The sequence below is a fragment of the Streptomyces sp. NPDC087270 genome (assembly GCF_044744625.1).
Taxonomy (GTDB): domain Bacteria; phylum Actinomycetota; class Actinomycetes; order Streptomycetales; family Streptomycetaceae; genus Actinacidiphila.
Map to the genome: position 1 here is coordinate 1 of NZ_JBIUYR010000012.1, position 228766 is coordinate 228766.

The 228766-nt window shown below is 73.8% G+C and carries 199 protein-coding genes, 1 tRNA gene, 2 pseudogenes and 1 riboswitch (1 of these 203 cut by a window edge); of the genes and pseudogenes, 123 read left to right on the top strand and 79 right to left on the bottom strand.

What is annotated here, in order from left to right:
- Nucleotides 1-257: 257 nt before the first annotated feature.
- Nucleotides 258-1142 (bottom strand): helix-turn-helix transcriptional regulator, encoded by an 885-nt coding sequence (locus tag ACIPAE_RS23550; protein ID WP_366414092.1) that lies wholly within the window; start codon nt 1140-1142, stop codon nt 258-260.
- A gap of 85 nt (nt 1143-1227) precedes the next feature.
- Here ACIPAE_RS23550 and ACIPAE_RS23555 point away from each other — a divergent pair, with 85 nt between their 5' ends.
- On the top strand, nt 1228-2910 hold the full coding sequence (locus tag ACIPAE_RS23555; protein ID WP_329363624.1) for an AMP-binding protein: 1683 nt from the start codon (nt 1228-1230) through the stop codon (nt 2908-2910).
- Nucleotides 2911-2939: 29 nt separating this feature from the next.
- Complete coding sequence (locus tag ACIPAE_RS23560; protein WP_402447939.1) at nt 2940-4592, top strand: AMP-binding protein; 1653 nt, start codon at nt 2940-2942, stop codon at nt 4590-4592.
- Here the strand turns inward: ACIPAE_RS23560 and gcl are convergent.
- The 4 genes from gcl to ACIPAE_RS23580 all read right to left on the bottom strand — a co-directional run bounded on the left by gcl (nt 4576) and on the right by ACIPAE_RS23580 (nt 9584).
- The gene (gene gcl / locus ACIPAE_RS23565; RefSeq protein WP_402447671.1) at nt 4576-6408 is read right to left on the bottom strand and encodes a glyoxylate carboligase; all 1833 of its coding nucleotides are present in this window, start codon (nt 6406-6408) and stop codon (nt 4576-4578) included. The two genes, ACIPAE_RS23560 and gcl, sit on opposite strands and share 17 nt — an antisense overlap.
- Before the next feature lie 290 nt (nt 6409-6698).
- A complete protein-coding gene (locus tag ACIPAE_RS23570; protein ID WP_329363622.1) occupies nt 6699-7430 on the bottom strand; it encodes a hypothetical protein in 732 nt (243 codons plus the stop codon).
- 287 nt (nt 7431-7717) lie between these two features.
- Entirely contained in the window at nt 7718-8617 is a 900-nt protein-coding gene (locus tag ACIPAE_RS23575) for a 2-hydroxy-3-oxopropionate reductase (RefSeq protein WP_402447673.1), read from the bottom strand.
- Nucleotides 8618-8762: 145 nt separating this feature from the next.
- The gene (locus ACIPAE_RS23580) at nt 8763-9584 is read right to left on the bottom strand and encodes a TIM barrel protein (RefSeq protein ID WP_402447674.1); all 822 of its coding nucleotides are present in this window, start codon (nt 9582-9584) and stop codon (nt 8763-8765) included.
- A gap of 584 nt (nt 9585-10168) precedes the next feature.
- Here ACIPAE_RS23580 and ACIPAE_RS23585 point away from each other — a divergent pair.
- The 9 genes from ACIPAE_RS23585 to ACIPAE_RS23625 all read left to right on the top strand — a co-directional run bounded on the left by ACIPAE_RS23585 (nt 10169) and on the right by ACIPAE_RS23625 (nt 27133).
- Complete coding sequence (locus ACIPAE_RS23585; RefSeq protein ID WP_402447676.1) at nt 10169-11311, top strand: BTAD domain-containing putative transcriptional regulator; 1143 nt, start codon at nt 10169-10171, stop codon at nt 11309-11311.
- 5 nt (nt 11312-11316) lie between these two features.
- Entirely contained in the window at nt 11317-13776 is a 2460-nt protein-coding gene (locus ACIPAE_RS23590; protein WP_402447941.1) for a TOMM precursor leader peptide-binding protein, read from the top strand.
- A complete protein-coding gene (locus tag ACIPAE_RS23595; RefSeq protein WP_402447678.1) occupies nt 13766-15748 on the top strand; it encodes a TOMM precursor leader peptide-binding protein in 1983 nt (660 codons plus the stop codon). Before ACIPAE_RS23590 ends, ACIPAE_RS23595 begins: the two co-directional genes overlap by 11 nt.
- A gap of 235 nt (nt 15749-15983) precedes the next feature.
- A complete protein-coding gene (locus tag ACIPAE_RS23600) occupies nt 15984-17639 on the top strand; it encodes a nitroreductase family protein (protein ID WP_402447680.1) in 1656 nt (551 codons plus the stop codon).
- 18 nt (nt 17640-17657) lie between these two features.
- A complete protein-coding gene (locus tag ACIPAE_RS23605) occupies nt 17658-20732 on the top strand; it encodes a lantibiotic dehydratase (RefSeq protein WP_402447682.1) in 3075 nt (1024 codons plus the stop codon).
- A complete protein-coding gene (locus ACIPAE_RS23610; RefSeq protein ID WP_402447684.1) occupies nt 20729-21919 on the top strand; it encodes a lantibiotic dehydratase C-terminal domain-containing protein in 1191 nt (396 codons plus the stop codon). The genes ACIPAE_RS23605 and ACIPAE_RS23610 overlap by 4 nt, the downstream gene beginning before the upstream one ends.
- A gap of 1382 nt (nt 21920-23301) precedes the next feature.
- Nucleotides 23302-24231, top strand: a complete 930-nt coding sequence (locus tag ACIPAE_RS23615) for an ABC transporter ATP-binding protein (RefSeq protein ID WP_402447943.1) — start codon at nt 23302-23304, stop codon at nt 24229-24231.
- Entirely contained in the window at nt 24228-25130 is a 903-nt protein-coding gene (locus ACIPAE_RS23620) for an ABC transporter permease (protein WP_366413621.1), read from the top strand. The genes ACIPAE_RS23615 and ACIPAE_RS23620 overlap by 4 nt, the downstream gene beginning before the upstream one ends.
- A complete protein-coding gene (locus tag ACIPAE_RS23625; protein ID WP_402447686.1) occupies nt 25127-27133 on the top strand; it encodes a TOMM precursor leader peptide-binding protein in 2007 nt (668 codons plus the stop codon). Before ACIPAE_RS23620 ends, ACIPAE_RS23625 begins: the two co-directional genes overlap by 4 nt.
- 121 nt (nt 27134-27254) lie before the next feature.
- Here the strand turns inward: ACIPAE_RS23625 and ACIPAE_RS23630 are convergent, their stop codons facing one another.
- Entirely contained in the window at nt 27255-27443 is a 189-nt protein-coding gene (locus ACIPAE_RS23630) for a thiazolylpeptide-type bacteriocin (protein WP_093711265.1), read from the bottom strand.
- Nucleotides 27444-27689: 246 nt separating this feature from the next.
- Between ACIPAE_RS23630 and ACIPAE_RS23635 the strand changes: the two genes are divergently transcribed.
- From ACIPAE_RS23635 to ACIPAE_RS23665, 7 genes are all read left to right on the top strand, one after another.
- The gene (locus tag ACIPAE_RS23635) at nt 27690-28976 is read left to right on the top strand and encodes an amidohydrolase (RefSeq protein WP_402447689.1); all 1287 of its coding nucleotides are present in this window, start codon (nt 27690-27692) and stop codon (nt 28974-28976) included.
- 65 nt (nt 28977-29041) lie between these two features.
- Complete coding sequence (locus ACIPAE_RS23640; RefSeq protein ID WP_329363605.1) at nt 29042-29293, top strand: hypothetical protein; 252 nt, start codon at nt 29042-29044, stop codon at nt 29291-29293.
- A gap of 56 nt (nt 29294-29349) precedes the next feature.
- The gene (locus tag ACIPAE_RS23645; protein ID WP_328474672.1) at nt 29350-29670 is read left to right on the top strand and encodes a helix-turn-helix domain-containing protein; all 321 of its coding nucleotides are present in this window, start codon (nt 29350-29352) and stop codon (nt 29668-29670) included.
- 82 nt (nt 29671-29752) lie between these two features.
- Complete coding sequence (gene uraD, locus ACIPAE_RS23650) at nt 29753-30256, top strand: 2-oxo-4-hydroxy-4-carboxy-5-ureidoimidazoline decarboxylase (protein ID WP_329363603.1); 504 nt, start codon at nt 29753-29755, stop codon at nt 30254-30256.
- Nucleotides 30253-30741, top strand: a complete 489-nt coding sequence (uraH, locus tag ACIPAE_RS23655; RefSeq protein ID WP_402447692.1) for a hydroxyisourate hydrolase — start codon at nt 30253-30255, stop codon at nt 30739-30741. The genes uraD and uraH overlap by 4 nt, the downstream gene beginning before the upstream one ends.
- 2 nt (nt 30742-30743) lie before the next feature.
- A complete protein-coding gene (gene pucL, locus ACIPAE_RS23660; RefSeq protein ID WP_329363599.1) occupies nt 30744-31652 on the top strand; it encodes a factor-independent urate hydroxylase in 909 nt (302 codons plus the stop codon).
- 14 nt (nt 31653-31666) lie between these two features.
- Nucleotides 31667-33061, top strand: a complete 1395-nt coding sequence (locus tag ACIPAE_RS23665) for an 8-oxoguanine deaminase (RefSeq protein ID WP_402447694.1) — start codon at nt 31667-31669, stop codon at nt 33059-33061.
- Nucleotides 33062-33366: 305 nt separating this feature from the next.
- Here ACIPAE_RS23665 and ACIPAE_RS23670 read toward each other — a convergent pair whose 3' ends face one another.
- The 3 genes from ACIPAE_RS23670 to ACIPAE_RS23680 all read right to left on the bottom strand — a co-directional run bounded on the left by ACIPAE_RS23670 (nt 33367) and on the right by ACIPAE_RS23680 (nt 36435).
- The gene (locus ACIPAE_RS23670; RefSeq protein ID WP_402447696.1) at nt 33367-33861 is read right to left on the bottom strand and encodes a GNAT family N-acetyltransferase; all 495 of its coding nucleotides are present in this window, start codon (nt 33859-33861) and stop codon (nt 33367-33369) included.
- Between the two features lie 49 nt (nt 33862-33910).
- Nucleotides 33911-35530 carry a malate synthase A gene (aceB, locus tag ACIPAE_RS23675; RefSeq protein ID WP_329363595.1) on the bottom strand — a complete coding sequence of 540 codons (1620 nt, stop codon included), beginning with the start codon at nt 35528-35530 and terminating at the stop codon, nt 33911-33913.
- A gap of 290 nt (nt 35531-35820) precedes the next feature.
- The gene (locus tag ACIPAE_RS23680; RefSeq protein ID WP_366413615.1) at nt 35821-36435 is read right to left on the bottom strand and encodes a nucleotidyltransferase family protein; all 615 of its coding nucleotides are present in this window, start codon (nt 36433-36435) and stop codon (nt 35821-35823) included.
- Between the two features lie 127 nt (nt 36436-36562).
- Here ACIPAE_RS23680 and ACIPAE_RS23685 point away from each other — a divergent pair, with 127 nt between their 5' ends.
- Both ACIPAE_RS23685 and ACIPAE_RS23690 read left to right on the top strand, forming a co-directional pair.
- Complete coding sequence (locus ACIPAE_RS23685; protein ID WP_402447699.1) at nt 36563-38719, top strand: hypothetical protein; 2157 nt, start codon at nt 36563-36565, stop codon at nt 38717-38719.
- 102 nt (nt 38720-38821) lie between these two features.
- The gene (locus ACIPAE_RS23690; RefSeq protein WP_329363590.1) at nt 38822-39136 is read left to right on the top strand and encodes a DUF5955 family protein; all 315 of its coding nucleotides are present in this window, start codon (nt 38822-38824) and stop codon (nt 39134-39136) included.
- 233 nt (nt 39137-39369) lie between these two features.
- On the opposite strand, the gene ACIPAE_RS23695 is transcribed toward ACIPAE_RS23690, so the two are convergent.
- Entirely contained in the window at nt 39370-40122 is a 753-nt protein-coding gene (locus ACIPAE_RS23695; protein ID WP_328470917.1) for an IclR family transcriptional regulator, read from the bottom strand.
- 208 nt (nt 40123-40330) lie between these two features.
- Here ACIPAE_RS23695 and allB point away from each other — a divergent pair, with 208 nt between their 5' ends.
- Nucleotides 40331-41731, top strand: coding sequence for an allantoinase AllB (allB, locus tag ACIPAE_RS23700; RefSeq protein WP_402447701.1), 1401 nt, complete (start codon nt 40331-40333; stop codon nt 41729-41731).
- A 134-nt stretch (nt 41732-41865) separates the two neighbouring features.
- On the opposite strand, the gene ACIPAE_RS23705 is transcribed toward allB, so the two are convergent.
- From ACIPAE_RS23705 to ACIPAE_RS23720, 4 genes are read right to left on the bottom strand one after another with little or no spacing between them, the layout of a single operon-like run.
- Complete coding sequence (locus ACIPAE_RS23705) at nt 41866-43221, bottom strand: GH1 family beta-glucosidase (protein WP_329363587.1); 1356 nt, start codon at nt 43219-43221, stop codon at nt 41866-41868.
- Between the two features lie 19 nt (nt 43222-43240).
- Nucleotides 43241-44110: a carbohydrate ABC transporter permease gene (locus ACIPAE_RS23710; RefSeq protein ID WP_329363585.1), complete on the bottom strand. Its 870-nt coding sequence runs from the start codon at nt 44108-44110 to the stop codon at nt 43241-43243.
- The gene (locus ACIPAE_RS23715) at nt 44103-45107 is read right to left on the bottom strand and encodes a sugar ABC transporter permease (protein WP_329363584.1); all 1005 of its coding nucleotides are present in this window, start codon (nt 45105-45107) and stop codon (nt 44103-44105) included. The genes ACIPAE_RS23710 and ACIPAE_RS23715 overlap by 8 nt, the downstream gene beginning before the upstream one ends.
- 16 nt (nt 45108-45123) lie before the next feature.
- On the bottom strand, nt 45124-46461 hold the full coding sequence (locus ACIPAE_RS23720; RefSeq protein ID WP_366413612.1) for a sugar ABC transporter substrate-binding protein: 1338 nt from the start codon (nt 46459-46461) through the stop codon (nt 45124-45126).
- A 148-nt stretch (nt 46462-46609) separates the two neighbouring features.
- Between ACIPAE_RS23720 and ACIPAE_RS23725 the strand changes: the two genes are divergently transcribed.
- The 4 genes from ACIPAE_RS23725 (at nt 46610) to aroA (ending at nt 51439) form a co-directional block, all read left to right on the top strand.
- A complete protein-coding gene (locus tag ACIPAE_RS23725; protein ID WP_329363580.1) occupies nt 46610-47980 on the top strand; it encodes an ROK family transcriptional regulator in 1371 nt (456 codons plus the stop codon).
- Nucleotides 47981-48086: 106 nt separating this feature from the next.
- Complete coding sequence (locus tag ACIPAE_RS23730; protein ID WP_328470931.1) at nt 48087-48911, top strand: AIM24 family protein; 825 nt, start codon at nt 48087-48089, stop codon at nt 48909-48911.
- 205 nt (nt 48912-49116) lie between these two features.
- The gene (locus ACIPAE_RS23735) at nt 49117-49752 is read left to right on the top strand and encodes a bifunctional 4-hydroxy-2-oxoglutarate aldolase/2-dehydro-3-deoxy-phosphogluconate aldolase (RefSeq protein ID WP_328470933.1); all 636 of its coding nucleotides are present in this window, start codon (nt 49117-49119) and stop codon (nt 49750-49752) included.
- 451 nt (nt 49753-50203) lie between these two features.
- Complete coding sequence (gene aroA, locus ACIPAE_RS23740) at nt 50204-51439, top strand: 3-phosphoshikimate 1-carboxyvinyltransferase (RefSeq protein ID WP_402447704.1); 1236 nt, start codon at nt 50204-50206, stop codon at nt 51437-51439.
- Between the two features lie 97 nt (nt 51440-51536).
- On the opposite strand, the gene ACIPAE_RS23745 is transcribed toward aroA, so the two are convergent.
- Nucleotides 51537-52325: an arylamine N-acetyltransferase gene (locus ACIPAE_RS23745; RefSeq protein WP_402447705.1), complete on the bottom strand. Its 789-nt coding sequence runs from the start codon at nt 52323-52325 to the stop codon at nt 51537-51539.
- Nucleotides 52326-52417: 92 nt separating this feature from the next.
- A complete protein-coding gene (locus ACIPAE_RS23750) occupies nt 52418-53137 on the bottom strand; it encodes a TetR/AcrR family transcriptional regulator (protein ID WP_402447707.1) in 720 nt (239 codons plus the stop codon).
- 213 nt (nt 53138-53350) lie between these two features.
- On the opposite strand from ACIPAE_RS23750, the gene ACIPAE_RS23755 reads away from it, so the two are divergent.
- The 11 genes from ACIPAE_RS23755 to ACIPAE_RS23805 all read left to right on the top strand — a co-directional run bounded on the left by ACIPAE_RS23755 (nt 53351) and on the right by ACIPAE_RS23805 (nt 64933).
- Nucleotides 53351-54307 (top strand): NAD-dependent epimerase/dehydratase family protein, encoded by a 957-nt coding sequence (locus ACIPAE_RS23755; protein WP_402447709.1) that lies wholly within the window; start codon nt 53351-53353, stop codon nt 54305-54307.
- Nucleotides 54308-54575: 268 nt separating this feature from the next.
- Complete coding sequence (locus ACIPAE_RS23760) at nt 54576-55562, top strand: sugar ABC transporter substrate-binding protein (RefSeq protein ID WP_329363569.1); 987 nt, start codon at nt 54576-54578, stop codon at nt 55560-55562.
- Nucleotides 55559-56620, top strand: a complete 1062-nt coding sequence (locus ACIPAE_RS23765) for an ABC transporter permease (RefSeq protein ID WP_402447711.1) — start codon at nt 55559-55561, stop codon at nt 56618-56620. Before ACIPAE_RS23760 ends, ACIPAE_RS23765 begins: the two co-directional genes overlap by 4 nt.
- Entirely contained in the window at nt 56620-57594 is a 975-nt protein-coding gene (locus ACIPAE_RS23770) for an ATP-binding cassette domain-containing protein (RefSeq protein WP_402447945.1), read from the top strand. The genes ACIPAE_RS23765 and ACIPAE_RS23770 overlap by 1 nt, the downstream gene beginning before the upstream one ends.
- Entirely contained in the window at nt 57591-58739 is a 1149-nt protein-coding gene (locus tag ACIPAE_RS23775; protein WP_329363565.1) for an ROK family glucokinase, read from the top strand. Before ACIPAE_RS23770 ends, ACIPAE_RS23775 begins: the two co-directional genes overlap by 4 nt.
- Nucleotides 58736-59359: a hypothetical protein gene (locus ACIPAE_RS23780; protein WP_328470949.1), complete on the top strand. Its 624-nt coding sequence runs from the start codon at nt 58736-58738 to the stop codon at nt 59357-59359. The genes ACIPAE_RS23775 and ACIPAE_RS23780 overlap by 4 nt, the downstream gene beginning before the upstream one ends.
- A gap of 59 nt (nt 59360-59418) precedes the next feature.
- Nucleotides 59419-60804, top strand: a complete 1386-nt coding sequence (locus ACIPAE_RS23785) for an alpha/beta fold hydrolase (RefSeq protein WP_402447714.1) — start codon at nt 59419-59421, stop codon at nt 60802-60804.
- A 186-nt stretch (nt 60805-60990) separates the two neighbouring features.
- A complete protein-coding gene (locus ACIPAE_RS23790; protein ID WP_329363561.1) occupies nt 60991-61623 on the top strand; it encodes an MBL fold metallo-hydrolase in 633 nt (210 codons plus the stop codon).
- 43 nt (nt 61624-61666) lie between these two features.
- A complete protein-coding gene (locus ACIPAE_RS23795) occupies nt 61667-62446 on the top strand; it encodes an exodeoxyribonuclease III (RefSeq protein ID WP_328470955.1) in 780 nt (259 codons plus the stop codon).
- A 197-nt stretch (nt 62447-62643) separates the two neighbouring features.
- A complete protein-coding gene (locus tag ACIPAE_RS23800) occupies nt 62644-62901 on the top strand; it encodes a TfoX/Sxy family DNA transformation protein (RefSeq protein ID WP_328470957.1) in 258 nt (85 codons plus the stop codon).
- Between the two features lie 166 nt (nt 62902-63067).
- A complete protein-coding gene (locus ACIPAE_RS23805) occupies nt 63068-64933 on the top strand; it encodes a transketolase (protein ID WP_366413606.1) in 1866 nt (621 codons plus the stop codon).
- Nucleotides 64934-65277: 344 nt separating this feature from the next.
- Here the strand turns inward: ACIPAE_RS23805 and ACIPAE_RS23810 are convergent, their stop codons facing one another.
- On the bottom strand, nt 65278-65670 hold the full coding sequence (locus ACIPAE_RS23810; protein WP_366414585.1) for a DUF6479 family protein: 393 nt from the start codon (nt 65668-65670) through the stop codon (nt 65278-65280).
- Between the two features lie 117 nt (nt 65671-65787).
- Between ACIPAE_RS23810 and ACIPAE_RS23815 the strand changes: the two genes are divergently transcribed.
- The 3 genes from ACIPAE_RS23815 (at nt 65788) to ACIPAE_RS23825 (ending at nt 69758) form a co-directional block, all read left to right on the top strand.
- On the top strand, nt 65788-66756 hold the full coding sequence (locus ACIPAE_RS23815) for a cation diffusion facilitator family transporter (RefSeq protein ID WP_366414584.1): 969 nt from the start codon (nt 65788-65790) through the stop codon (nt 66754-66756).
- Nucleotides 66757-66834: 78 nt separating this feature from the next.
- Nucleotides 66835-67587, top strand: coding sequence for a ZIP family metal transporter (locus tag ACIPAE_RS23820; protein ID WP_328470965.1), 753 nt, complete (start codon nt 66835-66837; stop codon nt 67585-67587).
- Nucleotides 67588-68123: 536 nt separating this feature from the next.
- Nucleotides 68124-69758, top strand: a complete 1635-nt coding sequence (locus tag ACIPAE_RS23825; protein ID WP_402447947.1) for a subtype B tannase — start codon at nt 68124-68126, stop codon at nt 69756-69758.
- 95 nt (nt 69759-69853) lie between these two features.
- On the opposite strand, the gene ACIPAE_RS23830 is transcribed toward ACIPAE_RS23825, so the two are convergent.
- The 4 genes from ACIPAE_RS23830 to ACIPAE_RS23845 all read right to left on the bottom strand — a co-directional run bounded on the left by ACIPAE_RS23830 (nt 69854) and on the right by ACIPAE_RS23845 (nt 73610).
- On the bottom strand, nt 69854-70606 hold the full coding sequence (locus ACIPAE_RS23830) for a hypothetical protein (RefSeq protein ID WP_328470967.1): 753 nt from the start codon (nt 70604-70606) through the stop codon (nt 69854-69856).
- Between the two features lie 251 nt (nt 70607-70857).
- A complete protein-coding gene (locus ACIPAE_RS23835; RefSeq protein ID WP_329363549.1) occupies nt 70858-71424 on the bottom strand; it encodes an isochorismatase family protein in 567 nt (188 codons plus the stop codon).
- Nucleotides 71425-71623: 199 nt separating this feature from the next.
- On the bottom strand, nt 71624-73114 hold the full coding sequence (locus tag ACIPAE_RS23840) for an MFS transporter (protein WP_402447717.1): 1491 nt from the start codon (nt 73112-73114) through the stop codon (nt 71624-71626).
- Between the two features lie 64 nt (nt 73115-73178).
- Nucleotides 73179-73610, bottom strand: a complete 432-nt coding sequence (locus tag ACIPAE_RS23845; protein WP_328470973.1) for a MarR family transcriptional regulator — start codon at nt 73608-73610, stop codon at nt 73179-73181.
- Between the two features lie 286 nt (nt 73611-73896).
- Here ACIPAE_RS23845 and ACIPAE_RS23850 point away from each other — a divergent pair, with 286 nt between their 5' ends.
- From ACIPAE_RS23850 to ACIPAE_RS23885, 8 genes are all read left to right on the top strand, one after another.
- Nucleotides 73897-75276: a hypothetical protein gene (locus ACIPAE_RS23850; RefSeq protein ID WP_402447719.1), complete on the top strand. Its 1380-nt coding sequence runs from the start codon at nt 73897-73899 to the stop codon at nt 75274-75276.
- Between the two features lie 192 nt (nt 75277-75468).
- On the top strand, nt 75469-75855 hold the full coding sequence (locus ACIPAE_RS23855) for a hypothetical protein (RefSeq protein ID WP_402447720.1): 387 nt from the start codon (nt 75469-75471) through the stop codon (nt 75853-75855).
- Nucleotides 75856-76086: 231 nt separating this feature from the next.
- The gene (locus ACIPAE_RS23860; RefSeq protein WP_329363541.1) at nt 76087-76929 is read left to right on the top strand and encodes a nitrilase-related carbon-nitrogen hydrolase; all 843 of its coding nucleotides are present in this window, start codon (nt 76087-76089) and stop codon (nt 76927-76929) included.
- 4 nt (nt 76930-76933) lie between these two features.
- Entirely contained in the window at nt 76934-78373 is a 1440-nt protein-coding gene (locus tag ACIPAE_RS23865) for an aspartate aminotransferase family protein (RefSeq protein WP_402447722.1), read from the top strand.
- Nucleotides 78370-79770 carry a dihydropyrimidinase gene (hydA, locus tag ACIPAE_RS23870; RefSeq protein ID WP_328470983.1) on the top strand — a complete coding sequence of 467 codons (1401 nt, stop codon included), beginning with the start codon at nt 78370-78372 and terminating at the stop codon, nt 79768-79770. The genes ACIPAE_RS23865 and hydA overlap by 4 nt, the downstream gene beginning before the upstream one ends.
- Nucleotides 79771-79860: 90 nt before the next feature.
- Nucleotides 79861-80871, top strand: a complete 1011-nt coding sequence (locus tag ACIPAE_RS23875) for a TIGR03842 family LLM class F420-dependent oxidoreductase (RefSeq protein ID WP_329363537.1) — start codon at nt 79861-79863, stop codon at nt 80869-80871.
- Between the two features lie 115 nt (nt 80872-80986).
- A complete protein-coding gene (locus ACIPAE_RS23880) occupies nt 80987-81889 on the top strand; it encodes an inositol monophosphatase family protein (protein WP_329363535.1) in 903 nt (300 codons plus the stop codon).
- Between the two features lie 11 nt (nt 81890-81900).
- The gene (locus ACIPAE_RS23885; protein ID WP_329373779.1) at nt 81901-83319 is read left to right on the top strand and encodes an NAD(P)/FAD-dependent oxidoreductase; all 1419 of its coding nucleotides are present in this window, start codon (nt 81901-81903) and stop codon (nt 83317-83319) included.
- A 90-nt stretch (nt 83320-83409) separates the two neighbouring features.
- On the opposite strand, the gene ACIPAE_RS23890 is transcribed toward ACIPAE_RS23885, so the two are convergent.
- Nucleotides 83410-83802: a PGPGW domain-containing protein gene (locus tag ACIPAE_RS23890; RefSeq protein WP_402447950.1), complete on the bottom strand. Its 393-nt coding sequence runs from the start codon at nt 83800-83802 to the stop codon at nt 83410-83412.
- A 194-nt stretch (nt 83803-83996) separates the two neighbouring features.
- Nucleotides 83997-84842, bottom strand: a complete 846-nt coding sequence (locus tag ACIPAE_RS23895; RefSeq protein ID WP_329363533.1) for a helix-turn-helix transcriptional regulator — start codon at nt 84840-84842, stop codon at nt 83997-83999.
- A 249-nt stretch (nt 84843-85091) separates the two neighbouring features.
- On the opposite strand from ACIPAE_RS23895, the gene ACIPAE_RS23900 reads away from it, so the two are divergent.
- Nucleotides 85092-85700: a TIGR03086 family metal-binding protein gene (locus ACIPAE_RS23900; RefSeq protein ID WP_402447725.1), complete on the top strand. Its 609-nt coding sequence runs from the start codon at nt 85092-85094 to the stop codon at nt 85698-85700.
- A gap of 9 nt (nt 85701-85709) precedes the next feature.
- On the opposite strand, the gene ACIPAE_RS23905 is transcribed toward ACIPAE_RS23900, so the two are convergent.
- Nucleotides 85710-86117, bottom strand: a complete 408-nt coding sequence (locus ACIPAE_RS23905; protein WP_328470995.1) for a hypothetical protein — start codon at nt 86115-86117, stop codon at nt 85710-85712.
- Between the two features lie 248 nt (nt 86118-86365).
- On the opposite strand from ACIPAE_RS23905, the gene ACIPAE_RS23910 reads away from it, so the two are divergent.
- Nucleotides 86366-86845: an SCP2 sterol-binding domain-containing protein gene (locus ACIPAE_RS23910; RefSeq protein WP_329363528.1), complete on the top strand. Its 480-nt coding sequence runs from the start codon at nt 86366-86368 to the stop codon at nt 86843-86845.
- 13 nt (nt 86846-86858) lie between these two features.
- On the opposite strand, the gene ACIPAE_RS23915 is transcribed toward ACIPAE_RS23910, so the two are convergent.
- Nucleotides 86859-87428, bottom strand: coding sequence for an NUDIX domain-containing protein (locus tag ACIPAE_RS23915; RefSeq protein ID WP_402447728.1), 570 nt, complete (start codon nt 87426-87428; stop codon nt 86859-86861).
- A gap of 84 nt (nt 87429-87512) precedes the next feature.
- Here ACIPAE_RS23915 and ACIPAE_RS23920 point away from each other — a divergent pair, with 84 nt between their 5' ends.
- Nucleotides 87513-88667, top strand: a complete 1155-nt coding sequence (locus ACIPAE_RS23920) for a glycerate kinase (RefSeq protein WP_402447730.1) — start codon at nt 87513-87515, stop codon at nt 88665-88667.
- A 256-nt stretch (nt 88668-88923) separates the two neighbouring features.
- Here the strand turns inward: ACIPAE_RS23920 and pssA are convergent, their stop codons facing one another.
- From pssA to ACIPAE_RS23970, 10 genes are all read right to left on the bottom strand, one after another.
- Nucleotides 88924-89766, bottom strand: coding sequence for a CDP-diacylglycerol--serine O-phosphatidyltransferase (pssA, locus tag ACIPAE_RS23925; protein WP_329363522.1), 843 nt, complete (start codon nt 89764-89766; stop codon nt 88924-88926).
- Nucleotides 89753-90400, bottom strand: a complete 648-nt coding sequence (locus ACIPAE_RS23930; protein WP_329363520.1) for a phosphatidylserine decarboxylase — start codon at nt 90398-90400, stop codon at nt 89753-89755. The genes pssA and ACIPAE_RS23930 overlap by 14 nt, the downstream gene beginning before the upstream one ends.
- A 181-nt stretch (nt 90401-90581) precedes the next feature.
- Complete coding sequence (locus tag ACIPAE_RS23935; RefSeq protein ID WP_402447733.1) at nt 90582-91796, bottom strand: acyl-CoA dehydrogenase family protein; 1215 nt, start codon at nt 91794-91796, stop codon at nt 90582-90584.
- A gap of 1 nt (nt 91797) precedes the next feature.
- Entirely contained in the window at nt 91798-92358 is a 561-nt protein-coding gene (locus tag ACIPAE_RS23940; RefSeq protein WP_366410476.1) for a MaoC family dehydratase, read from the bottom strand.
- A gap of 2 nt (nt 92359-92360) precedes the next feature.
- Nucleotides 92361-94364 carry a protein meaA gene (locus ACIPAE_RS23945; RefSeq protein ID WP_402447952.1) on the bottom strand — a complete coding sequence of 668 codons (2004 nt, stop codon included), beginning with the start codon at nt 94362-94364 and terminating at the stop codon, nt 92361-92363.
- 161 nt (nt 94365-94525) lie between these two features.
- Nucleotides 94526-95878 carry a crotonyl-CoA carboxylase/reductase gene (gene ccrA, locus ACIPAE_RS23950; protein ID WP_329363517.1) on the bottom strand — a complete coding sequence of 451 codons (1353 nt, stop codon included), beginning with the start codon at nt 95876-95878 and terminating at the stop codon, nt 94526-94528.
- 365 nt (nt 95879-96243) lie between these two features.
- On the bottom strand, nt 96244-97032 hold the full coding sequence (locus ACIPAE_RS23955; RefSeq protein WP_328471013.1) for a TetR family transcriptional regulator: 789 nt from the start codon (nt 97030-97032) through the stop codon (nt 96244-96246).
- Between the two features lie 96 nt (nt 97033-97128).
- A complete protein-coding gene (locus ACIPAE_RS23960) occupies nt 97129-99000 on the bottom strand; it encodes a 3-hydroxyacyl-CoA dehydrogenase family protein (protein ID WP_402447736.1) in 1872 nt (623 codons plus the stop codon).
- A gap of 404 nt (nt 99001-99404) precedes the next feature.
- Nucleotides 99405-99935: a GNAT family N-acetyltransferase gene (locus ACIPAE_RS23965; RefSeq protein ID WP_329363514.1), complete on the bottom strand. Its 531-nt coding sequence runs from the start codon at nt 99933-99935 to the stop codon at nt 99405-99407.
- A gap of 19 nt (nt 99936-99954) precedes the next feature.
- Nucleotides 99955-101067 (bottom strand): Rv2578c family radical SAM protein, encoded by a 1113-nt coding sequence (locus ACIPAE_RS23970; protein WP_402447738.1) that lies wholly within the window; start codon nt 101065-101067, stop codon nt 99955-99957.
- Nucleotides 101068-101235: 168 nt separating this feature from the next.
- On the opposite strand from ACIPAE_RS23970, the gene ACIPAE_RS23975 reads away from it, so the two are divergent.
- Nucleotides 101236-101679, top strand: coding sequence for an SRPBCC family protein (locus ACIPAE_RS23975; RefSeq protein WP_366410460.1), 444 nt, complete (start codon nt 101236-101238; stop codon nt 101677-101679).
- A gap of 97 nt (nt 101680-101776) precedes the next feature.
- Nucleotides 101777-104386, top strand: a complete 2610-nt coding sequence (locus ACIPAE_RS23980) for an MFS transporter (protein WP_402447740.1) — start codon at nt 101777-101779, stop codon at nt 104384-104386.
- 253 nt (nt 104387-104639) lie between these two features.
- On the opposite strand, the gene ACIPAE_RS23985 is transcribed toward ACIPAE_RS23980, so the two are convergent.
- Nucleotides 104640-106337 (bottom strand): MFS transporter, encoded by a 1698-nt coding sequence (locus ACIPAE_RS23985; RefSeq protein ID WP_366410458.1) that lies wholly within the window; start codon nt 106335-106337, stop codon nt 104640-104642.
- Nucleotides 106338-106615: 278 nt separating this feature from the next.
- Between ACIPAE_RS23985 and ACIPAE_RS23990 the strand changes: the two genes are divergently transcribed.
- The 6 genes from ACIPAE_RS23990 to ACIPAE_RS24015 all read left to right on the top strand — a co-directional run bounded on the left by ACIPAE_RS23990 (nt 106616) and on the right by ACIPAE_RS24015 (nt 115493).
- Nucleotides 106616-109258, top strand: coding sequence for a SpoIIE family protein phosphatase (locus ACIPAE_RS23990; RefSeq protein WP_402447742.1), 2643 nt, complete (start codon nt 106616-106618; stop codon nt 109256-109258).
- Between the two features lie 138 nt (nt 109259-109396).
- The gene (locus ACIPAE_RS23995) at nt 109397-110119 is read left to right on the top strand and encodes a methyltransferase domain-containing protein (RefSeq protein WP_402447744.1); all 723 of its coding nucleotides are present in this window, start codon (nt 109397-109399) and stop codon (nt 110117-110119) included.
- Nucleotides 110120-110239: 120 nt separating this feature from the next.
- Nucleotides 110240-111076: a M55 family metallopeptidase gene (locus ACIPAE_RS24000; protein WP_329363501.1), complete on the top strand. Its 837-nt coding sequence runs from the start codon at nt 110240-110242 to the stop codon at nt 111074-111076.
- Complete coding sequence (locus ACIPAE_RS24005; protein ID WP_402447746.1) at nt 111069-112481, top strand: M20/M25/M40 family metallo-hydrolase; 1413 nt, start codon at nt 111069-111071, stop codon at nt 112479-112481. Before ACIPAE_RS24000 ends, ACIPAE_RS24005 begins: the two co-directional genes overlap by 8 nt.
- A complete protein-coding gene (locus ACIPAE_RS24010; RefSeq protein WP_329363497.1) occupies nt 112478-114472 on the top strand; it encodes a prolyl oligopeptidase family serine peptidase in 1995 nt (664 codons plus the stop codon). The genes ACIPAE_RS24005 and ACIPAE_RS24010 overlap by 4 nt, the downstream gene beginning before the upstream one ends.
- A gap of 19 nt (nt 114473-114491) precedes the next feature.
- Nucleotides 114492-115493 carry an LD-carboxypeptidase gene (locus ACIPAE_RS24015; RefSeq protein WP_402447748.1) on the top strand — a complete coding sequence of 334 codons (1002 nt, stop codon included), beginning with the start codon at nt 114492-114494 and terminating at the stop codon, nt 115491-115493.
- Nucleotides 115494-115626: 133 nt separating this feature from the next.
- On the opposite strand, the gene ACIPAE_RS24020 is transcribed toward ACIPAE_RS24015, so the two are convergent.
- The 3 genes from ACIPAE_RS24020 to ACIPAE_RS24030 all read right to left on the bottom strand — a co-directional run bounded on the left by ACIPAE_RS24020 (nt 115627) and on the right by ACIPAE_RS24030 (nt 118070).
- Nucleotides 115627-115914, bottom strand: coding sequence for a hypothetical protein (locus ACIPAE_RS24020; protein ID WP_329363493.1), 288 nt, complete (start codon nt 115912-115914; stop codon nt 115627-115629).
- Between the two features lie 172 nt (nt 115915-116086).
- The gene (locus tag ACIPAE_RS24025; RefSeq protein WP_402447751.1) at nt 116087-117202 is read right to left on the bottom strand and encodes a sensor histidine kinase; all 1116 of its coding nucleotides are present in this window, start codon (nt 117200-117202) and stop codon (nt 116087-116089) included.
- Nucleotides 117195-118070, bottom strand: a complete 876-nt coding sequence (locus ACIPAE_RS24030; RefSeq protein WP_402447753.1) for a response regulator transcription factor — start codon at nt 118068-118070, stop codon at nt 117195-117197. Before ACIPAE_RS24030 ends, ACIPAE_RS24025 begins: the two co-directional genes overlap by 8 nt.
- A 124-nt stretch (nt 118071-118194) precedes the next feature.
- Between ACIPAE_RS24030 and ACIPAE_RS24035 the strand changes: the two genes are divergently transcribed.
- From ACIPAE_RS24035 to ACIPAE_RS24050, 4 genes are all read left to right on the top strand, one after another.
- On the top strand, nt 118195-119007 hold the full coding sequence (locus ACIPAE_RS24035) for a glycosyltransferase family 2 protein (protein ID WP_402447755.1): 813 nt from the start codon (nt 118195-118197) through the stop codon (nt 119005-119007).
- Nucleotides 119004-119702, top strand: a complete 699-nt coding sequence (locus ACIPAE_RS24040; protein WP_329363485.1) for a class I SAM-dependent methyltransferase — start codon at nt 119004-119006, stop codon at nt 119700-119702. Before ACIPAE_RS24035 ends, ACIPAE_RS24040 begins: the two co-directional genes overlap by 4 nt.
- 751 nt (nt 119703-120453) lie before the next feature.
- Nucleotides 120454-121692, top strand: coding sequence for a M14 family zinc carboxypeptidase (locus ACIPAE_RS24045; protein ID WP_329363483.1), 1239 nt, complete (start codon nt 120454-120456; stop codon nt 121690-121692).
- A gap of 126 nt (nt 121693-121818) precedes the next feature.
- Entirely contained in the window at nt 121819-122082 is a 264-nt protein-coding gene (locus ACIPAE_RS24050; RefSeq protein ID WP_402447758.1) for a lipopolysaccharide assembly protein LapA domain-containing protein, read from the top strand.
- A gap of 141 nt (nt 122083-122223) precedes the next feature.
- On the opposite strand, the gene ACIPAE_RS24055 is transcribed toward ACIPAE_RS24050, so the two are convergent.
- Nucleotides 122224-122703 carry a GNAT family N-acetyltransferase gene (locus ACIPAE_RS24055; protein WP_329363479.1) on the bottom strand — a complete coding sequence of 160 codons (480 nt, stop codon included), beginning with the start codon at nt 122701-122703 and terminating at the stop codon, nt 122224-122226.
- Nucleotides 122704-122822: 119 nt separating this feature from the next.
- On the opposite strand from ACIPAE_RS24055, the gene ACIPAE_RS24060 reads away from it, so the two are divergent.
- On the top strand, nt 122823-123632 hold the full coding sequence (locus tag ACIPAE_RS24060; protein WP_402447760.1) for a Mut7-C RNAse domain-containing protein: 810 nt from the start codon (nt 122823-122825) through the stop codon (nt 123630-123632).
- A gap of 96 nt (nt 123633-123728) precedes the next feature.
- Here the strand turns inward: ACIPAE_RS24060 and ACIPAE_RS24065 are convergent, their stop codons facing one another.
- Nucleotides 123729-124733 (bottom strand): hypothetical protein, encoded by a 1005-nt coding sequence (locus tag ACIPAE_RS24065; protein WP_402447762.1) that lies wholly within the window; start codon nt 124731-124733, stop codon nt 123729-123731.
- A 400-nt stretch (nt 124734-125133) separates the two neighbouring features.
- Between ACIPAE_RS24065 and ACIPAE_RS24070 the strand changes: the two genes are divergently transcribed.
- Genes ACIPAE_RS24070 through ACIPAE_RS24080 form a run of 3 tightly spaced genes read left to right on the top strand, consistent with a single transcriptional unit; the run spans nt 125134 to nt 127167 of the window.
- Nucleotides 125134-125835, top strand: coding sequence for an ArsR/SmtB family transcription factor (locus ACIPAE_RS24070; RefSeq protein ID WP_402447764.1), 702 nt, complete (start codon nt 125134-125136; stop codon nt 125833-125835).
- Nucleotides 125832-126419 carry a dihydrofolate reductase family protein gene (locus ACIPAE_RS24075; protein ID WP_402447766.1) on the top strand — a complete coding sequence of 196 codons (588 nt, stop codon included), beginning with the start codon at nt 125832-125834 and terminating at the stop codon, nt 126417-126419. Before ACIPAE_RS24070 ends, ACIPAE_RS24075 begins: the two co-directional genes overlap by 4 nt.
- A complete protein-coding gene (locus ACIPAE_RS24080; protein WP_402447768.1) occupies nt 126412-127167 on the top strand; it encodes an SRPBCC domain-containing protein in 756 nt (251 codons plus the stop codon). Before ACIPAE_RS24075 ends, ACIPAE_RS24080 begins: the two co-directional genes overlap by 8 nt.
- A 119-nt stretch (nt 127168-127286) precedes the next feature.
- On the opposite strand, the gene ACIPAE_RS24085 is transcribed toward ACIPAE_RS24080, so the two are convergent.
- The gene (locus ACIPAE_RS24085; protein WP_329363467.1) at nt 127287-128090 is read right to left on the bottom strand and encodes a polysaccharide deacetylase family protein; all 804 of its coding nucleotides are present in this window, start codon (nt 128088-128090) and stop codon (nt 127287-127289) included.
- A gap of 404 nt (nt 128091-128494) precedes the next feature.
- Between ACIPAE_RS24085 and ACIPAE_RS24090 the strand changes: the two genes are divergently transcribed.
- The 4 genes from ACIPAE_RS24090 (at nt 128495) to ACIPAE_RS24105 (ending at nt 132509) form a co-directional block, all read left to right on the top strand.
- A complete protein-coding gene (locus ACIPAE_RS24090; protein WP_402447771.1) occupies nt 128495-129550 on the top strand; it encodes a thaumatin family protein in 1056 nt (351 codons plus the stop codon).
- 273 nt (nt 129551-129823) lie between these two features.
- On the top strand, nt 129824-130531 hold the full coding sequence (locus tag ACIPAE_RS24095; protein ID WP_329363464.1) for an alpha/beta hydrolase: 708 nt from the start codon (nt 129824-129826) through the stop codon (nt 130529-130531).
- A 502-nt stretch (nt 130532-131033) separates the two neighbouring features.
- Complete coding sequence (locus tag ACIPAE_RS24100; protein ID WP_402447773.1) at nt 131034-131801, top strand: L,D-transpeptidase family protein; 768 nt, start codon at nt 131034-131036, stop codon at nt 131799-131801.
- 243 nt (nt 131802-132044) lie between these two features.
- A complete protein-coding gene (locus ACIPAE_RS24105) occupies nt 132045-132509 on the top strand; it encodes a nuclear transport factor 2 family protein (protein ID WP_402447775.1) in 465 nt (154 codons plus the stop codon).
- 63 nt (nt 132510-132572) lie between these two features.
- Here ACIPAE_RS24105 and ACIPAE_RS24110 read toward each other — a convergent pair whose 3' ends face one another.
- The 3 genes from ACIPAE_RS24110 to ACIPAE_RS24120 all read right to left on the bottom strand — a co-directional run bounded on the left by ACIPAE_RS24110 (nt 132573) and on the right by ACIPAE_RS24120 (nt 134979).
- Complete coding sequence (locus ACIPAE_RS24110; RefSeq protein WP_329363460.1) at nt 132573-133661, bottom strand: phosphatidylinositol-specific phospholipase C domain-containing protein; 1089 nt, start codon at nt 133659-133661, stop codon at nt 132573-132575.
- 233 nt (nt 133662-133894) lie between these two features.
- Complete coding sequence (locus ACIPAE_RS24115; protein ID WP_328471074.1) at nt 133895-134212, bottom strand: AzlD domain-containing protein; 318 nt, start codon at nt 134210-134212, stop codon at nt 133895-133897.
- Nucleotides 134209-134979 (bottom strand): AzlC family ABC transporter permease, encoded by a 771-nt coding sequence (locus ACIPAE_RS24120; RefSeq protein WP_402447954.1) that lies wholly within the window; start codon nt 134977-134979, stop codon nt 134209-134211. The genes ACIPAE_RS24115 and ACIPAE_RS24120 overlap by 4 nt, the downstream gene beginning before the upstream one ends.
- Nucleotides 134980-135065: 86 nt before the next feature.
- On the opposite strand from ACIPAE_RS24120, the gene ACIPAE_RS24125 reads away from it, so the two are divergent.
- Nucleotides 135066-135638 carry an XRE family transcriptional regulator gene (locus tag ACIPAE_RS24125; protein WP_328471076.1) on the top strand — a complete coding sequence of 191 codons (573 nt, stop codon included), beginning with the start codon at nt 135066-135068 and terminating at the stop codon, nt 135636-135638.
- A 175-nt stretch (nt 135639-135813) separates the two neighbouring features.
- Nucleotides 135814-136587, top strand: coding sequence for a crotonase/enoyl-CoA hydratase family protein (locus ACIPAE_RS24130; RefSeq protein ID WP_328471078.1), 774 nt, complete (start codon nt 135814-135816; stop codon nt 136585-136587).
- Nucleotides 136588-136620: 33 nt separating this feature from the next.
- On the opposite strand, the gene ACIPAE_RS24135 is transcribed toward ACIPAE_RS24130, so the two are convergent.
- A complete protein-coding gene (locus ACIPAE_RS24135; protein ID WP_402447779.1) occupies nt 136621-137790 on the bottom strand; it encodes a phosphoribosylaminoimidazolecarboxamide formyltransferase in 1170 nt (389 codons plus the stop codon).
- A 29-nt stretch (nt 137791-137819) separates the two neighbouring features.
- Nucleotides 137820-137905, bottom strand: a riboswitch (ZMP/ZTP riboswitch).
- 126 nt (nt 137906-138031) lie between these two features.
- Here ACIPAE_RS24135 and ACIPAE_RS24140 point away from each other — a divergent pair.
- Complete coding sequence (locus ACIPAE_RS24140) at nt 138032-138586, top strand: AAA family ATPase (RefSeq protein WP_402447781.1); 555 nt, start codon at nt 138032-138034, stop codon at nt 138584-138586.
- Nucleotides 138587-138646: 60 nt separating this feature from the next.
- On the opposite strand, the gene ACIPAE_RS24145 is transcribed toward ACIPAE_RS24140, so the two are convergent.
- Nucleotides 138647-139234 (bottom strand): anthrone oxygenase family protein, encoded by a 588-nt coding sequence (locus ACIPAE_RS24145; protein WP_329363449.1) that lies wholly within the window; start codon nt 139232-139234, stop codon nt 138647-138649.
- A 251-nt stretch (nt 139235-139485) separates the two neighbouring features.
- Between ACIPAE_RS24145 and ACIPAE_RS24150 the strand changes: the two genes are divergently transcribed.
- The 3 genes from ACIPAE_RS24150 (at nt 139486) to alc (ending at nt 142748) form a co-directional block, all read left to right on the top strand.
- Complete coding sequence (locus ACIPAE_RS24150) at nt 139486-140454, top strand: AraC family transcriptional regulator (RefSeq protein ID WP_402447783.1); 969 nt, start codon at nt 139486-139488, stop codon at nt 140452-140454.
- Nucleotides 140455-140524: 70 nt separating this feature from the next.
- Nucleotides 140525-141448, top strand: coding sequence for a LysR substrate-binding domain-containing protein (locus ACIPAE_RS24155; protein ID WP_366410438.1), 924 nt, complete (start codon nt 140525-140527; stop codon nt 141446-141448).
- 169 nt (nt 141449-141617) lie between these two features.
- Nucleotides 141618-142748 carry an allantoicase gene (gene alc, locus ACIPAE_RS24160; RefSeq protein ID WP_402447956.1) on the top strand — a complete coding sequence of 377 codons (1131 nt, stop codon included), beginning with the start codon at nt 141618-141620 and terminating at the stop codon, nt 142746-142748.
- A 192-nt stretch (nt 142749-142940) separates the two neighbouring features.
- On the opposite strand, the gene ACIPAE_RS24165 is transcribed toward alc, so the two are convergent.
- The 3 genes from ACIPAE_RS24165 to ACIPAE_RS24175 form a co-directional block, all read right to left on the bottom strand.
- Nucleotides 142941-143378, bottom strand: a complete 438-nt coding sequence (locus ACIPAE_RS24165) for an ankyrin repeat domain-containing protein (RefSeq protein WP_329363441.1) — start codon at nt 143376-143378, stop codon at nt 142941-142943.
- 9 nt (nt 143379-143387) lie between these two features.
- On the bottom strand, nt 143388-143999 hold the full coding sequence (locus ACIPAE_RS24170; protein WP_329363439.1) for a hypothetical protein: 612 nt from the start codon (nt 143997-143999) through the stop codon (nt 143388-143390).
- Between the two features lie 119 nt (nt 144000-144118).
- Nucleotides 144119-144937 (bottom strand): maleylpyruvate isomerase family mycothiol-dependent enzyme, encoded by an 819-nt coding sequence (locus tag ACIPAE_RS24175; RefSeq protein WP_402447786.1) that lies wholly within the window; start codon nt 144935-144937, stop codon nt 144119-144121.
- A gap of 184 nt (nt 144938-145121) precedes the next feature.
- On the opposite strand from ACIPAE_RS24175, the gene ACIPAE_RS24180 reads away from it, so the two are divergent.
- On the top strand, nt 145122-147404 hold the full coding sequence (locus ACIPAE_RS24180) for a DUF5107 domain-containing protein (RefSeq protein ID WP_402447788.1): 2283 nt from the start codon (nt 145122-145124) through the stop codon (nt 147402-147404).
- A 68-nt stretch (nt 147405-147472) separates the two neighbouring features.
- Here the strand turns inward: ACIPAE_RS24180 and ACIPAE_RS24185 are convergent, their stop codons facing one another.
- Together ACIPAE_RS24185 and ACIPAE_RS24190 are read right to left on the bottom strand one after the other, a co-directional pair.
- Entirely contained in the window at nt 147473-148462 is a 990-nt protein-coding gene (locus tag ACIPAE_RS24185) for a ketopantoate reductase family protein (RefSeq protein ID WP_402447790.1), read from the bottom strand.
- Between the two features lie 149 nt (nt 148463-148611).
- Nucleotides 148612-148815: pseudogene (locus ACIPAE_RS24190) on the bottom strand (transcriptional regulator); the annotation flags it as partial.
- A gap of 4 nt (nt 148816-148819) precedes the next feature.
- Here ACIPAE_RS24190 and ACIPAE_RS24195 point away from each other — a divergent pair.
- The 3 genes from ACIPAE_RS24195 (at nt 148820) to ACIPAE_RS24205 (ending at nt 150761) form a co-directional block, all read left to right on the top strand.
- Nucleotides 148820-148987: a hypothetical protein gene (locus tag ACIPAE_RS24195; protein WP_402447792.1), complete on the top strand. Its 168-nt coding sequence runs from the start codon at nt 148820-148822 to the stop codon at nt 148985-148987.
- A gap of 153 nt (nt 148988-149140) precedes the next feature.
- Nucleotides 149141-150208, top strand: a complete 1068-nt coding sequence (locus ACIPAE_RS24200) for an RNA ligase (ATP) (protein WP_402447794.1) — start codon at nt 149141-149143, stop codon at nt 150206-150208.
- Between the two features lie 124 nt (nt 150209-150332).
- A complete protein-coding gene (locus ACIPAE_RS24205; RefSeq protein WP_329363431.1) occupies nt 150333-150761 on the top strand; it encodes an SseB family protein in 429 nt (142 codons plus the stop codon).
- Between the two features lie 214 nt (nt 150762-150975).
- Here the strand turns inward: ACIPAE_RS24205 and ACIPAE_RS24210 are convergent, their stop codons facing one another.
- Nucleotides 150976-152439: a phosphatase PAP2 family protein gene (locus tag ACIPAE_RS24210; protein ID WP_402447797.1), complete on the bottom strand. Its 1464-nt coding sequence runs from the start codon at nt 152437-152439 to the stop codon at nt 150976-150978.
- A gap of 266 nt (nt 152440-152705) precedes the next feature.
- Here ACIPAE_RS24210 and ACIPAE_RS24215 point away from each other — a divergent pair, with 266 nt between their 5' ends.
- Together ACIPAE_RS24215 and ACIPAE_RS24220 are read left to right on the top strand one after the other, a co-directional pair.
- Complete coding sequence (locus ACIPAE_RS24215) at nt 152706-153917, top strand: aminotransferase class I/II-fold pyridoxal phosphate-dependent enzyme (RefSeq protein WP_366410429.1); 1212 nt, start codon at nt 152706-152708, stop codon at nt 153915-153917.
- A 50-nt stretch (nt 153918-153967) separates the two neighbouring features.
- Entirely contained in the window at nt 153968-155119 is a 1152-nt protein-coding gene (locus tag ACIPAE_RS24220) for an MBL fold metallo-hydrolase (RefSeq protein WP_402447799.1), read from the top strand.
- Between the two features lie 134 nt (nt 155120-155253).
- Here ACIPAE_RS24220 and ACIPAE_RS24225 read toward each other — a convergent pair whose 3' ends face one another.
- Together ACIPAE_RS24225 and ACIPAE_RS24230 are read right to left on the bottom strand one after the other, a co-directional pair.
- On the bottom strand, nt 155254-155949 hold the full coding sequence (locus ACIPAE_RS24225) for a DedA family protein (RefSeq protein ID WP_329373770.1): 696 nt from the start codon (nt 155947-155949) through the stop codon (nt 155254-155256).
- A complete protein-coding gene (locus ACIPAE_RS24230) occupies nt 155949-156749 on the bottom strand; it encodes an MBL fold metallo-hydrolase (RefSeq protein WP_402447801.1) in 801 nt (266 codons plus the stop codon). Before ACIPAE_RS24230 ends, ACIPAE_RS24225 begins: the two co-directional genes overlap by 1 nt.
- Before the next feature lie 220 nt (nt 156750-156969).
- On the opposite strand from ACIPAE_RS24230, the gene ACIPAE_RS24235 reads away from it, so the two are divergent.
- Nucleotides 156970-159144: a phage holin family protein gene (locus ACIPAE_RS24235; RefSeq protein WP_402447803.1), complete on the top strand. Its 2175-nt coding sequence runs from the start codon at nt 156970-156972 to the stop codon at nt 159142-159144.
- Between the two features lie 69 nt (nt 159145-159213).
- Here ACIPAE_RS24235 and ACIPAE_RS24240 read toward each other — a convergent pair whose 3' ends face one another.
- Together ACIPAE_RS24240 and ACIPAE_RS24245 are read right to left on the bottom strand one after the other, a co-directional pair.
- On the bottom strand, nt 159214-159984 hold the full coding sequence (locus tag ACIPAE_RS24240) for a glucose 1-dehydrogenase (protein ID WP_329363420.1): 771 nt from the start codon (nt 159982-159984) through the stop codon (nt 159214-159216).
- A 154-nt stretch (nt 159985-160138) separates the two neighbouring features.
- Nucleotides 160139-160720 (bottom strand): TetR family transcriptional regulator, encoded by a 582-nt coding sequence (locus ACIPAE_RS24245; RefSeq protein ID WP_329363418.1) that lies wholly within the window; start codon nt 160718-160720, stop codon nt 160139-160141.
- Nucleotides 160721-160817: 97 nt separating this feature from the next.
- Here ACIPAE_RS24245 and ACIPAE_RS24250 point away from each other — a divergent pair, with 97 nt between their 5' ends.
- Nucleotides 160818-161606 (top strand): Clp protease N-terminal domain-containing protein, encoded by a 789-nt coding sequence (locus ACIPAE_RS24250; RefSeq protein WP_402447806.1) that lies wholly within the window; start codon nt 160818-160820, stop codon nt 161604-161606.
- Between the two features lie 141 nt (nt 161607-161747).
- On the opposite strand, the gene ACIPAE_RS24255 is transcribed toward ACIPAE_RS24250, so the two are convergent.
- On the bottom strand, nt 161748-162479 hold the full coding sequence (locus ACIPAE_RS24255; protein WP_329363414.1) for a class I SAM-dependent methyltransferase: 732 nt from the start codon (nt 162477-162479) through the stop codon (nt 161748-161750).
- Between the two features lie 288 nt (nt 162480-162767).
- Here ACIPAE_RS24255 and ACIPAE_RS24260 point away from each other — a divergent pair, with 288 nt between their 5' ends.
- Nucleotides 162768-163430, top strand: a complete 663-nt coding sequence (locus ACIPAE_RS24260; RefSeq protein ID WP_329363412.1) for an SLATT domain-containing protein — start codon at nt 162768-162770, stop codon at nt 163428-163430.
- A gap of 140 nt (nt 163431-163570) precedes the next feature.
- Here the strand turns inward: ACIPAE_RS24260 and ACIPAE_RS24265 are convergent, their stop codons facing one another.
- Nucleotides 163571-165397 (bottom strand): AMP-dependent synthetase/ligase, encoded by a 1827-nt coding sequence (locus ACIPAE_RS24265; protein WP_402447808.1) that lies wholly within the window; start codon nt 165395-165397, stop codon nt 163571-163573.
- A 336-nt stretch (nt 165398-165733) separates the two neighbouring features.
- Entirely contained in the window at nt 165734-166636 is a 903-nt protein-coding gene (locus ACIPAE_RS24270) for a LysR substrate-binding domain-containing protein (RefSeq protein WP_402447810.1), read from the bottom strand.
- 273 nt (nt 166637-166909) lie between these two features.
- On the opposite strand from ACIPAE_RS24270, the gene ACIPAE_RS24275 reads away from it, so the two are divergent.
- Nucleotides 166910-168010 (top strand): bile acid:sodium symporter family protein, encoded by a 1101-nt coding sequence (locus ACIPAE_RS24275; protein ID WP_329373766.1) that lies wholly within the window; start codon nt 166910-166912, stop codon nt 168008-168010.
- An 82-nt stretch (nt 168011-168092) separates the two neighbouring features.
- Nucleotides 168093-168527: a DinB family protein gene (locus ACIPAE_RS24280; protein WP_402447959.1), complete on the top strand. Its 435-nt coding sequence runs from the start codon at nt 168093-168095 to the stop codon at nt 168525-168527.
- A 155-nt stretch (nt 168528-168682) separates the two neighbouring features.
- Here ACIPAE_RS24280 and ACIPAE_RS24285 read toward each other — a convergent pair whose 3' ends face one another.
- Both ACIPAE_RS24285 and fdhD read right to left on the bottom strand, forming a co-directional pair.
- Entirely contained in the window at nt 168683-169057 is a 375-nt protein-coding gene (locus ACIPAE_RS24285) for a DoxX family protein (RefSeq protein ID WP_329363405.1), read from the bottom strand.
- Nucleotides 169058-169215: 158 nt separating this feature from the next.
- Entirely contained in the window at nt 169216-170061 is an 846-nt protein-coding gene (gene fdhD / locus ACIPAE_RS24290) for a formate dehydrogenase accessory sulfurtransferase FdhD (RefSeq protein WP_329363403.1), read from the bottom strand.
- Nucleotides 170062-170225: 164 nt separating this feature from the next.
- Between fdhD and ACIPAE_RS24295 the strand changes: the two genes are divergently transcribed.
- The 5 genes from ACIPAE_RS24295 (at nt 170226) to ACIPAE_RS24315 (ending at nt 174326) form a co-directional block, all read left to right on the top strand.
- The gene (locus ACIPAE_RS24295; RefSeq protein WP_328471138.1) at nt 170226-170585 is read left to right on the top strand and encodes a chorismate mutase; all 360 of its coding nucleotides are present in this window, start codon (nt 170226-170228) and stop codon (nt 170583-170585) included.
- Between the two features lie 115 nt (nt 170586-170700).
- Nucleotides 170701-171393, top strand: coding sequence for an NAD(P)-dependent oxidoreductase (locus tag ACIPAE_RS24300; protein ID WP_402447813.1), 693 nt, complete (start codon nt 170701-170703; stop codon nt 171391-171393).
- Nucleotides 171394-171507: 114 nt separating this feature from the next.
- Nucleotides 171508-171595 (top strand) — tRNA-Leu (locus tag ACIPAE_RS24305).
- A 657-nt stretch (nt 171596-172252) separates the two neighbouring features.
- The gene (locus ACIPAE_RS24310) at nt 172253-173080 is read left to right on the top strand and encodes an alpha/beta hydrolase (protein WP_329363399.1); all 828 of its coding nucleotides are present in this window, start codon (nt 172253-172255) and stop codon (nt 173078-173080) included.
- A gap of 310 nt (nt 173081-173390) precedes the next feature.
- A complete protein-coding gene (locus ACIPAE_RS24315; RefSeq protein WP_328471150.1) occupies nt 173391-174326 on the top strand; it encodes a LysR family transcriptional regulator in 936 nt (311 codons plus the stop codon).
- A gap of 403 nt (nt 174327-174729) precedes the next feature.
- Here ACIPAE_RS24315 and ACIPAE_RS24320 read toward each other — a convergent pair whose 3' ends face one another.
- The 3 genes from ACIPAE_RS24320 to ACIPAE_RS24330 are packed head-to-tail and all read right to left on the bottom strand — an operon-like array spanning nt 174730 to nt 177256.
- On the bottom strand, nt 174730-175536 hold the full coding sequence (locus ACIPAE_RS24320) for a serine hydrolase (RefSeq protein ID WP_402447815.1): 807 nt from the start codon (nt 175534-175536) through the stop codon (nt 174730-174732).
- Complete coding sequence (locus ACIPAE_RS24325; RefSeq protein ID WP_402447817.1) at nt 175530-177056, bottom strand: amidohydrolase family protein; 1527 nt, start codon at nt 177054-177056, stop codon at nt 175530-175532. Before ACIPAE_RS24325 ends, ACIPAE_RS24320 begins: the two co-directional genes overlap by 7 nt.
- A 2-nt stretch (nt 177057-177058) precedes the next feature.
- The gene (locus ACIPAE_RS24330; protein WP_402447818.1) at nt 177059-177256 is read right to left on the bottom strand and encodes a hypothetical protein; all 198 of its coding nucleotides are present in this window, start codon (nt 177254-177256) and stop codon (nt 177059-177061) included.
- Nucleotides 177257-178030: 774 nt separating this feature from the next.
- Here ACIPAE_RS24330 and ACIPAE_RS24335 point away from each other — a divergent pair.
- The 6 genes from ACIPAE_RS24335 to ACIPAE_RS24360 are packed head-to-tail and all read left to right on the top strand — an operon-like array spanning nt 178031 to nt 184873.
- Nucleotides 178031-179878 carry an ABC transporter substrate-binding protein gene (locus tag ACIPAE_RS24335; protein WP_402447820.1) on the top strand — a complete coding sequence of 616 codons (1848 nt, stop codon included), beginning with the start codon at nt 178031-178033 and terminating at the stop codon, nt 179876-179878.
- A complete protein-coding gene (locus ACIPAE_RS24340) occupies nt 179871-180932 on the top strand; it encodes an ABC transporter permease (protein WP_329363390.1) in 1062 nt (353 codons plus the stop codon). Before ACIPAE_RS24335 ends, ACIPAE_RS24340 begins: the two co-directional genes overlap by 8 nt.
- Nucleotides 180929-181840 carry an ABC transporter permease gene (locus ACIPAE_RS24345; RefSeq protein WP_329363388.1) on the top strand — a complete coding sequence of 304 codons (912 nt, stop codon included), beginning with the start codon at nt 180929-180931 and terminating at the stop codon, nt 181838-181840. Before ACIPAE_RS24340 ends, ACIPAE_RS24345 begins: the two co-directional genes overlap by 4 nt.
- Nucleotides 181837-182862 carry an ABC transporter ATP-binding protein gene (locus ACIPAE_RS24350; protein ID WP_329363386.1) on the top strand — a complete coding sequence of 342 codons (1026 nt, stop codon included), beginning with the start codon at nt 181837-181839 and terminating at the stop codon, nt 182860-182862. The genes ACIPAE_RS24345 and ACIPAE_RS24350 overlap by 4 nt, the downstream gene beginning before the upstream one ends.
- A complete protein-coding gene (locus ACIPAE_RS24355; protein ID WP_402447823.1) occupies nt 182859-183932 on the top strand; it encodes an ABC transporter ATP-binding protein in 1074 nt (357 codons plus the stop codon). Before ACIPAE_RS24350 ends, ACIPAE_RS24355 begins: the two co-directional genes overlap by 4 nt.
- A complete protein-coding gene (locus tag ACIPAE_RS24360) occupies nt 183929-184873 on the top strand; it encodes an LD-carboxypeptidase (RefSeq protein WP_329363384.1) in 945 nt (314 codons plus the stop codon). Before ACIPAE_RS24355 ends, ACIPAE_RS24360 begins: the two co-directional genes overlap by 4 nt.
- A gap of 186 nt (nt 184874-185059) precedes the next feature.
- On the opposite strand, the gene lysA is transcribed toward ACIPAE_RS24360, so the two are convergent.
- Nucleotides 185060-186397, bottom strand: a complete 1338-nt coding sequence (lysA, locus tag ACIPAE_RS24365) for a diaminopimelate decarboxylase (RefSeq protein WP_402447826.1) — start codon at nt 186395-186397, stop codon at nt 185060-185062.
- Nucleotides 186398-186569: 172 nt separating this feature from the next.
- Complete coding sequence (locus ACIPAE_RS24370; protein WP_402447828.1) at nt 186570-186893, bottom strand: hypothetical protein; 324 nt, start codon at nt 186891-186893, stop codon at nt 186570-186572.
- Here ACIPAE_RS24370 and ACIPAE_RS24375 point away from each other — a divergent pair.
- Nucleotides 186892-187293 (top strand): DUF4232 domain-containing protein, encoded by a 402-nt coding sequence (locus ACIPAE_RS24375; protein ID WP_402447830.1) that lies wholly within the window; start codon nt 186892-186894, stop codon nt 187291-187293. The genes ACIPAE_RS24370 and ACIPAE_RS24375 overlap by 2 nt on opposite strands.
- Before the next feature lie 160 nt (nt 187294-187453).
- On the opposite strand, the gene ACIPAE_RS24380 is transcribed toward ACIPAE_RS24375, so the two are convergent.
- The 4 genes from ACIPAE_RS24380 to ACIPAE_RS24395 form a co-directional block, all read right to left on the bottom strand.
- Nucleotides 187454-187660, bottom strand: coding sequence for a hypothetical protein (locus tag ACIPAE_RS24380; RefSeq protein WP_329363378.1), 207 nt, complete (start codon nt 187658-187660; stop codon nt 187454-187456).
- A complete protein-coding gene (locus ACIPAE_RS24385; protein ID WP_402447832.1) occupies nt 187657-188448 on the bottom strand; it encodes a COG4280 domain-containing protein in 792 nt (263 codons plus the stop codon). Before ACIPAE_RS24385 ends, ACIPAE_RS24380 begins: the two co-directional genes overlap by 4 nt.
- A 147-nt stretch (nt 188449-188595) precedes the next feature.
- Nucleotides 188596-190866: an FAD-binding protein gene (locus ACIPAE_RS24390; RefSeq protein WP_402447834.1), complete on the bottom strand. Its 2271-nt coding sequence runs from the start codon at nt 190864-190866 to the stop codon at nt 188596-188598.
- A gap of 3 nt (nt 190867-190869) precedes the next feature.
- The gene (locus ACIPAE_RS24395) at nt 190870-191589 is read right to left on the bottom strand and encodes a VIT1/CCC1 transporter family protein (protein ID WP_402447836.1); all 720 of its coding nucleotides are present in this window, start codon (nt 191587-191589) and stop codon (nt 190870-190872) included.
- Between the two features lie 258 nt (nt 191590-191847).
- Between ACIPAE_RS24395 and ACIPAE_RS24400 the strand changes: the two genes are divergently transcribed.
- The gene (locus tag ACIPAE_RS24400) at nt 191848-193530 is read left to right on the top strand and encodes a M14 family metallopeptidase (protein ID WP_402447838.1); all 1683 of its coding nucleotides are present in this window, start codon (nt 191848-191850) and stop codon (nt 193528-193530) included.
- 502 nt (nt 193531-194032) lie between these two features.
- Here ACIPAE_RS24400 and ACIPAE_RS24405 read toward each other — a convergent pair.
- The 3 genes from ACIPAE_RS24405 to ACIPAE_RS24415 form a co-directional block, all read right to left on the bottom strand.
- On the bottom strand, nt 194033-195634 hold the full coding sequence (locus ACIPAE_RS24405; RefSeq protein WP_402447840.1) for an amidohydrolase: 1602 nt from the start codon (nt 195632-195634) through the stop codon (nt 194033-194035).
- Nucleotides 195627-196274, bottom strand: coding sequence for an FMN-binding negative transcriptional regulator (locus tag ACIPAE_RS24410; RefSeq protein ID WP_402447841.1), 648 nt, complete (start codon nt 196272-196274; stop codon nt 195627-195629). The genes ACIPAE_RS24405 and ACIPAE_RS24410 overlap by 8 nt, the downstream gene beginning before the upstream one ends.
- A gap of 156 nt (nt 196275-196430) precedes the next feature.
- Nucleotides 196431-198077, bottom strand: a complete 1647-nt coding sequence (locus ACIPAE_RS24415; protein ID WP_402447843.1) for a PucR family transcriptional regulator — start codon at nt 198075-198077, stop codon at nt 196431-196433.
- Nucleotides 198078-198479: 402 nt separating this feature from the next.
- On the opposite strand from ACIPAE_RS24415, the gene ACIPAE_RS24420 reads away from it, so the two are divergent.
- From ACIPAE_RS24420 to ACIPAE_RS24450, 7 genes are all read left to right on the top strand, one after another.
- Complete coding sequence (locus tag ACIPAE_RS24420) at nt 198480-200051, top strand: ABC transporter substrate-binding protein (RefSeq protein WP_402447845.1); 1572 nt, start codon at nt 198480-198482, stop codon at nt 200049-200051.
- Between the two features lie 36 nt (nt 200052-200087).
- Entirely contained in the window at nt 200088-201017 is a 930-nt protein-coding gene (locus ACIPAE_RS24425; RefSeq protein WP_402447847.1) for an ABC transporter permease, read from the top strand.
- Complete coding sequence (locus ACIPAE_RS24430; RefSeq protein ID WP_402447849.1) at nt 201010-201951, top strand: ABC transporter permease; 942 nt, start codon at nt 201010-201012, stop codon at nt 201949-201951. The genes ACIPAE_RS24425 and ACIPAE_RS24430 overlap by 8 nt, the downstream gene beginning before the upstream one ends.
- Nucleotides 201948-203003 carry an ABC transporter ATP-binding protein gene (locus tag ACIPAE_RS24435; RefSeq protein ID WP_402447851.1) on the top strand — a complete coding sequence of 352 codons (1056 nt, stop codon included), beginning with the start codon at nt 201948-201950 and terminating at the stop codon, nt 203001-203003. Before ACIPAE_RS24430 ends, ACIPAE_RS24435 begins: the two co-directional genes overlap by 4 nt.
- A complete protein-coding gene (locus ACIPAE_RS24440; protein ID WP_402447853.1) occupies nt 203000-204004 on the top strand; it encodes an ABC transporter ATP-binding protein in 1005 nt (334 codons plus the stop codon). Before ACIPAE_RS24435 ends, ACIPAE_RS24440 begins: the two co-directional genes overlap by 4 nt.
- Nucleotides 204005-204218: 214 nt before the next feature.
- Entirely contained in the window at nt 204219-205082 is an 864-nt protein-coding gene (locus ACIPAE_RS24445) for an isocitrate lyase/PEP mutase family protein (protein ID WP_328471198.1), read from the top strand.
- Between the two features lie 56 nt (nt 205083-205138).
- Entirely contained in the window at nt 205139-205366 is a 228-nt protein-coding gene (locus ACIPAE_RS24450; RefSeq protein WP_329363354.1) for a hypothetical protein, read from the top strand.
- 119 nt (nt 205367-205485) lie between these two features.
- Here ACIPAE_RS24450 and ACIPAE_RS24455 read toward each other — a convergent pair whose 3' ends face one another.
- The 3 genes from ACIPAE_RS24455 to ACIPAE_RS24465 all read right to left on the bottom strand — a co-directional run bounded on the left by ACIPAE_RS24455 (nt 205486) and on the right by ACIPAE_RS24465 (nt 206746).
- Nucleotides 205486-205911: a Fur family transcriptional regulator gene (locus tag ACIPAE_RS24455; RefSeq protein WP_366410403.1), complete on the bottom strand. Its 426-nt coding sequence runs from the start codon at nt 205909-205911 to the stop codon at nt 205486-205488.
- Nucleotides 205912-206026: 115 nt separating this feature from the next.
- Nucleotides 206027-206332: a metalloregulator ArsR/SmtB family transcription factor gene (locus ACIPAE_RS24460; protein ID WP_329363349.1), complete on the bottom strand. Its 306-nt coding sequence runs from the start codon at nt 206330-206332 to the stop codon at nt 206027-206029.
- A 111-nt stretch (nt 206333-206443) separates the two neighbouring features.
- On the bottom strand, nt 206444-206746 hold the full coding sequence (locus tag ACIPAE_RS24465; protein ID WP_329363347.1) for a hypothetical protein: 303 nt from the start codon (nt 206744-206746) through the stop codon (nt 206444-206446).
- Between the two features lie 430 nt (nt 206747-207176).
- On the opposite strand from ACIPAE_RS24465, the gene ACIPAE_RS24470 reads away from it, so the two are divergent.
- The 6 genes from ACIPAE_RS24470 (at nt 207177) to ACIPAE_RS24495 (ending at nt 216079) form a co-directional block, all read left to right on the top strand.
- Nucleotides 207177-208157, top strand: a complete 981-nt coding sequence (locus ACIPAE_RS24470) for a metal ABC transporter solute-binding protein, Zn/Mn family (RefSeq protein WP_402447857.1) — start codon at nt 207177-207179, stop codon at nt 208155-208157.
- Between the two features lie 305 nt (nt 208158-208462).
- Nucleotides 208463-209290 (top strand): ABC transporter ATP-binding protein, encoded by an 828-nt coding sequence (locus ACIPAE_RS24475; RefSeq protein WP_366410400.1) that lies wholly within the window; start codon nt 208463-208465, stop codon nt 209288-209290.
- Nucleotides 209277-210233, top strand: a complete 957-nt coding sequence (locus ACIPAE_RS24480) for a metal ABC transporter permease (protein ID WP_402447859.1) — start codon at nt 209277-209279, stop codon at nt 210231-210233. The genes ACIPAE_RS24475 and ACIPAE_RS24480 overlap by 14 nt, the downstream gene beginning before the upstream one ends.
- Complete coding sequence (locus tag ACIPAE_RS24485; protein ID WP_402447861.1) at nt 210230-211096, top strand: metal ABC transporter permease; 867 nt, start codon at nt 210230-210232, stop codon at nt 211094-211096. Before ACIPAE_RS24480 ends, ACIPAE_RS24485 begins: the two co-directional genes overlap by 4 nt.
- A gap of 255 nt (nt 211097-211351) precedes the next feature.
- The gene (locus ACIPAE_RS24490; protein ID WP_402447863.1) at nt 211352-212491 is read left to right on the top strand and encodes a cation diffusion facilitator family transporter; all 1140 of its coding nucleotides are present in this window, start codon (nt 211352-211354) and stop codon (nt 212489-212491) included.
- A 153-nt stretch (nt 212492-212644) separates the two neighbouring features.
- Nucleotides 212645-216079 (top strand): carbohydrate-binding protein, encoded by a 3435-nt coding sequence (locus tag ACIPAE_RS24495; RefSeq protein WP_402447865.1) that lies wholly within the window; start codon nt 212645-212647, stop codon nt 216077-216079.
- Between the two features lie 74 nt (nt 216080-216153).
- Here ACIPAE_RS24495 and ACIPAE_RS24500 read toward each other — a convergent pair whose 3' ends face one another.
- Entirely contained in the window at nt 216154-216678 is a 525-nt protein-coding gene (locus ACIPAE_RS24500; RefSeq protein WP_329363331.1) for a flavin reductase family protein, read from the bottom strand.
- 47 nt (nt 216679-216725) lie between these two features.
- On the bottom strand, nt 216726-217250 hold the full coding sequence (locus ACIPAE_RS24505; protein ID WP_329363329.1) for a cupin domain-containing protein: 525 nt from the start codon (nt 217248-217250) through the stop codon (nt 216726-216728).
- A gap of 134 nt (nt 217251-217384) precedes the next feature.
- Between ACIPAE_RS24505 and ACIPAE_RS24510 the strand changes: the two genes are divergently transcribed.
- The 10 genes and pseudogenes from ACIPAE_RS24510 to ACIPAE_RS24555 form a co-directional block, all read left to right on the top strand.
- Complete coding sequence (locus tag ACIPAE_RS24510; protein ID WP_328471231.1) at nt 217385-217819, top strand: Rrf2 family transcriptional regulator; 435 nt, start codon at nt 217385-217387, stop codon at nt 217817-217819.
- Nucleotides 217816-218736: a DsbA family protein gene (locus tag ACIPAE_RS24515; RefSeq protein WP_402447868.1), complete on the top strand. Its 921-nt coding sequence runs from the start codon at nt 217816-217818 to the stop codon at nt 218734-218736. The genes ACIPAE_RS24510 and ACIPAE_RS24515 overlap by 4 nt, the downstream gene beginning before the upstream one ends.
- Nucleotides 218737-219309: 573 nt before the next feature.
- A complete protein-coding gene (locus ACIPAE_RS24520) occupies nt 219310-220902 on the top strand; it encodes an ABC transporter substrate-binding protein (RefSeq protein WP_402447870.1) in 1593 nt (530 codons plus the stop codon).
- A 31-nt stretch (nt 220903-220933) separates the two neighbouring features.
- Nucleotides 220934-221995, top strand: a complete 1062-nt coding sequence (locus ACIPAE_RS24525; RefSeq protein ID WP_329363322.1) for an ABC transporter permease — start codon at nt 220934-220936, stop codon at nt 221993-221995.
- A gap of 3 nt (nt 221996-221998) precedes the next feature.
- On the top strand, nt 221999-222889 hold the full coding sequence (locus tag ACIPAE_RS24530) for an ABC transporter permease (protein ID WP_402447873.1): 891 nt from the start codon (nt 221999-222001) through the stop codon (nt 222887-222889).
- Nucleotides 222886-223857, top strand: a complete 972-nt coding sequence (locus tag ACIPAE_RS24535; protein WP_402447875.1) for an ABC transporter ATP-binding protein — start codon at nt 222886-222888, stop codon at nt 223855-223857. The genes ACIPAE_RS24530 and ACIPAE_RS24535 overlap by 4 nt, the downstream gene beginning before the upstream one ends.
- A gap of 179 nt (nt 223858-224036) precedes the next feature.
- A pseudogene (locus tag ACIPAE_RS24540) lies at nt 224037-224848 on the top strand (ABC transporter ATP-binding protein).
- Nucleotides 224849-224962: 114 nt separating this feature from the next.
- Nucleotides 224963-226303: an NtaA/DmoA family FMN-dependent monooxygenase gene (locus ACIPAE_RS24545; protein ID WP_402447877.1), complete on the top strand. Its 1341-nt coding sequence runs from the start codon at nt 224963-224965 to the stop codon at nt 226301-226303.
- Between the two features lie 11 nt (nt 226304-226314).
- Nucleotides 226315-228222, top strand: a complete 1908-nt coding sequence (locus ACIPAE_RS24550) for an FAD-dependent monooxygenase (RefSeq protein ID WP_402447879.1) — start codon at nt 226315-226317, stop codon at nt 228220-228222.
- A 179-nt stretch (nt 228223-228401) separates the two neighbouring features.
- A protein-coding gene (locus ACIPAE_RS24555; protein ID WP_402447880.1) for an LLM class flavin-dependent oxidoreductase crosses the window boundary here: on the top strand, nt 228402-228766 show its 5' portion. The gene runs 775 nt beyond the window's last position; only the first 365 of its 1140 coding nucleotides appear in the window; the start codon lies at nt 228402-228404; its stop codon lies beyond the right edge, outside the window.

Here is a 228766-nt window from a genome sequence, read left to right on the forward strand (position 1 = left end):
CGCGCAGTTCCCCGCGCCCCTGATTTGGGTTGCTCGCCGTCGTCGGCGAGCTGTGCGCTGCGGAGCAGCCGCACGTACTCAGGGGCGCGGGGAACTGCGCGACCAGCCAGAGCGCACCGGCACCCGGGGGCCGTGAGGAACCCCCGCGGCGGGGTGCCGCACCCGTACCCGGGGGCGGTGAGGAACCGTTACGGCGGGGGGGCCGTACGGCACCCGGGGGGAGCCGCAGCGGCACCCGGGGTGGTGGGGGGCCGTGCTTACGGTAGGAGACCGGCGCGCCTCGCGGCGACCACCGCTTCGAGGCGGGTATGCGCCCCCAACTTCCGCATGGCGGACCGCAGATAGCTCTTCACCGTCTCGGGCCGCAAACGCAGCCGGGCCGCCGCCGCCGCATTGGTCGCCCCGGAGGAGATGGAGCTGAGGACGTCCAGCTCGCGCGGCGTGAGCTGGGGCGCGCCGCGCGAGGAGCGCCCGGGCCGGTTGGACGCGGGCGGCGCGCCCGCCGCCGCGAGCCGGGTGCACGCACTGAGCAACTCCTGCCGCAGATGCATGTCGGGCACCTGCCCGGCCAGCGCCCGCAACTCCGCGTGCGCCTCGCGCACCTCCTCCCAGGCGCGCGGATCGGCCGGCAGCGGCGCCTGCGCGAAAGACAGCAGCCGCTGCGCCTCATCCCTTATCACCAGCGCCTGCTCCAGCTCGCGGGCCGCGTCCAGCGCCACGTTCAGCGGCCGGTCACCGAGCGAGAAGGGCTGCCGCAGCGCCCCGTAGAGCACCCCGCGCACCCGGCGCTGCACGACGATCGGCACCGCCAGCACCGAGCGCAGCCCCTCGCCCGCCACCGCGGCGTCGTACTCGTGGCTGATCACCCGGGAGTCGCGGTACTCGGTGACCGCGTAGGGGCGGCCCATCGCGAGCGTCTTGCCGCCCAGACCGTTGCCCGTGGTGATCGAGAGCCCGCGCAGCGACTCGGTGGCCGTGCCCGCCAGCTCGCTGATCCGGAACTGCCGCGCCCCGTACCCGACCGGCAGCCCGCCGCCGCCCGCCACCAGCCCGCCGAACGACACCGCCAACAGCCCCGACCTGCGCATCCGCAACAGCGCCGCCCGCACCTCGACCGCCTCACCGTGTCCGTTCACCCGCATCACCCCCTCACCCCCTTCCGGGGGTAGTGAGACCCACGTCACTACCGGACGATGCTACTCAGGGGTCCGTCGACGAGGAGGACACATGGCGGCATCGGACGCGACCGGGATGTTCCGGGACGCCAGGGACTTCCTGCTGCGGCACCGTGAGGACTACCAGGCAGCGTATGACGGTTTCGGGTGGCCGAGGCCCGAGCACTTCAACTGGGCGCTGGACTGGTTCGACGCCGTCGCCGCCGATCCCGCGCGCGCCGACCGGCCCGCGCTGTGGATCGTCGAGGAGGACGGCAGCGAGGCGCGCACCACTTTCCGGGAGATGTCCGCCCGTACCGACAGGGTCGCGAACTGGCTGCGCGGCCTGGGCGTGCGGGCCGGCGACCGGGTGCTGCTCATGCTCGGCAACCAGACCGAGCAGTGGGAGACCGCGCTGGCGCTGATGAAGCTGCGGGCGGTGGCCATCCCGGCCACCCCGCTGCTCGGCCCGGCCGACCTGCGCGACCGGATCGACCGCGGCGGGGCCCGGCACGCGGTGGTGCGGGCCGCCGACACCGGGAAGTTCGCCGACGTGCCCGGCGACTACACCCGGATCGCGGTCGGCGGCGCCACCGGGCCGTGGCGGGCGTACGAGGACGCGTACGCCGCCGACCCGGTCTTCGTGCCCGACGGGCCCACCCGCGGCGACGACCCGCTGATGCTGTACTTCACCTCCGGCACCACCGCCCGGCCCAAGCTGGTCCAGCACACCCATCTGTCGTACCCGGTGGGGCACCTGGCCACCATGTACTGGATCGGGCTGCGCCCCGGCGACGTGCATCTGAACATCTCCTCGCCCGGGTGGGCCAAGCACGCCTGGTCCAGCCTGTTCGCGCCGTGGAACGCCGAGGCGACGGTCTTCGTGCACAACTACACCCGGTTCGACCCGGCCCGGCTGATGGCCGAGATGGACCGGGCCGGGGTGACCAGCTTCTGCGCGCCGCCCACGGTGTGGCGGATGCTCATCCAGGCCGACCTGCGGGCGCTGGCGCATCCGCCGCGCGAGGTGGTCGCGGCCGGCGAGCCGCTCAACCCCGAGGTGATCGAGCACGTCAGACGGCTGTGGGGGGTGGTGATCCGGGACGGGTTCGGGCAGACCGAGACCGCCGTGCAGGTCGCCAACCCGCCCGGGCAACTGGTCAAGGCCGGCTCCATGGGCCGCCCCACCCCCGGCTACACCGTCGCCCTGGTCGATCCGCAGACCGGCCGGCCCGGCGACGACGGCGAGATCTGCCTCGACCTGTCCACCCGCCCGGTCGGCCTGATGACCGGATACGCCGGCGACCCGGAGCGCACCGCCGAGGCGATGGCCGGCGGCTACTACCACACCGGCGACATCGGCCACCGCGACGCGGACGGCTACATCACCTACGTCGGCCGCAGCGACGACGTCTTCAAGTCCTCCGACTACAAGATCTCCCCGTTCGAGCTGGAGAGCGCGCTGCTGGAGCACGAGGCGGTCGCCGAGGCCGCCGTGGTGCCCGCGCCCGACGACCTGCGGCTGTCGGTGCCGAAGGCGTACGTGGTGCTCGCGGCCGGCTGGGCGGCCGACGGCGAGACCGCCAAGGCGATCTTCGCGCACTCCCGGTCGGTGCTGGCGCCCTACAAGCGGGTGCGGCGGCTGGAGTTCGCCGAACTCCCCAAGACCGTGTCGGGGAAGATCCGCCGGATCGAGTTGCGCGAGGCGACCGCGCGCGACGGCAGCCACGAGTACCGCGAGGAGGACTACCGGTGAGCGACACGGGCACGGATACGGGCACGGGCATGGGCACGACCGGGGCCGGGGCCGCCGCCGTGAGTCCGCCGGCCGAGCCGTCCTACGCGCACGGCACCGGCGGCGCCCCGCTGCTCGGCGACACGATAGGACGCAACCTCGACCGGGCGCTGGCCGCCCACCCCGACCGCGAAGCACTGGTCGACGTGGCCAGTCAACGGCGCTGGACCTACCGCGAGTTCGGCCGCGACGTGGACGCGCTGGCCCGGGGCCTGGCCGCCCACGGGGTGCACAAGGGCGACCGGGTCGGCATCTGGGCGGTCAACTGCCCCGAGTGGGTGCTCGTGCAGTACGCCACCGCCCGGCTCGGCGCGATCATGGTGAACATCAACCCCGCCTACCGGCTGCACGAGTTGGCGTTCGTGCTCAAGCAGTCCGGCATCGAGGTGCTGATCGCCTCCACCGAGTACCGCAGCAGCGACTACCGGGCGATGGCCGCCGAAGTCCGCGACGAATGCCCGCGGTTGCGCGAGGTGGTGCACATCGGCGACCCGGAGTGGGACGGGCTCATGGCGGCCGGGGCGGACCTGCCGGCCGACTACCTCGCCGTCCGGGAGGCGTCGCTCAGCTGCGACGAGCCGGTCAACATCCAGTACACCTCCGGCACCACCGGCTTCCCCAAGGGCGCCACCCTCTCCCACCACAATATCCTCAACAACGGCTACTTCGTGGGCGGCACGGTCGGCTACACCGAACAGGACCGGGTCTGCCTGCCGGTGCCCTTCTACCACTGCTTCGGCATGGTGATGGGCAACCTCGGCATCACCTCGCACGCCGCCTGCATCGTCATCCCCGCGCCCGCCTTCGACCCGGCCGCGACCCTGCGCGCCGTCGAGCAGGAGCGCTGCACCTCGCTCTACGGCGTGCCCACGATGTTCATCGCCGAGCTGGGCCTGCCCGACTTCGCCTCCTACGACCTCAGTTCGCTGCGCACCGGCATCATGGCCGGCTCGCCGTGCCCGGCGGAGGTGATGAAGCGGGTCATGTCGGAGATGCACATGGCCGAGGTGTCGATCTGCTACGGGATGACCGAGACCTCGCCGGTGTCCACCCAGACCCGCCGGGACGACGACCTGGAGCACCGCACCGAGACCGTCGGCCGGGTGCTCCCGCACATCGAGGTGAAGGTCGTGGACCCTTCCTCGGGTGTCACCCTGCCACGCGGAACCCCGGGTGAACTGTGCACCCGGGGCTACTCGGTGATGCTCGGCTACTGGGACGAACCGCAGCGCACCGCCGAAGCCGTGGACGACGGGCGCTGGATGCACACCGGGGACCTCGCGCTGATGCGGGAGGACGGCTACGTCGCCGTCGTCGGCCGGATCAAGGACATGATCATCCGGGGCGGGGAGAACATCTACCCGCGCGAGATCGAGGAGTTCCTCTACACCCACCCGAAGATCGCCGACGTGCAGGTGGTCGGCGTGCCCGACGCCCGCTACGGCGAGGAGATCCTCGCCTGCGTCATCCCGCGCGACCCGGCCGACCCGCCCACCCTCGCCGAGGTCGCCGGGTTCTGCGCCGACCGGATCGCGCACTACAAGGTGCCGCGCCAACTGCGCGTGCTGGACGCCTTCCCGATGACGGTCAGCGGCAAGGTGCGCAAGATCGAGCTGCGCGAACGGTTCAGCGCACCGCGGTGACGGCGGCCGAGGCGGTGGCGCCGGCCGGGGCGGGCGCGGTCAGCGGGATGACCGCGGTCGGGGCGTGCCAGGGCTCGGTCGCCACCTCCTCGAACTCCACCACGTTGCCGATGTCGGCGGTGGTGGACATCGAGATGTTGGTGACCCGCTCCAGGATCGCCTCGACCACCACCGGCACCCGGTGCTCGGCGGCGAGCTTCTTCGCCTGCGCGAAGGCCGCGCCCAGCTCACCGGGCTCGGTGACCCGGATCGCCTTGCAGCCCAGGCCCTCGGCGACCTTGACGTGGTCCACGCCGTAGCAGCCGATCTCCGGCGAGTTGACGTTCTCGAACTCCAGGTTCACCTGGAAGTCGATGTCGAGGCCGAGCTGCGCCTGCCGGATCAGCCCGAGGTAGGAGTTGTTCACCAGCACGTGCACGTAGGGGATGCGGTGCTGGGCGCCGACCGCCAGTTCCTCGATCATGAACTGGAAGTCGTAGTCCCCGGACAGGGCCACCACCTGGGCGTCCGGGTCGGCGGTGGCGACGCCCAGCGCGGCCGGGACGGTCCAGCCGAGCGGACCGGCCTGGCCGCAGTTGATCCAGTGCCGGGGGCGGTAGACGTGCAGCATCTGGGCGCCGGCGATCTGGGAGAGCCCGATGGTGGACACGTAGCGGGTCTCCGGGCCGAACGCGCGGTTCATCTCCTCGTAGACCCGCTGCGGCTTCATCGGGACGTCGTCGAAGTGGGTGCGGCGGTGCAGCGTCGCCTTGCGCTCCCGGGCCGAGGCGGCCCACGCCGAGCGGTCGGGCAGCAGCCCGGCCTCCTTCGCCTCCCGCGCCGCGGCGACGAACAGCTCCAGCGCGGCCTTCGCGTCCGAGGCGATGCCGTAGTCCGGGGCGAAGATCTTCCCGATCTGCGTCGGCTCGATGTCGACGTGCACGAAGGTGCGGCCGGCGGTGTAGACGTCGAGCCGGCCGGTGTGCCGGTTCGCCCAGCGGTTGCCGATGCCCAGCACGAAGTCCGAGGCGAGGAACGTCTCGTTGCCGTACCGGTGCGAGGTCTGCAGGCCGACCATGCCGGCGTTCAGCGGGTGGTCGTCGGCGATCGCGCCCCAGCCCATCAGGGTGGGCACCACCGGCACCCCGGTCAGCTCGGCGAACTCCACCAGCAGGTCGGCCGCGTCGGCGTTGATCACCCCGCCGCCCGCGACGATCAGCGGGCGTTCGGCCGCGCCGAGCATCGCCAGCGCCTTGGCGATCTGCGCGGCCGAGGCGGCCGGCCGGTAGACCGGCAGCGGCTGGTACGTCTCGGGGTCGAACTCGATCTCGGTGAGCTGCACGTCGATCGGCAGGTCGATCAGCACGGGGCCGGGGCGCCCGGAGCGCATCAGGTGGAACGCCTGCTGGAAGACGCCCGGGACCTGCGCGGCCTCCAGCACGGTGGTGGCGGCCTTGGTGACCGGCGCGGCGATCGAGGCGATGTCGACCGCCTGGAAGTCCTCCTTGTGGATCACCGCGGTGGGGGCCTGGCCGGTGATGCACAGGATCGGGATCGAGTCGCCGATCGCCGAGTACAGGCCGGTGATCATGTCGGTGCCCGCCGGACCCGAAGTCCCGATGCACACGCCGATGTTGCCCGGCGCGGTGCGGGTGTACCCCTCGGCCATGTGCGAGGCGCCCTCCACGTGCCGGGCGAGCGTGTGGGTGATCCCCCCCGAGGCTTTCAGAGCCGCGTAGAAGGGGTTGATGGCCGCTCCCGGGACTCCGAAGGCCACGTCCACGCCTTCGAGTTCGAGGATCTCCACGGCCGCGCGCGCGGCGGTCATACGGGTCATGAGGACTCCCTGCGGGGCTTCAACGGGGGGGGCGAGCTGAGCGCTCGACGTACTGTTTTCCGCAATACGGAAAGTAACTTCTGTTATGTGAAATGAGGCTAGGTCGCCGACGGATGGGCGTCAAGGCGTCGGATGAGGGTGTGCGGTGCCGTCGCTCGCGCAAGGAGCGGGCAGATCCAGGGGTGCTGGGGGCGCCTGCGGGCGAAGCCAGGGGGAGGGACGGCGCGGTCAGCCCACGACCTGGCCGAAGCTCCGGGAACCCGCGGGACGGGGCAGTGCGGGCGGACCGCCTACTCGGGCCCCCGCCGGGTCAGTTGCTCCGCGGCCTCGTTGACCGGCTGGGGCGTCCCCGTCAGGTCGAGGACGTACAGCGGCACGGCGAGCCGGTCGGCCCGCAGCCGCGCGTCGTGGGCGTACCCGGCCAGCGAGAAGAACGCGCCGGTGGCGTCCTCGTTGACGCAGTTGAGCCACAGGCACTCGACGTCCCGCAGCGGAGTGGGCAGCGTGGTCGGGTCCACCTGGGCGACCAGCCTGTCGCCGCGCAGGTCGATGCCGTTGGCGGTACGGTCCCCGGCCAGCCGTACGTTCCCGAAGCCGAGCCACTTGAGGTAGTGGGCGGCCGCGCTCAGCGCGTCCCGGGCGGTGCGGATCGTGACCGGGCGGAACGGCGGCCGGCGGGTGGTCGGCGGCGGCACCGGACCGGTCGGCTCGGGTGCGCCCTCCTGCGGCGCGGGCACCTTGCCGTCACCGGAGTCGGCGGCGCAGGCCGCGACCGGCAGCCGCACCAGCGCGCCGCAGGCGCAGTCGTACTCCGGCTGCGGCCACTGGTCGGAGCGCCCGCACTCCGGGCAGCGCAGCCGTATCCAGGACTCGTCCCAGGAGTGGTGCAGCACCTGTACGGGCCGGCCGCCGGCCAGCACCGGCGGGGCGAGCGGGTTGCCGCAGGCGCACGGAAACGTCGGGGCGGTGTAGCCGTGCTCCCGCCCGCAGGCGGGGCAGCGCACCGGCACGCTCTCAGCCATCGCTCGCAACTCCCGTCCGGCCCCGGCGGTTCGGGCCGAGGTGTCGTGCACCCATAGTGCAGGAAGTCGGCGCCGCTGTGACCGTTCCCTCGCACCCGGTAAGCGTACGAGGGAAGTCGCGGGCTTCGGGGGTGGCCGCCCGGCGGTGCTCCCGCGGCCGTGCGGCCGTACGGGCGCCCCCAGGCGCGACCCTTGTCGGGGCACGCACCGCCGGGCGGGGTTCGGGGTGGCCGGGCGGGCCCTTCACACCGGTGGTACTCGGCGCGGGCCCGGCTGCCGACCCGGGCTCAGCCCTTGACCGGCAGGCCGGAGAGCCGTTCCACGCCCCGCAGCAGCGCCGAGTGGTCCAGGCCGCCGTCGCCCTGCGCGCGCAGCGAGGCCACGAGGTTCGCGACCACCGCGCCGACCGGCAGGGCCGCGCCGACGGTGCGGGCCGCGTCGGTGACGATCCCCATGTCCTTGTGGTGCAGGTCGATCCGGAAGCCGGGGGCGAAGTCGCGGTCGAGGAAGTTGTCCTTCTTGCGGGCGAGCACGGTGGAGCCGGCCAGGCCGCCGCCGAGGACTTCGAGCGCCGCGGACAGGTCCACGCCGGACTTCTCCAGGAAGACCACGGCCTCGGCGCACGCCTGGATGTTGACCGCCACGATGAGCTGGTTGGCGGCCTTCACGGTCTGGCCGGCGCCGTGCGGGCCGCAGTGCACCACGGTCCTGCCCAGCACCTCCAGCAGCGGCCGGGCCCGGTCGAAGTCGGCCGCCTTGCCGCCGACCATGATGGACAGCACGGCCTCGACCGCGCCCGCCTCGCCGCCGGAGACCGGCGCGTCGAGCACGCGGATGCCCTTGTCCGCGGCCGCCTTCGCCAGGTCGATCGAGGTCTGCGGGGTGATCGAGGAAGTGTCGATCAGCAGGGCGCCGCGGCGGGCGTGCGCGAGTATGCCGTCCTCGCCGTAGGCGATCGCCTCGACCTGCGGGGAGGCCGGGACCATGGTGACGATGACGTCCGCGTCGCGGACGGCCGCGGCGATCGAGTCGGCGGCGGTGCCGCCGTTGGCGGCCAGCCGGGCCAGCTTCTCGGCTTCCAGGGTGTAGCCGGTCACGTCGTAACCGGCCTTGATCAGGTTCTCCGACATCGGCGAACCCATGATGCCCAGCCCGATCCAGGCGACCTTGGGCAGTGTGGTGCTCATCTTCTTGCCTTCCGTGGGTGCGGGCCGGATGCGGTGCCGGCGCGGCTCAGGGGATGGGGAGGGAGAGGGACGGGGGACGGATACGGGGATGGATACGGGGATGGAGAGGGCGAGTTGAGGGGTGGGGGCCCGGTGGTTCGGCGGGTCAGCGGGGGAGCCAGCCGAAGGCGGCCGCGGAACCGGCGGGTGAGGGCTTGTACTCCAGGCCGGTCCAGCCGTCGTAGCCCTTCGCGCGCAGGGCGTCGAGGAGGGCGCCGAGCGGGAGGGTGCCGGTGCCGGGCGCGCCGCGGCCGGGGCTGTCGGCGATCTGCACATGGCCGGTGAGCGCGGTGTGCCGCTCGATCACGGCGGGCAGGTCCTCGCCGTTCATGGCGAGGTGGTAGAGGTCGAGCAGGAAGCGCGTGTTGTCCAGTCCGGTCGCCTCGTTGACCTGACGGACGACGTCGACGGCGGCGTCCGCGGAGACCAGCGGGTAGCGCGGGGACTCGGGGGCGTTGAGCGCTTCGATCAGCAGGGTCGCGCCGATCTCGTCCGCGGCGCGGGCGGCACGCACCAGGTTCTCCAGCGCGAGCGCGTCCTGCGCGGCCGGCTCCACGCCGTCCACGCGGTTGCCGTAGAGCGCGTTGAGCGCGCGGCAGCCCACGGACGCGGCGAAGCCGGCGGCGACCTCGACGTTGGCGCGGAAGCGGTCGGACTCCTCGCCGGGTACGGACAGCGCGCCGCGGTCGGGCCCCGGCAACTGCCCGGCGTAGAAGTTGAGGCCGACCAGGCGGGTGCCGGCCGCCTCCAGGGCCGAGCGCAGATCGTCGAGGCGGACCTTGTCGGGCGCGGGGTCGTCGATCCACGGCCACCACAGTTCGACGGCGTCGAAGCCCGCGGCGGCGGCCGCGGCCGGCCGCTCCAGGAGGGGGAGTTCGGTGAAGAGGATCGAGAGGTTCACATCGAAGCGCGCGTCGGCGAGACCCACGAAGCGGCTCCTTCCAGAAGGTCGAGATTTCACATTGCGGAAGTTGGTTTCTGTCTTGTGGAACAGTGAAGCAGCCTCGGCTGTGGTGTCAAGCGATCCCGGCGCGGGGCGCGGCCGCGGGTCGCCGACGCGGGTCGCGTGCGCGGGGGCGGCCATCGGGTCGCCTCGTGCGGGTGCGGCCGGGTGTCGGCGGCAATCGCCGCGGACTTTTGGTTCTTTTGTCCGTGCCATTACTTCGGCCGAGTTGTCCTGTGATGTCGGGGCGTCCGATCCTCCGGAAAAACGATATTCACCCGCTCGTAATACTGTGAGGGATGTCCGTTTGCCCTCCAGTGCTGCCGCGGCATACCGTCCCGGAGTGTCCTGGTTGCGCCGGTTAACGGGCGTTCAGGCACCCTGGACAGCTAAACGGAGCTGCCGTATCCTCATCCGAGATCGCCGATAGTCTGGGCCGTATCCGGCCTTTGTCTCTGCTCGGTGCACACTTGCCGGGCCGTCGGTGTCACGGGGCTACGGGGACGGTGAAGTGTGTGTTCCGATCAGACGCGCGCGCGGCACGAAGAACGACGAACGGCCATGGTCCGATGACCTCCGCCGAGCCGCCGACGGGCGAACGAGGCGGTACGCACACCCGGTTCACCGTTCTCGGCATGCTCACCCTCGCGGACGGCAGGGAATCCGTCGTCCTCCAGCCGTCGCGGCCCGCCGCTCTGCTCGCCGCATTACTTCTGCACGCGAATTCCGTGGTCACCGCTGATTTTCTGCAGCAGGTTATCTGGGGCGCCGACACGCCCGCACAGGCGAAGGCCGCATTACACAGCTGCGTGTTGCGGCTGCGCCGGCTCTTCAGTAAATACGGCGTCGCCGACAACGCCATCGAGGCAGTTCCCGGCGGTTACCGGCTGACCGCGGACGCCGCCGCACTCGACCTCGTGGAGTTCCGCGAACTGCTCGGCCAGGCGTATTCCGCGGCGGAACCGGAAAAGGAACTCGGGCTGCTGCGCACCGCGCTCGCGCTCTGGCGGCCGCCGCTGCTGTCGAACGTCCACTCCGACCTGCTGCACCGCGACGAGGTCCCGCGGCTGGAGGAGGAGTGGCTGCGCGCCATCGAGCGGGTCTTCGACCTCGAACTCGCCCGCGGCCGCTACCGCGAGGCGGTCGCCGAGATCTGGCCCACCGCCCGCGCCCACCCGCTGCACGAGCGCTTCACCGGGCAGCTGATGGAGGCGCTGTACCGGACCGGCCGCCGCGCGGAGGCGCTCGCCGAGTACCGCAAGGCCAAGGAGCACCTCGCCCAGCAACTCGGCGTGGACCCCGGCCCCGACCTGCAACGGCTCGAACTCGCCATCCTGCGCGGCGCCCACGCCGACGGACCCCGGCCCGCCACCGCGACGTCGGCGGCCGGTTCCACCGACGGCCCCGACGACGCCCAGGACAGCCAGGACCCCCGGGGCACTCAGGATGCCCAGGGCACTCGGGACAGCCAGGACTCCCTGGACGGCGCCCTCAGCGGTGCCCGCGTGCTCGACCGGCTGGTCGGCGCGGGGCTGCTGGAGGAAGGGCCGCGCGGCCACTACCGCATGCACGACCTGCTGCGTGTCTTCACCCGGGCAGCCGCCGCCGACGGTGTCGGTGCCCGGGCCGCACGCACCCCTCGCGCCAGCGGGCGCACCCCCCACCCGTCCCCCCGGCCCGGCGCCGCGGAACTGCACCCCACGGAGGCGTGACCGACATGGTGTCACCGTACGAGGAGATCGCCGCGACCCGGCCGCGCATCCGCCGGGACGTGCTCTACACGCAGACGCCGACCGGAGTCCACTTCCACAACGCGCGTGGCGGATTCAGCGTCGTGATGCCGTCGGCCTACCGCTTCGCGTCCCTGATCGTGCCGCACCTGACCGGCGACAACACGGTGGCCGCGCTCTGCGGGGGCCTCGGCGACAAGCAGCGCGACATGGTGGCCCGACTCGTCGGCACGCTCTACGCGCGTGGCTTCGCCAGGGACGCGGTCCCGCCGGCCGCCGACGCGCCGGTGCCCGAGGAGGCCGTGGCGCGGCGGTTCGCCGCGCAGATCGCCTACGTCGACCACTACACCGATGACGCGGCGGCCCGGTTCCTGCGTTTCCGGCACACCCGGGTGGCCGTGGTCGGCGACGACGCGCTCGCCCGCTGGGCGGCGCTGTCGCTGGTCCGCAACGGCTGCGCGCGGGTGGCCGTCACGTCCGAGGCGGTCACGTCCGAGGCCGTCACGTCCGCGGCCACCTCCGCCGTCCCGTCCGCGACCGATTCCGCCGCCGCCCCCTCGGCGTCCGAGGAGGCCGCGGCGTTGCGGGAGGAGGGCTGTCCGGTGGCGCTCGACGTGCTCGAACCCGGCCGCGGGACGGGCGAGTTCGGTTGGGCCGACCTCGACGGGTACGACCTCGTGGTGGTCACCGGTGAGCGCGGCCCGCGGCAGGTCGCCGCGCTGTCCGACGCTGTCCCGGCCGGGAAGAGGGTGCTGCCCGCCTGGATGTTCGGCCGGTCGGCGGTGGTGGGGCCGCTGCTCACCGGCGGGCCTGGTGAGGCGGATGCGACGGTGGCATCCGACGGGTCCGGTGGCTCCGCCGAGACCGTCGCGCCGGCCGGCTGCTGGACCTGCGCGGCGCTGCGGCTCGGCGCCAACGGGGACCCGGCCGACGCCGCCGACCTGTGGAGCGGGCTGGCCCCCGGCGGCCCGCGCGACCAGCCCGGCGCGGCCTCCCTGAGCGGTCCGCTCGCCGCCATGCTCGGCAACCTCCTCGGCTACGAGGTGTTCCGGCTCACCACGGGCGCGCTGCCCGCCGAAAGTGAGGGCCGGCTGATCGTCCAGGACACCGACTCGCTCGACACCGTCACCGAACCCCTCCTCCCGCACCCGCGCTGCCCGGCCTGCGCCCCGCTCGCGGCACCGCCCGCCACGGTCACCGACCTGGAGCAGCTCGACGAGGCCGGCGACGCCGCACCGGCCGGGGACCTGACCGCCGCGGTGGGGGACGCCGACGCCGGGCAGGCCGCGCTCGCCGAACTCACCGACCGGTCCGCGCTCGTGGGGCCCACCGCGGGCGTCTTCCAGGCGTACGCGGACGAGACGTGGGCGCAGACCCCGCTCAAGGCCGCAACGGTGCGGCTCGGCCTCGGCCACGGAGTACGGCGGGAGATCAGCGCGTTCGACGTCCACCACGTCGCCGGGGCGCGGTTGCGCGCGCTGCACCGGGCCGCCGAGGTCTACGCCGAACACGTCGTACCGCCGGCGGAGCCGCTCACGGGTGCCGCGCTCGACGCGGCCCGGGAGAAGTGGCGGGCGGTGGACCCCGCGGACCTCGCCACCGCGGCCGGGCTCGGGTACGGCGCCGGGGCGGCCACCGCGTGGTGCGCGGCCACCTCGCTCCTGGGCGGCGGCACCGTGCTCGTACCGGCCGCCGCGGTACGCCCGTTCGGCCCGTACAACCGGGACCGGCTGGTCGAGCCGACCTCGGCGGGCACCGGCGCCGGCCGTACCCCGGCCGAGGCCGCCGCCCGCGGCGTGCTCACCGCGCTCGGCCACGCGGCCCTGCGCGCCGCCCTGCGCGGGACGACCGAGGTCCGCGCGATCGACCCGGCCGCACTGGCGGAACGCGTCGGCCCCGAGGACGGCGACGACGCCGAACTCACCTTCCTGCTGCGGTCGGCCGCCAACCTCGGCGCCGACCTCGACCTCCTCGACCTCGGCGCGCCGGACGCGCGGCCCGCCCCCACCGTGCTCGCCCGCGCGGGCGGGAGCTGGGCGCTGGGCACCGCACCGCGCTGGCGCGACGCGGCACTCGAAGCACTCCGCGACCTGCTCGGCACTCTCCAACTGGCCGCCGAGGAAGCCGGATCGGGTGACGGCGCCGCGCCGGGCGCCGGTGCCGGAGCGGGTGGCCGTGCCGGCGCAGGCGATCGCACCGCCTCCGCCCGCGTCGACACCGGCGACCCGCTCATGAAGGACCTCGCGCCCGCCACGATCGCGGCCACCCGGGACCCCGGACCCGTGCCGCTGACCGAGCGGACCGACTGGGCCACCGTCGCCGCCCGGCTGCGCGCGGCCGGGCAGGACCTGCTGGCCGTCCCCGTGCACGCGCCCGACCTCGCGGCCGGCCGGCTGCACGTGACCCGCGTCCTGCTGACGTCGCCCCGGGCCTCCGATGCGCACTGACGTCCGCCCGGCGCCCGTCGCCGCGCCGCCGCCGGCCGAGCGGGCCACCGACAGGCCCGCCGGGTCGTCCGTCGTCGGCGCCCTGGCCGCCGCCCTCGGCGCCGCCCTTGCCGGCAGTCCGGCCGCGCACGGCATTCCCGCTCCCGCCGTCCATCCGCTGGGCCTGCGGGACGAGTTGGCGGTTCCGGGCGGCGACGAACCGGACGCCGTCCACGTGTACGGGCACCACGCGCTGGTGGGGCCGTTCGCCCCGGGCGGCGGCCCGGCATGCGCCCGGTGCCTCGCGCGGCGGTGGCAGGCGGTCCGGGCCCGGGGGTTGCGGGACGCGCTGGAGTCGGGCACGGACACCCGGGCGGCGGGCGCCTCGCCGTGGCAACTGCCCTTCGCCGTGGACGCGTTGGCCGCGGTGCTCGCGGCGCACACCGCGGCGGCGGCCGGCACCGCACGGGAGCGGTTCCCGTACGCGTACCTGCTGGACCTGGAGACGCTGGGGGTGACGCGGTTCCCGGTGGCTCCCGACGCGGAGTGCCCCGCGTGCGGGGACGCGCCGCCGGACACCGCGCCCGCCGCCGCCGTTCCGCTGCCGGCGACGCCCAAGCGGTCCGCGACGGACTTCAGGAGCCGGCCGGCGGACGCGTACGACGTGCCGCTTGAGGTCTTCGTCAACCCGGTGGCGGGCATGCTCGGCCCGTCCGTGGTGCCGGACCTGGTGTCGGCGTCGACGTCCTCCACGGTCGGCTCGTTCCTGCTGCGCTCCGGCGACTACCTGCGCGAGTGCTTCTGGGGCGGGCACACCCCCCGCTACCGCTCCAGCGTCCGGGTCGGCCTGCTCGAAGGGCTGGAGCGCTTCGCGGGGATGCGGCCGCGCGGCAAGCGCACCCAGGTCGTCGCGGCGTACGACGAACTCGCCCGCACCGCACCGGTGCTCGACCCCCGCGCGTGCGGCCTGTACGACGCCGGCTTCCACCGCGCGGAGCCCGAGGTGCGCCCGTTCGATCCGGCGCGGCCGATCCCGTGGGTGTGGGGCTACTCGCTGCGCGACCACCGTCCGCTGCTGGTCCCGGAGATCACGGCGTACTACCACGCGCCCGGCGGCCTCGCCAACCGCTTCGTGCAGGAGAGTTCCAACGGCTGCGCTTCCGGCGGAAGTTGGGCCGAGGCGGTGTACTTCGGGCTGATGGAGGTGATCGAACGCGACGCCTTCCTGCTCGCCTGGTACGGCCGCGCCCCGCTCACCGAGATCGACGGCTCGGCCAGCCGCCGCCCCGAAACCCGTTCGATGATCGACCGGTTGGCGATGTACGGCTACCGGGCCCGGTTCTTCGACACCCGGATCACCTTTCCGGTGCCCGTGGTGACCGCCGTCGCCGAGCGCGTCGACGGCGGAACCGGCCGGCTGTGCTTCGGCGCGGGCGCGAGCCTCGACCCGGAGGCGGCGCTCGCCGCCGGGCTGTGCGAGATCGCCACCGACGCGGTCAACCTGCGCGCCAGGACCGAACGCGACGCCCCCCGACTGCGGGCGATGGCCGAGGACTTCACGAAGGTGCGGGTGCTGCACGACCACCCGCTGGTGTACGGGCTGCCGGAGATGGCCCGGCACGCCGACTTCCTGCTGGGCACGTCGGACCGCCCCGGCAACCGCAGGCCGCCCCGGATCACGCCGGCCGCGCTCGCCCGCGACACCGTCGCCCCCGGCGACGACCTGCGCGACGACGTCGAGGCGTGCGTCGCGCAGGTCGCCAGGGCCGGGTTCGACGTGATCGCCGTCGACCAGACCGGGCCGGAGCAGCGGGCGCTCGGCTTCCGCACCGCCGGGGTGATCGTGCCGGGACTGCTCCCGATCGACTTCGGCTGGAACCGCCAGCGGGCCCGCCACATGCCCCGCATGCGGAGCGCGCTGCGGGAAGCGGGGCTGTGCGAAAGGGACTTGGCGGCCGATGACCTCAACCCGGCGCCACATCCGTTTCCTTGACGCCCTTGACGCCCTTGACGCCCTTCACGCCCTTGGCGAGGCGACCCGGAACGGACGGCGGAGCGGCAAGACGGCAGTACGGCGGTGAGGCGGCACAGCGGCAAGGCGGCACGGCAGTACGGCAGTTCCGCGCGACCCGGCAGGACCCGAGGCAGCACCCAGGCAGCACCCGCAAGGACCGCAAGGACCGCAAGGACCGAGAGGCCCGAGAGGCCCGATGAGGAAAGGACCGCCCGTGGGATTCGCCCATGAGTACGCGACCGCGATCGTCCGGCGCGGCCGGTACCCGATGGAGCCGGCCGACTGGGTGCCCGACTGGGCGGACCGGCCGCGCAAGGGGAAGCACTTCCCCGGCGCCGAGAGCTTCCCGCTGCCGCACGCCACCCCCGCGCCGCCGCCCGGCGCGACCGTCGAGCGCGGCCTGTACGGGCCGCGCGGCGGCGGCGCGTTCACGCTGCCGCTGCTCGCCGGGATGCTCCAGGACTCCTACGGCCTGACCGGCCGCCGGCTCGCCGTCCAGGCCAACTCCGACCTGGGCACGCTGCCGATGTACGCCGAGGCGAACTGGTCGCGGGGCAGCGCGTCCGGCGGCGGCCTGTACCCGGTCGGCATCCACTGGGTCAGCGGACCCGGCGGCCCCCTCACCCCCGGCGTGCACTACTACGACACCCGGCAGCACGCGCTGCGCCGCCTGCTCACCGGTGACGTCACCCCGCAGGTGCGCGCGGCGGTCGGCGAACCGGCCCTCGGCCACGACCAGTTCCTCGTGCTCACCGTGCGCTTCTGGCAGAACTCCTTCAAGTACAACAGCTTCAGCTACCACGTCGTCACGATGGACACCGGTGCCCTGCTGGCCACGTGGCGGATCTGGGCCCGCGCCCACGGCCTGCACGTCGGCCCCGCCTTCTGGTTCGACGAGCCCCGGCTCGGCGCCCTGCTCGGCCTGACCGACGACGAGGAGGGCGTCTTCGCCGTGGTGCCGCTGGCCTGGCAGCCCTCCACCGCGCACGCGACGACAAACGCGGCCGCGGCGGCCGGCACCGGCACCGGGGCCGCGGAGGCCGAAGGCACGGGCTCCGGCGCGATCTCCGGCGCGGCATCCGTGCGGGTAGGGCATGCCGACCAGGAGCGTTCGGGGTTCACCACGACCTTCGAGACGGTGCGGCGGATGCACGCGGCGACGGTCGAGGGCGCGACCCGGCGGCCGGCGGCCGGCGCGCTCGCGGCGGCGTCGGCGCGGCCGGTCGAGGCGGGCGGCGAGCGGGTCGCGCTGCCCGCGCGGGAGCCGCTGGAACGCGGGGTGCGGCAGGCGCTGCGGGCCAGGCGCAGCAGTTTCGGCAGGTTCCAGGCGGCGCGTCCGCTGGCGGCGCGGGAACTGGCGACGGTGCTCGCCGCCGCGGACGCCGCCGGCACGATGGACAGCGACGCGGAGCCCGCTGACGCCGAACCCCTCACCCGGCTGCTGGTGTTCGTGAACCACGTGGCGGGCGTGCCGCAGGGCGCTTACGCGTACGACCGGGCCGACGGGTCGCTGCGGCTGCTGCGGGCCGGCCGCCCGGGGGAGTTCCTCCAGCGCAACTACTTCCTGGCGAACTACAACCTGGAGCAGGCCGCGGCCGTGATCGTGCCCGCCGCGCGCACCCACGCCGTGCTGGACGCCGTCGGGGACCGCGGCTACCGCCTGGTGAACGCGGTGGTCGGCGGCATCTCCCAGGCCGTGTACACCGCGTCGAGCGCGGCCGGCCTCGCCTGCGGAGTGGCGCTCGGGTTCGACGCGATCTCCTTCACCGAGGAGTTGGGGCTCGACGCGACCGGCGAGATCCCGCTGCTGATCATGATGATCGGCCACGAACGGCCCCGCCCGGCCGACTTCCGCTACGAGATCGCCTGAGCGCCCGTGATGAGAGATGTGGACGACGTGAGTGAGGCGAGCGCCACGCGCGCGAGCGATACCGGCACCAGCACCAGCACCAGCACCAGCACCGGCACCAGCACCAGCACCGGCACCGGCACCGGCACCGGCATCGGCACCACGGCAGGAGACGGCGCTGCCCGGAACTGGCTGCTGCACCGCCGCTTCGTGCTGCGCGTGGCCGGCCTGCCGGTGGAGGCCGTGGAGCGGCTGCGCGACCCGCGGGCACGCGCCTGGGCCGAGCAGGTGCTCGACGCGCAGGACCGGATCGACGCGCTCGCGGACGCGTTGGCGGACCCGCTGACCGCGCTGGTCGTGGCGACCGACGACGAACGGCAGCGCCGCCGCGTACTGGCCCTGCGCCGAGAGGTGTTCAACGGCCGGGTGCCGCGCGATCCCGACGCCGTAAGGGAGTTGGCGCGAGCCGCGGGCGGCGGAACCGGCGAACTGCTGGAGCGCTGGCTCACCGCTCGGCGCGAACTCGCCGGGGCCCTCGCCACCGGTGGCGGCCTGGTGGACGACGGACTCGCGGCGGCCCGGGCCGAGTTGCGGCGGCTCGCGGCCGAGGAGCGGCTGCGGCTCGGCCTGGTGCTGGCCTCGCCGACCCTCGACGGGCAACTGGACGCGTTCATCGCGGAAGGCGCGGCGGGGCCGGTGCCCGCACCGGACAAGCGGGCCCGGAAGAAGGAGCGGTCGCTGCTCTCGTACCTGTACCGCACGGCGTGCAAGACCAGCCCGTTCAGCACGTTCACGGCAGTGGCGGCGGGGGAGTTCGAGGAGCCGTCCGGCCGAGGGGACGAGGGGGCGACGGACGCTCGGGGCGAGCTGGGCGACGGCTGGAGCAGCCATCCCCGGCTGAACGTGGTGGTGCTGGCCCGGCTGGCGGAGCTGGTCGCCGCCGACCCGGACCGCCGCGCCGACCTGCCGGTCGCGGTGTCCGCCGGCTGGAACCTCGACGACGACCGGCTGCGCTACGTGCGCCGCTCGGTGACGACGGGCGACGACACCGCGGCGGTCAGCTTCGACGCCGCCCACGACCGGCTGTTCTTCCTGCGCCGCAGCGGCACCCTGGAGCGGATGCTCGGCCTCTTCGCCGGCGGCGCGACGCCCCGGTACGGCGACCTCGCCGACTGGCTCGCCGCGGAGACCGGTGCCGCGCCCGAAGAAGCCGCCCGCTACCCCGCGACCCTGCTGGATCTCGGCATCCTCCAGATGACCGGCCTGGACACCGACGTCCACACGCCGGACCCGCTGCGCTCCTTCCGGGCCGCGCTGCGGGCCCTGGACCGCCCCTGGGCCGATCGCGTCGCCGCCCGCCTCGCCGGCGCCGCCTCCTGCGTCGAGCGCTACGCCGCCGCCGACCTCGCCGGACGGCGCGCCCTGCTGCGTACCCTGCGCGGCGAACTGATCAGCGTGCAAGAGGAGTTAGGGGCCGACGCCCCGTCGCTCCCGCAGACGCTGCTCTACGAGGACGTACGCGCCGAGCCCGTGGGCGCCGACCTGGAGCGCTGGACCGAGCTGGCCGCGGCGCCGCTGCACTCCCTGACCCGGGTACTGCCCGCCTTCGACGTGGCGCTGCCGCAGCGGCTGGTGCTGAAGGGCTTCTTCCTGGCCCGGTACGGCCGCGGTGGGCGCTGCGACGACGTGCTGCGGCTGGTGCACGACTTCCACGAGGACATCTTCACGCAGTACCTCCAGTTCACGTCCACCAAGTCGCCCTGGGCGCCTGATGGTTCGGCCGCGCCGGAGGAGAACTGGCTGGGCCTGCCGGAGGTCACCGCGCTGGACCGGGCCAGGGCGGAGTTCACCCGCCGGATGCGCGAGGCGTGGCACGACCACCCGCCCGGCGCCGAGGAGTTGCGGCTCGACGAAGCCACCGTGGACGCGGTCGCCGCCGAACTCGCCCCGCTCGCAGCCGGGTTCACCCCGCACAGCCACTTCGTGCAGCTCGCCGAGCGCGACGGCGACCCGCTGGTGGTCCTCAACAACTCCTACGGCGGCCTGTGCTTCCCCTTCACCCGCTTCACCCACTGCTTCGACGGCGCGGAGGGCACGGGCGCGGACCCGGCCGAGCTCCCCGCCACCGGAACCCCCGCCACCGGGACCCCTGCCGCCGGGACCCCCTCCAACAGCCCGGCCGCCGACGGCCTCAGCGCTGAGCTGCGCCGCACCCTGCGTGCCTGGCAGCCGCCCGGCGCGGTCTTCGCCGAGGTCACCGCCGGCTCCGCGACCACCAACCTCAACCTGCACGGGCGGCTCACCGACCACGAGATCGTCTGCCCGGGCGAGCGCGGCACCGGGTCCGCCGGAGCGCGGATCGACCTGGACGACCTGTACGCGGAACACGACGAGGCCACCGACCGGCTGGTGCTGCGCTCGCGCCGGCTCGGCCGCGAGGTCGTGCCGCTCTACCTCGGCTACCTGGTGCCCATGGTGCTGCCCGAAGTGCCGCGCACGCTGCTGCTCTTCTCGCCCACCTCCCGCGCCCGGCCCGACCTGTGGCGCGGTGTTCCGCAGGGCCCGGCGGTCGACGGAGTCACCGCCCGGCCCCGGGTGCGCTACCGCGGTCTGGTCCTGCACCGGCGCAGCTGGACCGCGGCGCCGGGCGCGCTGCCGGTGCGCGAGCCGGGCGCGGGTGAAGCCGCGTACTACCTCGCGTGGCAGCGCTGGCGGCGCCGGCACAGCCTGCCGGCACGGGTGTTCGCGACGGTACGGGAGGAACTGCCCGGCGGCGGGGGGCCGGCGGCGGCCTTCGGGGGCGGCGCCAAACCCGGCTACGTCGACTTCGACAGCCCGCTGTCCCTGATCGCTCTCGAAGCGCTCACCGGCGGCGGCCGGGCCCGCACGGTCTTCGAGGAGATGCTGCCGGCGGCGGACGAGCTGCACGTCCGCTCCGCACGCGGCCGCCATGTCGCCGAACTGGCCGTGGAGATCGTCCCCCGTCCGGCGGCGACCGCGCCCACCCCGGCACCCACCCCGGCACCGACCCCGGCACCCGCCCCGACCCCGGCAGCCGCATCGGCGCCGGCACCCGCACCCGACCCGCACGGAAGGCAGGGCACGCGCGTATGACGACGATCCCGCACGGCGGCAGCACCGGCCCCGCCCCCGGCACTCCCGTGGCAGCCGACCCCGCCGGACCCGCCGACCCCGCCCGCCCAGCCGACCCCGCCGGACCCGCCGACCCCGCCCGCCCAGCCGGCCCTGCCCGCCCCGCCGGGCCCGCCGATCCCCGGGGGGACTGGCAGGCGTACCACGTCTTCTACGCCGCCAGCACCCGCCCCTTCCTGCTCCAGTGCGCCCGGCCCCTGGTCGCCGAACTCACCCGCGACGGCCTGCTGTCGGGGTGGTTCTTCATCAACTACTGGCTGGAGGGGCCGCACATCCGGCTGCGGCTGCGCCCCTCCTCGCCGCAGGCCGGGCCCGAGGTCGCCGCCCGCGCCGCCGCGGCCGTCGAGGACTTCCTCAAGCGCCGGCCCGCTCTGTACGAGGTCAAGGACGGCTTCCTCGCCGAGCTGTACAACACCCTCTTCGAGCTGGAGTACCCCGGCGGCGAGCGGGACCGCTTCACCGACGCGGCCGGCCGGATGCGGCTGCGCCCCAACAACTCCTTCGCCGCCGAGCCCTACGAGCCCGAGTACGGGAAGTACGGCGGCCCGGCCGGGGTCGAACTGGCCGAGTGGCACTTCCAGCGCTCCAGCGAACTGGTGGTCGACGCGGCGGCCACCATGAACCTGCACGTGCGGACCGTACTGCTGGGCACGGCCGCGCAGTTGATGATGACCATGGCCGGGTGCCTGCTGCCCGGCGAGACCGCGCTGCTCACCTTCCTCGACCGCTACCACGAGTTCTGGAACTCCGCCTTCACCGGCACCAACTTCACCGCCAGCGACGGCTACGACCGCGCCTACCAGGCCATGGGCACCGCGCTGCCGCACCGCTTCCAGGAGATCCGGCGGGCCACCGCGCGGCCCGCGCTCGGCCGGCTGCCCGGCTTCCTTCGCGGCTGGGCCGAGCACGGCCTCGAACTGCGCGAACGGGTATCGGAGTTGGCCCGCTCCGGCGACCTGGTCTTCCGCTCCTGGGACGGCAGCCGGGACCTGCCGGTGGACGACCCCGAGCAGGCCCTGCCGATGCTCGCCTCGCCCTACCTGCACATGACCAACAACCGGCTGTCGGTCAGCGTCCGCGACGAGGCGTACCTCTCCTACGTGCTCGGCCGCGCGCTTCGCGAACCCCGCCCCGCGGTGACCCCGTGACGACCGTCGGCGGCTTCCTCGACATGCGGCCCGCCGTGCGCGACGACGTGACCGTCGGGCCGGCCCTGACCCGCGGCCCCAAGGTGGTCCACCTCGTCAAGGACCCGCTGACCGGGGCGCGGTTGGAGGTCGGCGGGAAGGAGCGGTTCCTGATCGTCCGGCTGGACGGCTCGAAGTCGCTCACCGAGATCGGCGCGGAGTACGCCGCCGCGTACGGGACGCGGCTGGGCGAGGCGCAGTGGACGCAGATCCTGCGGATGCTCTCGCTCCGGGGCCTGCTGGCGGCCGCCCGGCCGCCCCAAACGCCCTCGGGTGCGGCCGAAGACCGGGCGAGGGCCGCCGACACCCGCGCGCAGCAAGGGAGTTGGCTCGGCGGGCGGACGCGACTGGTGGCGGACGCCGGTTCGGCGATGGACCGGCTGCACCAGGCGACGGCGTTCGCGCGCCGGCCCGCGGTGCTGGGCCCGCTGCTCGCGCTGTGCGCCGCGCTGCTGGTCGCGGAGGCCGTCCGGTTCGGTCAACTGGCCGACGCCACACGCCGGTTGTTCCAGCAGCCGGTGGCGCTGGTGGCGGTCGGCTGCGTGCTGTGGCTGAGCCTGGCGCTGCACGAACTGGCACACGGTCTGGTGGCCCGCGGCTACGGGCTGAAGGTGGCCGAGATCGGCCTGCGGCGCCGCGCGGGCTTCATGACGTACCTGTACTGCGAGGTCGAGGACGTCCAGTTCCTCGGCCGGCGCGGGCCGCAGGTCGCCGTGGCGATGGCCGGGGTGGTGGCGAACCTGGTCTACCTGCTGCCGTTCTGGGTGGTGTGGGCGCTGCTGCCGGGCGGCGCCCAGGCGGAGCCCTTCTTCGGCGGACTGCTGCTGCTCGGCACCGCCATGGGACTGCTCAACCTCGTGCCACTGCCGCCGCTGGACGGCTACAAGGCGCTCGGCTACGCGCTGGGTGCCCTGCGGCTGGCCCCGGAGAGCCGCGCCTACCTGCGGCTGGCGGTCTCCGCCGCGCTGCGCCGCCCGGGCGCCCGCGCGGCGACCGCCGCCTACCCCGCCAGGTCACGCCGCGTCCTCGGCGGATACGCCCTGCTGGGCGCCCTGTTCACCCTCGCCGCCCTCGCCGCGGCGGGCCTGCTGTGCGCGGGGGCCCTGCCCGCGCGCTACGACACCTGGACGCCCTACCTGCCGCTCGCCGCCGTGGCCGCGGCCCTCCTGCTCCGCCCGCTCGGCCTGCGCGCCGCCGCCAGGCGCGCGTCCGCCACGCGGACCGCTGCCGACCCGGACCCGGGCGGCCCCTCGGCGCCGGCCGCCGCGGCGCCCGCCCGGCCCGGCCCGGACGGCGGACCCAGCAGCCCCGTACCCGCCCCGCAGACGCGAGAGAAAGGCCGTATGAACAGAGCCGACGACCCGTCACCACCCGCTGTGGTGCTGGACGGTGTGACGAAGAGCTACGACGGGGTGCGTGCCCTGGACGGGGTGTCGCTGACGGTGGGCCACGGCGAGTTCTTCGGGATTCTCGGGCCGAACGGCGCCGGGAAGACCACGCTGGTGGAGATCGTGGAGGGCATGCGGAAAGCCGACGCGGGCACCGTCGAGGTGCTCGGCCAGTCGCCCTGGCCGCGCAGCACCGCGCTGCTGCGGCGGATCGGCGTACAGACGCAGACCTCCGCGTTCTTCACCCGGCTGACCGCGGTCGAGCACCTGGAGACCGTGGCCGCGCTGCACGGCCTGGAACGGTCGGCGGCCGGCCGGGCCATCGAGTCGGTGGGGCTGGCGGCCAAGGCCCGCAGCCGGGTCGACGACCTGTCCGGCGGCCAGCGGCAGCGGCTTGCTCTGGCCACCGCGCTGGTGCACGACCCCGAGCTGATCTTCCTGGACGAGCCGACCGCCGCGCTGGACCCGGAGGCCCGCAGGTCGCTGTGGGGGCTGCTGCGCGAACTGCGCGGCCAGGGCCGCACCATCGTGTACACCACGCACTACCTCGACGAGGCCGAGGCGCTGTGCGACCGGGTGGCGATCATCGCGGGCGGGCGGGTGGCCGCGCTGGACACCCCCGCCGCCCTGGTCCGCTCGCTCGCGGCGCCGGCCCGGCTGCTGGTGCCCGCCGACCGGATCACCCCGGACCAGGCCCGCGCCATCGAGGGCGTGGACCGGGTGCTGGTGGAGGGCGGCGAGGTGGTGATCGAGACCCGCGTGGCCAACCGGGTGCTGGTCGCGGTCGGCGCCTTCGTGGACATGGACGCGATCCGGACCAGGACCGCGACCCTCGAAGACGCCTACCTGCGGCTGACCGGAGCCGGAACGGAGCTGGGCAGATGACCGCCACGACCCCGAGTACACCGAGCACCCCGAGCACCCCCACCGACCCGGACGAGTCCGCCGACCTCAAGGACCCCACCGACCCGAGCACCTCGAAGGGCCCCACCCCCGGCCCCACCCCCGGCGGCAGCACGCGCGGCACCCGCAGCACCGCCTATGCCGCGCTGACCAGAGCCGCGTTCCTCGCCTCCGTCCGCGACCGGACCACGGTCTTCTTCACCTTCGCCTTCCCGCTGGTCTTCCTGGCGGTGTTCGGGCTGCTCTTCCGCGGCCAGAAGGTCGACGGCGGACTGCCGTACATCAACTACGTGGCGCCGGGCGTGCTGTCGTGGGGCGTCGGCAACGCGGCCCTGTTCGGGCCCGCGTTCGCGCTGATGCACTGGCGGCGCGACGACATCCTGCGGCTGGTGTGGCGGACCCCGACCCCACTTCCCACGGTGCTCGGGTCGCGGTTCGCGGTCGCGGTCGGAGTGGGGCTGTGCCAGGCGGTGCTGTTCACGGCGGTGGCGGTGCTGCCGGTGTTCGGGCTGCACCTGGCGGGCGACTGGCCGCTGGCGCTGCCCCTGCTGGTGCTCGGCGTGGCCGCGTTCCTCGCGCTCGGCCTGGTGGTGGGCAGCCTCGCCAACACCCCGGAGGCGGTCGCGGCGATCGCGAACTTCGTGATGGTGCCGATGGCGTTCCTGTCCGGCGCGTTCTATCCGGCGGACCTGCTGCCGGGCTGGATACAGGCGTTCTCCTGGGTGCTGCCGCTGCGCTTCCTCGACCACGGGCTGACCGACGTTCTCGCCGGCCGCGACGGGCTCGGCCGCTACGCCCTGGACTGCGCGGGCCTGATCGGATTCACCGTCCTGTTCGGGCTGATCGCGGCCCGCGTCTTCCGTTGGAGCAACCGGACATGACCGCGCCGACCGCAGCACTCCCCGCCGCCGCGTGGGCCGCAGCCCCGGGCATCCAAGCAGCCGGGCGGGAACTTGAACGGCAGTTGGCGGCACGCGCCGCCGCTGCCGGGCTGCCCGCGCCCGCGGTGGCCGTCATCGGCGGCCACGACCTGTTGCGGCCCGACCCCGAACCGCCCGAGCAGGCCCAACGCCGGGCCGCGGCGACGGTGCACCTGGCCCCGGACGCGGTGCTGGTCGGCCCCTGGGGCGCGGGCCCGGATGCCACCGCGCCGCACGCCGGCGAACCTCGGCCCGGCGGTGACGGCGCCTGCGGCTGCTGCCTCGCCGTGCGCTGGCAGCGGCTGCGCACCCGGACCGAGCGGGAGGCGCTGGAGGCCGGGCGGAGCGGCCTGACCGCGGCGGGCCGCTGGCCGGTGCTCCCGGACTGCACCGTCGACGCCGTGTGGGCGCTGTACGTGTGGGCGGTCACCACCCCCAGGCCGCCCCATGCCGACGGTCTGGCCCGGGTCACCCGGCACGACCTGGAGACCGGCCGCCCGCACACGGTGCCGCTGCTCGCCGACCCGCTGTGCGCCCACCACGGACCGGCGTCGTCCCCCCACCCCGGCGAGCGGGGCGGTTCGGGGATCTCACCGCGGCCGAAGCCCGCCGCCGACCGGTACCGGCTGCGCACCCCGGAGTCGTACGCCCTGCCGACCGAGGCGCTGGCCAACCCGGTCTGCGGGGTGCTCGGCGCCGGCACCTGGAACGACGTGACCTCGCCGACCACCGCCCCCGTCGCGGGCTCGGTCTTCATGCGCGGCTACGCCGGACTGACCGACGTGACCTGGAGCGGCCAGGCCAACTCCTTCGCGGCCAGCCGTGAACTCGCCTTCCTGGAGGGCCTGGAGCGGTACGCGGGCACCCACCGCCGGGACCGTACGGCGCCGCGCGTCGCGTCCCTCGACGACCTCGCCGCACGCGGCGAGCCGGCCCTGGACCCGCGCAACTGCGGCCTGTACGCGCCGCGGACCTACCGCGACGACCCGATGGTGCACCCCTTCGACCCGGGCCGGCCGATCCCGTGGGTGTACGGCCACTCGCTGCGCGACGACCGGCCCGTGCTGGTGCCGGCCCGGCTGGCGTACTACAGCGCGGGCACCGCCGCCGACGACTTCGTCTACGAGTGCTCCAACGGCTGCGCGATCGGAAGCTGCCTGGAGGAGGCGATCCTCTTCGGACTGCTCGAACTCATCGAGCGCGACGCCTTCCTGCTCGGCTGGTACGGCAACGCGCCGCTGCCGGAGATCGACCTCGCGTCGTGCGACAGCCGGGTGCTGCGCGCGATGATCGACCGGGCCGCCCTGTGCGGCTACGACGTGCACGTCTACGACAACCGGATCGACCTGCCGGTGCCGGTCGCCACCGGGCTCGCGGTGCGGCGGGACGGCGGGCCCGGCACGTTCGCGTTCGCCGCGGGGGCCGCCCTCGACCCGCTCGCCTCGGTGGAGTCGGCGGTCTCGGAGATCCTCACCTACCTGCCGCACCTGCCCCGCCAGGTCGCCGAGCGGCCGGCCGAACTGGCCGCGATGGCCGAGGACTTCACGCTGGTGCGCCGACTTCCCGACCACGCCGCGCTGTTCGGGCTGCCGCGGATGCGCGAGCACGTGCGCGGCTACCTGGAGCCGCCGGTGACCAGGACGTTCGCCGAGACCTACGACGGCTGGGAACGGCGCCGGCCACGCGGCCTCGACCTGCGGGAGGACGTCCTGTGGTGCACCGGCGAACTGGCCGCGGCCGGGTCCGACGTGATCGTGGTCGACCAGACCACCGCGGAGCAGCGGAGGTTGGGCCTGCGTACGGTCTGCACGATCGCGCCCGGGCTGCTGCCGATCGACTTCGGCTGGACCCGGCAGCGGGCGCTGACCATGCCGCGGCTGCGGACCGCCCAGCGCCGGGCGGGGATGCGCGGCGACGACCTGGCGGAGGAGGAGGTGCGCGCCGTGCCGCACCCGTTCCCGTAGGGCCGTCGGGAGCGTCGGGGCCGCCAGGACTGCTGGGGCCGCGACGTGACTGCGCCGAATCATGCGGAGGGGCCCGCGGGCCGGTGTTCCCGGCGCGCGGACCCCGTGTCGGCCCCGACGATCAGGCGGTGCAGCTGGTGGTGCTGGTGGTGCTGGAGCAGGTGCTGGTGCTGGAGCAGCTCGTGGAGGAGCCCAGCATGACCTCGCTCGCGTCGGAGTAGTCGGTGATCTCGAACGTCTCGGACTCCAGCTCCAGGATCTCCTGGGCAAGGGAGGCGAGCGGCGTGTCCAGCTTGGAGATGTCAGCCATGGTGACTCCTTCTCGTCGACAGCGGGCCCGGCCACGTAGCGGCCGCAGCGTCCTTTCTACGCGCGTCCACTGGCGGAACCGCCCGCCGACCGCTGTCACTTCGCTGGCACGCCCCGAACCGGCCCCCGCCGCAAGGTCCACCGGCCCGCTGCCCGCCGGCCCGTTGCCCACCGGCCCGCTGCCCACCGGCGTGCTGCCCGCCGTCCGCTCCGCCGTAGCGCCCGACTGCCGTGCAAGGAGAGCCACTTGAGCCCGCAGGAGACGTTCGAGGAGGCCACCGCGAACGTGCTCGGGCCGGCCGCCGGGTTCTACGCCGACGTGCACCGCCACCCCGAGCTGTCCGGCGCCGAGCGGCGCACCGCCGACTGCTTCGCGCGCTGGCTGTCCGGCGCGGGGTACGACGTCACCCCGGGGGTCGGGGGGCACGGCGTGGTCGGGGTGTTGCGCAACGGCCCGGGCCCGGTGGTGCTGGTGCGGGCCGAACTGGACGCGCTGCCGCTGCGCGAGGAGACCGGGCTGCCGTACGCGAGCACGGTGGGCGATCCGGCCCCGGCGATGCACGCCTGCGGGCACGACGCGCACCTGGCGTGCGCGGCGGGCGCGGCCACGGTGCTCGCCGGGGCCGCCGACCGGTGGCGCGGCACCCTGGTGGTGGTCGGCCAGCCCGCGGAGGAGACGCTGACCGGCGCCGCAGCGATGCTCGCCGACGGTCTCTACGAGCGCTTCCCCGCCCCCGGTGTGGTGCTGGCGCAGCACACGGTGCCGCTGCCCGCCGGGATGGTGGCGCACGGCGACGGGCCGCTGCTGGCGGCGAGCCGCACGGTGGAGATCGTCTTGCACGGACGCGGCGGGCACGCGGGGGCGCCCCAACTGGCGGTGGACCCGGTGGTGGCCGCTGCGGCGCTGGTCGGGCGGCTCCAGACGGTGGTGTCCCGCGAGACCGGCCCGGGCGAGCCGCTGGTGCTCACCGTGGGCGCGCTGCACGCGGGCGGCGCCGGGAACGTCATCCCGGACCGGGCCACGATGGAGGTCACCCTGCGGGCCTTCGCCCCGGCCACCCTGGATCGCGCCCTGGCGGCCGTGACCCGGATGGCGCATGCCGAGGCCGCCGCCGCGGGGGCCGAGCGGCCGCCGGAGCTCCGGGAGCTGTCCGGGTCGGCGGTGACCGCGAGCGACCCGGGCGTGGCCGCGCGGCTGCGGCAGGCGCACGAGGCGGCCTTCGGCGCCGGCCGGGTCGCGCGCTGGCAGCCGTCGACGGCGACCGAGGACTTCCCGCTGCTGGGCGCGGCGGGCGTCGATCTGCACGGCGTGGCCGGCGTCGCGACCGGCTACTGGATGCTCGGCAGCGTCGGGCCCGGCCAGTGGGCGGCGGCCGGCGACAGCGCCGAGCGCCGGCTCGCGGAAGTGCCGGGCAACCACTCCGCCCGCTTCCGCCCGCACGCCCGGTTGACGCTGGTGACCGGCATCCGGGCGATGGCGGTCGCCGCGGCGGCCCACCTCGCCGGGCCGGACGGCGGACCCCAGGTCGGTTAAGGTCGCCTGCGAGTCGCCCTCCGCGGTGGAGGGCAGAAGAAGCCGCAGCCACCGTGGGGGCCGTCGTGAGAATGAGGCTGGAGTTCACCACCGAGCCGTTCGACCTGGAGGAGCCGCCCGCACACGCGTTGGCGGCGCGTGAGGTGCTGGGGGCCGGGACGCTGGAGGCGATCGACGTCGGCCCGTTCGGCAACACCGCCGAGGGCACCGAGGACGCGGTGGTCGAGGCGGTCGCGGAGCTGCTGCGCCGTACCGCGGCGGCCGGTGCCACCCGTATCTCGCTCCAGGTCAGCGTGCTCGGCGAGGAGCCGCGGTGAGCGGCGACGCGCAGCGGCACGCCTTCGTCGCCGCCGTGCAGCCGCTGGTGGACGCGATGGGCGGGCAGGCACTGCCGCCCGACCAGGCCCGCGGCGACGACGTGGTGCTGAGCTGGGAGGGCGAGCCGGCGGTCGCGGTGCGGCTGCCGCATCTGGCCGACTCGCTCGACCACCTGCTCGCCGACCTGCGCCGCCGGCACGGCCCGCTCGCCGAGCTGGGCCGCAAGGAGAAGCAGACCGTGGTGCGCATCCTGGAGGAGCGCGGCGCGTTCTCGGTGCGACACGGCGTGGAGACCGTCGCGTCGGCCCTCGGGGTCAGCCGTTTCACCGTGTACAACTACCTGAACAGGGAGAACGCGGCCCGCGACCCGAAGTGACCGCGCTGCGAGCCGTGTTCGCGGCCAGAAGTTTTTCAACAAACTGTTGACGTCCGCGCGCGGCGGCTCGTAGCTTGCGGGGGTGACAACCAGCGCTTCGCCGGGCCTGGCCCGGTTCAACGCGGCCCCCGACCGCGCCGCCGCCGACCTGCTGCACGACGTGTGCGCCAGCCGGGCCTGGGGCGCGGCGGTGTCCGCCGGACGGCCGTACGCCCGCCTCGACGACCTGCTCGCGGCGAGCGACGATGCGATGGCGGCGCTCACCGCCGCCGACCTCGGCGAGGCGATGTCCGGCCATCCGCCGATCGGCCGCCCCACCCCGGGCGACCCGACGTCGGCGCGCGAGCAGCGCGGGGTCGGCGACAGCGAGCGGGCCGAACTCCTCCGGCTCAACCTCGCCTACCAGGACGCCCACGGCCATGTCTTCCTGATCTGCGCCACCGGCCTGACCGGGGCGCAGATGCTGGCCGCCCTCAAGGAGCGGATCGGCAACGACCCGGACACCGAACGCGAGATCGTCCGGGCCGAACTGGGAAAGATCAACCGGATCAGGCTCACCCGCCGCACCGAGGAGGACCCGGCATGACGGCAGCGCAGGACCCGGCGACCCCAGCGACCCCGGCGACCCCGGCAGGCCCGCCCGGCGCGGCGGCGGACGGGACCGGCCCGGCCGCCCCGCGGCACCCCGTCTCGGTGTCCACCCACATCCTCGACACCAGCGTCGGGCGCCCCGCGGCCGGCGTCGGCGTCGAACTGTCCGTCAGGACCGGGCCCGACGCGCCCTGGAGCGCGCACGGCGCCTCGGCCACCGACGCCGACGGCCGCTGCAAGGACCTGCCCGACCCGCCCGAGCACACCACGCACGTACGGCTCCGCTTCGCCGTGGAGCCCTACCTCACCCACCAAGCCGAGGCCCAGCAGGACGCCCCCCGCGCGGACCGAGCCGGTCCAAGGGACAGCGGAGTGTTCTTCCCGGAGGTGGCGATCGTCTTCGCGGTCGCGCCCGGCGAGCACTATCACGTACCGCTGCTGCTCAATCCGTTCGGCTACTCCGTATACCGAGGGAGCTAGCGATGACCGCAGAGACAAGCCCTGCCCGCCTCACCCGCCTTGGCCAGAACCAGTACGGCAAGGCCGAGGTCCGGGTGGTCCGGGTGGTCCGCGACGGGGACACCCACCACCTGAAGGACCTCAACGTGTCGGTGGCGCTGTCCGGCGCCATGGACGCCGTCCACCTCTCCGGCTCCAACGCCAACGTGCTGACCACCGACGCCACCAAGAACACCGTCTACGCCTTCGCGCAGAAGCACGGCGTCGAGTCCGCGGAGACCTTCGCGATCCACCTGGCCCGGCACTTCGTCAGCAGCCAGGACTCGATCCACCGGGCCCGCATCCGCGTCGAGGAGTACTCCTGGGACCGGATCGGCCCGCCGGAGCGCGGCCACTCCTTCGTCCGCGACGCCCGCGAGACCCGCACCACCGAGGTCGGCTACGACGGCGAGCGCTGGCAGGTGATCTCCGGCCTGAAGGACATGGTGGTGCTCAACTCGACCGACTCCGAGTTCTGGGGCTACGTCAAGGACGACTACACCACCCTGAAGGAGACCTACGACCGCATCCTCGCCACCGAGGTCAACGCCCGCTGGCGGTTCGCCTGGAGCGGCGACGACCAGCCCGCGCCGGCCTGGGAGGAGGAGTACGCGCGGGTCCGCGGCCACCTGCTGGCCGCGTTCGCGGAGACGTACTCGCTCTCGCTCCAGCAGACCCTGTACAGCATGGGCGCGCGGGTCATCGAGCACACGCCGGGCGTGGACGAGATACGGCTGTCGCTGCCGAACAAGCACCACTTCCTGGTCGACCTCGAACCGTTCGGCCTGAAGAACGACAACGAGGTCTACTACGCCGCCGACCGCCCGTACGGCCTCATCGAGGGCACCGTGCTGCGCGAGGGCGCCGAAGCCGCGATCCCGGTGACGGACTGAGAGAGGCGGACACCATGACCGAGCAGGACCCCGCGCGGCCGGCCCCGCGCCTGGTGATCGAGAACTGCGCGATCGCCACCGTCGACGCCGACGGCACCGAGTACGACTCCGGGCACGTCGTCGTGGCCGGCGGCGTCATCGAGTCGGTCGGCGCAGGACCCGCGCCCGCCGGACTCGCCGACGTCGCCCGCCGGATCGACGGCACCGGGCACCTGGCCACCCCCGGCCTGGTCAACACCCACCACCACTTCTACCAGTGGCTCACCCGCGGCCTGGCCCAGGACAGCAACCTGTTCAACTGGCTGGTCGAGCTGTACCCGACCTGGGCCCGGATCGACGAACCCATGGTGCACACCGCCGCGTCGGGATCGCTGGCGATGATGGTCCGCGGCGGTGTCACCACCGCGATGGACCACCACTACGTCTTCCCGCGCGGCGCCGGCGACCTGCTCGGCGCCGAGATCCGGGCCGCGGCCGACCTCGGCGTGCGCTTCACCGCCGCCCGCGGCTCGATGGACCGCGGCACGTCCGACGGCGGGCTGCCGCCGGACTTCGCGGTGGAGAGCACCGAGGAGGCGCTGCTGGCCACCGAGGCCGCGATCGACACCCACCACGACGCGTCCTTCGGCTCGATGCTGCAGATCGCTGCCGCGCCCTGCTCGCCGTTCTCCGTCTCCACCGAACTGATGCGGGAGGCGACCCGGTTGGCCCGCCGCAAGGGGGTGCGGCTGCACACCCACGGCAGCGAGACCGTGGAGGAGGAGAAGTTCTGCCACGAGTTGTTCGGCATGGGCCCGACGGACTACTTCGAGTCCACCGGCTGGCTCGGCGACGACGTGTGGATGGCGCACTGCGTGCACATGAACGACTCCGACATCGCCGCCTTCGCCCGCACCGGCACCGGAGTGGCGCACTGCCCGTCCTCCAACGCCCGGCTGGCCGCCGGGATCGCGCGGGTGCCGGACATGCTCGCCGCGGGCGTCCCGGTCGGCCTCGGCGTGGACGGCACCGCCTCCAACGAGTCCGGCGAGCTGCACACCGAACTGCGCAACGCGCTGCTGATCAACCGGCTCGGCGGCGGCGAGAAGGCGCTCAACGCCCGGCAGGCGCTGCGGCTGGGCACCTACGGCGGCGCCCAAGTACTGGGCCGGGCAACGGAGATCGGCTCCCTGGAGGCCGGCAAGCTCGCCGACCTGGTGCTGTGGAAGCTCGACGGCATCGGGCACGCGTCCATCGCCGACCCGGTCGCGGCGCTGGTCTTCGGCGCGGCGGCCCCGGTCACCCTCTCGCTGGTGGGCGGCCGCCCGGTGGTGGAGGACGGCCGGCTCACCCGGGTCGACGAGGACGCCATCGCGAAGCTGACCCGCAGCGAGGCCCGCCGCCTCGCACACATCGCCGGACTGGCCTGACCGCCCCGGCGGTTCGGCCGGTCGGCGCCGCGCCGCGCGGGTCGCGGCGCCATGGCGGCCGGCACCGGTGAAGACGACCGGTCGGGGAGGGACGGCCCCCGACCGGTGGCCGGGCCCTGTCCTGAACAGGCCCCGGCGACAGCGCCCCCGGGCCCGGAGATCCGATCCGGATCGCCGGTGCCCGGGGGCGCTGTGCCGTGCGCCGGCCTGTGCCGTGCGCCGGCCTGTGCCGTGAGCCGGCCTGTGCCGTGAGCCGGCCCGGGGTGCGGGCCGCCCGGCCGGGCGGCCGTGAGCGCCCAACCTCCTTACGACTCCAGCGACTTGTACATGATGTGCAGCCCCACGTAGCCCAGCCGCGGGTGCCGGAAGCCCTCGGGCACGGTGCCGATGACCTCGAAACCCAGCGACCGGTAGAGCCGCACCGCGGGGGTGTTGGACGCCACCACCGCGTTGAACTGCATCCCGCGGTAGCCGGCCGCCGCCGCCCAGGCCAGCGCCTCCTCGCACAGCGCCCGCCCCACGCCCCGCCCGGAGTGCGCCGGGTCGACCATGAAGCTGGCACTGGCGACGTGGGCCGCGTTCCCCATCTGGTTCGGGTTCATCTTCGCGGTGCCGAGGACCGCGCCCGACCCGGCGACGGCCACGACCGTACGGCCGGGCGGCGTGAGCATCCAGTAGCCGCGGCCCACCTCCTCGGTGAGGTCCACCGGGTAGCTGAACGTCTCGCCCCGCGCGCAGATCCCGTGCAGGAACGGCCAGATCAGCGGCCAGTCCGCGGCCGTCGCGTCGCGTATCTCCACCGTGTCGCGTCCTTCCCTCGTGTCGCGCACCTCCGGGTTCGGCACGCGTCTACCCGACCAGCCGCTGGTAGGCGGGCAGGGTCAGGAAGTCGACGTACTCCGTGTCGAGCGCGGTGCGGATCAGCAGGTCGTGCGCCTCGGCCCACTTCCCGGCGGCGAAGGCGTCCTCGCCGATCTCGTCCCGGATCGCGAGGAGTTCGTCGGCGGCGACCTGGCGGGCCAGCTCGGGGGTGGCCTTCTCGCCGTTGTCGAAGACGACCCCGGTGTTGGTCCACTGCCAGATCTGCGAGCGGGAGATCTCCGCGGTGGCCGCGTCCTCCATCAGGTTGAAGATCGCCACCGCGCCCGAACCGCGCAGCCACGCCTCGATGTAGCGGATGCCGACCTGGACCGCGTTGCGCAGGCCCTCGTAGGTCGGGCGGGCGTCGAGCGAGGCGATGTCGATGAGTTCGGCGGCGGTGACGTGCACGTCCTCGCGCAGCCGGTCCTTCTGGTGCGGCCGGTCGCCCAGCACCGCGTCGAAGGAGGCGCGGGCGATCGGCACCAGGTCGGGGTGGGCCACCCAGGAGCCGTCGAAGCCGTCGGCGGCCTCGCGGTCCTTGTCCGCCTTGACCTTCTCGAAGGCCACCTTGTTGACCTCGGGGTCGCGCCGGGACGGGATGAACGCCGCCATGCCGCCGATCGCGTGCGCGCCGCGCTTGTGGCAGGTGCGCACCAGCAGTTCGGTGTAGGCGCGCATGAACGGCGCGGTCATCGTCACCGCGTTGCGGTCCGGCAGCACGAACCGCGCGCCGCCGTCCCGGAAGTTCTTCACGATCGAGAACAGGTAGTCCCAGCGGCCCGCGTTGAGCCCGGAGGCGTGCTCGCGCAGCTCGTAGAGGATCTCCTCCATCTCGTAGGCGGCGGTGATGGTCTCGATCAGCACGGTGGCGCGGACGGTGCCGCGCGGGATGCCGACGTAGTCCTGGGCGAAGACGAACACGTCGTTCCACAGCCGGGCTTCGAGGTGCGACTCGGTCTTCGGCAGGTAGAAGTACGGGCCCTTGCCGAGGTCCAGCAGGCGCTGGGCGTTGTGGAAGAAGTACAGGCCGAAGTCGACCAGCCCGCCGGGGATCTGCTCGCCGTCGACGGTCAGGTGCCGCTCGCCGAGGTGCCAGCCGCGCGGGCGCACCACGACGGTGGCCAGTTCGGCCGCGTCCTTCAGGGCGTAGCTCTTGCCCTGCGGGGAGGTGAAGTCGATCCGGCGCTCGTAGGCGTCGATCAGGTTGATCTGGCCGCCGATGACGTTCTCCCAGGTGGGGGCGGAGGCGTCCTCGAAGTCGGCGAGCCAGATCCGGGCGCCGGAGTTGAGCGCGTTGATCGTCATCTTGCGGTCGGTGGGGCCGGTGATCTCCACCCGGCGGTCCTGCAACGCGGCCGGGGCGGGCGCCACCTGCCAGTCGCCGTCGCGGATGTGCGCCGTCTCCGGCAGGAAGTCGAGGGCGGCGGTGCGGGCGATCTCGGCGCGGCGCTCCTTGCGGAGGGCGAGCAACTCGTCGCGGCGGGCGGCGAAGTGCCGGTGGAGCTCGGCGAGGAAGGTGAGGGCCTCGGGGGTCAGCACCTCCTCCGAGCGGGGTACGGGCCCGGCGGCCTCGGAGACGACGGCCGGGGACGGCGCGCTTGCTGACATGCGGGTCACTCCTCCGTAGAGCAAGGGTGGCACGGGGTGCCGGGGCGCGCCGGAGCGCGCTCGCTTCTGCAAGGTGGAGCATAGTTTTCGCTGTGCGGAAGTTCAACGTTTTGTGGCACGCCGTGCAGTGTCGGATCGCGGTCCGCCCGGTGTCCGGCTGCCCGCGCCCGCTGCCCGCGCCGCCGCCGGAACGCACCGGACCGCTGCCTCGACCCGCCGTCGACCCGCCGTCGGGCCGCCCCGGACCGTCCTCGCGCAGCCGAGCGCCCGCCGCCCGGCGCCGTCCCCCCTCAGTCGAGAAGTCGCAGGTCGGCGGGGGTGTCGATGTCGGCGGGATCGCCGATGTCCCCGCACTCGACGAGCACGGTCTGCTCGGCGTGCTCGCGCAGATACGTCCGGGCGCCGCGGTCCTCGCCCGCGCTGCACGCCACCCCCGCCCAGCGGCTCGCACCGAACAGCACCGGGTGCGCCCGCCGCCCGCCGTACACCGCCGAGACCAGCGCCGACGGCAGGTCGTCGGCCTCCCGCGCCGTCGCGATCACCCGCGCCACCGCCGCGCCCGGCACCCCCGGCTGGTCCACCAGTCCGATCACCGCCGCGGTCGGCAGCCGCGCCGAGGCGGCCAGCGAGGCGAGCCCGGCGCGCAGCGAGGAGCCCATGCCGTCCGCCCAGTGCGGGTTGTCCACCAGCACGCAGCCGGCCAGGTCGGCGCGCTCGCGCACCTCCTCGGCCGCCGCGCCCAGCACCACGTGCACCTGGTCGCAGCCGCCCGCCCGCAGCACCGCGACCGCGTGCTCCACCAGGGGCCGCCCCCGGTAGGCCAGCAGCGCCTTCGGCCGGCCGCCGAGCCGCCGACCGCCACCGGCCGCCAGCAGCAGTCCGGCCACCTCGCCATGAGAGTTCATACTTCCTGCATACCGCGCGTGTCACGGCACTGGAACAGGACGCCTTCGGCGTGGCGTGTTCCGGTATCGTCGGGCCGTGTTGCGGGTGGGGCGGTTGCCAGGTGAGGAACGGGGACTGAGGGGACTGATGGGGCCAGCGCACACCGGTCCGGACTTCGGTCAGGACCTCGGGCCGGACTTCCGCGGCCCGGTCTTCGCACCGCTCGCCGGCGACGATCCGGCGACGGTCTCCGGGCACCGGATCGGCGCGCGCCTCGGCGCGGACGGACCGGGTGCCGCCGGCACCACCTACCTCGCGTACGAGCCGGGCGGGCAGCCGGTCGCGCTCACCGTGATCCGCCCCGAACTCACCGCCGCCGACGGCTTCGCGTCCCGCTTCCACCACGACGCGCAGGCCGCGGCCCGGGTGCCCGGACCCCGCGCGGTGCCGGTGCTCGGCAGCGGGCGGGAGGGCGAGCGGTACTGGATCGCCTGCGGCTACGTGCCCTCGCTGTCGCTGCGCGCCGCCGTCGAGGGCGCGGGACCGCTGCCCACCGGGGTCGTGCTGCGGCTGGTCGCCGCGCTCGCCGAAGGGTTGCAGGCGATGCACCACGCGGGTGTGGTGCACGGCGGGCTGCGGCCCGCCCACGTGCTGCTCGCGGGGGACGGGCCCCGGGTGAAGGGGCACGGACTGGCGTGGGTCGCGCAGGAGGCCGGGAACGCCGACGCGGGCAGCGTGGACGTGGCCGGCGTGGACTCCGGCTCCGCTGATGCCGCCTCCGCTGACGCCGCCTCCGGTGCCGCCGGTTCCGCTGCCGCCGGTACGGGCGAGGCCGGTACGGGCGGGCTCGAAGGCGCGGGCGGCGCAGGGGAGTCGGGGGATGCCGGACGCGCTTCCGCGCATGGGTCGGCACGCGAGGCCCGTCCGGCCGAGGTCGGTGAGGCGACCGCCTTCCGTTCGCCCGAGCAGGCCGCGGGCAAACCGGCCCGGGCCGCCACGGACGTCTTCGCGCTCGGCCAGATAGCGGCGTACGCCTCGATCGGCTCCGCACCCTTCGGCGACGGCTCCCGGGTCCAGCACGCCGAGCCCGATCTGAACGAACTCCCGGGCCAGCTAAGGGAGATCGTCACCCGCTGCCTCATCAAGGACCCCGCGCTACGACCCTCCCTCGCGCAGATCACCACGATGTGCGCGCAGGCCGCTCCCGAGTCGCGCCCCGTCTCCTGGCTGCCGGCCCCGCTGCTCGCCGCGATCCTCCCGGCCATCCCCCCGCCGCACTTCGCGCAGCCGCCGGCCGCGGCGGCGCCCCCCGCCGCGCACCCGGCCGCGCCCGTGTCGCCGCCCCACCCGCCGCAGCCCCCGCACCGGCCCGCGCCGGAGGCCCCACCTGCCCCTGCTCCTGCCCCTGCGCCCGGCGCCGAGGAGCCGTGGCCCGGGCCCGCTCCGGCCGGCCGCCCGCCGGAGCACGCCCACGCGCAGGTGCCGGGCCCGCCCGGTCCGCTCGGCCCACCGGGTCCGCCCGGTCCGCCGCAGCACGGCGGATACCTCTGGCACCCCCAGCAGTGGCCGCGGGCGCCGTACGTCCATGTGCCGCTGCCGCTGCCGAGGAAGAAGCGCAAGGCGGTCGGCGTGGTGGCCGCGGTCGCCGGGTTCGCGGTCGTGGCGACCGCCGCGGTCGCGCTGTCCTCGGGGGACGGCGGCGGCAAGCCGACCGTGGGGGCCCAGCCGCCGGCGGCCGGGGCGCCGCAGCCGTCGCCCTCGCCGTCGTCCCCCTCCGCACCGGCGATGCCCTTGCCCACGATGCCCTCGCCGACGTCGCCGCCGCCCGGCGGGGGCGCCACCGGGTCGCCGCCGGAGACCGGCCTCGTGTACCAGCAGTTGCACCTGCCCGCCGGCGACGGAATGTCACTGCGCGGCGACCCGCCTACCGTCAGTTCCGGCACGTACAGCGGGGACTTCGGGTTCACCGGGGACGCCGCCGCGTTCACCGCCGACCGCTCCCGCGACACGCTCGCCCTGATCCCCGCGGCGAGCCCGGCGACCGCCGCCGCCTGCCGGTCGTCCGACGCGGTCCGGGTGAACTCGGTGAACGCCGACTCGCTCGGCGAGGGCGCGCGGCTGTGCGTGCGGTCCGTCGACGGCACGGTCACCGCGCTGGTGACGTTCCGTCAACTGCCGGCCCGTCAGGCCGCCCACCCGGTCGCGGTGTTGGACCTCACGGTGTGGCACGAGGTGGCGGAGCGTTCCGCGCCGGGTACCGGAATCCGCGCGAATTTCGCCGACGGAGTGGCGCGACGAGGGTGATGTCGCGTTAACTGATCCGCCCCGGGGCGAGCCGTGGCGGGGAAGCGCCCGGGTGGAGTCCGACGCGAGGGTGGGTTGTCCGTGGTGGTGGGGGAGTCGCACGTGCTCGAGAACGGGCGCGGAGCCGCGGTCGGCAGCGGGCCGGGCGCGGATCTGGCGGAGGCGGTCGGCCGTATGCGCCGCGAACTGATCACGTACCGGCCGATGTTGCCGGACCGGGCCGTCGCCGAGGTCGAACTCGACGCACTCGCCCGCGCGGCCGGTGCCGTGGACCGGGCGCCCGGCTCGGTGGACTCCGAGCGGTTACGCCATTCGCTCCTGCTGGTCGTGGCGGCGATCGGCTCGGTGAGCGCACTGACCGAAGCGCTCGACGCGCTGCGCGAGGCCGTCGAACGGATCGCCCCGCCGCGCCCCTGACGATGGAGGCGGCGACGCCGAATTCCGCGGCCGTCACCCCCGCGCTCGGTTGGTGGTTTGTCACCCCGTGCTCGGCGGGTGGTCTGTCGCCCCCGCGTCGGGCGGGTGGTCCGTCACCCCCGCGTCGGGCAGGTGGTCTGTCGCCTCCGCGTCGGGCGGGTGGTCCGTCACCCTCGCGCTCGGCAGGCGGTCCGTCACCCCGCGTCCGGCAGGCGGTCGGGCGCGGTCCGCTCTCAGGTCGCCAGCGCCCGCGCCAACTGCCGTGCCACGTCCTGGAGTACGGGCACGATCTTGTCGGTGGCCGCTTCGGTGACCCGCCCGGCCGGACCGGAGATGGAGATGGCCGCGGCGGTGGGGGAGTCGGGCACGGTGACCGCGAGGCAACGCACCCCGGCCTCCTGCTCGTTGTCGTCGACGGCGTAGCCCAGGCCCCGGATACGGTCGAGTTCGGCGAGGAACGCGTCCGGGTCGGTGATGGTGTGCTCGGTCGCCGCCGGCATCCCGGTCCGCCCGAGCAGCGCCCGCACCTGCTCCGGCGGGACCTGCGCCAGCAGCGCCTTGCCGACCCCGGTGGAGTGCGGCAGCACCCGCCGCCCGACCTCGGTGAACATCCGCATCGAGTGCCGGGAGGGCACCTGCGCGACGTACACCACCTCGTCGCCGTCGAGCAGCGCCATGTTCGCGGTCTCGCCGGTCGCCTCGACGAGCTCCGCGAGGTACGGGCGGGCCCAGGTGCCCAGCAGCCGGGACGCGCTCTCGCCGAGCCTGATCAGCCGGGGCCCGAGGGCGTACCGCCGGTTCGGCTGCTGGCGGACGTAGCCGCAGTCCACCAGGGTGCGCATCAGGCGGTGGATGGTCGGCAGCGGCAGCCCGCTGCTGGCCGACAGTTCGCTCAGCCCGACCTCGCCACCCGCGTCGGCCATCCGCTCCAGCAGGTCGAAGGCGCGTTCAAGCGACTGGACGCCTCCGGTGCGGTCAGCAGGCACGTACGTTCCCCTCGTTCGTGGTGGACCCTCGCGGCGGGCCGCCCGGACGCTCCGGCGCGGCCGGTCCGGACCGGAGCGACACCCCGGCACCCGCCGCTGGCGGAAGGTGGTTTTCGCTCTGTGGAATCCTACCGCCCTTGACGTCCCGGGGAACGATACCCACCATGGCCGTCAACAGAACGTTGAAATTCTCGATGACGGAGGCCGTGTGGTGGAGGAGCAGGTGCTGCGTTCGACGCGCGTCGTGACCCCGGAGGGCGAGCGGCCCGCGGCGGTGGTCCTCGCGGCCGGCACGATCACCGCGGTGCTGCCGTACGACGCGCCGCTGCCACCGGGCGCCCGGTGCACCGACCTCGGCGACGACGTGCTGCTGCCCGGTCTGGTCGACACCCACGTGCACATCAACGACCCCGGCCGCGCGGAGTGGGAGGGCTTCGCCACCGCCACCGCGGCCGCCGTGGCCGGCGGCATCACCACCGTCGTGGACATGCCGCTCAACAGCGTGCCGCCCACCACCACGGCCGCCCACCTCGACGTCAAGCGCGCCGCCGCCCGCGGCCGGGTGCACACCGACACCGGCTTCTGGGGCGGCGCGGTACCCGGCAACACCGCCGACCTCAAGGCCCTGCACGACGCGGGCGTCTTCGGCTTCAAGTGCTTCCTGCTGCCCTCCGGCGTGGACGAGTTCCCGCACCTGGACCGGGCCCGACTCGTCGAGGCGATGGACGAGTTGGCGCGCTTCGACGGCCTGCTGATCGTGCACGCCGAGGACCCGCGGCTGATCGAGGGCGCCCCGCTGCGCGGCGGCCCGAAGTACGCCGACTTCCTCGCCTCCCGGCCGCCGGCCGCCGAGAAACGCGCCATCGCCGGGCTGATCGAACTGGCCGCGGAGCGCGGCACGCGGGTGCACATCCTGCACCTGTCCGCGGCGGGCGCGGTGCCGCTGATCGCCGCCGCCCGGCGGGACGGGGTACGGCTGACGGTCGAGACCTGCCCGCACTTCCTCACCCTCACCGCCGAGGAAGTCCCGGACGGGGCAACGGAGTTCAAGTGCTGCCCGCCGATCAGGGAGGCCGCCAACCAGGACGTGCTGTGGCAGGCGCTCGCCGACGGCGTCATCGACTGCGTGGTGTCCGACCACTCGCCCTCCACCATCGACCTCAAGCACAAGGACACCGGGGACTTCGCCACCGCCTGGGGCGGTATCTCCTCGCTCCAACTCGGCCTGCCCGCCGTGTGGACCGAGGCCCGCCGCCGCGGGCACACCCTCGCCGACGTGGCCGGCTGGATGTCGGCGGGACCGGCCCGGCTGGCCGGCCTCGACGCGGTCAAGGGCGCGATCGCCGTCGGCCGCGACGCCGACTTCACCGTGCTGGACCCGGAGCGGACCTTCACCGTCGACCCGGCCCGGCTGCACCACCGCAACCCGATCACCGCGTACGCCGGCCGCACCCTGCACGGCGTGGTCCGCGCCACCTACCTGCGCGGCCGGCTGGTCGCCGCCGGTCCCGGCGAGGGAACGGCCGCGGGCGCCCCGGCCGCCGGCCCCGCCCGAGCCCTGCGGAACCCCGCCGGCCGGCTCATCGAGCGGCCGTCCGACCGGAGTTGACCGGAGCGGCAGCCTCGGGCCCGGCCGTGCCGGAGGTGCCGGCGATCGGCGCGGAGGGGCGGTACCGGCTCGGGTGACGACGAGGACGCGCCGGTCGGAGGTCCGACGGGCGCGTCCTCGGGTCGTACCGCTGGTCAGGCCGCGCGGCGCGCCTTGCGGCGGTGTGCGGCAACGATGTCGGCGTAGCGCCGCCCGCTGCCCTTGATGGTGCGCTTCTGCGTGGCGTAGTCGACGTGCACCAGACCGAAGCGCTTGTCGTAGCCGTACGCCCACTCGAAGTTGTCCAGCAGCGACCAGGCGTAGTACCCGGCCAGCGGCACCCCGCGCTTGACGGCGCGGGCGCAGGCGGCCAGGTGGTCCTCCAGGTACTGCGCCCGCTCCGGGTCGTCGACCTGCCCGTCGGGGCCGACCACGTCGCGGTAGGCGGAGCCGTTCTCGGTGACGAAGACCTTCCGGGCGCCGTACTCCTCCGAGAGCCGGACCAGCAGCGACTCCAGGCCGTCCGCGTCCACCTCCCAGTCCATCGCGGTGCGCGGCACGCCCGGCCGGTACGCCATCTTCGCCTGCGGCGCCGGCCCGGTCGGGTCGTCCGTGATGTACTGCGGGAAGTAGTAGTTCAGGCCCAGCCAGTCCAGCGGAGCCGCGATCGACTCCATGTCGCCGTCCTTGACCGGCAGTTCGACGCCGTACAGGTCCACCATGTCCTGCGGGTAGCCGCGGCCGTGGATCGGGTCGAGCCACCAGCGGTTGGTGTGGCCGTCGGCCCGCTTGGCGGCCGCGATGTCCGCTTCGCGGTCGGTGGCCGGCAGGCAGGGGCTGAGGTTGTTGACGATGCCGATCCGCAGGTCGCCGTGCGCGGCCCGCAGCGCCTGCACCGCCAGCCCGTGGCCGACGTGCAGGTGGTAGGACGCGCGCACCGCGGCGGTCAGGTCGGTCCAGCCCGGCGCCATGGTGCCTTCCAGGTGGCCGATCCACGCCGAGCACAGCGGCTCGTTGAGGGTCGCCCAGTCCTTGACCCGGTCGCCGAGTGCCTGCCCGACCACGGCCGCGTACTCGCCGAACCGCTCGGCGGTCTCCCGCTCGGGCCAGCCGCCGCGGTCCTGCTGCGCCTGCGGCAGGTCCCAGTGATACAGCGTCGCGTTGGGGGTGATGCCCGCCTCCAGCAGGGCGTCCACCAGGCGGTCGTAGAAGGCCAGTCCGGCCTGGTTGACCGCGCCGGAGCCCTGCGGGATGATCCGCGGCCAGGCCACGGAGAAGCGGTAGGCGTCCAGGCCCAGGGACTTCATCAGCCCCAGGTCCTCCTGCCAGCGGTGGTAGTGGTCGCAGGCGACGTCGCCGGTGTCGCCGCCCGCGACCTTGCCGGGGGTGTGGGAGAAGGTGTCCCAGATGGACGGGGTCCGGCCGTCCTCGTCCACCGCGCCCTCGATCTGGTAGGCGGCGGTGGCCGCGCCCCAGAGGAAATCCGCGGGAAGAGCGCTCAGGTCGTTCACGAGTTACCTTTCGGTGGGGTCACTTGACGGCGCCGGCGGTCAGCCCGGCCACCAAGTAACGCTGGAGAAGCAGGAATCCGGCGACCACCGGCACACTCACCACGAGTGAGGCGGCCATGACCTGGTTCCAGTACACGTCGTTCTCGGTTGCGTACTCGCGCAGGCCCACGGCCAGCGTGCGAGTGCTCTCGTTGGTCATGACCGAGGCGAAGAGCACTTCGCCCCAGGCGGTCATGAAGGCATAGACGGCCACCGCGACGATGCCCGGGACGGCGGCCGGCACGACGACCCGGAACAGCGCGCCCAGCGCACCGCAGCCGTCGACCTTCGCCGCCTCGTCCAGGTCGCGCGGGATCGAGTCGAAGTAGCCCGCGAGCATCCAGATGGAGAACGGCAGCGAGAAGGTGAGGTAGGTGATGATCAGCCCGAGCCGGCTGCCGTTGAGCGTGACACCCGTGTCGTTGCCGATGTTGACGAAGATCAGGTACAGCGGCAGCAGGAACAGGATGCCGGGGAACATCTGCGTGGACAGCACCGTCACCGTGAAGACCTTGCGGCCCATGAAGCGGTAGCGGCTCACGGCGTAGGCGGCGAAGATCGCCACCGCCACCGAGAAGACCGTCGCGCTGACCGAGACGATCACCGAGTTCACGAAGTAGTGCGCGAGCGGGATCGTCTTCCAGATGTCGATGTACGGGCGGACCGTCAGGCTGTGCGGAATCCACCGGAAGGAACCCTGCACATCCTGGAGGCTCTTCAGGGACGAGCTGAGCATCACGTAGACGGGGATCGCCACGAAGGCGGTGATCAGCGTCAGCACGATGCGCCGGGTCCACAGGAAGGACTTCGGCCGCGCCATGGGGGACGGCTGGTCGGAGAACCTAGACATCGGATTCACTCCTTCCCCTGGACGTGACCAGCAGGTAGAGGGCGGTCACCACGAGCAGGAAGAGCAGCAGGAGCACCGACATCGCCGAGCCCGAGCCGAAGTTCCAGTTGACGAACGAGGACTGGAAGATGTGGATCGAGATCAGGTCCGCCTGCTTCGGTGGACTCTGACCGAACATGACGTACGGCGTGTTGAAGTCGTTGAACGTCCACAGGAAGAGCACCAGGACGATCACCTGGTTCACCGGCCGCAGCGAGGGCATGGTGATCTTCCTGATCTGCTGCCAGACACCGGCCCCGTCCATCGCCGCTGCCTCGTACAGCTCCCGCGGGATGTTCTGCAGGCCGGCCATCAGCGCCAGGAACGCGAACGGCCAGGACTTCCACACCGAGACGATCAGCATCGCCCAGAAGCTGTTGTTGCCCAGCAGCCAGAACGACTTGCTCGACGTGATGTGCAACTGGTCGTGCAGGACGTGGTTCACCAGACCGGTGTCCTGCTGGAACATGAAGGTCCAGGTGATCAGCGCCGCGTAGGTCGGCAGCGCGTACGGCACCAGGAACAGGGCCCGCAGGATGCCCCGGCCGCGGAAGGCGTCCTGGAGCAGGATCGCCGCGGCGATCCCGATCAGCCAGGAGAAGCCCACGGACAGCAGGGTGTAGGACAGCGACACCCAGAAGGAGTGCAGCAGCGCCTGGCCGATCGGCTGGTGGATCTCGATCGCGGCCTTGTAGTTGTCGAACGCCGCCCACGGAGCGGTCTGCCAGTGGCGGATGTAGAAGAGCGTCAGGTCCCGGAAGCTGATGACGATGCCGAAGACCATCGGCACGATGTGGATCAGCAGTTCGGCGAGGATGGCCGGGAGCAGGAGGAGGTACGGCAGTCCGCCTTGGCGGAGCCGTTCGACGAGGCGCGGCCCTAGCCGGCGCCCGGCGGCGGACTTGCCGCTGCCGGGGCCGGCTTCGGGTGCGCGCCTGGGAGGGGCGGTGGCAGTCATGGAGGGGTGTCGATCCTTATGACGTGGGCATCTGCGACTGCGCCTTTTGCAGCGCGGCCTTGACGGTGTCGTCCGTGACGGCCTTGCCGGCGGCGGCGTCGGCGAACAGGCTCTTGATCGCAGGACCGACGAGGTTCTCGAACTGCGCCTCGTTGGCCACCTGCGGCATCGGGGCGGCCGACTTGCTGAGCACGCCGGCGAGGGCCTTCAGGTCCGGGGTCTGGAAGGCGGGGTCGCTCTGCGCCTCGGTGACCGGCGGGATCGTGCCGTAGGTGCCGTTGAGGATCTTCTGCTCCGGCGTGCTGGTGAGGAACTTCGCCAGCTGCACGGCGGCGGCCTTGTGCTTGGTGCTGTTGAAGACCGCGACGTTGATGCCGGCCACCATGGAGGTGACGCCCGCGTCACCGGTGGCTCCGGCGGTCTGCGTCGGGACCGGGACCACGCCGTACTGGTCCTGCGACATGCCGTGCGACTTGATGGAGGTCGCGGCCGACTGCCACATCATCATCGCGGCCTTGCCGGTGGCGAAGTCGGTGATGGTCTGGTTCTGCACGTACTCGGCGTCGCCCTTGGCGGCGATCTTGTCGCTGGCTATGAAGTCGACGTACTGCTTGACCGCCGCGACGTTGCCCGCACCGGTGAAGGTCGGCTTGCCGGAGGCGTCGAACCAGTCGGCGCCGTGCTGCTTGGCCAGCACGAAGGCGTGGTGGATGTTCTCCGCGCCGTTGGCGCCCTCGACGGCCAGGCCGTAGTGGCCGTCCTTGGTGAGCTTCTTGCCGTCGGCAACCAACTCGGCCCAGGTGGTGGGCGGTTGGGCGATGCCCGCGTCGGCGAACTCCTTCTTGTTGTAGTACAGGCCGTAGGCCATCGAGTACAGCGGCAGGGCGGCCGGGTCCTTGCCCGCGGCGCCGGCGGAGGCGAGCGCCGCGGCGGAGAAGCGGTCCTTGCCGCCGACGGTGGCGAACGCGTTGGCGTCCCACGGCATCAGGGCGCCGGTCGCCTGGAGCGAGGCGGACCAGGTGTTGCCGATGTTGAGCACGTCCGGGCCCTGGCCGGAAGTGGTCGCCGCCAGGATGCGGTTGAGCAGGTCGGCCCAGCCGACCACCTCGAGGTTGACCTTGATGCCGGTCTGCTGGGTGAACTTCTTCAGCTCGGGGGTGAGCACCTGCTTGTCGTTGGCCAGGCTGGTGCCCTGGTTGCTCGCCCAGTACGTGATCGTCTGGCCCTTGAGGCTGCCGGGGGAGGCGGAGATGTCGCCGCTGCCCTTGCTGTCCGAGCCGCCACCACACGCGGCGACGGTGAGGCCGAGCGCGGCCACGAGGGCGGTGGCCGCGAAGACTCTGTTGGTGCGCATAACGGTTCCCTCTCAGGGGTGGGATCGCTTCAGGAAGTGAACAGCGCCTGTGCCTTAATTCAGGCCGTGATTTAACTTGTGAGAAAAGGTGGCGTCAAGACCCCGTGCAGCGATAGGTTCCAGCGGGGCGGGGCAGGAGGGAGTCCAGATGGCTGAGCGGGCCAAGCGCACGGTGCGTGACCTGCGGCGCGGCAACCGCGCATCGCTTCTGCGTCATTTGTATTTCGAAGGCCCCCTCAGCCGGCAGGAGCTGGGCCGGGACACCGGCCTGAGCGCGGGCTCGATCAGCAACGTCGTTGGAGAGTTGATCGCGGACGGCATGGTCGAGGAGGCGGGCGCGGTCGAGTCCGACGGCGGGCGCCCGCGCATCCTCCTCCAGGTCGCCCCCGGCTACGGCTACGTGGTCGGCGTGGACGTCGGCGAGACCCGGGTGCGGGTGGAGCTGTTCGACCTCGCGCTGACCGAACGCGCCTCCGCCGACCTGCCGTTGTCCGACAGCGGGCACGACGTGGACCTGGTGGTCCGGCTCGCCCTGGAGGGCATCGAGGCCGTGGTGCGCGAGGCCGGCATCGACGACCGGGAGGTGCTGGGCGTCGGCATCGGCGTGCCCGGGATCGTGGAGCAGGGCGACCCGCGGGTGACCTCGCCCGGCGAGGGTGACGGCATCGTGGTGCACGGCCAGACCATCGGCTGGGACGCGGTGCCGCTGGGCCGGCTGCTGCGGGCCGGCACCGACCTGCCGCTGTTCATCGACAACGGTGCCAAGACCCTGGGCCAGGCCGAGATGTGGTTCGGCGGCGGGCGCGGCTCCGGCAACGTGGTGATCGCGCTGATCGGTTCCGGCGTCGGCGCCTGCGTGGTCGCCGACGGCACTCCGTACCACGGCGCGAGCAGCAGCGCGGGGGAGTGGGGGCACACCACGCTGCGGGTCGGTGGCCGGATCTGCCGGTGCGGCTCGCGCGGCTGCCTGGAGGCGTACGTCGGCGCCGAGGCGCTGCTGGGCCGGTGGTCGAACGCGCCGCGGGGGGCGAGCGAGGAGACCGCGCTCGCCGCGCTGCTGGCCGCCGCCGACCACGACCGGGAGGTGGCGGAGTTGCTCGCCGAGGCCGCGGAGTACCTGGGCGCGGGCATCGCCGACCTGATCAACCTGTTCAACCCGCAGCGGATCGTGATCGGCGGCTGGGCCGGACTGCTGCTCGGGCCGCGGCTGCTGCCGTCGGTGCGCGAGGTGGCCGCGGAGTACTCGCTGCACCACCCCTGCGCGCAGACGTCGATCGAGCTGGGCCGGCTGGGCGCGGACGCGGTCACCGTGGGGGCGGCGACGCTGCCGCTGGCCCGCTTCCTGGAAACCGGCGGCGAGCGGCCGGTGCGGCTGCCGGCGCAGGGCGGGCAACCGGACGGTGGTGGGGCTCCGGGCGGTGCGGTGGGCGGGCCGGGCCGCGGACCGGCCCGCGGGTCACGTTCCGGTGCCGCCTCCGGCGATCCGGTGCGGAACCGAACCACGCGGGCGGTACGTTGACGGGTCGGTGCCCGGCGCACCGCGGGTCCGGCGGAATGCCGGATTCGCCACCGTTTCGCACCTTTTTCGCAGTACATACCTCGCACGCCCTTCAGGAGTCCCCCCCATGACCCTTCGACAGCAGATCGTCGGCAACGCCATGCAGATGGCCGTCTGCACCCTCGACCCCGGTCAGACCGTGTACTGCGAGGCGGGCAAGTTCCTGTTCAAGACCGCCAACGTCAGCATGGAGACCCGCCTCGGCGGCCCCGGCAACGGCAGCCGGCAGGGCGCCGGCGGCCCCGGCGGGCAGGGCGGCGGCATGGGCGGGATGCTGCGCCAGGCGATGGGCACCGCGATGCAGGTCGGCCAGCGCGCCCTGGCCGGCGAGTCGCTGGCCTTCCAGTACTTCACCGCCGCCGGCGGCGAGGGCACCGTCGGTTTCGCCGGGGTGCTCCCCGGCGAGATGCGCGCGCTCGAACTGAACGGCTCGCGCGCCTGGTTCGCGGAGAAGGACGCGTTCGTCGCGGCCGAGGAGAGCGTCAGGTTCGGCATCGCCTTCGCCGGCGGCCGGCAGGGCATGAGCGGCGGCGAGGGCTTCATCCTGGAGAAGTTCACCGGCACCGGCACCGTGATCATCGCCGGCGCGGGCAACTTCATCGACCTCAACCCGGCGGACTTCGGCGGCCGGATCGAGGTGGACACCGGCTGCATCGTCGCCTTCGAGGAGGGCATCCAGTACGGCGTGCAGCGGATCGGCGGGCTCAACCGCCAGGGCATCATGAACGCGGTCTTCGGTGGCGAGGGGCTGTCGCTGGCGACCCTGGAGGGCAACGGTCAGGTCATCCTCCAGTCCATGACCATCGAAGGTCTGGCCAACGCGCTGAAGAAGGCGCAGGGCGGGGACAAGCAGGGGCCGACCGGGGGCCTGTTCTCCACGCACGCCGGCTGAGCGGGCCCGGCCCGGGCGCGCCCTGGACCCTGCTCCGACCGCCCGCATCTCGGGTCTCATGCTCCTCTCATGTCACGGTGCGGTGACAGGTGGCCCGCCGTGACCCATCGCGGCGCCGCCCGGCGGGTAGCGTCTGGATCACGTGTATCCCGCAGTGCCGCACGATCCGCGTGCGGCACTCACGCAGGAAGGTGGACCGACTGCCGTGTACCGCTGGGAGATCACCCGGGCCGCACTGGCCCAGCGGGTATTCGCCACCATCCGCAGCGAGAGCTACGACCAGGCCGCCGCCACCGCGGACACGTTGCTGTCGGCCGGGCTGACCACGTTGGAGATCTCCCTCACCACGCCGTTCGCCCTGGAAGCCGTCACCACGCTGGTCCGCGAGGTCGGCGACGACGCGGTGGTCGGCGCGGGCACCGTGCTCGACGAGGTCTCCGCGCGGATGGCGATCGAGGCCGGGGCGCGCTTCCTGCTGTCGCCCAACCTCGACGAGGCGGTGCTGCGCACCGGGCACCGCTACGGAATTCCGGTCTTCCCGGGCGTCGCGACCCCCACCGAGGCGGTCCGCGCGATGGAACTCGGCGCCGACGCGCTGACCCTCTACCCCGCCACCGCCTACACCCCGGACTGGGTGGTGGACGTCCGCGCGATCATTCCGCAGGCGGCGTTCCTGCCGATCGGGGGCATAACGGTCAGCGCGGCGCCCGATTGGGTCGCGGCCGGCGCGGTCGCGGTCGGCATGGGCTCCGCCCTCACCGACGGCGACCGCGCCACCGTCACCAAGCGGCTCACCGAACTCCTGGAGCGGCTCGCCGACACGGTTCCCTCCGGGGGTTGAGCCGTTCCCGGCGGGCCCCTGCGGGGTGGCTGCCCCGTCCCGTCCGCGGGCCCCTGCGGGGTGGCTGCCCCGTCCCGTCCGCGGGCCGGTGGCCTGCTTGTCGCGCAGTTCCCCGCGCCCCTGGGTGGGTGCCCCTTTGTGGTGCGTTGTTTGTCCGCGGGTGCGTGGTGGCTTGTCGCGCAGTTCCTCGCGCCCCTGGGTGGGTGCCCCTTGCGGTGCGTTGCTTGTCTGCGGGTGCGTCGTGGTTTGTCGCGCAGTTCCTCGCGCCCCTGATTTGGGTTGCTCGCCGTCGTCGGCGAGCTGTGCGCTGCGGAGCAGCCGCACGTACTCAGGGGCGCGGGGAACTGCGCGACCAGCAGGCCACCGGCCGGTGGGCGGCGGCGAGACGGGTACCGTGATGGCGCGTAGCCGAGGGCAGGACGGGCGGGGGCGCGCCCATAGAATCACGTGGGTGACCGTTCTCGCTGTTCCTGGCTCCAAGTCCGTGACCGCTCGCGCGCTGTTTCTCGCCGCCGCCGCCGACGGAGTCACCGTGCTCCGGGACCCGCTGCTCTCCGACGACACGGAAGGCTTCGCCGAGGGCCTGACCCGGCTCGGCTACGAGGTGCGGCGCACCGCCCGTGAGTGGCGGATCACCGGCCGCCCGGCCGGCCCCGCGGCCGACCACGCGGAGGTCTTCACCCGCGACGCGGCCACCGCCTCCCGCTTCCTGCCCGCGCTGGCGGCCGCAGGCCACGGCTCGTTCCGCTTCGACGCCTCCGCGCAGATGCGCCGCCGCCCGGTCGCCCCGCTGACCGAGGCGCTGCTCAGCCTCGGCGTGGACCTGGTGCACGAGGAGGAGGACGGCCACCTGCCGCTGCGGGTGGAAGCGCACGGCATCAAGGGTGGCGCGATCGACCTGGACGCGAGCCTGTCCTCGCAGTTCCTGACCGCGCTGCTGATGGTCGGCCCGCTCACCGCCGAGGGCCTGCGGATCAGGGTGACCGGCATCGTGTCGGTGCCGTACGTCGAGATCACGCTCGCGATGATGCGCCGCTTCGGCGTCGAAGTGGCCCGCGAGGGCGACACCTTCGTGGTGCCCGCGGGCGGCTACCGCGCGCAGGACTACCCGATCGAGCCGGACGCCTCCACCGCGAGCTACGTGTTCGCCGCGGCCGCGCTGTCCGGCCGTACCGCGACCGTGCCGGGGCTCGGCAGCGACGCGCTCCAGGGCGACCTGCGGTTCGTGGAGGTGCTGCGCCGGATGGGCGCGGAGGTCGAGACCACGGCGGACGCCACCACGGTGACCGGGACCGGGCGGCTGTCCGGCCTGACCGTCAACATGCGGGACATCTCCGACACGATGCCCACCCTCGCGGCCATCGCGCCGTTCGCGGACGGCCCGGTCCGGATCGAGGACGTCTACAACACCCGCGTCAAGGAGTGCGACCGGCTGGAGGCGTGCGCGCTGAACCTGCGGGCGCAGGGCATCGAGGTCGCCACCGGCCGGGACTGGATCGAGATCACGCCGGGCACCCCGAAACCGGTCGAGATCGCCTGCCACGGCGACCACCGCATCGCGATGAGCTTCGCCGTCGCGGGCCTGCGCACCCCGGGCACGACCTTCGACGACCCGGGCTGCGTGAAGAAGACGTTCCCCGGATTCCACGCGTTCTTCGCGGAGTTGCGGCGCACCTGGGACGTCTGAGGCGATCCCGCGCGGCAGAGTGGCCGTGCGGCCGAGCGGCGGGCGGCCGTACGACCCGCGTCGAGCCCGGGCGGCAGCGGCAGCGCGGACCGGACCGCTACCCCGCCGGCGCAGCCACCAGCACGGGTTCGCGGTCCAGCGCGATGCCGAAGTGCTCGCGGTAGGCGGCCAACACCTCCGCGGGTCCGGGCAGTTCGCGTTCCTGCCGGGAACCGCCCGCGGTGCGTACGAGGGTGCGCCCGCTGAGGGTGACCCGCCCGTCGGCGGTGAGCCGGGAGCACACCAGGGACGTGCGGAAGTGGGACAGCGGCGAGGTGCGCTGCCACCAGCAGGTGGCGGCGAAGTCGCCGAGCCCCCGTGGCCGTTGCTCGACGCGGTACTGCGGCTCGTCGTCGCGCAGCACGTCCAGGTCGCCGTCGGGCGCCTCGCGCAGCGTGAACACGCCGCCGGGTTCGGGCTGTTCGGCCCGGCTGCCGTAGGACAGCGGGAAGTGGCTGTGCCGGCCGAAACCGACGTCCGCCAGCCACACGGCGCCGTCCTCCGTGCGCACCCGCAGCGCCATGTGGTCGAAGGGCGGGCCGAGTTCGCCGCCGTCGCCGAAGGACCGGCAGGTCAGCAGCTCCACCTCGTAACCGAGCGCGCGCAGCAACTCGGCGAAGGCGCCGTTGAGTTCGTAGCAGAAGCCGCCGCGCCCGCGGTCCACGACCTTCGCCACCAGCGGGCCGGGCGCCAGCACGATGTCCTCGCCGCGGTGGATCGAGAGGTTCTCGAACGGCACCGTGCGCAGGTGGGCCAGGTGCAGCGCGCGCAGCGCGTCGAGGTCGGGGCGCGCCGGCCGCTCGGCGCCGATGTGCTCCAGGTAGGCCGCGGCCCGCTCTTGGTCCATGCTCCAGTTATGCCGTACCGCGTGCCCCGGCGTCATCCTCCCCGGGTACAGGATGCCCCGGGACCTGGGGCGTACGTCCGAAGGCGCCGCGCTCAGGCCAGCGAGAGGGCGTCCGCGAGGAGTTCGACCTGGGCGTCGAGCAGGGCCGCCGGGTCGTGGCCCATGCCGTTGTAGAGCCCGGAGACCTCCAGCGAGACGGTGCCGTGCACCTGGGTCCACACCTGCACGGCGCCGGTCAGCCCGGCCGCGGCGGCCTCGGCGGACGCCTCGGGCAGATAGGTCTCCAGCCACCGCTCGACCCCGGGTTCGCGCGTGGCCCAGGCCCGCAGGTCCGCGACGACCGGGCCGAGCGCGGGGTGCGGGGTGCAGCCGGCCAGCAGGGCGACGAAGGGGCCGAGCACGGCGCGGGCGTGCTCGCGGGTCTGCGGCGGGGCTTCGTAGCCGGGCACGGGGGTGCCGCCGATCAGCAGGTAGCGATGCGGCTGCGCGACGGCCCAGCCGCGGAAGGTGCGCACGAGGTCGCGCAGCAGGGAACGCGGGGTCGCACCGGCGGACGTCGCGGCGGCGTCGGCCACGGCGCCGGCGAGGTCGGCGTACGCGTCGCAGATGAGGGCGTCGAGGAGGTCGTCGCGGCCGGCGAAGTAGCGGTAAAGGGCCGGGCCGGACAGCCCCAGCTCCTTGGCGATCTTCACGAGTGCGAGCGCCCCGGTGCCGCCCTCGGCGAGCTGGGCGAGGGCGGCCGCCTTGATCTCGGCGCGGGTCTGCTCCCGGTAGCGGGCGCGGGGTCCGGGGGTGGCGGCCTGCGGTGGCATCGGGTTCGGGGCTCCTCGTGAAGGGGGCGGGGCGCGGGGACGGCGACGTCAGTTCTGTTACTGCCTCTCACTCTAGCAAGTGCCCATCGCGAACGAGATTGCGTTTGCCTATCGCAAGAGTTACAGTCTCTAACAGAAGCGAGTTCGTATCGCGGAGTGCGTCGCGCATCGCCGTCACGAACCCACCGGACCCGATCGCAGGGGAGAACCCTCATGGCCGCGCACCAGCAGCACCGCCCGCACGTCGTCCTCGGCGCCGGTCCCGCCGGCACCACCCTCGCCGCCGAACTCGCCGCCCGCGGCCACTCCGTACGCCTCGTCGACCGCTCCGGCGGCGGCGACACCCCGCAGGGCGTCACGCGGCTGACCGCCGACGTGTCCACGGCCGACGGCGCCCTGCGGGCGGTCCAGGGGGCGGCCGTCGTCTACCACTGCGTGAACGTCGGCTACCACCTCCAGGTCGAGGTGATGCCGCGCATCCAGCGCGCCGTGCTCGGCGCCGTCGAGGCGGTCGGCGCCCGGCTGGTCGTGCTCGACACCCTGTACCCGTACGGGCCCACCGGCGGCGTCCCGATGACCGAGGACACGCCGTGGAACGCGACCAGCCGCAAGGGCCGGATGCGGGCCGAACTCGACGCGGTCTACCTCGACACGCACCGCGCCGGCCGGGCCCGGGTCGCCATCGGCCGCTCCGCCGACTTCGTCGGGCCCGGGGTGCTCAACTCCTCGCTGGGCGGAGGGGTCTTCCCCGGCGCTCTCACCGGCGGGACCGTGGTCGGCATGGGCGACATCGACCTGCCGCACAGCTACACCGACATCCGCGAGGTCGCGGCCGGGCTCGCCACCCTCGGCGAGCGGGCCGGCGACGACGCCGACGGGCGGGTCTGGCACCTTCCGACCGCCCCGGCCTGGACCACCCGGCAGGTGCACGACTTCCTCACCGAGCGGACCGGGCGCCCGCTGGACGTCGTGGTGCTGCCCGAAGCCCGCCCGTTCGGGCCCTTCGACGAGGTGTTCGCGGCCGAGTACGCCGAGATGTTCTACCAGCACACCGAGGCGCAGATCATGGACTCCTCGGCCTACGAGGAGTTCTTCGGGGTACGGCCCCGCCCGCTGCCGACCACGCTCCGCGACACCCTCGCGTGGTACGGCCGGAGCGTCCCGGCGTAGCCGCGTGCCACCGGCCCCGGTCCTCGCCGCCGGCCCTGGTCCGCCCGCGGGGCCGCCCTCGCGCGCCGCGTGAACGGCGCCCGGTCCGGGCCCGGTCGGCGGTCGGGGTGCGCGGAGGCTTGACGGATTCTTGGGCCGCCGGGAAGGTCACACGCAGCACTTTCATCCCGGCTGCACCAGGGAACGTAGCGAAAGGCAGGGCCACGTGGCGGAGGCAAGGGCGGGACGCGACCGCGGCGACCGCGGGGGGAAACGAAGGACACGCCGGGTGGTCGGGGCGCTGCTCGCGGCGGCGCTCGCGGCGGCGGCCCTGGCCGGGTGCAGCGCCACCGGCGGCAAGCGCGCGGAGGACCGGGCGAAACAACTCGCCGCGAACGGCTCCGCGGTGAACACCCCGCACTGGACGTTCGCGATGGTGACGCACTCCGGTGCCGGCGACACGTTCTGGGACATCGTGCAGAGCGGCGCTAAGCAGGCGGCCCAGAAGGACAACATCAAGTTCCTCTACTCCAACAGCGACCAGGGCGACCAGCAGGCGCAGTTGGTGCAGGCCGCGATCGACCAGCACGTGGACGGCCTGATCGTCACGCTCGCCAAGCCGGACGCGATGAAGGCGGTGGTCGCGAAGGCGGTGAAGGCGGGCATCCCGGTGATCACCGTCAACTCCGGTGCGGAGCAGTCGAAGCAGTTCGGCGCGCTGACCCACATCGGGCAGGACGAGACGGTCGCGGGCAACGCGGTCGGCGACGAGCTGAACACGCGCGGCCGCAAGCACGCGCTGTGCGTGCTGCACGAGCAGGGCAACGTCGGCCTGGAGCAGCGCTGCGCCGGGGTGAAGGCGAACTTCCACGGCACCCTGGACAAACTCTACGTAGACGGCACGAACATGCCCGACGTGCAGTCCGCGATCGAGGCCAAGCTCCAGGCGGACCCGTCGATCGACTCCGTGGTGACGCTGGGCGCGCCCTTCGCGGCGACCGCCGCCAAGGCCAGGCAACAGGCCGGCTCCAAGGCGGAGATCGACACGTTCGACCTCAACGCCCAGGTGGCCGCCTCGCTGAAGGACGGCACCCTCGGCTTCGCCGTCGACCAGCAGCCCTACCTCCAGGGCTACGAGGCGGTGGACCTGCTGTGGCTGTACCGCTACAACAAGGACACCCTCGGCGGCGGCCAACCGGTGCTCACCGGCCCGCAGATCGTCACCAAGGACGACGCGGACGCGCTGCTGGCGTACACGAAGCGGGGGACCAGGTGACCGGCACCCGCGCGGCCGCGCCGGACGTCGTAGGAGGCGCCGGCGACGAGCGGCTGGCGCCCAGGTCGGTGGCCCGACGGCTGCTCGGGCGGCCGGAGTTGGGCGCGGTGGTCGGCGCGGCCGCGGTGTTCCTGTTCTTCTCGTTCGTCGCGGACTCGTTCCTGCGCGCCTCCAGCATGGGCACCGTGCTGTACGCGTCGTCCACCATCGGCATCATGGCGGTGCCGGTGGCGCTGCTGATGATCGGCGGCGAGTTCGACCTGTCCGCGGGCGTGATGGTGACCAGCTCCGCGCTGATCTCGTCGATGTTCAGCTTCCAGATGACCGCGAACACCTGGGTCGGCGTCGGGGTGTCCCTGCTGGTCACACTGGCGCTGGGCGCGTTCAACGGCATCATGCTGGTGCGCACCAGGCTGCCGAGCTTCATCATCACGCTCGGCACGTTCCTGATGCTCACCGGCCTCAACCTCGGCCTGACCAAGCTGATCAGCGGCACCGTGGCGACGAAGTCGATCAGCGACATGCAGGGCTTCCCGACCTGCCGCGACCTGTTCGCCTCGCACTGGACGATCGGCTCGGTCGACCTCCAGGTGACCATCCTGTGGTGGCTGGGCCTGGTGGCCGTGGCCACCTGGGTGCTGCTGCGCACCCGCGCGGGCAACTGGATCTTCGCGGCCGGCGGCAACGCGGACGCGGCGCGCGCGGTCGGCGTGCCGGTGGCCCGTACCAAGGTCGGCCTCTACGTGGCGGTCGCGTTCTGCGCCTGGATCTCCGGCCAGCACCTGCTCTTCTCGTTCGACGTGGTGCAGTCCGGCGAGGGAGTCGGCAACGAGTTCCTGTACATCATCGCCGCGGTGATCGGCGGCTGCCTGATGACCGGCGGCTACGGCAGCGCGATCGGCTCGGCGGTCGGCGCGTTCATCTTCGGCATGGCCAGCAAGGGCATCGTGTACGCGCAGTGGAACCCGGACTGGTTCCAGTTCTTCCTGGGGGCGATGCTGCTGCTCGCCACCCTGCTCAACGTGTGGGTACGCAGGCGGGCGGAGGCGAGCAAGTGATCACGGTCGACGACGACAAGGCCCCCGGCCCCTCCGCCGGCGCGCCCGGCGCCCTGGTGGCGCTCACCGACGTCAGCAAGTCCTACGGGAACGTACGGGCGCTGCGCGGGGTGTCCCTGGAGGTGCACACCGGGGAGATCACCTGCGTGCTCGGCGACAACGGCGCCGGCAAGTCCACCCTCATCAAGATCATCGCGGGCCTGCACCCGCACGACGCGGGCACGTACGCGATCGAGGGCGAGCAGGTCCGGCACAGCTCGCCGCGGCAGGCGCTGGACCGCGGAATCGCGACGGTCTACCAGGACCTCGCCGTGGTGCCGCTGATGCCGGTGTGGCGCAACTTCTTCCTCGGCTCGGAGCCGACCCGGGGCCGCGGGCCGCTGCGCCGCCTCGACACCGCCCTGATGCGCACCACCACCCGCCAGGCGCTGCTGCGGATGGGCATCGACCTGCGGGACGTGGACCAGCCGATCGGCACCCTGTCGGGCGGCGAACGCCAGTGCGTGGCGATCGCCCGGGCGGTGCACTTCGGCGCGAAGGTGCTGGTGCTGGACGAACCGACCGCCGCGCTCGGCGTGAAGCAGTCCGGGATGGTGCTGAAGTACGTGGCCGCGGCCCGCGACGCCGGTCTGGGTGTGGTGCTCATCACGCACAACCCGCACCACGCCTACCTGGTCGGTGATCGTTTCGTCCTTCTCAAGCGTGGCGCGATGTCCGGCAGCCACCTGAAGGAGGACATTACGCTGGACGAGCTGACGCGGGAGATGGCCGGCGGCAGCGAGCTCGACGAACTGACCCACGAGCTGAGCCGGTCCAGGAGAACCGGCACAATAGCGGAGGACGCCGCGCCGACCCCCTCCGCTGCACCGGCTTCCGCTGCTCCGTCCGCCCCGTCCACTCCGTCCGCCCCGTCCACTCCGTCCGCCCCGTCCGCCCCCCGCACCGACCCACCCGACCCGGAGATCACCGCTTGAGTGCCAATCGTGAACGCGTCTACCGCGGCGGCGCAGCGCGCGCCACGGTCTGGCAGAGCGTGGGTATGCGCGACCGCAGGGAGCGCCGCTCGCACCTGACCGCGCCCCGCGTGCCCACCGTCGGCATCGACATCGGGGGCACCAAGGTGATGGCGGGGGTGGTCGACGCCGACGGGGTCATCCTGGAGACGCTGCGCACCGAGACCCCCGACAAGTCCAAGAGCCCCAAGGTGGTCGAGGACACCATCGTGGAACTGGTGCTCGACCTCTCCGAGCGGCACGACGTGCACGCCGTCGGCATCGGTGCCGCCGGATGGGTGGACGCCGAGCGCTCCCGGGTGCTGTTCGCGCCGCACCTGGCCTGGCGCGACGAACCGCTGCGCGACCGGCTCTCCGAGCGGCTGCTGGTGCCCGTCATGGTCGACAACGACGCCAACACCGCGGCGTGGGCGGAGTGGCGCTTCGGCGCCGGCCGCGGCGAGGCCGACCTGGTGATGATCACCCTCGGCACCGGCATCGGCGGCGCGATCCTGGAGGACGGCCACGTCAAGCGCGGCCGCTACGGGGTGGCCGGCGAGTTCGGCCATATGCAGGTGGTGCCCGGCGGGCACCGCTGCGCCTGCGGCAACCGCGGCTGCTGGGAGCAGTACAGCTCCGGCAACGCGCTGGTCCGCGAGGCCCGCGAGATGGCCGCCGCCGACTCCCCGGTGGCGTACGGCATCAACGACCGGGTCGGCGGCAACATCCGCGACATCACCGGGCCGCTGATCACCGAACTGGCCCGCGAGGGCGACCCGATGTGCGTGGAGCTCTTCCAGGACATCGGGCAGTGGCTCGGCGTCGGCATCGCCAACCTCGCCGCCGCCCTCGACCCGTCCTGCTTCGTCATCGGCGGCGGGGTCAGCGCCGCGGACGACCTGCTGATCGCCCCGGCCAGGGACGCCTTCCGGCGCACCCTGACCGGCCGCGGCTACCGGCCCGAGGCGCGCATCGCCAAGGCCGAACTCGGCCCGGAGGCGGGCATGGTGGGCGCCGCGGACCTGGCGCGGCTGGTCGCCCGCCGCTTCCGCCGGGCCAACCGGCGCCGGGTCGAGCGCTACGAACGGTACGGACGCACCCTCGGACGGCAGGCAGCCCAACCGTGACCACATCGCAGCACCGCGGCCCGGAACCGGCCGCCGTCGACGACCTCGCCGAAGCGGAGGCGGAGTTCGCCGCCGCGCCGCGGCTGCCGCGCAACCCGCCGCGCTGGGTGCGCTGGACCGTGGTGCCGCTGCTGGTGCTCGTGCCGATGGGCTACGTGGCGGTGTCCGCCGCGCAGAGCCGCGGCAGCGGCGAGGACGCCATACACGAACAGGCCGGCCGCCGGCTCACCCAGGTGTACCCGACCCAGCTCCAGCAGCGGATCTACCAGGTGACCGTCCCGGTCGGCTCGCGCTACGTCCGCAACCTGGAGACCAACTCCTGGGACACCAGCGAGCTGTACGCCGAGTTCGTCACCACCGCCGGCGGCCTGGACACCTTCCTCGCCCAGATCGGCACCAGCCGGGCCGCACTGCGGAACGGCGCGGTGGCCATGACGGCCGCCCAGTCCAAGGCGGCCGGCTGGAACTTCGCCATCCCCCGCACCTGGGCGGGCCTCAGCCTGCACCGCCCCGGCGACAAACCCGACCACAACATCACCGTCGACATGACCAATCCGGACCACCCCCGGGTCTACGTCGTGTCCACCGTCAACTTCCAGCACGGGTTCGGGGGCGGCTGAGTGCCGCCCTTGGGGGAGGCCCCTGCCGAGCCCTGCCCTTCACTCGATAGCGTGAGGCGATGAGCGACGTGACCGACGAGACCGCCGACCGGCTCGGCACGTACGCCGGCGCGGCCACGTACACCCCGTACGGCGGCCGGGTCGGCGGCCTGACCGACGACGACGGTGGCACTGTCCCGGACGCGGACGACGAACGCGACGACCTGCAACCCCCGTTGCAGTACCGCTTCGACGGCCCCGACGACGCCCCCGTGCTGGTCCTCGGACCCGCGCTCGGCTCGACCTGGCACATGTGGGACCGGCAACTGCCGCAACTCACCGCGCACTGGCGGGTCCTGCGGTACGAACTGCCCGGGCACGGCGGCGCGCCCGCCGAGCCCGCCTCGACCGTGGACAACCTCGCCCGGCGGCTGCTGGCCGTCCTCGACGACGAGGAGGTCGACAGCTTCGGGTACGCCGGCTGCGAGCTGGGCGGGGCGGTGGGGGCCCGGCTGGCCCTGCTGCGGCCCGACCGGCTGGCCGCGCTCGCCCTGGTGTCGGCCGCGGCCCGGTTCGGCAGCGCGGACACCTGGCGGCAGCGCGGCGTGGTGGTCCGCGCCAACGGCCTGGACCGCACCGCCGCCAACACCCCCGAGCGCTGGTTCACCGGGCCGTTCCGGACCACCCAGCCGGCGATCACCCAGTGGGCCGTGCAGATGGTGAAGACCACCGACAGCGCCTGCTACATCGCCGCCTGCGAGGCGCTCGCCGGGTTCGACATCCGCGACCAGCTCGGCAGCATCACCGTGCCCACGCTGGTGGTGGCCGGCGCCGACGACACCGAGACGCCGCCGGCCGACGCCCGGCTGCTGGTCGCGGGCATCCCCGACGCGCGGCTCGCCGTCGTGCCCGGCACCGGGCACCTCGCGCCCGTCGAGGAACCCGCCGCCGTCGGCACCCTCCTGGTACGGCACTTCGAGACCGCGTGGGCGGCCGACCGCACGTCCGGCACGGTCCCGTACGCGCCCGCGCCGCCGCCGGTGCAGCCGCGCGTCCCCGCGCCCGCCGCCGCGCCGCCCGGGCCCGACGCGTACGCCGAGGGCATGCGCATCCGCCGGGAGATGATCGGCGAGGCCGAGGTCGACGCGGCGGTCGCCCGGGCGAAGACGTTCGGGAGCGGGTTCGACACGTTCGCCACCCGCTGGGCGTGGGGCGAGACGTGGACCCGCCCCGGGCTGGACCGCCGCACCCGGAACTTCGTCGCCCTCACCGCGCTCACGGTGCTCGGCCAGCTGGAGGAGCTCGCGGACCACACCCGGGCGGCGCTACGGGGCGGGCTGACCCCCACCGAGATAGAGGAGACCCTGATGCAGACGTCCGTCTACTGCGGGTTGCCCGCGGCGCGGGCGGCCGTGGACAGGGCGCGCTCCGTGATCGAGCAGGAGACGTCCACGGGCAAGGGGTGACGGGACCGCCCGGGGTGCCTGGTCGCGGATGTGCCCGGGCCTCGCGGCTCGTGGGCGGTTCGTCGCGCGGTTCTCCCTCCGGCGGAGCCAGGGGGAGTACTCCCAGCGCCCCTGGACATCCGCGGGTCGTCCGGTGTCACCCGTGGCGGTGGGCGGCGAGGCATCCCTCCGAGGCAGGATGGGGGGATGGAGCTGACCAAGAAATCTCACGCGTGCGTGCGGCTGGAGCAGGACGGGCGGACGCTGGTGATCGACCCGGGGGCGTTCAGCGAGCCGGACTCGGTGGCCGGGGTGGACGCGATCCTGGTGACACACGAGCACATGGACCACTTCAGCGAGGACCGGCTGCGGGCCGGGCTGGAGGCGAACCCGGCGGCGGAGCTGTGGACGCTGGCGAGCGTCGCGGAGAAGGTGTCCGCGGCGTTCCCGGGCCGGGTGCACACCGTGGGGCACGGCGACACGTTCACCGCGGCCGGGTTCGACGTGCAGGTGCACGGCGAACTGCACGCGGTGATCCACCCGGACATCCCGCGGATCACCAACATCGGGTTCCTGATCGACCGCGCCGTCTTCCACCCCGGTGACGCGCTGACGCTGCCCGGCCACGCCGTGGACACGCTGCTGCTGCCCGTGATGGCGCCGTGGAACAAGATCTCCGAGGTGATCGACTACGTCCGCGAGGTGAAGCCGCGCAGGTCGGTCGACGTGCACGACGCGCTGCTCACCGACCTCGCCCGACCGATCTACGACATGCAGATCGGCAACCTCGGCGGGGCCGACCACCTGCGGCTGGCGCCGGGGGAGGCCGCCACCGTCTGAGGGTGCGGGCGGGCTGTCGTACCCAGCGGCTAGGTTGGGGCACATGCGTATCGCGACCTGGAACGTCAACTCGATCACCGCGCGGCTGCCCCGGCTGCTGGCCTGGCTGGAGAGCAGCGGCACCGATGTGCTGTGCGTCCAGGAGACCAAGTGCACCGCCGAGCAGTTCCCGCACGACGAGCTGCGCGCGATCGGTTACGAGGCCGCCGTCGAGGCCACCGGGCGGTGGAACGGCGTGGCGGTCATCTCCCGGGTCGGCCTGGCCGACGTGGTGCACGGCCTGCCCGACGGCCCGCGGTACGAGGACGTGGCGGAGCCCCGCGCGCTCGCCGCGACCTGCGGCCCGGTCCGCGTCTGGTCGGTCTACGTGCCGAACGGCCGGGAGGTCGACCACCCGCACTTCGCCTACAAGCTGCGCTGGTTCGAGGCGCTGACCGCCGCCGTCGCCGGGGACGCGGCGGGGCAACGCCCCTTCGCCGTCCTCGGCGACTACAACGTGGCGCCGGCCGACGCCGACGTGTGGGACACCACCGCGTTCGAGGGCGCCACCCACGTCACGCCGGCCGAGCGCGCCGCGCTGGCCACCCTGCGCGGCACCGGCCTGAGCGACGTGGTGCCCCGCCCGCTGAAGTACGACCACCCGTACACGTACTGGGACTACCGCCAGCTCGCCTTCCCGAAGAACCGCGGCATGCGGATCGACCTCGTGTACGGCAACGAGCCGTTCGCGAAGGCGGTCTCCGACGCGTATGTGGACCGCGAGGAGCGCAAGGGCAAGGGTGCCTCCGACCACGCCCCGGTGGTGGTCGACCTGGAGGTGTGAGGGAGCCCCCGGTGTGGCGTGCGGCCGACCGGGGTCATCAGCGCGGGGGACCACCACGGGCGTGTCAGCCGCCGATCGGCCGGAAGGGCACCGCCGCGCGTGCATGATGGCGCCAGCGGACATCCCGGGACACGCCCTCACCGGTCCCTGACGCTCCCTCACACCACCTTCACCACCGGCTTGTACGGAGGCACGACGTGGACTCCCTTCAGCAACTGCCGAACATCGGAGCGGTGCTCGCAGATCGGCTGCGCCGCGCCGGAGTGGACGACGCGGGCGAACTGCGCCGGCTCGGCTCGGGCCGCGCCTTCGAGAAGATCCGTCCGGAGCTTCCGGAGGACGCCTGCACGCACACCCTGCTCGCGCTCGAGGGTGCGCTTCGCGGAATGCGCTGGACCGCGATCCCCCAGACCGAGCGCGACACCCTCGTCCACCGCGTGCTGGGGTGCCCCTGACCCCGCGGTCGCCTTGTCCTGCCGGTTCAGGGTCCACCGGTCGGTGGTGGGCCCGGCGCGCCGGCAGGCGGCGGGGCGAAGGCGCACCCAACTGCGGCGGAGTCGTTTACGTGCTAGGGGCCCGGGCAGCCGCACGAAGGGGGACCGTCGCGAGAAGGGAAACCTGATGCCCCCGACCGTCACGCAGGACACCGTGCTCGACCACGCGCAGATCGCCGAACTCGGGCAGCAGCTCAGAGTGGACGCGGTCCGGGCCGCGGATGCCGCCGGCTCCGGGCACCCCACCTCCTCGATGTCCGCCGCGGACATCTTCGCGGTGCTGCTCGCCCGGCACCTGCGCTACGACTTCGACCATCCGGAGCACCCCGGCAACGACCACCTGATCCTGTCCAAGGGCCACGCCTCCCCCCTGCTGTACGCCGCGTACAAGGCGGCCGGCGCCATCAGCGACGACGAGCTGCTCACCTTCCGCAAGCTCGGCAGCCGGCTGGAGGGCCACCCGACGCCGAAGATCCCGTGGGTCGACGTGGCCACCGGTTCGCTCGGCCAGGGCCTGCCGATCGGCGTGGGCGTGGCGCTGGCGGGCGCCCGGCTGGACCACCTGCCGTACCGCACCTGGGTGCTGTGCGGCGACAGTGAGATGGCCGAGGGATCGGTGTGGGAGGCGTTCGAGCAGGCCGGGATGGAAGGGCTCGACAACCTCACCCTGATCATCGACGTGAACCGGCTCGGCCAGCGCGGCCCCACCCGGCACGGCTGGGACCTGGAGGCGTACGCCCGGCGGATCAGGGCGTTCGGCTGGCACACCGTGGAGGTCGACGGCCATGACGTCGACGCCGTCGACCGGGCCATGGCGACCGCCCGCGGCAACCGCGGCGCCCCCACCGCGATCATCGCCCGCACCCGCAAGGGACGGGGCGTGGCCGCCGTGGAGAACCAGGAGGGCAAGCACGGCAAGCCGCTGCCCGACGCCGAAGCCGCGATCCGCGAGCTGGGCGGCCGCCGTGACCTGCGGGTCCAGGTCGCCGGACCTCCCGACGTCGTACGGCCGCCGCGCACGGCGCCCGACCCGGACGCCGCCCTGCCGCGGTACGACAAGGGCGGCAGCGTCGCCACCCGCACCGCGTTCGGCGAGACGCTCGCGGCCCTCGGGGACCGGCGCGGCGACATCGTCACCCTCGACGGCGAGGTCGGCGACTCCACCAAGGCGCAGATGTTCGCCGCCGACCACGCCGACCGCTACATCGAGTGCTACATCGCCGAGCAGGAGCTGATCGGCGCGGCCGTCGGCGTCGGCAAGTGCGGCTGGACGCCGTACGCGTCCACGTTCGCCGCGTTCCTGACCCGCGCGCACGACTTCCTGCGGATGGCCGCGGTGTCCCGCTCCGACCTCAACGTGGTCGGCACCCACGCGGGCGTCGCCATCGGTGAGGACGGCCCGTCCCAGATGGGCCTGGAGGACATCGCGATGCTGCGCGCGATCCACGGCAGCACCGTGCTCTACCCGTGCGACGCGAACCAGACCGTGCAGCTCGTCACGGCCATGGCCGAGCGGCGCGGCATCACCTACCTGCGGGCCAGCCGCGGCGACTTCCCGGTGATCTACGGGCCCGACGACGCCTTCCCGATCGGCGGCAGCAAGGTGCTGCGCGCGAGCGACGACGACCAGGTCACGCTCATCGGTGCGGGGGTGACCGTGCACGAGGCGCTCAGCGCCGCGGACAAGCTGGCGGCCGAAGGGATCAGCGCGCGCGTGATCGATCTCTACTCCGTCAAGCCGGTCGACGTGCAGACGCTGCGGGCTGCTGCGCAGGCGACCGGGCGGTTCGTCACCGTCGAGGACCACCACCCCGAGGGCGGCCTCGCCGACGCCGTCCTGGAGTCCTTCGGGAACGGGCATCCCATGCCGGTGCTCACGCGGCTCGCCGTCCACTCCATGCCGGGGTCGGCGACTCCCGATGAGCAGCTCGACGCCGCAGGGGTCAGCGCCCCCGCGATCACCGCGGCCGCCCGCAAGCTCCTCGCCGACTGACCCCCCCGGGTGCCCCGGTCCCCTCGGTCGAGGGACCACCTCCCGGTGGGGGGCTGAGCGCGCAGTTCCCCGCGCCCCTTGAGGGTGGCCGTCCTTCCGCGGAAGGAGCCGCACCTACTCAGGGGCGCGGGGAACTGCGCGACAAGCCACAGCGCCACCGGCACTTTGGCGACGGAGAGCAACCACCCCAAGGGGCGCGAGGAACTGCGCGAGCAACCACCCACCGGCGGGCGGGTGAAGGCACGGCCGGAAGGGCCACGCACCTCACCCGCCCACCGGCAGGTGGTCCCGGGACGGGCAGGACGGGGGCACCCGGGCGGGTCCCGCCCGGGTCACCGCAGGGACTAGTCCACGTTGTGGCCGCCGTGCCGCTGCGTGTGGCTGCGGACGCGTCCACCGCGCACGCCGGAGGCGTGCACCTCGTGGGGGAGCCGCCGCCTCCCGTCGCGCGGCATCTCGTCGGGCTCGATCCGCCGCTCGTCGTGGCTGCGGTGCCCGTCACCCTGGTGACCGGGCCCGTGATCCGGCGGCGCACCACTGTCGTACTCCTGACGGGTCTCCCACGCGCCCGACCGGGGCCGCCTGCCCCGTGGCACCGCGGGCCCGCGGCCCACCCGCCGCATCCCGAACACCACGGCCGCGATCAGGACGATCACGATGCAGATTCCGATCACCAAGGGGCCGATCGAACCGGCCGGGAGCGCGAGCTGGACCATGTGCTGCTCGGAAAGAGACATTTCGGCACCTCCTCAAGGGACGGATGCCCGCGATCAGCGGGGGAACACGAGTGGCGAGCGGGAAAAGCGGAGCGCTGTACGAGGGGCCACCGAGAGTGACCGATGGGGAGTGAGCGGATGGCAGGGCAGTCACGTGACGAGGGCACCCGCGGCGCCGTACTGGTCGCGCTCGGCGCGAACCTGGTGATCGCCGCCGCCAAGACCGCCGCGGGACTGTTCGCGGCCTCCCCTGCGCTGCTGTCGGAGGCCGCGCACTCGGTGGCCGACAGCCTGAACGAGGTCTTCCTGCTCACCTCGCTGCGCCGCAGCCGCCGTGCCCCGGACCGCCGGCACCCCTTCGGCTACGGCAAGGAGCGCTACTTCTGGTCGCTGCTCGCCGCGGTCGGGATCTTCGTGCTCGGCGGCTGCTTCTCCTTCTACCAGGGCATCCACGCGCTCGGCGACCACAGCAACGAGAGCCGCGACGGCTACCTCGCGGGCCTGGCGGTGCTGCTGGTGTCGCTGCTCGCCGAGGGCGGCTCGCTGCTGCGCGCCGCGCGCCAGGCCCGGCGGTCCGAGGAGGGCACCGACGACCCGGCGCTGCGCACGGTGCTCGCGGAGGACGGCACCGCCGTGATCGGGGTGCTGCTCGCCGCCACCGGCATGCTCGTGCACATGGCCACCGGCGACGGCGCGGCGGAGGCGGCCGCGTCGATGGCGATCGGCGTGCTGCTGATGATCGTGGCCACCGGCCTCGCGCGGACCGCGCACCGCCAGCTCATCGGCGTGGCCGCCGACCCGGGGCTGCGCGACGAGATCGAGGCACTGCTCGCCCGGCAGCCGGAGGTCGACACCGTCGAGGAACTGCTGACGATGCGGCTCGGCCTGGACTCCACGCTGGTCGCCGCGCGGATCGACCTGGTCGGCGGGATGGACAGCGAACGCGTCGAGGAGGTCAGCATGCGCATCCGGCACTCCATCCGGGAGCGCTGGCCGGCCGCCGACCGGGTCTTCCTGGACATCACCGACGCCCGTACCGAGCGGGCCGAGCGCGCGGAGCGGGCGGAGCGGGCCGAGCGCGACGCCGTCCGACGCGAGGCCGGCTGACCGCCCGCCCACGGCGGTGCTCCCCGGCGAGGGGCACCCGGATTCGCCTGCGCGGACGCCGTCCTGGATCATTGCGGCATGCCGGTCCTGATAGCCACGTGCGCCTTCGTGATGACCCTGGTCGGCGGCGTCGTCGCACAGCACATCGGGGACCGCCGCCACCTCGTCCTCGGCCTCGCCGCGGGGCTGATGCTCGGCGTCGTCGGGTTCGACCTGCTGCCCGAGGCGCTGGAGAACCAGCCGCACCACGTCTTCGGGGTACCCGCCGGGCTGCTGATGTTCGTGGCCGGGTTCCTGGCCCTGCACATCGTGGAGCGCTCGGTCGCCATCCACCGTGCCCACGAAGGCGAGTACGCCTCGCACACCCACGGCCACGGCCACGCGCACGACCCGGTCAAGGGCATCGGCGTCGCCGCGGCCGGCGCGCTGGTCGGGCACAGCGTGATGGACGGCTTCGCGATCGGCGCGGCCTTCCAGGCGGGCAACACCGTCGGCATCGTGGTGGCCATCGCGGTCGTCGCGCACGACTTCGCCGACGGCTTCAACACGTACACGATCACCCGGCTGTACGGGAACGGCCGGCGCCGGGCCCAGACGCTGCTGGCCGCCGACGCGCTCGCCCCGGTGGTGGGCGCCGCGGTCACCCTCGCGTTCACCATCCCGTCCGGGGTGCTCGGCCTCTACCTCGGCTTCTTCGCGGGGTTCCTGCTCTACCTGGCCACCTCCGACATCCTGCCGGAGGCCCACAGCCCGCACCCGTCCACCTCCACGCTGGTCTGCACGGTGGGCGGCGCCGGGATCATGTGGATGGTCATCGGCCTCGCCAACTGAGCGCCCCTCCCGGCGCGGCAGCGGCCCGCGCGCGACATCGGCCCCCGCCACGGCCCTGCGCCTGACCTGCCGGCACGGGAGCGCGGGCCCGAACTCGCGACGGCCACCGGCCGTTCGCCGCGTCGCTCCGGCCGCCCCTTTCCGTGACCACCGTGGCCGGTGAGTCGCCCGGGGCTGCCGCCGGCCAACCTGTGGGTCAGCGATGAATGCGCCAAAATTGTTGACGATGTTGAAGACACTTGAATACGTTCGTCGTCGCGAGAACGAGTGGAGCGCCACGCGGCGGGCCTGAAGAGGCGTCGCCACGGACGGTCCCGACCGGCGGAAGCGGGCCGTCGGTCCAGTGCGCACTCCTGCGTACCGGAGCCGGACCGTGCCGGCCGCTCCGGCCCGCCGCAGGTCCACCACCGGGCACGCCCGGGTGCCACGTGCGCCCGGACGCGCTCGGCAGCCGCCGCAGCAGCGGACAGCCGTGTGCCACGAACGAGGAGAAGACGACAGTGAGCGACAGGGCAGTGAATCGCAGGACCATCGTCATGGGGATCGGCGCGACCGCGGGCGTCGCGGCCGTCGGCGGGCTGACGGTGAACGCGCAGGCTTCGGATACGGGCGACCCGAAGTCCTCGGGTTCTCCGGACGCCCTCGTCTTCGACAAGGACGACTACACGGTGGTGACCGAGACCATCACCACGGACGACGGTGACAAGGAGGTCGTCTACCACTTCTACAAGCCCCGCGACTACGTCACCAACCCGTCCGACGGCACCCACCAGAGCCTGGTCGTCAGCGTTCCGGTCGCGATCGACGGCGAGGCCGTCGACGCCACCCGCGCCCCCATCGTGCTGGCCAACGTGGTCGGCGCCTACATGCCGTCGACCGTGGCGGACGCCGTCGGCGTGGGCCAGGCAGTGATGGAGATGGGCGACCTCGGCGGCGGGCCCGGGGGCGGCGGGCCCGGCGGCTCGCCCACCCCTCCGGGTTCCGGCACGGGCGGGCCCGGCGGCGGTGCCCCCGGCGGCGGCACGGGTGCCATCAACGGGATGGTCAACCTCGCGAAGCTGGCCGTCGCGGCGGGCTACGTCGCCGTGGAGCCGGGCACCCGCGGCCGCAGCCTCACCACATCCGACGGCACCTACTACGGCACGGCCCCCGCCGTTATCGTGGACCTGAAGGCCGCGGTGCGGTACGTGAAGTTCAACAAGGGCCGTATCCCGGGTGACACCGAGCGGATCATCTCCACCGGGACCAGCGCGGGCGGGGCCGTGTCCGCGCTGCTCGGCGCGTCGGGGGACAGCCCGATCTACCACAAGTACCTCAAGGAGCTGGGCGCGGCCGAGGCGAGCGACGCGGTCTTCGGTACCGGCACGTGGTGCCCCATCACCGACCTCGAGCACGCCGACGGCGCGTACGAGTGGATCTGGGGCGGCAACGTCACGCAGGGCACCGGCGAGGTCGTCGACCAGGGCGTGTCCAGGGCGCTCCAGTCCCGGTTCGCCGAGTACCAGGCGTCGCTCAAGGTACGCGGTCTGAAGGGCTTCGGCCCGCTCACGGCCCGCAACTACGACCAGTACCTGCTGGAGACCTACCTCCAGCCGTCGGCCACGCGGTATCTCTCGGCCCTGTCGGACTCCGACCGCACGGCCTATCTGGCCTCGAACGCGTTCATCACCTGGTCCGGCGGCAAGGCGACCTTCACCTGGGCCGACTACCTCACGCACGTGGGCGCCCGGAAGAAGACCGCACCGGCCTTCGACGCCTTCGACCTGTCCGCGGGAGAGAACAACGAGTTCGGCGCGGGCACCACCGAGTCCCGCCACTTCACGGAGTACGGGCTGAGGAACGACACCACCGGTGTCACCGGCAAGCGCCTCGACAGCGACATTCCCGAGGTGCTCGACCTGATGAACCCGATGTACCACATCGAGAGGCACAACCCGGGCCGGTCCAGGCACTGGTGGATTCGCGTCGGCACCAACGACAGCGACACCTCTCCCACGGTCTCCGCCAACCTCGCCGCCGCCCTGGACAACCTGGGCGACGACGTCAACCACCTCTACTACTGGGACCAGGGCCACGCCACGAACATCGACCCCGGTGACTTCATCGCCTGGGTCGCGGAGATCTCGGGGCACAGGAGCACGGGCCACAAGAGCACGAGCCACAAGAAGTAGCCCATGCCCGCGGCCCGGAACCGGTTGCCGCGCGGCGGAGCGCGTACGGCCGGGGCGGGCCGCACCGGTCGGGACCGGTCGGTACCGGTCGGGCCCTAACCGGCCGTCAGGGTCTTCGGCGGCTTCGGCGCGGTGACCGCCGCCTTCGTGACGTCAGCGACCAGTTCCACCACGTCGGAGCCGTACGCCTGCGAGTTCACCACCCGCAGCAGCAGGCAGAAGGTCGAGTCCAGGCCGTACTTGCGGGTCAGCCGCAGGTGGTGGCGGGCGAGGTAGCGGGTCGCGGCCTGGTTGGCTATGCCGCGCTGGCCCGAGGCGAGGAAGACCGGGCGGTCGTTGCCGGTGTCGCGGCCGGACGCCAGCCGGGCCAGCAGGACGTACTCCACCGCGCCCTTCTCCAGCCGGTACGTCTCCCCGGCCACGGTGATCGCGCCCTGGTCCGGGCCCTGCGCCGGGTCGGTGTCGATCTCCACACCGGGCAGCATCGAGCGCAGGTGCGCGGCGAGCCGGTAGTTCGCCGCCGGCCCACCGATGCAGAACTCGGTGCGGGCGCCGAAGCCCTGCCAGGCGGTGTCGTGCGCCAGCACTTCGGCGTGCGCGCCGCACTCCTTGATCACCGCGGCCAGCTCCAGCAGCGCGAAGGCGTCGTGCCGGGCCAGGCTCCAGCCGCGCGCCCCCGGGTCGCGCGGCACCACGAGCAGGCACTCGGAGTCCTTCGGCAGCCCGAAGAAGCGCTGCCTGCGGTGCAGTTTGCGGTGCCACAGGTAGCCGCGGACCAGCCAGCCGAGCAGGCCGCCGATGACCAGCCCGGCCAGCGCCAGCACGAGGGTGCGCACGTCGTCGCTCATGGCGCGGCATCGTAGCGGTGTTCGAGCCGGACCGTCGCCCCCCTCGGAGCCGCGGGCGCGAGCGCGGATACGACTGTGGACACGGCCGCGGACATGGCCGCGGATACGACTGCGGGTACGGCCGTGGACACGGTCGCGGACACACGGCCGCCGCCGGGCCCGGGCGGGCGCGGCGGCGGCCGTGGGACGAGGCGGGCCGGCGGGCGGCGCCCCCTCGTCGGTTTCCGGGCCGGATCAGGGCCCGGTGCGGGTCAGTTCCCGGCAGCGGGCAGCAGCGCCAGGATCTCGTCGGTGCTGCCGGTCTCGCCGAGCCGCGGGAAGATCCGCTGCACGGAGTTGGCGTGCGCGTCCGCGTCGGTGTCGGTCACCGCGTCCGTGGCGATGGTGACGTGGTAGCCGGCCTCGTACGCATCCCGGGCGGTGGACTCCACACCGATGCTGGTGGAGATGCCCACCAGCACGATCTGGGTCACCCCGCGCCGGCGCAGCTCCATGTCGAGGCCGGTGCCGTAGAAGGCGCCCCACTGCTGCTTGCTGACGGTGATGTCGCTCGGCTGCTGGTCCAGCTCCTTGACCAGGTCGGCCCAGCCGTCGGGGAAGGTGACGGAGCCGCCGGGGCCGCCGTCGTTGCGGCCGGGCGCCACGCCGGTCACGTTCACCAGGACCACGGGCAGCTCGCGCTCGCGGAAGGCGGTGGCCAGACGGGCGGCCCGCTCGATCACCTCGGCGGACGGGTGGACGGTCGGCAGGCCGGTGATGCCCTGCTGGAGGTCGATGACGACGAGCGCGGTGCGGGCGTCGAGGGTGGTGGCGGTCATGACTGAATGCTCTCTCTCACGGGGTCGGTGGTGCGTGTTGCGATGACGGCAATGGTCAGGGGGCGGTACGGCCGGGGCGGTACGCGCGGCGGCGGGCGTACGGGGGCTGCCGGGTCGGCCGGGCGTACGGGTGCGGGCGCCGCTGTCGTCTCGGGCGTCACGTGCGGAAGGCGCGCGCGGGGCCTGCGGGCGACGGGGATCACCGGCCGGTCCCGCGCAGCGAACGGTCGGCCACGGTGAGCACGAGGACCACGACCCCGAGCCCGGCCGAGGTCAGCGCCATCTCGTGCAGCCCCGCGTCGGTCGCCCGCCGGCCGTAGAACAGGCCGATCAGGCTCGCGGCCGTGATCGCGCCGAGGTACTGCGAGGTGCGCTGCAGCCCGGCCGCGCTGCCGGTCTCGCCGGACGGCGCCTGCGCGTACACCGCCGCCTGGTTGGCGGTGGAGGTCAGGCCCTGCGGCAGGCCGAACAGCGCGCCCGCCGCGCCCAGCGCGACCGCCGGGGTGGTGTGGCCGGCCGCCAGCAGCAGCCCGCTGCCGCCGAGCAGCAGCACAGCGGCCGTGATCAGCGGTGCCCTGATCCCCTTCGTCCGCGCGCCCAGCAGCGACGTGGCCATCGCGGCGACCGACATCGGCAGCATCAGCAGCCCGGCCGTGGCCGAGGAGTAGCCGTGCGCGTCCTCCAGCCACTGCGCGTAGCCGTACATCACGCAGTACACGACCAGGTACGTCATGCCGTGCCGCAGATACGTCAGGGACAGCGGACGGTTGCGCGCCAGCATGCGCAGGTCGAGGAACGGCGCGGGGCGGCGCAGTTCCCACCAGGCCAGCACGCCGCCCAGCACGGCGGCCACCGGCAGCAGCGGCCACGGCGGGGCGGCCAGCCGCATCAGGAACAGCATCAGGGAGGTGAGCAGCGCGGCGAACAGGGCGATGCCGACCGGGTCGAGGCTGCTCGGCCGCGCGTTCCCGGCAGCCGCCCCGGCCGCGGCCGCGGGCTTCGCCGGGGGCGTGCGCGGCAGCCAGAGCGCGGCGAGGACGAAGCCGAGCAGGGCGAGCGGGAGGTTCACCGCGAAGACGGCGCGCCAGCCGAGGGTCGCGGCGAGGACCCCGCCCAGCACCGGGCCGACCGCGGCACTGGACAGGCCCGCCAGCGACAGCAGCCCCAGCACCGGGCGCGGGGTCGGGACGCCGATCCGCTGCGAGTGGGCGCGCAGCAGTGCCATCGCCGCCGGATAGGCCGCCGAGGTGCCGACGCCGAGCATCACCCGGGACACGATCAGCCACGCCAGCGACGGTGCCGCGGTGCCCACCAGCCCGGCCGCCGCGACCACCAGCAGCCCGGTCAGGAACACCCGGCGGGGCCCGAGCCGGTCCGCGAGCCGTCCCATCGTCGGCTGCGCCACCGCGCTGGCCAGGTACAGGCTCGACACGAGCCAGGCCGTGTCGGCGGCGCCGACGTGGAAGCTGCCGCCGATCGCGACCAACGTGGTCGCGATCATGGTGGAGTTGATCGGGTTGAGCACCGCGCCGAGCATCAGCGGCACGATCAGGCGGGGGCCGAACCCGGCGGTGGTGCCGGCCGAGCCGGCGGCGGCACCGCCGGTGGGGCGGTGGTCGGCGGCGGGGGAGTTGCGCCCGTGCGGCGCCTCGCGCGGCTCGTCCACGGGTTCGTCCAGCGACCGGCTCATCGGCGGACCGCCGGGCGTAGGGCGGGGCGTATTCGAGGGGCCGTGCGGGGCGTGGGGGCGCCGGTCACGACTCCACCAGGCGCCGAAGCAGCGGGATCGCCGCCGCCATCGCGCGCTCCTCGGCCGGGCTGAGGTGCGTCTCCATCGCTTCGGCGAGCCAGCCACGGCGGGCCTGGCGGCCGGTGTGCAGCAGGTGGGAGCCCTCGTCGGTGAGGGAGAAGACGACCTGGCGGCCGTCGGTCGGGTGCGGGGCGCGCACCACGAGGTCGCGTTCCTCCAGCGCGGTGAGCGTCGCCCGCATCGATTGCGGCCGGACGAGTTCGCCGCGGGCCAGCGCGGCGGTGGTGGCCGGGCCCTCCCGGTGGAGCCGGCTGATGACCGACTGCTGGGACGGGGTGATCTCCGCCCCGGCCGAGGCGGTCCGCATGCGCCGCGAGAGCTGCGCGACGAGCGTGGTCAGCTCGTCCGCGGTGCGGAGACGTTCGGCCTGTGACATGACCTCCACCGTAGGAGATGAGCAGGAAGACTTGCAAGTTTGGCTGTCGAGTGGCGGGTGTGCTCCTCCCGCGCGGGGGCCGGCGGCGACGCGCGGGAGCGGGCAGCCGCGGGGCGGGAGCGGTCGAGAGCGGTCGCTTACGGAGGGAGCGGGCCGGTGGAGCGGGTCCCGGGCCGGGCGGAGCGGGGCGGAAAACTCCCCGTAGCAGCCCCGTAACGGAGCGGGTGTCCAATGCCGGACGGAAGCCGGGTGGAGCGGAGCCCGACTCGTGAGGGTGGAGGGCGCGGTGGCGGCCGAATTCACTTACTACTTCCGGTCGTTGCTCGCGGCGCTCGGCCGGCAGCCCGGCTGGTACGGGGTGTTCGCCGAGCGCGAGCCGGACGCCGCGGCCGCGTACGGCAGCGGGCGCCGACTCCCGCCGTGGGACGTGGTCCGTACCGTGCTGCGCGACGTCGCGGCCAACGGCGGTGCGGGCGACGCCGATCCGGCCGAGGTGGGCCGGGCGTACGCACTGCACCGGGCCGCGGCCGCCGCCGAGGACTCGGCGCCCGGCGCGTCCCACGCGCTGCGCGGCCGGCTGGACGCGGCGATCCGCGCCCGTGACGGTGCGGCGGCGCGGGCGCGGGCGGCCGCGCGCGCCTACGAGGAGGCGGGCGCCGAAACCGCGGGCCCGGCCGGCGCCCGGCTGGCGAACGGCCTCGCCTGGGCGCGGGACGACCTCTCGCGGGCGGCGGCGCGCTGCGAGGAGTTGCGGGGGCGGCTGGCCGGTGCGGTGGGGGCGGCGCGGCTGGGGCGGGAAGCCGCGGGTGCGGGTACCGGTGGGGGTACCGGCGCGGCCGGCTCCGACGACGCGGGGGCGGCGGAGCGGTCCGAGGCCCCGACGGTGCGGCGGCCCACGGGAGCGCGGTTCGCCGGTTCCGGTGCCGCGGTGCCCAGCGGGTCGCCCGTCGCCCCGGCCCCCGCGACGGCCGCCCGGGTGAGGTCGGCCGCGCCGCGCGGAGCGCGGTTCGCCGGCGCACCCACCGCGGACGCGGTCGGCGAGGCCGTACTCCCGGCGCCGTCCGCGCCCGCCGCCGGGCCCGCGCCCAGCGGGGCGCGTTTCGCCGGAGCCCCCAAGGCACCCGCCACCCCCTCCGCCGCGCCTGCCCGCGACCCGCGCTGGACCGCGGAGGCGCAGGCCGGCGCGGCCAGGCTCGGTGCGCTGCGGCGGGCCGGGGAGAGCGGCGCCGCCTACCTCGTCCTGTGCGCCGCCGCCGAAGGGCCCGCCGACCGTATCCCCTACGTCGTAAGGGAGTTGGAGCGCACCGGGCTCGGCGCCGACGTCGCCACCCTGCTCTGGGAGATCGCCGCGCTCCCGCCGGAACCGCTCGCCGAGGCCGTCGCCGCGCTCGCCGCCGACGGGCGCGGACCCGACTGCCGCACCCTGCTCCACCAAGCGGCCGCCCGCAGCCCCGAGGACGTCGCCGTCGTGGCCGACCTCCTCCACCACGCCGGCCGCACCGACGAATCCGGCGAACTCCTGGAGACCTTCGCCCGCTCCCGCCCGGCAGCCACCGCGGCCGCCGTCACCCGCACCCGCCCCTCCCTCGCCACCCCCCTCCTCGCCGCCGCCGCCCGCGTCTCCGCCCCCTGCCAACGCGACATCTCCGCGGCACTCCGTCTCTAGCCGGCCGTTGCCCGTGGGCGGTACGGCTCCCGGCGACCGGCTCCATGTCCCGCGCGACTTCCCGGACATGGACCAGGAGCGGCTTGCTCAGCGGTGCACCCTCAACTCGCCCCGGAAATCCCCCCGGAACGCGGCCCGCACGGCATCCCGCTCCGGCCGCCACCGGTCAGGTACGACCGCCACCCGGCGATCGTGGCCGTCACTCTCGACGGGAAACGGTCCCACCTGCACGTTGCGGGCAGGGAACCGGTCACCGGCCGGCCGCTGTCCGGCTTCGATCCGGTGGACATGGCGCCTGCGAGCGACGGTGGTTTCTACACCATCGCGGAGAACGCCGCCATCAGCGAGTACGTCCTCCTGCACGTGCCGGCGACCGGGAGGACGGCTGTCATGGTGCGGCAGCCGATCGCCAGTGCCGGATGCGATGCCGGGAAGCAGTATCCGTCGCTGCGCAATTCGTGCGAGGCGCAGAACTGTGTCGTCCAGAGCGGTGCCCTGGTCCTGCTGATGTGCAATCTCACCTCCACCGGCGACGGCCGTCCCCAGCCCGCCCTCGCGGTCAAGGCCGTCACCTCGTAGCTGTCGATTCCGGTACACGACACAAGGAGCGGACCCGGCCCAGCCCCCCGCAAGGGACCCGCACGAGGTCCACCGGGATGCGCCGTATGGGTCGGGCGGGCAGGAAACATGCCCGTTGTCGGCTGGTAACCGCACGGGCCTTGCCAGAGTGGAGCGCGGGACTTACGTTCGTCGGACGGCTGGGATCTACGGGCGTAGAACCGACGTGACGTCACGTCAGAGGAGCTGCGGATGAGCAACGTCGTCAGGGCCGCCTTGGTGCAGGCCACCTGGACCGGTGACACCGAGTCGATGATCGCCAAGCACGAGGAGCACGCGCGGGCCGCGGCCGCGCAGGGCGCGAAGGTGATCGGGTTCCAGGAGGTGTTCAACGCCCCCTACTTCTGCCAGGTCCAGGAGGCCGAGCACTACCGGTGGGCCGAACCGGTGCCGGACGGCCCGACGGTGCGCCGGATGCAGGCGCTCGCCAAGGAGACCGGGATGGTCATGGTGGTGCCGGTCTTCGAGGTCGAGCAGTCCGGCTTCTACTACAACACCGCCGCCGTGATCGACGCCGACGGCAGCTACCTCGGCAAGTACCGCAAGCACCACATCCCGCAGGTCAAGGGCTTCTGGGAGAAGTACTACTTCAAGCCCGGCAACCTCGGCTGGCCGGTCTTCGACACCGCCGTCGGCCGGATCGGCGTGTACATCTGCTACGACCGGCACTTCCCCGAGGGCTGGCGCGCCCTGGGCCTGGCCGGCGCCCAGCTCGTCTACAACCCCTCGGCCACCAGCCGCGGCCTGTCGGCGTACCTGTGGCAGCTGGAGCAGCCCGCCGCGGCGGTCGCCAACGAGTACTTCATCGCGGCGATCAACCGGGTCGGCACCGAGCCGTACGGGGACAACGACTTCTACGGCACCAGCTACTTCGTGGACCCGCGCGGCCAACTCGTGGACGGCGCCGCCTCCGACAGCAAGGAGGAACTGCTCGTCCGCGACCTCGACTTCGACCTGATCGACGAGGTCCGCCAGACCTGGGCGTTCTACCGAGACCGCAGGCCGGACGCCTACGGCGACCTGACGGAGGCGTGAGCAGATGGCCACCGCGACCCAGAGCGCGCACGCCGCGCTGTACGCCCGCCACCAGGCGGTGCTCCCCGACTGGCTGGCCACCTACTACGCCCGGCCGATCGAGCTGACGCACGGCGAGGGCCGCCACGTCTGGGACGCCGAGGGACGCCGCTACCTGGACTTCTTCGGCGGCATCCTCACCACCATGACCGCGCACGCGCTGCCGGAGGTGACCGCCGCCGTCACCGAGCAGGCCGGGAAGATCCTGCACACCTCGACGCTCTACCTCAGCCGCCAGGCCGTCGAACTCGCCGAGCGGATCGCCCACCTGTCCGGCATCCCGGACGCCCGGGTGTTCTTCACCACCTCCGGCACCGAGGCCAACGACACCGCGCTGCTGCTGGCCACCACCTACCGCCGCTCCAACCAGGTGCTGGCGCTGCGCAACAGCTACCACGGCCGGTCCTTCACCTCGATCGGCATCACCGGCAACTCCGCCTGGTCCCCGACCAGCCTCTCCCCGCTCCAGACGCTCTACGTGCACGGCGGGGTCCGCGCCCGCGGCCCGTACGCGCACCTGACCGACGCGGAGTTCACCGCCGCGTGCGTGGAGGACCTGGAGGACCTGCTCGGGCAGGCGAACGGCACGATCGCGGCGCTCATCGCCGAACCGGTGCAGGGCGTCGGCGGGTTCACCTCCGGTCCCGACGGTCTGCTGGCCGCGTTCAAGCGGGTGCTGGACCGGCACGGCATCCTGTGGATCACCGACGAGGTGCAGACCGGCTGGGGCCGTACCGGCGACCACTTCTGGGGCTGGCAGGCGCACGACCAGGCCGGTCCGCCGGACATCCTCACCTTCGCCAAGGGCATCGGCAACGGCCTGTCCATGGGCGGTGTGGTGGCGCGCGCCGAGGTGATGAACTGCCTGGACGCCAACTCCATCTCCACCTTCGGCGGCAGCCCGATCACCACCGCGGGAGCGCTCGCCAACCTCGCCTACCTGCTCGACCACGACCTCCAGGGCAACGCCCGCAGGGTCGGCGGCCTGCTGAAGTCCCGGCTGGACGCGGTCGCCGCGCGCAGCACCATCGTCCGCGAGGTGCGCGGCCGCGGTCTGATGCTCGGGGTGGAACTGGTCGAACCCGGCACCGATGTCCCGTCGCCGGCCGCCGCGTCGCTGGTCCTCGAAGCCGCCCGCGAGCACGGCCTGCTGATCGGCAAGGGCGGCCGGGCGGGCAACGCGCTGCGGATCGCCCCGCCGCTGACGCTCACCGTGGCCGAGGCGGAGCAGGGCGCCGACGCCCTGAGCGCGGCCCTGAGCGCCGCGCAGGCCGAACTGGAGCGGCAGTCCGCGCAAGGGTCGTCCGCGCAGGGGTCGTCCGCGGGACGGGAGCCGTCCGCGCCGCCGCAGCCGTCCGCAGCCGCGAAGTCCGCGCCTCCGGTGCAGGAAGGAGCCGCGCAGTGACCCGCACCCTCATCCGCGGCGGCCTGGTGATCACCGCCGCCGACGAGGTCCACGCCGACGTGCTGATCGAGGGCGGGCGGATCGCCGCGCTCGCCGCCCACGACAGCGACACCGCGGCCGGCTGGACCGCCGACACCGTCATCGACGCCACCGACCGCTACGTCATCCCCGGCGGCGTGGACGCGCACACCCACATGGAGATGCCGTTCGGCGGCACCGTCGCCTCGGACACCTTCGAGACCGGCACCCGCGCCGCCGCGTGGGGCGGCACCACCACCATCGTGGACTTCGCCATCCAGCAGGTCGGCGGCAGCCTGCGGGCCGGCCTCGACGCCTGGCACGCGAAGGCCGACGCGCGGTGCGCGATCGACTACGGCTTCCACATGATCGTCGCCGACGTCAACGAGCCGGTGCTCAAGGAGATGGACCTCCTCGTCGAGGAGGGCGTCACCAGCTTCAAGCTCTTCATGGCGTACCCGGGCGTGTTCTACAGCGACGACGGCCGGATTCTGCGGGCGATGCAACGCGCGGCGGCCAACGGCGGCCTGATCATGACGCACGCCGAGAACGGCATCGCCATCGACGTCCTGGTCCAGCAGGCGCTCGCCGCGGGGAAGACCGACCCGCGCTACCACGGCGAGGTCCGGCACGCGCTGCTGGAGGCCGAGGCCACCCACCGCGCCATCCAGCTCGCCCGGGTCGCCGGCGCGCCGCTGTACGTGGTGCACGTCTCCGCGCAGCAGGCGGTGGCCGAGCTGATCACGGCCCGCGACCAGGGCCTGCCGGTCTTCGGTGAGACCTGCCCGCAGTACCTGTTCCTGTCCACCGACAACCTCGCCGAACCCGGCTTCGAGGGCAGCAAGTACGTGTGCAGCACCCCGCTGCGGCCGCGCGAGCACCAGGCCGCGCTGTGGCAGGGCCTGCGCACCGACGACCTCCAGGTGGTCTCCACCGACCACTGCCCGTTCTGCTTCACCGGGCAGAAGGACATCGGCGTCGGCGACTTCTCCAAGATCCCCAACGGCCTGCCCGGGGTGGAGAACCGGATGGACCTGCTGCACCAGGCCGTCCTCGACGGCCACCTCACCCGGCGCCGCTGGATCGAGATCGCCTGCGCCACCCCGGCCCGGATGTTCGGGCTCTACCCCCGCAAGGGCACCCTCGCGCCCGGCGCCGACGCCGACGTGGTGGTCTACGACCCGCACGCCGGCCAGGTGCTCTCCGCGCAGACCCACCACATGAACGTCGACTACAGCGCGTACGAGGGCCGCCGGATCACCGGGCGGGCGCAGACCGTCCTGTCCCGCGGGGTGCCGGTGATCCAGGACGGCGCGTACGTCGGGCGGGCCGGGCACGGGCAGTACGTGCCGCGCGGCACCTGCCAGTTCCTCGGCTGACGTCCCAGTTCCTCGGCTGACGTCGTTCGGCGCCCGCCGAACCCCGCCGACCCCCTGCGAGCCTCCCCACGTTGAAGGAGCGGTGCCGCCATGGACTTCGGACTCGTCCTGCAGACCGACCCGCCCGCGTCGAACGTCGTCGGCCTGATGCGCCGCGCCGAGCGCAACGGCTTCAGCCACGGCTGGACCTTCGACTCCGCCGTGCTGTGGCAGGAGCCGTTCGTCATCCACAGCCGCATCCTCGACCACACCGACCGGCTCACCGTCGGCACCATGGTCACCAACCCCGGCACCCGCACCTGGGAGGTGACCGCGTCCACGTTCGCCACCCTCAACTCGATGTACGGCAACCGCACGGTGTGCGGCATCGGGCGCGGCGACTCCGCGATGCGGGTGGCGGGCCGCCCGCCCAACACGCTCGCCCGGCTCGGCGAGGCGATCACCGTGATCCGCGACCTCGCCGAGGGCCGCGAGGCCACCGTCGACGGCACCGCGCTGCGGCTGCCGTGGGTGGAGGGCGGCGAACTGCCGGTGTGGATGGCCGCCTACGGGCCGAAGGCGCTGGCCATGGCGGGGGAGAAGGCCGACGGGTTCATCCTCCAGCTCGCCGACGTCTACCTCGCCGAGCAGATGGTCAAGGCGGTGCGCGCCGCCGCGGAGCGGGCCGGCCGCGATCCGGCCGCGATCACCATCTGCGTGGCCGCCCCGGCGTATGTCACCGACGGTTCGGCGGAGGGCCTGGCGCACGCCCGCGAGCAGTGCCGGTGGTTCGGGGGGATGGTCGGCAACCACGTCGCCGATCTCGTCGCCCGCTACGGCGAGCACTCCGCGCTCGTGCCCGACGAGTTGACCGCCTACGTCAAGCAGCGCCAGGGCTACGACTACGCGCACCACGGGCGGACCGGCAACCCCGACACCGCGTTCGTGCCCGACGACATCGTGGACCGCTTCTGCGTGCTCGGCCCCCCCGAGGCGCACCTCGACAAGCTCGCCGCACTCCGTGACCTGGGCGTCGACCAGTTCGCGCTCTACGCCATGCACGACGCGAAGGAGTCCGTCATCGACGCTTACGGTGCCCACGTCGTTCCGGCGCTGCGGTAACCCGGCGCAGGGGTTCGCCGCGGTTCCCGGGCGCGCGCGAGCCACCACCGGGCGACAGCCGGGGACGAGACCGGCACCGTCACGGCGGGACACCGTTGTCTGGTTGGATGGCCGCATGGCCAACGATGCTGATGCGGTCGATGACGCGCTCCTCGCCGCTGTCGAGGAGACGGTCAGGGACGTGGTGGCGGCGGAAGTCGTCCCCCGTTGGCGGCAACTGACGGCCGCGGACGTGGTGGAGAAGCACGGCCCGCACGATCTGGTCACCACTGCCGACCGGCGCGCCGAGGAAGCCCTCACCGAACGGCTCCCCGCGCTGCTGCCCGGGTCCGTCGTGGTCGGTGAGGAAGCGGTCGCCGCGGACCCGTCCCGGCTGGAACTGCTGCGCGGCGACGCCCCGGTGTGGGTGGTCGACCCGGTCGACGGCACCTCGGCGTTCGTCCGCGGCGACAAGGGGTTCTCCACGCTGGTGAGCCTGGTGCGCGGCGGCCTGCCGGTGGCCTCCTGGACGTACGCCCCGCTGCTCGGCCTGTTCGCCACCGCCGGACGCGGCCGGGGCGCGTACCTCGACGGCGAGCGGCTTCGTACCGCCGGCGCCCGCGAGCCGCTGCGGATATGGATCTCCAACCCGGTCTTCCGCGACGAGGAGGAGCGCGCCGCGCTGGAGCGGCTGGAGGCCGCGGGCGTCGAGACGGTGCCGTGCACCACGAGCGCGGGGCTGGGCTATCTGGAGGTGGCCCGGGGGATCGCGGACGGGGTGGCGTTCTTCTGGGAGGCGCCCTGGGACCACTCGGCGGGGCTGCTGCTGGTCTCGGAGGCGGGCGGCGCGAGCCTGACGCCGACCGGGGAGCCGTTCCGCGTGGCCGGGGGCAACCGGCTGCCGTTCACGGTGGCCCGGGACGAGGCGACGGCGCGGCGGGTGGTGCGCACCCTGGGGGTCGGCTTCACCGAGGACGCCGCGGACGCCGGGAACGCGGGGAACTCCGCGGACGCCGGCCGGGAAGGCGGCGCGCGGTGAGCCGGGCGGTGGTGGCCGACGCGGTCGTGGTCGGCGCCGGCCCCAACGGGCTGACCGCCGCGGTCGAACTCGCCCGCGCGGGCCTGTCCGTGCACGTCTACGAGGCGGCCGACACCGTCGGCGGCGGCGCCCGCACCGAGGAGTTGACGCTTCCCGGCTTCCGTCACGACCCCTGCTCCGCCGTCCACCCCTTCGGCGTCGGCTCGCCCGTCTTCCGTACGCTGCCGCTGGCCCGGCACGGCCTGGAGTGGCTCCAGCCGCGGGTGCCGATGGCGCACCCCTTCCCCGACGGCACCGCGGCCGTGCTGGCCCGTACGGTCGGCGAGACCGCGGCCTCGCTCGGGCCGCGCGACGCCCCCGTCTACCGCAAGCTGCTCGCCCCGTACGTCGGCCACTGGGAGACGATGGCCGCCGACTTCTTCCGGCCGCCGTGGTCCGGGCTGCCCAAGGACCCTTACCGTTTCGCCCGGTTCGGCCTCACCGGCCTGCCGCCGGTCGGGCTGCTGGCGTACCGGTTCCACGACGCGAAGGCCCGCGCGATGCTCGCGGGTCTCGCCGGGCACGCCATCGCCCGCCTCAGCGAGCCGCTCACCGGTGCGATGGCCCTGATGTTCGCGCTCGCCGCGCACGAACGCGGCTGGCCGGTGGCGCGCGGCGGCTCCCAGGCGATCAGCGACGCGCTCGCCGCCCACCTCACCGAACTCGGCGGTGTCCTCACCACCGGCGTGACCGTGCGCAAGCTCGACGAACTCCCGCCCGCCCGCGCCTACGTCTTCGACACCTCGCCGACCGCGCTGGCCCGGATCGCCGCGCTCGGCGACGTCTACCGCGGCTACCGCCACGGGCCGTCCGTCTTCAAGATCGACTACGCGCTGGACGGCCCCGTGCCGTGGACCGCGCCGGTCGCCAGGGAAGCCGGCACCGTGCACATCGGCCCCACGTACACGGAGATCGGCGACGCCCTCAACCGCGCCGTCACCGGCCGCCCGCCGCAGACGCCGTTCCTCATCACCTCCCAGCCCACCGTGGTCGACCCGTCCCGGGCGCCGGAGGGCAAGCACGTCTTCTGGGCGTACGGCCATGTCCCGCGCGGCTGGCACGGTGACGCGACCGACGCCGTCGAGCGGCAGATCGAACGGTTCGCGCCCGGCTTCCGGGACCTGGTGCTGGCCCGCGCGGTGACCGGCCCGGCCGGGCTCGCCGCCCGCAACGCCAACTACGTCGAGGGCGACATCGCCTGTGGCGCGTTCTCCGGCCTGCAGACGGTGTTGCGGCCCCGGCTCGCCGCGATCCCGTACGCCACGCCACGCCCCGGGGTCTTCCTCTGCTCCGCCGCGACCCCGCCCGGCCCGGGCGTGCACGGCATGAGCGGCCACCACGCGGCGAAGGCGGTGCTGCGGCACCTGCGGCGCGCGGCGGCCCGCCGGTAGGTCGGGCACGCGGGCGGGCGCGTCGCGGTTCGGGCCCCGAAGGTGAGGAGCCGGGCAGGTCAGGAGCGGGGCAGGTCAGGAGCCGCGCGGTCAGGAGCCGTGCACCCGGCGGTGGCTCCACACCAGCAGCCCGAGCAGCACCAGGCCGGAGAGGACCAGGCTGGACCCGGTCGACCAGCCGCCGAAGGGCAGCCCGGACACCAGGCGCGCGCCCCAGACGACCCCGGCGCCGATCAGCCCGAGGCCGACCAGCGCGGTGCCCGCGATCCGCCATCGCGAGGCCACGCTCGCCTCGACGCCCTGCATCGCCCGGACCCGTACCGGCTCCTCGAACCGGGCCACCGCGGGCATCGCCCGCGAGAGCAGCACCAGCCCGGCGAGCACCAGCAGCATCCCGGGACCCGGCAGCACCAGCAGCGCCACCCCGACGAGCAGCAGGACGCCTCCTGCGGTGCCCAGCAGCACCCGCTTGGCCGGGTGGATGCGCCGGGCCCGCTCCGCGGCGTCGAGCCTGCCGCCCCCGCCGGTCCTGCCTTCTCCCGCCCGCCGCGCCGCGTTCACTCACTCACCGTAACGGTTTGGCGTGCGGCGGGCACGGCAACGCGCCTGGTGGGGCGGTACGGCCACGGTGACGATCACGGGCACGACCGCGGGCCCGGCCACGGGCGACGGGCGGTTCAGCCGCGGGCCAGCTCCTGGAGCCCGACCACGCGCAGCAGCTCCAGCCGCTCGTGCGACTCGCTGCCCGGGCGGGCGGAGTGGACGATCAGCCGCTGGTCGTGGTCAGGGTTGAGCAGCACCTCGCAGTCCAGCTCCAGCAGGCCGACCACCGGATGGAGGAAGCGTTTGACGTCGCTGCGGCGCACCGCCACGCGGTGGTCGTCCCACAGCGCCGCGAACTCCTCGCTGCGGGCGCGCAGCCGGCGGACGAGCCCGGCCAGCCGCGCGTCGTCCGGGCGGCGGGCGCAGGTCGCGCGCAGGTCCGCCACCGACACGCGGGCGGCCCGCTCCCGGTCCTCGGCCGGGATGAGGTCCCGCGCGGCGGGATTGGTGAAGTACCGCCAGATGATGTTGCGTTCGGCCTCGGGGCGGGCGGACGCGTCGCCGTGCAGCGCCTTGGCCATCGGGTTCTGCGCGAGGATGTCGCCGCGGTCGCTCACCACCTGGGCGGGGGTGTCGGTCAGCCGGTCGAGGAGCAGGAGCAGGCCGGGGCGGACGTGCTCCGTGGCGGGCCGGTTGCCGCGCGGGGGCTCCTCGCCGGCCAGATGGAAGAGGTGGTCCCGTTCGTCGCCGGTCAGGCGCAGCGCGCGGGCGACGGCGGCGAGCATCTGGCGGGACGGGTGCGAACCCCTGGCCTGCTCCAGCCGCGTGTAGTGGTCCGTGGACATCCCCGCCAACTGCGCCACCTCCTCGCGGCGCAGCCCCGGGGTGCGGCGCCGCGGGCCTTCGGAGAGCCCCACGTCGGCAGGGGCGAGCCGGGTACGGCAGCGGCGCAGGAAGTCGGCCAGCTCGGTTCTGTCCACCTCTCCACCATGCACCGGGACGCCGGGCGCAGCCAGGGACCGGCTGTCCCTGGATGAGGACGTCTCTCCCGCCGACCCCCGAACCGCCCCAGGCTGGGCACCGGACGCGGGCACCGACGTCGGCACCCTCGACCAGGCGGACGTGCCGCCGGCCCTTCGGCAGGTGAGCCTGCGCCGTCGCCCGGTCGGCGAACGCACCGCCTCCTGACAAAGCCCGCGGCGGCGTTCCCGCGGGGCTAGGGTGGCGGGATGAGTGATCTTCGGGGGTATCACCGTACGGCGATCGAGGTGGCGTCGGCACTGGTCGGTGGCGTGTCGGCGGACGGGCTCGGGGTGGCGACGCCCTGCGGCTCCTGGGACCTGGGGCGACTGCTCGCGCACATGACCGGGCAGAACCACGGGTTCGCGGCGGCGGCGCGCGGCGAGCGCGAGGACATGGGGATCTGGGCGGACCGCCCGGTGGCGGCGGGGGAGGACCCGGGGCAGGTCTTCGCCGCGTCCGGCACCGAGGTGGTTGCCGCGTTCGCGGCGATCGAGGACCTGCCGGGCAGCCGGATGTGGCTGCCCGAGGTCCGGCCCGAGCCGCTGCGCGCCGAGGTGGCGGTCGGCTTCCAGCTCGTGGACACCGTCGTGCACGCCTGGGACGTGGCCAAGTCCGTCGGTGCGCGGGCCGAGTTCGACGCGGACCTGCTCGACGTCACGCTGCGGATCGCGCTGGCGGTGCCGGACGGCGCCGAACGGACGGCGCAGGGCGCGGCGTTCGCGCCCGGGGTGGCGGCGCCCGAGGGGGCCGCGGCCCTGGACCGCATCGTGGCGGCGCTGGGCCGCGACCCCCACTGGGCCGCGCCTGCGGGGTGACCGGTGTGATCAGGCGGTCGGGTAGCCGTAGCCCTGGCCGGGCTGCTGGCCGGGCTGACCGCCGGGCTGCTGCGGGTAGCCGTAACCGGGCGCCGGCTGCTGGTAGTTGGGCTGCTGCTGGTAGCCGAGCTGCGCCGGCTGGCCGCCGGCCGGGAACGCGCCGTTGGGGTCGCGGACCTCGGACAGCGCCCGCTTGATGACGACCTTCTGGAAGTAGCCGCTGCCGAAGAGTATGCAGAGGATGACGTACCAGAACTTCTCCGCGCCGGTCATCTCGACCAGGCCGTACTCGCTCAGCGCCTTCTTCACCGGCACCTTGGCCATGTAGTAGGCACCGAAGTAGATGCAGCCGAGGACGTACCAGAACTTCTCCGCACCGGTGTTGGTGCCGTGTCCGAGGAACTGCCGTTCCGCCATGGGACTTTCCGCCTTCTGTCGCTCGAAATGGGAGTGCCGGGGTCGTGCCCGACCCGACTCCCGTCGGAGCGATGCCAGCTGGGCCGTCCGCGAAGCGGAAAGCCGTCGTCCCCCGTGGGCGGAATCCTAAGGGGCAAGGGGCACGGATGTCCCGTCTCGGTGGGAAGCCTTGCCACGTGGAGAGCGGTTCATTAACCTTACTCATGAGTAAGGTTACTCCGAAGTCAGGAACAGGAAGAGGCGTTCGCATGGCCGCACTTGATGATCTCGACCTGGAAGCACTGGACTTCGGGTCGGTCGAGCCCCGGGAGTTCGCCCGCATCGTGAAGGGTCTGCCCGGCCGGCGGATCACCGAGCTGATGGCCGGGCCGCAGCGCCGCCGGGTGCTCGACGAGGTGTTCGGGCGGATGCACACCCTCTTCAAGCCCGAGGCCGCGGGCGGCCGGGACGCCCTGATCCGCTGGCGGATCACCGAGAACGGCACCGAGCCGGGCGACGGCGACGACGTCTACGAAACGCACATCGCCCGGGGCGCCTGCACCGTCGTCACCGAACGCACCGACCGCACACCGCAGTTGAGCCTCACGATGGCCGCGCCGGAGTTCCTGAAGCTGGTCTCGGGCAACGCCTCGGGGCCGACCCTGTTCTTCACCCGCAAGTTGAAGCTGAAGGGCGACATCCGGCTCGCGGGCGGCCTCACCTACTTCTTCGACATCCCCAAGGCGTGACCGGCCGCGGCGGTCAACTCCCCGCGGAGTCGGCCGGGCCGGCCGAGTCGGCTGGAGTGGCCGAGTCGGCCTGAGCGGACGAGCCGCCCACGTCCGCCGGGTCCCCGTCGACCAGTTCGACCGGTCCGGTGCCCGCCGCCAGCGCGGCCAGCCCGGCGCGGATGCGGCGCGCCCCGTTCGCGTACAGGTACTGCTCCAGGTCGTCGGGCTCGACCAGCCGCCAGGAGTCCAACTCCTCCTCCTGCAACCGGATCGCGCCGAGTTCCTGCTCGCCGAGCACGCCGCCGTCGTAGAGGTAGATCACCAGCGGGGGCCGCGCGGTCCCGCCGATCCAGTCCACCGCGAGCAGCGCGCCCGGCGGCACGTCGAGACCGATCTCCTCCAGGGTCTCCCGGCGGGCGCCCTGCCGCGGGTTCTCGCCCTGGTCCGACTCGATGGTGCCGCCCGGCAGCGTCCAGGTGCCGTCGTCCCGGTAGTTGGGCTCCACGAGCAGGACCCGGCCGTCGGCCGACCGGAACAGGGTGTTCGCGCTCGCCAGGATCTTGGGCAGCGAGGCGATGTACGTGGCGTAGTCGGTGGTCATGCGCACCAACCTACGGGGCGCGCACCGCACGTGGGATAAGGTCCGGAGCGGCGCGACGTTCCGTTTCGGATCAGGAGAATTCACGTGTCCGATGCAGTACGACGGCCGACGGGGCATGTGCTCGTCGCCGCGGACAAGTTCAAGGGCTCGCTCACCGCGGTCGAGGTGGCCGCCCGTGTCACGGCCGGCCTGCACCAGGTCGCACCCGAGGTGACCGTCACGTCGCTTCCGGTGGCCGACGGGGGCGACGGCACCGTGGACGCGGCGGTCGCCGCCGGGTTCGAGCGCCGTACCGCCCGGGTGACCGGCCCGCTCGGCGAGCCGGTCGAGGCCGCGTACGCGCTGCGCGAGGGCACCGCGGTGGTCGAGATGGCCGAGGCGTCCGGGTTGCGGCACCTGCCGCCCGGGGTCTTCGCGCCGCTGACCGCCACCACCTACGGCACCGGTGAGCTGCTGCGGGCCGCGCTCGACGACGGTGCCCGCACGATCGTGCTCGGGGTCGGCGGCAGCGCCACCACCGACGGCGGCGCGGGCATGCTCAGTGCGCTCGGCGCGCGGCTGCTGGACGCGGAGGGGGTGCCCGTCGCCCCCGGCGGCGCCGCGCTGGCGTCGCTCGCCACCGCCGACCTGTCCGCGCTGGACCCGCGGCTGGCGGACACCGGGATCGTGCTCGCCAGCGATGTCGACAACCCGCTGCGCGGGCCCAAGGGCGCCGCGGCTGTCTACGGGCCGCAGAAGGGCGCCTCCGAGGACGACGTGGCGCTGCTGGACGGTGCGCTCGGGCAGTACGCGGCCGTACTCGGCGCCACCCTCGGGGGTGCCGCGCTCAGCGCCGCCGACGCCCCGGGAGCGGGCGCCGCCGGCGGGATCGGCTACGGCGCCCTCGTCGGGCTGCGCGCGTCCTTCCGGCCCGGGATCGACGTCCTCCTCGACGTCCTCGGGTTCGCCGCCGCCCTCGCCCAGGCCGACCTCGTCATCACCGGGGAGGGGTCCCTCGACGCCCAGACCCTGCACGGCAAGGCCCCGGTCGGGGTCGCCGCGGCGGCGAACGCCTCCGGCGTGCCCGTGGTGGCGGTCTGCGGCCGCCTCGCCCTTTCCCCCGCGGAGCTCGCGGGGGCGGGGATCAGCCGCGCCTACGCACTTGCCGAGCTGGAGCCCGACGTCCAGCGGTCCATGGCTGAGGCGGGGCCGCTTCTTGAGCGGGCGGCCGTCGCCCTCGCGCGGGATTTCCTGGGGTAGCGGGGCAACGAACCCCCGGGCCGCCCCCGTCCTGCCGGTTCAGGGACCACCCGTGAGCAGCTGCGGCTCCCTCCGTGCTTGAGGCGGAGGGAGCCGTGCTCAGCAGGCCACCGGCCTGGGGTCGGGAAAACACCGCGGCCGGGAAACACCGCGGCCCCGACGGCGGGTAGCCGAAGGGGCGCGGGGAACGGCGCGAGGACCCACCACTCACCGGTGGTCCCGGAACCGACAGGACGGGGAAACCCGGGGGGACCGCCTACCGGGCGGTAGCGCGCTCACGACGGTTCGCCCGGATCGTGTTGACCCGACGGGTCGTCGCGAACCCGGGAATCGTGGCCGCGGCCACACACTGGAGGGCGCAGCCCGCCTGCAGAAGCTGGTGCCCACCGGGAATGTTCAGGGTCCACGCGGCGAGGCACCCCATGCTGACCAGCGTCCAGCAGAACGTGATCAGCGCGAGCCGTCCGCGCGGCTTGGGGTACTCGACCCGGCTCACCATCAGCCAGGCCACCCCGACGATCGCGATCACCGTGGGCAGGAAGGGCAGCTCCAGCAGGACCAGGGAGACCACGGTCATCGCCCCGAAGGGGCTGGGCATGCCCTGGAAGACCCCGTCCCGCAGCGTGGTGCAGGAGAAACGGGCCAGCCGCAGCACCACCGCGAGTACGACGAGGACGGCCGCGGCGGCGGCCACCTTGCCGTGCGCGTCGTCGGAGACGATGCCCCACACGACGACGAAGTACGCGGGCGCGAGCCCGAAGCTGATCAGGTCCGAGAGGTTGTCCAGCTCCGCGCCCATCGCCGAGCTGCGCAGCTTGCGCGCGACCAGCCCGTCGAAGAGGTCGAAGACCGACGCCATCAGCATCAGCGTCACCGCGTTGGCCGCGCTGTGCTTGGACATCGCGCTGTCGCCGTTGCCCATCAGGTGCGGCACCAGCACGCCGGTGGTGGTGAAGTAGACGGCCATGAAGCCGCAGATCGCGTTGCCGAGGGTCAGCGCGTCGGCGATCGACAGCCGTGTCGACAGGGGCAGGTCGTCGTCCTGCTCCTCGATCTCGCTGACCCAGCTGCCGTGTGTCTCGTGCTCAGTCACGGTCAAGGCGCGTCACCCCAGCCGTCATGGTCTCGCCGACCTCGACCGCGGAGCCCACGCCTTCCGGCAGGTAGACGTCCACCCGGGAGCCGAACCGGATCAGCCCGATCCGCTCGCCCTGCTCGACCTTGCAGCCGCGCGGCACGTACGGCACGATCCGCCGGGCCACCGCGCCGGCGATCTGGATCACCTCGACGTCACCGATCTCGGTGTCGAAGTGCCAGACCACCCGCTCGTTGTTCTCGCTCTCCTTGTTGAACGCCGGGACGAAACCGCCGGGGACGTGCTCGACGGAGGTGACCGTGCCGCTGAGCGGGGCGCGGTTGACGTGGACGTTCAACGGGCTCATGAAGATCGCGACGCGGGTGCGCCCGTCCTTCCACGGCATGACGCTCTGGACCACGCCGTCGGCGGGGGAGACCACCCCGCCCTCGGTGATCTTCCGCTCGGGGTCGCGGAAGAACCACAGCATGCCGGCCGTGAGAACGGTGGCGGGGACGGCCACCGCCGTCCAGCGTCCGGAGCGGCGGGCACGCAGCAGACTGACCGCCGCCGTGGCCGCGGTCGGGAGGAGCCACGGCGACGCTCCGCGCGCGAGGCCGACCCGGCGGCGAGGTGCAGAGGATTGGCTGTGGGGCATGGAAGACCTTCGTAGCGGAGGGTGCCGCGAAATGCTTCAGGGGACGGCGGCTTTCATTGATGGTATCGGCTGACACCGGCAACTCGGCAAGCTGATGGGCGAGTCGATGGCTGGTTCCCGCGACCCCGGTCTTCACGCAGTGTGACCCTGATCTCAGGAAAACCACCGCGAACGCGGACATTCAGCCTTGGACACGGTACTCCTCCAACAGCCGCCGTCCGATGATCATTTTCTGGATCTCAGCGGTCCCTTCGCCGATCAGCAGCATGGGCGCCTCGCGGTACAGCCGCTCGATCTCGTATTCCTTGGAGAAGCCGTAACCGCCGTGGATGCGGAAGGCGTCCTCCACGACCTCTTTGCAGTACTCGGAGGCGAGGTATTTGGCCATGCCCGCCTCCAGGTCGTTCCGCTCGCCGGAGTCCTTCTTGCGGGCGGCGTTCACCATCAGCTGGTGGGCGGCCTCGACCTTGGTGGCCATCTCGGCCAGCTTGAACTGGATCGCCTGGTGCTCGGCGATCGGCTTTCCGAAGGTGTGCCGCTGCTGCGCATAGGAAATGCCCAGCTCAAAGGCCCGGCGGGCGACTCCGCAGCCGCGCGCGGCGACATTCACCCGGCCCACCTCGACGCCGTCCATCATCTGGTAGAAGCCGCGGCCGCTGTCCCCGCCGAGTACGCGGTCGGCCGGGACGCGGACGTCCTCCAGGATCAGCTCGGTGGTGTCGACGCCCTTGTAGCCCATCTTCTCGATCTTCCCGGGCACGGTGAGCCCGGAGACCTTCGGGTTCGGGCCGAAGCCGGGTTCCTTCTCGATCAGGAAGGTGGTCATCGACCGGTGCGCCGGCGCGTCCTGCGGCTGGCCCTCGTCGGTGCGGCACAGCACGGCCACGAGGTTCGCCGAGCCGCCGTTGGTGAGCCACATCTTCTGCCCGTTGATGACGTACGCGTCGCCCTCGCGGACCGCCTTGGTGCGGATCGCGGACACGTCGGAGCCGAGCCCCGGCTCCGACATCGAGAACGCTCCGCGTACGTCGCCGGTCGCCATCTTCGGCAGGAAGTAGTCCTTCTGCTCCTGCGTGCCGTGCTGCTGGATCATGTAGGCGACGATGAAATGCGTGTTGATGATGCCGGACACGCTCATCCAGCCGCGGGCGATCTCCTCCACGGTGAGCGCGTACGTCAGCAGCGACTCGCCGAGCCCGCCGTACTCCTCGGGGATCATCAGGCCGAAGATGCCGAGGTCCTTCAGGCCCGCGACGATCTCGGTCGGGTACTCGTCGCGGTGCTCCAGCTCGGTCGCGACGGGCAGGATCTCCTTGGCCACGAAGGAGCGCACGGTGGCGAGGATCTCCTGCTGGACGTCGGTCAGGCCATCGGTCTGCGCGAGGCGCTCGGCCATGTCACTTCCCTCCCCGGGAGTCGGTGCCGGTCGTGGTGGCGGTCGTGGTGCCGGGCGTGGCGGCTGCGGGTTCGGGGCGGCCGGGCTGCTCGCCGCCGCGCTCCTTGACGTACGAAGCGGTCGGCACCATCACCTTGCGGCGGAAGACGCAGACCAGGGTGCCGTCCTGCTTGTAGCCGCGGGTCTCCACCTCGACGATGCCGCGGTCGTCCTTCGACTTCGACGGCCGCTTGTCGAGCACGGTGGTCTCGCCGTAGATCGTGTCGCCGTGGAAGGTCGGCGCCACGTGCCGCAGCGACGCGACCTCCAGGTTGGCGATCGCCTTCCCCGACACGTCGGGCACGGACATGCCCAGCAGCAGCGAGTAGACGTAGTTGCCGACCACCACGTTGCGGCCGAAGTCCGTGGTGTGCTCCGCGTAGTTCGCGTCCATGTGGAGCGGGTGGTGGTTCATGGTGAGCAGGCAGAAGAGGTGGTCGTCGTACTCGGTGACCGTCTTGCCGGGCCAGTGCTTGTAGATCGCACCGATCTCGAACTCCTCGTAGGTGCGCCCGAACTGCACAGTCATACCTCCAGCTTGTTCGCTCGCCGGATCTCGTCCACGATCCGGCCGATGATCACGGTGATACCGAAGTCCTTCGGCGTGAAGACGGCCGCCACACCGGCCGCGCGCAGTTCCTCCGCGTCCGCGGCCGGGATGATGCCGCCGACCACCACCGGCACGTCGTCCACCCCGGCCCGCCGCAACCGCGCGAGCACGTCCGGCACCAGCGCCGCGTGCGACCCGGACAGGATCGACAGACCCACGCAGTGCACGTCCTCGGCGACCGCCGCGGAGACGATCTGCTCGGGGGTCAGCCTGATCCCCTGGTAGACCACCTCGAAGCCGGCGTCGCGAGCGCGTACCGCGATCTGCTCGGCGCCGTTGGAGTGCCCGTCCAGGCCCGGCTTGCCGACCAGCAGCCGCAGCCGCCCGTCGCCCAGCTCCGCCGCGGTCCGCGCCACCTTCCGCCGCACGTCGGCCAGTTCGCTGCCGGCGTCGGCGGTGACCGCGACCGGCGCGCCGCTCACCCCGGTCGGCGCGCGGAACTCGCCGAACACGTCGCGCAGCGCCGACGACCACTCGCCGGTGGTCACCCCGGCCCGCGCGCACTCCAAGGTGGCGGACATCAGGTTCTCGGCGCCGGCGGCGGCGGCCCGCAGCTCGGCGAGCGCCTTGTCGGCCCGCGGCTGGTCGCGGGCGATCCGCCAGTCGTGCAGCGCCGCCACCACGCGGGCCTCGCCGGCCGGGTCCACCGTCATGATCGCCCGGTCCAGGTCCGCGGTGAGCGGGTTGGGCTCCGTGGACTCGTAGACGTTGACGCCGACGATCTTCTCCTCGCCGGACTCGATCCTGGCCCGCCGCTCGGCGTGCGCGGCCACCAGTTCCGACTTGAGGTAGCCGGACTCCACCGCGTCCATCACCCCGCCCAGTTCGGCGATGTGCGCCATCTCCGCGCCGGCCTGCTCGACCAGTTCGGCGACCTTCGCCTCGATCACATGGCTGCCGGCGAAGATGTCGTCGTACTCCAGCAGGTCGCTCTCGTGCGCCAGCACCTGCTGGATACGCAGGCTCCACTGCTGGTCCCAGGGCCGGGGCAGGCCCAACGCCTCGTTCCACGCCGGGAGTTGGACCGCGCGGGCGCGGGCGTCCTTCGACAGCGTGACGGCCAGCATCTCCAGCACTATCCGCTGGACGTTGTTCTCCGGCTGCGCCTCGGTCAGGCCCAGCGAGTTGACCTGCACGCCGTAGCGGAACCTGCGCTGCTTCGGGTCCTGGACGCCGTACCGCTCGCGGGTGACGGTGTCCCAGATCCGGCCGAAGGCGCGCATCTTGCACATCTCCTCGACGAACCGCACGCCCGCGTTGACGAAGAAGGAGATCCGCGCGACCACGTCGCCGTGCCGCTCCCGCGGGATCTGCCCGGAGGCGAACACCGCGTCCAGCACGGCGATCGCGGTGGACATCGCGTACGCGATCTCCTGGACCGGGGTGGCCCCGGCCTCCTGGAGGTGGTAGCTGCAGATGTTGATCGGGTTCCACTTCGGGATGTGGTTGACCGCGTACGTGATCATGTCCGTGGTCAGCCGCAGCGAGGGGCCGGGCGGGAAGACGTGGGTGCCGCGGGACAGGTACTCCTTGACGATGTCGTTCTGCGTGGTGCCCTGCAGCGTGGTGATGTCGGCGCCCTGCTCCTCGGCGACCACCTGGAGGAGCGCGAGCATCCACATCGCGGTGGCGTTGATCGTCATCGAGGTGTTCATGCGCTCCAGCGGGATGTCCTGGAACAGCCGCCGCATGTCGCCCAGATGGGAGACCGGCACCCCCACCCGGCCCACCTCGCCGAGCGCCAGCACGTGGTCGGGGTCGTAGCCGGTCTGGGTCGGCAGGTCGAACGCCACCGACAGCCCGGTCTGCCCCTTCTCCAGGTTCCGCCGGTACAGCGCGTTGGACGCCTCGGCGGTCGAGTGCCCGGCGTACGTCCGCATCAACCACGGCCGGTCCCGCCTTTTTCTGTGCTCGCTCACCTCCGGCGGCTTCGACCCGGTGTCGACGTTCCTCGCTCCCGCGCTCGTGCCTCGCTTGTCGCTCGTCTCTTTCGACACCGGCGCCGCCTTTGGCTCGCTCGCCGGGGGCGCCGTCCTCACAGGGTTGCCCTGCGGGTGCTGGTCGTCCGTCATGGGTGCCCTCACGCGTTCCGGAACAGGTTGATGGCAGGCAGGTGGCGCTCGCGCAGTTCGGGGTCGGTGACGCCCAGGCCCTCGCGCGGGGAGAGCGCGAGAACGCCGACCTTGCCCTGGTGCAGGTTGCGGTGCACGTCGTAGGCGGCCTGGCCGGTCTCCTCCAGGCTGTAGGTGCGCGACAGGGTGGGGTGGATCTTGCCCTTGGCGACCAGGCGGTTGGCCTCCCACGCCTCACGGTAGTTGGCGAAGTGCGAGCCGACGATGCGCTTGAGGCTCATCCACAGGTAGCGGTTGTCGTACTCGTGCGTGTAGCCGCTGGTGGAGGCGCAGGTGACGATGGTGCCGCCCTTGCGGGTGACGTAGACCGACGCGCCGAACGTCTCGCGGCCGGGGTGCTCGAAGACGATGTCCACGTCCTCGCCGCCGGTCAACTCCCGGATGCGGGCGCCGAATCGTTTCCACTCGCGCGGGTCCTGGTGGTGCTCGTCCTTCCAGAACCGGTACCCCTCGGCCGAGCGGTCGATGATCGCGTCGGCCCCCATCCGCCGGCAGATCTCCGCCTTCTGCGGGCTGCTCACCACGCAGACCGGGTTGGCGCCGCCGGCCAGCGCGAACTGCGTGGCGTACGACCCGAGTCCGCCGCTCGCGCCCCAGATCAGCACGTTGTCGCCCTGCTTCATGTCGGCGCCGTTGCGGGAGACCAGCTGCCGGTAGGCGGTGGAGTTGACCAGCCCGGGCGCGGCGGCCTCCTCCCAGGTGAGGTGCGCGGGCTTGGGCATCAGCTGGTTCGACTTGACCAGCGCGATCTCCGCCAGCCCGCCGAAGTTGGTCTCGAAGCCCCAGATCCGCTGCTCCGGGTCGAGCATCGTGTCGTTGTGCCCGTCGGCGGACTCCAACTCCACGCTCAGGCAGTGCGCCACCACCCGGTCGCCGGGGTGCCACTTGTTGACGCCCGGCCCGGTGCGCAGCACCACGCCCGACAGGTCGGAGCCGATCACGTGGTACGGCAGGTCGTGCCGCTCGGCCAGCGGCGACAGGCGGCCGTAGCGCTCCAGGAAGGCGAAGGTGGGGACCGGCTCGAAGATCGAGGTCCACACCGAGTTGTAGTTGACCGAGCTGGCCATGACCGCGACCAGGGCCTCGCCCGGGCCGAGTTCGGGCACCGGCACCTCGTCCAGGTGCAGCGAGGTGCGCGGGTCCTTGTCGCGGGACTCCAGACCGGCGAACATCTCCGCCTCGTCCTTGTGCACGGTGACGGCGCGGTACGACGCCGGCAGCGGCAGGGCCGCGAAGTCGGCGGCGGTGGCGTCCGGTGCCTGGATCGCGTCCAGGACTTCCTTCGTGGAACTCGTCGTCATGTGACTCGCCTCCGGCGAAGCGTTCTGCGCGTTCGCACGCTCTGCGGCAACGCTCGTTCAGGGAACGCGGTGTCGATGGGATGGAGGTGCCGTCGTCGGTTCGGCGAACAGATGAGATTCCCGGCCGGGCCTGGGGGACAGTGCCCGGACTACGGATACGGTATGGCACTGCGTGCCAGTCGTAAAGACACTGCGTGCCACTAATTTCTCTCAAGTGTCACCCCGGCGGTACAGACGAGCAACGTGAACGCCACCCGCCGCATCCGCCGGCACCCGGCATGCGAACGGCCGCCCGGATGGCGCCGGGCGGCCGTGTCAGCGGTCGATGTGCGAAGGGGAAGCGGGGGGAACGGGGCGGACGGGCGCTACGCCTTGCGCAGCGCCTCCTCGATGCTGCGCAGGATCTCCGCGGGGGAGGCGTCCGTACGGGCCACCGCGACCACCACCTCGCCCTGCCGCGAGACGGCCGTGGCGCTGCCGGTGCCGGCCCGGGACGGTATCCGCCCCGCCCCGATGCCGGTGCCGAACGTCGCCTTGATCACGTCGAAGGCGTGGTCGAGCTGCGCCTCCACGTCGCCCTTGCCGTCCGCCCGCAGCCAGCGCCGCAGCACGTGGTTGTGGGCGGCGACCACCGCGGAGGCGGCGACCTCGGCGAGCAGCGGGTCGTCGTCGCCGTCGCGGTGCGCGCCCTCGTCGAAGTGGCCCAGCAGGTAGCGGGTGAACAGCCGCTCGTAGCGGGCCACCGAGGCGATCTCCCGCTCCCGCAGGGTGGGCACCTCGCGGGTGAGCCGGTAGCGCTCGACCGACACCTCGGGCACGTTCGCGTACATCCGCAGCACCTCGGTGATGCCCCGGCAGACCGTGTCCAGCGGGTGTTCGTGCGGGTCGGCGGAGTCCAGCACCGCCTGCACCCGGACCAGGGTGTCGTCGTGGTCCGGGAAGATCGCCTCCTCCTTCGACCGGAAGTGCCGGAAGAAGGTGCGCCGGGCCACCCCGGCGCTCGCGGCGATCTCGTCGACGGTCGTGGCCTCGTACCCCTGCGTCGCGAACAGCCGCATGGCCGCCGACGCGAGGTCCTGCCGTACCCGGTGGCGCTGAGCGGCCGCACGGCGCCCGCTGGCGGTGTCGGTGGCGGACTTCACAGGCTGCGGCATGCGGGGAACGTAACACGAGCGGCAGCCGATGATCGACGGCGAGCCCTCCGGCCGCCGAGCCGTCGTCCGTGGCCATCGAGCCGAGGGGCGCGCCGCTCAGCGGGCGTACTCACGGAAGCCGCGGCCGGTTTTGCGGCCGAGGCAGCCCGCTGAGACCAGGTGTTCCAGGAGCGGGGCGGGGGCCAGGCCCGGGTCGCGGAACTCGTCGTGCAGGACCTGCTCGATCGCCAGCGAGACGTCCAGGCCGACCACGTCGAGGAGTTCGAACGGGCCCATCGGGTAGCCGCCGCCCAGCTTCATCGCGGCGTCGATCGCGTCGACGGTCGCGTAGTGGTCCTGGACCATCTTCACCGCGTTGTTCAGGTACGGGAAGAGCAGGGCGTTGACGATGAAGCCGGCCCGGTCGCCGCAGTCCACCGGGTGCTTGCGCAGCGCGCCGCTCACCTCGTGCGCGGTCGCCACCACGTCGTCCGAGGTCAGCACGGTCCGCACCACCTCGACCAGCTTCATCGCCGGCGCCGGGTTGAAGAAGTGCAGGCCGACCACGTCCTGCGGGCGCCCGGTGGCCCGCGCGATCGCCACCACCGGCAGCGAGGACGTGGTGGTCGCCAGCACCGCGCCCGGCCGGCAGACCTTGTCGAACACCCGGAACAGCTCCTGCTTCACGTACAGGTCCTCCGCGACCGCCTCGACCACCAGGTCGGCGTCCGCGAAGGCGTCGTACGACCCGGCCGGCGTCACCCGCGCCACCGCCGCGTCGCGCTGCTCCGCGGTGAGCCGCCCCTTGGCCACCGAACGGTCCAGGGAGGCCGTCAGCCGGGCCAGCGCCCGCGCCGCCTTCTCCGGCGTCCTGGCCGCCAGCGCCACCTCGAACCCGGCCTTCGCGAAGACCTCCGCGATGCCGGTGGCCATGGTGCCGGAGCCGGCCACGCCGACCGTGTGGACCGTACGGCCCCGCGCGCCCCCGCCGCGCTTGCGGGGCGTCTCGGCGTCCGGCACGACCGCGCCCGAGCCGGGGGATTCGTAGCTGTAGAAGCCGCGCCCCGACTTGCGGCCCAGCAATCCCGCCGCCGTGAGCTGTCGCAGCACCGGCGCGGGTGCGTGCAGCCGGTCCCTGCTCGCCTCGTACATCGCCTCCAGCACGGTGGTGGCGGTGTCCACGCCGATCAGGTCGAGCAGCGCCAGCGGGCCCATCGGCAGCCCGCAGCCGAGCCTCATCGCCGCGTCGATGTCCTCCCGGGTGGCGTACCGCGCCTCGTACATCGCCGCCGCCTGGTTCAGGTACCCGAAGAGCAGGCCGTCCGCGATGAAGCCCGCGCGGTCGCCGACCGGCACCGGCTCCTTGCCCAGGCTGCGCACCAGCGCGGTCACTGTGCGGGTCGCCTCGGGCGCCGTCAGCACCGTGGAGACCACCTCGACCAGCTTCATCGCCTGCGCGGGAGCGAAGAAGTGCAGGCCGAGCACGCGGTCGGGCCGCCCGGTCTCCGCCGCCAGCCGGGTCACCGACAGCGCGTTGGTGCCGGTGGCGAGGATCGCCTCCGGCTTGGCGATACGGTCCAGCGCGGTGAACACCTCGCGCTTGACGTCGTACCGCTCGGAGACGACCTCGATCACCAGGTCGGCCGCGGCGACCGCCCGCAGTTCGGGGAAGGTGCGGAAGCGTGCGAGCACGTCGTCCCGCTCGGCCGGGGTCAGCCGGCCGCGCTCGACCTGGCGGGCGGTGCGGGCCTCCAGGGCGGTGACGGCCCGGTGGGCGGCGGCGTCGTCGATGTCGACGCCGACTACCTCGTGGCCGGCGCAGGCCAGCACTTCGGCGATGCCGGTGCCCATGGTGCCCAGGCCGACCACGGCCACCACGGAGGGGAGGAGCGGCGGTTCGGTCGCGGACCGGGTGGACCGGGCGGACTCGGCGGCCGAGTCGGTCGGCGTGTTCGATGCGGTCGCGGAAGAAGTGGAGGGACGGTCCATCGCGTGACTCCAGGAGTGGCAAGAGCCGCGCCGCGCAGCGCGCGGGCGCACGGCAGAGGGATGAGTGGAGTCGCGGGCCTGACCGCAGAAGCGGTGCGTGTGCGCGCCCGCGCGAGCCGGCGGACCCTGTCCCGGGGCCACGCCGCACAGTGCCGAACCGACAACGGCATCCGCCGAGCGGTCGGTTCACCGGCCGCCTGGCGTGTCCTCCGAGGGTAACTCGCGGGTAACTTGGCCGCCAGTCCTTTGCACAGGTGATTTCGGTGCGTGACAGATGAGCGGCCGTGGGCGACCCGCCCGGGCAAGCCACGGCAAGGAGGCAAGCCGCGGCAAGGAGGCGGGGCGCGACCGGCCTTACGGGCCGCGGCGAACCGTAGGGCGCGCTGCGCCGGTTCGGGCTCGCCCTACGGCAGCGAGCGGGTGTAGCGCGTCTCCTCGACCGGGACGCCGTCGTACAGCTCGGTCATGGTCGCGCCGTCGGGTGAGAAGCCGGCGGCGGCGTAGAAGCGGCGGGCCCGCACGTTGTCGGTGAGGACCCACAACGCCAGCCGGGTGCGGCCGAGTTCGGCCGAGCGGCGGACCACCTCCGCGGTGAGCGCGCGGCCGGCGCCGGTGCCGATCCGGTCCGGTCGTACGTACAGCGCGTACAACTCCCCGGTCGTCGCGCCGGTGTCCTCGCCCCGGTACGGCCCGAAGGCGGCCCAGCCGATCACGGGCGCGGTGCCGTCGGCGGCGGCCTCCTCGGCCACCAGGTTGTGCACCCGCCCCGCCGAGCGTACGAACCACTCCCGTCGCCGCGCCGCGTCGTCGGCCGGGTCCATCGCGTCGAGGTGGCTCTGCGGCACCATCCCGGCGTACGCGTGCTGCCAGCCGCGGACCCGGATCGCCGACACGGCCGGCACGTCCGGCTCGGTCATCGTCCTGATCCGCACCATGCCCCGCATTCTAGGCAGTTCACAACAGGGTGAGCTGGGTGTTCTCCGGACCCGGACCCGGACCCGACCCCGGCTCCCCCTCCGGCTCCCGCCCCGGCCCCGACCCCGCGCCGGGTGCTCCGGCGGCGCCCTCCACCGTCTCCTCGGCGTCCTCCCCGGGCGCCGGCCGCCCGCGCATCGCCCCGAGCCGGGCCGGGCCGCAGCCGAACTCCGCCGCGAACTCGTGCACCTGCCGGGTGATCCGCCGCTGGTACCACTTCGGCGCGTACGAACCGCCCGCGTAGAGCGCTTCGTACCGCCGCACCAGGTGGGGGTGGTGCTGCCGGAGCCACGCGGTGTACCACTCCCGCGCGCCCGGCCGCAGATGCAGCACCAGGGGCGTCACGGAGGTGGCGCCGGCCGCGGCGATCGCCCGGACCGTCGCGCGCAACTGCGCGGGGGAGTCGCTGAGGAAGGGCAGCACCGGCGCCATCAGCACCCCCACGGGTATGCCGTTCTCGCTCAGGGTGCGGCAGACCGCCAGCCGCGTCTCGGGGGAAGGCGTGCCCGGTTCCACGCTGCGCCACAACTCCCCGTCCAGGAAGCCGATCGACAGTGCTATGGACACATCGGTGACGCTCGCGGCCTGCCGCACCAGTTCGAGGTCGCGCAGGATCAGCGAGCCCTTGGTGAGGATCGAGAACGGGTTCGCCCGGTCGCGCAGCGCGGTGAGGATGCCGGGCATCAGCTGGTAGCGGCCCTCGGCCCGCTGGTAGCAGTCCACGTTGGTGCCCATGGCGATGTGCTCGCCCTGCCAGCGCGGCGCGGCCAGTTCGCGGCGCAGCAGCTCCGGCGCGTTGACCTTCACCACGATCTGCGAGTCGAAGCCGAGTCCGGTGTCCAGGTCGAGGTAGCTGTGCGTCTTGCGGGCGAAGCAGTAGACGCAGGCGTGCGAGCAGCCGCGGTAGGGGTTGAGCGTCCACTCGAACCTCATCCGCGAGGTGCCGGGCACCCGGTTGAGGATCGAGCGGGCCCGCACCTCGTGGAAGGTGATGCCGCGGAATCCAGGGGTGTCGAAGGTCCGCGTCGTCACCGCCGAGGTCCCGAAGAGCGCACCCGCGGAGTCCTCGGCGTTCAGCCCGTCCCAGCGCATCGTGCCCTCCTTCCGTCGTCCGGCCCCCACGGGCGGTCCGATGGCCGCCCGCTACCCACAATAGAACACAGATTCGATAAGCGAGTGTGGTTGGCTGGTGTGTCGCGTGAGGAAGTGCGCGCACCAAGCACCCCGATGCCCGCAGGGGCATGGACCCGAGGAGAAGTCATGGCGCTGGTCGAGGCCACCACGGAGCGGATCGTCGCGGCGGAGCCGGAGCGGGTGTTCGCCGCCCTGGCCGACTACGCCGGCACCCGCGGCCGGGTCCTGCCCGGTCAGTACAGCGAGTACGAGGTCCGAGAGGGCGGCGAGGGCGCCGGCACCGTCGTGCACTGGAAGCTCCAGGCGACCAGCAAGCGCGTGCGCGAGTGCCTCTTCGACGTCACCGCGCCCGCCGCCGGGCAGCTCGTCGAGACCGACCGCAACTCCTCGATGGTGACCACTTGGACCGTCACCCCGGCCGGCGAGGGCCGCAGCAAGGTGGTCAACGCGACCGCCTGGCAGGGCGCCACGGGCGTCGGCGGCTTCTTCGAGCGGACGTTCGCCCCCAAGGGCCTCAACGCCATCCACGACGAGGTGCTCGCCAAGCTCGCCGCCGAGGTGGAGCAGTAACTCCCCCGATACTCGCCCGGTTTCGCGAGCATTCACCAGTAAGGGTGGTTTTGCCAACTTCCTGAGACTCGCCGGGTCCGTCCGTCGTTGTCGCCTCATGGCGGGAGACGGTGGCGGAGCAGGTGTGACGAGGGGAGTGGCAGTGAGTGGCGGCACGCTGATCGAGCGACTGGGGGAACCTCACCCGGACGAAGTCCTGGGCGAGGCCGGGCCGGTGGACGGCACGGCGGGCGGTGCGGCGCAGCCGCCCCCCGACGTGCTCGCCACCGGCCCCGAGGGGGAGCCGGGCACCCTCACCCCGCGCCGGCTGCGGCTGGTCTTCCTCGGGCTGATGCTCGCCCTGCTGCTGGCCGCCCTCGACCAGATGATCGTGGCGACCGCACTGCCCAAGATCGTCGGCGAACTGCACGGCCTGGACCGGATGTCCTGGGTCGTCACCGCCTACCTGCTCTCCTCCACCATCGGCCTGCCGATCTACGGGAAGCTCGGCGACCTCTTCGGCCGCAAGAGCGTCTTCCAGTTCGCGATCCTGACCTTCGTGGTCGGCTCGGCGCTCGCCGCCTGGTCCCAGACGATGAACGAGCTGATCGCCTTCCGCGCGATCCAGGGCATCGGCGGCGGCGGGCTGATGATCGGCGTGCAGGCGATCATGGCCGACATCGTGCCGCCCCGCGAACGCGGCCGGTACATGGGCCTGATCGGCGCCGCGTTCGGCGTCGCCTCGGTCGCGGGACCGCTGCTGGGCGGCTTCTTCACCGACCACGCCTCCTGGCGCTGGTGCTTCTCCATCAACGTGCCCTTCGGCCTGGTCACCCTGGTGGTGATCAGCCTGGTGCTCAAGCTGCCCAAACCCACCGCCCGGCCCCGGCTCGACGTGATCGGCGCCCTGCTGCTGGCGGCCGGCTCGACCTGCCTGGTGCTGCTGACCACCTGGGGCGGCTCCACCTACGGCTGGCGCTCCAAGGAGATCCTCGGGCTCGCCGGGGGCACCGTCGTGTGCGTGCTGCTCTTCGTCCTCGTGGAGCGGTTCGCCGCCGAACCCGTCATCCCGCTGCGGCTGTTCCGCGACGGGGTGTTCAACACCTCCGCGCTGATCGGCGCCGTGGTCGGCGTCGCCCTCTTCGGCGCCGCCAGCTACCTGCCGACGTTTCTCCAGATGGTCGACGGCGCCAGCGCCACCGGCTCCGGGCTGCTGATGCTCCCGATGATGCTCGGCGTCGTGGTCGCCTCCATCGGCAGCGGGCAGCTCATCAGCCGCACCGGCCGCTACAAGGTCTTCCCACTGGTCGGCAGCGGCCTGTCCGCGATCGGGATGTATCTGCTCTCCCGGCTGGACGCCCACACCGCGCGCCCCGAGTACAGCGTCTACATGGCGGTGCTCGGCCTCGGCATCGGCTTGATCCTGCCGGTCCTGGTGCTCGCCGTGCAGAACTCGGTGAAGCCCACCGACATCGGCTCCGCGACCAGCGCCAACAACTACTTCCGGCAGATCGGCGGCTCCGTCGGCGCCGCGGTCTTCGGCACCCTGTTCGCCAACCGCCTCAGCCACCAGCTCGCCAACGACCTCCCGCGCGGCGTCAAACTGCCCGACCCCGAGTCGGTCACCCCCCAACTGGTCCGCACCCTGCCCGCGTCCCTGCGCGACGGATACGTACACGCGTACGCCGACGCCATGCCGCGGATCTTCCTCTACCTGGTGCCGGTCCTCGTCCTCGGCTTCCTCATCACCTTCCTGCTCAAGGAGAAACCCCTGGTGACCCAGCACGGCCCCGCCGCTCAGGCGGCGTACGAACCCGGTTACGACCCCGGTTACGACCCCGGGTACGAAACCCCCTACGAGTCCGGCCACGACCCCGTCTACGGCGCGAACCCCGCCGCCGTGACCGCCACGATCGCCCCCGGCGGTCCCGCACCCGACTCGGTGGTGCCCGGTGCCCGGCGCGGCCAGGGCGGCGTCCCGGTGTGCGGCACCGTCCAGCACTCCGACGGCACCTCCGTGGGCCGCGCCGCCCTCACCCTCATCGACGGCTCCGGCCGCCAGGTCGGCCGCGGCGCCACCGCGGAGGACGGCCGCTACGCCCTGAGCACCCCGGGCGCCGGCAGCTACGTCCTGATCGCCGCGGCCGGCGGGCACCAGCCGCAGGCCGTCACCGTCGCCGTCGGCGACCACCCGGTCGAACTCGACGTCGTGCTCGGCGGCGCCGGGCGGCTGGCCGGCACCGTCCACACCGCCGACGGCACCCCGGTCCGGGACGCGATCGTCACGCTCACCGACGTACGCGGCGACGTCGTGGCCACCTCCCGCAGCGGCCGCGAGGGCGTCTACGCGCTCACCGAACTCGTCGCCGGGGAGTACACCCTCGCGGCCAGCGCGCCCGCCTACCGGCCGGCCGCCCTCCCCGTCACCGTCCAGGCGTCCCGCGAGACCCGCCAGGACGTCGAACTCGCCGGCGGCGCCTCCCTGCGCGGCATCGTCCGCGCGCCCGGGGGCCGCCTGGTGGAGGACGCCCGCGTCACCCTCCTCGACGCCGCCGGCAACGTCGTCGACTCCGTCACCACCGGCCCCGACGGCCACTTCCGGTTCGTCGACCTCGCGGCCGGTGAGTACACCGTCATCGCGGCGGGGTACCCGCCGGTGGCCACGGTGCTCCAGGTCGCCGGGGGCGGCCGCACGGAACGCGACCTCCAGCTGGGCCACGCGGACTAGTCCCCGCGGGCGGCCCGAGCGGACCCTCCCGAGCGCCCTGTCCTGTCGGTCCAGGGACCGGCTGTGAGCATGCGGCCGAGCGCGCAGCCATCCGCGCCCCTTGAGACAGGTGCGGCTCCTTCCGCGGAAGGACGCCGACCCTCAAGGGGCGCGGCGACGCGTTCAGAGGGGGTACCCCTCTGCGATCAACCACCGGGGGCGGTCCCTGGGCCGACAGGACGGGCCGACAGGACGGGCCGCCCGGGTGGGTGGGTCACCCTCCCCCGGAGGAGGGGTTGCGGCCGGTGCCGTCCTGGATCTGCGCCTTGTCGCACTGCGTCCCGCGGATCAGCGCGTAGGTCCCGCCGATCTTGTACGTCCCGGCCTTGGGCGCGTACAGCCGCGTCCAGTCACCGTCGGGCGCGAGGCACCCGCTGTCGTTGTCGGCGGCCCCCTCGATCCCCAGCACGGGCGACCACGGGATGCGCAGCAGCACCGACCCGCTGCTCGGCATCGTGACGGTCAGATCGGCAGGGCCGGCCTGGTCGACCACGGCCGGCGGGTCCGCCATCGGGTCCGCGCCCGTCACGGAATACACCTGCCAGTCCGGGTCGTGCCACACCTCGGTCATCCAGGGCTGTCCCGCCGCCACCAGCTTCGCCTCGGCGACGCCCGCGCCGTCCGGCTGGGCCGCGGGCAGCACCACGTAGTTGACGCTCCAGCGGCGCAGCCAGTCCCGGTAGGTGTCGGGGGTCAGGGTCCCGTCGTAGAAGAGCGGGTTGCGCTCCACGTCGGCCTGCCGGTTCCAGCCGCGCGCGAGGTTGACGTACGGCGACAGGCCGGACGCCTCCCAGTGCGAGCGCAGCGGTACCACCTCGACCCGGCCGCGGTCGGCACGCAGCGTGCGCAACTCGTGGATCAGGGAGGACGCCTGCACGGAGGAGGTCCCCGAGGAGGTGGTGACCTGGTCCACTATCGGCTTCGTGATCTGCCAGGACGCGGTCCCGGCGAAGGCCAGCCACAGCAGCAGCGTCCGCTTGGTGCCCCAGGTGCTCGCCATCGCGACGATCAGCAGTATCGTGCCGCCGTACAGCAGCGCGAGCCGTTCGACGTTGCTGCCGATCGGCGAGGGGATGACGAAGGTCAGCACCACGCCCGCCGCGTAGACCCACGAGCCCAGGTGGATGGCCTTCCACGCCTTGGGCACCGCGAGCGCGATCGCGACCGACACCGCGAACGGGATGATCGCGAAGTACCACTTGAAGGGCTGCACCCCGTAGAAGGGGAAGAGCAGCGAGGTGGCGCCGACCACCAGCGGCGGCGCGGCGGCCAGTATGTACGCGTCCTTGCGCCGGCCGGTCAGGAACAGCGCGGCGGCGACCACGAGCAGGAAGAGCCCGGCGACCGGGCTGCACATCGTGGCGAACGCCGCCATGACCGTGGCGAGCGCCAGCCGCGGCGACCGGCCGCGTGCGGCCCGCTCCACGGGGTAGAGCACCATCGTGGCGACCACCGCGAAGAGCATGCCCAGCGCGAAGGTGACCCGGCCCGAGACGACATCACCCCAAAGAGCGAACGTCGTCCACAGCACCGGCACCAGCGGCCGCTTCACCCGGGCCCGCATCAGCAGCGCCGCGGAGAACGTCGCGGTGAGGGTGCCGGCGATCACCCCGGTCATCCGCACCCCGAGCGCGGCCATGATGTACGGCGACAGGATGCTGTACGAGGCCGGGTGCATGCCGCCGTACCAGGACAGGTTGTACGACGCGGCGGGGTGGGCCTTTATGAACTCCGTCCACGCGTACTGGGCGGCCATGTCGCCCGAGTCCTTGGCCAGGTACAGCGCCCACACCGCGTGCAGTACGGCGGCCAGCAGTGTGGCGATGACCACCGGGTGGCGCAGATCGACCCGTCGCAGCAGGCCCCTCGGTCCGCGGACGACAGCGACGCGCGCGGGCTGCCAGGTGGTCACGTGGCCTCTTCCGGTAGCGGGTGCGGAGTGTCCCGGCCGGGGTCCCGTCCGGCGGGAACGAACTCCACCGTGACAAGAGTTCGAACACAGGGTTTGGACGCTAGCACGCTCGGATCGGTTGCTCCCGTGCGGGCGTACGCCGGTTTCCTGCTTTGCCTCCCCTGCTGGTCCGGTCCGGCCGTACCGTGGTATCGGCATCGCGGATCATGTGCCGGGGACAAGCTCAGGCGCGCCCGGGCATGACCCCGTGACTGCCACGGGAAGGAGCCCAACGAACCATGGACCGCCGCAATCCGCCAGTGATTTCCGGCCGGGTGCCGCTCGCGGTGGTGGTCGTCGACGTCGCGGGTGAGATCTCCCACTGGAGCACGGGGGCCAGGCGCCTGTTCGGGCCCACCAGGGACGAGGCGGTCGGCCGCCCGGCGGTCGACGTGCTGCCCGTGGTCGGGGCTCTGGACGCTGCCTGGGTGGAGGACGACCCGGAGCCGGTCCAGGCCGGCGAGGGCGCGTATCCCACCGCGGGGCGGGCCCGGGTCTTCGACCGGGCGCACCGCGTGGCCGGCGATGCGGGCGGGCCGCTCGGCGATGCGGGCGTGCTGCTCGCTGAGGAGGGCGGCGGGGCGGACGACGCGCGGCCGCTGGACCTGCTGTGGTGGGCGTATCCGCTGGTCGGCCCGGGGCCCGAGCGGCTGCTGGTGCTCGCCGCGGACGCCGTGCAGGCCGGGGTGGTGGACCCCGAGGCGCTCGCCGCGGCCGGGTCGGACGCCCCCGAGCCGGCCGAGGTCTTCGAGCGGATCGCGCCGGGCTTCGCGCTGCACTCGGTGTTCGCCGAGTTCCCGGGCTCCGACGAGCTCGCCAAGCGGTTACCGGAGATCCTGCCCAGCATGAACCCGCTGGACAGCGCCCGGATCGTGGCCCAGGTGCTGGAGCTGGGGTATCCGGTGCTGGAGGTCAGCCGCCAGGACCGGGTGCCGGTCACCCCGGACTGGGGCGTGCCGCGCCGGGCCGAGCGCGAGGCAAGACGGCGGGCCGCCGAGGCCGCCCGCGCCGGAGCGGATGCGGGCGCGGATGCGGATGCCGGCGCCGCAGCGGGAGCGGGCGCGGATGCCGGCGCCGCGGGCGCGGGTGTGGGCGCGGGTGTGGGGGAGCGAAGAGCGCACGCCGGCGCATCGGCGGTCGTCGGAGTGGCCGGCGGCACGGGGCCCTCGGCCGCGGACGACGACCTGGCGCCCGACCTGGAGTACGCGGCGGTCCGCGAGCACCTGGAGTTCCTCAACGAGGTCAGCCGCAGGATCGGCAGCTCCCTGGACCTGGCCCGCACCATCGAGGAGGTCAGCGCGGCGGTCGTGCCGCGCTTCACCGACGTCGCGGGCACCTACCTGCGCGAGCAGGTACTGGCCGGCGAGGGCTTCCCGGACGGTCCGCCCGACGTCACCACCATGTGGTACCGCGTCGCGGTCGAGCACACCGACGAGCCGGGCCGCTGGGACGACGTGGTGCCGGTCGGCGAGTCCATGCCGTTCCCGGCGCAGACCCCGTTCTTCCGCTGCATGACCACCGGCGAGCCCGTCCTGGTGCCGCGGATCAGCGAGGAGATGGGCAACTCGATCGCCGCGCAGTTCCCCAAGCGCGACATCAGCCCGCTGATCAACCACCGCTCGATGCTGGTGGTGCCGCTCAAGGCGCGCGACGTGGTGCTCGGCTTCATGATCCTGCTGCGCCACCGGGAGCGGCCCGCGTTCGACGACATGGACCGTGTCACGGGCGCCGAACTCGCCGCCCGCGCCGGGCTCGTGCTCGACAACGCCCGGATGTACACCTACCAGGAGAACGTCGCCGACACCCTCCAGGACAGCATGCTGCCGCACATCGCGCCGCGCATGCCCGGCTGCGACGTGGCCACCCGCTACCTGCCGGGCACCCGGCTCGGCCGGGTCGGCGGCGACTGGTTCGACACCATCAAGCTGCCCGGCTCCCGGCTGGCCCTGGTGGTCGGCGACGTGATGGGGCACGGCCTGAACTCGGCCGCGATGATGGGCCAGTTCCGTACCGCCGTGCAGACCATGGCCGGGCTCGACATGCCGCCCGCGCACCTGCTGCGCAACCTCGACGACCTCGCCCAGCGGCTCGGCGAGCAGTACCTGGCCACCTGCCTCTACGCGGTCTACGACCCGGTCGAGTCCGACCTGCTGATCGGCAACGCCGGGCACATCCCGCCGGTCCTGGTGCGCGCCGCCGACGGGCGCAGCGAGCTGCTGGAGGTGCCCACCGGCGCGCCGTTGGGCGTCGGCGGGGTCGCCTTCGAGACGGTCCGGGTGCCGGTCGCGCCCGGTGACCGGCTGGTGCTGTGCACCGACGGCCTGGTCGAGGTGCGCGGGCAGGACATCGGCGCCGGGCTCGCCGCGCTGTGCGAGAGCGCCGCGCACCCGGCCGCGTCGATGGACGACGCCTGCGACACGATCATCCGCGCCCTGAACCCGCGCGGCGGCCGCAAGGACGACGTGGCGCTGCTGATGGCGCGGCTCAACGGCATCCCGCGCGGCGACGTGGCGGCCTGGGAGCTGGCGAACGACCCGCGCGAGGCGGCCCGGGCCCGCGGCCTGGTCCGGGCGGCGCTGCACGGCTGGGGTCTGGACGCGATCGGCGAGAGCGCGGAGCTGCTGGTCGACGAGCTGGTCACCAACGCGCTGCGCCACGCGCGCACCGACCGGGTGAGCCTGCGGCTGGTGCGGGCGGGTGCCCTGCTGTGCGAGGTCGGCGACGACGACCACGCGGTGCCGGTCCTGCTGAGCGCCGGCGCCGAGGACGAGGGCGGGCGCGGCATGCGGATCGTCAGCCGGCTGGCCCGCGAGTGGGGCACCAGCCGGTCCGCGCACGGGAAGACGGTCTGGTGCGAGCTGGCCCTGCCGCGGGGCCTGTGAGCCGGGTGGCTCCTGCGGGGTGTGCGGGGGAGCAGGGGGAGAAGGTGCGGGGCGGCTACACGCGCGCGGGCGTGCGCGGGGGTGAACAGGGGTAGCGGGCAAGGACATGCGGCGGTTCCACGGCGGAGGTGCGTACCCATGAAGGTGACCGGCGAGTACCAGCAGGTCTGGGAGAGCTTCTGGAAGGACGCGCCGGACGAGGTGGGCGGGGCGCTCTGGGACGTCGAGCCCGCGCTCGCGTCGGCGCTGCATCTGCCGCACTTCGAGGGGTACTTCGACCCGGGGCTGCCACTGGTCGACCTGGGCTGCGGCAACGGCACGCAGACGCGCTTCCTCGCCGGCCGGTACGACCGGGTCGTGGGCGCGGACCTGTCGCGGGAGGCGGTGGCCAGGGCCCGGCGGGCGGACCCGCACGGCGCGGCGGGCTACGAGGTGCTGGACGCCGTCGACCGCGAGGCGATGCGGCGGCTGCACGCGGAGACCGGTGACGCGAACGTGTACATGCGGGGCGTGCTGCACCAGTGCCCGCCGCAGGACCGGGCCGAACTGGTGGCGGGCATCGCCGAGCTGACCGGCGTGCGCGGCCGGGTCTTCGCGCTGGAGCTGGCGGAGGCGGCGAAGGGGGTGCTCGGCGCGCTCGCCGCGGCGCCGACCGGTCCTTCGCTGAAACTCCGGGCGATCTTCTCGCACGGCATCGCGCCGGGCGAGGTGGCCGACGCGGCGGTGCCCGGCTACTTCTCCGACGCGGGCCTCGACATACTCGCGCAAGGTGAACAACCCCTGCTGACCGTCGAGTTCGACGCGGCCGGGGAGCGGGTGGCGGTGCCGTCGAAGTGGCTGGTCGCGGGCCGGAAGGGGTGAGGTGAGGGGCCGCCCGCGGGATCGGACCGGCCCGCCCAAGAGGTCTGGACCATTGAAGTTATCCACAGGCGGGGAGGAGGGGCTGGCACGGCCGTCACGGGGCCGCGTAACGTGACGCTCATGACGAAGATCCTCATCTCGGCGGACATGGAAGGCGCGACCGGCGTGACGTGGCCGGCCGACGTCCTGCCGGGCAGCGAGCAGTGGCAGCGCTGCCGCCATATGTTCACGTCCGACGTCAACGCGGCGATCGCCGGCTTCTTCGACGGCGGCGCCGACGAGGTCCTTGTCAACGAGGCGCACTGGTCCATGCGCAACCTCCTGCTGGAGAAGCTGGACGAGCGCGCCCAGATGCTCACCGGCCGCCACAAGGACCTGTCGATGGTCGAGGGCGTCCAGCACGGCGACGTCGACGGCATCGCCTTCGTCGGGTACCACACCGGCGCCGGCACCGAGGGCGTCCTCGCCCACACCTACCTCGCCAACTCCATCACCGGCGTGTGGGTCAACGGCGAGCCGGCCAGCGAGGGCCGGCTCAACGCCCTGGTCGTCGCCGAGTACGGCGTCCCGGTGGTGCTCGTCACCGGCGACGACCGGACCGGGCTGGACGCGCGGGGATACGCCCCCGAGGCCCACACGGTCGCCGTCAAGGACTACGTGTCGCGGTACGCCGCGGTGTGCCGCCCGCCCGCGCGCACCGCCGCCGACATCCGGTCCGCCGCCAAGCAGGCCGCCGCGCTCGCCGTCAAGCACGCACCCGCCGAGGCCGGGCCGTACACGGTGGAGCTGGAGTTCGACGCGGTCCACCTGGCCGGGGCCGCCACCGTGGTACCCGGCGTCGAGCGCACCGGAGAGCGGCGGGTGGCCTACACCCTGCCGACCATGTACGAAGGAATCCGCGCCTTCAAGGCGGTCACCACACTCGTTTCGCAGGCCGTGGAGGAGCAGTATGGCTGAGCAGTTTGTCGACGCACAGGCGCTCGACGAGGTGGTCCGCTTCACCTCCGACCTGATCCGGATCGACACCACCAACCGCGGTGGTGGCGACGGCAACGAACGCCCCGCAGCCGAATACGTCGCGCGGCAACTCGCCGACGCCGGCATCGAGCCGCAGATCCTGGAGTCCGCCCCCGGCCGGGCCAACGTGGTCGCGCGCATCCCCGGCACCGACCCGTCCGCCGACGCGCTCCTCGTGCACGGCCACCTCGACGTGGTGCCCGCCGAGGCCGCCGACTGGAGCGTGCACCCCTTCTCCGGCGAGATCCGCGACGGCGTGGTCTGGGGCCGCGGCGCCATCGACATGAAGAACATGGACGCGATGGTGCTCGCCACCGTCCGCAACTGGGCCCGGGCGGGCCACCGCCCGGTCCGCGACATCGTGCTCGCCTTCACCGCCGACGAGGAGGACAGCGCCGACTACGGCTCCGGGTTCCTCGCCGACAAGCACCCCGAGCTCTTCGAGGGCTGCACCGAGGGCATCAGCGAGTCCGGCGCCTACACCTTCCACGCGGGCGACGGCCTGCGGCTCTACCCGGTCGCGGCCGGCGAGCGCGGCACCGCCTGGCTCAAGCTCACCGCGCGCGGCCGGGCCGGCCACGGCTCGAAGGTCAACGCGGACAACGCCGTCAGCCGGCTCGCCGCCGCCGTCGCCCGGATCGGCGACCACCGCTGGCCGCTGCGGCTGAGCGACACCGTGCGCGCCGCACTCACCGAACTGTCCGCGCTCCAGGGCGTGGACGTCGACCTCGACCGCGTCACCGACGGCGACGGAGCGACCGACCCCGACAGCATCGACGCCCTGCTCACCAAGCTCGGCCCGGCCGCCTCCTTCATCCGCTCGACCGTCCGCAACAGCTCCAACCCGACGATGCTCCAGGCCGGTTACAAGGTGAACGTCATCCCCGGCTCCGCCACCGCCCACATCGACGGACGCGTGCTGCCCGGCGGCGAGGAGGAGTTCACCACCACCATGGACCGGCTCACCGGGCCGGACGTCGACTGGGAGTACCACCACCGCGAGGTCGCCCTCGAAGCGCCCGTCGACTCGCCCACCTTCGCCGCGATGCGCGAGTCCCTGGAGCACTTCGACCCGGGCGCCCACGTGCTGCCGTTCTGCATGTCCGGCGGCACCGACGCCAAGCAGTTCTCCCGGCTCGGCATCGCCGGCTACGGCTTCTCGCCGCTGAAGCTGCCGCCCGGCTTCGACTACAACGCGCTCTTCCACGGCGTGGACGAGCATGTCCCGGTCGAGGCGCTGCACTTCGGGGTCGAGGTGCTGGACCGCTTCCTGCGCCGCACCGGCGCACCCGCCGCGCACACCACCGGCACCGCGACCGCCACCACCGGGGAGGGCACCCGATGACCACCACCGACCGGACGGCCGTCGCCTACGGCACCTGGCCGTCACCGATCGACGCCACCACCGCCGCCTCGCACGACGGCAGCCCGGAGTTCGTGGGCGTCGTCGGCGACGAGGTGTGGTGGACCTCGCCCCGCCCCGCCGAGGGCGGCCGGCGCGCGCTGATCCGCCGCCTGCCCGACGGCACCGAGCAGTGCCCGCTGCCCGCGCCCTGGAACGTCCGCAGCCGCGTCATCGAGTACGGCGGCACCCCCTGGGCGGGCGCGGTCCTCGACGGCTCGGCGCTGATCGTCTTCGCGCACCACCTCGACCAGCGGCTGTACGCCTTCCGCCCCGACCAGCCGGAGAGCGAGCCGCGCCCGCTCACCCCGGTCTCGCCGGTCGGCGGCGGTCTGCGCTGGGCCGACCTCACGATCAGCCCGGAGCGCGGCGAGGTCTGGGGCGTGCTGGAGGAGTTCACCGGGGAGGGGCCCTCGGACGTGCGCCGGGTGCCCGCGGCCGTCCCGCTGGACGGCTCGGCTGCCGACGACCGCGGCGCCGTACGCGAACTGGCCGCCGACGCCCACCGCTTCGTCACCGGACCGCGGCTGTCGCCCGACGGCGCGCGGGCGGTCTGGCTCGCCTGGGACCACCCGCTCATGCCGTGGGACGGCACCGAGCTGCGGATCGCCGACGTGGGCGCCGACGGGGTGTTCGGTCCGGCCCGCACCCTGATCGGCGGCCCCGAGGAGTCCGTCTCGCAGGCCGAGTGGGCGCCGGACGGCACCCTGCTCGCCGCCACCGACCGCACCGGCTGGTGGAACATCCACCGGGTGGACCCGGTGGGCGGCGACGCGGTCAACCTGTGCCCGCGCGAGGAGGAGTTCGCCGGGGCGCTGTGGAAGCTCGGCCAGCGCTGGTTCCAGCCGCTGGAGCACGGCCTGATCGCGGTGCTGCACGGCGTCGGCGCCCCCCGGCTCGGGCTGCTCGACACCGCCACCGGCGACGTCATCGACGCCCCCGGCCCGTGGACGGAGTGGAACCCGACCCTCGCCGCCACCGGCGGCCGGGTGATCGGCATCGCCGCGAGCGGCCGCACCTCCTACGAGGTGGTCGAGCTCGACACCGCCGTCGGCCGCACCCGCGTGATCGGCAACGCGCACCACGACACGGTCGACCCCGCGTACCTCCCCGAACCGGTCGCCCGCACCTTCACCGGCCCCGACGGCCGCGAGGTGCACGCCCACGTCTACCCACCGCGTCACCCGGAGATCACCGCCGACGGCCCCGCGCCGTACGCGATCTGGGTGCACGGCGGGCCGACCAGCCGCGCGGCGATGGTGCTCGACCTGGAGATCGCCTACTTCACCTCGCGCGGCATCGGGGTCGCCGAGGTCAACTACGGCGGCTCCACCGGCCACGGCCGCGAGTACCGCAACCGGCTGCGCGAGCAGTGGGGCGTGGTCGACGTCGAGGACTGCGCCGCGGTCGCCCAGGGGCTGGTCGCGGAGGGTGCCGCCGATCCGGACCGGCTCGCCATCCGGGGCGGCAGCGCCGGTGGCTGGACCAGCGCGGCGGCCCTGACCAGCACCGACACCTACGCCTGCGGCACGGTGATCTACCCGATCCTCGACCTGCTCGGCTGGTCGAAGCAGGGCGGTGAGACCCATGACTTTGAGTCGCAGTACCTGGAGTCGCTGGTCGGACCGGTCGACGAGGTGCCCGAGCGCTACCGCGACCGCTCGCCGATCAACCGCAGCGACCGGATCGGGGTGCCGTTCCTGCTGCTCCAGGGGCTCGACGACGTGATCTGCCCGCCGGTGCAGTGCGAGCGGTTCCTCGCCGCCGTCGCCGGGCGCGGCATCCCGCACGCGTACCGCGCCTTCGCCGGCGAGAGCCACGGCTTCCGCCTGCTCGACACCATGGTGACCTGCCTGGAGGCCGAACTGTCGCTCTACGGCCAGGTGTTTGGCTTCACCCCAGCCGGGGTGCCGGTGCTGGAGCTGACCACATGACCGGGCAGGAGCCGACCTCATGACCGAACGGCTGCGACGGGTCGCCGATGTCGTCGGCGTCCCCGTGCCCGCGCTGATCCGGTCGCGCCGGCTCAGCCCGGGCGACCGGATCTCCGTGGTGGCCCCCAGCGGACCGGTACCGGCCGACCGGCTCGCGGCAGGTGTCGAGGTGCTGCGCGGCTGGGGCCTGGAGCCGGAAGTGGCCCCGCACGTCCTGGACATCCACCGCTCCGGCTACCTCGCCGGCAGCGACCAGGCCAGGGCGGACGACTTCCAGGACGCCTGGTGCGACCCCACCACCACCGCGGTGCTCTGCGCCCGCGGCGGCTACGGCGTGCAGCGGATGGTCGACCTGCTGGACTGGGACGAGATGCGGGCCGCGCCCCCGAAGGCGCTCATCGGCTACAGCGACATCACCGCCCTGCACGAGGCCGTCGCGACCCGGCTCGGCCTGGCCACCGTGCACGGCCCGATGGCCGCGGCCGCCACCTTCCTCGACGACGCCCCGACCCGCGACGGATTGCGGCGCACCCTGTTCGAGCCGGAGACGGTGCAGGTGCTGGCCCCGGCCGGTGCCCGCACCCTCGTCCCCGGCCGGGCCGAGGGCGTCACCCTCGGCGGCTGCCTGTCCCTGCTCGCCGCCGACCTCGGCACGCCGTACGCGCGCCCGTCGGCGGCCGGCGGCATCCTCCTGCTGGAGGACGTCGGCGAGGAGCCGTACCGCCTCGACCGCTACCTCACCCAACTGCTGCGGGCCGGCTGGTTCGACGGGGTCGGTGCGGTGGTGCTCGGTTCCTGGGCGGACTGCGGGCCCTACGACGCGGTGCGCGACCTGTTGGTGGACCTGCTCGGGCCGCTCGGGGTGCCGGTGGTCGAGGAGTTCGGCTTCGGGCACTGCGCGTCCACGCTGACGATGCCGCTGGGTGTCCCGGCGGTCCTCGACGCGCCTCCGCCCGGCGCGCCCGGCGACCCGGCGGTGGCCCGGCCCGTCCTCACCATGGAGGTGCCCGCGCTGGCGTGATGAGGGTGCGCGGGTGTTCCGGGCCGGGCGGGTGTTCCGGGCCGGGCGGCCGGTCCGCGTGCCGCGTACCGCCGGCCGGTAACGGGCGCGCGGGGTCGGCCGCACGGCCGACGTGGCCAAGGGCCGTTCGGGATCAGCGAGCCGGGTCGGTACGAGGCCGGCCACCGGCGGGGTCGGGCACGAAGACGCTCAACCGGTAGGTGGTCGGCTGGGCCAGCCGGCCACAGAGCGTGTCGATCCGGGCCATGGCGGGGTCGATCGGCTCGTCCCCGGCGAGCAGTTCGGGCAGCCGGGCGCGCCACTCCCGCTCGTCCTGAGTCTCGAAGACCACGTCCCAGCGGCCCGTGCCGGCGGCCGTGCGAGCGGCGGCCCGACGGCTCGCGTCGAGCCGCTGACGTCTCCGCTTCCGCTGACCGGGCACCGCACCAGGATCACGGGCCGGCCGCGCTCACGGCAAGGCCGTCGCCCAGGGCGCGGCCCGCGCGGCAGCGGTCATGGGCGGTAACGGTCACGGCCGGCGGTGGTCACGGGCGGCGGCGTTGGACGGGCCGCGGCGCAGGACCGGGGGCGGTCGTCGGCCGGGCGGCCTCGGGTCATCCCGCTGCCGGGAGCAGGACCTCGAAGCGGCAGCCGCCCGGCACGTTGTGCACCGAGGCGCGACCGTGGTGGGCCTCCACGATGCCGCGCACGATGGCCAGTCCGAGGCCGGCGCCGGCCGGAGGGGTGCGCGCGCCGGTGCCGCGCCAGCCGGTGTCGAAGACCCGCGGCAGGTCGTCCGCCGGGATGCCGCCGCAGCCGTCGGTGACGGACAGCACCACCGAGTGCGAGGCCGAGTCGTGCCGGGCCGAGACCGCCACGGTGCCGTCGGCGGGGGTGCGGTGGATCGCGTTGGCCAGGAGGTTCGCCAGCACCCTGGTCATCTCCCGGCCGTCCACCTCGATCGGCACCTGCTCCACCCGGTCGCCGACCAGCCGTACACCGTACTCGGCGGCGAGCGGGTTGGCGCCGGCGATCGCGTCGCCCACCAGGTCGTACACCGACATACGGGCGGGCGTCAGCGCGAGCACCCCGGCCTGGATGCGGGAGAGTTCGAAGAGATCGCCGACCATGCCGCTGAGCCGGTCCACCTCGGCGCGGATCTGCCGGTGGTAGCGCGCCGGGTCCTCCGCTATCCCGTCCTCCAGGGCCTCGGTCATCGCCCGCAGCCCGGCCAGCGGGGTGCGCAGGTCGTGCGAGATCCACGCGACCAGCTCGCGCCGGGACGCCTCCAGGGCGCGCTCCCGCTCCCGGGAAGCCGCCAGCTTGGCGCTGGTGGCGGCCAGTTCGCGCCCCAGATCGGCCAGTTCGGCCGTGGGTGCCTGGGCGGGGGCGGCGAAGGGGCCGCCGTCGCCGAAGGCGCGGGCCGCCTCGGTCAGCGCGCGGCTGCCCGCCACCACCCGCCGCCCCAGGATCAGGGCGACCGCGAGCGAGACCACCGCCGCTATGGCGCACACCGTGGTCACCACTCCGAGGTCGTGCTCGGACAGGAACATCGCCCACGCCACCGACAGGGTGCCCGCGAGCATCGCGGCGACGGTCACCGCGGCGACCACGGCGAGCGACAGCGCGACCGAGCGGTTCCGCAGCAGCCGCAGCGCCAGCGCGCCCAGCAGCCCGGCCGCCGCGGCGCCCATCGCCGCATAGGCGGCGATCAGCAGGACGTCACGCATCGCGCACCTCGCTCGGGGGGCTCGCGGACCCGTCCGGCGCCGGCCCCGCGTCCCCCTCCCTTGCCAGGTGCGCACCCGCGCACTCGTCCGTACCCGCGGCCGGGCCCGTGCCGTCGGCGGCAGCGTCGGCGGCAGCGCCGACGTCGGCCGGGTCGAAGCGGTAGCCCACCCCCCACACCGTGCTGATCAGCCGGGGCCGGGCCGGGTCGTCCTCGACCTTCTCGCGCAGCCGCCGGACATGCACGGTGACCGTGGACAGGTCGCCGAACTCCCAGCCCCACACCCGACGCATCAGCTCCTCGCGGCCCAGCACGCGGCCGGGGTGCCGCAGGAAGAAGGCGAGCAGGTCGAACTCGCGTATGGTCAGCGCCAGTTCCTCGCCCTGCCGCAAGGCGCGCCGGGCCGCGGGGTCCAGCGCGAGCGACCCGGCCCGCAGCCAGGGGCCGGCCGCGGGCGGGCTGCCCGCCCGCCGCAGCACCGACTCCACGCGCAGCACCAGCTCGCGGGGGCTGAACGGCTTCGTCACGTAGTCGTCCGCGCCGACCTCCAGGCCGAGGATGCGGTCGTCCTCGTCGCCACGCGCGGTGAGCATCACCACCGGCAGCGGCCCCGGCTCGCGCAGCCGCCGGCACACCTCCAGCCCGTCCATGCCCGGCAGCATCAGATCGAGCACCACCAGATCCGGCCGGATCGCCGCCGCCCGCGCCACCGCCGACGGACCGTCCGCGACCCGCTCGACCGCGAACCCGGCCCGGTCGAGATAGCTCGCGACGACCTCCGCGACGGTCGGGTCGTCGTCCACGACCAGGACCCGCCGCCGCGCGTCACGCGGCGGCGTCGGCGATACGGACACGGATGGGCTGCTCATGTTCCCGAGTCTGGCACCCACCACTGACAGTGACCACGGCCGGGCGCCCGCAGGGCCGCGCCGTCCGCGTTTCGTAAGGACCGCGCATCCGGTATGTCCGTTCGGCGTCCCTAGGGTGAAGCGGGTGACCAAGCCAGCGCCCGCCGCCGACATCGTCCTGCCGTGCCTCGATGAGGCCGCCGCCCTGCCCTGGGTCCTGGGCCGTATCCCGCCCGGCTGGCGGGCGATCGTGGTCGACAACGGCTCCAGCGACGGCTCCGCGCGGATCGCCGGGGAGCTGGGGGCCCTCGTCGTACGCGAGCCGGTGCGCGGGTTCGGCTCCGCCTGCGACGCCGGGCTGCGCGCGGCCACCGCCGAACTCGTCTGCTTCTGCGACTGCGACGGTTCCCTCGACCCGGCGCTGCTGCCGGAACTGGCCGCGCCGGTGCTGGCCGGGAGCGCGGACCTGGTGCTCGGGCGCCGCCGGCCCACCTCGCCGCGCGCCTGGCCGCCGCACGCGCGCCTGGCCAACCTCCAGCTCGCCCGGCTGGTCCGGCGCCGCACCGGGCTGCGCCTGCACGACCTCGGCCCGATGCGCGTGGCCCGCCGCGCCGCGCTGCTCGACCTGGAACTCACCGACCGCCGCAGCGGCTACCCGCTCCAGATGGTCGTACGGGCGGCCGACGCGGGATGGCGGATCACCGAGGCCGACGTGCCGTACGCCCCGCGGTCGGGCCGCTCCAAGGTCACCGGTACCTGGCGCGGCACCTGGCACGCGGTCCGGGACATGTCCGCCGTGCTCCAGGAGCCCGCCGCGCCGGCCCTGACCACCTTGCCGACCGGCCCCGCCGCCCCCGTCGTGCCGGCGACGCGCCCGGCAGCCGCCTGCCCGCCGCCCGCCGCACCGGCCGCATCCACCGCAGCCTCGGCCGGCTCCCGCACGGGAGAACCGCGATGAGCCGCACCGCCGCGCCGCCGGCGCCCGCGCCCACGTGGGGCGGAGACCCGTACGCCCGGGCGCTGGCCCAGGGGCGCGGTCCGCTGTTCCTGCGCCGGGCGGACGGCTGGCTGCTGCCGTTGGAGGTCGAACGCTGGTGCGCGCCGCCGGACGAGGCCGACCGCACGCTGCTGGCACGCTGCCGCGGCCCGGTGCTCGACATCGGCTGCGGCCCGGGGCGCCTGGTCGCGGGCGCGGCCCGCCGCGGTATGCCGGTGCTGGGGCTGGACGTGAACCCGGTGGCCGTCGAACGTACCAGGGGCGCCGGGGGAGCGGTGCTGCGCCGTTCCGTCTTCGACCGGCTGCCGGCGGAGGGCCGTTGGGACACCGCGCTGCTCGCCGACGGCAACATCGGCATCGGCGGCGACCCGGTGGCCCTTCTCCGCCGGGTGCGCGGTGTCCTCGCCCCGGGCGGCCGGCTGCTCGCCGAGGCCGCGCCGCACGAGGTCGACGAGCGGCTGACCGTACGCGTCGAGGACGGTCGCGGCCGGCAGGGCGTCGACTTCCCGTGGGCCCGGCTCGGCCCCGGCGCCCTGCGCGCGGCCGCCCGCGCCGCCGGCTGGCAGGTTGCCGAGGAGTGGTCCGCGTCCGGGCGCCGCTTCGCCGCTCTCCTCAACTCGCCGCTCCCCGCCGCCAGATCGGCCGAACCGGCCTGAAGCCACGGCGCCCGGGTGGCCCCGCGTCCGCCCGGGGCCACCAGCGGCCGTCCGGTACGGTTCCGATCCGTTCCGGTCCGATCCTGGTCCTTCCGGTACGGTCCCGGTCCGCCTGGTACGGGTCCGGTCCGCCCGGCGGCATCCCGGTCCGGCCGCGGGTTTCGGGGGCGAACCGGGCCCGGCCCGCCACCGCCTGATGCGTTCCCTCCCGTTCCGGTTCCCGGTCTGCTGCGTATCGTGCCTGCGGCGGTCGCCGTCGTCGGACCGGCGTATCTGCCGTAGCTCGTCCGGTCACCGTCGGGAAGGCCCGGGGCCCGGCCGTCCGTGTCAGGGGGGCGGGCGCGGGTGTCCGCGGTGGCCGGAAAGAGGCTCTGGTGGGTGCTTCCGGTGCGGTCGCCGGCGCCGGGCCGCGCGGGCGAGGGGCCCGGTGGTGAGCCGGCGGGACATCGTGACGCACTGCTGCTGAGCTGCGCCTTGTCCGCGGCTGAGGCGCGTGGCGCGGTCGCGGTCGGGTTCCCGCGCCGGCGTCCCGCATCCGCCGGCGCGCCCGCCGCCGCGCCGGGGCGCGCGCCCGACCGCGGCCCGCCGGCACGGCGCCGTGCCGCGTGCGCTGGCGGCGCCCGCGGCACAGCTCGGGAACGGTGTCGGTAGCACCGTTGACACCTTTGCGCGGGGCGTGACCTACTGACGGAACCGAACTCGAAGTCGTCATGCGGGGTGCGGGCTCGGGGGTCCGCGGCAGGGGGTTGCGGTGACGGGAGAGCAATATCCGACGACAGCCGACGTCACTCATGGTGCTCGTCGACTCACTTTGAGATACCGCGGGCTGTGCCGGCTGGGGGAGGTCGGCAGATCGCGAGCCGGCCGTCCGCTGCTGATGCTGACGGTGGGTCAAGGGCCGCGCAACGTCCTGGTGGTGGCCGGACCGCACGCCAACGAGGCCGCGGTGGGCGGCGCCACCGTCCTGCGGCTGGCCGAGCGGATCGCCGAGACATGCAGGTCCGGCGCGGGCGACGGCAGCACCTGGCACTTCCTGCTGTGCATCGACCCCGACGGCGCGGCGCTCAACGAGCCCTGGTTACCCGGGCCTTACACGCTGCGCCGGCACTACGAGCACTTCTTCCGGCCGTGCGCCGCCGAGCAACCCGAGTGGCTGCCGCACGACGGCACCGTCCGCTCCGCGGCGCTGCCCGAGACCCGCACCCTGGTCGGACTCCTCGACCGGCTGCGACCGGTGCTGCAGTGCTCGCTGCACGGCATCGACGTCGGCGGCAGCTTCGTACAGCTCACCCGGGACGTGCCCGGCGTGGCCGAGCGGATCGGCAAGTCCGCGGCCGAACTCGACATCCCGCTGGAGAGCGGCTCCTCCGACGCCTTCCAGTGGCCGAGCCCCGGCCCGGGGGTCTACGTCATGCCGCCCACGTCCGACCCGGCCGCCGGCGACGGCGCCCACTCCACCTGGGCGCACGCCGAGCGGTACGACGGGGTGACCGCCATCGTCGAGGTGCCGATGTGGGCCTGCGACCGCGCCGCCGACACCACCCCGCATCCTGACGCCGACCGCGCCCTGCGTACCGCCGGGGCCGCGCTGCGCCGCGATCTGCCCACCGTGGCGAGGATGCTGGCGCGGATCGACCCCCGAACGATCGGCGCCGACGGCCCGATGCTCCGCACCGTACGCGAACTCGTCGGCATCGGGCCCCAGTTGAGCGCCGAATGGGACCCGGCGGTCCGTCCCGCGAGCGCGGGCCCGCTGCCGGAGATGACCACCGCGCGCGTCACCAGCATCCAGGTCTACGCACAGCGCATCCCGCTGCGCGCCGCCGCGATGCTGCGCCGGATCGCCGCGCTGCCCGCCGTGACCCGCCTGGTCGACTCCTGGTGCGAGGCGTACGAGGCCGCCTACCGGCCGCGCTGGGTGCCGGTCGACGACCAGGTGGAGCAGCAGGCCCGCAGCGTGATGGCGGTGTACGAGGAACTGCGTTCATGACGTCGAGCGGGTGGCCTGACGGCGGGGCCGCGATCACCCGTTCGGCTCGCCCCGCGGCCCCCGCGGCCGTCACTGCGGCGACCATGGGGACCGGGGGCGACCGTGGAGCGGAAGCAGGTGGGCGCGATGAGTACCGACAAGGCCGCCAAGGCCGGCGGCGGCCGCGTGCGGGAGATGCTGACGCCGCGCCGGATCGCCGCTCTGGTGCTGTGCGCGCTGGCTCTCGTGTTCATCTTCGAGAACACCCAGCGGGTGAAGATCCGGCTGATCGTGCCCGAGGTGAAGATGCCGCTGTGGCTGGCGCTGCTGATCACGTTCGTGGTGGGCGGCGTGTGCACGCTGCTGTGGCGGTGGAGCGGCCGGCGGCGCGCGCGGCGCGCCATGAGGTGAGCGGGTGCCGCGTGGCATGAGCCGAGCACTCGGTACGAGGTGAGCGGACCGCGCGCCGGAGGACGCCCTGGCAACGGCAACGGCAACGGCAACGGCAACGGGAAGGGCGCCGGCGCATGGCCCCAGCGACGGCCCCGGGCGTCAGGCGGTGAGCGGCTTTCCCAGGTGCACGCTCAGCGCCTCGTACCGGTAGTAGCCGAACTTGGCCACCGGCAGGTACCCGCACGACTCGTACAGCGCGATCGCCTCGGGCTGCTTCTGCCCGGTCTCCAGCACCATCCGGGTGCGGCCGGCCGCCGCGGCCGTGGCCTCCAGCTCGGCCAGCAGCGCCCGGGCGTAGCCGCGGCCGCGGGCCTCCCGCACCACGAACATCCGCTTGATCTCCGCGTCGCCGTCCTCGAAGCCCTCCGGCGAGGCGTCCTGCGCCCGCCAGCCGCCGCTGGCCACCGGCTTCCCGTCCGCGTCGTACCCCAGCAGGTAGAGGCCCTGCGGCGGGTCGAAGTGGTCCGCGGCCATGTGGGTCAGGTCCCCGTCGCCGTACCGCTCCGCGTATTCCAACTGCACCAGGTCGTTCAGCCGTATCGCGTCCGGGTGGTCGAAGCGCGTCTTCCTGATCTCCATCCGGCCATCGTAAGCGGACCCACCGACAGCCCCGAAAGCGTCCCCTGCTGGTTACCGGCGCCCGGCGGTGGGGCGGAAAGCCGTGGCAGGCGGGAGCGCGGCGGTGGGATGCTGAGGGGGTGAGGCGAAACACCGAGGGCCTGCCGCGGATCAGCGTGCGCATCGCCCCTGAACTGCACGTGTTCGTGGCGGCCGAGCGACGCGGGGCGGTCGCGGAAGTGGCGACGGACGGGGCGTCCTCGCTCGGGCACGTGGTGGAGTCCCTCGGCATCCCGCTCACCGAGGTGGGCCGGTTGCGGGTGGACGGCCGGGAGGTGTCCGTCGGGCACGTGCCCGGGGCGGGCGAGGAGGTCGCCGTCGAGGCGGTGCGGCGGCCGCAGCAGATCCCCGACCCGCCGCCGAGGTTCCTCCTCGATGTCCATCTGGGCACGCTGGCACGGCGGTTGCGGCTGCTCGGCGTCGACACCGCGTACGAGAACGAGGACATCGGCGACCCCGCGCTCGCCCGCCGGTCCGCGCAGGAGCGGCGCGTGATGCTCTCCCGGGACCGGGGACTGCTGCGCCGCCGGGAGATCTTCGCCGGCGGGTACGTCTACAGCGACCGTCCGGAGGAGCAACTGCGCGACGTGCTCGGCCGGTTCGCGCCGCCCCTGGCGCCCTGGACCCGGTGCGTGGCCTGCAACGGCACCCTCGCTGCCGCGGACAAGGACACCGTCCGCGACCGGCTGCGCGACGGCACCCAGAAGTCCTACGACGCCTTCGCCCGCTGCACCGCCTGCGAACGCGTCTACTGGAAAGGGGCGCACCACGCCCACCTGGAGGCGGTCGTGGAGTGGGCGATGCGGGAGTACGGCCCGGCGCCGACCGTCCCCGGCGAGGCTTCGGGCGTCCCGGGCGAGGCTTCGGGCGTCCCGGGCCCGGCGGCCTGAGCGCGGCGCGACGGGTCCACGAACCCGCGCGGGGGCGGCCAACGGGTCCAGCGGACCGCCGACGACGGCGTGCGCGCCCAATGGGCCGGCGGCCGGTCAGGCGCCGACGCGGGCGCGCCAGGCGAGGAAGGGCGCGACGGGTGAGCGCTCGTCGAGATACCGCCAGGGCATCTCGGTGGGCAGCTTGCGCACCATCCGGAACATGGCCCGGGCCGCTTCGTTCTCACCTGCCAGCGCGAACGCCAGCGCGAAGGTGTTGACGCCGACCGCCCAGTCCCGGCGCCGGACGAACGCCGGATGGTGCACCGAGCGCGCGCCCGCCTCGTGCAGGGCGCGCACCACCTCCGGGGCCCGCAGCAGGGTGGAGTCCGGATCGCCGCCGGCCTCCTGCCAGTCCTCCAGGTGGGCCTGCGCGACGAGTTGACCCAGTCCGCTGCCGTCGGGCGCGGCGAGCACGGCCTGCCGCGCGAAGGCGTGCATCCGGTCCCGCGAGCCACCCCACTTCACGCTCAACTGCCGCAACTGCTGCCGGTGCGCGGCCACATGGCCCGGCGCCCGGTGGCACGTCGCCTCGAACCGGCGCTCCGCCTCCTCCTGCCCGACCCGCAGACCACGGCCGCTCACCTGGAGGAAGTACCAGGGCGCCGCCCACGACGGTTCGCGCTCGGCCACCTCGGACAGCTGCGTCTCGGCGACCAGCAGCCGCTCCCGGGACACCTCCCGCTGCTCCTCCGACACGGAAGAGGGTTCGTACCCGCTGTGCGCCTGCCAGGCCGACGCGACGTAGCGGGCGCCGGAGACCAGCAGCGCCAGCGTGTCGTCGGGGTCGGCGGCGACCACCTCGGCGATCCACCGCTCGACATGGGCGACGTCCTGGACCCCTTCGACCAGGAAGGTCAGATCCTCGTGGCCCTCGGCCGCCGCCAGATGGCCGCGGATGTCGGGCCACCGCTCGGCGCCACCCTGGAGCGCCGCCGCCCGCATGGCGACGAGCCGCGCGTCGCCGTACGAGCGGTCGATGCCGGGACTGCTGTTCCGTCGCCGCAGCAGGAACGTCGCCCCCTCGGGTCGGCGCGCCCGCAGCAGCCTCCACCACGCCATGCGCGGCCACCTCCGTCCGTACTGTCGCCGCGCCCGGCCGGCCGCCCCGGCGAAGCTTTCCGACGACTGGATATCACGCCGCCGACCGGCCAACCCCCGCGCCCCGCCTCCCCCCGGCCCGCGCGTCCGCCCTCGCCCCCGCCCGGCCCGGCAGACCCGCGCCGCGCCTTCGCCCGGCCCGCGTGTACGCCCTCGCCCCCGCCCGGCCCCCGGCCCACGCGTCCGCCTTCGCCTCCGCCCGGCCCGGCGGACCCGCGCCCCGCCCCCGCCCGGCCCGCGCGTCCAGCCGATCCCCGCGCCGCGTCCACGCGACGCCCGCGCGTACACCCGCCTCGGCCCCCGACTCACCGACAACAAAAACGCGCTGGACAAGAAAAGTTTTCGGTGAGACGGTGGGGACATGTTGGACGTGACGGTGATCGAGGACGCGGCGGCGGCCGCCGCCTCGCTGGACCCCATACGGGCCCGGCTGCTGGCCGAGCTGGGGCAGGGGCCGGCCTCGGCGGCGATGCTGGCCGCGCGGGTGGACCTGCCGCGGCAGAAGGTGAACTACCACCTGAAGGCGCTGGAGCGGCACGGGCTGGTGGAGCTGGCGGGGGAGCGCAGGAAGGGCAACGTCACCGAGCGGATGATGCGGGCGACGGCGGCCTCGTACGTGATCTCGCCGAGCGCGCTGGCCGCGGTGCAGCCGGACCCGGCCCGGGCCCGGGACGAGCTGTCGGCGCGGTGGCTGCTGGCGGTGGCCGCGCGGCTGGTGCGGGACGTGGGCGCGCTGATCACCGGCGCGAGCCGGGCCCGGCAGCGGGTGGCCACCTACGCGCTCGACGCGGAGGTGCGCTTCGCCTCGGCGGCCGAACGTGCCGCGTTCGTGGAGGAGTTGACCCGCGGGGTCAGCGCCCTGGTGGCCAAGTACCACGACCCGGACGCGGAGGGCGGCCGCCCGCACCGCGTCGTGGTCGCGCTCCATCCGACCGTCAAGCCCGAGACGCTGGCCGAACTGGCCCGCCCGGCAGGCGAGTCGGTGGCCGAGATCCCGGCAGCCGCCCCGGCCGAAAGCTCCGAGCGCCGCGAGCGCCCCGAGTCCCCTGAGGAGTCGCGATGAGAAAGCTGATCGTCACCGAGTTCCTGACCGCCGACGGCGTGATGGAGGCCCCCGACCAGTGGCACGGGCCGTACTTCGATGACGACATGGCCCGTACCGTCGCCGCGCAGATGGCCCGCTCCGACGCGCTGTTGCTCGGCCGGAGGACGTACGAGGGCTTCGCCGCGGCCTGGCCCGCGATGCCCGACGCACCCGGCGCGGAGCACATGAACGGCGTCGCGAAGTACGTCGTGTCCCGCACCCTCGACACGGTGGAGTGGAACAACTCGACCCTGCTCGGCGGCGGTGACCAGGAGGAACTGGCCGCTGAGATCGCCGGGTTGAAGCGGCGTGACGGCGCCGCGATCAGCGTGATGGGCAGCGCCACGCTCGTGCGGTGGCTGCTGGCCCGCGGCCTGGTGGACGAACTCGACCTGCTGGTCGACCCCGTGGTCATCGGCCGCGGCAAACGGCTGTTCCAGGAGGGACTGCCGGTGATCCCGCTGACGGTGGCGGAGTCACGGATGTTCGGATCGGGTGTGCACCACGTGGTCTACACGGCCGGCACGCCCCTGCAGAAGGGTGAGAGTGGCAAAGATGTCTGAACGGTTCGAGATCGTCAAGGAGTTGGAGATCGCGGCGAGCCCGCAGGAGGTGTGGGACGCGATCACCACCGGCACCGCCGGCTGGCTGTGGCCGATGGAGTACGAACCGAAGGAAGGCGGCGCGGCCCCCTTCGGCGGCACCGTCACCGTGTGGGAACCGCCGCACCGCCTCACCGCGCGCACCGAGGACGCGGCCGGGATCTCCCAGCAGACCTTCAACCAGCTCGAGCACGTTATCGAGCCGCTGGAGGGCGGCGGCTGCCGGCTGCGGTACGTGCACAGCGGCATCTTCGTCGACGACTGGGCGAACCAGTACGACGGCGCGGACAAGCACAACGACTTCTACCTGCACACCCTGCGCGAGTACGTCACGCACTTCACCGGCCGCCAGGCGGTCTTCGCGACCGCCGACGGCCCGGCCGCGGCCGGTGCGCCCGACGCGCTCGACACCGCGGCCCACGCGCTGGGCCTGGCGCCCGGGACGGCCGTCGGGGAGACCGTGACGGTGACGTTGCCCGGCGCGTCCGCTCCGGCCGCCGCGGTCCTGGACTACCGCAACCCGTACTTCATCGGGCTGCGCACCCAGGACGCGATGTACCGGGTCTTCGGCCGCAACCGCTTCGGTGCGACGGTCGGCCTGTCCATCCACGACTTCGCCCTGGGCGCGGAGCGCGGCGCCGGCTCCGAGGCCGCCTCCGCCGCGCTCACCCGCGATGCCGAGAGCTGGCTCGCCGCGGTCTACGGCTGACGGCGGGTGGCGGCCGGCCGCGGGTCGGCCGCTCTGACGTCGGCCGCTCTGACGTCGATCGCACGGAAGTCGATCGCTCGTTGGGGGCCGTACGGCGGCCGGGTCACAGGATCACCGGGTCACTTGTAGACCTTGCCCGCCTGCGGCGTCCCCGGCGCGAGGAGCTGCTTGACGGTGACGAAGGTGTAACCGCGGGCCTGGAGCGTGGAGATGATCGGGGCGATGGACGCGACGGTGCCGTTGTAGCCCTTGTTCGTCTTGTCGACCAGGTCGTGCAGCAGGATTATCCCGTCCGGCTTGGCCGACTTGAGTATCCGGGAAGCTATCAGCTTGGAGTCGGTGGTCTTGTAGTCCGCTCCGTTGGAGTTCCAGACCACCTCCGACATGCCGAGTTCCTTGGCGATCTTGGTGACCTTGCTGCTGGTCCGGCCCTGCGGGGGGCGCAGCAGGGTCGGCGTCACCCCGGCGACCTTGTGCACCGCGTCCCGGCCCTCGGTGATCTCCTTGCGGACCTCGGACGAGCTGATCTTGGTGAGGATCTGGTGGCTCCAGGTCAGGGTCTCCACCTCGTGGCCCTGCGCGACCATGTCCCTGACCATCTGCGGGTGCTTCATCACGTGGTTCTTGCCGAGCGTGAAGAAGGTCGCGTGCACGTGGTACTTGCTGAGGATGCCCAGTATCTGGGGCGTGCGCACGCTCGGCCCGGCGTCGAAGGTGATCGCGATGCACTTGACCTTGCGGCAGTCCACCGTGCCCTTCGCGTCGGTCGCGAACGCCGCGGGGCCGCTCTTCGCCATGTGCTTGCGGGCGGCGGCCGGGGACGTGCTGTCGTAGCCGTTGCACCCGGTGAGGGTGAAGGCCATGGTGGCGGCGGCCAGCAGCGTGGTCAGCGCGCGGGCTCGGCGCGCCGTGGTCGTGCGCATGTCGGAGTTCCCCCTCATGGTGATGGAGGACCTGCTCGGGCGGGTCCGGCAGGCACTATACACATGGGGTATACATGCGGCGGGTATCGGCCCTGCGACCCTCTCGGGCGCCGTGCCGTGCACAGCGTTCGCCCAGGATTCTCCCAGCCGTGCTCGGCCGGCCATCCGGCGGCCCCGTCGATGAGCGCAGGTCCCGCGCCTGCCGGGGCCTCGCGGGCCTTCCCCCGCCCGCGTTCCGACGCCTTCCGTCCCGCGTCCCGCCGACCCGCGACCGCCGACCGCCATCCGCGCCCTCCGCCCTCCTCCCGCACCCCCCTGCGCGCCGCGGTTTCCGTTATCCGCCGTCCGCGCCCGCCGTCTCCTGAGTGAACCGGCCGCGGCAAGCGTGAAGCGGGAGGAAGCCGATGGGGAGCAGGGGCAGAGGCGGGCGCAGGCGCAGGCGCGGCCGTCGGCGCGGCGCCGCGTGGTCGGCGGCGGTGATCGCCGTCGTCGGCGTCTGCGTCGCGGTGTACGTCGTGGCGGGCGGCGGCGGGCGGCAGTCCTCGGCGGCGGACGGTCGTACGGCCGCCGCGCCGCGCCCGTCCGCCTCCTCGACCTTCTCGACGCCGGTCGGAGCCGTGCCGACGACGGCGCCGCACACCGCGTCGCCGTCGAAGCCGGCATCGTCCGCGCGGCCGACGTCCGCCGAACCGTCGCGCGGCGCCCGGCCGAAGTCCTCGCCGTCGGTCGGCTCGGGCGCCCCTTCCGCTCTCGCCCCCACCGCGGGCACCCGCGTCTTCACCTTCGTCAACCACGTCCGGCAGACCGTGTGGGTCGGCGCGGGCCAGCAGACCGCTCAGCCCGCGCTCGCCACCACCGGCTGGGTGCTGCCGCCCGGCCGTAGCCTCTCCGTCCGCGTGCCCGACCACTGGAACGGCCGATTCTGGGGCCGCACCGGCTGCTCCTTCGACGCGGCCGGCCGCGGCCACTGCGAGACCGGCGACTGCGACGGCCGCCTCCAGTGCCCCGGCTACGGCGCGATCCCCGCCTCGCTGGCGGAGTTCAACCTCAACGCGTGGGACGGTCTGGACTTCTACGACGTGAGCCTGGTCGACGGCTCCAACCTGCCGATGTTCATCAACCTCGTCGGCGGCTCCACGAAGGACCCGATCAGCGCCTCCGGGTGCTCCGCCGCGGGCTGCACCCACCCGGTCGACTGCCCGGCCGCGCTCCGGGTGCAGGCGGCCGGCCGGGTCGTCGGCTGCGAGTCGCCCTGCGGTGTCTTCGGCACCGACCAGTACTGCTGCCGCGGGGCGTGGGCGCCGCGCGACAAGTGCCGGCCCGACCAGTGGCCGGTGGACTACGCGGCGCTGTTCAAGAAGGCCGAGCCGTTCGCGTACTCCTACGTGGACGACGACGCGACGAGCACGTTCACCAGCAAGGGGGAAGCGGGGTACCGGATCACGTTCGGGGTGAGCTGACCGGCGCCCGGGGCAGGCGAGTTGGGCCGTTCGGGGTGGAACGCACCATATCGTACCCGCCCAATCGGCTGCTGCGGCAGGTCCGTTCGGCGCGGCACACCGCGAAGGCCGGTGCTTGCTCCGGCCCGTTGGCTGATCCACAGTGGGGAGCCGCGGGTCGGACACCGGTTCGAAGCGCGGCGGCGCCCGATCGGCCGGCGGCCGGGCGGTGGTCGGCTCAGGGGCGTTCGCGGTCGACCGGCCGCGCGCGGTGGGAGCACGGGAGAGGAATCGATGGCGACGTACGTACTCGTCCCCGGTGCGGACGGCACCGCCTGGTACTGGCACCTGGTGGCGCCGCTGCTGCGCGAGCGCGGCCACGCGGTGGTCACCCTCGATCTGCCGTCCCACGACACCGCGAGCCTCGACGACTTCGCCGAGGCGATCACCGCGGCCGTGCACGCCGCCGTGCCCGACGGCTCGGCCGGGCCGGAGGCGCCGCTGGTGGTCGTGGGGCAGTCGCTCGGCGGCTTCTCCGCGCCGCTGGTCTGCGGGCCGCTGCCGGTGGACCGGCTGGTGCTGGTCAACGCGATGGTGCCGGCACCCGGCGAGAGCGCGGGGGAGTGGTGGGGCAACGTCGGCCAGGCCGAGGCGCGCGAGCAGTACGCCGAGGTGCTCGGCCGGACCGGCACCGACGCCGAGTTCGACCCGCGCACCGACTTCTTCCACGACGTGCCGGACGCGCTGACCGAGGAGGCGTTCGCGGGGGAGCCGGCCGGGCCGCCGCCCGGGGTGTTCGCGCAGCCCTGGCCGCTGGCCGCGTGGCCGGACGTGCCGACCCGTTTCCTGCAAGGGCGCGGAGACCGCTTCTTTCCCCTGGAGTTCCAGCGCCGGCTGGCCCGCGAACGTCTCGGCATCGACGTCGAGGAACTGCCCGGCGGCCATCTGGTCGCGCTCAGCCGCCCGCGTGAACTGGCGGACGCGCTGCTGCGTTCGGCCTGACCGCCCGGCGGGTTGGGGCGGGCGAGGCGGCTGCCGGGTGTGTGCGTGCGTACGTGCGGCCGGCGCCCTCGCCTCCCGCGTCCCCGTCGGCGCGAGCCGGTCGAGCGGACCGCGAACCGGAGCGAGCCGGTCGAGCGGACCGCGAACCGGACCGGTGACGCGGCCCGCCGACTCGGCTCGGCAACGTGGACCGGCCGGTGTCGCAGACCCGCGGCGGCTCCGGTGAATTGACCCGATGATCCGACCCGGCAACGTCACCTGGCCGCGCGGGCCGCCGATGTGACCCGGAGTAAGGTCGCGCGAAGTCCGCACATCTGTGCGCCACGAAGGTGACTTGTAGGGCGAAACGGACGTTGGCGGGGGTTGGATGATGTACTCCCACTCCGGGTTTGCGAGGATCGTGCCGATGACTGCCGCTCCTCCTGACGCGCTTGCCCAGCGTCCCAGCCAAGACGACCGTGGCCCCCGTCGGCACCGGCGGCCGCGCCGTACCGCGAAGCGGGTGGCGATCGCCGTGTCGGTCACGGCCGTCGGCCTTGCCCTGCTCGGCGCCGGCTACGTGGCGACCGATCACTACGGCACCGAGTCCGCCGACAACCGGGACACCGCCGTCGGCCACCCCGCAGCCGGCGCGCCCGCGCACGCCAAGTCGAGCGCCTTGCCGTCGTCCGACCCGATGCCGTCCACCATCCCCGGGCTCGGGCCCAAGACCCGCGCGCAGATCCCGGCGAGCAGCCGCCAGGTGCTGGTGGCGTCCGGCCGTGCCAAGGACTCGTCCAGTTCCCTGGTCACCCTGTGGTCCCGGCTGTCCGACGGCCACTGGCACCCCGGCGCGACCTGGGCGGCGCACAACGCCAAGGACGGCTGGACCACCGACCACCACGCCGGCGACCTGCACAGCCCGATCGGCGTGTTCACCCTGCACGACGCGGGCGGCTTCGACGCAGACCCGGGCACCAAGCTCCCCTACGACCACTCGTCGAGCTTCCACGCCGGCGGCGTCGGCTTCGACGGCGAGACGCTGGACGAGGCGTTCGACTACGTCATCGCGATCGACTACAACCGGGTCCCCGGTACCTCCCCGCTCGACGGCACCCAGCCGCTCGGTTCGAGCAAGGGCGGCGGCATCTGGGTGCACGTCGACCACGGCGGCCCCACCCACGGCTGCGTCAGCGTCGCCGCGCCCCACATGGTGACCCTGCTGCGCACCCTGCTGCCCGCCGACCACCCGGTGATCGTGATGGGCGACGGCCAGTCGCTCGCCCGCTGAGGCGCGCGCGCCCGCCGGGACCCGGCGCGAGGGTCCCACGGCCGCGCCCCCGTTGCCCCGGCCCCGCCCGTTGCCCCAGCCCCGTTCCGGCCGTTACTCCTGCGGGAGTACGCAGGCCGGTGCCCGGTGGTTCCGCTGGGAGTAGCGCGGTTGCCTACCGCCGGCCGATGTCACGAACCCCCGCCCGCGGGAGTCTTCATGGTGAGACCCCGCGGGGGCGGCACACGTGCAACGGAGGCCAGAATGCCAGAGACGTCAGGGATGCCGGCGGCACCGCAGGTACGGGAGCCGGAGTGGAAGTCGGAGTCGAAGTCGCAGGCGGAGGCGGAGGCGGAGGCGGAACGCCGCGGCGGGCTCGCCGACTTCGGCCACCGCTGGGCCGAGGCTGAGCGGTTGGGCGACGTGGCCGCCCTCGACGCCCTGCTCACCGACGACTTCACCGCGGTCGGCCCGCGCGGCTTCGTGCTGGGCAAGGCGCAGTGGCTCGACCGCTACGCGTCGGGCGCCCTGGTGCACGACGACTTCACCTGGGACGAGGTGACGCTGCGTCAGTACGGGCGTACCGCCGTCGCGGTGGGCGTCCAGGGCCAGCAGAGCGTCTTCGACGGGCGCGACGCGGACGGCCGGTTCCGTATCACCCAGACCATCGTGGAGGTGGACGGCCGCTGGCAACTCGCGGCCGTCCACCTCAGCCCGACCGGCGCGTGAGCCGTGCGTGGGCCGGGCGGTTCCCAACGCGCTTCGTCCGTGCGCCGGTTGGAGTCCTGACGATCAGCCGCGCGGCAGCACCGTCGACTGGACGTCGGTGAGGCCGGTCCAGTCGTTGGACGCGATCGACGCGTGGGCCTTGGCCAGTTGGGCGACCCGGGCCTGCGCGTCCGCGGACGTCGGGTTGGTGTCGTCCAGGGTGGGCGGCACGTTCTGCGCGTCGGTCATGATGAGCAGGTAGTGGTGGGTGTCGTACCAGCTCGTGTCGATGCTGCCGTTCAGGTAGGTCGCGGCGTCACCGTCGAAGACCACGAACCAGGGGCGGATCGAGGCGTCGGAGTAGCGCGAACGCGGGTCGCCGGCCTGGGCGTTGTGCACCGCGGGGAAGACGTTGGCCTGAGACAGCTTGCCCTGGCTCTGCAGCCCCTGGAGGTAGTCGGCGTACTCCTGGTCGGTCCACAGCGTGTCCGTCGGGTTGGACTCCTCGACGGTGCCGGGGATCACCTCCAGCAGCACCTTGCCGGCGAGTTGCTGACGGGTCGGCCAGTTGCCCGCGCCGGCCGCCTCGTCGAGTGACGCGTACTGGCCGCCACCCGGCTTGGCCAGCAGGTCCGACGGCTTGTAGACCAGGTTGCCCAGGTGCGCACTGATCGACTGGTCCAGCTTGGCCGGGCCCATCCCGAACGTGCTCTGGAAACCGGCCTTCATCTCCAGCTTGATGATCAGCGGCCCGTGTCCCGGGTGGGCGCCCAGCCACACCCGCACGTCGTCCAGGCAGCTCTCCAGGTCCTTGTTGGCGCCCCCGGTGTACAGGTCCGCGGGGGAGGACGCGTCCACGCAGTTGTTGCTGTTGCCCAGCGGGTTGGAGTGGCTGACCTTCCACTCCTGGGTGACGAAGTCGTCCCAGACGTCCAGCTCGATCATCGACGTCCCGGTGTCCAGGGACTGCGCGAGGTACGTGAACGCGCCCGGGTCGTAGGTGTTGTGCAGCCCGGAGCCGGTGCTGCCGGAGAACGGCAGCGAGTCCGTGTCGGCGGCGGACGCGGCGCCGCCTCCGGCACCGGCGACGGTGAAGGCGAGGCACAGCGTCAGAACGCCCAGTAGCGCGGCGCGAATGCGTAGGGAAGCTCGGCGGATCAACCGACCGGTCACGTGTCCTCCTGTGGGGGTGTCGCTCCGTCCAGACGGTGCCCGTCGGCCATGAATCGACGGAGACATGACAGGTAACACGATCTGTCGTCCCTCTGTCACCTCCCCTACCGGCCATACGCTTTGGCCCCGCGCAACCCGCACACCCCGGCCGCGCTCAGCTCGCGCCGCGCTCAGCTCGCGCCGCGCTCAGCTCCTACCGCGGTCGTCTCGTGCCGTGTTCGGCTCGGCTGTGCTCAACTCGCGCCGAGCAGGCGCAGGACCGCGGCCGTGACCGCCGCGGCCAGGACCACCACCGCGAACGGGGCGCGGCGCCAGGCGAAGAGCCCGCCGACGGCCACTCCGGCGGTGCGCGCTGTACCGGAGAAACCGTGGCCCTCGGTCAGCGCGGACGTGGCCACGAGTGCGGCCAGCAGGACGACCACGGCGGTGGCCATGAACTGCTCGACCCGGGCCGAGAGGGTGATCCGGGAGCGCAGCACCGGTCCGGCGAAGCGGAACGCGAAGGTGCCCGCGCCCAGGACCGCCGTGGCGATCAGGAGCCCGGTGTTCATCGGCTCGCCTTCTGCTCGTTCGGCTGACCCTCGTTCGGCTGTTTCTCGGCCGCTTTCTCCTCGCTCGCCGCCGCTGGAGCGGGCTTCGCGTCGTACGGCAGCCCGGCCGCGACGCCGGCGAGCGCGAGCAGTACCGGCAGCCCGGCGGGCAGGAAGGGTGTCGTGACGAGCGCGACCGCCACCCCGGCCAGGGCCGCCCGCCGGTTGCCGGCCCGGTCGAGGGAGGGGAGCAGCAGGGCGAGCAGCACCGCGGGGAACGCCGCGTCGAGCCCGAAGGCGTCGGTGTCGCCGACCGCCCGGCCGCCGAACGCGCCGGCCACCACCCCGAGGTTCCAGGCCGTGAACAGCCCGGCCCCGCACAGCCAGTACGCCGTACGGCGCCGGGCCGGCGTGCGCTGGGCGAGCGTGAACGCCACCGTCTCGTCGACCATCACATGGCTGCCCGCGATCCGGCGCAGCCATCCGGTGCCGGTGAGCACGTCCCCGACCGCGAAGCCGAACGGCACGTGCCGCACGTTGACCAGCAGGCCCGCCGCGAGCGCGGCCACCGGATTGCCGCCGGCCCCCACGATCCCGATGAAGAGGAACTGTGCGGCGCCCGCGAACACCACCACCGACATCAGCATCGGCAGCCACAGCGGCAGGCCGAGCCCGACCGCGATCGCGCCGAAGGACACTCCGACGAGCGCGTCGGCCACGCAGACCAGGGCGATGTCGCGGAGCAGGTCCGCCAGGTCCTTCTCGGGGGTTCGCCAAATCGAACGGATCACCGTATAGAATGAACATAGTAGGTTGCCGTTCGTCAAGCCGAACGACATGACTTTTCCATCGAACGAATCTGGAGTCATCCGGTATGCCGACGGAGGACAGACCACGCGGCGGCCCCCCGATCGCCGCCATCGCCGCCTCGCTGCAACAGGAGCGGCGGCGCGCAGGGCTCTCCCTCGCCGAGGCCGCGCGCCGTGCGGGCATCGCCAAGTCCACCCTCTCCCAGCTCGAATCCGCCACCGGCAACCCGAGCGTGGAAACGCTGTGGGCGCTCAGCGTGGCTCTCGACGTGCCCTTCGCCCAGCTGGTCGACCCGCCGCGCCCCCGGGTCGAGGTGATCCGCGCCGGCGAGGGCCCCACCTTCACCGCCGAGCACTCCTCGTACGTCGCGACGCTCCTGGCGTCCTGCCCGCCGCACGCCCGCCGGGACATCTACGTCGTCTCCGCGCAGCCCGGCAGCGACCGCGAGTCCGAGCCGCACATGCCCGGACTGATCGAGCACGTGGTGCTCAGCACCGGCCGCGCCATGGTCGGCATCACCGACGACCCGGTCGAGCTGTACCCCGGCGACTACATCAGCTATCCCGGAGACGTGCCACACGTCTTCCGCGCGCTCGAACCCGGCACGGTCGCCGTGCTGCTGTCCGAGCACAACTGAGCCGAGCACAACTGAGCCGAACACAACTGAGCCGAACACAACTGTCCGCGCGCAACTGTCCGTTACGGCTGGGCGGGACGGCCGAGCGCGCGCAGCCGAACGAGCCCGCACTCGTAGACGAGGAGTCCGCGCCGTGCCCTTGCCGCCCATACCACCCGTAGGGCCCGTGCCACCCGTGCCGCCAGGGCCGGCCGTTCGCACCGAGCGCTCCGGTCCGGTCACCACCGTGGTGCTGTCCCGGCCGCACGCGCGCAACGCCGTCGACCGGGACACCGCGCAGGCGCTCGCGGACGCGTTCCGTGCGTTCGACGCCGACCCGGACGCCGCCGTCGCGGTGCTGTGGGGCGAGGGCGGCACGTTCTGCGCGGGCGCCGACCTCAAGGCGGTCGGCACCGAGCGCGGCAACCGGCTCGCGCCCGACGGCGACGGCCCGATGGGCCCCACCCGGATGCGGCTGGGCAAGCCGGTGATCGCCGCCGTCGCGGGCCACGCGGTCGCGGGCGGGCTGGAGTTGGCCCTGTGGTGCGACCTGCGGGTGGTCGAACGGGACGCCGTGTTCGGGGTGTTCTGCCGCCGCTGGGGAGTGCCGCTGATCGACGGCGGGACCGTACGGCTGCCCCGGTTGATCGGCGCCGGGCGGGCGATGGACCTGGTCCTCACCGGGCGTCCGGTCGACGCGGCCGAGGCACACGCCATCGGCCTGGCCGACCGGCTGGTCGAGACCGGCACCGCCCGCGCCGCGGCCGAGCAACTGGCCGCGCAGATAGCCGCGTTCCCGCAGACCTGCCTGCGCGAGGACCGGCTGTCCCTGCTGGAGCAGGAGGGCCGGCCCGAACCCGAGGCGCTGGCCGCCGAGTTCGCCCACGGCCAGGTCTCGCTCACCGAGATGGCCGCGGGCGCCGCCCGGTTCACCGCGGGCGAGGGACGGCACGGCGCCTTCGGCCCGTGACCCGGTCGCCGACTCCGCTCCCGCCGGGGCAGATCAGTGCCGGAAGAGCCGAAGTCCGGTCCGCACCAGGGTCATTCCCTGCCGCTCGCACGCCTCGACGACCTTGTCCGAGCGGATCGACCCGCCGGGCTCGGCGATCCACCGCACCCCGTAGCGTGCCGCGTGCTCCACGTTGTCCGCGAAGGGCAGCGCGCCGTCCGAGGCGAACGCCACCCCCGTCAGCCGTTCCCGCCACGCCTGCCGCTCACCGCCGTCCGGCAGCAGCACCGCGCTCGGCGGCGGCCCGGCCAGCACCCCGCGCAGCGCCTCGGCCTCGTACGGCGTCAAGTCGCCCTCGGCGCACCGCACCTGCCAGTTCACCCGGTCCTGCCGGCGTACCTCGGGCCTGAACTCCATGGCGCGCACGGCGGGGTGGCGGCGCATCCACCAGGTGTGCGTCTTGCGGCCCGCCAGGCGGGTGCAGTCCAGCCGGGACTGCTGGCCCGCGCCGATGCCGAGCGTCACCCCGTCCCGCACGTAGCAGACCGAGTTGGACTGGGTGTGGCGGACCACGGCCAGGCCGAGCAGCAGGTCGTCGGCGGCTGCTCGCGGCAGCTCGCCGCACACCACGTCGGTCAGCAGGCCGGCGCAGATCGGCACGTCGTCGCGTGCCTGGCTCAGCCGCAGCCCGTACTCCTCGCGGCTGTCGGCGGCCGGCGGCACGTACCCGGGGTCGGCCTCCAACACCAGGAAGCGGCCGCGCCGTTTGCGGCTCAGCGTGGCGAGCACGCCGGGCGCGTAACCGGGTGCCACGATCCCGTCGCAGACCAACCCGCCCAGCAGTTCGGCGAGTTCCTCGTCCACCGGGTGCGACACGGCGGCCAGGTCACCGTAGGACGACCGCGGATCGGCGTCCCGGGCCCGCAGATACGCACCGGCCAGCGGACCGGGCGCGGTCGCCCCGAGGCCGTAGCGTGCGGCGGTGTCCGCGTCCACCGGGCCGGCCAGTGCCGCGCCCGCGGGCGACACATGCTTGAACGACGCCGCCGCGGGCCGCCCGAGCGCGCCCGCCGCCTCCCGTACGAGCTGCCAACCGGCCAGCGCGTCCAGCAGGTTGATGTACGACGGTTCGCCGTTGAGCACCCGCAGCGGGCCCGGCCCCGGCGCCACGGATACGGCATGTGCCGGTTGCTGCTGGGGGTTGAGTCCGTACCGCAGTTCCATCCGGGTCCTCCTCGGTCGCGTGCGCTGATCCGAGGCGCCCAGGCGGTCGACGCGTCCGAAGGTGTGCGTGCCGCTTCCCGGTGGTGGCCCACCCTCGCCAGTCGCGGCGCCGCCGATCGTACCCAACCGGCTCCGTGACCGCGGCGGGTGGGGCGGGGGAGGCGCGGGCCGCCGGGCGGCGGGGGTGGCCGGGTGTGGCGCGAACCGGTGGACGTGCCCGGCCGGCACTAGGCTCGGGGCCATGATCGTATGGCTCAACGGCACCTTCGGCGCGGGGAAGACGACCACGTCGCGGCTGCTCACCGAGATGCTGCCCGGAGCTCGGATCTTCGACTCGGAGTACGTCGGCTACATGCTCCGGCCGTTCCTGACCGACAAGCCGGTGCGGGACTTCCAGGAGCACCCGCCGTGGCGGTCGCTGGTGGTGCAGACCGCCGTCCAACTGCTCGACTACGTCGGGGGCACCCTGGTCGTCCCGCAGTCGGTGCTGGTCGAGGCGTACTGGACCGAGCTGTCCGGTGGGCTGGCCGAAGCCGGCGTGCCCGTCCACCACTTCGTGCTGCACGCCGATCCCGAGGAGCTGGTCCGGCGGATCGAGCAGGACACCGAAGGGGCGCCGGCCCGGCAGTGGCGGCTCGACCACGTCTCCGCGTACGAGGCGGCCCTGCCGTGGCTGCGGGAGGCGGGGGAGGTCGTCGACACGGCGGGGACGCCGCCGGCGGACGTGGCGCGGAGGATCGCGGCGCGGGTGGCGGGCGCGGCGCACCCGGCCGAGGCGGCGAACGCGGCAGGGTGACCCGGCGGGCGCCGCCGGGTCGGGTGCTCGGCGTACCTTCCGGTCCTCACGCCTGGCCGCTCACGCCTGGCCGCTCGCCCGGGCCGCGACCCGCATCGCCCAGGCCAGGCAGCCCAGCGACGCCGTACAGGCGAGGGTGCGGGCGACGTTCCAGTGCACCCAGGTGGACTCGAACCGTTCCCGCACGGCCGCCAGGTCATGGACCTTGCCCGGGTCGCCGGCGTTCGCCAGCCGGTCGTTCAGCGGCACGTTCAGGCCCATCGTGATCAGCAGCGACAGTGCGTAGAGCGCGACGCCGGCGATGATCCACGGCAGGGCGGCACTGGCCGCGCCGCGCCGGTGCAGCGCGATCGCGAGGCCGCCGAGCACCAGGGCGCCGCCGAACGCCAGGCTGAACCAGCCGTTCAGGATCGCCACGTTGATGCGCTGCATGGACTCCACGAAGGTGCGGTCCGACGAGCGGCCGAGGCCGGGCATCACCGCGCACGAGAACGCGAAGTACAGGCCGGCCATCAACCCGGTGGTGAGCGTGGCGGCGAGCAGCACCAGGCTGCGGAGATCGGCGGACATGGCAACTCCCTTGGCGGGGACGGGTGATGCGGCGGGGGCGGGCGCCGCGGGCCACTGCGAGGTGGAGGTCGTCGTCATGCCTTCGAGTACAGCCGCCCTTGGCCGGTCCCGGCCATGGCCGAGAAACTCACCCGCATACGCGCGCGTCCACCGCCTACGCTGGGACGTATGCAGCCGTACGCACGTCTCCCGTACGCACGCGGTCCGTACGCCCACCGTCCGTGCGGGCAGTTTCCGTGCGCGCGCCGTTCGTACGCGCACCGTTCGTGCGCGCACCGTTCGTACGGGCACCTTCGGTATCCGCGCCCTGACGTGCGTCTGAGGCCGACATGGACGCGCTGACCGACCTCCTCGACGGGCCGCGGGCGCGCGGTGCGTTCCTGCTGCGCTCGGTGCTGGCCCCACCGTGGGCGATCCGGATCGCCGACCGCGCCCCGCTGACGCTGCTCTACCCGGTCGACGGGGACGCGTGGGTGGTGCCCGACCGGGAGCCGCCGGTGCGGATCGGGCCCGGGGACATCGCGGTGGTGCGCGGCCCGGAGCCGTACACCGTCGCGGGCGACCCGGCGACGCCGCCGCAGATCGTGATCCGGCCCGGCCAGGTCTCGCAGACCCCGGACGGCGACGAGCTGTGCGAGGAGATGGACCTCGGGGTGCGCACGTGGGGCGACACTGCCGAGGACACACCGGGCGCGGGGGTGCTGATCAGCGGGACCTACCAGATGGACGGCGAGGTCAGCCGGCGGCTGCTGGCCGCGCTGCCGCAGGTGCTGGTGCTGCCGGCGGACGCCTGGCACAGCCCGCTGCCCGAGCTGCTGTCCGCGGAGGTGGTGCGCGACGAGCCGGGGCAGGAGGTGGTCCTCGACCGCCTGCTGGACCTGCTGCTCATCGCGGTGCTGCGCGCGTGGTTCGCCCGCCCGGAGGCGGGCGTGCCGGGGTGGTACGCCGCGCAGGGCGACCCGGTGGTCGGCCCGGCGCTGCGGCTGCTGCACGAACGGCCCGCGCACGGCTGGACCGTCGCCGCATTGGCCGCCGAGACCGGTGTGTCGCGTGCGGCGCTGGGCCGCCGCTTCACCGAACTCGTCGGCGAGCCGCCGATGGCCTACCTGACGAGCTGGCGGCTCGCCCTCGCCGCCGACCTGCTGCGCGAACCGGACGCCACCATCGCCGCGGTGGCGCGCAAGGTCGGGTACGGCAGCCCGTTCGCCCTCAGCGCGGCGTTCAAGCGCGTGCGCGGGGTCAGCCCGCAGGAACACCGCAGAACGCGCGGGACGGGGAGCGCGGCAGCGGTGTCGTGACCGGTGTTGTCACTCGTCGTACCCATCAATCCACCCGCACAATCATGAGCTGACTGTTTAGTCTGGCCGTATGAAAGAGTGGGACCTCAAGAAGCTCCAGATCCTTCGTGCCCTGCACGACGCGGGTACCGTCACCGCCGCGGCGGCCGCGCTGCGGATGACGCCGTCGGCGGTGTCGCAGCAACTGGCCACGCTCTCGAAACAGATAGGGACGCCGGTCGTCGAGGCCCGCGGCCGCGGGGTGCGGCTGACCGGTGCGGCGCAGGTCCTGCTGCGCCACACCGAGGTGGTCTTCGCCCAGTTGGAGCGGGCGGGCGCCGAGCTGGAGGGGTACGCCCGCGGTGACGCGGGCCTGGTCAAGGTGGGCACCATCGCCACCGCGATCAGCCGGCTCGTCGTGCCTGCCGCGGAGCTGCTGCGCCAGTCCGCGCCCGCGATCACGGTGTCGGTGCGGGAGATCGAGGCCGCGGCGGTCTTCGAGGAGCTGGCCGCGGGCGAGGTGGACGTCGCGGTCTCCCTCGCGGTCGACGCGCCCACCGCCCGGGACCCGCGGTTCGCGGTGTTCCCGCTGCTCACCGACCCGCTGGACATCGCCCTGCCGATCGGGCACCCGCTGGCCACCGCGCCGGGACTGCGGCTGGCCGCGCTCGCCGAGGAGCCGTGGATCTTCGGCAGCCGCGGGCCGTGGCGCACCATCACGCTCGCGGCCTGCGCCGACGCGGGGTTCGTACCGGAGCAGGCGCATGCCGCTGCGGACTGGCCGGCCATCTTCTCGCTGGTGGCGGCGGGTATGGGGATCGCGCTGGTGCCGCAGATGGCGACCGTGGGCGGCTGGCGGCGGCTGGTCGCGGTCCGGCCGCTGGACGCGGACCGGCCGGTGCGCCGGATCGTGGCGGCGGTCCGCGCGGGCACGGAGGAAGGGGCGCTGGTGCGGCGGGTGATGGGGGCGCTGCGGCACGCCGCCGAGTTGGACCCATTCGTGAAGTTGAACTGAAAGGAATGTTCAAAAACTATCGATGGACCTGAAGTGTCGGAGGGGGGAGGGTGGGGGCATGAAAAGGAGCGAGGGACGAAGAGGGACGGCTGGAGCAGAAGCAGTGACAGTGGCCGCGGCGGCGGACATGGATGCGGCGCTGGCCGCGGAGACGAGGGGGACAGCGGGCATGGAGCAGGAAGCGGCCTTCACCGCACTGACCGATTTCACCGGGGACGCGCTGCCGTACGGAGGGGGGAATCCGTTCGCGGACTACCGCCGGGCGGAGTTGCCCTTCACCGGGCTGGCGGATCTGACCGACCGCCGGCTCGGCGCGGGGGTGATAGCGGCCAATGACGAGTTCTTCGCCGAGCGGGAGAACCTGCTGCTTCCCGGGCCCGCGGTCTTCGACCCCGAGCGGTTCGGGCACAAGGGCAAGGTGATGGACGGCTGGGAGACCCGGCGCCGCCGCGGCCGCTCGGCGCAGACCCCGCATCCGGAGCCGGCGGACCACGACTGGGCGGTGGTGCGGCTCGCGGTGCCCGGCGTGGTCCGCGGCATCGTGGTGGACACCGCGCACTTCCGCGGCAACTACCCGCAGTCCGTCTCGGTGGAGGCCGCCGCGCTCTCCCCGTCGGCCGGGCCCGAGGATGTGGCGGACCCGTCGGTCGAGTGGACCGAGCTGGTACCCCGCACTCCGGTCGGCGGCCACGCGGAGAACGCCTTCGCGATCCGCGTCGAGCGGCGCTTCTCCCATCTGCGGCTGCGCCAGCACCCTGACGGCGGGGTCGCGCGCCTGCGGGTGTACGGACAGGTGGCGCCCGACCCCGCCTGGCTGGCCGCGCTCGGCACCATCGACCTGGTCGCGCTGGAGAACGGCGGCACCGTGCAGGACGCCTCCGACCGCTTCTACTCGCCCCCCGAGCACACCATCCTGCCGGGCCGCTCCCGGAAGATGGACGACGGCTGGGAGACTCGACGCCGTCGGGATCAGGGACACGACTGGATCGAGTACCGGCTGGTCGAACAGGGCACCGTCCGGGCGATCGAGATCGACACCGCCTATCTCAAGGGCAATGCGGCCGGCTGGGCCACCTTGTCCATACGGAACGGCGAGGACGGGGAGTGGGTGCCGCTGCTCGACCGGGTGCGGCTGCACCCGGACACCGCCCACCGCTTCCTCGTCGACGAAGCCGCCCCGGCCACGCATGCCCGGATCGAGATCTTCCCGGACGGCGGCATCTCCCGGCTGCGGCTGTACGGCTCGCTCACCGAGCAGGGCATGGCGCGGCTGGCCGAGCGGGCCGAGGCGATCGGCTGAGCGACCGCCCGGGCGGGCAACGGGAGGAGGAAGGGCGCGCCTTCCTCGGAAGGACCCGCACGAATCCGGGGCGCGTGGAGCCCCCTGGCGAACCCCCGCGGGCGAACGGCGCGAGCGGCCACCCGTCGGCAGGGTGGCCCCTCAGCCGGGCGGGGGCAGCCCGGAGGAGTCAGGGGCGCGGGGCCGGGGCGGTCACTCCGCGCCGAAGAGCGCCAGCAGTTCGGTCCTGCCGAACACGCGGGCGGTGTCGATCGCGGACGGGGTGCCCGCGGCCGGATCGGCGCCGGCTTCCACCAGGGCCGTGATCACCTCCTGCTCGCCCTTGAACACCGCGCCGGCGAGCGGGGTCTGGCCGCGGTCGTTGATTCGGTCCACGTCGGCGCCGCGCTGGATGAGGGCGTGCACCGCCGAGGGGTGGCCGTGGTAGGCGGCGAGCATGACGAGGCTGTCGCCGCGGTCGTTCGTCAGGTTGGCGGGCACCCCGGCGTCGACGTACGCGGCGAGCTTGTCGGTGTCGCCGTGCCGGGCCAGATCGAAGACCTGCGAGGCGAGTTGGAGGACCTCCGGGTCATGCGCGGGCTCGCCGGTGGGTCCGGAAGCGGAAGCGGGGTCGGGGCTGGACTCGGTCATGCCACCACCCTACGCAGGGCAGCGTCCGCTGAAGAAGGAGATCACCACGTGCCGCGCCGGGGCGTCACCGACCTTGACGTCCAGCGGGACGCAGGCGCGGCCGTCGCCGGCCACGAAGAAGGAGCCACGAAAGGAGGTGGGGCTGCCCGGGCAGGAGTGGAAGGCGACCGCGGGCGCGGGCGCGGAGCCGTACTCGCCGCCGAACTCCAGCCCGGCGCGGGCGCGCTGCTCGGCGCCGACCGTGACGGTGACGGTGGAGTCGGGGCGGACCACGGTGTCGATGCGGTAGTGCCAGCCGCCGGAGTTCTGCCGGCCGCGGTCGGTCTGGTCGCCGCCGGCCAGACCGCCCAGGCCCTGCCAGGTCAGCGGGCCGACGGTGACATCGGAGCCGGCGGGCGCCGCCGACGGGCTGCTGCCGGTGCTGAGGTGGCCGGTCGACGAGGAGGACGGTGCCTTGGGGGTGCCGGTCGGTGAGCCGGCCGGGTTGGTGGTGCGGCGCGGGGCGGGCGGGGAGCCGTCGCGCTGGACGAGGCCGTCGACGCACTCCACCGGCCGGGGATGCTCGATGCTGCCGACGGGTGGGGGTGCGGACGCCGCGGTGGGCGAAGCGGTCGCGGTCACATGCGAGTGTGTGCCGAAGGAGCAGCCGGAGAGCAACATGAGCGCTCCGCCCATGGCTCCGCCCACTCGCAACGCTCGTCCTGACATGAGCATCACTCCTCAGTCAGGACGGTACGTGCTCAATCCAGCGGCGACCAGACCACCAATTGGCGGACCAGCTCCGCGTCGCCGCTCACCCGCAGGGTGCCGCCGTCGTACGGAACCCGCCGGTAGAGCGCCAGCAGCAACTCCTCGGCGGGGCCGGTGAGCGAGGCGCCCGGGGCGGGGCCGCCGCCCGGGGCGACGCGTATCGCGGACGCGCCGGTCGCGTCGAGGATCAGCGTCCAGGCCGGGCCCTCCTCGCAGACCAAGGCGACCCGGGCGGGGGCGTGCGGCCAGCCGTCCATGCTGCCGAAGCCGATGTGCAGGAACTCGTCGAGTGCGTCCACCGCCAGCGCCGGCGGCAGCGGTTCGGGGGCGCCCACCGCGTCCTGCGCGTCGCGGGCGTGCACCGCCGCCTCCTGCACCTGGTGGCGGGCGACGGCGCCCGCCGTCGCCGGACTGCCGGACGTCGACCACCATGTCCAGCACTCCAGGTCCGGGCCGGCCGCCCGCAGCGCGTCCAGCAGCAGCGCGGTCGAGCGGGCCGACCACGCCGTCAGCTCACCGGAAGGCGTCTCACCGGAAGGCGCCGCGTCTCCCACCGCGTCCGCGTCCGGGTCGGGCGGCCGGGAGGCCGGCCCGGCGGCGACGGCGGCCGCCCAGAAGCGCTGCACCTGCCCGAGGTGCGCCACCAGATCGCGCACCGTCCAGTCCGGGCAACCCGGCACCCGGGCCTGCCCGTCAGCGGTCCCGGCCGCCTTGCGCAGCGCGGCGGACCGGTCCTCCACCAGTTCCAGCCAGTCGGGGAAGCGCAGGGCCGGAAACGCCCCGGCGGGCGGGGTGCGGAATGACGTCATGGGCACCGTTCTAGCAGCGGGCGCCGACAGCGGTGGCGCAACGGGTCGGCGGACCGGGCGGACGGGACGTTTTACCTGGTTTCCATCAGTTTTGCCCAACCCTGTACGGTGCGGGCTCTGTTCAGCGGGCCGCGAAGCATGTTCCATGGTGATCACACGGCCGCCGTGCGGAAGGCGGCCGCCCGTGCCGGATGAGGTGGCCTTGGCCAGGACCGCGACGACCGATACGACCGCGACGACCGTGCGGCGCGCCACCGTGCGCATCCCCGCCGCGCCGCTGGGCCCGGAGAACCCGCTGCCCGCGCTCCACGAGCGCCTGGAGCAGCACCGCCTGGACCCGCACGAGCGCAAGGGCCTGCCCCCGGACATGGCCCGGCAGATCGGCTACGCCCCGCTGCGCACGGTGCTGCCGGTCCGCGTACTCGACGGCTACGGGCGGGACCGCGCGCCCGCCGAACTCGACGCCGTCGTCATCGAGAACGACCGGCTGCGCGCCACCGTGCTGCCCGGCCTCGGCGGCCGGCTCTACTCGCTGCTGCACAAGCCCACCGGCCGCGAACTGCTCTACCGCAACCCGGTGTTCCAGCCCGCGGACTTCGCGCTGGCCGGCGCCTGGTTCTCCGGCGGCGTCGAGTGGAACCTCGGCGCCACCGGCCACGCCGCCCACACCTGCGCGCCGCTGCACGCCGCCCGGCTCACTGCGCCCGACGGCGGGGAGATGCTGCGGCTGTGGGAGTGGGAGCGGCTGCGCGACCTGCCGTTCCAGGTCGACCTGTGGCTGCCGGCCGGCTCGGACTTCCTGTACGTCGGGGTCCGGGTCCGCAACCCGCACGACCGGACGGTGCCCGTGTACTGGTGGTCCAACACCGCCGTCCCCGAGACCGCCGACACCCGGGTGCTGGTACCCGCGGACGCCGCCTGGCAGTTCGACTACCACCGCACCCTCACCCATGTCGCGGTGCCGCGCATCCCGGACGGCCCCGGCGGCCCGGACGCGCAGGCCGACGCCGACGTCACCTACCCGACCCGGTTCGAGCACGCCGCCGACCACTTCTTCGACATCCAGGGCGACGACCGCCGCTGGATCGCCGCGCTCGACGGGCAGGGCCGCGGCCTGGTGCAGACCTCCACCGACGGGCTGCGCGGCCGCAAGCTGTTCCGCTGGGGCCGCGGTCGCGGCGGGCGGCGCTGGCAGGAGTGGCTCACCGAGCCCGGCACCGGCGGCTACCTGGAGATCCAGGCCGGCCTGGCCCGTACCCAGCTCGAACACCTGCCGATGGCCGCCGAGTCGGAGCTGTGCTGGCTGGAGGCGTACGGCCCGCTCGACGCCGACCCCGCACTGGTGCACGGCGCCGACTGGGCCGCGGCCCGCGCGGAGGCCGCGGCGAGCCTGGAAGCGGCGCTGCCCCGGGCCGCCCTCGACGCGGCCCGCACCGCCTGGCTCACCCGGGCCGACGCCGACCCCGAGCCCGCGGACGTGCTCGCCGCCGGCTCCGGCTGGGGCGCGCTGGAAGTCGAGCGCGGCCGCTACCCGCTGCCGGGCACCCCCTTCCCGCCCGCGACCCTCGGCGCCGCCCAGAAGCCCTGGCTCGAACTGCTGCTGGCCGGCGTGTTCCCCCGCCCCACCCCCGCCTCCGCGCCCGGGCCCACCCTGGTCTCGCCCGAATGGCGCGAACTGCTGGAAGCCGCCGACACCTACCCCGGCAACGAGTGGTACCGCGACTACCACCTCGGCGTCGCGCAGTGGGCGGCCGGCGACCGGGCCCAGGCGGTGCGCAGTTGGGAGCGCTCGCTCGCCGCCCACTCCTCGCCGTGGGTGCTGCGCGCCCTGGCCGTCACCGACGCCGCCGCCGAGCGCACCGAACGGGCCGCGGAGCGGTACATCGCCGGGTACGAGGCGCTCGCGGACACCTTGATCGAGGCGCTCGCCGGCACCCCGGCCGATGCCCCCGCCGCCCCGGCGGACCCGTCCGCAGCCTCGCCAGCCGCCCAGGTGGACCCCCAACCCGCCGAACCCCCACGGCAGTCCGCCCGCACCGCGCTGCGCGCCTACGCCCTGGAGGCCGTCCCCGCGCTGCTCGCCGCCGGCCGAGCCGACGCCGCCGCGCGCATCCTCGACCGCCCCGTGCCCGACCCCGGCGGCGGCACCTCACCCCTCGACGGCGGGCGCGCGAGGCTGCTGCGGGCCCGTACCGCGCTCGCCCAGGGCGACCCGGTCAGGGCCCGCGCGCTGCTCGACGAGGGCGTGGTCGTCGACGACCTGGCCGAGGGCGACGAAGCGCTCAGCGACACCTGGTACGCCGTCGCCGAGGCCCTGCTCACCGACGGCGCCGAGACCGCGGGCGACGCGAAGCCGTACGACGGCACGTCGGACGACGCGCGCGCCCGGGCCCGCCGCGAGCACCCGCTGCCCGCCGCGTACGACTTCCGGATGCGCCCGCAGGAGCCGCCGTCGGCCCACACGTGAAGCGGTGAGGCGGTGAGACCGGTGAGGCGGTGAGATCGGTGAGGCGGTGAAGTGCGGCTGGGCGCGGGTCAGTTGCCCGCGCCCAGCAGCTCCGCGCGCTCCTCGGCCGTCAGCTCGCCGGGGGCGCGGCGCTCGCGGGCCGCGCGGTTCGCGGCGTGCCGCAGCGCCTCGTTGACCGGCGTCGGCACCCCGAACCGGCGGCCGAGCAGCACGATTTCGCCGTTGAGGTAGTCCGACTCGATCGACCCGGTGCCGCGCGCCAGGCTCTGCCAGGTCGAACTGTGCTTCGCCTGCGGGGACTCCACCCGGTCCCCGCGCATCCGCGCCTGCTGCTCGGCGCCGATGTACGGGATGCCGGCCGCGTCCAGCGCCGCCACGCCCTCGGCCCTTGCCCGCGCGGCCAGTTCGCGCCGCGCGTCCTCGTCGGGGCCGAGCACCGCGTCCGCGGCGTTCGCCAGGTTCCCCAGCAACTTGGCGTACTTCCAGGCCATCACGTCCTCGGTGACCGGTGCGGCGAAGCCCGCGGCCGTCAGATCGGCGGCGATCGCCCGCACGGTCGGGTCCGAACCCGACGGGTAGCGGCCCAGGTGGAGCATCCCGGTCAGCGGGGCGCCCAGCGCGCTCACCACGCCCGGTTCGAGGAAGGACGCCGGCAGCCATACGCACATCCCGTACACGTCGGCGAACCGGCGCAGCGCCAGACGCTCGTTCTCCACGCCGTTCTGCGCGCACACCACCGCGGGCCCGGTGCCCGCGCGGCCGCCCGTGCCGGTGCCGTAGCCGTACGCACCCCACGTGTCCAGGACGGCGGGGGTGTCCTGGGTCTTCACGCCGAGCACGAGCACGTCGTCGTCCCGCGCCGTCAGCTCCGCCGGACCCTCGACCGCCGGAATCCTCAACTGCTTTTCCTGGTCCGCAAGTTGGAGCCGCAGCCCGTGCTCGCGCAGCGCGTCCAGATGCGTCCCGCGGGCCACGAGCACGACCTCGTGGCCGCTGTCGAAGAGCCGTCCGCCGATGGCGCCGCCCACCGCGCCCGCGCCGATGATGATGTATCGCATGGTCGAACCCTCGTCGGCCGCCGCCCCGATGACAACTTCCGCCCCGCCGAAGCCCGGCGGACCCGTCACGGACCTGCCCCGGACCGGCCCCCCGGCCCTGCCCCGGCGTCCGGGGACCCGCGCCGATCCCGCCGCGGCCGAGCCCCCGCTCACAGGCCGTCCGTCGACACGCCCAGGTGCTCCTGCCACGCCCGGCGGCCGGTGGCGATCACGGCGAGCGCGCGGGACGTGCCGACCCGCGTGACCCATCCGGCGGTGAGCGCGTGGTCGCACAGGGCCGCGCCCACCGCGCCCGCCAGGTGGGAACGGCGCTCGGTCCAGTCCAGGCAGGCCCGCACCAGCGGCCGGCGCTCCGCCGTGCTCCACACGATCAGTTTCCAGGTCCCGGACTTCTACCGGAAGCAGGGGTGGCAACTGCTGGGGGAGGTCCCCTGCGACCCGCCGGGCACCAGCCGCGTCTTCCTGACCAAGGACCTCGCCGCGCCGGGCGGGAGCGGGGCCGGGCCGGCACCCCGGTCCGCCTGAATCCGTTGCCCCAGATTCGTTGCCCCCAAATCCGTTGGCCCCTAAAGCTGTTGGTCCCTAAAACCGTTGGCCTGTCGCCCCGGGCACGTCGCACAGTGGGGGCGCGGGCCGGGAAGGCGCCGCGGACACACGAACACCAAGGGGGGCACCACCATGTCCACGCTGCGCGTCACCGCCGAGCGGCTCACGATCCTCGACCACCCGAACGCGGACGCGCTGGAGTTGGCGCAGGTCGGGCTCTATCGCGCGGTGGTGGCCAAAGGGGCTTACCGCACCGGGGAGTTCGCGGTCTACATACCCGAGCAGTCCGTGCTGCCCGAGCCGCTGATCGCCGAACTCGGCCTGACCGGACGGCTGGCCGGGTCGCGGAAGGACCGGGTGCGGGCGGTACGGCTGCGCGGCGAGCTCTCCCAGGGCATCGTCTGCCGGCCGAGCGCGCTCGACGGTGTCGACCTGGAGCGGGCCGCCGCCGACGACGCGGACTTCAGCGAACTGCTCCAGATCGTCAAGTGGGTGCCCCCGGTGCCGATCTCGATGAGCGGTGACGTGGATGCCGCGCCCGACCTGCTGCCGTGGATCGACATCGAGAACCTCAAGCGCTACCCGGACATCTTCGCGCCCGGTGACCAGGTCACCGTCACCGAGAAGCTGCACGGCACCGCCTGCTGCCTCACCTACCACGCCGGTTCCGGCACCGTCGACGTCACGTCCAAGGGGCTGGGCGCCAGGCAGCTCGCGCTGAAGGAGTCCGACGGCAACCTCTACTGGCGCGCCGTGCACGGCTACGGCCTGCCCGCCGTGGCCGCCGCGCTCGCCGAGCGGCTGGGCGCGGACCGGGTCGGGATCTTCGGCGAGGTCTACGGCAAGGGCGTGCAGGACCTCGACTACGGCACGAACGCGGGCACCGGACTGCCCGGGTTCGCCGCGTTCGACGTGTGCGCGGACATCGCCGGGCAACTGCGCTGGTTCGACCCCGCCGACCTCCTCGACGGCGAACTGCCGCTCGTACCAAGGCTGTTCCACGGCCCGTTCGACCTGGACCGGGTGCTCGACCTCGCCGCGGGCGACGAGACGGTCTCCGGCCGCGAGCTGCACATCCGCGAGGGCGTGGTGATCCGTACCGCCGACGGGAAGTACAGCCCCGCCGTCGGCGGCCGGGCCATCGCCAAGGTGGTCGGTGACGCGTACCTGACCCGCAAGGGAGGCACCGAGTACGAGTGAGACGGGCGGCCGCCCGGGAGCGATTCCGGAAAACGGGCGGCATGCTCCGGCACTCGCTGGGTACGCGCCGGGTTCAGCCACTTGCAGACACCGAGCGCAGACGCGGCGAGAGGAAACCACGACGATGACCGACATCAATCCCAACGGTGCCCTGCCCCCTGCCCAGCGTGCCCTCCACGAGATCTCCCACGGCAGCGAGAACGTGATCGCGCTGAGCACCCTCGCCGTGAGCGAGGTGCTGCTGCCGGTGCCCGGCGCCGAGGAGCGCCCGCAGGAGCCCGACCCGACCGCCGCCGAGCCGCCGCGCGAGATCCAGCTCCCGGTCTACGAGCAGGAGGACGGCCGCCAGCTCGTCCCCGTGTTCACCTCGGAGACGCGGATGGCCGAGGCGCTGCCCGCCACCCGCCGCTACCGGCTGGTCCAGCTCGCGGTGCTCAGCGGAGCCTGGCCGTCGGACGACCTGATCTTGTCCATCGACACCGGCAACGAGGACGCGCTGAGCATCTCCGGCGAGGGGGTGCGGGCACTGGCCGGGCTGGTCGGCGGCAACTGACCACCCCGTCCACCCGGCCACGCGGCACGGTCGCGCGGCACGTTCCCCATGCGGCCCCGGCGGAGATCCGCCGGGGCCGCAACGTGCGGGTGCCGTACTTGCGCGTACGTACGTGTGCCGTACGTCCGTCCGTCCGGTTACGTGCGGGTCCCGTCCGCGTCGGTCGCGCCGAGCCGCTGAGCCGCCTGGCTGTCGGGCCGCCGGGCCGCCGGGCTCAGGCCCGGTACACGACCAGGCCGCCCGGCGCCTTGTCGAGCAGCATCTCGCCGGGAGCGGCCGCCACCTCCCCGTCGCACGCGAGGTGCACCCCCGCGCCCGGTACCCGCACCCGCAGCCTCGGCACGGCCGCCGTGGTGTAGACCGGCGACGAGGTGAGCGCCCCGGTCAGGGCGGCGCCCAGCATCCGGGTCCTGGCGAACGGCCCGCCGTCCACCATCCGCACGTCCAGCAGCCCGTCGGCCAGGTCACGCCGCCGCACCGGCGCCGGCCCCCAGCTGGAATAGCGGCAGTTTCCCGCGAAGAGCAGCCACACCGAGCGCGGCCGCCCGTTCACCACCACGTCGACCGGCTCGCAGGTGCGCAGCACGTGCACCGCCGCCAGTACGCTCGCCGGCCAGCTCCCCACCCGCCGCGACCAGCGCTCCCGCACCCGGACCAGGTCCGGGTAGGCGCCGATGCTGAAAGTGTTCAGAAACGGCGCCGCCCCGCCGGTCTCGTCGCCCACCCCGGTACTGCGGGCCACGTCCACCCGCGACGCCTGGCCCGCCGCCACGGCCGCCGCGGTCAGCTCGACCGACAGCAACCCGAGGTCCGCGGCGAAGTGGTTGCGGGTGCCACCGGGGAAGACCGCGAGCGGCAGACGGTGCCGCAGCGCGACCGCGGCCGCCTCCCGTACGGTGCCGTCGCCGCCGCACACCCCCAGCGCGCCGCCCTCCCGCGCCGCCGACCTCGCCGCCCGCTCCAGCAGCTCGCCCAGGTCGTCGTCCTCCGTGCACTCCGCGACCGCCGCCTCCGGCAGGGCCGCGGCGATCCGCTCGGCCGGCGTGCTCAGCAGCGGCGGCGGGCCCGACGCGGTGTTCGCCACCACGTGCAGACCGCGCCCGTCGGGCAGCCGGGGTGCCCGCGCCGGCGGGCCCGATTGCGGGCGGCGCTGGACCGGGAGCAGCGCCCGGACCGCCAGCGCCGCGCCGGCGCCCAGCGCGGCACCCACCACCACGTCGCTCGGGTAGTGCACACCGGTGTAGACCCGGGAGAACGCCACGCTCGCCGCCACCGGCGCCACCGCCGCGCCCCACGCGCCCGACTGCGCGGCCACCCCCGCGGCGAACGCGGCGGCGGAGGCGGCGTGGCCGGACGGGAACGACGTCGTGACCGGCTGCCGCTGCAACTGCCTGATCACCGGCACCGCGTCCAGCAGCGGACGCGCCCTGCGCACCGCGCCCTTCCCCAGCGTGTTCACCGTCAACGAGGCCAGCGCCAGCGACCCCACGCCTCGCAGTGCGGCCTTGCGGCCGTTCGGGCCGCCCACCGCCGCCATCCCCGCGGCGATCCCGAACCACAACCGCCCGTGGTTCGCGATCCGGCTCAGCCGCGGCAGCACGGGCTCCGCGCCCGGCCAGTTCCGCCCGGCCACCGCCGTGAACAGCGCCCGATCCCATTCCTTCCACGGATACGTCATGGGGCACAGCTACCCCCGCTCCCACCGCACGCACCTGTCGAAACGGTCACGGCGAGCCGTGCGGGCGGGGCGCCGTGCAAGGAGAGCCGTACTGAAGCCTGGGCACCCTCGCGCCAGGACGGTGCGGTTCCCGCGTGGCCGTAAGAACGGTTCCCGCGTGGCCGGCGCGCCCCGCCGGGCAGCCGTACCCCCGCTCGACGGGCGGGGGGTGGGGAAACGGGGGAAAGTGGGGGCTAGTGGGCTGTCTTCGCACCTGGAGGTGCGCAATGCCGTGGGCGTTCGAGGTGAGGCCCGACCCGGGGTTGCCGGTGCCCGGGTACTGGGGTGCGCGGATGGCGGGTGCGGGGGGCGGGACCGAGCCGGCCGGGGGCGGGCGGGAGCTGCTGGAGGCCGCGGACGGGTACTGGTCGAGGAGGGCGCTGCCCGGGGGCGCGGCCCATGTGCTGGCCGCGCCGGGGGCCGAGCAGCTGCTGCTCGCGGTGCTGACGGCGAGCGAGGGGGACCCGGTGCTGGCCCGCCCGGCCGCGGCGTGGCAGCACCCGGTGGTGCGGATACTCGGCCGCAGGGTGCATACGGTGCCGACCCCCGCGGAGGGCGGCGGCGTACCCGATCCGGTCGCGCTGCTGGAGACGGTACGGCGGGCCCGGGCGCAGGGCGCTGACCCGCGGCTGCTGGTGCTGTCGGCCGCGGACGACCCGAGCGGCACCGTCTCCGCGCCCGAGCTGCTGCACGAGACATGCGAGGCCGCGGCGGAGGCGGGCCTGCTGATCGTGTCCGACGAGACGTACTCCGACACGCTGCACCACCGTGAGACGGTCCTGCTCAGCCCGGCCGAGATGCTGCCCGAGCACACGGTGGTGCTCACCGACCTGGGCGCGACCCTGGTGCCCGCCGGGGTGCCGGCCGCGCTGGCCCGCTTCCCCGACACCGTGCACGGCACGTCGTGGCGGCAGCGCGCCGCCGATGTGCTGGCCGCCCTGCGCGCGGTGCTGCCCGCGCCCGTCGCCGCCGCGACCGCGTACGTGCTGGGCGAGCCGCCGGAGGTCGCCGAGCGCAGCGCCGCCGCGAACCGGGTGCACGCGAGGACGGCGGCGGCCGCGTACCGGGCGATCACCGAGGCCGGGGCGTCCTGCCGGCCACCGCAGGCGGGCTTCCAGCTCTACCCGACCGCCGGGCCGTCCGGACCGCACGCGGCGCGGCAGGCCGAGGAGCGGCTCGGTGCCGTGCTCGGCCGTCACGTGCCCGGGGGCCATCGCTTCGGCGACGACCCGGAGGAGCCGCGGGTGCGGATCGCCACCGGTGCGCTGCTGGGCACGACCGAGGCCGAGAGGCAGGCCGCGCTGAGCGCCGCCGACCCGGTCGCGGTGCCGCACGTCGCGGCCGGGCTGGCCGCGCTGACCGCCGCGTTCACGGCGCTGACCGGCATGGGGGCGGTCAGCGGTTCGGCCGACACCGGATCGCGGGGGACAGGGGTCTGACTTACGTTCGTGGAGACGTTCCGGCCTGGCGGGGGAGCGAGGGAGCCCAGATGAGCGACCAGCGCGCGCACTCCCTGGCCGCGCCCGGAGCCACGGACCCCGCAGCCGCCGACGGAGCGACGGACCCCGCCGCCACGGACCCCGCTGCCACGGAATCCGCAGCCACGGCGGATGCCCGGCCCGGTGGTCCCCGCGCCGCCGCCGGCCGCGGGCTCGACGCGCCCCGCACCACCGACGTGCCCGATCCGTCCGCCGGGCCCCGGCGCTGGCCGGCCAGCTTCGTGGACCGGCTCTCCGACCCGCTGCCGATGCCCGGGGTGCGCGACATCGCCCGGCTGGTCCGCGAGTGCGCGGTACGCCCGCCCGCGCACACCCTCAAGGACCTGCCGCTGCTGCCGGTCGCGCCCGAGCCGCTGCCCGCCGCCGGGCCCGGCACGGTGAGCGTGACCTGGGCCGGACACGCGAGCTGGGTGGTCAGGATCGGCGGGCTGACGGTGCTCACCGACCCGGTCTGGTCCCGCCGCATCCCCGGCACGCCCCGCCGGGTCACCCCGGTCGGCGTGCCCTGGCGGACCCTCCCGCCGATCGACGCGGTGGTCATCAGCCACAACCACTACGACCACCTCGACGCGCCCACGGTCAAACGGCTGCCGCGCACCACGCCCTGCTACGTGCCGGCCGGGCTCGGCGAGTGGTTCCGGCGCCGCGGCTTCACCCGGGTGGCCGAACTGGACTGGTGGGAGGGCACGTGGCTGCGCGGGGTGCGGTTCGACTTCGTGCCCGCGCACCACTGGAGCCGCCGCAGCCTCACCGACACCTGCCGGACGCTGTGGGGCGGGTGGGTGCTCACCGACAGCGCCGGGCACCGCGTCTACTTCGCCGGGGACACCGGCTACGGCGCCTACTTCGCCGAGATCGCCCGGGTACACCCCGGCATCGACCTCGCGCTGCTCCCCATTGGCGCGTACACGCCCCGCTGGATGCTGCGGCCGGTGCACACCGACCCCGAGGAGGCGGTGCAGGCGTATCTCGACCTCGGCGCGGCCGCGATGGCGCCGATGCACTGGGCGACGTTCCTGCTCTCCGGCGAGCCGCCGCTGGAACCGCTCATCCGGCTGCGCGCGGCGTGGAGGGCCGCGGGGTTGCCGCGTGACGCGCTGTGGGACCTGCCGATCGGCGCGTCACGGGTGCTGGTGGCGTGAGCGCGCACCGCACCCGGTAAGGACCGCGTACCAGGGCGACCACCCCTTACCGGCCACTCCCTCTTACCGGCGCCCGGAACACCCCGGAGCCCCCGAACACCCCGGAGCCCCCGAACGCCCCGCACCCCCCGCCGTCACGGCGCCGTACGCGGCTGCTCCGGCCCGTCCCCGTGTGCTCCGCGTTCCCCGCGGGCCTGCCGCACCTTCCGCACCCGCCCGCTGATCGCGGGCCCCACCGCGATCACGAGGGTCAGCGCCACCGCCAGCGCCACCCCCTGCCACGGCTTGTCGAAGAGCGACCCGCCGAGTATCCCGATGAGCTGGTACGCCGCCGCCCACGCCAGGCACGCGGGAACGTCGCCGCGTACGAAGCGCCGCATCGGCATCTCCGCCAGAAGGCACGCCACCATCACCGGGATGCGGCCGGCCGGCACCAGCCGGGACAGCACCAGCACCGCCGCCCCGTGCCGGTCCAGTTGCCGCTCCGCCCGCTCCAACGTGCCCTGCTCCGAACGCTCCTGGAGCCGGTGCAGCCAGCGCGAGCCGTTCCGCGAGCGCACCCCGCGCAGCCCCAGCCAGTACAGCGCCACGTCGCCGATGAACGCCGCCACCGACGCCACCGCGAAGACGAAGGCCAGCGCGACCGGCTCGGTCTGGTGGAACGCGACCACCGCCGCCCCGGACACCAGCGCGCCGGTCGGTATCACCGGCACCAGCGAGCCGAGCACCACCAGGAAGAACAGCGACGGATAGCCGATCGCCGACTGGGTGCCCTGCGACGCCGCCGGGTGCGTGGCGGAGTGCGCCGCCGCCGCGGCCAGGAAGCCGATCACCCGCCGCTCCCCTTTCCGGCCCGGCCCACGTCGGTGACCCGCACGCTGTGCCCGTGCGCCGGGCGGTGCACCGCCACGCCCGGGGCCAGTTCGGCGGCGAACCGTTCGAACTCCCGGCCCGGCGTGTGGAACTCGTGCGGCCGGACCCCCTCCATCCCGATCGGCCAGTACGTGCCGTAGTGCACCGGCACCGCCGCCTTGGGCGCCAGTTCGGCCAGCGCCCGCGCCGCCCGCTCGGCGTTGAGGTGCCCGGGCCCCAGGAAGGGACCCCAACCCCCCACCGGCAGCAGCGCGATGTCGCACGGCCCGACCGCCTCGGCCATCCCGTCGAAGAGCCCGGTGTCCCCGGCGAAGTACGTCCGCGCCTCGCCCGCCAGTACGTACCCGAGCGGCGCGGCCCGCTGCGGCCCGTACGGCAGCCGCCGCCCGTCGTGCGCGGCCGGCACCGCCCGCACCGCCAGCTCGCCGAACTCCACCACGTCCCCCGCGGCGACCTCGACCAGCCGCAGCCGGTCCCGTACCCGCCGCAGCGCCGGTACCGCGTCCTGCGCGCCGCGCGGCAGCAGCACGGTGGTGCCCGGCGCGAGCCGCGCCAGCGAACCGACGTGCAGATGATCGGCGTGCAGGTGCGAGACCAGCACCACGTCCGCCCGGGCGGCCTGCGGGGTGGGCAGCGCGCCGCGCCGCCTGCGCAGGTGCGCCAACCGCCGTACGAACAGCGGGTCGGTGAGCACCCGTACGCCCGAGTCCTGCACGGTCACCGTGGCGTGCCCCCACCACGTGATCTCCACCACCACGCCGCCACGCCCTTCCCGGCCACTCCTGACGACCGCCCGATCCGGCCGGTCGGACCCGGCGGGTCCGGCTGCTCGCGCCGCCGTTCGGCCGCCGACCTTGAGCGTATGCCCTGTTCCGCCGCCGATCACCCGTCGGACCTGAGCAGACCTGCGGATATGGCAGTCTGGAGAGGTGCCTCAGCCGGGAGAGAGTCGGAGACGGGCCGCGAGGCGCAGCGCCGTGCGGACCGTCGGCCGCGTTCTCGCGGTGTGGGTGGTCGCCTCCGCGACGCTCGCCGTACTGGCCGCGGTGCTGCCCGACTTCCGGCTGGAGTCGCCCGGCGGGGACAGTCCCACCCAGATCGCGGTCACCGCGGGGCTCGGGGCGGGCGCGTTCGGCGTGCTCAGCGCGCTGGTGTGGCCGCTGCTGGTCCGCGCGCTGCTGCTGGTGCCCGCGCTGGTGCTGGGCGCGCTGGTCTTCTTCCTCAACGGCTCGTTGCTGCTGGTCGCCTTGAGCCTGACCCCGCACGGCCGCGGCGAGGTCACACCGGCCACCGCCGTGGTGATCGCCGCCGTCATGTCCGCCGCGTCCTCGACGACCAGCACCGCGCTCGCCGTACGCGACGACGCCGCCTACGGGCGCCGGCTGGCCCGGCTGGCCGGCCGCGGGCGTCGGCACGCCGGCGACCCGCCGCTGCCCACCACCCCGGGCACCGTCTTCCTCCAACTCGACGGCGTCGGCCACGACGTGCTGCGCGACGCGCTCACCTCCACCCCGCCCGCGATGCCCACCGTCGCCTCCTGGCTCGGCGGCACCCACCGGCTCGCCCCCTGGCGTACGGACTGGAGCAGCCAGACCGGCGCCAGCCAGCTCGCGATCCTGCACGGCAGCAACCACGACGTCCCCGCCTTCCGCTGGTACGAGAAGGAGACCGGGCAGGTGATGGTCTGCAACCGCCCTTCCAGCGCCGCGGAGTTGGAGCGGCGGGCGGTGCGGCGCACCGGCTGCGGCGGGCTGCTCGCCGACGACGGGGCCAGCCGCGGCAACCTCTTCACCGGCGGCGCCGAGCAGTCCGCGCTGGTGATGTCGGTGGCGGCGCAGCGGGCGAAGTTCACCCGGTCCCGGTCCGGTTACTTCGCCTACTTCTCCGACCCGGCGAACGCCGTGCGCACCGCCTGGTCGTTCGCCGCCGAAGTCGGCCGGGAGATAGGCGAGTCCACCGCGGCCCGGCTGCGGCGCGACCGGCCGCGGATCAAGCGCGGCGGCCTCTACCCGCTGCTGCGGGCGTTCGCGACGGTCGTCGAGCGCGACGTGGCGGTCGCGGCCGTCATCGGCGACATGCTCGCCGGGCGCACCGCGGTCTACGCCGACCTGGTCGCCTACGACGAGGTCGCCCACCACTCCGGGCCGCGCAGCCGCGACGCCCGCAAGGTGCTGGCCCGGCTCGACCGCTCGGTCCGGCTGATCGCCGACTCCTCCCGCTACGCCCCGCGCCCGTACCGGATCGTGCTGCTCTCCGATCACGGCCAGAGCGCGGGGGAGACCTTCGAGGGTGCGTACGGAACGGGCCTGCGCGCGCTGGTACGCACCGGGTGCGGCCTCGTGGACAGCGCCGCGGCGGGTGGGCGGCGCGGCGCGCGGCGGGGCGGCGGCGCGGAGGCGCGTACGGCGGCGCGGACCGCGCTGCGGCGCCCGGAGCGCGGCAGGCGGGCGGAGGAGGCGGAGTGCGACGGGCCGCCGTCCGAGCCGGTGGTGCTCGCCTCGGGGAACCTCGGACTGGTCGCCTTCCCCGACATCGCCGGCCGGGCCACGCTGGAGGAGCTGGAGCGGCGCTGCCCCGACCTGCTGCCGACGCTCACCGGGCACCCCGGGATCGGCTTCGTCCTGGTGCGCAGCGCCGCGCGCGGCCCGGTCGTCCTCGGCCGTGACGGCTCGCACGAGCTGGCCACCGGGCGGGTGACCGGGACCGACCCGCTGGCGCCGTTCGGGCCGGGTGCCGCCGCGGCCGTGCTGCGCGCGGACGCCTTCCCGCACACCGCCGACCTGATGGTCAACTCCGCGTGCGACCAGCGGAAGGGCACGGTGCACGCCTTCGAGGAGCAGGCCGGCTCGCACGGCGGCCTCGGCGGCCCGCAGACCCACCCGTTCCTGCTCCACCCGGTCGAACTTCCGCTGCCCGCGGGGCCGTTGGTCGGCGCGGAAGCCCTGCACCACCTCTTCCACGACTGGCTCGCCGCCGCGCCGGACGCCCCGGGGCTGCCTGCCCAGGCCGCCCAGGCCGCCCCGCCCGCGCGTTCCCCGGGGACCGGGGGAGCGCCGCCGGTCCCCGCGCCGGTGCCCGGCCAGGCCGCCGCCTGCCGCCCCGCCGACCCGGTCGGCGGCCGGATGATCGAGGCCAACGGCGGCAACGGGTAGGCCCGGGCCGGGCGGCGCCCACCGCCAGGAGCGGGCCGCGCGGTTCCCTGGCCGCGCGGCATCCGCCGGCTACGCCGTCGCGGCTCCGTCCAGCACCAGGTCGGCGCCGACGGTGGACGCCGCCGCGGGGGAGGCCAGGTGCAGCACGGCGGCGGCGATCTCCTCGGGGGAGGACGCGCGGCCGAGCGGCAGCTCGTCGCGCAGTCGGGCCGCCTTCTGCTCGGGCGTCTCGCCGGGCCGGCTGGACATCGGGGTGTCCACGGGCCCGGGGCTGACCGCGTTGATCCGTACGCCGTCGCGGATGTGGTCCAGCGCCGCGGTCCTGGTGAGCACGCTCACCGCGGCCTTGCTCGCGGCGTAGGCGCCAAGGCCGGGCGCGCGGCGGTGCGCCCCGATGTTCGAGGCGATGTTGACCACGGCGCCGCCGCCGTGCTCCCGCATGTGGGCGATCTCGTACTTCATCGACAGCCAGATCCCGGTGAGGTTCGTGTCCAGCGCGTGGTGCCACTGCTCCTCGGTGATGTCCGCGACGGCCGCGGGCGGCGGGAAGACCCCGACGTTGTTGACCGCGACGTCGAGCCCGCCGAAGCGCCGCACGGTGCCGGCGACCAGCGCGCTCACCTCCGCCGCGCTGGTGACGTCCGCGGTGAGGGCGGCCGCCTCGCCGCCGTCGGCCTCGATGAGCGCGACGGTCTCCTTCAGGGTGCGCTCGGTGCGGCCCGCGACGGCCACCCGGGCGCCGTGGCGGGCGAAGGCGCGTGCGACGGCCCGGCCGATTCCGGTGCCGCCACCGGTGACCAGCACCGCCCGGCCGTCGAAGATCCTGGACTCCCCGGTCATGACGGGTCCCTCCCACATGGTTTCTTGGCTGGAACGATCGTTCTCGAAAAGGCCCGCAAGGGCTCTCAGTGAGGGCTCGAAGCAAGGGTGTGGACCAAGGGTCCGGAAGTGGTGCGCGGCGGGCCCGGGCCGGTACGATCCGGCGCCCGGCCGCTCAGTCCAGCAGGGTGAGCGCCTGGGCCGCCGCGTCCCGTGCCCGCTCCGCGTCGCCCCCGGCCTTGCCCACCACGCGGATGCCCTGGAGGAGCACCAGCAGCATCCGGGCCAGCCCGCGCGGGTCGCGTCCGGCCGCCAACTCGCCGTCAGCGCGCGCCCGTAGCAGCGCGGAGGTCAGGGCCGTCTCCAGCGCGTCCCAGCTCACCTCCACCCGTCGCGCGGCCGCCGTGTCGTGGGGCGCGAGCTCCACCGCGGTGTTGGTGACGAAGCAGCCGCGCCGCAGGTCGTCGCCGGCGGCCTGCTCGGCGAAGTCGGTGACGAGGGCGCGCACGGCGGGCAGCGCGGGGCCGGGCCGGGAGAGCGCTTCGAGCACCTGGTCGTCGCGGGCGCGCTGGTAGCGGGCGAGCGCGGCCAGGTACAGGTCGTGCTTGCTGCCGAACGTGCCGTAGATGCTCGCCCGCGCGATGCCGAGCGCCTCGACCAGGTCGGCCATGGAGGTGGCCTCGTAGCCGCGCCGCCAGAACAGGTCCAGGGCGCGGTCGAGTACGGCGTCCGGGTCGAATTCCTTGGTCCTCGCCATGACAACGACCCTAGTGTCATCGAGAACGATCGGTCAATAAAGACTCAATCGTCAACCCGTGGTTGACGATCGTGGATCGTCAACCTATGGTTGACGCATGACTGGACAGCAGCCCGTACGACTCGACGACCTCATCGACTACGTCAAGCAGCAGCACCCCGGCGCCGATCCACTCCAGGACCTGGAGCACGCCGTGGGCGTCGCCGGGCACCTCGGCGACGTCGCGGACCACCTGATCGGCCACTTCGTGGACCAGGCCCGCCGCGCGGGCGCGTCGTGGACCGACATCGGCCAGCACATGGGCGTCAGCAAGCAGGCCGCGCAGAAGCGGTTCGTGCCCAAGGCCCCGGCGGACCTGGAGTTCCTGGGCGCCGAGGCGCCCTTCTCCCGCTTCACCCCGCGGGCCCGCAAGGCCGTCGCGGACGCCGAGAAGGAGGCCCGCATGGCCAGGCACTCATCGGTCGAACCCGAACACCTCGTGCTCGGGCTGCTCGACCAGGCCGACACCCTCGCCGTCCGCACGTTCGCCGAACTCGGCACCACCCCGGCGGCGATCCGCGGCGCGGTCGCCACTCCGGGTACCGAAGAACAGCCGCTCATGGGCCATGTCCCGGTGGGCGCGGCCACCAAGCGCACGCTGCAACTGGTGCTGCGCGAGGCGCTGCGGCTCGGCCACAACTACATCGGCACCGAGCACATCCTGCTCGGCGTGCTCAGCGACGAACAGGCCCCCTCCGCACGGGCGTTGACCGCGCTCGGGGTCAGCCACGAAGCAGCCGAGCGATGGCTGCTGGCGGAACTCGCCAGGATCGTCGAGGCGAACCAGGCGGCGGAGGCGTCGGCCGGCGGGGCGCCCGACGCCGAGGACGGCGAGTCGTCGCACTGACCGGCGCGCGGGAGACACTCCACCGGGCCGGCGCGGAGGAGACGTTCCACCGGGCCGGCGCAGAGGAGACGCGCGAGCGGGCCGGGGCAGAAGGGGACGCGGAAGGGGGAGCGGGAGGGGCCGGCTCGAACGGCCCCCGGCTCACTCCTCCTTGCGCAGCGCCAGCAGCCGGTACACCGGGTCGGCGCGCGGCACTTCGGGGTCCGGCAGCAGCGACAGCCGCCGGACCAGCGCCCCGGACTGCTCCGGGTCCAGGGCGAGCGTCGACGCGAAGCCGCCGCGCGCCACCTTCCCCGCGGCCCGCGCGGGGGACATCCCCTGGCCGTGCCCGGTGAAGCGGGCCTCGCCCGAGCGGCGCAACCCGTGCTCGGCGCCCACCGTCTGCACCCGCAGCGCCGTGTCGTGGGCGGGGGTGATCCGGAAGGGCGCCAGGAGCCGGCTGACGTCGCTGTCCATGTCGTGCCCCGCGTCCTTGTCGACGGTGGCCACGAACACCCCGCCAGGCCGCAGCACCCGCGCGCACTCGGCGACCACCGCGGCCGCGTCCGGCAGCAGGTGCAGCAGCCACACCGCGCTCACCGCGTCCAGACAGCCGTCGGCGAACGGCAGTCTGCGGCAGTCGCCCAACACCAGTCCGCTGCACAGCCGTTCGGCCGCGAGCCGGGTCATCCCCGTCGACGCGTCCACCCCGAACACCCGCAGCCCCGGCCGCAGCAACCGCTCGGTCACCAGCCCGGTGCCGCACCCCACGTCCAGCATGGTGCGGGCCCGCTCCGGGACCAGGGCGAGCACCGCCCGGGCCGCCGAGCCCGCACGTGGGACGCCCCCGCGGGTGGCGTCGTAGCGCGCCGCCTCCACGTCGTAGTCCAGCATGTCGACGAATCTACGGGCACCGGATGAACGGCGGTCCACCCCGCGTCTTGCGCTCCGGTTACAAACCGGGCGCTGTGCAACGGGCGTGTGTGCTGGGGTGCGTGGGTCGGACGGCCCCCTCGGTGCCCCCCTGCCGTCGCGCCCACGCCATCGTGCTCACGCCGCCGCGCCGCCTTCGTCCCGCTCCTCCCGCACGCTTCCTTCGTCCCGCCTGCGCCCGGGCGCTGCGGGCCGGTACCCTCACGGCCGGGACCCGCACGGGGGTGCGGCGGGAGGGGAGCGGTGACCATGGCGGGCACGGAAGGTGGCGTGGCGGCCGGACCGCGCGGGTGGGGCCGCCGGGACCTGGTGCTGCGGCCGTTTCCCGCCGTCGCGGCCGACACCCCGGCCGCCCAGCGCCGGGCCCTCGCCGACCTGCGCGCATGGGCGGAGCAGGGCGCCGAGGACGCCATCGACTGGTACCTGCGCGACAAGCGGAGCAAGCGGACCGCGTCGCGGCTGCTCCAGGGCCTGGCGATCGTCTTCGCGGTGGCCGGCACCGCGATCCCGCTCGGCGCCGCCGCCACCGGCTCCCCCGGCCAGGGCTGGGGATACGTCCTGCTCGCGGCCGCGGCCGGCTGCAAGGGCTTCGACCACTTCTTCGGGCTGTCCGCGAGCTGGATGCGGGACATCACCGTCGCGCACGCGCTGCGCTTCGAACTCGGCGAGGTCCGGCTGGAGTGGGCCGCCGACGTGCTGAGGGCCGGGCCCACCGCCCCCGCCTCGCCGGACACGCCGGTCGAACCCGCCGAGGTCGAGCGGCAGTTGGCCCTGATCGTACGGCTCACCGCGGCCGTGCGCGGGCAGGTCGAGCACGAGACGTCCACCTGGCAGGCCGAGTTCAGCGCCGCCACCCGTCAACTCCACGAGCAGGGCGGGTTGCCCGGCCAGGACCGCGCGCCGGGTGCCTGAATCGCGTGACGCGTGACGCGTGACGCGTGACGCGTGACGGGTGACGGGTGACGGGTGACGCGCGGCGCCGGTAGCCGTACCCGTATCCGTGCGGAACTCCCGCTGCCGGCGGGCTGGTTCGTATACCGGCCGGCAGGCCGTCAACCCCGGTACAGCGCTTCGATCTCCGTCGCGTACGCCGTCTCGATCGCCCGCCGCTTCAGTTTCATCGACGGCGTCAGGGTGCCGCGCTCCTCGGAGAACTGCCCGCCCAGGATGCGGAAGGTGCGGATCGACTCGGCCTGTGAGACAAGGGTGTTGGCCGCGACCACGGCCCGCCGGATCTCCGCTTCCAGGTCCGGGTCGCGCACCAGCCGGCCGAGCGGCATCAGCGGCTTGCCGCGCATCTGCAGCCAGTGCTCGACCGCTTCGGGGTCGATGGTCACCAACGCGGCGACGTAGGGGCGGTTGTTGCCGACCGCCACGCACTGGGCGACCAGCGGATGGGCACGCACCCGGTCCTCCAGCGGGGTCGGCGACACGCTCTTGCCGCCGCTGGTGACCAGGATCTCCTTCTTCCGGCCGGTGATGGTCAGATAGCCGTCCTCGTCGAGGGAGCCGATGTCGCCGGTGGCCAGCCAGCCGTCCCGCAGCACCTCGGCGGTGCCCTTCTCGTCGTTCAGGTAGCCCGCGAAGACCTGCCCGCCGCCGAGCCAGATCTCGCCGTCGTCGGCGATCAGCACGGTGGTGCCGGGCACGGGCAGCCCGACCGTGCCGAACCGGGTCTGCTCGGGCGGGTTCGCGGTGGCCGCGGCGGTGGTCTCGGTCAGTCCGTAGCCCTCGAAGATGGTCACCCCGGCGCCGGCGAAGAAGAGGCCGAGCTGCCGTTCCATCGCCGAGCCGCCGGAGATGCCGTGCCGCACCCGGCCGCCGAGGGCGGCGCGGACCTTGCTGTAGACCAGCTTGTCGTAGAGCTGGTGCTGCATGCGCAGGCCCGCGCTGGGGCCCGGGCCGGTGCCGAACGCCTTGGCCTCCGCGGCCTCCGCGTACCGCACCGCGATGTCGACGGCCTTCTCGAACGGCCCGAGCCGCCCGCTCGCCTCGGCCTTGCGGCGGGCGCCCTGGAAGACCTTCTCGAAGACGTACGGCACCGCGAGCACGAACGTCGGCCGGAAGGCGGCCAGGTCCGGGATGAGGTCGGCGGCGGCCATGCTCGGCTGGTGCCCGAGCTTGACCCGGTGCCTGATGCAGCCGACCTCCACCATGCGCCCGAAGACGTGGGCGAGCGGCAGGAACAGCAGGGTGGACGGCTCCTCGCCCGGCTTGCTGGCGAAGACCGGCTCCCAGCGGGCCACCACGTTGTCGGTCTCGGCCATGAAGTTGGCGTGTGTGATCACGCAGCCTTTGGGACGGCCGACCGTCCCCGAGGTGTAGATGATCGTGGCGACCGCGTCCGGGGTGACCGCGAGCCGGTGCCGCTCCACCACCTCGTCGCCCAAGTGACGTCCGGCCTGGCTCAGTTCGGCCACGCAGTCGGTGTCGAGCTGCCACAGCCTGGTCAGTTGGGGCAGTTCGTCGACGGCGGCGCCGATCGTCATCGCGTGGTCGGCGTGCTCCACGATCGCCGCGACGGCCTCCGAGTCGTGCAGCATCCAGCGCACCTGCTCGGAGGAGGAGGTCGGGTACACCGGGACCGGCTGGGCGCCGATCGACCACAGCGCGAAGTCGAAGAGGGTCCACTCGTAGCGGGTCCTGGACATGATCGCGACGCGGTCGCCGAACCGTATGCCCTCCGCGAGCAGCCCCTTGGCCACCGCGCGCACCTCGTCGCGGAACTCGGCGGCCGTCACGTCCCGCCATCCGCCCTGTCCGTCCGCGCGCCCGAGCACCACCTGGTCCGGGTGGTCCTGGCCGTTGCCGTAGACGGCATCGGCCAGCCCTCCCGCCTGTGGTGTCGTGACCAGTGGGGGGACAGTGAACTGACGCAACTGGTGTTCTCCTAGGGGGCCTCTGCGAGCCCGTAAGCTACCCGATCCCCGCCACCCGCGGGAGAGGTGAGCGAGTACCCACTCCGCCGGCGTTCATGCAGTTCATCCGCCTGTTACCGGACGTAGTAGGGCCGCTGGGCCAGGAATGGCCCGATCACGGCGATGACACACGGTACGGATCTCCACCAAATCTGCCCGGATCGACCACGGTCGCTCCACCCGCGGGTCGCCGGGGCGCGGCCTGGCCAGCGTTTTCACGTCACTGGCGGGTGTCCGCCCGCGCCTGTGCCGTTGCCGGTGCTCGTGCCCGCGCTCGTGCCCGCGCCCGTGCCCGGATCAGGGCAGCGGGCGGTGGAGGGTGTCGCCGGCCGCGAGCAGCGCCTGGGACAGCGCGGCGGCCGCCTCCTGGGCGGTGGTCCGCGGGTGGTCGCTGCGGGGCGCGCGGCCGTGCAGCAGGACGAAGTCCACGCCGCCCAGTTCCGGCAGTCCGGCGGTACGCGGCGGCAGTCGCACCAGCCCGGCGGGCACCAGCGACTGGGCATGGGCCATCACGCCCAGACCGGCCCGGGCGGCCGCGACCAGGCCGCTCAGGGAGGCACTGGTGCAGGCGACCCGCCAGGCGCGGCCGTGCCGTTCCAGCACTTCCAGCGCGCGGGCGCGGGTGATGCCGGGCGGCGGGAACGCGATCAGCGGCACCGGCCGGTGCGGGTCGAGCCGCAGCCGCTCGCTGCCGATCCACACCAGGGTGTCCTGGAAGACCAGTTGCCCCGGGCCGCCGGGACCCGGCCGCTTGGCGAGGCACAGGTCCAGCTGCCCCGCGTCGAGCATCCGGTGCAGGATGCCGGACAGTTCGACGGTCAGCTCCAGGTCCACTTCGGGATGCTCGTGACGGAAGGCGGCCAGGATCTCCGGCAGCCGGGTCAGCACGAAGTCCTCGGAGACCCCGAACCGCAGCCGCCCGCGCAGCCGGGTGCCGGTGAAGAAGCCGGCCGCCCGCTCGTTGGCCGCCAGGATGGTGCGGGCGAAGCCGAGCATCGCCTCGCCGTCCTCCGTGAGGTCCACGCCGTGCGTGTCCCGGTGGAACAGCCGGCAGCCCGCGGCCTCCTCCAGCCGCCGCACGTGCTGGCTGACGGTGGACTGCCGCAGGTCGAGCCGCTTGGCGGCCTGCGTGAAGCTCAGCGTCTGGGCGACGGCCAGGAACGTACGCAGTTGCACCGGTTCGAACACGGCAGCCAGCATAGCCGCTCATCGCGATTCGTGATGACAGTCAGAGCGGTGAGCGGGGTTCCCGATCACCGGACGAACCGGCAGGCTGGGATCGTGCCCACCCCTCTCGAGAGCGACGACGCCGTGCCCGCCGATGCCGCGCCGGGACGTACCACTGATCCCGTGCCCGGTGGTCCCGGGCCGACCGGTTCCGCGTCCGCCGCTGCCGCTGCCGCTGCGGCCCCCGGTTCGGCGTCCGCCGGTTCCGGTGGGACCGGGGTCGGCGGACCCACCCGCGGGCGGCCGATGGGCGCCGTCGGCAGGCTCCTCAAGCGGCTGCCCGTCGACCCGTACATCGCCGCGCTGCTCTGCACCGTCCTGCTCGCCGCGCTGCTGCCGGCCACCGGGAGCGGGGCCCACGTGGCGAGCGGTGCCTCCGACGCCGCCGTCGGGCTGCTCTTCTTCCTCTACGGCAGCCGGCTGTCCACCGGGGAGGCGCTGGCCGGACTGCGGCACTGGCGGCTGCACCTGACCGTGCTCGCCGCGACGTTCGTGATGTTCCCGCTGCTCGGGCTGGCCGCCCACGGCCTGGTCCCGTACGTCATCTCGCCGAAGCTCTACCCAGGCTTCCTGTTCCTGTGCGTGCTGCCGTCCACCATCCAGTCCTCGATCGCCTTCACCTCGATCGCCCGCGGCAACGTGGCCGCCGCGATCTGCGCCGGCTCCTTCTCCAGCCTCGCCGGGATCGTGCTCACCCCGCTGCTGGCCGCCCTGCTGGTCGGGGGCAGCGCCGGCATCAGCGGGCACGCCGTCACCGGCATCGCGCTCCAGTTGCTCGCGCCCTTCCTCGCCGGGCAGTTGCTGCGCCGCTGGACCGCGCCGCTGCTCGCGCGGTACCGCAAGGTGCTCGGGTACGTCGACCGCGGCTCGATCCTGCTCGTCGTCTACACCGCGTTCAGCGAGGGCATGGCGGAGGGGATCTGGCACCAGGTGGCCGTGCCGCGGCTGCTGGAACTCGTCGTGGCCGAGGCCGCGCTGCTCGCCCTGATGCTGTCGGCCACCGCCTACGGCGCCCGCGCGCTCGGCTTCGGCCGCGCCGACCGGATCACCATCGTGTTCGCCGGCTCCAAGAAGAGCCTGGCCTCGGGGCTGCCGATGGCCTCGGTGCTGTTCGGCGCGGGGGCCGGGCTCGCGGTGCTGCCGCTGATGCTCTTCCACCAGATGCAGCTCATGGTGTGCGCGGTGATCGCAAAACGGTGGGCGCGGCAGGGGGAGCCGCGGCTAGGGTTGCCCGATGATCGAGGAGACACCGAACTCCGCCCAGGGCCCGAACTCCCGGCAGGACCCGGACTCCCGTCCGGCTCCGGGCTCCCCTCGGCCCCCGGACTCCCCGCGGGAAACGGGTAGTTCGCCGTCGGCCGCGGAGCGCCCCGACCCGCGCGGTGACCTGCGTCCGCCGGAGGCGCACGCCGATGAGCGGACCACCCTGCTGACGTTCCTCGGGTACTTGCGCGAGGCGCTGATCCGCAAGGCCGAGGGCGTCCCCGACAGCGCGGCGCGCATCCCCGCGGTCCCGTCCGGCACCAGCCTGATCGGGCTGCTGCGGCACTTGGCCGCCGTCGAGCTGAACTGGTTCGAGTGGGCGTACGCGGGGCAGGGGAGCGAGCCCTTGGACGACGAACCGGCCGTGGACGACGGCGACACCGTCGAGGCGGCCGCGACGGCGTACCGCGAGGCGGTGCGCCGGGCCGACGCGGTCGTGCTCGGCTGCGCGGACCTGGAGCGGCCCGGTGCGCGCTCGCTGCGGGAGACGGCTCCGCCGTCGATGCGGTGGGTGCTGGTGCACATGATCGAGGAGACCGGGCGGCACGCCGGGCACGCGGACATCCTGCGCGAGTTGTACGACGGTTCGGTGGGCCGCTGACCGGGGGCCTCTCCCTTCACGGCGCCCGGGTGGACCGGCGGGTGGACCGGCGGGCGGGTGGACGGGCGGGTGGACGGGCCTCGCCGGTGTGCGCGGTCCGTTCAGCCGCCCAGGACGGTTCGGCGGCCCGGCACCGTTCAGCGGCGTGGGACCGTTCAGTGGCGCAGCGCCGCGACCAGCAGGACCAGGGCGGACCAGCCGGTGAAGAGCGCGTAGGCGAAGAGCGGCCGGCCGCGGTCACCGGCGGCGAGCTGGCGGGCGAGGACCCAGCCGAAGTAGAGGACTTCGAGCGCGGCGCCGAGGACGCCGTAGCCGGGGTGCCAGATGCCGATCAGGAGCAGGACGGCGCAGGCGGTGTGGAGCAGGCCGGCGGCCGGCGGCACCCAGCGGTGCCGGCCCTCGCGCAGCCCCAGCCGGGTGAGGCTGTCGAGGCGCTCCACGCCCGGGCCGTAGCGGGCGAGTGCGGCGAGCGCGGAGGGCACCACTTCGAGCAGCAGAAGTGCGGTCAGTACGGCGCTGAGCGCGAACACGGCGGGCTCCCGGTCTCGGTGTGGGCCGCCCCGGTGCGTACGGCGGAGACGGGGTGCGCGGCGGGGCGGTGCGTACGGCGGGGCGGTGCGCGCGGCCGAGCAGACTGTGCGTACGGCGGGGGCGGTGCGCGCGGCCGGGACGGCCGCGGGCACGGTGCTCAGTGTGCCTGCTCGGACTCCAGTGCGAAACGGTTTTCCCCGGCGTAGACGTTCATCGAAGTGCCGCGCAGGAACCCGACGAGGGTGAGCCCCGACTCCGCGGCGAGGTCCACCGCGAGCGAGGACGGCGCCGACACCGCGGCCAGCACGGGGATTCCGGCCATCACCGCCTTCTGCACCAGCTCGAAGGAGGCCCGGCCCGACACCATCAACACCCGCCCGGCCAGCGGCAGAAGCCCCTCCCGCAGTGCCCGGCCGACCAGCTTGTCCACCGCGTTGTGCCGTCCGACGTCCTCGCGGACGTCGAGCAGCCGGCCGTCGCCGTCGAACAGCGCTGCCGCGTGCAGGCCGCCGGTACGGTCGAACACCGCCTGCGCCGCGCGCAACCGGTCCGGCAGCGCGCTGAGCAACTCCGGTGTCAGCAGCGGCAGTTCGGGGTCGACCGGCGGCATGCGCGTCGCGGTGCGCACCGCGTCCAGGCTCGCCTTCCCGCACAGGCCGCAGGACGACGAGGTGTACACGTTCCGCTCCAGGGCGATGTCGGGGAGCGGGACGCCGGGGGAGAGGGTCACGTCCACCACGTTGTACGTGTTCCCGCCGTCGGAGGTGGCGCCCGCGCAGTACACGACATTGGCCACTTCGTCCGCCGCGGCCAGCACCCCTTCGCTGACCAGGAAGCCGACCGCCAGCGCGAAGTCGTCGCCCGGGGTGCGCATGGTGATCGCCAGCGGCCGGCCGTTCAGCCGGATCTCCAGTGGCTCCTCGGCGACCAGCGTGTCCGCGCGGTGCCCGACCACGCCGTCCCTGATCCGCAGTACGCGGCGCCGCTCGGTGACCCGTCCCATGCCGTACCTGCCCTGGTGGTCTCGTCGGTTCTTGTCGGTTCTCGTCGTCAGTTCACGGTCGGGTGGTTCCCTCCACGGTGCCCCCGCCGCCCGGGCACCGTGTCATAGGGTGTGCCAGGCAGGAAAGCGGACCACCACGGACTTCCCCAGGATGGCAGACCGAGATGACAGACCAGCCGACGTCGGCCGCCGAGCACACCCTGGGCGACAACGAGCGCGCCCTCGCGAAGTTGCGCACCTTGCGCGGCAGTATCGACAACCTTGACGCGGCCCTCGTCCACTTGCTCGCCGAGCGCTTCAAGTGCACCCAGGAAGTGGGGGAGTTGAAGGCGGCGCACGATCTGCCGCCGGCCGACCCGGCGCGCGAGGCCGACCAGATCGCCCGGCTGCGGAGGCTCGCCGCCGACGCCCGGCTCGACCCCGCGTTCGCGGAGAAGTTCCTCAACTTCATCATCGACGAGGTGGTCCGCCACCACCGGGCGATCGCCGCGCGGCCGCGGCCGGACGGCGCGGGCGAGGCGTGATCGGGCCCGCCCGGACGGCTTGCGTGCGGCGCGGTCACATTTCCGTCGCGCGGCACGACTCATAGGTAGGACGCGCCCCGATCCGCGGGGCCGTATCCCGAGCACGGGAGCACCCATGAGACTCGCGATCTTCGCCGCCACCGGCGGCATCGGCACGCAACTGCTGGCGCAGGCGCTGGCCGGCGGCCACTCGGTGACCGCGGTCGTCCGCAACCCCGCCAAGCTGGGCGATCACGCGGGCCGGGACACGGCGGGCCGGGACGTACACGTGGTCACCGCCGACCTGTCGGCGCCCGACCCGGAGGTGCTGGCACGCGCCGTCAAGGGCGCGGACGCGGTGCTGTCCGGGTTCGGCCCGCGCGGGCGGGCGGACGCCGGCCACACCGGGAGCGGCACCCGCGCGATCGTGGAGGCGATGCAGACCAGCGGCGTACGGCGGATCGTCGCGGTCAGCGCGGCGCCCGTGTCCACCACGCCCTCGCCGGGCCGCCCGCACCCGCCCCGGCACGACCCGGGCGACAGCACCTTCATGCGCTACGTCGCCGCGCCGCTCGGGCAGCTCTTCCTCGGCAAGGTCTTCGCCGACGTCGCCGTCATGGAGGACGTGCTGCGCGACAGCGGCCTCGACTGGACCGTGGTGCGCCCGCCCCGCCTCACCGACAAGCCCTTCACGGGCAGCTACCGCACGGCGACCGACCGCAACCTCAAGGGCGGCTTCAGCGTCCCCCGGGCCGACGTCGCCCACCTCATGCTCAGCTGCCTCACCGACCCGGCCACCGTCCACCACGCCCTCGGCGTCGCGACCTGACCGGCCGCCCCGCCCCACCCCTTCCCACCGGCCCGAATCCAGGTGAGGAGCACTCCGATTCCTTGGTATCGTGGACTCGTCACCGCGACCCCACCGGTCCGGCGACGCCCACCGGTCCGGGTGGCGGAATGGCAGACGCGCTAGCTTGAGGTGCTAGTGCCCTTTATCGGGCGTGGGGGTTCAAGTCCCCCCTCGGACACCAGTAGAAGTCCCATCATCGTCCGGGTCGAGATCCACTTCGACCCGGACGATTTTTTTGTGCGGGGCGGTGGGCGCCTTTCAGACCTCGGCGCCCTCTACGGTGGCGGACGACGGCCCCACCGCCGCGGGTCTCTGGTGACCGGCCGGGTCGAACTGCCGGAGCATCTCGTCGACGGAATCGGCCATCTCCTTCTCCTCTTCCTCCCCACGTTCCTCCCCACGCGTGCCGACGGCCCGCCCGAAGCTTCGCGGTCGGGCGGTTGCCCGAGCATGCGTCACGCCTCGTGCGCGAAGGCGTGGGAGACGCGGCGTGCCATGGCTCCCCTTCGCGGGCGCGGGATCGTTCCTGGTGTCAGGAGGACGGTAGGGCGGGGCCGGGTGCCAGGTCTACGGGGTCTCGCCGATGTGCGTGGTGCCGGGGGACGATCTTGGGAAGCCCTGGCCGGTCCGGGGCGCGGGCGGGCAAGTGGGGGTGGGGTCATCCGGGTGGCCCTGGTGGGGGCGGTCTCGGCTGTCGCGCGGGGCGGATGTGGGTTTGGGTGGGTGGCACGGCCGTGGTTCCGCTCAGTGGCGTGCGAGCGTGCCGTGTTCCCCCGGGGGCCGTGTGCCCCGCCAATTGCCGGGCAGCGGTGTGCCCGGCTCCGGATCGGAGGCGATCATGCCTTACTGCACTACCCGCGACGGTGTGGAGATCTTCTACAAGGACTGGGGCAGCGGACGGCCCGTGGTGTTCATCCACGGCTGGCCGCTGAACGGCGACGCGTGGCAGGACCAGCTCAAGGCGGTGGCCGACGCCGGGTTCCGCGGCATCGCCCACGACCGCCGTGGTCACGGCCGCTCCACCCCGGTCTGGGACGGCTACGACTGGGACACCTTCGCCGACGACCTCGACGACCTCATCACGGGCCTGGACCTCCAGGACGTCACCCTGGTCGCGCACTCCATGGGCGGCGGCGAGCTCGCCCGCTACATCGGCCGGCACGGCACCTCCCGGATCAGGTCCGCGGTCCTGCTGTCCGCCATCCCGCCGCTGATGCTCAAGGGCCCCGGCAACCCCGAGGGCGCGCCGCAGGAGGTCTTCGACCAGATCAAGGCCGGCATCCTCAAGGAGCGCTCGCAGTTCTGGAAGGACACCGCGGTCGGCTTCTTCGGCGCCAACCGGCCCGGCAACAAGGTCACCCAGGGCAACCAGGACGCCTTCTGGTCCATGGCCATGCAGGAGACCATCCAGGGCGGCGTCGCCTGCGTCGACGCCTTCGCGAACACCGACTTCACCGACGACCTCAAGAAGTTCGACGTCCCCACCCTGGTCGTGCACGGCGACGACGACCAGGTCGTACCGATCGACGCCACCGGCCGCAAGTCCGCGAAGATCATCCCCGACGCCACCCTCAAGGTCTACGAGGGCGGCTCGCACGGCATCGCCCTGGTCCCCGGCGACAAGGAGAAGTTCAACGCCGACCTGCTGGAGTTCCTCAAGCGGTGACGCCCGGGCGGGGCCGGACCCGTCGCGGTCCGGCCCCGTCGTGGGTCGGCCCCGTCGTGGGTCGGCGCCCGCGGTCCTGGGCACCCCGTGGGGACAGCGCGGAGGACCGGTCCAAGTCGGTCTCGGGGCCGCCCGGTTGCCCGCCGACCTCCTGCGGCGCGGTGCAACGGCTGAAGCGGAGCCACACGTGTGGTGCCGTCTTCGTCAAGATGCCCAGCCTAGGTCCGGACCATGGCGCGGGCGCGGGGACAAACGGAATTCGGTCATACCCCCTTGGCCGGAGAGGGGCGCGGCGTCGTAGGGTGCCGCCATGTTGAACACGCACCGACTGCGCATACTGGCCGAAGTCGACCGGGCCGGGAGCATCGCCGGGGCGGCCCGCGAGCTGAAGCTGTCGCCGTCCGCCGTGTCGCACCAGCTTGCCCAGCTGGAGAAGGAGGCCGGCGTCAGCCTGGTCGAGCGCAGCGCGCAGAGCCTGCGGCTCACCTCGGCCGGGCAACGGCTGTCGCTGCGCGGGCAGGACGTCCTGGCCCTGCTCGACTCGGCCGAGAAGGATCTGCGGGCCCAGTCCCGGGCGGATTCCGGGCACCTGCGGATCGGTTTCTTCGCGTCGGCCGGCTACCACCTGCTGCCGCAGTCGCTGTCCCGGTTCTCCAGCCGCCACCCCGCGGTCGGGCTGGACCTGGTCGAGGGGCAGCCGCACGAGCTGGCCCTCAGCGTCCAGCAGGGCGCGATCGACGCGCTGGTGATCTTCGAGCACGCGCTCGACCCGTGGACGCCGCCGGAGGGCGTCGAGGTGAAGGAGCTCTTCCACGAGCCGCAACTGCTGGTGGTCCCGGACGGCCACCCGGCCGGCCGGCGCAGCCAGGTCCGGCTGGAGGAGCTGTCCGGAGAGCAGTGGATCACGTCCTTCGGTACGGGTACGCCGGTGCTGTCCGTGCTGGAGCGGGCCTGCGCGCTGGCGGGCTTCGTCCCCCGCATCCGCTGCCGCAGCGACCACTACGAGGTGATCGTGGGCCTGGTGCGGGCCGGCATGGGGATCGCGCTGGTGCCGAGCCTCGGCGTCACCGACACCACCGGGGTGCAGACCACCCGGGTGTCCGGACTGCGGCTGCACCGGAAGATCGGCGTCGCCTGGCGCCCGGAGAACCCGAACCCGCTGCTGGGCAGCTTCATCGCCTACCTGGGCAGCGCCGCGTCGAACCTGCTCGCCGCAGGACGCCAGGGCCGGCCCAGCTCGCGCTGACCGTACGGCCCCGGCTGACGCGTGCCCGTGTCGGCCGGCTGGCGTCGACCGTACGGCCCCGGCTGGCGCGTGCCAGTTATAGCCGGGCGCGGGCTGACCGTATGGCCTGGCCTGGCGCGTGCCCGTGTCGGCCGGCTGGCGTCGACCGTACGGCCCCGGCTGACGCGCGCCCGTAATCGGCCGGCGCGCGTCGACCGTACGGCCCCGGCTCACGCGTGCCCGTGTCGCCGGGCGCGGGCTGACCGTACGGCCGACCGGCGCGGGCCCGTATCGGCCGGTCGGCGGCGCCCCGCCCGGCCCACCCCGCCCGGCCCACCCCGCCCGGCCCGGCCCGCCCGTGCGGGCCGGACCGGTGACGGGGGGATCGGCCCGCGGTCCGTCCGGGCCGGACCCGGGCGGAGGGTCAGCGCGCGGCCGCGGCGATCCGCGCCCCGACCGTCCGCATGGCCTGCAACGTCTCGAACTCGTTCCCCGGACGGCACGAGCCCAGCACGGCGTAGCAGACCTGCCGGGTGCCGCGCACCACGCCGACGTCGCAGCGGACCCCGACGTCGGTGCCGGTCTTGTTCGCGACCCACAGCGACGCGCTCGGGACGTCGCGGACCGTGCTGTCCTCGGGGTCGTGCGGGATCAGCGCCGGCACCATGCTGCGGTCGCCGCACCCGGCCATCCAGCCGAGCAGCAGGCGCGCCCACGGCTCGTCGGCGGCGATCCGCTGCGCGAGCCCGGCCAGTTCCGCCGCGGTGCCGACCGCGAAGGTCGGCGGGTGGGCCGGCGACCGGGGCTCGCGGATGCGGTCGAGGACCCGGGTGCGGACGAGCCCCAGCGCGTCCGCCCCCTGGTTGACCCGGTCGAGGCCGACCCGGCGGATCAGGGCGTTGGTCGCGGTGTTGTCGCTCACGGCCGCGGTGAGCAGCGCCAGGTCGGGGACGGTCCAGCGCCGGACCGACAGCGCGGTCAGCAGTCCGGAGCCGCCGCAGTAGTCCTCGTCGAGCAGGTCGAACGGCTCGCCAGGGTCCAGATCGCCGCCGGTGAGGCCGCGCGCGACCTCGGCCAGGAGCAGCAGCTTGCCGACGCTGGCGAGCGGCCGCACCCGGTGCGGCTGGTGCTCCAGGACACCGGGGACCATGACGGACAGGGTGCTGGGCAGGGCGTCGGGCGGGATGCCGGGCAAGGTGCCGGGCAACTCCGGTGGGACGGCGCTCAGCACGCCAGCACCTGCCCCGGCCGCGCCGACGTCATCTCGCCGTCCTCCACGACGACCGCGCCCGCCACCACGACCAGCCGGACGCCGCTCGGCGCGAGCAGGGGTTCGGCGAAGGTGGCACGGTCGGCGACCGCCGCCGGATCGAAGACGACCAGGTCGGCGTGGCCACCGTCGCGCAGCACGCCCCGTCCGGCCAGGCCGAACCGGGCCGCGGTGGCGCCGGTCATCTTGTGCACCGCCTCGGGCAGCGTCAGCAGGCCCAACTCGCGTACATAGTGCCCGAGGACCTTCGCGAACGTCCCGGCCCAGCGCGGATGCGGCAGCCCCGGCTTGGGCACCCCGTCCGAGCCGATCATCGAGAACGGCACGGCGAGCACCCGCCGGACGTCGTCCTCCCGCATCGAGTGGCTGATGATCGTCACGTCGCCCGCTTCGGCCAGCAGCAGTTCGGCCACCACGTCGACGGCGTCGGCACCGCGCTCGGCGGCGATGTCCGCGATCGTCCGCCCCTGGAGTTCCGGATGCCGCGCGGCGCCGGCCACCGAGATCCGGTCCCAGCCGCCGTTGCCGACGGTGTTCTCCCAGCCGGCCACGCCGTCCGCGATGGCCGCGCGCATCCGGGCGCGCTGTCCGGCGTCGCGCAGCCGCTCCAACAGGCGGTCCTGCCCGCCGTCGTGTGCCCACGGCGGCAGCATGGCCGCGAGCGCGGTGCTTCCCGCGGTGTAGGGGTAGACGTCGCAGGTCACGTCCATGCCGTCGGCGCGGAGCCGGCGCAGGTGGGGCAGCGTCCGCTCGGTGCCGCCCCAGCCGTGCCGGCCGGCCGTCTTGTGGTGCGAGACGTGCAGTGCGGCGCCGCTGTCGCGGGCGATCCGCACCGCCTCGTCGAGCGCGGCCTCGACCTGGGACATCTCGTCGCGCAGATGCGTCACGTACGGCTTGCCGTGGCGGGCCGCCACCGCCGCGAGCGCGGTCACCTCGGCGGTGTCGGCGAAGGAGCCGGGCGTGTAGATCAGGCCAGTCGACAGGCCGGCCGCGCCCGAGGCGAGCGCCTCGTCCAGCACCCGGCACATGGCGGCGAGTTCGTCCGGGGTGGCGGCGCGGGCGGCGTGACCCACCACGGCGCCACGCAGCGTGCCGTGGCCGACCAGGGCGGCCAGGTGGTTCGCCCGGCCCGCCGCGGCGTGCGCGCGGCCGAACGCCGCGAAGTCCGGGTACGGCGCCGGGAACGCGCTGTCGCCGCAGTTGCCGCAGATCTCGACGGTCACGCCCTGGAGCACGGCGGCGTGCGCCGGCAGGGTCCCGGAGCCGTCCAGCGTGGTCAGGTCGGAGTGCGTGTGCGCGTCGATGAAGCCGGGCGCCACGACATGCCCGGGTACGTCGAGTACCCGGTCGGCGGTGGCCGGGGCGCGGGGCGGCAGCACGCGGACCCGGCCGCCGGTGACGGCGACCTGCCCGGCGATCAGCGGCCGGCCGGTCCCGTCCGCGATGTCCGCGCCGCGGACCAGGAGGTCGAAGTGGGACACGTTCACCGCACCTCGGTGGGCGCGAAGCCGTCCCCGGAGCCGTCCCCGGCACCGTCCCCGGCTGCGGCACCGGCGCCCGTCCGGTCGGCGCGAGTGATCCGGCCGGCGGCACCGTGCCCGGTACCGCCGATGCGCGGGGCGGCCGTACCGGTGTCGGAACGTATCCGGCGGCTGCGTACGGCAGTTGAAGGCAGGGACATGGGCTTCCTCGCTGGTGTGCTGGGGGCGGACACGGACGGACCCAGCGTGCGGTCCGCGGACGGCGCCGGCATCGAAGCGTTGAAGATCTGGCCGCTCACGGACCACTTCGTGTTCGGCGGACGGTACGGCGCGGTCATGACGTCGGCCTACGGGCATCGAAGTCTTCGATGCTCAGAGACGCAAGCGCGCACGGGTCCTTGCCGATCTGCGAGGGCTTGCCAGTCTTCAACCACTTGACCTCCAGGCGAACGTGAGGTGCTGCCCATGCCAGCGGATGCCGCTTCGGCGCCACCCGTCCTTTCGACGGCCGACACCGGGGTGCGTGCCGCAGACGCCACGACCCGGCGCTCCCGGCCGACCAGGTCCGGCACCGGAAGCACCGGAAGCACCGGAAGCACCGGAAGCACCGGAAACACCGGCGGCACGGGCAGCACGGGCGGTGCCGGTGACCCCGGAATCCCCGGCGACCCCGGGCACGGAAGGCGGCGCGGCGGGCGCTCCCGCAGCGCGTGACGCCCGTCCGCCCGCACCGCCCGACCAGGCGGTCAAGGCCGAGGCCCGCATCCCTCGGCAGTTCGGGTCCGATGTCGTGTCGGCCGCACCCGCGTCGACCTCGACCCCCGGCATTACGTGTTCGGCGCCGCCGGCGACCGCGTACGCACCGACGAAACCCGGCTTCAGCGCGGGCGTGCCGGTCAGTCACCGCTGACCGGTCCCGAGCACTCGCCTGAGGCGGCACCGTCCCCTGCCCTCCCCAGCAACGGAGACCCGAGATGGTTTTGCGCACACCCCGCAGACTGCGTGCGGCCCTGGCCGTGACCGCGGTCAGCGGCATCCTCCTGGCCGGCCCGGCCGGCCTGACGACCTCCGCGGGTGCCGCGTCCCCGAGCACCAAGTCCGGGACGACGCTGAGCGTCGCCATGGACAGCTCGGGGGTGGACACCCTCAATCCGTTCCTGGCCTACTTCAACGGCTCGCTCGACCTCTTCGGCGCCATCTACCCGTCGCTCACCACCATCGACCAGAGCGGCAAGCCGAGCCCCTACCTCGCCACGTCCTGGAACGTCTCGCCGGACCACCTCACCTGGACCTTCAAGATCCGCGACGGCCTGAAGTGGAGCGACGGTCAGCCGCTCACCGCCGAGGACGCGGCCTGGACGTTCCACCTGATCATGACCGACGAGATCGCCGGCACCGCCAACGGCACGCTGGTGTCCGGCTTCCAGTCGGTGACCGCGCCCGACCCCACCACGCTGGTGATCAAGACCAAGCAGCCCCAGTCCAACCTGAACTACGTCAGCATCCCGGTCGAGGGCATCCCGATCGTGCCGGAGCACATCTGGAAGTCGCACGTCGCCGATCTCAAGGACTACAAGAACGACTCCTACCCGGTGGTCGGCTACGGCCCCTGGACGCTCACCGGTTACAAGACCGGCCAGTACGCCACGCTCGACGCGAACAAGTCCTTCGTGCTGGGCGCGCCGAAGTACGACCACCTGATAGAGCAGCTCTACAAGACCAGTGACAGTGCTGTCGCGGCGCTGCGGTCGGGCCAGCTCGACTACATCCCCGGCGGCGTCATCAACTCCACCGAGTTCAAGTCGCTGACGCACGTCAGCGGCGTCGACACCGCGCAGACGGTCGGCAACGGCTGGACCGGGCTGGAGATCAACCCCGGTGCCAAGTCCCGCAGCGGCAAGCCGATCGGCACCGGGAACCCGGCGCTGAGCGACCCGCAGCTGCGCCGCGCGATCGCCCTGAGCATCGACAAGCAGACGCTGGTCAAGAAGGTCGTCGACGGCTACGGCACCGTCGGGGAGGGCTATCTGCCGCCGGCCTGGTCCCAGTGGGTGTGGAAGCCGTCGGCCGGCGAGCGGCAGGGCTACGACCCGGCCCAGGCCAACCAGCTGCTGGACAAGGCCGGCTACAAGCGCGGCTCCGACGGCATCCGGATCGATCCGAAGACCGGCAAGCCGCTGGACCTGCGGCTGGGCATCCACTCCGACGACGCCACCGACGCGTCGATCGCCCCCTACCTGGTCGGCTGGCTCAAGGCGATCGGTATCAAGGTGAAGCTGGAGCCGATGAGCATGTCCGCGCTCAACAGCGACCTGGGCAAGGGCGACTGGGACATGCTGATGGACGCGTGGACCACCGGCCCCGACCCGACCTACCTCCTCGGCATCCAGAGCTGCGCCACGCTTCCCAACGACCAGGGCAACGGCGGCAACACCGACTCGTTCTTCTGCGATCCCGCCTACGACAAGCTGCAGGCACGCCAGCAGAGCCTGTTCGATCCGGCGCAGCGGGTGAAGGTCGTCGGGCAGATGCAGCAGATCCTCTACGACGCCGACGTGGACGTGATGCTCTACAACCAGACGCAGAAGACGGCCTCCTCCTCGAAGGTCACCGGTGAGAGGGTCGGCAAGCCGGACGCCCAGGGCTTCTACCCCGCGCAGAACTCCTTCTGGACGTACCTGAAGGCGACACCGGTGGAGCACGGCGGCTCCTCGTCGTCGGGCGGTCTGGGTATCGGGCTCGGCATCGCCGCCGCCGTGATCGTGGTCGGCGCGGGTGCCGTCGTCCTCCGGCGCCGGGCGGGGGCCGACGACCGTGAGTAGCCCCGACGCCGTGGCCGAACCGGCCCTCGAAGCCGCGCTGTCCGCCCCGAAGCCGCGGCGCTCGCTGCGGACGGCGTGGGGCGGTTACCTTGTGGGCAAGCTCGCGGCCGCGGTGGTCAGTTTCGCGGTCACCCTGGTCATCGGCTTCGTGCTGTTCAACGTGATGCCGTCCGACCCGGTGCGCACCATGACCCGCGGCCGCCCGGTCAGCCAGGCCCAACTCGCCCAGCTGCGGGTCCAGCTGGGCCTGGACAAGCCGATGTGGCAGCGGTTCCTGGACTTCGTCAACGACACGCTGCACGGGCGGCTCGGCTACTCCTGGGAGTACCGGCAGTCGGTGGCGTCGCTGGCGATGAACCGCCTGGGCCCGACCCTGCTGCTGATGGGCACGTCGTTCGTCATCTCGGTGCTGCTCGGGCTGTGGCTCGGCCAGCGCAGCGGCTGGCGGTCCGGCAGCCGGTTCGACCGGATCACCTCCTCCACCGCGCTCACCCTGTGGTCGGTGCCGACCTTCTGGCTGGGCATGATCCTGCTGATGGTGTGCAGCGTCGGGATCGGCCCGATCCACGGCTTCCTGCCGGTCGGCGGCATGAGCGACCCGACCCTGCCGCAGACCGGGATGACGCACTACGTGGACGTCGCCAAGCACCTGGTGCTGCCGGCGCTGACCATGATCCTGGTCGTCTACGCCCAGTACGTGACGATCATGCGGTCCTCGATCATCGAGGAGAAGGGCAGCCCCTACCTGCTGACCGCCCGCGCCAAGGGCCTCACCGACGACGCCGTACGCCGCCGGCACGCGCTGCCCAACGCCCTGCTGCCTTCGGTGACCATGATCTTCATGCACCTCGGCACGCTGATCAGCGGCGCGGTCACGGTCGAGGCGGTCTTCTCCTGGCCCGGCCTCGGCGACCTCACCTACGAGGCGCTCAAGATTCCCGACCTGCCGCTGCTCCAGGGCACCTTCATCGTCTTCAGTGCGAGTGTGATCATCATGAATCTGCTGGCGGACCTCGCCTACCGGTTCCTCGACCCGCGGGTGCGCGCCCAGTGACGGCCGCGCAGATCGTCACCGCGCAGGACGTGGCCTCGGCCGTCCCGGTCAGGTTCGCCGGAGCACGCCGCTTCGGCAAAGCCTTCATCCGCCGCCCCGCCGGAGTGGCCGGGCTCGCGGTCCTGCTGCTGTTCTGCCTGCTGGCGCTGTTCGCACCGCTGTTCATCGGCCCCGACCAGATGGACGTCACCAAGGTCGACGGGCCGCTGCTCGCCGCGCCCAGCGCGCACTACCCGCTCGGCACCGACCTGGCCGGCCGCAACGTGCTGCTGCTGCTGATCTGGGGCTCGCGGGAGTCGCTGCGGATCGGCATCATCGCCACCGCGCTGACCGTCGTCATCGGCGCCGGGGTGGGCATCGTCGCCGGCCACTACGGAGGCGTGGTCGGCCGGGCGCTGATGCACGTCACCGACTGGTTCATCGCGCTGCCCAGCCTGCCGCTGGCGATCTCGCTGGCGGCCGTGCTGGGCCAGGGCGAGACGTCGATCACCATCGCCATCGCGGCCACCTCCTGGACCGCCACCGCGCGGCTGGTGCGGGCGCAGACCCTCGCCGTCGAGGCCCGGCCGTTCGTCGAACGGGCCCGCGCACTGGGGGCCGGCGACCGCCAGATCATGGTGCGCCAGGTGCTGCCGAACGTGATGCCGCTGATCCTGGTCTCCAGCACCCTGACGGTCGCCGGATCACTGCTCTCCGAGGCCACGCTCACCTTCCTCGGCCTCGGCAACCCGGCCAGCGTCACCTGGGGCGAGATGCTCAACGACGCCTTCTTCAACGGCGCGTTCACCGCCGACGCGTGGTGGTACCTGCTGCCCCCGGGCCTGGCGATCCTCGTGGTGGTGCTGGGCTTCACGCTCACCGGCCGCGCCGTGGAACACGTGCTCGACCCGCGGATGGAGAACAAGTGACCGCCCAGACCGCGGCGGCGGCCGGTGCCGCCGCCACCGCCGACCCGCCCCTGCTGGAGGTCCGCGACCTCCAGGTTGCCTACCGCCAGGGGAACCGTTTCGTCCCCGCCGTGCGGGGCGTCGACTTCACCCTCGCCGCCGGTGACACGCTCGGTGTCGCCGGGGAGTCCGGCTGCGGCAAGTCCACGATGGCGCTGAGCCTGCTGCGCCTCCAGGACCGTTCCGCGAAGGTCAGCGGGGAGGTGCTGTTCCGCGGCGAGAACCTGCTGACCACCAGCTGGGCCCGGTTGCGGGCGGTGCGCTGGGCCGGTGCGTCGGTGGTGTTCCAGGGCGCGATGAGCGCGCTGAACCCGGTGCGCACCGTGCTGGACCAGATCGTCGAACCGATGGTGCTGCACGACAGGACCCGGGTGAAGGACGCCGAGCGCCGCGCCGCCGAACTGCTCGACAGCGTCGGCATCCCGTCCCGGCGCGTCCGCAGCTATCCGCACGAGTTCTCCGGCGGCCAGCGGCAGCGCGTGATGGTCGCCATGGCCCTGGCGTGCCGCCCGGACCTGATCATCGCCGACGAGCCGACCACCGCGCTGGACGTCATGGTCCAGGCGCAGATCCTGGAGTTGCTGGCCGAGCGGGTCCGCGAGTCGCGGATCTCCGTCATCATGATCACGCACGACCTGTCGCTGCTGGCGCACACCTGCGACCGGCTGGCGGTCATGTACGCGGGCCGGATCGTCGAGCTCGGCCCGTCCAAGCAGGTGCTCCAGCAGCCCGAACACCCCTACACCCGGGCGCTGTCACGGGCCTTCCCGACCATCGGGGACCCGGCCTCACGGCGCGCGCCGGTCGGCCTCGCGGGCGACCCGCCCCGGCCCTCGGAGGCCGGCACGGGCTGTGCCTTCGCCGCGCGCTGCCCCGAGGCGCTGCCGTCCTGCCGCACCGAGGAGATGCTGCTGTGGCCGGCCGGGCCCGGCCGTTCCGCCGCGTGTGTACGCGTCCGGCCCGACCACGGAGGTGCGCGGTGACCCGTGACCCCAGCCCCAGCACCAGCCCCAGCACCAGCCCGGGACCCGGCCACGGCCCGGGACCCGGCTCCAGCCCCGGCCGGTCCACGCCCGCGCTGGAGGTCCGCGACCTCTCGGTGGTCTACCCGGCCGCCCGAGGCCGCGCCCCGGCCCGCGCGGTGGACGGCGTCAACCTGCGGATCGGCAAGGGCGAGATCGTCGCGCTCATCGGCGAGTCCGGGTGCGGCAAGTCCACCCTGGCCCGCTCGCTGGTCGGCCTGGTGAAGCCGACCGCCGGCGAGGTGCGCTACGACGGCACGCCGCTGGACTACACCGCCAAGGGCCTCAAGGCGTACCGCCGCCACACCCAACTGGTCCTCCAGGACCCGGGCGGCGCCCTCAACCCGAAGCAGAACGTCTACGACGCCGTGGCCATGGGCCCGCGGCTGCACGGGCTCACCGACGGGCTGCCGCTCACCGTGCACGACGCGATGGTCCGGGCCGGATTGCGCCCGCCGGAGGACTTCTTCGGCCGCTACCCGCACGAACTGTCCGGCGGGCAGCAGCAGCGCGTCGTCATCGCCGGCGTGCTGGCGCTGAACCCGTCGGTCATCGTCGCGGACGAGCCGGTGGCGTCGCTGGACGCCTCGGTGCGCGGGGAGATCCTGGCGCTCATGCTGCGGCTGCGCGACGACCTCGGCCTGTCGGCCCTGGTGGTCAGCCATGACCTCGGCCTGGCCTGGAACATCGCCGACCGGGTGGCCGTGATGTACCTGGGCCGGGTGGTCGAGCAGGGCACCGTCGAGGAGGTCCTGCTGCGGCCGCAACACCCCTACACCAAGGCGCTGCTGTCGGTGGTGCCGACCGGTGCCGAGGACTGGCGCCCCACCCTGCTGACCGGTGAGCCGCCGGACCCGACCGCGATCCCGTCCGGCTGCCGCTTCCACCCGCGGTGCACCCGCTGGGCCGGCGCCTCGCCGGCCGACCGCGCCACGGCCGCCTGCGACCGCCGTGAACTGCCGGTGCTGGCGCCGGACACCTCCTGCGCCGCCTGCCATCTGCTCGGTTCGACATCCCTGGAGAAGATATGACTCTGCTTCGCCCGCCCGGGTTGAAGCCCGGCGACACCGTCGCCGTGATCTGCGCCAGCTCGCCCGTGGACAACCAGGACCACCTGGAGTCGGGGCTGGCGGCCATGCGGTCCGTGGGCCTGGTGCCGGAGGTCTTCGGGTCGGCCCGCGACGCCGGGAGCATGTACGACTACCTGGCGGGTGACGACGCGCTGCGGGCCGGCGACCTGACCCGCGCACTGACCGACCCCGAGTACGCCGCCGTGTTCCTCGCCTGCGGCGGCTACGGCTCGCAGCGCACGCTGGAGCTGGTGGACTGGAGCCGGATCGACCCGAACCGCCCGAAGGTCGTGGTCGGTTACTCGGACGTGACCGCGCTGCTGGAGGCGCTGGCCGTCAAACTGGGCTGGGTGTCGCTGTTCGGGCCGATGGTGGCCTGCGGCGGCTTCTGGGAGGGCCCGCAGGAGTACGACTTCACCGAGCTGATGAAGCTGCTCTACACGCCGGCCGAGGTGAAGGAGCTGTCCTTCCCGGGGGCGCGGACGCTGGTGCCCGGCGTCGCCGAGGGGCTGACCCTGGGCGGGACGGCCACCTTGATCGCGGCCAGTCTCGGCACGGACACGTCGTATCCGGCCAGGGACGCGATCCTGTTCCTGGAGGACGTCGACGAACTGCCCTTCCGGATGGACCGGATCATCACCCAGATCCGCCGCGCCACCAGCTACCTCGACGGCGTGGCCGGGATCGTCCTCGGCACGTTCACCGAGTGCGGGGACCCCGAGCACATCGACCGGATGCTGGCCGAGCGCTTCGGCGACCTGGGCGTTCCGGTGCTGGCCGGGGTGAACATCGGCCACAACACGCAGATGCAGACCTACCCGGTCGGGGTGCGGGCCCGGTTGGACGCCGACGGCAGGACGCTGACCTTCCTCGACCAGCCGCTGACCGACCCGCGGGAGTGACGGCACGCCGAAGCGGCCGGTACGACGGGGCAGTCGATCCCGTCGGGCCGGCCGCTCCGCGCGGAGGGCGGGCGCGCGTCACACGAACAGCGCGCCTCATACGAACAGCGCGCCTCATACGAACAGTGCGCTGCACACGAACAGCGCGCGTCGCAGCGACAGTTCGCGTCCCGCGCGCAGCGCGCTTCACACGAACAGGCTGAGCAGGTCCTCCTGCGTCTCGCGGCGGACCAGGGTCCGGGCCGCACCGTCGCGCACGGCGACCACCGGCGGCCGGGGGACCTGGTTGTAGTTGCCGGCCGCCGACCGCTGGTAGGCGCCGGAGCAGGGGATCGCGACCAGGTCGCCCGGCCGGATGTCGCCAGGCAGCTCGACCGAGTGCACCAGCACGTCCCCGCTCTCGCAGTGCTTGCCGACGATCGTGAACGTCCGCGGCGGGGCCTGACCGGCCCGGGAGGCGAGGACCGCCGTGTACGCGGCACCGTAGGTGGCCGGGCGGGGGTTGTCGCTCATGCCGCCGTCGACGCTGACGTAGTGTCCCTTCACCGTGCCGACCTCGTAGACCGCGACCGTCGTCGGTGCGGCGATCGACCGGCCGGGCTCGACGGCCAGCCGCACGTCGTCGGGCACCGCCACCCGGAGCGCGTCGGCGAGTTCGGCCGGTGTCGGGGCCGGCTCGCCGCCCGGGAGGTAGGGGACGCCGAGGCCGCCGCCGAGGTCCAGCCGGGCGATGCGGACCCCGTGCTCGGCCTCGACCTCCTTGAGGAAGCGCGCCATGCGCTCGGCCGCGGTGGTGAAGGAGCCGAGGTCGAAGATCTGCGAGCCGATGTGCGAGTGCAGGCCGACGAGTTCCAGGCCCGGCGTGGCCAGCACCCGGCGTACCGCCTCGGCCGCCTCGCCCGAGGCCATGGACAGCCCGAACTTGGTGTTCTCGCCGCCCGTCGCCAACGCCGCGTGGGTGTCCGCGTCCACCCCCGGCTTCACCCGGATCATGACCGGCTGCCGGGCGCCGCCGGCCCGCACCAGGTCCGCCAGGCGGTCCAGTTCGTGGAAGGAGTCCACGACGATGCACCCGATGCCCCACTCCACGGCGGCCCGGAGCTCGGCGACCGACTTGTTGTTGCCGTGGAAGACCACCCGCTCGGCAGGCATGCCCCCCAGCCGGGCCACCGCCAGCTCGCCGCCGGTGCACACGTCCAGCGACAGGCCCAGCTCCCGCAACCAGCCGACGAGGGCCGGGGCCAGGAACGCCTTGCCGCCGTAGTGGACGTCACCCGTGGGGAACGCGGCCGTCCATGCGGCGCACCGGGCCCGGAAGTCGTCCTCGTCGAGAACGTAGACCGGTGTGCCGAAGCGCGCGGCGAGTTCGCCGACCCCGATGCCGCCGACCCGCAGTTCGCCGTCCGTCCGACCGGCCGTACGCGGCCATACCTGATCCATCTCGTGGTAGCTGCCCATACGGCAGAAGCTAGGGACGGCAGCGCCGCCTGACGGGGCAGCGTCGAAGAACTGATTGCTCAGCATGCCGGCCGTGGGTGGAGGGCCCATGGGGGATGTGGCCGGCGCGTGGCGTCTGTCGCGATCATGATCCCTCCATGTCACGGGGTTGTCGCGGTCATGTCCGCGCGCAACCGGCCCGGGTGCCGCGGAACTCCATGAACGCAGAAGCGTCCGCACCATGTGGGCCGGCATCGATCTACGGAGTGGCAATGCGCAGCAGCAAGAGGCTCTCGGTCATCGCTCTGGTCGCCGTGGCCGCCGGACTGTCCCTGACGGCTTGCGGCCCCGACGACTCCAGCGCCTCCGGACCGACGTCGTCCGACACCGCCGGGGCGACCTCGTCCAGCGACGCCGGCCAGACGTTGGCGCCCAGCTCCGCGCCCGGCCAGGACACCTCCTCCAGCGGCGGTTCCTCCAGCGGTTCGTCCAGCGGTTCCAACGGCGGTTCCACCGGCGGCAGCAGCACGAGCGGCGGCTCCGGCTCCTCGAACTCCGGGTCGGGCTCCGGCAGCATGTGCATGACCTCGAACCTCGCCATCTCCGCCGAGCACGGCATCTCGGGGGAGGGCATGGAGCTGGTCCACCTCAAGAACACCGGTTCAAGCTCCTGCACGATGCACGGCTTCGCGGGTGTCGACCTGAAGAACGGCTCGGACTCCGTCAGCGTCCCGCGCCACAGCGGGGGCGACGTGCCCACCGTCAAGCTGGCCCCCGGCCAGGGGACCGACTTCGTCCTGTACTACCCCTTCAACAACAGCGGCGGCAGCGGCTACACGTTCACCACGATGGTCATCACGCCGCCCAACGAGACCCACTCCAAGACCGTCAGCGCGTCCATCAACGTCCCCGTCCAGAACCCGGACGACCAGGGCTCCGACTCCGGCAAGCTGTACCTGCTCGCGGTCGGCGGCGGCGAGTAGCCGCCCCTCGCGGGTCGCCCGCAGACGGGACGGCCGCAGACGGTACGGCCGCACGCGGGACGGCCCGCACCTCGAACGTGCGGCCTCAGGTGCCGGGTGCCGGGTGCCGGATGCCGGGGGCCGGGGCAGGGACGCGCATCCCTGCCCCGGCCCCCTCGCGTCAGCGGGCCGCCGCCACCGCGCGGCGCAGCGACAGGCCGAGCAGGACCACGACCGCGACGGGCGGCAGCCACCAGGCGTTCACACCGGCGCCGTGCACCAGGCCGGCGGTCGCGCCCAGCGCCACCACCACCCCGACCGCGACCCGCCAGTCGTCGCCGACGACGAAGTCGTACCAGAACAGCGCGAACGAACGAATCCACTTCACTGCGTGCTTCCCTTCGCCGCCGGAGCCGGCGGAACGGTGGTGGCCGCGGCAGGGGGTACCGCGGTGTCGGTGCGGCGCAGCAGCGCGGCGGTGCCGAGGCCGAGCAGCGCGATGACCGGCACGAGGACCAGCAGGGCCGCGTCGGCGCCGGGCCAGTCGACCCCGGCGCCCTCGGCGGACCAGAAGACGCCGAAGGCGGTGAGCATGATGCCGACGGCGAACTTCATCGAGTTCTCCGGCACCCGGGCCAGCGGCGCGCGGACCGCGAGGCCGACACCGGTGACCGCGACCACCGCGGCTGCCGCGCCGAGCGCCGCCAGCGGCACGCTGCCCTGGTTGTTGCCGAAGGTCACGACGATGAAGGCGACTTCGAGCCCTTCGAGGAAGACCCCCTTGAAGGACAGGGTGAAGGCGTACCAGTCGGTGACGATGCCGCGTCCTCCGCCCGCCGCGGCGTCGGCCGCCGCGACCTCCTTGGCGTAGGCGCCGGCCTCGTCGTGCAGGGCCTTGTGGCCGGAGGCGCGCAGGATGGCCTTGCGGAGCCACTGGAGCCCGAAGACCAGCAGCAGGGCGCCCACCACCAGCCGCAGCGCCTCGAAGGGGATCATCCCGATCGCGGGGCCGAGCGCGGCGACCACGATCGCGAGGGTGACCAGCGCCGCCGCGCTGCCTTGCAGCGCCGAGCGCCAGTTCCGGCTGGTGCCGGCGGCCAGCACGATGGTCAGCGCCTCGACCGCTTCGACGGCACACGCCAGGAAGACGGTGAGGACGAGGACGAGGCCGCTCATGGACGACCACCGCCGCGTGGGTGGGCACGGGTGGTGAAGGGGCAGGGCATCACGGTTGGCTCCATGGTTCGGGCCCCGGTACGGGGCGGGTGGGACGGAACGAGCAGGTGGCATCGGGCCGGTGGCCGCTGCTGACGGCGACGGGCCTCAGACGGCGGTGGCCTCGGGCGCGGACGCGGCGGTCGGCGCCCGCCGGAAGGCGGCGGTCAGCGCGGGCAGGACGTCCCGCCAGTCGGCGACGATGCCGATGTCGCAGTGGGCGAACACCGCCGCGTCCGGATCGCTGTTGACCGCGAGGACGGTGTGCGCGCGCTCCACGCCGGCCAGGTGGTGCGGGCTGCCGGAGACGCCGAGCGCCACGTACAGCCGCGGGGCGATGTTCCGCCCGGTGACGCCCAGTTGGCGGCAGTGCGGCAGAGCGCCGGCGTCGGTCACCTTGCGGGTCGCGGCGAACTCCGCGCCGAGCAGGGCCCGCAGCGGCTCGACCTCCGCGTAGCGGTCCGGAGCGACGCCCGCGCCCAGGCCGATGACCGTGGCCGCACGCTCGACCGCGTCGAAGTCGTCCTCGGTGCGCCGGTCCGAGCGCCGCAGCAGCGGATCGGCCGGCACGTCCAGCGTCTCGACGGGGATCGGGGCGGCGATCCGGGCGGTGATCCGGGCGGGGCTCGTGACGGGGTCGGCGTGCCCGGCGCGCACGGTCAGCGAGCCGGTCCGCAACGTGGCGATCTGCGGGACACCGTCGCTGCCGACCTCGGCGAGCGTGCCGTTGCCCGACGGTTTGCCGCCCACCAGGCGGAGCCGGCCGCGGGCGTCGGGGCGCACCGACGTGGTGGTCAGGTCGGAGAGCAGCCCGGCGTCCTGGTGCACCGCGAGGCGGGCCAGGACCTCGCGGTCCCAGGCGGAGGCGCCGCCCAGCACGGCCCAGGGCGCGCGGGAGCCGCGCAGCCGGCCGGCGAGCGCCGCCGCGACGGGGCGGGGGTCGCCGCCGGTGAGCCGCAGTGCCGCGTCGGCGCCCCAGTCGCGGAGTTGTTCCGGGTCCGCGGCCGGCGTGACGGCCAGCACGTGGCCGCCGATCCGCCGCGCGATCCTCGCGGCCTCGCCGAGCAGGGCCCGCCCGCCCGTCTCGGGGCTGCCGGTCACCGCGAGGACAGCGGGCCCGGGGAGTCCGGCGGGATACGGGTCCGCCGCCCGGCGGGTGACGGCCGTACGCCCGGGTCCGCCGGCGGTCGCGGACGGCGCCGCGGGATCGGGCGCAGCGACGCCGGCAACCGCGACGTCGGTTCCCGCAACGCCCGCTGCCGCAACGCCCGTTGCCGCGAGGACGGCGGGCCCGGGGAGTCCGGCGGGATACGGGTCCGCCGCCCGGCGGGTGACGGCCGTACGCCCGGGTTCGCCGGCGGTCGCGGACGGCGCCGCGGGATCGGGCGCAGCGACGCCGGCAACCGCGACGTCGGATGCCGCAACACCCGCTGCCGCAACGCCCGTTGCCGCGACGCCGGTTGCCGCCGCTGGGCCGGGCCGGTCGGCAACGGGACTTCCCGGCCCGGGAGTTCCCGCGTACGTACCGGCCCCGACGGCCGAGGAGCGGCCGGAGCAGTGGGCCGCCGCCAACCGTGCGGTGATGAGCGCGACCGCCTGTGCGGCCTGCTCCGCCGGGCTGCCGGACACGAGCACCGGGCGGCGGGTCGCCGCGACGCGCTCCACCCGGTGCACCCGGGTGGGGCTCGCGGCCCCCGGCTGGGCGCCGGCCAACTGATCCAGCGTCAGGACGCGGATCTGCGGCGCGGCGGGCCAGGCGGCCGGCGGGGCCTTCGCCGGCCGGCAGGAGCGCTCCGCCACCGCGAGCACGGCGGGCAGCGCCAGTTCGGCGGTCTCGGTGACCGCGTCGAGCTGGAGTACCGCGCGCAGCCCGTCACCGCCGACCGCCTCGATCGACAGCGCCGGCCCGGCGAACGGCAGGCCGAGCAGCGCGGCGACCATCGGCCCGACCGCACCGGTGCCGCCGTCCAGCGTGCTGTGCCCCGCCAGCACCAGGTCCACCGGGCCCAGGCTCCGTACGGCGGCGGCCAGGGCCTTCGCGGTGACCAGCGTGTCCGCGCCCGCCAGCGCCGGGTCGCACACGTGCAGGCCCTCGTCCGCGCCGCAGGCCAGCGCCTCGCGCAGGACGTCGGCGGCGGCGGGCGGCCCCATCGTGACGACCGTGGTGCGGCCCCCGCTGCCCCGGCCCAGTTGCACCGCGCGGGTCACCGCACGGCGGCACCACGGGTTGAGCTCCACCGGGAAACCGTCCCTGCGCAGGCGCCCGCTGCCGTCCAGGTCGCCCGGGTGGTCGCCGAGCGGCACCTGCTTGACCAGCGCCACCGCGTGCAGCGGACGGTGGTACGCGGCCTCGCCCCACGGGCTGTCCGTCGTCGCCATCGGTCAGGACACCCCCGTGCCGACCAGCAGCCCGACCCCGAAGGTCACCGCCGCCGACAGCCCGCCGAGCACGAGTTGCCGGCTCGCGCCGAACCACCCGGAGCGCGCGGTGAGTTTCGCGGTCAGCGCGCCGGTGACGACCAGCCCCGCGGAACTGGCGAGCAGCGCGGGCACCAGGCCGGATGCGCCGAGCACGAACGGCAGCAGCGGGACCAGGGCGCCCAGCGCGAAGGCGGCGAACGAGGAACCCGCCGCCGACCAGGGGGAGGGCAGGTCGTCCGGGTCGACGCCCAACTCCTCGCGTACGTGCACGCGCCAGGCGACGTCGGGCTCGGCGGTCAGCGCCCGGGCGACCTCCTCCGCCAGCTCCTGCCGTACGCCCTTCGCCTGGTAGGCCAGGGTCAGCTCGCGCAGTTCCCCGGCCGGGTTGGTGGCCAGTTCGTGCTGCTCGCGGGCGATCTCGGCCTGCGCCAGCTCGTTCTGGGACGACACCGAGACGAACTCGCCGGTGGCCATCGAACAGGCGCCGGCGGTGAGGCCGGCCAGACCGGTGAGCAGGATGGTGTGGGTGCCGGCGCCGCCGCCGACGACGCCGGCGACCAGGGCGAAGTTCGACACCAGGCCGTCCACCACGCCGAAGGTCGCCGGTCGCAGCCAGCCGCCGGTCACATCGCGGTGCTGATGGTGGATCTCGGCCGTGCCGAGGTCCGCTGTCGCGGTCATGCGCGGGTCCAATCTCGGCCGGGGGAGTGCCCTACCCGGCCCGGCCGGCAAACAGGGAGAACGACCACGGTCATTCGCGTTCTCGGGTCGTGCTCGGGTCATGGAGCACTGTGGCCGCCGGGCCGGTCCCCGTGATTGGCGGCGGACGAGAACTCGGCCGGGAAACATTGGCCGCCCGCCCAAAGCACCGGGCGCGGGCCGCGCGCAGACTGGCCGCGCTTGCCAGGCTGCCGCCGTGCGATTGCGAGGACTCGCCCCATGATCCGCCCGCTGAAGTTCGACAGGTTCTACGTCCACGACGAGTTGACCGCGCTGCTGCGGGACTGGGCCGACGGCCGTCCCGACCTCGCGGCGCTGGAGAGCGTGGGCCGCTCGTGGGAGGGCCGCGACATCTGGCTGGTCACTCTCACCAACACCGCGACCGGCCCGGCCGCCGAGAAGCCGGCCCACTTCGTCGAGGCGGGCATCCACGGCACCGAGTGGTCGTCCTGCTTCGCGGCCCTGCACCTGGTGCACCGGCTGCTGACCGGCTACGGGACCGACGAGCGGGTGACCAGGCTGCTGGACACCCGCGCGGTCTACGTCGTCCCGCGGCTCAACCCGGACGGGCACGAACACGCCATGGCCGAGGGCCGTTTCATCCGCTCCAGCGTGCGCCCGCACCCGAGCCCGGACGCCGATCCGGGCCTGCAACTGCGGGACGTCGACGGCGACGGCCGGGCGCTGTTCATGCGGGTGCGCGACGCCGACGGGCCGTGGAAGACCCACCCCGACGAGCCCCGGCTGCTGGTGCCGCGCGAACCCGACGAGGTCGGCGGCGACTACTTCCGGCTCTTCCAGGAGGGCGACGTCACCGGCTACCGCGGCGACGTCGTCGAGGTCGCGGAACCGGTCGAGGGCCTGGACCTGGGCCAGAACCTGCCGACCGACTGGGAGGCGGCGCCCGCGCTGCCGCGCAACGCCGGGCCGTTCCCCGGCTCCGAGCCCGAGACGCAGGCGGTGCTGCGCGCCGTCACCGACCGTCCGAACATCACCGGTTGGGTCACCTGCCACACCTTCGGCGGCCTGCACCTGTGCCCGCCGATGAACGCCGGCGTCCGGCTGCCCGGCCCCGACCAGCATGTCTACGACGTGTTCGGCGCCAAGGCGGCCGAGCTGACCGGGTACGACGTCATGTCCTTCCAGGACCTGAAGCACGACCCGGCCGCCGACTTCCGCGGCGGCCAACTGGGCTGGTACTACCACCAGTTGGGCATCTTCGCCTGGATCACGGAGTTCTGGAGCCCGCAGCGGGCGGCCGGCATCGAGTCGTACCACGCCTCGCGCTGGCTGATCGACCACCCGGTCGAGGACGACCTGCGGATGATCAAGTGGAGCGACGCCGAACTCGACGGCAAGGGCTTCGTCTCCTGGTACCCCTTCACGCACCCGCAGCTCGGACCGGTGGAGCTGGGCGGCTGGGACATGATCAACTACTGGTACAACCCGCCGATGGACCGGATCGAGGCCGAAGTCGCCCCGCACACCGAGTGGGTGATCTTCCAGGCGCTCGGCTCGCCGCGGATCGAGGTCCGCCGGCTGACCGCGACCCGGCTCGCGCCGGACGTGCACCGGGTCCGGCTGGTCGTCGGCAACACCGGCTGGCTGCCCACGTACGTCACCAGGACCGCGCTCGACCGCGGGGTGGCGGGGGAGCTGTCCGCGGAGATCACACTGCCCGGCGGCGCGGAACCGGTCACCGGCGAGCGCGTCGAACGCCTCGGCCAGCTGGAGGGCAGGAGCGGCACCCTGTCGTCCACCACCTGGTGGGGCCATGACCCGGGCACCCCCGACCTGACCGCGGTGGAGTGGACGGTCCGGGCCCCCGCGGGGACCGTCGTCGCCGTCACCGCCCGGCACCCCCGAGCGGGCACCGCCCGCGCCGAGGTCCAACTCGGCTGACCGCCCGCCGAGTCGGGCGGGTGAACGGCCCAGGGGCCGCGGGACGCATGTCCCCGCGGCCCCTCCGCCGTGCCGGCGGTGCGCGCCATGTCTGGGGGTGCGCCATGTCCGGCGGTGCACGATGTGCGGTGGGTGCGCGATGCGCGCGGCGGCACGCCGTGTCTGGTGGTGCGTGACGCGTGGTGGTGCGCATGTGTCCGGCGGCACGCCGTGTCCGGTGGTGCGCGCCATGTCTGGCGGTGCGCCATGCCCGGCGGTGCGTGACGCCCGGCGGTGCGTGATGCGCGCGGCAGCACGCCATGCCTGGTGGTGCGCGACGCGTGGCGGTGCGCGATGTGCCCGGTGGCGTGCCATGCCCGGCGGTGCGCGCCATGCCTGGCGGTGCACGTCGCCCGGCAGTGCGCGACGGCGGACGGCCGTCCGGTGGCGCACGCGCCCGCACGGCCGTCCGGTGGGTGCCACCGGACGGCCGCTGTTCCCGCCCCGTCCCGCCCGGTCGCTGCTACCCGGCCGGCGCCGGCTGTGGCTCCTGGTCGGCGCGGTGGGTGAACCGCCCCGCGAGCAGCGTGCAGAAGACCGGCATGGCGGGCAGGTCGTGCGGGGCCGGCAGGGCCGGGTCGTACTCGGTGACCACGAGGTCGCCGGGATCGCCCACGCGCAGCGCGCGGCGGCCCGCCGCGGCGGCGGCGAGCGCGTCGGGCACCCCGATCGCCTGCTCGGGGTGCCACTCGGGCCGCCCGTCCGCGCCGGTGCGGTGCACCGCCGCGGCGATGCCCGGCCACGGGTCGAGCGGCGAGACCGGCGCGTCCGAGCCGATCTGCAACCGCGCACCGGCCCGCGCGAGGTCGGCGTAGGCGAACGACCGCTCGGTACGGCCGGCCCAGTGGCGGTCGGCGATGTCGCGGTCGTCCGCGGCGTGCGCGGGCTGGACGCCGAGCACGAGCCCCGGCCGGGCGAAGCGGGGCAGGTCGGCCCGGTCGATCAACTGGGCGTGCTCGATCCGGCCCGGGCAGCCGACCTCCTCGAAGGCGTCCAGCGCGATGGTGTTGGCCCGGTCGCCGATGGCGTGCACGGCGCTGTGGATGCCGTGCCGCGCCGCGTACGCCATCAGCCGCCGCAACTCGGCCGGTTCGGTCTGGAGGATGCCGTACTCCTGCCCGGCCGCCGTCACCCCGGGATAGGGCTCGTTGCACAGCGCGGTACGGGTGTTGAGCGAGCCGTCGACGAAGAGCTTCAGCGGCCCCATCCGCACCATGCCCCCGGTGCCCGGCAGCCGGTCGCCGGTGCGCAGGCCGAGGGATACGGCCTGGTCCAGGTAGGCCGGGTAGACGGCGCAGGCGACCCGGGTGTCCAGCGGCTGCCGGCCGGCCCTGCGGGTCCAGTCGGCGACGTTGTCGGCGTACTCGAAGTCCAGCAGGCCGACCACGCCGCGCGCCGCCGCCGCCCGGAGCGCGTCGGCGACCCAGCGGTCGACGACCGCCGGATCGGCCGCGCTGAGCCGGGCCACCGCGTCCAGGCAGTCCGCCTCGCGCAGCACCCCGGTCGGGTGGCCGTGCACGCCGAGGCGGTGCAGCGCGGCCTGGTTGAGCCACGCGGTGTGCAGGTCGTTGCTGACCAGGGCGACGGCCTGGCCCGAGCCGTCGGACCAGGCGAGCAGCGCGGGCTCCGGGCGGTCGGGCCACAGCCCGTCACGGAAGCCGAAACCGATCAGCGGCTCGTCCGGGGCTCGTTGCCCGACACTCGCGGCCCGTTGCCCGGCACCCGCGGCTCGTTGCCCGGCACCCGCGGCTTCGGCCATCGTTCGGGCCGCCTCGGCGGCGGACCCGGCGCCCGACAGGTCGACCCGGCGCCGCGCGCTGGCCCACTGCACCATGTGCACGTGCGCGTCCCACAGCCCCGGCAGCACCGTACGCCCGCCGGCGTCCACCACCTCGCCCGCGGTCCGCGCCAGGGCGTCGGGGGCCTCGGGGGTGATGGCGGCGATCCGGCCGCCGTCGATCATCAGGTGCGCGAGCGGCCCGCCGGAGCCGAGCCGGACATTGCGCAGCAGCACGCGGGCGGCCCGCCCCGCGGCCGTCCCGGTGGCGGTCTGCGGTTCAGTCACCGGGCACCAGCACCCGACGCATCGCCGCGGCCAGGGCCGGGTTGCCGTGCGGGCCGCCGTCCTCCAGGGCCTCGACCACCCGCCGCGCGACCTCGTACGGCTTGTCCTGGCTGAGCTTGTGCTTGCCGACCACCCGGCTGGGCCGCAGCCGGAAGGCCGTGGTGTACGGGGCGATCTCCCGCGCGTAGTCCGCCACGGTGTCCAGCCGCCACGGCTCCGGCCGGTCGGCCTCGAAGTGCTCCACGGTGCGCTCCAGCACCCGGTAGCCCGCCGCGCCCTCCAGCACGGTGGGCCGCCCGTGCAGGTGCGCGACGACGAAGTTCCAGGTCGGCACGTACGGTCCGGCGCGGTAGCTGCTCGGCGAGACGTAGCCGCCGGGTCCCTCGACGATCACCACCACGTCGTGCGCGCCCAGTTCGTGCAGCTCGGCGTCGGCCCTGGCCAGGTGCCCCACGATCGTCAGATCGCCCCCGCCACCGTCCCCGCCCTCGTCCGGTCCCGGGTCGGGGATCACCGGCAGATGGGAGACCACCGGGCCGCCCCGGCCGGTGGCGCTGACCAGGGTCGCCCAACCGTGGCCCGCGACCAGTTCACGTAGTCGTACCGGGTCGGTCAGGGCGTAGATCGGTTGTTCCAGCATGGGTTCCCCATCGGCTCGGCTGCGTTGTCCGGGCGACGGTATGCGCGGGGAGGGGGTCAGGAAATCGTGCGGCCCGTGCAATTGAGCCGGGGGGCGTTGTCGGCGCGGACAGCGGCAGCGCGCCGGGGGCGTCGGCTCGGCGCGCGCCGGCCGGTGTCACCCGGAGATCTGGTGCAGCCGCAGTTGCAGCCAGACCACGAGCCGGGTGTCGGGGTCGTCCAGGTCGAGGTCGAAGAGCTCCTGGATGCGGCGGACCCGGTAGCGCAGGGTGTTCTCGTGCACGGCCAGCCGCGCCGCCGCGGGAATCGCCTCGCCGAAGGCGTCCAGGTACGCCAGCAGCGACTGGGCGTACGTGGTGGAGTGCTGCGCGTCGTGTTCGATGATCCGCTGCACGGGGCCCGGTGGCAGGTCGACCGACGGGGCGCCGCGCTCGGTCAGCTCCATCAGCGTCACCCGGCTGCGGACGTCGGTGACCGTGGCGATCGTGGGCGCCTGCGCGCTGCCGGCCAGCGCCCGCAGCACCCGGTCCGCGATACGCCGGCCGGCCGGCACCTCGCCGAGCCGGGCCGCGGGCACCCCGATGGCGACGCGCAGGGCCAGGCCCGCGCTGCGCTGCACCGTGCTGACCACGTTCTCGGCGAACTTCACCACCCGCCGCTCGGCGCCCGCGTCGGTCCTGGTCGGGAGCAGGGCGTAGACCAGGCCACCGGTCGTCGTGCACAGCGCCTGCGGATGCCACGCCTCGCAGTACAGACCGACCAGGTCGACGATCCGGGCGCCGCCGAGGCCGGGCATCTCCTCGGGTGCGGCCTGCGCGAACGCCACCACCGTGCTGGTGGTGTCCTCGGCGATGCCCAGCTGCGCCGCCGCCGTACGCCCCGACACCGCGCCGTCCAGCAGCGACGCCAGCGCCTCACCGCGGCTCCACCGGTCCGGGTCCCGGTGGCTGCGGGCCCGCAGCAGATGCAGCGCGGTGACCTTCGCGGCCTCCTCCAGCGCGGTCTCCGCGCCCTCGCCGAGCGGCGGGTTGCCGTCCAGCGCCCACAGCAGCCCGAGCAGTTGCGGCCCGGCGCGCACCGCGACCGCCAGCCGGTCGACGTGCTTGGTGTCGGGGATGTCGAAGCGCACGGGCCGGTCGGCGCGGATGACCCGGTGGTACTCGTCGAGGTTGGTCGGGCGGTCCGGGGTCTGCCGGCCCAGGATGCCCTGCCGCCGGATCTCGTCGATCTCCTGATGCGGCAGGTTGGAGTAGGCCAGCACGTGACCGAGCGGGTCCTCGATGGTGATCGCCCCGCCGACCTGGTAGGCGATCGCGTTGGCCAGCGGGAACAGGTCGCCCATGCCGATCGAGGTGTACGTGTCCTGGGCCGGCCCGGACGCGCTGGTCGCGGCGGTGACCAGCGCGTCGAAGTGCCGCCACGGCATGTCGTCGGGGATCACCAGCAGGGCGACACCCGCCGCGCCCGCCACCGCGGTGGCCGCCGCCAGGTCGCCGCCGCGGGTCTTGACGACGACCGCGCTGTAGCGGGCGGCGCCGGCCTGCCGGATCGCGTCGAGGCAGTCCTCGCGCTCCGGCGAGCCGCCCACGACCAGCAGCACGCCGTCGGCCTGCCCCGGCACCGGCTCGCACAGGTCGTGGACGACCTGCCGGCCGATGAGGACGTCCTCACTCTGCGGTGCGCACTCGACCTGGAGCACCAGCGGACCCAGGTGCTCGCGCAGGCGGCGCAGCGTCGTGCCGGCGGGCTCGTCGCGCGCTGTCGAGCCGGTGACCTGCGAGGAGGGACGGGAAGTGCTCGGCATCGCCACATCATAGGCACCCCTGGCAAGCCCCGGCCGGATCGCGCCCCGGTGACGTAACGCAGTCGCCGTCGGGGGACGGGCGGGATGCGTGGGGCACTGCGCGGGCACATTCGGCGGGTATCCGGGCACACCCGGCGGGCATCCGGGCGCACCAGGCATGGCCCGGGAGCGGCCCTCGGCCGCAGGGCATGTGCGCCGAGACAAAGCGGCTGCGGCGTTTTTGCCCGCTCCGATAAAGCTGCCGCCTCGGTAAGGGGGCCAGTCTCGGCTCACCCGAAAACCAGACCGCGCCTGGAGGTACCCGAGATGACTCCGCCACGACCAGGACGTGTCACCCGGTCAGGACGTCTCAGCCGGCCGGGACGTGCCGACCGGCCGGGACGCACCGGCCGCAGAACCGCGGTGGCCCTGTGCGCGGTCGGCGCGCTGGCCGCCGTGAGCGCCTGCGGCGGGGGAGGAACGCAGGCCGGCGGTGCGACAGCCGACGGCGGCTCCTACTCGATCGGCGTTCCGACCTGGTACATCGCCCATCTCACCCCCGGCCGGGCCGGGTTCAGCGGTGTCGCGGACGCCATCTGGACCCCGCTGACCCAGGTCGACCGCAGCGGCAAGGTCGTCGACGCCGTCGCCAGGTCGGTGCGCTCCACCGACCAGCGGCACTGGACGATCACCCTGAAGTCCGGGTGGAAGTTCCAGAACGGCGAGCCGGTCACCGCGCAGTCCTTCGCCGACTCGTGGAACGCCGCCGCCTACGCGCCCAACACCATGGCCAACGGCTACCTGTTCGCCGGCATCGAGGGCTACGCCGCGCTCAACCCGCCCGACGGCAAACCCACCACCGACAAGCTCTCCGGCGTGCGGGTGACCGGCACCGACACCCTTGAAGTGACCCTGACCCGGCCGCTGTCGACGTTCCCCTACGTGCTGGCCGGCACCGCCTTCGCCCCGATGCCCAAGGCCGCCTTCAAGAACCTCGCCGGCTACGACCGGCTCCCGATCGGCAACGGCCCCTACCAGGTCGCGGCGCCCGGACTGGCCCCCGGCGGGCAGCAGATCACCCTCAAGCGCTTCGACGGCTACCCGGGTGCCAAGGGCCACGCGGCGCAGATCACCGTCAAGACCTACCAGACCGACGCCACCGCGTTCACCAGCTTCCGCTCCGGCGCCGTCGACATCGCCACGGCCGGCGGCAACGACCTGTCGACGGCGAGCCGGACCTACGCCGCGCAGCTCGTCACCTCGCCCACCGCCGCGGTGGAGTACCTCGGCTTCCCGCTGTGGGACCGCCGGTTCGCCGACCTGCGGGTGCGGCAGGCGTTCTCGCTGGCCATCGACCGCAAGGCGATCGTCGGCTCGCTGCTCCAGGGCCATGCCCAGCCCGCCGCGGACATCGCCCCCGACGTGATCGCCGGCGGGGGCGGCACCGACTGCGCCGCCTGCGGCTACGACCCCGCCAGGGCACGGCAGTTGCTGGCCGCCGCGGGCGGCTGGCACGGCTCGCTGACCCTGTGGACCAAGCAGGAACCCGAGTCCCAGACCGTCCTGGAGGCGATCGTCAACCAGCTGCGTACCAACCTCGGCATCACCTCCATCTCGCTGAAGGTCCAGCCGACCGACCAGATCTACCCCAACCTGCTGGCGCACAAGACCACCGGGCCGTTCCTGCTCTACATGGGCGCGGCCTACCCGAACATCTACTCCCAGGACGACCAGCTCTTCGGCAGCAGTTCCGGCACCAACGTCACCGGCTACAAGAGCGCCGGCTTCGACGCCCTGATGGACAAGGCCGCGGGCGCCACCACGACCGCCGACGGGCTGCGGTTCGCCCGGCAGGCCGGCCGCACCGCGATGGCGGACCTGCCGCTGGCCCCGCTGTACTACCCGGTCAGCGGCGCCGTGCACGCGAAACGGCTCTCCGGGGTCCGGCTGGGCTACCTCGGCGACGTCGACCTCTCCTCGGTCACCGTCCGATGAGCGCGGCCGGCCGCGCCGCGCCGCGAGGGGGCCGGTGTGGGTAGCTACCTGCTGCGCCGCGTGCTGCTGATGGTCCCGGTGCTGGTGGGCACGACCTTCGTCATCTACGCCGCGGTCTACGCGCTGCCCGGCGACCCGGTCCAGTCGCTGGCCGGCCCCGGCCACGTGGTGACCCCCGCGACGGCCGCGGCGATCAGGGCGCACTACCACCTCGACGACCCGTTCCTCGTGCAGTACTGGCACTACGTCACCGGCCTGGCGCACGGCGACTTCGGCATCGACCTGAACAACACGCCGGTCTCCGCGGTGATCACCGCGAGCTGGCCGATCACGGTCAAACTCGCGGCCCTGACCTGGGTCATCGAGGCGGTCGCCGGGATCGCGCTGGGCTGCCTGGCCGCGCTGCGGGCCGGCCGGCCCAGCGACCTGGCGGTGCTCGGCGGGTCCAGCCTGGTCCTCGGCGTGCCGTACTTCATCACCGCCTACGTGGCGCAGAACCTGCTCGGGGTGAAGCTCGGCTGGTTCCCGGTGTCCGGCACCGACGCGGGCTGGCCGCTGAGTTACCTGGTGCCCGCGCTGTGCCTGGCGCTGCTCGGAGTGCCGGAGATCTCCCGGCTGACCCGGGCGAGCATCCTGGAGAACCTCGGGGCGGACTTCGTCGTCACCGCGACCGCCAAGGGACTCAGCGGCACCCGCGTGCTGCTGCGGCACGTGCTGCGCACCTCGCTGGTGCCCGTGGTGTCCATGCTCGGGACCAACCTGGGCTACCTGCTGTCGGGGACGATCCTGATCGAGGGCATCTTCAACCTGCCGGGCCTGGGCTACCAGGTCTTCCAGAGCGTGCAGCAGCACGACGGCCCCACCGTCGTGGGCATCAGCACCCTGCTCGTGCTGGTCTTCCTGTTCGTCAACCTGGTCGTGGACCTGCTCTACGGCGTGCTCGACCCGAGGATTCGCCTTGACTAGCGCCCTGCGGAGGAGGACCTCCGCCGACACCGGGCCCGACGCCCCAGCCCCTTCCCCCGACGCCCCCGCCCCCGCCCCCGGCGGACCTGCCGACCGCGGCACCCTGCGGCGCCTGCTGCGCCGCCCGCGCTTCTTCCTCCCGCTGTCCGCCGTCGTGCTGCTGTGCGCCATGGCGGCCGTGCCGTCGGCCTTCGCCGGCTGGTTCGGGCACGGCGATCCGCACCAGTGCTCCCTGGCGCACAGCGGGCAAGGGCCCACCGCGGGCCATCCGTTCGGCTACGACGTGCAGGGCTGCGACCTCTACAGCAACGTCATCCACGGCGCCCGCGACTCCCTCAGCATCGGCCTGCTGACCACCGCGCTCACCCTGGTCGTCGCCGTCGTCCTCGGCTCGGTCGCCGGATACTTCGGCGGCCTCCTCGACCTGCTGGTCAGCCGGCTGATGGACGTCTTCTTCGGCTTCCCCATGCTGGTCGGGATGATCGTGGTGCTGGAGACCTTCAGCGTGCACAGCATCCTGAGCGTCTCGCTGGTCCTCGCGCTCTTCTCCTGGCCGGTGCTCACCCGGATCATGCGCTCCTCGGTGCTCGCCGTGCGCGGCCTGGACTACGTCACCGCCGCCCGTGAACTGGGCGCGGGACCGCTGCGGATCGTGCTGCGGCACGCCGTTCCCAACGCGATCATGCCGGTGGCGGTGCTGACCAGCATCAACATCGGCGGGGTGATCACCGCGGAGGCGTCGCTGACCTTCCTCGGTGTCGGCCTGACCGCCCCCGCGATCTCCTGGGGCGTCCAACTCAACACCGCGCAGCAGTACTTCACCACCCACCCGGGCCTGCTGCTGTTCCCCGCCCTGTTCCTGTCCCTGGCCGTGCTCAGCTTCGTCCTGCTGGGCGACTGCCTGCGCGACGCGTTCGACCCGAGGCTGCGATGACCACCATCGAAGACCCGCCCACCGCCCGGACCCACCCGCTCGCCCGGTTCCCCGGATACGATCCCGCCGCGCCCCCGCTGGAAGTCGTCGACCTGCGGGTGGCCTTCGCCGGCCGGACCGGGCGGCCCGGCACCGGCAGCGTCGTGGTCGACGGTGTCGGCTACCGCACCGAGCCCGGCCGGACGCTGGCCGTGGTCGGCGAGTCGGGCTGCGGCAAGAGCCTGACGGCGCGCGCGGTCATGGGCATCCTGCCGCCCGGCGCGGCCGTCACCGGCGGATCGATCCTGCTGCACGGCATCGACCTGCTGCGACTCGACCGGCGCGCGCTGCGGAAGATCCGCGGCCGGCACATCGCCATGGTCTTCCAGGACGCGCTGTCCGCGCTCAACCCGGTGCTGCCGGTCGGCTTCCAGATCGCCGAGGTCTTCCGCGCCCACCGCGGCCTGACCCGCCGTCAGGCGGCCCGGGAGGCGGTGGCCATGCTCGACCGGGTGCGCATCGCCGACGCCGCCCGGCGCGCCGGCCACTACCCGCACCAGTTCTCCGGCGGCATGCGGCAACGGGTCATGATCGCCATGGCCCTCGCCCTCACCCCCGAGGTCCTGATCGCCGACGAGCCCACCACCGCTCTCGACGTGACCGTGCAGGCGCAGATCCTGGAACTGCTCGCCGACCTCCAGGCCGAACACGCCATCAGCCTGGTGCTGATCAGCCACGACATGGGCATCGTCGCCAACGCGGCCGACCGCGTGGTGGTGATGTACGCGGGCCGGGTCGCCGAGCAGGCACCGGCCGGCGCCCTCTACCGCCGCCCGGCCCACCCGTACACCCGGGCGCTGCTGGACGCGATCCCGCGGCGCGGCTCGCGCGGCCGCCCGCTCGCCGTGCTGGAGGGCTCGCCGCCGGACCCGGCCGCGATGCCGGACGGCTGCGCGTTCCGGGCCCGCTGCCGGTACGCGGACGAGGCGTGCGCGGTCGCCCCGCCGCACCACGGCGTCGCCCCCCTGCGCACCAGCGCCTGCCACCACTGGAAGGAGGTGGTCGGCGGATGACCGGCGCACCGCTGATCCTCGAAGTCCGCGACCTGGTCAAGCACGTGCCGGTCGGCGGCGGACCGCTGCGGCGCGGGACGGGGCAGGTCAGGACCGTCGACCGGGTGAACCTGGAACTGCGCCGCGGCGAGACCCTGGGCCTGGTCGGCGAGTCCGGGTGCGGCAAGTCCAGCCTCGCCCGGCTGCTCACGGCCGTCGACCGGCCGTCCTCGGGTGAGATCCGGCTGATGGGCGAGCGGCTCGACGCGTTGCGCGGCAGCCGGCTGCGGGCCGCCCGACGGCACATCAGGCTGGTCTTCCAGGACCCCTTCGCGTCCCTCGACCCGCGGATGACCGTCGAGGCGATCGTCCGCGAGCCGTACCTGATCCACCGGGACGCCGCCCCGCGCGGCGAGCACCGGCGGATGGTCCGCGAACTGCTGGAACTCGTCGGCCTCAACCCCGACCACGCCGGCCGCTACCCGCACCAGTTCTCCGGCGGGCAGCGCCAGCGCATCGCCATCGCCCGCGCGCTGGCGCTGCGCCCGGAGATCCTGGTCTGCGACGAGCCGGTCTCCGCCCTCGACGTCTCCGTACAAGCCCAGATCGTCAACCTGTTCACCTCGCTCCAGCGCGAACTGGGCATCGCCTACGTCTTCATCGCCCACGACCTGTCCGTGGTCGAGCACATCGCGGACCGGGTCGCGGTGATGTACCTCGGCAGGATCGTCGAGGAGGGCACGGCCGAGGAGGTGTACGACCGCCCCCGGCACCCGTACACCGACGCGCTGCTGTCCGCCGTCCCCGACCCGGTCCCCGATCTGTCCCGGACCTCCGCCCGGGTGGTGCTCCACGGCGACGTGCCGAGCCCGCTCGATCCGCCCGCGGGCTGCCGCTTCCACACCCGCTGCCCGCACGCGGCCCCCGAGTGCGCCACCCGCGAACCGCCCCTGCGCGCCCCGGACACGCCGGCCGTCGCCCACGCGGCAGCCTGCCACTTCCCGCTGCACACGGCTCCCTGAGGTGCGCGGGGGCGGGTGCCGCCATACGGCCCGCGGCCGGCGCTTCCGTGACGTTTCTGCGGTGAACGGGTTAGCCCGCGTGAGTGACTAAAGGCCCAGTCATCTATGAATCAAGACTCGGCACCGGAACCATCCTCTTTTGGTAAAGGGTCCCCGTTTCGGGACGGCCCGGGCCGCGCCCGTTCAGAGGGCGCCATCATCCAAGGGAGTCACCTTGAGCTACGGAAACAAGTTGCGTGCGCAGATCGCCGCGCCGGGCACGACGCCGTTGATCGGCGTCTACGACATGTACTCGGCGTCGCTGGCCGCTGAGCACTTCGACGGGATGTTCGTCTCCGGCTTCGGGTTCGCCGCGTCGTACTACGGCCTGCCCGACATCGGGTTCATCGCCTGGCCGGACATGGTGGGCTTCGTGCAGCGGCTGCGCGGCGCCTTCCCCCAGCAGCACCTGCTGGTGGACATCGACGACGGTTACGTCGACCCGGAGGTGGCCTGCCATGTCGTGGAGGGACTGGAGCGGATCGGGGCCTCCGGGGTGATCCTGGAGGACCAGAAGCGCCCGCGCCGCTGCGGGCACGCCGACGGCAAGCAGGTACTGCCGTTGGAGGAGTACCTGGAGAAGCTGGAGATGGTGCTGGCGACCCGCCGGGACCTGGTCGTGGTGGCGCGCACGGACGCGACGGAGGAGAAGGACATCCTGCGCCGCGCCGAGCGCCTCGCGGCGACCGACGCCGATGTCGTCCTGGTGGACGGGGTCCGCAGCGTGGAGTGGATCAGGCGGATTCGCGAGGCGGTCGGCAGCAAGCCCCTGCTGTTCAACCAGATCGCCGGCGGCAAGTCCCCGCGGCTGTCGCTGAGCGAGCTGACCGAGCTCGGCATGGACGTGGCGATCTACAGCACGCCGTGCCTGTTCGCGGCGCACGCGGCGGTGGGTGCGGCGCTCGTCGACCTCAAGGCCGCCGACGGACGCCTTCCGGTCGTCGATGAGGTGGAGGGGATCGGCGTCGCGGCGTCCACCCGGCTGCTGGAGCGGAACATCGCCCGCCACCACCCCGACGTCGAGCTGGCCGGCGTATGAGCCGGGGTGCGCACGCGGCTCTCCCGGGGTCGCGTTCGCGTTCGCGGGCGCGGGCGGTGCTGCTGCTCACCGCGGCCGCGCTGGCCTGCGGGGCGGCGCCCGCGGTGGCCGACGGAAGCCCGATCACCGTCCTGGACAACTCGCACTCCGACTCGATCCTTGAGGTCGACCGGACGGCCAACGTCCAGACCGGTCACGGCGATGCCGGCAGTGACCACGACGGCAGCGCGGTCGACGCCCTGGAGGTCCTCTTCGGCGGGGGCCACCCGGAGGGTGACGACTGAGCGGACGGGCGAGCGGCCGGCGTGCCGCGACCCGTACGCCGCGGGCCCCGGGCGAGTGCTCCCCGGGGCCCGCGGTACGCCCGGCGAACCGCGGGCCGGCGGCGTTCCCCGGGTGGGCGCTACTTCGGGGCGGGCCGCTCCGAAGCGCACCCGGCGCAGGTGCCGAAGATCTCCATCGTGTGCACGATGTCGACGAAGCCGTGCTCCGTGGCGATCGCGTCGGCCCACCGCTCCACCGCGGGCCCCTCGACCTCGACCGTTCGTCCGCAGGAACGGCAGACCAGATGGTGGTGGTGGCCGCCCTCGGAGCACCGGCGGTAGACGGACTCGCCGTCGCCGGTGCGCAGCATGTCCACTTCCCCCGCCTCGGCGAGGGACTGCAGGGTGCGGTAGACGGTGGTCAGGCCCACCGACTCGCCGCGCAGCTTCAGGATGCTGTGCAGGTCCTGCGCGCTGCGGAACTCCTCGACCTCGTCCAGGGCGGCGGACACGGCGGTGCGCTGCCGGGTCGAGCGGCCGCGGACGGACTGTCCGGCTGCGCTCACGGATCTTCCCTCCGGTGGATGCGGGGTGGGTTCGACGTGCTCGGTGGGTTCGGTGGGTTCGGTGGCGGTGGTGGCCGGCGAAGCGGCGGCCGGGGCGGACACCCTGGCCGGCCGTTCACTCCTCGACATGCCGGATCGCGTCGAGCACGATGTGCGCGACGTGCTCGTCGACCAGGGTGTACTCGACCTCGCGGGCCTGGCGGTGGGTCGCCACGATGCGTGACGTGCGCAGAACGCGCAGGTGCTGCGAGACCAGGGGCTGGTTGACCCCGAGGGCGGCGACGAGTTCGTGGACCCGCTTGCCGCCGGTGGACAGCTCGCGCACGATGCCCATCCGTACGGGCGACGCCAGGGCCCGGAGCAGCTCGCTTGCCGCCCGCAGGGCCAGGGTCGAGTCGTCCGGCTGAACGGGAACCGTCATATGCAAAACCTAACATATGAGAATGGGTCCCATGTAGGGCGTCGGACGGGGCCGGGGCGGGCCCCGGGTGAGGTCCGGACGGGGCGTGGGCGGCTCTGGGTGGGCCCGCGCTCAGTGCTCGTCCCAGTGCCCTTCGTGGGCGGCGTGCCGGTGTCCGTCGTGCACGTAGTCGGTGTGCCCCTCGTGCGGCACCGCGACGTGGCCGCAGCCGGGGCCGTGCTCGTGGGTGTGCCCCTTGTGCTCGGCGTGCTGCGCGGTCGCGCACTCGTCGGCGTGGCCGTCGTGGCTCCGGTGCAGATGTCCGTCGTGCACGTAGTCGGTGTGGTCGCCGTGCGGCACGGCGACATGGCCGCATCCCGTGCCGTGCACGTGCTCGTGATCGGTGTGCGGCCGGTGCTCGGTCGAGGTGGTCATGCTGCCACTCCTGGTCTGGTGGCGGAGTTCGGGTCGGACTCCGGTGTCGGGCGGGCGCGATCGCGCTCTTATGGCGACATTAACATATGGCAATGTGCGCATGTATCGAGGTCGCGAGCGCGCCGCCGTACGAGCCGGGCCGTCGTGCGACGACGTTGCGCCGCCGTACGCGGGCGCCCCTCCGCCCCTCCGGAGCAGCCCGCGGCCGCCGCGCCCGACCCGGCCCTTCCCGCCGCGCACCGCTGTGACCAGCGGCGATGCGCCGGCGGTGGGCTCCAGGGCCTGGACGGCGGAGCCAAAGGTCAAGATTCTGTAATGATTTTCATCTTGCCTTGGCCGAGGTGGGATTGAGATTCGTTTTCAATTACGGTGAGGGAGCCGTGGCCGATCGTGCCGCGGTCCTTGCCGGCACCGCACGAGGAGAACCGCCATGACCAGCCCCGTCGCCCGCAGTACGGCGCACCGCCGCTACACGTTCGCCGCCGGCGGGATACTGGTCGCCGCCCTCGCGGCGACCAGCGCGTGCTCCACGGGTTCGAAGTCCTCCGGCGACGGCAAGTCCGGCGCCTCCGCCGGAAGTTCGGGCGGGGGCAAGGTCATCCGGGTGGTCGCGGCGGAGAACTTCTGGGGCAGCATCGCCGCGCAGGTCGGCGGCAGCCATGTGAAGGTCACCAGCATCATCTCGAACCCCGACACCGACCCGCACGACTACGAGCCGACCGCCGCCGACGCGCGCACGGTCGCCACCGCCACGTACGCGATCGTCAACGGCATCGGCTACGACGCGTGGGCCGGCAAGCTGCTGGCGTCCAACCCCTCGGGGCAGCGCACGGAACTCGACGTGGGCGACCTGGTCGGGGTCAAGGACGGCGGCAACCCGCACCGCTGGTACTCCCCGGACGACGTGCACAAAGTGATCGAGCGGATCACCGCCGACTACAAGAAGGCCGACCCCGCGGACGCCGGCTACTTCGACGCCCGGAAGGACGCCTTCGAGACCAAGACTCTCGGGGAGTACAACAGCCTGGTCGCCGGCATCAAAGCGAAGTACGCCGGCACCCCGATCGGCGCCTCGGAGTCGATCGTCAGCCCACTCGCGGACGGCCTCGGCCTGAAGATGCTCACGCCGTACTCGTTCCTCAACGCGATCAGCGAGGGCTCCGACCCCACCGCGCGGGACAAGAACACCATCGACCACCAGATCGCCGCCAAGCAGATCAAGGTCTACGTCTACAACAGCCAGAACGCCACGCCCGACGTGCAGGCGCAGGTCAAGGCGGCCAAGGCGAAAGGCATCCCGGTCGCCACGGTCACCGAGACCCTCACCCCGGCGGGGGCGTCGTTCCAGCAGTGGCAGGTCACCGAGCTCAAGGGTCTCCAGCGGGCCCTGGCCGAAGCGACGGGCAAATAGCCGTGCGCCCGCTCACCAGACTCCGCGAGGCAGTCCGCCAGGGCGTGCCCGGTCCGCGCGACGGCGTGCCCGGTCCGCGTGACGGCGAGGCCGGTCCGCGTGACGGCGAGGCCGCCGGTTCGTGCGAGGGCTGCCCGCCCGGCCCGCGAGGAAACGTCCCGCCTGTTCGGCGGGGAGACGCCGCGTCCGGCCGGCGAGGAAACGTCCCGCCTGCCGCGCGGGGAAACGTCCCGCCCGCGGCGACGGCCGCCGACCACACGCTGCGGACGGCCGCCGGCGGCCCGCCGCCGCCGGACGGTCCCGCGGTGGTGTCCCTGCGGGACGCGGCCGTGCGGGTCGGCGGCCGCACCCTGTGGTCCCATGTCGAACTCGACATCGCGCCGGGGGAGTTCGTCGCCGTCCTGGGGCCCAACGGGGTCGGCAAGTCGACCCTGGTCAAGGCGATCCTCGGGCTGGTCCCGACGGCCGGTGGCAGCGTCACCGTCCTCGGCCGCGCGCCGGGCCGGCTCGCGCACCAGGTCGGCTACCTGCCGCAGCGGCGTAGCTTCGACGCCGGCCTGCGCATCCGCGGCGTCGACATCGTCCGGATGGGCTGGGACGGCGACCGCTGGGGGCTGGGGCGGCCGGGCTCGGCGCGTGCCGCCCGGGAACGGATCGCCCAGGTCATCGATCTGGTCGGCGCGTCGGCGTACGCACACCGGCCGATCGGGCAGTGCTCCGGCGGCGAGCAGCAGCGGCTGCTGATCGCCCAGGCGCTGGTCAGGCAGCCCCGCCTGCTGCTGCTGGACGAGCCGCTGGACAGCCTCGACCTGCCCAACCAGGCGTCGGTGGCCGCCCTGATCGGCCGGATCTGCCGCGAGGAGAAGGTCAGCGTGGTGATGGTCGCCCATGACGCCAACCCGATCCTCGCGCACCTGGACCGGGTGGTGTACCTGGCCGAGGGCGGGGCGGTGGCCGGCACCCCGGACGAGGTCATCACCTCGCGGACCCTGACCCGCCTGTACCGGACGCCGATCGAGGTGCTGCGGACCTCCGACGGCCGGCTGGTCGTCGTCGGGCAGCCCGAGGCGCCCGCGGTGCACGGCGACCGCCACCCGCCGGCGGGGGAGGGGGAGTTCCGTGCTGATCGCTGACGCGGCGACCGACTGGTCCTGGAACCCGGTCGCCGACCTCCGGCAGATGTGGGCGTTCCCCTTCATGGTCAACGCCTTCCGGGCCGGCGCGATCGTGGCCGTGCTGGCCGGGGTGATCGGCTGGTACATGGTGCTGCGCCGGCAGAGCTTCGCCGGCCACACCCTGTCCACCGTGGCCTTCCCGGGTGCCGCCGGTGCCACCCTGCTGGGAGTCGGCGCGGTCTACGGCTACTTCACGTTCTGCGTCGGCGCGGCGCTGGTGATCGCCGCGATCCCGCGGGCCGGGGGGCACGAGTCCGGCCACGGGTCGGGCGGCGGCGAGGAGGCGGCGGTGACCGGAACCATCCAGGCGTTCCTGCTCGGCGCAGGATTCCTCTTCATCGCCCTCTACAAGGGGTTCCTCGGCGGCGTCGACGCCCTGCTGTTCGGCAGCTTCCTGGGCATCACGACGACCCAGGTGGAGGTGCTGGCCGCGGTGGGCGCGGCGGTGCTGCTGGTGCTGGCCGTCGTCGGGCGGCCGCTGCTGTTCGCCTCCGTCGACCCGGCGGTCGCCACCGCCCGCGGCGTGCCGGTCCGGCTGCTGTCCACCGTCTTCCTCGTCGTGCTGGGCGCGGCGACGGCGGCGACCAGCCAGATCACCGGCGCGCTCCTGGTGTTCGCGCTGCTGGTGATGCCCGCCGCCACCGCGCAGAACCTGACCGCCCGGCCGGTCCTCGGCATCGCCGCGTCGGTGGGCATCGCGCTCGCCGTGACCTGGACCAGCCTGACCGTGGCCTACTACTCGCCGTACCCGATCGGATTCTGGGTGACCACCTTCGCCTTCGCCGCCTACGCGGCCAGTTGGGGAGTCCGCCTGCTGCGCGAGCGCCGCGGACGGGCGCCCGGCCGCAGGGCCGTGGCTGCCGCGGGCACGCCCGCGTGGACCTCGGGGAGCCTGCTGTGACCGTCCTCGCCTCCGGGTGGCCCGGCGCGCTCGGGCACCCCTTCTTCCTGCACGCGGTCCTGGCCGGGGCGGCCGTCGCCGCCGCGTCCGGCATGGTCGGCTACTTCCTGGTGCTGCGCGCCCAGGTCTTCACCGGCGACGCGCTCAGCCACATGGCGTTCACCGGTTCGCTCGCCGCGCTGGCCGCCGGGGTCGACCTGCGGCTGGGGTTGTACGCCGCGACCATCGCCGTCGCCGTCCTGCTCGGCACCCTGTCCCGGTCCGGCCGGGCCGACGACGTCGCGATCGGCAGCGTCTTCGCCTGGATCACCGGCCTGGGCGCCTTCTTCCTCACCCTCTACACGACCTCCGGCGGCGCGGACAACGCCGGAGCCGGCGTGCGGGTGCTCTTCGGCTCCATCTTCGGCATGTCGGCGGGCCAGGCCGGTACGGCCGCCGCCGTGGCGGCGGGGGTGTGCGCGGTGGTGCTCGCCGTCTTCCGGCCGCTGCTGTTCGCCTCCGTCGACGAGGCGGTCGCCGCGGCGCGGGGCGTGCCGGTACGGCTGCTGGGGTTCGGCTTCCTCGCGCTGGTCGGCGTCACCGCGGCCGAGGCCAGCCAGGCGGTCGGGTCGCTGCTGCTGCTCGGACTGCTCGCCGCCCCGGCGGGCACCGCCCAGCGGCTGACCGACAACCCCGCGCGGGCGTTCGCGCTGTCCACGGTGCTCGCGGTCGCCGAGATGTGGGGCGGCCTGACCATCAGTTACGCGGTCCCGAAGATGCCGCCGAGCTTCGCGATCGTGGCGGTGGCCGCCACCGTCTACGCGGCCGCGTTCGCCGTCGGGGCGCGCCGGCGGAGCCCGGCCCCGCGCCTCGCCCGGGCCTGAACGGGAGGGGTCCGCGGGGAAAGGGACCGCGCGGAACGGGTCCGCGCCGAACGGGTCCGCGCCGAACGGGTCCGCGCCGAACGGGTCCGCGCCGAACGGGCGTGCACGGAAAGGGCCTTCGCGGGCCGGGCCGGTACGAACGGCACGCAACGGCCTTCCAGTGGCGACAGAGGAGTTGTTGCGACGGAATCGCAGCAGCTCAGCGCAGGTATCAGGGTGATGGCTGCAATCGGCCGGAGCTGTCACCGTAGGGGCATGGACGCCGGCGAGCACACCCACGGGCACGGGCACGAGCACGGGCACGGCCACACGCATGAGCGCGCGGACGGGCGCGCGGACGAGCGGGAGCGCGGCTACGAACACGGCCACGAACACGGACACGGCCGCGAACACGGACACGGCGGTGCGCGGCGGGCCCGGTTCCGGCACCGGCTCGCGCACATGGTCACCCCGCACAGCCACGAGGCGATGGACAAGGTGGACTCCGCGCTGGCGACCTCGCGGGAGGGACTGCGGGCGCTGTGGCTGTCGTTGGGAGTCCTCGGTGCCACCACCGTGATCCAGGTGACGGTCGTCGCGGTGTCGGGGTCGGTGGCGCTGCTGGGCGACACGATCCACAACGCGGCCGACACGCTGACCGCGGTGCCCCTGGGGATCGCCTTCGTGCTCGGCCGGCGCGCGGCGACCCGCCGTTACACCTACGGGTACGGGCGGGCGGAGGACCTGGCCGGTATCGCGATCGTGCTGACCATCGCCGGCTCCTCCGCGCTGGCCGGCTACGAGGCGGTGCGCCGGCTGCTGGAGCCGCGTGACGTGACGCACCTGTGGGCGGTGGCGGTCGCCGCGCTGGCCGGGTTCGCCGGCAACGAGTGGGTGGCGCGCCACCGGATCGCCATCGGCCGGCGGATCGGGTCGGCGGCGCTGGTCGCCGACGGCCTGCACGCCCGCACCGACGGCTTCACCTCGCTGGCGGTGCTGCTGGGCGCCGGGGGCGCCGCGGTCGGTTGGCGCTGGGCCGACCCCGTGGTGGGCCTGCTGATCACCGCGGCGATCCTGGTGGTGCTCAAGGACGCCGCCCGGCAGGTCTACCGGCGGCTGATGGACTCCGTGGACCCCGCGTCGGTGGACGCCGCGGAGGAGGCGCTGCGCCAGGTGCCCGGCGTGCTCGGCGTCGGGGCGGTGCGGATGCGGTGGATCGGCCACGCGCTGCGGGCCGAGGCGGACATCGTGGTCGACCCGCACCTGACGGTGATGCGGGCCCACGCGTTGGCGGTCGCCGCCGAACACGCCCTGATCCACGCCGTTCCGCGGCTGACCGCCGCGACCGTGCACATCGACCACGTCGCCCACGGCGCCGATCCGCACGCGGAGTTGCGCCACCACGCCGTGGCGTGACCGCCCGCGGGCGCGCGCCGCTTCGGGGCCGGCCGCGGGTCAACCGCGCTGGTTGACAACGGCGGTAGCGTGCCCGGTGGCCGCCGGCGCGGGTCGCGGGCGGGCGGGCGGAAGCGGACGGGCGCGGACGGGCGCGGACAGGGGCGGGGCGGTATGTGGCGGAGAAGGACCGGGCGTGCGGGTGCGTCGACGGTGGTCGCGGTGCTGCTCGCGGCGGGTACGGTGGCGGTGCCGGCGGCCCAGGCGGCGGCGCCCGACTCCGCGGCCGGGCCCGCGGATTCGTGGGTGCTCACCAACCGCTCCTACGCGCCGGACGACTACACGCAGGAGCCGTTCGTCGGCAACGGCTACCTCGGCCAGCGGGTGGCCGCCATCGGCGCCGGGTTCGAGGGCGACGGCGACCTCGGTACGGGCAACTGGCCGCTCGGCAACCCCCGTTCGACCACCGCCCTGGTCGCGGGGGTGTACGGGAAGGACGGCGACTCCGACTACATCTCCACCCTGCCGACCTGGTCGGACCTCTCCTTCACCGTCGACGGGCACGTACTGGACCCGCACGTCCCCGCCGACCAGGTCAGCGACTACCGCCAGACCCTCGACCTGCGCTCGGCCACCGTCACCACCACCTTCCGCTGGACGCCCGCGCCGGGCCGGTCCGCGACCGTCAGGTACGAAGTGCTCGCCGACCGGGACCGTATGCACCTCGGCGTGGTGCGGGCGAGCATCACGCCGGCCTGGAGCGGCGGCCTGTCGGTCGCTTCGCTGCTGAACGGCGCCGGCGCGCAGCGGATCACCCCGACCGGGCGCGCGGTGGACACCTCGTCCGACACCGCGACCGTTCAACTCACCACGCCAGGACGCGGGACGGCCGTCGCGGAGACCGCCCGGCTGGTGGCGGAGCACGGGGTGCGGGTCGCCCGCCGGGACGCCCTGCTGCCCGCAGACGACGCCGCCACCGCGGGCGAGCGCCTCGCGGTGCCGGTACGCGCCGGGGCCACCTACGCCTTCACCAAGTACGTGGGTGTCTCGACGTCCGACGACCCCGGCAGCCCGGCCGCGGTGGCGCGGGACACCGTGGACCGGGCGGCCGCGACCGGCCGGCAGCGGCTGCTCGCCGCACACGTCGCGCAGTGGGCCGCGCTGTGGCGGCGGCGCGTGACGGTCGACGGGCAGCCGTCCGTGCAGACGGCCGTCAACAGCTCCTTCTACCTGCTGTATTCCAGCCTGCGCGCGGGCGTGGACTTCAGCATCCCGCCGGCCGGACTGTCCAGCGACAACTACGGCGGTGAGATCTTCTGGGACGCCGACACGTGGATGTTCCCCGCGCTGCTCGCCCTGCACCCCGAACTCGCCAAGTCCATCGTCGCGTTCCGCCACGACACCATCGGCGCGGCCGAGGCGAACGCCAAGTCCGCCGGCTACCAAGGCGGTTCATGGGCCTGGGACAACGGCCCCAGCGGTACGTGCGGCGGCCTCGCGCCGTGCGCCGGCTACGAGGAGCACCTCCAGTCGGACATCGCCCTCGCCCAGTGGCAGTACTACCAGGCCACCGCGGACACCGGCTGGCTGCGCGCCGACGGCTATCCGGTGATCAAGGACGTCGCCGACTTCTGGGTCAGCCGCGTGACGCCGGGCCCGGACGGCAAGGACCACATCGACCACGTCACCGGTCCCGACGAGTACACCTCGGGGGTCGACGACGAGTCGGCGACGAACGCCGGTGCGGTCGTCGCGCTGCGCGACGCCGTGGCCGCGGCGCACGCGCTGCACGTGGACCCGGACCCGGCCTGGTCGGCGGTCGCGGCGCGGATCGACGTCGCGACCGACTCCGACGGCACCCACCCCGAGTACCCGGGATACGCCGGGCAGCCGGTCAAGCAGGCGGACACGGTGCTGATGACGTACCCGTTCGGCTATGTCACCGACCTCGGCGCCGCCGCGGCCGACCTCGACCGCTACATGCCCGTCACGGACACCGGCGGTCCCGCGATGACCGCGTCGGTGGAGGCGGTGATCGCGGCGCAGGTCCGGCAGCCGGGCTGCCTGGACTACACGCTCTTCCAGAACTCCTACCAGCCGTTCCTGCGCGGCGCGTTCGCCCAGTTCAACGAGACGCAGTACCTGACGCCCTCCGGCGGCCAGTCCAACCCGGCGTTCGACTTCGCGACCGGGGCCGGCGGGTTCCTGCAGACCCTCGGCTACGGGTTCGCCGGCCTGCGGTGGGACACCGGCGCGCTGACGCTCGCCCCGACCCTCCCGCCGCAACTGCCGGGCGGGATCACCCTGACCGGCCTGCGCTACCAGGGGCGGAGCGTGGACGTGCACGTCGGGCCCGCGACGACCACGGTCCGCCTCGCCTCGGGCGCGCCGGTCACCCTCGCCTCCCCGGACGGCACCAGGCGCCTCGCCACCGGGCGGACCGCCGTCCTGCCGACCGCCCGCCCGGACCTGAGCCCGACCAACAACTCCGCCCGCTGCCAGGCCGTTTCGGCCAGTTCCGCGCAGGCCGTCGACCAGCCGGCCGCCGCCGTCGACGGCAACGCCGTCACCACCTGGACAGCGGCGGACACCACCTCGTCGTACACGGTGACGCCCGCCCGGCCGGTCAGGACCGGTCACGCGGACGTGCGCTGGGGTGCGACCCGGCCCGCCTCGTACGCCGTCCAGGTGCGGTCGGCCGGCGGGCGCTGGCAGCAGGTCGCCGCGGGCGCCGTGCCGCCGGCCGGGAACCTCGACGCCACCTGGCGCCCGGTCACCGGCCGCGCCGTCCGGCTCGCCTTCGCCGGAGGCGATCCGGCGAGCATCGCCGAACTCGACCTCCCCGACGCGGCGGCGCCCGACCTGATCACCACCCTCGACGCGCCCGACGCGATGGCGCCCGGCTCGTCGGCCGTGGTCACCCAGACCCTGCGGTCGATCGGGGGCGCGGACGCCACGGACGTGCGCACCGCGTTCTCGCTGCCCGCCGGCTGGACGGCCACGCCCGACCAGGCCACGCCTGACTCAGCGGCGGCGGCGACCGTACGCCAGGGCGCGACCGTCACCCGCGCCTGGACGCTGACCGCCCCGGCGGACCAGGCGCCGGCCCGGGTGCCGCTCACCGCGACGACCACCTGGCGGGGCGCGGCCGGCACCGACTCGGCCACGGCCACCGCCCCGGTCTACGTGGCGACGCCGGTCCCGGCCGGGACCGCGGCCCAGGCCGAGGACGCGATCAACAGCGGCGGCGCGTCCGTGGCGAGCGACCACACGGGCTATACCGGCACCGGGTTCGTCGGCGGCCTCTACGCGGGGGCCGCGACCACCGCCGTCGTCGCGGTCCCGACGGCCGGCCCGCACCGGATCACCGTGCGGTACGCCAACTCCACCGGCGGCCGGCAGCCGCCCTACGAGTCGGTGACGCGGACGATCAGCGTCGTGGCCGGCGGCAGCGCGCAGCAGATCTCGCTGCCGGTGACCGGGAGTTGGGACACCTGGTCCACGGTGACCGCCGAAGTGACGCTGCCGGCCGGCGACGACGTGGTCCGCCTCCTGGTCCGGCCGGGCGACTCCGGCAGCGTCAACGTCGACAGCGTCCTCGTCGAGTGACGAGTGACGAGTGACGAGTGGTGACGTGCTGACGCGTGCCGACCCGTGCTGACGCGTGGGCCGCAAGGCCGCTGTCAGGCGCGGGAGTCGACGTCCAGCGCGGTGTGGGTGCCGAACGCCCGCGCGTGGTAGGTCAGCGGCGGCCTCGGCGCGGCCTCGGCGCTCAGGACCCGGCCGAAGACGACGACGTGGTCGCCGCCCGTCACCAGGTCGGCCACCTCGCACGCCAGGAAGCCGCTCGCGCCGGGCAGCCTGGGCACCTGGGAGCCGAGGCGCCAGTCGACGCCGCCGAACTTGGCCGGGCCGCCCTTGCGGGCGAAGTTCATCGCGAGGTCCGGCTGCTGCGCCCCGAGGATGTTGAGGCCGAACCTGCGGCTGCCGCCGATGACCGCCAGCAGGTCCGAGCCGCGGTCGAGGGAGACCAGGACCATCGGCGGGTCCATCGAGAGCGAGGTGAAGGCGCTGACGGTGGTGCCATAGGGGGACGGCCCGGCCATGGCGGTGACCACGGCGACGGGGGTGGCCACGCCGGCCATGGCCTCCCGGAACGCGGACTTCAGGTCCGCCGCGACGTCCGGGCGGGATTCGGTACTGGTCACCAGGGCTCTCCTCTGCGTCGTCGGTCTGCTCGGATCGCTCGGTTCGCTCAGCCGTCCTCGGGTCCCGGCTCCGACCCCAGCGCGTAGAGCCGGGGCAGGTTGACCACGATCGCCTCCTGGGTGCTGCGCGCGATGACGACCACGGCCTCGTCGTCGGGGTCCGGGTTCTCCTCGCGGTGCGGCACGTAGGGCGGGACGAAGATGTAGTCGCCGGGGGAGGTGCGCAGCCGTACCTCCTGCGGGGTGTCGCCGGAGTCGTCGACGAAGACGAACTCCGGGTGGCCGCTCACCACATGGATCGCAGTCTCGGACTCGCCGTGGTGGTGGTCGGAGGAGGCCGTCGCGGGAGCCACGTGGGTCTGGCCCATCCACAGCTTCTCCGAACCGACGGTCTTCCCGCTGACGGCGGCGAACCTGCGCATGCCGCCGCTCTGGGCAGTGTCGCCGTCCAGCGCGTCGGCGCGGATGTGGTGCAGGCGGGCCCGCAGGGACGACGTCGGCGGGGTCGGGGTGTCGGTGTCGTGCAGGTGGGGATGGAAGCCTTCACCAGGCTGCGTCGGCGGCGTACTCATGGCCGGGACGCTAGGGCGCCGCCGAAAAGGATGTCAAGAGGTGTCTATTAGCCTTCACCTGCGGCAATGTTCCCGCAATGGTCGGTACACAGCGGAAATCCCCGCCCGGAAGGGGCATCGGGCATGATGGGAGCATGCATATCTCCGCGAAGGCGGACTACGCCACGCGCGCCCTTCTGGAACTCGCCAGCGAGCCCGGGCGCCCGCTCAGTTGCGAGGCCATCGCCTCGGCACAGGAGATCCCGTTCCGCTTCCTGAAGTCCGTGGTGGCCGAGTTGCGAAGAGCCGGACTGGTGCGCAGCCAGCGCGGCTGCGAAGGCGGTTACTGGTTGGGCCGGGCGGCCGACGAGATCACCCTGCTCGATGTCGTGCGCGCGGTCGACGGCGAGCTGATCACGCTGCGCGGCGAGCCGCTGGCCGCGCTGGCCTACCCCGGCCCGGCGGCCGGGCTGACCGCGGTGTGGCGGCAGGTCGAGGCGGAGGCCGCGGCGGTCCTGGGCGGGGTGACCCTGCACTCGCTGCTGGCCCCGGCGAAGCGCGAGCGGCCGGCCCGGAAGCGCGCGGCGTGACAGCTGCGCGGCAGCCGGAACCGGCGGTGGAGGTGGTGGAGTACACCGATCCGCTCTGCCCGTGGTCCTGGGGCTCCGAGCCGGTGCTGCGCCGGCTGCGGGCCGCGGTGGCCGGCCGGGTCCGCTGGCGCCGGGTGTACGCCATCCTCTTCGACCACGACGACGACCCGCCGCCCGACCCCGCCGCGGAGACCGCCTGGTACGCGCGCTACGTCGCGGGGATCACCGAGCACACCCGGGCACCGTGCGCGGTACGGCTGAGCCGGGTCGCGGCCAGTTCCTGGCCGTCCTCGCTCGTCGCCAAGGCCGCGGAGCTCCAGGGCGGCGACACGGCCGAGGCGGTGCTGCGCCGGCTGCGGGAGACGGTCTTCGTGCTCGGCGAGCCGGCCGACACCGCGGAGTTGGCGCTCGCCGCGGTCCGCGGCGCGCCCGGCCTCGACCTGGGCCGGCTGGCGGCCGACGCGGCGTCGCCGCGGGTGCTCCGGCAGGTGCGCGCCGACCGCGCGGAGGCGCGCCGCCCGGTGCCCGAGGTGCTCGACCCCACCGCCGGCTCGCCGCACCCCGGCGTCGCCAAGGAGACCGCCGACGGGAGCCGCCGCTACGCCCTGCCGACGCTGCTGCTGCGGACGGCGGCCGGCTACCGCGTGGTGCCCGGCTGGCGGACGTTCGAGGAGTACGCCGCGGCCTTCGACGACCTGTGCCCGGGCCTGCTGCCGGCCCGCGACCGGCTGCCGGAGGGCGGAACGCTCTCCCCGGCGGCGGCACTCGCGCGCTACCGGAGCCTGACCGACCCGGAGCGGCTGCTGCTGGCGCAGGGGCCGTGGCCACCGCCGCACGCGGTGCGGGTGGAGACCGGCAACGGCCCGCTGTGGCTGCACCCCGCCGAGGCCGAACTGCATCCCGCCGCCCAGGTGTAGTTCGTCACGCCGGGCGGGGCCGATCCGCGGCCGGGGCGGGGAAGACCCCGGTCCGCCGAATGAGACATCAAAAGGTGTCCATTGACAGCCGCTCGCCGTAGCCCACAAGATGTGCAGCATGCTCTCGACGCACCCTGGTGTGGTGTGCCGCTACGTGGACCTGCGGCGCACGTGCAGCGCCCTCTGTCGCTGACCATCCGTCACCCACGGTTCACCGGCGCCTGACCGCCCCCGGCGGTACCGGCCCCCCTTCGCGCCGCCGAGCGGCGCCCCCGCCGTTCCGCGTCACCGACGCCGCGCATCGGCGTGCCCCCTTTCCCCGTCCGGCCCGCTTCGCCTGCCCGCCCGGCCCCTGCTCGCCGCTGTGCGCCACCGACCCGGTCCCTGACCAACAGCACCTGAAACGCGGTGCGTTGGCCGAGGTGTGTCCCGACGCGTGCTCGTGAGCCGTACCGGCATGCCCGTACCGACCGCGCCGCGGGCCGGTGCGGTCCGGTACGGGCGCCGGGCCCGCCCTCCGCCCTGCCGCTCCTGCCCCGCCCCGGTCGGGAGTGCGTCGACAGAAAGTATGAGATGTCCATACGCATCGCCACCCGCCGTTCCGCGGCGGGCCCCCGCCTCCGCCCCCGCCTCCGCCCCCGCCCCCGTCCGCGGCTCGGCCGTATCCGGCTGGCCGCCCTCTCCGCCGTCCTCGTCACCACCGCGGGCGCCTCGCTCAGCGCCTGCGGCGGGCAGTCCGCGTCCGCGGGCGGCGGCGACACGCTGAAGTGGGCCTCCTCATCCTTCCCGAGCCACTGGGACCCGGTGGTCAGCGGCAGCGGCGCCCAGTTCCGCGAACTCGCCCTGGTCTACGCCTCGTTGACGCGTACCGACGCCACCGGCAAGGCCGTGCCCGACCTCGCCAGGTCCTGGGAGTACAACGCCAAGGGCGACCAGGTCACCTTCCACCTGCGGGCCGGCCTGAAGTTCAGCGACGGCAGCGTACTGGACGGCAGCGCGATCAAGGCCGCCATCGAGCGGGCCAAGACGCAGAAGGACTCCGCGCTGTTCGGCGACCTGACGTCGATCAGGTCCGTGGACGCGAGCGGCCTCGACGTGGTCGTCCACCTCTCCCAGGTCGACTACCAGATCCCGCAACTGCTCGGCGAGCGCGTGCTCCAGGTCGCCAGCCCCAAGGCGGCCGCGAACCCGAAGAAGCTGGACCAGAGCCCGGTCGGCGCCGGGCCGTTCACCGTCACCCAACTCGTGCCGGGCACCAAGGTGCTGCTGAAGAAGAACCCGGACTACTGGGACGCCAAGGACATCCACATCGACAACGTGGAGCTGACCTCCGCCCCGGACGCCTCCACCGTCGTCTCCGGCCTGCAGACCGGCGTCTACAACTTCGCCGACATCGCGCCCAGCCAGGCCGACGCCGCGAAGAAGGCCGGCCTCGACGTGTTCGTGCAGCCGGGCTTCAACGCCGAGAACATCAGCCTCAACGTCAACAAGGCGCCGTTCACCGATGCCAAGGTGGTGGACGCCGTCCGCTACGCCGTCAACCGGCAGGAGTTCGTGGACAAGCTGACCTTCGGCTACGGCTCGGCCACCGACCAGCCGTTCCCCAAGGGCTACGTGGCCTACGACCCGAAGTCCGCGGACCTCTACCCGTACGACCCGGCGAAGTCGAAGCGACTGCTCGCCGAGGCGGGCTACAAGCCCGGCGCCATCAAGCTGACCCTGGTCATCCCGGCCGCGGACCCGCAGGCCGAGATCGTCCAGTCGCAACTGGCCAAGGTCGGCATCACCGTCACCATCAAGGTGGACAAGAACTGGGCGACGCCGTTCTTCGCCAAGGACCTGACCTTCTCCCTGTACGGGACCACCGGGCGCGACTCGGCCCTCCAGACGCTCACCGCGCACTTCGGCCCCGACGGCCCGCTGAACCTCAGCACGCCGTACGAGCCGGCCGGCTTCGAGGCGGCGGTGGCGAAGGTCCGGCAGACCAGCATCGACTCGCCGGACTACCCGCAGGTCCTCCAGGCGGCGACCCGCGCGGGCCTGCAGAGCAAGGCGCTGGTCTTCACGTACTCCGCGCCGAACCTCTTCGCCAAGAGCAAGGCGCTGTCGAACCTGCCGAAGAACCCCGGCCACATCGACTGGACCGGCGTGACCCTCGGCCACTGATGTCCACCCAGCACAGAGAGGGGGCAACCCCATGACGACGACCACGACCACGACGGCGCCACCGGTGAAGGAGCGCCCGGCACCGGCCGGGCCCGCCCGCCACCGCGGGGTCGCCGCGGCCAGGGCCCGGCACACGCTGGGCCGGGTGACGGCCGCCCTCGCCCGATCCGCCGCGATCTTCGTGCCGGTCTTCCTGGTCGCGACCTTCGTGACGTTCGCACTGCGGTCGCTGAGCGGACTCAGCCCCGCGCGCATCCAGTTGGGCGAGGACGCGACTCCCGCGGCGATCCACCGGGTGGAGGCCCAGTGGGGCCTGAACCAGCCCTTCCTGGTCCAGTACGGGCACTGGTTCAGCGGTGTCCTGCACGGACAGCTCGGCACCAGCTGGACCAACGGCGCCGACATCTCCACGCTCATCGGCCTCGGCCTGGGCGTCAGCCTCTCCATCGCGACCTTCGCGCTGATCATCGGCGTCTGCGCCGGCTTCCTGCTGGGCACGGCGGCGGCGCTGCGGCACACCACCTGGGTGGACCGGGCGATCACCGGGTTCGTCACCCTGATCTCGGTGATGCCGGCGTTCGTGGTCGGCATCGTGCTCGTGGAGGTCTTCGCGGTCGGGCTGCACCTGTTCCCGGCGGCCGGCTACGTCCCCGCGGCGCAGGGCCTCACCCCGTGGCTGGAGCACATCACGCTTCCCGCGCTCGCCCTCAGCTTCGACGTGATCGCCGACGTCGCCCGGCAGTTGCGCACCAGCCTCATCGCGTCGTACCGGGAGAACTACGTCACCGGCGCGATCGTCCGCGGGCTCAGCCCGCGGCGGATCTTCTTCGGGCATGTGCTGCGCAACGGGATCGGGCCCGCGCTCGCCACGCTGGGGCTGAAGTTCCCCGCGCTGGTCGGCGCCTCCGTGGTGACGGAGTGGGTGTTCGGCCTCCAGGGGTTCGGCCGGTTCGCCAACGACTCGGCCCAGTCCGGCGACGTGCCGGCGGTGCAGGGCGTCCTGGTGGTGTCGATCGTGCTCGTCGTCGTCTTCAACCTGATCGTCAACCTGGTGCTGGCCCGCGTGACGCCGGCGTCCCAGCGGGGGGTGTGACGGATGTTCCGCCGCGTACTGTCGCTTCCCACCGGCCGGATCGCCGTGGCGATCCTCACCCTCATCGCGCTGCTCGCCGTCTTCGGCCCGCTGCTGGCGCCGCAGAACCCGCTGGGCACCAGCACCCACACGCTCGCGGCCGGCTCCGGCTCCCACTGGCTGGGCACGGACTACCTCGGCCGCGACGTGTTCAGCCGGCTGCTCGCCGGCTCCCGGGTCAGCGTGCTCGGCTCCCTCGAAGTGGCCGTGACCGCCCTGGTGGTCGGGGTGGTCCCCGGCATCCTGTCGGTGTACCTCGGCCGGGTCTTCGAGTGGGTCACCCTGCGGGTGGTCGACACGCTGGTCGCGCTGCCGTTCCTGCTCTTCGCCGTCGCGGTGATCGCGCTGCTCGGCAACGGCATCACCCAGGCCATGCTGGTCACCGGCGTGCTGGTCTCGCCGCTGTTCTACCGCGTCTCGCGCGCCGCCACGTTGACCGTGGCCCGCTCGCAGTACGTGGAGGCGGCGCTGATCTCCGGCGCCTCCGTCGGCTGGGTGGTCCGCCGCCACGTCTGGACCAAGGTGCTCCCGCCGATCGCGGTCGCGCTCGCCCAGACCGTCGGCGTCGGGTTCGTCATCGTCTCCAGCCTGACCTTCCTGGGGATCGGGGTCCAGCCGCCCGAGCCCACCTGGGGCGGCCTGCTCGCCTCGGACCTGGGATACCTCAGCTACCAGCCGTGGGCCCCGGTGGCCCCCGCGCTGCTGATCATGGTCACCGTCTGGGCCGGCAACCTGCTCGCCGACGCGATCCGGGACGTCTCGGGCGAGGCGGGCCGCGCGCTGGTCGACAACCGCAAGGTCCGCGCCGGCCGCCCCGACCGGACCACACCCACTCCGGTCGGAGGCGCGTCATGACGGCACTGTCCGAGAACCTGTCCGAGAGCCCGTCGTCCACGCGGACCGCGGAGACGGAGGAGGCCGAGCAGACGCAAGGGGCCGCCGAGACGGCTGGGACCGCGGGCACGCCCGGCACCGCGCCCGCCGAGGCTCCCGCCGGGAGCGCCGAACCCGCCACCGTGCTCAAGGTCGCCGGCCTGCACATCACCGACCGGGCCACCGACCGCGAGATCGTGCACGGCGTCGACTTCGAGCTGACCCCCGGCAAGGCGGTGGGCGTGGTGGGGGAGTCGGGCAGCGGCAAGACCCTCACCTGCCGTGCCGTACTCGGCATCCTCCCCGCGCACTTCGAGATCTCCGAGGGCGCGGTCGAGATCGCCGGCACCGACATCGCCACCCTCACCCCGCAGCAGTGGACGCGGTTGCGCGGCGCCACGATCAGCGCGGTCTTCCAGGACCCGGCGTCCTACCTCAACCCGTCGATCAAGGTGGGCGCGCAGATCGCCGAGGTGGTCCGCGCCAAGAACGGGCTGAAGCGGGGCCCGGCCCGGCAGCGCGCCCTCGAACTGCTGCGCGCGGTCCACCTGCGCGAGCCGGAACTGGTCTACGGCCAGTACACCTACGAGCTGTCCGGCGGGATGCTCCAGCGGGTCCTGATCGCCGCGGCGATCGCGGCCGGCCCGCGCGTGCTGATCGCCGACGAGGCCACCACCGCGCTCGACGTCACCGTGCAGGCCGAGATCCTCGACCTCCTGGCCGACCTGCGCGAACGCACCGGCCTGGCGCTGGTGGTGGTCTCCCACGACCTGGCCGTGGTCGCCCAGATCTGCGACGAGGTGCTGGTCATGCGGCAGGGCGAGGTCGTGGAGCACGGCCCGACCCGCCAGGTGCTGCACCACCCGCGCCACGAGTACACCCGGCTGCTCGTCGCCGAGCACGAGCAGTACGGCCTGGACAGGTTCCGTACGTCGAAGGAGGCGTCGTGACCGGCGCGCACCCGCAACTCCCGCCCGCCGCAGAGACGTTGGCGGGGCCGTCCGCCGGGCCGTCCGCCGGGCTGTCCGGCGGGCCGTCCGCCGGTGCCTCGGCCGGGCTGTCCGGCAGTCCGTCCACCGGGCCGTCCGCCGGTGCCTCGGCCGGTCCGTCCGCCGGTCCCGCCGGTCCGGTGCTCGCCATCGACGGGCTCGACGTCCACTACGGCCGGCGCCGGCGCCGGCGCCGCGCCCTGCACGGGATCACGCTGAGCGTCGCCCCCGGCGAGACCGTGGGCGTCATCGGCGAGACCGGGTCGGGCAAGTCCACCCTCGCCCGCGCCGTCCTCGGCCTGGTCCGCGCCTCGGCGGGCTCGATCGTCGTCGGCGGCGAGGAGGTGACCGGGTACGGCGCCGCAAGTGGCGCGCCCTGCGCCGCCGCGGCGTGGTGCAGTACGTCTTCCAGGACCCGCTGCGCAGCCTCGACCCGGACCTCACCATCGCCGACTCGCTGGCCGAGCCGCTGCTGCTGAAGGGCGTCGCCCACGCCGAGGCGACCGCGCGGACCCGGTCCTTCCTCGCCCGGGTCCACCTGCCCGAGGACCTGCTCGACCGGCTGCCCGGCGAACTCTCCGGCGGCCAGCGGCAGCGCGTCGCGGTCGCCCGGGCCCTGGTCACCGAGCCCGAACTGATCATCCTCGACGAGCCGGTCAGCGCCCTGGACTCCGCGAACCGGGTGCAGATCCTGGAGATCCTCAAGGAGTTGCGCGGCACCGGCGTGGCCATCGTGTTGATCTCCCACGACCTGGGGTCCGTCGCCGGGATCGCCGACCGTATCGCCGTGCTCTACCAGGGCGAACTCGTGGAGGCCGGCGCCGCCCGCGACGTCATCGAGGAGCCGCGACACCCCTATACCCGCCTGCTGGTCAGGTCCGCGCCCACCCTGCACACCGCCCCGGCCGGACGGGCCGAGCGCGACGCTCTGCGCGCGCTGCTCGACGCCTGAACCCGCGCCGCTTCGCGGCCACCCCCGAACGGGCCACCCCACGGCCGCTCAACCGCCGCCCCGCGCCCGCCCCGAGCCCTGCCACCCACGTCCCATCACGGAAGAGGGAGAACCATGTCCCGCACGATCCACCTCGCGCTCCACCCCTACGGCGTCGGCGGCCCCGGCCAGCACGGCCTGTGGAAGGACCCGAGCATCGCGAAGAACGCCAGCATCGACATCAACTACTACATCCGGCAGGCCCAGGCCGCCGAACACGCGCTCTTCGACGCCCTGTTCATCGTCGACAGCCAGTTCATCAACTCCACCTACCCGGCGCACTACCTCAACCGGCTGGAGCCGCTCACGCTGCTGTCCGCGGTCGCCACCCACACCAAGCACGTCGGACTGGTCGGCACCGCCAGCTCGACGTACAACTCGCCGTTCAACCTGGCCCGCCGGTTCGCCTCCCTCGACCACATCAGCGGCGGCCGCGCCGGCTGGAACGTCGTGACCAGCTTCGACACCGGCGCGTCGAAGAACTTCGGTCTCGAGGAGCACCTCGACTACGCCACCCGCTACGGCCGCGCCCTGGAGTTCGTCCAGGTCGCGCGCGGCCTGTGGGACTCCTACGAGGACGACGCGTTCCCCGCCGACGTCGAGCGCGACGTCTTCCTCGACCCGGCCAAGCTGCACGCGCTCGACCACGTCGGCGAGCACCTCAGCGTGGCCGGCCCGCTCAACCTCTCCCGCTCCCCGCAGGGCCAGCCGGTGATCTTCCAGGCCGGTGTCTCGGAGGAGGGCCGCGACCTGGCCGCGCAGGTCGCCGAGGGCATCTACGCGCCCGGCGGCGGCCTCCAGCAGGCCCGGGAGTACTACTCCGACATCAAGAAGCGCACCGCCGGATACGGCCGCGACCCCGAGCACATCAAGATCTTCATCCACGGCGGCCCGATCGTGGCCGGCACCGAGGAGGCCGCCCGGCGCCGCGAGCGGGAGATCTTCGAGGAGGACGACGACTTCGAGGGCAACCTCGCGCTCCTCGGCCGGTCCTTCGGAGCCTACGACTTCAGCGTGCACGACCTGGACGCGCCGTTCCCCGACGTCGCGCACCTGGCCGAGCGGGGCGGCCGGACCGGCGCGGGCCGGATCATCGAGCGGGCCCGGACCGAGAATCTGACACTTCGTCAAGTAGCCAACTCCGTACGGGAGTTCCGCCGCTCACCGTTCGTCGGCACGCCGCAGGGCGTCGCCGACACCATCGAGGAGTGGTTCCACGCCGGCACCTTCGACGGCATCAACCTCGCCTTCCGCACCGAGGCCGAACTCGCCGCCTTCGTCGACGGAGTGGTGCCGATCCTCCAGCGGCGCGGGCTGTTCCGCACCGAGTACGAGGCCGACACCCTGCGCGGCAACCTCGGCCTGCCGGTACCGGCCAACCGCTACACCCGCGAGCGCCAGCTCGTGAACGACTGAGAGGCCGGCCGATGACCGCGTCCGTGGCACCGCTGTCCAGATCCCTGCCCCCGTCCGCCCCCGCCTCCTCCTCTTCGCCCTCCGCCCTCTCCCCGTCCCTCTCCCCGTCCCTCTCCCCGACCGGCGGGCGCGACGTGCACACCGTCCGGTTCCCGGTCGGCACGCCGCCGCGGTCGGTGGACGTGCTGATCGTCGGCGCCGGCCCGGCCGGCCTCGCCGCGGCGGTCGAACTGACCTCCCGCGGCGTGCGGGTGGCCGTCGTCGAACGGGCCCGCACCGCGACGCTGGTCCGGGCCGGCGCGATGGGCCACACCCCGCGCGTGGTGGAGCACCTGCGCCGCTGGGGGCTGCTCCAGCGGGTCCGCGACGCGTGGACCTTCCCCCCGGAGTGGAACCAGGGCATCAAACTGGTCACCTCGCTGGCCGGACACGAACTGGTGCCGGTGCCCCGCCCCGACTTCCGCGGCACGCTCGGCGGCGGCCACTCGGCCGACGAGGCGCTGCGCCGGCCGCAGACCGTCTTCCAGCACGTCTTCCTCGAACACCTCGCCGAGCGCCGGGTGAGCGTGGCCGGCGGCTGGGAACTGCGCGGCCTGCGCCAGGACGAGGACGGTGTGGACGCCGAGGTCGTCGACGTCGACTCCGGCGAACCGCTCGTGATCCGGGCCGGATACGTCCTCGGCACCGACGGCGGCCGCAGCACCACCCGCCGGCTGGCCGGCATCGAACGGGACGGGGAGCACGCCACCGAGAAGCGGCTGCGCCTCATCGTGCGCACCGGCGACATCACCGAACGGGTCGGCGCCGCGCCCAGCGGCACCAACATCGTCTTCAACCCGCACGCGTCCGGCTTCCTCGCCGCCGTGAGCAGCCGCGAGTGGCGGGTGTACGCGGGGCCGTTCCCGCTCGAACACGAGCCCACCGAGGAGGAGTTGCTGGCCACCGCGCGGGCCGCCTTCGGCTTCGACCTCGACCTGGAACTCGTCTCCGCCACGACCTTCTACCACGCCACCCGGATCGCCCGGACCTTCCGGCACGGCCGGGTGCTGCTGGCCGGCGACGCGGCCCACGTACGGACGCCCGGCGGCAACCTCGGCGAGGGCATCGGCGACGTGGTGAACCTCGGCTGGAAGCTCGCCGCGGTGCTCGGCGGCCAGGCCCCGCCCGCGCTGCTCGACTCGTACGACCAGGAGCGCCGCCGGCACAACTGGCGGATCGCCGACCACGCGCTCCAACGGGCCCGCCGGGCCCAGGCCACCCTCGCCGACATCCGGGCCGGCGGCATCCCCGACGACGCCGACCTCGGCCCGGCGGCCGCCGCCCGCCGCGCCGAGATCGGCGAACGCCTGCGCCGGGACCGCCTCGGCGCGAACGGCGTCACCTTCGACGAGCGGTACGACGACTCGGCCGCGGTCTGGTACGAACCGGGCCAGCTCGACACCGAGCCCGCCTGGCGCCCGGACGTCTACGAGGACGACCCCCGCCCGGGCCACCGGGCGCCGGACGGGCTCGTGGACCCCTACGGCGGCACCCTCTACGACCGGATCGGCACGTCCTTCGCGCTCCTCGTCCTGACCGACGCGCGCACCGACGTGCGCGCGGACGCGCGCACGATCGAGCGGGACTTCGCCGAGCAGGCCGCGGCCAGGGCGCTGCCGTTCACGGTCATCCACCTGACCGACCCGGCGGCCCGCGCGCTCTACGGCACCGCGCACGTGCTGGTCCGCCCGGACCAGCACGTCGCGTGGCGGGGCGAGGAGCTTCCGGCCGGCGGCGCGGCGGCGGTCCTCGACCGGGTGCTCGGCGGAAGCGCCCACCGTGCGGCGGCGGAAGCGGAAGCGGAAGCGGAGGCGGAGGCGGAGGCCGCGGCAGACGGCCGGGCGGCCGGACTGGTGGAGGCGGGCGCCGCCGGCGAGTAGGCGGGCGGGCCGTGATGCGGGCGGGCCCGCGGCCACGCGAGCCCGCCCGTACACCGATGCCCGTACACCGCCGCCCCTTTCCGTCAGGGCTTCGCGGGCCGCCGCCCGTGCCCTCTGCGAGAATCGGGGCGGCGCCGCCGACGCGGCGGACCCCGCCGCCGGGACCATGGAGGAAGCACGTGCCACCTGCCTCGGAGCCGCTGCGGAAGCTGGGCTTCCTGACCATCGGGCTGTTCGACGAGGCCGATCCGCGCGCGGGCCACGAGTCGACGCTGCGCGTCATCGAGCTGGGCGAGCAACTGGGCTTCGACAGCGCCTGGGTGCGGCACCGGCACCTCCAGTACGGCATCTCCTCGCCGGTCGCGGTGCTCGCCGCGGCCACGCAGCGCACCAGCCGGATCGAACTGGGCACCGCGGTCATCCCGTTGGGCTGGGAGAACCCGCTGCGGCTCGCCGAGGACCTGGCCACCGTGGACATCCTCTCCGGCGGCCGGCTCAACCCCGGCGTCAGCGTCGGCCCGCCGATGCGGTACGACCGGGTCAA

Excerpts from the sequence above, each read along its gene's own strand:
- ACIPAE_RS23550 (WP_366414092.1), bottom strand. The coding sequence starts at position 1,142 with ATGCGGGTGAACGGACACGGTGAGGCGGTCGAGGTGCGGGCGGCGCTG.
- ACIPAE_RS23555 (WP_329363624.1), top strand. The coding sequence starts at position 1,228 with ATGGCGGCATCGGACGCGACCGGGATGTTCCGGGACGCCAGGGACTTC.
- ACIPAE_RS23560 (WP_402447939.1), top strand. The coding sequence starts at position 2,940 with ATGGGCACGACCGGGGCCGGGGCCGCCGCCGTGAGTCCGCCGGCCGAG.
- gcl (WP_402447671.1), bottom strand. The coding sequence starts at position 6,408 with ATGACCCGTATGACCGCCGCGCGCGCGGCCGTGGAGATCCTCGAACTC.
- ACIPAE_RS23570 (WP_329363622.1), bottom strand. The coding sequence starts at position 7,430 with ATGGCTGAGAGCGTGCCGGTGCGCTGCCCCGCCTGCGGGCGGGAGCAC.
- ACIPAE_RS23575 (WP_402447673.1), bottom strand. The coding sequence starts at position 8,617 with ATGAGCACCACACTGCCCAAGGTCGCCTGGATCGGGCTGGGCATCATG.
- ACIPAE_RS23585 (WP_402447676.1), top strand. The coding sequence starts at position 10,169 with ATGACCTCCGCCGAGCCGCCGACGGGCGAACGAGGCGGTACGCACACC.
- ACIPAE_RS23590 (WP_402447941.1), top strand. The coding sequence starts at position 11,317 with ATGGTGTCACCGTACGAGGAGATCGCCGCGACCCGGCCGCGCATCCGC.
- ACIPAE_RS23595 (WP_402447678.1), top strand. The coding sequence starts at position 13,766 with ATGCGCACTGACGTCCGCCCGGCGCCCGTCGCCGCGCCGCCGCCGGCC.
- ACIPAE_RS23610 (WP_402447684.1), top strand. The coding sequence starts at position 20,729 with ATGACGACGATCCCGCACGGCGGCAGCACCGGCCCCGCCCCCGGCACT.
- ACIPAE_RS23615 (WP_402447943.1), top strand. The coding sequence starts at position 23,302 with ATGAACAGAGCCGACGACCCGTCACCACCCGCTGTGGTGCTGGACGGT.
- ACIPAE_RS23620 (WP_366413621.1), top strand. The coding sequence starts at position 24,228 with ATGACCGCCACGACCCCGAGTACACCGAGCACCCCGAGCACCCCCACC.
- ACIPAE_RS23625 (WP_402447686.1), top strand. The coding sequence starts at position 25,127 with ATGACCGCGCCGACCGCAGCACTCCCCGCCGCCGCGTGGGCCGCAGCC.
- ACIPAE_RS23630 (WP_093711265.1), bottom strand. The coding sequence starts at position 27,443 with ATGGCTGACATCTCCAAGCTGGACACGCCGCTCGCCTCCCTTGCCCAG.
- ACIPAE_RS23645 (WP_328474672.1), top strand. The coding sequence starts at position 29,350 with ATGGGCGGGCAGGCACTGCCGCCCGACCAGGCCCGCGGCGACGACGTG.
- uraH (WP_402447692.1), top strand. The coding sequence starts at position 30,253 with ATGACGGCAGCGCAGGACCCGGCGACCCCAGCGACCCCGGCGACCCCG.
- pucL (WP_329363599.1), top strand. The coding sequence starts at position 30,744 with ATGACCGCAGAGACAAGCCCTGCCCGCCTCACCCGCCTTGGCCAGAAC.
- ACIPAE_RS23665 (WP_402447694.1), top strand. The coding sequence starts at position 31,667 with ATGACCGAGCAGGACCCCGCGCGGCCGGCCCCGCGCCTGGTGATCGAG.
- aceB (WP_329363595.1), bottom strand. The coding sequence starts at position 35,530 with ATGTCAGCAAGCGCGCCGTCCCCGGCCGTCGTCTCCGAGGCCGCCGGG.
- ACIPAE_RS23680 (WP_366413615.1), bottom strand. The coding sequence starts at position 36,435 with ATGAACTCTCATGGCGAGGTGGCCGGACTGCTGCTGGCGGCCGGTGGC.
- ACIPAE_RS23685 (WP_402447699.1), top strand. The coding sequence starts at position 36,563 with ATGGGGCCAGCGCACACCGGTCCGGACTTCGGTCAGGACCTCGGGCCG.
- ACIPAE_RS23710 (WP_329363585.1), bottom strand. The coding sequence starts at position 44,110 with ATGTCTAGGTTCTCCGACCAGCCGTCCCCCATGGCGCGGCCGAAGTCC.
- ACIPAE_RS23715 (WP_329363584.1), bottom strand. The coding sequence starts at position 45,107 with ATGACTGCCACCGCCCCTCCCAGGCGCGCACCCGAAGCCGGCCCCGGC.
- ACIPAE_RS23720 (WP_366413612.1), bottom strand. The coding sequence starts at position 46,461 with ATGCGCACCAACAGAGTCTTCGCGGCCACCGCCCTCGTGGCCGCGCTC.
- ACIPAE_RS23725 (WP_329363580.1), top strand. The coding sequence starts at position 46,610 with ATGGCTGAGCGGGCCAAGCGCACGGTGCGTGACCTGCGGCGCGGCAAC.
- ACIPAE_RS23730 (WP_328470931.1), top strand. The coding sequence starts at position 48,087 with ATGACCCTTCGACAGCAGATCGTCGGCAACGCCATGCAGATGGCCGTC.
- ACIPAE_RS23745 (WP_402447705.1), bottom strand. The coding sequence starts at position 52,325 with ATGGACCAAGAGCGGGCCGCGGCCTACCTGGAGCACATCGGCGCCGAG.
- ACIPAE_RS23750 (WP_402447707.1), bottom strand. The coding sequence starts at position 53,137 with ATGCCACCGCAGGCCGCCACCCCCGGACCCCGCGCCCGCTACCGGGAG.
- ACIPAE_RS23755 (WP_402447709.1), top strand. The coding sequence starts at position 53,351 with ATGGCCGCGCACCAGCAGCACCGCCCGCACGTCGTCCTCGGCGCCGGT.
- ACIPAE_RS23785 (WP_402447714.1), top strand. The coding sequence starts at position 59,419 with ATGAGCGACGTGACCGACGAGACCGCCGACCGGCTCGGCACGTACGCC.
- ACIPAE_RS23790 (WP_329363561.1), top strand. The coding sequence starts at position 60,991 with ATGGAGCTGACCAAGAAATCTCACGCGTGCGTGCGGCTGGAGCAGGAC.
- ACIPAE_RS23795 (WP_328470955.1), top strand. The coding sequence starts at position 61,667 with ATGCGTATCGCGACCTGGAACGTCAACTCGATCACCGCGCGGCTGCCC.
- ACIPAE_RS23805 (WP_366413606.1), top strand. The coding sequence starts at position 63,068 with ATGCCCCCGACCGTCACGCAGGACACCGTGCTCGACCACGCGCAGATC.
- ACIPAE_RS23810 (WP_366414585.1), bottom strand. The coding sequence starts at position 65,670 with ATGTCTCTTTCCGAGCAGCACATGGTCCAGCTCGCGCTCCCGGCCGGT.
- ACIPAE_RS23815 (WP_366414584.1), top strand. The coding sequence starts at position 65,788 with ATGGCAGGGCAGTCACGTGACGAGGGCACCCGCGGCGCCGTACTGGTC.
- ACIPAE_RS23820 (WP_328470965.1), top strand. The coding sequence starts at position 66,835 with ATGCCGGTCCTGATAGCCACGTGCGCCTTCGTGATGACCCTGGTCGGC.
- ACIPAE_RS23825 (WP_402447947.1), top strand. The coding sequence starts at position 68,124 with ATGGGGATCGGCGCGACCGCGGGCGTCGCGGCCGTCGGCGGGCTGACG.
- ACIPAE_RS23830 (WP_328470967.1), bottom strand. The coding sequence starts at position 70,606 with ATGAGCGACGACGTGCGCACCCTCGTGCTGGCGCTGGCCGGGCTGGTC.
- ACIPAE_RS23835 (WP_329363549.1), bottom strand. The coding sequence starts at position 71,424 with ATGACCGCCACCACCCTCGACGCCCGCACCGCGCTCGTCGTCATCGAC.
- ACIPAE_RS23840 (WP_402447717.1), bottom strand. The coding sequence starts at position 73,114 with ATGAGCCGGTCGCTGGACGAACCCGTGGACGAGCCGCGCGAGGCGCCG.
- ACIPAE_RS23845 (WP_328470973.1), bottom strand. The coding sequence starts at position 73,610 with ATGTCACAGGCCGAACGTCTCCGCACCGCGGACGAGCTGACCACGCTC.
- ACIPAE_RS23860 (WP_329363541.1), top strand. The coding sequence starts at position 76,087 with ATGAGCAACGTCGTCAGGGCCGCCTTGGTGCAGGCCACCTGGACCGGT.
- ACIPAE_RS23865 (WP_402447722.1), top strand. The coding sequence starts at position 76,934 with ATGGCCACCGCGACCCAGAGCGCGCACGCCGCGCTGTACGCCCGCCAC.
- ACIPAE_RS23875 (WP_329363537.1), top strand. The coding sequence starts at position 79,861 with ATGGACTTCGGACTCGTCCTGCAGACCGACCCGCCCGCGTCGAACGTC.
- ACIPAE_RS23880 (WP_329363535.1), top strand. The coding sequence starts at position 80,987 with ATGGCCAACGATGCTGATGCGGTCGATGACGCGCTCCTCGCCGCTGTC.
- ACIPAE_RS23900 (WP_402447725.1), top strand. The coding sequence starts at position 85,092 with ATGAGTGATCTTCGGGGGTATCACCGTACGGCGATCGAGGTGGCGTCG.
- ACIPAE_RS23905 (WP_328470995.1), bottom strand. The coding sequence starts at position 86,117 with ATGGCGGAACGGCAGTTCCTCGGACACGGCACCAACACCGGTGCGGAG.
- ACIPAE_RS23910 (WP_329363528.1), top strand. The coding sequence starts at position 86,366 with ATGGCCGCACTTGATGATCTCGACCTGGAAGCACTGGACTTCGGGTCG.
- ACIPAE_RS23915 (WP_402447728.1), bottom strand. The coding sequence starts at position 87,428 with ATGACCACCGACTACGCCACGTACATCGCCTCGCTGCCCAAGATCCTG.
- ACIPAE_RS23930 (WP_329363520.1), bottom strand. The coding sequence starts at position 90,400 with ATGCCCCACAGCCAATCCTCTGCACCTCGCCGCCGGGTCGGCCTCGCG.
- ACIPAE_RS23935 (WP_402447733.1), bottom strand. The coding sequence starts at position 91,796 with ATGGCCGAGCGCCTCGCGCAGACCGATGGCCTGACCGACGTCCAGCAG.
- ccrA (WP_329363517.1), bottom strand. The coding sequence starts at position 95,878 with ATGACGACGAGTTCCACGAAGGAAGTCCTGGACGCGATCCAGGCACCG.
- ACIPAE_RS23955 (WP_328471013.1), bottom strand. The coding sequence starts at position 97,032 with ATGCCGCAGCCTGTGAAGTCCGCCACCGACACCGCCAGCGGGCGCCGT.
- ACIPAE_RS23960 (WP_402447736.1), bottom strand. The coding sequence starts at position 99,000 with ATGGACCGTCCCTCCACTTCTTCCGCGACCGCATCGAACACGCCGACC.
- ACIPAE_RS23965 (WP_329363514.1), bottom strand. The coding sequence starts at position 99,935 with ATGGTGCGGATCAGGACGATGACCGAGCCGGACGTGCCGGCCGTGTCG.
- ACIPAE_RS23970 (WP_402447738.1), bottom strand. The coding sequence starts at position 101,067 with ATGCGCTGGGACGGGCTGAACGCCGAGGACTCCGCGGGTGCGCTCTTC.
- ACIPAE_RS23975 (WP_366410460.1), top strand. The coding sequence starts at position 101,236 with ATGGCGCTGGTCGAGGCCACCACGGAGCGGATCGTCGCGGCGGAGCCG.
- ACIPAE_RS23980 (WP_402447740.1), top strand. The coding sequence starts at position 101,777 with ATGGCGGGAGACGGTGGCGGAGCAGGTGTGACGAGGGGAGTGGCAGTG.
- ACIPAE_RS23990 (WP_402447742.1), top strand. The coding sequence starts at position 106,616 with ATGGACCGCCGCAATCCGCCAGTGATTTCCGGCCGGGTGCCGCTCGCG.
- ACIPAE_RS23995 (WP_402447744.1), top strand. The coding sequence starts at position 109,397 with ATGAAGGTGACCGGCGAGTACCAGCAGGTCTGGGAGAGCTTCTGGAAG.
- ACIPAE_RS24000 (WP_329363501.1), top strand. The coding sequence starts at position 110,240 with ATGACGAAGATCCTCATCTCGGCGGACATGGAAGGCGCGACCGGCGTG.
- ACIPAE_RS24005 (WP_402447746.1), top strand. The coding sequence starts at position 111,069 with ATGGCTGAGCAGTTTGTCGACGCACAGGCGCTCGACGAGGTGGTCCGC.
- ACIPAE_RS24010 (WP_329363497.1), top strand. The coding sequence starts at position 112,478 with ATGACCACCACCGACCGGACGGCCGTCGCCTACGGCACCTGGCCGTCA.
- ACIPAE_RS24015 (WP_402447748.1), top strand. The coding sequence starts at position 114,492 with ATGACCGAACGGCTGCGACGGGTCGCCGATGTCGTCGGCGTCCCCGTG.
- ACIPAE_RS24025 (WP_402447751.1), bottom strand. The coding sequence starts at position 117,202 with ATGCGTGACGTCCTGCTGATCGCCGCCTATGCGGCGATGGGCGCCGCG.
- ACIPAE_RS24030 (WP_402447753.1), bottom strand. The coding sequence starts at position 118,070 with ATGAGCAGCCCATCCGTGTCCGTATCGCCGACGCCGCCGCGTGACGCG.
- ACIPAE_RS24040 (WP_329363485.1), top strand. The coding sequence starts at position 119,004 with ATGAGCCGCACCGCCGCGCCGCCGGCGCCCGCGCCCACGTGGGGCGGA.
- ACIPAE_RS24050 (WP_402447758.1), top strand. The coding sequence starts at position 121,819 with ATGAGTACCGACAAGGCCGCCAAGGCCGGCGGCGGCCGCGTGCGGGAG.
- ACIPAE_RS24055 (WP_329363479.1), bottom strand. The coding sequence starts at position 122,703 with ATGGAGATCAGGAAGACGCGCTTCGACCACCCGGACGCGATACGGCTG.
- ACIPAE_RS24065 (WP_402447762.1), bottom strand. The coding sequence starts at position 124,733 with ATGGCGTGGTGGAGGCTGCTGCGGGCGCGCCGACCCGAGGGGGCGACG.
- ACIPAE_RS24070 (WP_402447764.1), top strand. The coding sequence starts at position 125,134 with ATGTTGGACGTGACGGTGATCGAGGACGCGGCGGCGGCCGCCGCCTCG.
- ACIPAE_RS24075 (WP_402447766.1), top strand. The coding sequence starts at position 125,832 with ATGAGAAAGCTGATCGTCACCGAGTTCCTGACCGCCGACGGCGTGATG.
- ACIPAE_RS24080 (WP_402447768.1), top strand. The coding sequence starts at position 126,412 with ATGTCTGAACGGTTCGAGATCGTCAAGGAGTTGGAGATCGCGGCGAGC.
- ACIPAE_RS24085 (WP_329363467.1), bottom strand. The coding sequence starts at position 128,090 with ATGCGCACGACCACGGCGCGCCGAGCCCGCGCGCTGACCACGCTGCTG.
- ACIPAE_RS24090 (WP_402447771.1), top strand. The coding sequence starts at position 128,495 with ATGGGGAGCAGGGGCAGAGGCGGGCGCAGGCGCAGGCGCGGCCGTCGG.
- ACIPAE_RS24095 (WP_329363464.1), top strand. The coding sequence starts at position 129,824 with ATGGCGACGTACGTACTCGTCCCCGGTGCGGACGGCACCGCCTGGTAC.
- ACIPAE_RS24105 (WP_402447775.1), top strand. The coding sequence starts at position 132,045 with ATGCCAGAGACGTCAGGGATGCCGGCGGCACCGCAGGTACGGGAGCCG.
- ACIPAE_RS24115 (WP_328471074.1), bottom strand. The coding sequence starts at position 134,212 with ATGAACACCGGGCTCCTGATCGCCACGGCGGTCCTGGGCGCGGGCACC.
- ACIPAE_RS24125 (WP_328471076.1), top strand. The coding sequence starts at position 135,066 with ATGCCGACGGAGGACAGACCACGCGGCGGCCCCCCGATCGCCGCCATC.
- ACIPAE_RS24135 (WP_402447779.1), bottom strand. The coding sequence starts at position 137,790 with ATGGAACTGCGGTACGGACTCAACCCCCAGCAGCAACCGGCACATGCC.
- ACIPAE_RS24140 (WP_402447781.1), top strand. The coding sequence starts at position 138,032 with ATGATCGTATGGCTCAACGGCACCTTCGGCGCGGGGAAGACGACCACG.
- ACIPAE_RS24145 (WP_329363449.1), bottom strand. The coding sequence starts at position 139,234 with ATGACGACGACCTCCACCTCGCAGTGGCCCGCGGCGCCCGCCCCCGCC.
- ACIPAE_RS24150 (WP_402447783.1), top strand. The coding sequence starts at position 139,486 with ATGGACGCGCTGACCGACCTCCTCGACGGGCCGCGGGCGCGCGGTGCG.
- ACIPAE_RS24155 (WP_366410438.1), top strand. The coding sequence starts at position 140,525 with ATGAAAGAGTGGGACCTCAAGAAGCTCCAGATCCTTCGTGCCCTGCAC.
- alc (WP_402447956.1), top strand. The coding sequence starts at position 141,618 with ATGGAGCAGGAAGCGGCCTTCACCGCACTGACCGATTTCACCGGGGAC.
- ACIPAE_RS24165 (WP_329363441.1), bottom strand. The coding sequence starts at position 143,378 with ATGACCGAGTCCAGCCCCGACCCCGCTTCCGCTTCCGGACCCACCGGC.
- ACIPAE_RS24175 (WP_402447786.1), bottom strand. The coding sequence starts at position 144,937 with ATGACGTCATTCCGCACCCCGCCCGCCGGGGCGTTTCCGGCCCTGCGC.
- ACIPAE_RS24185 (WP_402447790.1), bottom strand. The coding sequence starts at position 148,462 with ATGCGATACATCATCATCGGCGCGGGCGCGGTGGGCGGCGCCATCGGC.
- ACIPAE_RS24200 (WP_402447794.1), top strand. The coding sequence starts at position 149,141 with ATGTCCACGCTGCGCGTCACCGCCGAGCGGCTCACGATCCTCGACCAC.
- ACIPAE_RS24205 (WP_329363431.1), top strand. The coding sequence starts at position 150,333 with ATGACCGACATCAATCCCAACGGTGCCCTGCCCCCTGCCCAGCGTGCC.
- ACIPAE_RS24210 (WP_402447797.1), bottom strand. The coding sequence starts at position 152,439 with ATGACGTATCCGTGGAAGGAATGGGATCGGGCGCTGTTCACGGCGGTG.
- ACIPAE_RS24215 (WP_366410429.1), top strand. The coding sequence starts at position 152,706 with ATGCCGTGGGCGTTCGAGGTGAGGCCCGACCCGGGGTTGCCGGTGCCC.
- ACIPAE_RS24220 (WP_402447799.1), top strand. The coding sequence starts at position 153,968 with ATGAGCGACCAGCGCGCGCACTCCCTGGCCGCGCCCGGAGCCACGGAC.
- ACIPAE_RS24240 (WP_329363420.1), bottom strand. The coding sequence starts at position 159,984 with ATGACCGGGGAGTCCAGGATCTTCGACGGCCGGGCGGTGCTGGTCACC.
- ACIPAE_RS24245 (WP_329363418.1), bottom strand. The coding sequence starts at position 160,720 with ATGGCGAGGACCAAGGAATTCGACCCGGACGCCGTACTCGACCGCGCC.
- ACIPAE_RS24250 (WP_402447806.1), top strand. The coding sequence starts at position 160,818 with ATGACTGGACAGCAGCCCGTACGACTCGACGACCTCATCGACTACGTC.
- ACIPAE_RS24255 (WP_329363414.1), bottom strand. The coding sequence starts at position 162,479 with ATGCTGGACTACGACGTGGAGGCGGCGCGCTACGACGCCACCCGCGGG.
- ACIPAE_RS24260 (WP_329363412.1), top strand. The coding sequence starts at position 162,768 with ATGGCGGGCACGGAAGGTGGCGTGGCGGCCGGACCGCGCGGGTGGGGC.
- ACIPAE_RS24270 (WP_402447810.1), bottom strand. The coding sequence starts at position 166,636 with ATGCTGGCTGCCGTGTTCGAACCGGTGCAACTGCGTACGTTCCTGGCC.
- ACIPAE_RS24275 (WP_329373766.1), top strand. The coding sequence starts at position 166,910 with ATGGGCGCCGTCGGCAGGCTCCTCAAGCGGCTGCCCGTCGACCCGTAC.
- fdhD (WP_329363403.1), bottom strand. The coding sequence starts at position 170,061 with ATGGGACGGGTCACCGAGCGGCGCCGCGTACTGCGGATCAGGGACGGC.
- ACIPAE_RS24295 (WP_328471138.1), top strand. The coding sequence starts at position 170,226 with ATGACAGACCAGCCGACGTCGGCCGCCGAGCACACCCTGGGCGACAAC.
- ACIPAE_RS24300 (WP_402447813.1), top strand. The coding sequence starts at position 170,701 with ATGAGACTCGCGATCTTCGCCGCCACCGGCGGCATCGGCACGCAACTG.
- ACIPAE_RS24310 (WP_329363399.1), top strand. The coding sequence starts at position 172,253 with ATGCCTTACTGCACTACCCGCGACGGTGTGGAGATCTTCTACAAGGAC.
- ACIPAE_RS24315 (WP_328471150.1), top strand. The coding sequence starts at position 173,391 with ATGTTGAACACGCACCGACTGCGCATACTGGCCGAAGTCGACCGGGCC.
- ACIPAE_RS24330 (WP_402447818.1), bottom strand. The coding sequence starts at position 177,256 with ATGTCCCTGCCTTCAACTGCCGTACGCAGCCGCCGGATACGTTCCGAC.
- ACIPAE_RS24335 (WP_402447820.1), top strand. The coding sequence starts at position 178,031 with ATGGTTTTGCGCACACCCCGCAGACTGCGTGCGGCCCTGGCCGTGACC.
- ACIPAE_RS24360 (WP_329363384.1), top strand. The coding sequence starts at position 183,929 with ATGACTCTGCTTCGCCCGCCCGGGTTGAAGCCCGGCGACACCGTCGCC.
- lysA (WP_402447826.1), bottom strand. The coding sequence starts at position 186,397 with ATGCTGAGCAATCAGTTCTTCGACGCTGCCCCGTCAGGCGGCGCTGCC.
- ACIPAE_RS24375 (WP_402447830.1), top strand. The coding sequence starts at position 186,892 with ATGACCTCGAACCTCGCCATCTCCGCCGAGCACGGCATCTCGGGGGAG.
- ACIPAE_RS24370 (WP_402447828.1), bottom strand. The coding sequence starts at position 186,893 with ATGCACATGCTGCCGGAGCCCGACCCGGAGTTCGAGGAGCCGGAGCCG.
- ACIPAE_RS24385 (WP_402447832.1), bottom strand. The coding sequence starts at position 188,448 with ATGAGCGGCCTCGTCCTCGTCCTCACCGTCTTCCTGGCGTGTGCCGTC.
- ACIPAE_RS24390 (WP_402447834.1), bottom strand. The coding sequence starts at position 190,866 with ATGGCGACGACGGACAGCCCGTGGGGCGAGGCCGCGTACCACCGTCCG.
- ACIPAE_RS24395 (WP_402447836.1), bottom strand. The coding sequence starts at position 191,589 with ATGACCGCGACAGCGGACCTCGGCACGGCCGAGATCCACCATCAGCAC.
- ACIPAE_RS24400 (WP_402447838.1), top strand. The coding sequence starts at position 191,848 with ATGATCCGCCCGCTGAAGTTCGACAGGTTCTACGTCCACGACGAGTTG.
- ACIPAE_RS24410 (WP_402447841.1), bottom strand. The coding sequence starts at position 196,274 with ATGCTGGAACAACCGATCTACGCCCTGACCGACCCGGTACGACTACGT.
- ACIPAE_RS24415 (WP_402447843.1), bottom strand. The coding sequence starts at position 198,077 with ATGCCGAGCACTTCCCGTCCCTCCTCGCAGGTCACCGGCTCGACAGCG.
- ACIPAE_RS24435 (WP_402447851.1), top strand. The coding sequence starts at position 201,948 with ATGACCACCATCGAAGACCCGCCCACCGCCCGGACCCACCCGCTCGCC.
- ACIPAE_RS24440 (WP_402447853.1), top strand. The coding sequence starts at position 203,000 with ATGACCGGCGCACCGCTGATCCTCGAAGTCCGCGACCTGGTCAAGCAC.
- ACIPAE_RS24460 (WP_329363349.1), bottom strand. The coding sequence starts at position 206,332 with ATGACGGTTCCCGTTCAGCCGGACGACTCGACCCTGGCCCTGCGGGCG.
- ACIPAE_RS24465 (WP_329363347.1), bottom strand. The coding sequence starts at position 206,746 with ATGACCACCTCGACCGAGCACCGGCCGCACACCGATCACGAGCACGTG.
- ACIPAE_RS24470 (WP_402447857.1), top strand. The coding sequence starts at position 207,177 with ATGACCAGCCCCGTCGCCCGCAGTACGGCGCACCGCCGCTACACGTTC.
- ACIPAE_RS24490 (WP_402447863.1), top strand. The coding sequence starts at position 211,352 with ATGGACGCCGGCGAGCACACCCACGGGCACGGGCACGAGCACGGGCAC.
- ACIPAE_RS24495 (WP_402447865.1), top strand. The coding sequence starts at position 212,645 with ATGTGGCGGAGAAGGACCGGGCGTGCGGGTGCGTCGACGGTGGTCGCG.
- ACIPAE_RS24505 (WP_329363329.1), bottom strand. The coding sequence starts at position 217,250 with ATGAGTACGCCGCCGACGCAGCCTGGTGAAGGCTTCCATCCCCACCTG.
- ACIPAE_RS24510 (WP_328471231.1), top strand. The coding sequence starts at position 217,385 with ATGCATATCTCCGCGAAGGCGGACTACGCCACGCGCGCCCTTCTGGAA.
- ACIPAE_RS24520 (WP_402447870.1), top strand. The coding sequence starts at position 219,310 with ATGTCCATACGCATCGCCACCCGCCGTTCCGCGGCGGGCCCCCGCCTC.
- ACIPAE_RS24525 (WP_329363322.1), top strand. The coding sequence starts at position 220,934 with ATGACGACGACCACGACCACGACGGCGCCACCGGTGAAGGAGCGCCCG.
- ACIPAE_RS24530 (WP_402447873.1), top strand. The coding sequence starts at position 221,999 with ATGTTCCGCCGCGTACTGTCGCTTCCCACCGGCCGGATCGCCGTGGCG.
- ACIPAE_RS24535 (WP_402447875.1), top strand. The coding sequence starts at position 222,886 with ATGACGGCACTGTCCGAGAACCTGTCCGAGAGCCCGTCGTCCACGCGG.
- ACIPAE_RS24545 (WP_402447877.1), top strand. The coding sequence starts at position 224,963 with ATGTCCCGCACGATCCACCTCGCGCTCCACCCCTACGGCGTCGGCGGC.
- ACIPAE_RS24550 (WP_402447879.1), top strand. The coding sequence starts at position 226,315 with ATGACCGCGTCCGTGGCACCGCTGTCCAGATCCCTGCCCCCGTCCGCC.